The 230,686-nt window shown below is 44.7% G+C and carries 202 protein-coding genes, 1 tRNA gene, 1 rRNA gene, 1 pseudogene and 1 riboswitch (1 of these 206 cut by a window edge); of the genes and pseudogenes, 113 read left to right on the top strand and 92 right to left on the bottom strand.

Annotated features, from left to right (window positions below; translation table 11 throughout):
• The first annotated feature begins 120 nt into the window (after nt 1-120).
• Nucleotides 121-236: ribosomal RNA gene (gene rrf / locus V7R42_RS13660) — 5S ribosomal RNA — on the top strand.
• 151 nt (nt 237-387) lie between these two features.
• On the opposite strand, the gene V7R42_RS13665 is transcribed toward rrf, so the two are convergent.
• The 9 genes from V7R42_RS13665 to V7R42_RS13705 form a co-directional block, all read right to left on the bottom strand.
• Nucleotides 388-918: an acyloxyacyl hydrolase gene (locus V7R42_RS13665; protein ID WP_334020825.1), complete on the bottom strand. Its 531-nt coding sequence runs from the start codon at nt 916-918 to the stop codon at nt 388-390.
• Between the two features lie 137 nt (nt 919-1,055).
• Nucleotides 1,056-1,886: a substrate-binding periplasmic protein gene (locus V7R42_RS13670; RefSeq protein WP_334020826.1), complete on the bottom strand. Its 831-nt coding sequence runs from the start codon at nt 1,884-1,886 to the stop codon at nt 1,056-1,058.
• Complete coding sequence (locus V7R42_RS13675; RefSeq protein ID WP_334020827.1) at nt 1,873-2,166, bottom strand: hypothetical protein; 294 nt, start codon at nt 2,164-2,166, stop codon at nt 1,873-1,875. Before V7R42_RS13675 ends, V7R42_RS13670 begins: the two co-directional genes overlap by 14 nt.
• Before the next feature lie 54 nt (nt 2,167-2,220).
• On the bottom strand, nt 2,221-5,310 hold the full coding sequence (locus tag V7R42_RS13680; protein ID WP_334020828.1) for an error-prone DNA polymerase: 3,090 nt from the start codon (nt 5,308-5,310) through the stop codon (nt 2,221-2,223).
• Nucleotides 5,311-5,346: 36 nt separating this feature from the next.
• Nucleotides 5,347-6,834 (bottom strand): Y-family DNA polymerase, encoded by a 1,488-nt coding sequence (locus tag V7R42_RS13685; protein ID WP_334020829.1) that lies wholly within the window; start codon nt 6,832-6,834, stop codon nt 5,347-5,349.
• On the bottom strand, nt 6,834-7,586 hold the full coding sequence (locus tag V7R42_RS13690) for a recombinase RecA (protein ID WP_334020830.1): 753 nt from the start codon (nt 7,584-7,586) through the stop codon (nt 6,834-6,836). Before V7R42_RS13690 ends, V7R42_RS13685 begins: the two co-directional genes overlap by 1 nt.
• Nucleotides 7,587-7,833: 247 nt before the next feature.
• Nucleotides 7,834-8,346 (bottom strand): hypothetical protein, encoded by a 513-nt coding sequence (locus V7R42_RS13695; RefSeq protein ID WP_334020831.1) that lies wholly within the window; start codon nt 8,344-8,346, stop codon nt 7,834-7,836.
• Between the two features lie 2 nt (nt 8,347-8,348).
• Nucleotides 8,349-10,100: a DUF885 domain-containing protein gene (locus V7R42_RS13700; protein WP_334020832.1), complete on the bottom strand. Its 1,752-nt coding sequence runs from the start codon at nt 10,098-10,100 to the stop codon at nt 8,349-8,351.
• Nucleotides 10,101-10,139: 39 nt separating this feature from the next.
• Nucleotides 10,140-10,475 carry a DUF1820 family protein gene (locus V7R42_RS13705; RefSeq protein ID WP_334020833.1) on the bottom strand — a complete coding sequence of 112 codons (336 nt, stop codon included), beginning with the start codon at nt 10,473-10,475 and terminating at the stop codon, nt 10,140-10,142.
• A gap of 187 nt (nt 10,476-10,662) precedes the next feature.
• Between V7R42_RS13705 and V7R42_RS13710 the strand changes: the two genes are divergently transcribed.
• Nucleotides 10,663-12,300, top strand: a complete 1,638-nt coding sequence (locus V7R42_RS13710; RefSeq protein ID WP_334020834.1) for a M28 family metallopeptidase — start codon at nt 10,663-10,665, stop codon at nt 12,298-12,300.
• 62 nt (nt 12,301-12,362) lie between these two features.
• Here V7R42_RS13710 and slmA read toward each other — a convergent pair whose 3' ends face one another.
• Nucleotides 12,363-12,950, bottom strand: a complete 588-nt coding sequence (gene slmA, locus V7R42_RS13715; RefSeq protein ID WP_012516568.1) for a nucleoid occlusion factor SlmA — start codon at nt 12,948-12,950, stop codon at nt 12,363-12,365.
• A gap of 115 nt (nt 12,951-13,065) precedes the next feature.
• A complete protein-coding gene (coaBC, locus tag V7R42_RS13720; RefSeq protein ID WP_334020835.1) occupies nt 13,066-14,286 on the bottom strand; it encodes a bifunctional phosphopantothenoylcysteine decarboxylase/phosphopantothenate--cysteine ligase CoaBC in 1,221 nt (406 codons plus the stop codon).
• A gap of 208 nt (nt 14,287-14,494) precedes the next feature.
• Here coaBC and radC point away from each other — a divergent pair, with 208 nt between their 5' ends.
• The 9 genes from radC (at nt 14,495) to mutM (ending at nt 21,534) form a co-directional block, all read left to right on the top strand.
• Complete coding sequence (gene radC / locus V7R42_RS13725; RefSeq protein ID WP_334020836.1) at nt 14,495-15,172, top strand: RadC family protein; 678 nt, start codon at nt 14,495-14,497, stop codon at nt 15,170-15,172.
• Nucleotides 15,173-15,264: 92 nt separating this feature from the next.
• Entirely contained in the window at nt 15,265-15,621 is a 357-nt protein-coding gene (locus V7R42_RS13730; RefSeq protein ID WP_334020837.1) for a hypothetical protein, read from the top strand.
• Nucleotides 15,622-15,714: 93 nt separating this feature from the next.
• Entirely contained in the window at nt 15,715-16,404 is a 690-nt protein-coding gene (locus V7R42_RS13735) for a YjbF family lipoprotein (RefSeq protein WP_334020838.1), read from the top strand.
• Nucleotides 16,404-17,153 (top strand): capsule biosynthesis GfcC family protein, encoded by a 750-nt coding sequence (locus tag V7R42_RS13740; protein WP_334020839.1) that lies wholly within the window; start codon nt 16,404-16,406, stop codon nt 17,151-17,153. The genes V7R42_RS13735 and V7R42_RS13740 overlap by 1 nt, the downstream gene beginning before the upstream one ends.
• On the top strand, nt 17,150-19,252 hold the full coding sequence (locus V7R42_RS13745) for a YjbH domain-containing protein (protein WP_334020840.1): 2,103 nt from the start codon (nt 17,150-17,152) through the stop codon (nt 19,250-19,252). Before V7R42_RS13740 ends, V7R42_RS13745 begins: the two co-directional genes overlap by 4 nt.
• 337 nt (nt 19,253-19,589) lie before the next feature.
• Nucleotides 19,590-19,826 (top strand): 50S ribosomal protein L28, encoded by a 237-nt coding sequence (rpmB, locus tag V7R42_RS13750; protein WP_014947757.1) that lies wholly within the window; start codon nt 19,590-19,592, stop codon nt 19,824-19,826.
• Nucleotides 19,827-19,837: 11 nt separating this feature from the next.
• Complete coding sequence (rpmG, locus tag V7R42_RS13755) at nt 19,838-19,993, top strand: 50S ribosomal protein L33 (RefSeq protein WP_012516577.1); 156 nt, start codon at nt 19,838-19,840, stop codon at nt 19,991-19,993.
• A gap of 266 nt (nt 19,994-20,259) precedes the next feature.
• Nucleotides 20,260-20,724: a hypothetical protein gene (locus tag V7R42_RS13760; protein WP_334020841.1), complete on the top strand. Its 465-nt coding sequence runs from the start codon at nt 20,260-20,262 to the stop codon at nt 20,722-20,724.
• A complete protein-coding gene (mutM, locus tag V7R42_RS13765) occupies nt 20,725-21,534 on the top strand; it encodes a bifunctional DNA-formamidopyrimidine glycosylase/DNA-(apurinic or apyrimidinic site) lyase (protein ID WP_334020842.1) in 810 nt (269 codons plus the stop codon).
• A gap of 18 nt (nt 21,535-21,552) precedes the next feature.
• On the opposite strand, the gene coaD is transcribed toward mutM, so the two are convergent.
• Complete coding sequence (coaD, locus tag V7R42_RS13770) at nt 21,553-22,041, bottom strand: pantetheine-phosphate adenylyltransferase (RefSeq protein WP_014947760.1); 489 nt, start codon at nt 22,039-22,041, stop codon at nt 21,553-21,555.
• A 111-nt stretch (nt 22,042-22,152) separates the two neighbouring features.
• Nucleotides 22,153-22,875 (bottom strand): 3-deoxy-D-manno-octulosonic acid kinase, encoded by a 723-nt coding sequence (locus V7R42_RS13775; RefSeq protein WP_334020843.1) that lies wholly within the window; start codon nt 22,873-22,875, stop codon nt 22,153-22,155.
• Nucleotides 22,876-23,321: 446 nt separating this feature from the next.
• Here V7R42_RS13775 and V7R42_RS13780 point away from each other — a divergent pair, with 446 nt between their 5' ends.
• From V7R42_RS13780 to glpG, 7 genes are all read left to right on the top strand, one after another.
• The gene (locus V7R42_RS13780; protein ID WP_334020844.1) at nt 23,322-23,795 is read left to right on the top strand and encodes a hypothetical protein; all 474 of its coding nucleotides are present in this window, start codon (nt 23,322-23,324) and stop codon (nt 23,793-23,795) included.
• Nucleotides 23,792-24,967, top strand: coding sequence for a hypothetical protein (locus V7R42_RS13785; protein ID WP_334020845.1), 1,176 nt, complete (start codon nt 23,792-23,794; stop codon nt 24,965-24,967). The genes V7R42_RS13780 and V7R42_RS13785 overlap by 4 nt, the downstream gene beginning before the upstream one ends.
• A 9-nt stretch (nt 24,968-24,976) precedes the next feature.
• On the top strand, nt 24,977-27,421 hold the full coding sequence (locus tag V7R42_RS13790) for a putative bifunctional diguanylate cyclase/phosphodiesterase (RefSeq protein WP_334020846.1): 2,445 nt from the start codon (nt 24,977-24,979) through the stop codon (nt 27,419-27,421).
• Between the two features lie 164 nt (nt 27,422-27,585).
• Nucleotides 27,586-28,782: a glycine C-acetyltransferase gene (locus tag V7R42_RS13795; protein WP_334020847.1), complete on the top strand. Its 1,197-nt coding sequence runs from the start codon at nt 27,586-27,588 to the stop codon at nt 28,780-28,782.
• Nucleotides 28,779-29,804, top strand: a complete 1,026-nt coding sequence (gene tdh / locus V7R42_RS13800; protein ID WP_334020848.1) for an L-threonine 3-dehydrogenase — start codon at nt 28,779-28,781, stop codon at nt 29,802-29,804. Before V7R42_RS13795 ends, tdh begins: the two co-directional genes overlap by 4 nt.
• Nucleotides 29,804-30,115: a thiosulfate sulfurtransferase GlpE gene (gene glpE, locus V7R42_RS13805; protein WP_334020849.1), complete on the top strand. Its 312-nt coding sequence runs from the start codon at nt 29,804-29,806 to the stop codon at nt 30,113-30,115. Before tdh ends, glpE begins: the two co-directional genes overlap by 1 nt.
• Nucleotides 30,116-30,271: 156 nt before the next feature.
• Nucleotides 30,272-31,141, top strand: coding sequence for a rhomboid family intramembrane serine protease GlpG (gene glpG / locus V7R42_RS13810; protein ID WP_334020850.1), 870 nt, complete (start codon nt 30,272-30,274; stop codon nt 31,139-31,141).
• 52 nt (nt 31,142-31,193) lie between these two features.
• On the opposite strand, the gene V7R42_RS13815 is transcribed toward glpG, so the two are convergent.
• Nucleotides 31,194-31,607 (bottom strand): flagellar basal body-associated protein FliL, encoded by a 414-nt coding sequence (locus V7R42_RS13815; RefSeq protein ID WP_334020851.1) that lies wholly within the window; start codon nt 31,605-31,607, stop codon nt 31,194-31,196.
• A 148-nt stretch (nt 31,608-31,755) separates the two neighbouring features.
• Between V7R42_RS13815 and V7R42_RS13820 the strand changes: the two genes are divergently transcribed.
• Complete coding sequence (locus tag V7R42_RS13820; RefSeq protein WP_334020852.1) at nt 31,756-32,325, top strand: chorismate--pyruvate lyase family protein; 570 nt, start codon at nt 31,756-31,758, stop codon at nt 32,323-32,325.
• Complete coding sequence (ubiA, locus tag V7R42_RS13825; protein WP_334020853.1) at nt 32,322-33,179, top strand: 4-hydroxybenzoate octaprenyltransferase; 858 nt, start codon at nt 32,322-32,324, stop codon at nt 33,177-33,179. The genes V7R42_RS13820 and ubiA overlap by 4 nt, the downstream gene beginning before the upstream one ends.
• Nucleotides 33,180-33,278: 99 nt before the next feature.
• On the opposite strand, the gene ubiK is transcribed toward ubiA, so the two are convergent.
• Complete coding sequence (ubiK, locus tag V7R42_RS13830; RefSeq protein ID WP_014975278.1) at nt 33,279-33,530, bottom strand: ubiquinone biosynthesis accessory factor UbiK; 252 nt, start codon at nt 33,528-33,530, stop codon at nt 33,279-33,281.
• Between the two features lie 112 nt (nt 33,531-33,642).
• Between ubiK and rep the strand changes: the two genes are divergently transcribed.
• Complete coding sequence (gene rep, locus V7R42_RS13835; protein ID WP_334020854.1) at nt 33,643-35,655, top strand: DNA helicase Rep; 2,013 nt, start codon at nt 33,643-33,645, stop codon at nt 35,653-35,655.
• 37 nt (nt 35,656-35,692) lie between these two features.
• On the opposite strand, the gene V7R42_RS13840 is transcribed toward rep, so the two are convergent.
• Together V7R42_RS13840 and V7R42_RS13845 are read right to left on the bottom strand one after the other, a co-directional pair.
• A complete protein-coding gene (locus tag V7R42_RS13840; RefSeq protein WP_334020855.1) occupies nt 35,693-38,293 on the bottom strand; it encodes an EAL domain-containing protein in 2,601 nt (866 codons plus the stop codon).
• Nucleotides 38,294-38,395: 102 nt separating this feature from the next.
• On the bottom strand, nt 38,396-38,803 hold the full coding sequence (locus V7R42_RS13845) for a c-type cytochrome (protein ID WP_334020856.1): 408 nt from the start codon (nt 38,801-38,803) through the stop codon (nt 38,396-38,398).
• A gap of 265 nt (nt 38,804-39,068) precedes the next feature.
• Here V7R42_RS13845 and V7R42_RS13850 point away from each other — a divergent pair.
• Nucleotides 39,069-39,145 (top strand) — tRNA-Arg (locus V7R42_RS13850).
• 123 nt (nt 39,146-39,268) lie between these two features.
• Complete coding sequence (gene nhaC, locus V7R42_RS13855) at nt 39,269-40,666, top strand: Na+/H+ antiporter NhaC (protein WP_334020857.1); 1,398 nt, start codon at nt 39,269-39,271, stop codon at nt 40,664-40,666.
• A 7-nt stretch (nt 40,667-40,673) separates the two neighbouring features.
• On the opposite strand, the gene V7R42_RS13860 is transcribed toward nhaC, so the two are convergent.
• The 10 genes from V7R42_RS13860 to V7R42_RS13905 all read right to left on the bottom strand — a co-directional run bounded on the left by V7R42_RS13860 (nt 40,674) and on the right by V7R42_RS13905 (nt 52,826).
• Nucleotides 40,674-41,093: a YeeE/YedE family protein gene (locus V7R42_RS13860; RefSeq protein WP_334020858.1), complete on the bottom strand. Its 420-nt coding sequence runs from the start codon at nt 41,091-41,093 to the stop codon at nt 40,674-40,676.
• Between the two features lie 20 nt (nt 41,094-41,113).
• On the bottom strand, nt 41,114-41,539 hold the full coding sequence (locus V7R42_RS13865; protein ID WP_334020859.1) for a YeeE/YedE family protein: 426 nt from the start codon (nt 41,537-41,539) through the stop codon (nt 41,114-41,116).
• A gap of 375 nt (nt 41,540-41,914) precedes the next feature.
• Nucleotides 41,915-43,501 carry a class I adenylate-forming enzyme family protein gene (locus tag V7R42_RS13870; protein WP_334020860.1) on the bottom strand — a complete coding sequence of 529 codons (1,587 nt, stop codon included), beginning with the start codon at nt 43,499-43,501 and terminating at the stop codon, nt 41,915-41,917.
• Between the two features lie 16 nt (nt 43,502-43,517).
• On the bottom strand, nt 43,518-44,390 hold the full coding sequence (locus V7R42_RS13875; protein ID WP_334020861.1) for an SDR family oxidoreductase: 873 nt from the start codon (nt 44,388-44,390) through the stop codon (nt 43,518-43,520).
• Nucleotides 44,391-46,208 (bottom strand): acyclic terpene utilization AtuA family protein, encoded by a 1,818-nt coding sequence (locus tag V7R42_RS13880; protein ID WP_334020862.1) that lies wholly within the window; start codon nt 46,206-46,208, stop codon nt 44,391-44,393. It abuts the gene before it with no gap.
• Nucleotides 46,195-48,195, bottom strand: a complete 2,001-nt coding sequence (locus V7R42_RS13885) for an acetyl/propionyl/methylcrotonyl-CoA carboxylase subunit alpha (protein WP_334020863.1) — start codon at nt 48,193-48,195, stop codon at nt 46,195-46,197. The genes V7R42_RS13880 and V7R42_RS13885 overlap by 14 nt, the downstream gene beginning before the upstream one ends.
• A 7-nt stretch (nt 48,196-48,202) precedes the next feature.
• Complete coding sequence (locus V7R42_RS13890; RefSeq protein WP_334020864.1) at nt 48,203-49,024, bottom strand: enoyl-CoA hydratase/isomerase family protein; 822 nt, start codon at nt 49,022-49,024, stop codon at nt 48,203-48,205.
• A 27-nt stretch (nt 49,025-49,051) separates the two neighbouring features.
• Nucleotides 49,052-50,665: an acyl-CoA carboxylase subunit beta gene (locus V7R42_RS13895; protein ID WP_334020865.1), complete on the bottom strand. Its 1,614-nt coding sequence runs from the start codon at nt 50,663-50,665 to the stop codon at nt 49,052-49,054.
• 3 nt (nt 50,666-50,668) lie between these two features.
• Nucleotides 50,669-51,658 carry an NAD(P)H-dependent flavin oxidoreductase gene (locus tag V7R42_RS13900; protein WP_334020866.1) on the bottom strand — a complete coding sequence of 330 codons (990 nt, stop codon included), beginning with the start codon at nt 51,656-51,658 and terminating at the stop codon, nt 50,669-50,671.
• A gap of 13 nt (nt 51,659-51,671) precedes the next feature.
• Entirely contained in the window at nt 51,672-52,826 is a 1,155-nt protein-coding gene (locus tag V7R42_RS13905) for an acyl-CoA dehydrogenase family protein (protein ID WP_334020867.1), read from the bottom strand.
• Nucleotides 52,827-52,962: 136 nt separating this feature from the next.
• Between V7R42_RS13905 and V7R42_RS13910 the strand changes: the two genes are divergently transcribed.
• Nucleotides 52,963-53,943, top strand: a complete 981-nt coding sequence (locus V7R42_RS13910; RefSeq protein WP_334020868.1) for a GlxA family transcriptional regulator — start codon at nt 52,963-52,965, stop codon at nt 53,941-53,943.
• A gap of 87 nt (nt 53,944-54,030) precedes the next feature.
• Nucleotides 54,031-54,651: a hypothetical protein gene (locus V7R42_RS13915; protein WP_334020869.1), complete on the top strand. Its 621-nt coding sequence runs from the start codon at nt 54,031-54,033 to the stop codon at nt 54,649-54,651.
• A 67-nt stretch (nt 54,652-54,718) separates the two neighbouring features.
• Here V7R42_RS13915 and V7R42_RS19950 read toward each other — a convergent pair whose 3' ends face one another.
• From V7R42_RS19950 to V7R42_RS13925, 3 genes are all read right to left on the bottom strand, one after another.
• Nucleotides 54,719-55,138 (bottom strand): HNH endonuclease, encoded by a 420-nt coding sequence (locus V7R42_RS19950; RefSeq protein ID WP_438823655.1) that lies wholly within the window; start codon nt 55,136-55,138, stop codon nt 54,719-54,721.
• On the bottom strand, nt 55,135-56,193 hold the full coding sequence (locus V7R42_RS13920; protein WP_334020870.1) for an HNH endonuclease: 1,059 nt from the start codon (nt 56,191-56,193) through the stop codon (nt 55,135-55,137). Before V7R42_RS13920 ends, V7R42_RS19950 begins: the two co-directional genes overlap by 4 nt.
• Nucleotides 56,194-56,713: 520 nt before the next feature.
• Nucleotides 56,714-57,316: a class I SAM-dependent methyltransferase gene (locus V7R42_RS13925; RefSeq protein ID WP_334020871.1), complete on the bottom strand. Its 603-nt coding sequence runs from the start codon at nt 57,314-57,316 to the stop codon at nt 56,714-56,716.
• Between the two features lie 190 nt (nt 57,317-57,506).
• Between V7R42_RS13925 and V7R42_RS13930 the strand changes: the two genes are divergently transcribed.
• The 5 genes from V7R42_RS13930 to V7R42_RS13950 all read left to right on the top strand — a co-directional run bounded on the left by V7R42_RS13930 (nt 57,507) and on the right by V7R42_RS13950 (nt 65,348).
• A complete protein-coding gene (locus V7R42_RS13930) occupies nt 57,507-58,559 on the top strand; it encodes an HlyD family secretion protein (RefSeq protein ID WP_334020872.1) in 1,053 nt (350 codons plus the stop codon).
• Complete coding sequence (rbbA, locus tag V7R42_RS13935; RefSeq protein ID WP_334020873.1) at nt 58,559-61,291, top strand: ribosome-associated ATPase/putative transporter RbbA; 2,733 nt, start codon at nt 58,559-58,561, stop codon at nt 61,289-61,291. Before V7R42_RS13930 ends, rbbA begins: the two co-directional genes overlap by 1 nt.
• Nucleotides 61,292-61,294: 3 nt before the next feature.
• Complete coding sequence (locus V7R42_RS13940; protein WP_334020874.1) at nt 61,295-62,416, top strand: ABC transporter permease; 1,122 nt, start codon at nt 61,295-61,297, stop codon at nt 62,414-62,416.
• A gap of 155 nt (nt 62,417-62,571) precedes the next feature.
• Nucleotides 62,572-64,665 carry a TonB-dependent siderophore receptor gene (locus tag V7R42_RS13945; protein WP_334020875.1) on the top strand — a complete coding sequence of 698 codons (2,094 nt, stop codon included), beginning with the start codon at nt 62,572-62,574 and terminating at the stop codon, nt 64,663-64,665.
• Between the two features lie 167 nt (nt 64,666-64,832).
• Entirely contained in the window at nt 64,833-65,348 is a 516-nt protein-coding gene (locus tag V7R42_RS13950) for a hypothetical protein (protein WP_438823658.1), read from the top strand.
• Between the two features lie 70 nt (nt 65,349-65,418).
• Here the strand turns inward: V7R42_RS13950 and V7R42_RS13955 are convergent, their stop codons facing one another.
• Entirely contained in the window at nt 65,419-66,639 is a 1,221-nt protein-coding gene (locus tag V7R42_RS13955) for an acyl-CoA dehydrogenase family protein (protein ID WP_334020877.1), read from the bottom strand.
• A 235-nt stretch (nt 66,640-66,874) separates the two neighbouring features.
• Between V7R42_RS13955 and V7R42_RS13960 the strand changes: the two genes are divergently transcribed.
• The 4 genes from V7R42_RS13960 to V7R42_RS13975 all read left to right on the top strand — a co-directional run bounded on the left by V7R42_RS13960 (nt 66,875) and on the right by V7R42_RS13975 (nt 71,461).
• The gene (locus tag V7R42_RS13960) at nt 66,875-67,798 is read left to right on the top strand and encodes a LysR family transcriptional regulator (protein ID WP_334020878.1); all 924 of its coding nucleotides are present in this window, start codon (nt 66,875-66,877) and stop codon (nt 67,796-67,798) included.
• A 189-nt stretch (nt 67,799-67,987) separates the two neighbouring features.
• The gene (locus V7R42_RS13965; protein ID WP_334020879.1) at nt 67,988-68,749 is read left to right on the top strand and encodes an MBL fold metallo-hydrolase; all 762 of its coding nucleotides are present in this window, start codon (nt 67,988-67,990) and stop codon (nt 68,747-68,749) included.
• Between the two features lie 211 nt (nt 68,750-68,960).
• On the top strand, nt 68,961-70,352 hold the full coding sequence (locus tag V7R42_RS13970) for a YcjX family protein (protein WP_334020880.1): 1,392 nt from the start codon (nt 68,961-68,963) through the stop codon (nt 70,350-70,352).
• Nucleotides 70,349-71,461 (top strand): YcjF family protein, encoded by a 1,113-nt coding sequence (locus V7R42_RS13975; protein WP_334020881.1) that lies wholly within the window; start codon nt 70,349-70,351, stop codon nt 71,459-71,461. The genes V7R42_RS13970 and V7R42_RS13975 overlap by 4 nt, the downstream gene beginning before the upstream one ends.
• 107 nt (nt 71,462-71,568) lie before the next feature.
• Here the strand turns inward: V7R42_RS13975 and V7R42_RS13980 are convergent, their stop codons facing one another.
• From V7R42_RS13980 to hemC, 11 genes are all read right to left on the bottom strand, one after another.
• A complete protein-coding gene (locus V7R42_RS13980; RefSeq protein ID WP_334020882.1) occupies nt 71,569-72,795 on the bottom strand; it encodes a threonine/serine ThrE exporter family protein in 1,227 nt (408 codons plus the stop codon).
• Between the two features lie 230 nt (nt 72,796-73,025).
• Nucleotides 73,026-74,159, bottom strand: coding sequence for a 2-iminoacetate synthase ThiH (thiH, locus tag V7R42_RS13985; RefSeq protein WP_334020883.1), 1,134 nt, complete (start codon nt 74,157-74,159; stop codon nt 73,026-73,028).
• Entirely contained in the window at nt 74,156-74,926 is a 771-nt protein-coding gene (locus tag V7R42_RS13990) for a thiazole synthase (RefSeq protein ID WP_334020884.1), read from the bottom strand. The genes thiH and V7R42_RS13990 overlap by 4 nt, the downstream gene beginning before the upstream one ends.
• Before the next feature lies 1 nt (nt 74,927).
• The gene (gene thiS, locus V7R42_RS13995) at nt 74,928-75,137 is read right to left on the bottom strand and encodes a sulfur carrier protein ThiS (RefSeq protein WP_334020885.1); all 210 of its coding nucleotides are present in this window, start codon (nt 75,135-75,137) and stop codon (nt 74,928-74,930) included.
• Nucleotides 75,134-75,928, bottom strand: coding sequence for a HesA/MoeB/ThiF family protein (locus V7R42_RS14000; protein WP_334020886.1), 795 nt, complete (start codon nt 75,926-75,928; stop codon nt 75,134-75,136). The genes thiS and V7R42_RS14000 overlap by 4 nt, the downstream gene beginning before the upstream one ends.
• Nucleotides 75,921-77,522: a thiamine phosphate synthase gene (thiE, locus tag V7R42_RS14005; RefSeq protein ID WP_334020887.1), complete on the bottom strand. Its 1,602-nt coding sequence runs from the start codon at nt 77,520-77,522 to the stop codon at nt 75,921-75,923. The genes V7R42_RS14000 and thiE overlap by 8 nt, the downstream gene beginning before the upstream one ends.
• The gene (gene thiC, locus V7R42_RS14010; protein WP_334020888.1) at nt 77,519-79,429 is read right to left on the bottom strand and encodes a phosphomethylpyrimidine synthase ThiC; all 1,911 of its coding nucleotides are present in this window, start codon (nt 79,427-79,429) and stop codon (nt 77,519-77,521) included. Before thiC ends, thiE begins: the two co-directional genes overlap by 4 nt.
• 274 nt (nt 79,430-79,703) lie before the next feature.
• Nucleotides 79,704-79,815: riboswitch (TPP riboswitch) on the bottom strand.
• Between the two features lie 111 nt (nt 79,816-79,926).
• Nucleotides 79,927-81,102 carry a heme biosynthesis HemY N-terminal domain-containing protein gene (locus V7R42_RS14015; RefSeq protein ID WP_334020889.1) on the bottom strand — a complete coding sequence of 392 codons (1,176 nt, stop codon included), beginning with the start codon at nt 81,100-81,102 and terminating at the stop codon, nt 79,927-79,929.
• On the bottom strand, nt 81,099-82,271 hold the full coding sequence (locus tag V7R42_RS14020) for a uroporphyrinogen-III C-methyltransferase (protein ID WP_334020890.1): 1,173 nt from the start codon (nt 82,269-82,271) through the stop codon (nt 81,099-81,101). The genes V7R42_RS14015 and V7R42_RS14020 overlap by 4 nt, the downstream gene beginning before the upstream one ends.
• Nucleotides 82,272-83,003 carry a uroporphyrinogen-III synthase gene (locus V7R42_RS14025; RefSeq protein WP_334020891.1) on the bottom strand — a complete coding sequence of 244 codons (732 nt, stop codon included), beginning with the start codon at nt 83,001-83,003 and terminating at the stop codon, nt 82,272-82,274.
• Nucleotides 83,004-83,066: 63 nt separating this feature from the next.
• Nucleotides 83,067-84,005: a hydroxymethylbilane synthase gene (gene hemC, locus V7R42_RS14030; RefSeq protein WP_334020892.1), complete on the bottom strand. Its 939-nt coding sequence runs from the start codon at nt 84,003-84,005 to the stop codon at nt 83,067-83,069.
• Nucleotides 84,006-84,201: 196 nt separating this feature from the next.
• Between hemC and V7R42_RS14035 the strand changes: the two genes are divergently transcribed.
• Entirely contained in the window at nt 84,202-85,263 is a 1,062-nt protein-coding gene (locus V7R42_RS14035; RefSeq protein WP_334020893.1) for a GGDEF domain-containing protein, read from the top strand.
• Nucleotides 85,264-85,458: 195 nt separating this feature from the next.
• On the opposite strand, the gene V7R42_RS14040 is transcribed toward V7R42_RS14035, so the two are convergent.
• Nucleotides 85,459-86,130, bottom strand: coding sequence for an alpha/beta hydrolase (locus V7R42_RS14040; RefSeq protein WP_334020894.1), 672 nt, complete (start codon nt 86,128-86,130; stop codon nt 85,459-85,461).
• A 207-nt stretch (nt 86,131-86,337) separates the two neighbouring features.
• Between V7R42_RS14040 and gmk the strand changes: the two genes are divergently transcribed.
• A complete protein-coding gene (gmk, locus tag V7R42_RS14045) occupies nt 86,338-86,979 on the top strand; it encodes a guanylate kinase (protein WP_334020895.1) in 642 nt (213 codons plus the stop codon).
• A 514-nt stretch (nt 86,980-87,493) separates the two neighbouring features.
• Here gmk and V7R42_RS14050 read toward each other — a convergent pair.
• From V7R42_RS14050 to V7R42_RS14090, 9 genes are all read right to left on the bottom strand, one after another.
• On the bottom strand, nt 87,494-87,697 hold the full coding sequence (locus V7R42_RS14050; protein WP_334020896.1) for a hypothetical protein: 204 nt from the start codon (nt 87,695-87,697) through the stop codon (nt 87,494-87,496).
• 184 nt (nt 87,698-87,881) lie between these two features.
• A complete protein-coding gene (locus V7R42_RS14055) occupies nt 87,882-88,070 on the bottom strand; it encodes a hypothetical protein (protein WP_334020897.1) in 189 nt (62 codons plus the stop codon).
• A gap of 87 nt (nt 88,071-88,157) precedes the next feature.
• A complete protein-coding gene (locus V7R42_RS14060) occupies nt 88,158-89,120 on the bottom strand; it encodes an ATP-grasp domain-containing protein (RefSeq protein WP_334020898.1) in 963 nt (320 codons plus the stop codon).
• Nucleotides 89,121-89,820: 700 nt separating this feature from the next.
• A complete protein-coding gene (locus V7R42_RS14065; RefSeq protein ID WP_334020899.1) occupies nt 89,821-89,961 on the bottom strand; it encodes a hypothetical protein in 141 nt (46 codons plus the stop codon).
• A 111-nt stretch (nt 89,962-90,072) separates the two neighbouring features.
• Entirely contained in the window at nt 90,073-92,289 is a 2,217-nt protein-coding gene (locus V7R42_RS14070) for a peptidase domain-containing ABC transporter (RefSeq protein WP_334020900.1), read from the bottom strand.
• A complete protein-coding gene (locus tag V7R42_RS14075; protein ID WP_334020901.1) occupies nt 92,289-93,533 on the bottom strand; it encodes an HlyD family secretion protein in 1,245 nt (414 codons plus the stop codon). Before V7R42_RS14075 ends, V7R42_RS14070 begins: the two co-directional genes overlap by 1 nt.
• Before the next feature lie 5 nt (nt 93,534-93,538).
• Entirely contained in the window at nt 93,539-93,883 is a 345-nt protein-coding gene (locus V7R42_RS14080) for a hypothetical protein (protein WP_334020902.1), read from the bottom strand.
• A 69-nt stretch (nt 93,884-93,952) separates the two neighbouring features.
• Nucleotides 93,953-94,507, bottom strand: a complete 555-nt coding sequence (locus tag V7R42_RS14085; RefSeq protein ID WP_334020903.1) for a hypothetical protein — start codon at nt 94,505-94,507, stop codon at nt 93,953-93,955.
• A gap of 14 nt (nt 94,508-94,521) precedes the next feature.
• On the bottom strand, nt 94,522-94,731 hold the full coding sequence (locus V7R42_RS14090; protein ID WP_334020904.1) for a hypothetical protein: 210 nt from the start codon (nt 94,729-94,731) through the stop codon (nt 94,522-94,524).
• Nucleotides 94,732-95,418: 687 nt separating this feature from the next.
• Between V7R42_RS14090 and V7R42_RS14095 the strand changes: the two genes are divergently transcribed.
• Nucleotides 95,419-98,532, top strand: a complete 3,114-nt coding sequence (locus tag V7R42_RS14095; protein ID WP_334020905.1) for a lantibiotic dehydratase — start codon at nt 95,419-95,421, stop codon at nt 98,530-98,532.
• Nucleotides 98,533-99,328: 796 nt separating this feature from the next.
• Nucleotides 99,329-99,619 (top strand): annotated as a pseudogene (locus V7R42_RS14100) (IS66 family transposase); the annotation flags it as partial.
• Between the two features lie 869 nt (nt 99,620-100,488).
• Here the strand turns inward: V7R42_RS14100 and V7R42_RS14105 are convergent.
• The gene (locus tag V7R42_RS14105; protein ID WP_334020906.1) at nt 100,489-101,370 is read right to left on the bottom strand and encodes a TraB/GumN family protein; all 882 of its coding nucleotides are present in this window, start codon (nt 101,368-101,370) and stop codon (nt 100,489-100,491) included.
• Between the two features lie 725 nt (nt 101,371-102,095).
• Between V7R42_RS14105 and V7R42_RS14110 the strand changes: the two genes are divergently transcribed.
• Together V7R42_RS14110 and V7R42_RS14115 are read left to right on the top strand one after the other, a co-directional pair.
• Entirely contained in the window at nt 102,096-102,239 is a 144-nt protein-coding gene (locus tag V7R42_RS14110) for a hypothetical protein (protein WP_334020907.1), read from the top strand.
• 10 nt (nt 102,240-102,249) lie between these two features.
• A complete protein-coding gene (locus tag V7R42_RS14115) occupies nt 102,250-102,399 on the top strand; it encodes a class IIb bacteriocin, lactobin A/cerein 7B family (protein WP_334020908.1) in 150 nt (49 codons plus the stop codon).
• A 317-nt stretch (nt 102,400-102,716) separates the two neighbouring features.
• Here the strand turns inward: V7R42_RS14115 and tnpB are convergent, their stop codons facing one another.
• The 3 genes from tnpB to V7R42_RS14125 all read right to left on the bottom strand — a co-directional run bounded on the left by tnpB (nt 102,717) and on the right by V7R42_RS14125 (nt 105,994).
• Complete coding sequence (tnpB, locus tag V7R42_RS19955; RefSeq protein WP_438823659.1) at nt 102,717-102,797, bottom strand: IS66 family insertion sequence element accessory protein TnpB; 81 nt, start codon at nt 102,795-102,797, stop codon at nt 102,717-102,719.
• Between the two features lie 355 nt (nt 102,798-103,152).
• Nucleotides 103,153-103,449, bottom strand: coding sequence for a hypothetical protein (locus tag V7R42_RS14120; RefSeq protein ID WP_334020909.1), 297 nt, complete (start codon nt 103,447-103,449; stop codon nt 103,153-103,155).
• 358 nt (nt 103,450-103,807) lie between these two features.
• Nucleotides 103,808-105,994 carry a winged helix-turn-helix domain-containing protein gene (locus V7R42_RS14125; protein WP_334020910.1) on the bottom strand — a complete coding sequence of 729 codons (2,187 nt, stop codon included), beginning with the start codon at nt 105,992-105,994 and terminating at the stop codon, nt 103,808-103,810.
• Nucleotides 105,995-106,553: 559 nt separating this feature from the next.
• On the opposite strand from V7R42_RS14125, the gene rpoZ reads away from it, so the two are divergent.
• From rpoZ to V7R42_RS14185, 12 genes are all read left to right on the top strand, one after another.
• Complete coding sequence (gene rpoZ / locus V7R42_RS14130; RefSeq protein WP_014947805.1) at nt 106,554-106,826, top strand: DNA-directed RNA polymerase subunit omega; 273 nt, start codon at nt 106,554-106,556, stop codon at nt 106,824-106,826.
• Between the two features lie 142 nt (nt 106,827-106,968).
• Nucleotides 106,969-109,080, top strand: coding sequence for a bifunctional GTP diphosphokinase/guanosine-3',5'-bis pyrophosphate 3'-pyrophosphohydrolase (gene spoT / locus V7R42_RS14135; protein ID WP_334020911.1), 2,112 nt, complete (start codon nt 106,969-106,971; stop codon nt 109,078-109,080).
• Between the two features lie 24 nt (nt 109,081-109,104).
• Nucleotides 109,105-109,491, top strand: coding sequence for a RidA family protein (locus tag V7R42_RS14140; RefSeq protein ID WP_025257011.1), 387 nt, complete (start codon nt 109,105-109,107; stop codon nt 109,489-109,491).
• Between the two features lie 3 nt (nt 109,492-109,494).
• Nucleotides 109,495-110,202 (top strand): tRNA (guanosine(18)-2'-O)-methyltransferase TrmH, encoded by a 708-nt coding sequence (gene trmH / locus V7R42_RS14145; RefSeq protein WP_334020912.1) that lies wholly within the window; start codon nt 109,495-109,497, stop codon nt 110,200-110,202.
• Between the two features lie 193 nt (nt 110,203-110,395).
• Nucleotides 110,396-112,468 carry an ATP-dependent DNA helicase RecG gene (recG, locus tag V7R42_RS14150; protein ID WP_334021074.1) on the top strand — a complete coding sequence of 691 codons (2,073 nt, stop codon included), beginning with the start codon at nt 110,396-110,398 and terminating at the stop codon, nt 112,466-112,468.
• Nucleotides 112,461-113,261, top strand: coding sequence for a class I SAM-dependent methyltransferase (locus V7R42_RS14155; RefSeq protein ID WP_334020913.1), 801 nt, complete (start codon nt 112,461-112,463; stop codon nt 113,259-113,261). Before recG ends, V7R42_RS14155 begins: the two co-directional genes overlap by 8 nt.
• A gap of 1 nt (nt 113,262) precedes the next feature.
• On the top strand, nt 113,263-113,736 hold the full coding sequence (locus tag V7R42_RS14160) for a peroxiredoxin (protein WP_334020914.1): 474 nt from the start codon (nt 113,263-113,265) through the stop codon (nt 113,734-113,736).
• A 344-nt stretch (nt 113,737-114,080) separates the two neighbouring features.
• On the top strand, nt 114,081-114,890 hold the full coding sequence (locus V7R42_RS14165) for a hypothetical protein (protein WP_334020915.1): 810 nt from the start codon (nt 114,081-114,083) through the stop codon (nt 114,888-114,890).
• Between the two features lie 9 nt (nt 114,891-114,899).
• Nucleotides 114,900-115,934 carry an extracellular solute-binding protein gene (locus V7R42_RS14170; protein WP_334020916.1) on the top strand — a complete coding sequence of 345 codons (1,035 nt, stop codon included), beginning with the start codon at nt 114,900-114,902 and terminating at the stop codon, nt 115,932-115,934.
• Nucleotides 115,931-117,454, top strand: a complete 1,524-nt coding sequence (locus V7R42_RS14175; RefSeq protein ID WP_334020917.1) for an ABC transporter permease — start codon at nt 115,931-115,933, stop codon at nt 117,452-117,454. Before V7R42_RS14170 ends, V7R42_RS14175 begins: the two co-directional genes overlap by 4 nt.
• Entirely contained in the window at nt 117,454-118,485 is a 1,032-nt protein-coding gene (locus tag V7R42_RS14180) for an ABC transporter ATP-binding protein (RefSeq protein ID WP_334020918.1), read from the top strand. The genes V7R42_RS14175 and V7R42_RS14180 overlap by 1 nt, the downstream gene beginning before the upstream one ends.
• Nucleotides 118,486-118,487: 2 nt before the next feature.
• Entirely contained in the window at nt 118,488-119,669 is a 1,182-nt protein-coding gene (locus tag V7R42_RS14185; protein ID WP_334020919.1) for an NAD(P)/FAD-dependent oxidoreductase, read from the top strand.
• On the opposite strand, the gene V7R42_RS14190 is transcribed toward V7R42_RS14185, so the two are convergent.
• Entirely contained in the window at nt 119,666-120,133 is a 468-nt protein-coding gene (locus V7R42_RS14190) for a hypothetical protein (RefSeq protein ID WP_334021075.1), read from the bottom strand. The two genes, V7R42_RS14185 and V7R42_RS14190, sit on opposite strands and share 4 nt — an antisense overlap.
• 430 nt (nt 120,134-120,563) lie before the next feature.
• On the opposite strand from V7R42_RS14190, the gene V7R42_RS14195 reads away from it, so the two are divergent.
• Entirely contained in the window at nt 120,564-122,117 is a 1,554-nt protein-coding gene (locus V7R42_RS14195; RefSeq protein ID WP_334020920.1) for a diguanylate cyclase, read from the top strand.
• 41 nt (nt 122,118-122,158) lie between these two features.
• On the opposite strand, the gene V7R42_RS14200 is transcribed toward V7R42_RS14195, so the two are convergent.
• Complete coding sequence (locus V7R42_RS14200) at nt 122,159-123,043, bottom strand: ArgP/LysG family DNA-binding transcriptional regulator (protein ID WP_334020921.1); 885 nt, start codon at nt 123,041-123,043, stop codon at nt 122,159-122,161.
• A gap of 177 nt (nt 123,044-123,220) precedes the next feature.
• Here V7R42_RS14200 and V7R42_RS14205 point away from each other — a divergent pair, with 177 nt between their 5' ends.
• Nucleotides 123,221-123,823, top strand: coding sequence for a LysE/ArgO family amino acid transporter (locus V7R42_RS14205; protein ID WP_334020922.1), 603 nt, complete (start codon nt 123,221-123,223; stop codon nt 123,821-123,823).
• A gap of 114 nt (nt 123,824-123,937) precedes the next feature.
• On the top strand, nt 123,938-124,255 hold the full coding sequence (locus V7R42_RS14210) for a DMT family transporter (protein WP_334020923.1): 318 nt from the start codon (nt 123,938-123,940) through the stop codon (nt 124,253-124,255).
• Between the two features lie 78 nt (nt 124,256-124,333).
• Here V7R42_RS14210 and V7R42_RS14215 read toward each other — a convergent pair whose 3' ends face one another.
• Nucleotides 124,334-125,050, bottom strand: coding sequence for a DUF1499 domain-containing protein (locus V7R42_RS14215; protein WP_334020924.1), 717 nt, complete (start codon nt 125,048-125,050; stop codon nt 124,334-124,336).
• A 180-nt stretch (nt 125,051-125,230) separates the two neighbouring features.
• On the opposite strand from V7R42_RS14215, the gene V7R42_RS14220 reads away from it, so the two are divergent.
• The 6 genes from V7R42_RS14220 (at nt 125,231) to V7R42_RS14245 (ending at nt 133,618) form a co-directional block, all read left to right on the top strand.
• A complete protein-coding gene (locus V7R42_RS14220; RefSeq protein WP_334020925.1) occupies nt 125,231-125,902 on the top strand; it encodes a DNA-J related domain-containing protein in 672 nt (223 codons plus the stop codon).
• 317 nt (nt 125,903-126,219) lie between these two features.
• The gene (locus tag V7R42_RS14225; RefSeq protein WP_334020926.1) at nt 126,220-127,365 is read left to right on the top strand and encodes an efflux RND transporter periplasmic adaptor subunit; all 1,146 of its coding nucleotides are present in this window, start codon (nt 126,220-126,222) and stop codon (nt 127,363-127,365) included.
• Between the two features lie 21 nt (nt 127,366-127,386).
• Complete coding sequence (locus tag V7R42_RS14230; RefSeq protein ID WP_334020927.1) at nt 127,387-130,485, top strand: efflux RND transporter permease subunit; 3,099 nt, start codon at nt 127,387-127,389, stop codon at nt 130,483-130,485.
• 56 nt (nt 130,486-130,541) lie between these two features.
• Nucleotides 130,542-130,700, top strand: coding sequence for a hypothetical protein (locus V7R42_RS14235; protein ID WP_334020928.1), 159 nt, complete (start codon nt 130,542-130,544; stop codon nt 130,698-130,700).
• Nucleotides 130,701-130,799: 99 nt separating this feature from the next.
• Nucleotides 130,800-132,641 carry a GNAT family N-acetyltransferase gene (locus tag V7R42_RS14240; protein ID WP_334020929.1) on the top strand — a complete coding sequence of 614 codons (1,842 nt, stop codon included), beginning with the start codon at nt 130,800-130,802 and terminating at the stop codon, nt 132,639-132,641.
• Complete coding sequence (locus V7R42_RS14245) at nt 132,638-133,618, top strand: histone deacetylase family protein (RefSeq protein ID WP_334020930.1); 981 nt, start codon at nt 132,638-132,640, stop codon at nt 133,616-133,618. Before V7R42_RS14240 ends, V7R42_RS14245 begins: the two co-directional genes overlap by 4 nt.
• Before the next feature lie 93 nt (nt 133,619-133,711).
• Here the strand turns inward: V7R42_RS14245 and V7R42_RS14250 are convergent, their stop codons facing one another.
• From V7R42_RS14250 to V7R42_RS14260, 3 genes are all read right to left on the bottom strand, one after another.
• Nucleotides 133,712-134,452: a glutaredoxin gene (locus tag V7R42_RS14250; protein ID WP_334020931.1), complete on the bottom strand. Its 741-nt coding sequence runs from the start codon at nt 134,450-134,452 to the stop codon at nt 133,712-133,714.
• A 121-nt stretch (nt 134,453-134,573) separates the two neighbouring features.
• The gene (locus tag V7R42_RS14255; protein WP_334020932.1) at nt 134,574-135,092 is read right to left on the bottom strand and encodes a DUF6436 domain-containing protein; all 519 of its coding nucleotides are present in this window, start codon (nt 135,090-135,092) and stop codon (nt 134,574-134,576) included.
• A 37-nt stretch (nt 135,093-135,129) separates the two neighbouring features.
• Nucleotides 135,130-136,611 carry a methyl-accepting chemotaxis protein gene (locus tag V7R42_RS14260; RefSeq protein WP_334020933.1) on the bottom strand — a complete coding sequence of 494 codons (1,482 nt, stop codon included), beginning with the start codon at nt 136,609-136,611 and terminating at the stop codon, nt 135,130-135,132.
• Between the two features lie 164 nt (nt 136,612-136,775).
• Between V7R42_RS14260 and V7R42_RS14265 the strand changes: the two genes are divergently transcribed.
• Nucleotides 136,776-137,654 carry an ATP-grasp domain-containing protein gene (locus tag V7R42_RS14265; RefSeq protein ID WP_334020934.1) on the top strand — a complete coding sequence of 293 codons (879 nt, stop codon included), beginning with the start codon at nt 136,776-136,778 and terminating at the stop codon, nt 137,652-137,654.
• A gap of 70 nt (nt 137,655-137,724) precedes the next feature.
• Here V7R42_RS14265 and V7R42_RS14270 read toward each other — a convergent pair whose 3' ends face one another.
• The 4 genes from V7R42_RS14270 to V7R42_RS14285 all read right to left on the bottom strand — a co-directional run bounded on the left by V7R42_RS14270 (nt 137,725) and on the right by V7R42_RS14285 (nt 143,454).
• Nucleotides 137,725-139,218, bottom strand: coding sequence for a DUF3300 domain-containing protein (locus V7R42_RS14270; protein WP_334020935.1), 1,494 nt, complete (start codon nt 139,216-139,218; stop codon nt 137,725-137,727).
• 239 nt (nt 139,219-139,457) lie between these two features.
• Nucleotides 139,458-140,072: a GTP cyclohydrolase II gene (gene ribA / locus V7R42_RS14275; RefSeq protein WP_014947836.1), complete on the bottom strand. Its 615-nt coding sequence runs from the start codon at nt 140,070-140,072 to the stop codon at nt 139,458-139,460.
• A gap of 129 nt (nt 140,073-140,201) precedes the next feature.
• On the bottom strand, nt 140,202-143,048 hold the full coding sequence (locus V7R42_RS14280) for a putative bifunctional diguanylate cyclase/phosphodiesterase (RefSeq protein WP_334020936.1): 2,847 nt from the start codon (nt 143,046-143,048) through the stop codon (nt 140,202-140,204).
• An 88-nt stretch (nt 143,049-143,136) separates the two neighbouring features.
• Nucleotides 143,137-143,454 (bottom strand): hypothetical protein, encoded by a 318-nt coding sequence (locus V7R42_RS14285; RefSeq protein ID WP_334020937.1) that lies wholly within the window; start codon nt 143,452-143,454, stop codon nt 143,137-143,139.
• A 104-nt stretch (nt 143,455-143,558) separates the two neighbouring features.
• On the opposite strand from V7R42_RS14285, the gene V7R42_RS14290 reads away from it, so the two are divergent.
• Nucleotides 143,559-144,227 (top strand): glutathione S-transferase, encoded by a 669-nt coding sequence (locus V7R42_RS14290; protein WP_334020938.1) that lies wholly within the window; start codon nt 143,559-143,561, stop codon nt 144,225-144,227.
• Between the two features lie 84 nt (nt 144,228-144,311).
• Here V7R42_RS14290 and recQ read toward each other — a convergent pair whose 3' ends face one another.
• Nucleotides 144,312-146,153 carry a DNA helicase RecQ gene (recQ, locus tag V7R42_RS14295; RefSeq protein WP_334020939.1) on the bottom strand — a complete coding sequence of 614 codons (1,842 nt, stop codon included), beginning with the start codon at nt 146,151-146,153 and terminating at the stop codon, nt 144,312-144,314.
• 212 nt (nt 146,154-146,365) lie between these two features.
• Here recQ and V7R42_RS14300 point away from each other — a divergent pair, with 212 nt between their 5' ends.
• The 3 genes from V7R42_RS14300 (at nt 146,366) to rarD (ending at nt 149,422) form a co-directional block, all read left to right on the top strand.
• Nucleotides 146,366-146,878: a thioesterase family protein gene (locus tag V7R42_RS14300; RefSeq protein WP_334020940.1), complete on the top strand. Its 513-nt coding sequence runs from the start codon at nt 146,366-146,368 to the stop codon at nt 146,876-146,878.
• 86 nt (nt 146,879-146,964) lie between these two features.
• Nucleotides 146,965-148,302 carry a magnesium transporter gene (locus tag V7R42_RS14305; RefSeq protein ID WP_334020941.1) on the top strand — a complete coding sequence of 446 codons (1,338 nt, stop codon included), beginning with the start codon at nt 146,965-146,967 and terminating at the stop codon, nt 148,300-148,302.
• Nucleotides 148,303-148,507: 205 nt separating this feature from the next.
• The gene (rarD, locus tag V7R42_RS14310) at nt 148,508-149,422 is read left to right on the top strand and encodes an EamA family transporter RarD (RefSeq protein ID WP_334020942.1); all 915 of its coding nucleotides are present in this window, start codon (nt 148,508-148,510) and stop codon (nt 149,420-149,422) included.
• Nucleotides 149,423-149,579: 157 nt separating this feature from the next.
• Here rarD and V7R42_RS14315 read toward each other — a convergent pair whose 3' ends face one another.
• Both V7R42_RS14315 and uvrD read right to left on the bottom strand, forming a co-directional pair.
• On the bottom strand, nt 149,580-150,857 hold the full coding sequence (locus V7R42_RS14315) for a GGDEF domain-containing response regulator (RefSeq protein ID WP_334020943.1): 1,278 nt from the start codon (nt 150,855-150,857) through the stop codon (nt 149,580-149,582).
• Nucleotides 150,858-150,899: 42 nt separating this feature from the next.
• Nucleotides 150,900-153,071, bottom strand: coding sequence for a DNA helicase II (uvrD, locus tag V7R42_RS14320; RefSeq protein ID WP_334020944.1), 2,172 nt, complete (start codon nt 153,069-153,071; stop codon nt 150,900-150,902).
• A 450-nt stretch (nt 153,072-153,521) separates the two neighbouring features.
• On the opposite strand from uvrD, the gene cysE reads away from it, so the two are divergent.
• Nucleotides 153,522-154,328, top strand: coding sequence for a serine O-acetyltransferase (gene cysE / locus V7R42_RS14325; protein WP_334020945.1), 807 nt, complete (start codon nt 153,522-153,524; stop codon nt 154,326-154,328).
• A 68-nt stretch (nt 154,329-154,396) separates the two neighbouring features.
• Here cysE and V7R42_RS14330 read toward each other — a convergent pair whose 3' ends face one another.
• The 9 genes from V7R42_RS14330 to V7R42_RS14370 form a co-directional block, all read right to left on the bottom strand.
• Nucleotides 154,397-155,905 carry a sensor domain-containing diguanylate cyclase gene (locus V7R42_RS14330; RefSeq protein ID WP_334020946.1) on the bottom strand — a complete coding sequence of 503 codons (1,509 nt, stop codon included), beginning with the start codon at nt 155,903-155,905 and terminating at the stop codon, nt 154,397-154,399.
• A gap of 152 nt (nt 155,906-156,057) precedes the next feature.
• Entirely contained in the window at nt 156,058-156,798 is a 741-nt protein-coding gene (locus V7R42_RS14335; protein WP_334020947.1) for an HAD-IA family hydrolase, read from the bottom strand.
• Between the two features lie 19 nt (nt 156,799-156,817).
• The gene (gene xerC, locus V7R42_RS14340; protein WP_334020948.1) at nt 156,818-157,738 is read right to left on the bottom strand and encodes a tyrosine recombinase XerC; all 921 of its coding nucleotides are present in this window, start codon (nt 157,736-157,738) and stop codon (nt 156,818-156,820) included.
• Nucleotides 157,739-157,743: 5 nt separating this feature from the next.
• A complete protein-coding gene (locus tag V7R42_RS14345) occupies nt 157,744-158,439 on the bottom strand; it encodes a DUF484 family protein (RefSeq protein ID WP_334020949.1) in 696 nt (231 codons plus the stop codon).
• Complete coding sequence (dapF, locus tag V7R42_RS14350; protein WP_334020950.1) at nt 158,436-159,266, bottom strand: diaminopimelate epimerase; 831 nt, start codon at nt 159,264-159,266, stop codon at nt 158,436-158,438. Before dapF ends, V7R42_RS14345 begins: the two co-directional genes overlap by 4 nt.
• Before the next feature lie 35 nt (nt 159,267-159,301).
• Entirely contained in the window at nt 159,302-160,552 is a 1,251-nt protein-coding gene (lysA, locus tag V7R42_RS14355; protein WP_334020951.1) for a diaminopimelate decarboxylase, read from the bottom strand.
• Nucleotides 160,552-160,749, bottom strand: coding sequence for an LPS translocon maturation chaperone LptM (lptM, locus tag V7R42_RS14360; protein ID WP_438823656.1), 198 nt, complete (start codon nt 160,747-160,749; stop codon nt 160,552-160,554). The genes lysA and lptM overlap by 1 nt, the downstream gene beginning before the upstream one ends.
• A 51-nt stretch (nt 160,750-160,800) precedes the next feature.
• A complete protein-coding gene (locus tag V7R42_RS14365) occupies nt 160,801-161,868 on the bottom strand; it encodes an MJ1255/VC2487 family glycosyltransferase (RefSeq protein WP_334020953.1) in 1,068 nt (355 codons plus the stop codon).
• Nucleotide 161,869: 1 nt separating this feature from the next.
• A complete protein-coding gene (locus tag V7R42_RS14370; protein WP_334020954.1) occupies nt 161,870-162,382 on the bottom strand; it encodes a phosphatase PAP2 family protein in 513 nt (170 codons plus the stop codon).
• Between the two features lie 357 nt (nt 162,383-162,739).
• Here V7R42_RS14370 and rraA point away from each other — a divergent pair, with 357 nt between their 5' ends.
• Nucleotides 162,740-163,225 carry a ribonuclease E activity regulator RraA gene (gene rraA, locus V7R42_RS14375; RefSeq protein ID WP_334020955.1) on the top strand — a complete coding sequence of 162 codons (486 nt, stop codon included), beginning with the start codon at nt 162,740-162,742 and terminating at the stop codon, nt 163,223-163,225.
• Between the two features lie 133 nt (nt 163,226-163,358).
• Here rraA and V7R42_RS14380 read toward each other — a convergent pair whose 3' ends face one another.
• The 3 genes from V7R42_RS14380 to mpl all read right to left on the bottom strand — a co-directional run bounded on the left by V7R42_RS14380 (nt 163,359) and on the right by mpl (nt 166,233).
• Nucleotides 163,359-164,168 carry a S1/P1 nuclease gene (locus tag V7R42_RS14380; RefSeq protein ID WP_334020956.1) on the bottom strand — a complete coding sequence of 270 codons (810 nt, stop codon included), beginning with the start codon at nt 164,166-164,168 and terminating at the stop codon, nt 163,359-163,361.
• A gap of 2 nt (nt 164,169-164,170) precedes the next feature.
• A complete protein-coding gene (locus V7R42_RS14385; protein WP_334020957.1) occupies nt 164,171-164,803 on the bottom strand; it encodes a flavin prenyltransferase UbiX in 633 nt (210 codons plus the stop codon).
• 71 nt (nt 164,804-164,874) lie between these two features.
• Nucleotides 164,875-166,233, bottom strand: a complete 1,359-nt coding sequence (mpl, locus tag V7R42_RS14390; RefSeq protein ID WP_334020958.1) for a UDP-N-acetylmuramate:L-alanyl-gamma-D-glutamyl-meso-diaminopimelate ligase — start codon at nt 166,231-166,233, stop codon at nt 164,875-164,877.
• A 308-nt stretch (nt 166,234-166,541) separates the two neighbouring features.
• On the opposite strand from mpl, the gene V7R42_RS14395 reads away from it, so the two are divergent.
• From V7R42_RS14395 to V7R42_RS14420, 6 genes are all read left to right on the top strand, one after another.
• Entirely contained in the window at nt 166,542-167,519 is a 978-nt protein-coding gene (locus tag V7R42_RS14395; RefSeq protein ID WP_334020959.1) for a class 1 fructose-bisphosphatase, read from the top strand.
• A 163-nt stretch (nt 167,520-167,682) separates the two neighbouring features.
• On the top strand, nt 167,683-168,213 hold the full coding sequence (gene ppa, locus V7R42_RS14400; RefSeq protein ID WP_014947861.1) for an inorganic diphosphatase: 531 nt from the start codon (nt 167,683-167,685) through the stop codon (nt 168,211-168,213).
• Nucleotides 168,214-168,354: 141 nt separating this feature from the next.
• Nucleotides 168,355-168,852 (top strand): DUF3299 domain-containing protein, encoded by a 498-nt coding sequence (locus V7R42_RS14405; protein WP_334020960.1) that lies wholly within the window; start codon nt 168,355-168,357, stop codon nt 168,850-168,852.
• Between the two features lie 428 nt (nt 168,853-169,280).
• On the top strand, nt 169,281-170,009 hold the full coding sequence (locus tag V7R42_RS14410) for a hypothetical protein (protein WP_334020961.1): 729 nt from the start codon (nt 169,281-169,283) through the stop codon (nt 170,007-170,009).
• Nucleotides 170,010-170,217: 208 nt separating this feature from the next.
• Nucleotides 170,218-170,652 (top strand): GGDEF domain-containing protein, encoded by a 435-nt coding sequence (locus V7R42_RS14415; protein WP_334021076.1) that lies wholly within the window; start codon nt 170,218-170,220, stop codon nt 170,650-170,652.
• 66 nt (nt 170,653-170,718) lie between these two features.
• Entirely contained in the window at nt 170,719-171,630 is a 912-nt protein-coding gene (locus V7R42_RS14420; protein ID WP_334020962.1) for a dihydrodipicolinate synthase family protein, read from the top strand.
• Between the two features lie 97 nt (nt 171,631-171,727).
• Here V7R42_RS14420 and V7R42_RS14425 read toward each other — a convergent pair whose 3' ends face one another.
• The gene (locus V7R42_RS14425; protein WP_334020963.1) at nt 171,728-172,426 is read right to left on the bottom strand and encodes a 2OG-Fe(II) oxygenase; all 699 of its coding nucleotides are present in this window, start codon (nt 172,424-172,426) and stop codon (nt 171,728-171,730) included.
• Nucleotides 172,427-172,448: 22 nt separating this feature from the next.
• Nucleotides 172,449-172,868 carry an acyl-CoA thioesterase gene (locus tag V7R42_RS14430; protein ID WP_334020964.1) on the bottom strand — a complete coding sequence of 140 codons (420 nt, stop codon included), beginning with the start codon at nt 172,866-172,868 and terminating at the stop codon, nt 172,449-172,451.
• A gap of 211 nt (nt 172,869-173,079) precedes the next feature.
• On the opposite strand from V7R42_RS14430, the gene V7R42_RS14435 reads away from it, so the two are divergent.
• The 3 genes from V7R42_RS14435 (at nt 173,080) to V7R42_RS14445 (ending at nt 176,382) form a co-directional block, all read left to right on the top strand.
• A complete protein-coding gene (locus V7R42_RS14435; RefSeq protein WP_334020965.1) occupies nt 173,080-173,556 on the top strand; it encodes a MarR family winged helix-turn-helix transcriptional regulator in 477 nt (158 codons plus the stop codon).
• Nucleotides 173,557-173,567: 11 nt separating this feature from the next.
• A complete protein-coding gene (locus V7R42_RS14440) occupies nt 173,568-174,803 on the top strand; it encodes a S41 family peptidase (RefSeq protein ID WP_334020966.1) in 1,236 nt (411 codons plus the stop codon).
• 76 nt (nt 174,804-174,879) lie between these two features.
• Complete coding sequence (locus tag V7R42_RS14445; RefSeq protein ID WP_334020967.1) at nt 174,880-176,382, top strand: Hsp70 family protein; 1,503 nt, start codon at nt 174,880-174,882, stop codon at nt 176,380-176,382.
• A gap of 64 nt (nt 176,383-176,446) precedes the next feature.
• Here the strand turns inward: V7R42_RS14445 and V7R42_RS14450 are convergent, their stop codons facing one another.
• Nucleotides 176,447-176,614, bottom strand: a complete 168-nt coding sequence (locus tag V7R42_RS14450) for a hypothetical protein (protein WP_014947869.1) — start codon at nt 176,612-176,614, stop codon at nt 176,447-176,449.
• A gap of 202 nt (nt 176,615-176,816) precedes the next feature.
• Entirely contained in the window at nt 176,817-179,648 is a 2,832-nt protein-coding gene (gene uvrA / locus V7R42_RS14455) for an excinuclease ABC subunit UvrA (protein WP_334020968.1), read from the bottom strand.
• Between the two features lie 345 nt (nt 179,649-179,993).
• Between uvrA and V7R42_RS14460 the strand changes: the two genes are divergently transcribed.
• Both V7R42_RS14460 and V7R42_RS14465 read left to right on the top strand, forming a co-directional pair.
• Complete coding sequence (locus tag V7R42_RS14460) at nt 179,994-181,331, top strand: MFS transporter (RefSeq protein ID WP_334020969.1); 1,338 nt, start codon at nt 179,994-179,996, stop codon at nt 181,329-181,331.
• A gap of 65 nt (nt 181,332-181,396) precedes the next feature.
• The gene (locus V7R42_RS14465) at nt 181,397-181,981 is read left to right on the top strand and encodes an HAD family hydrolase (protein ID WP_334020970.1); all 585 of its coding nucleotides are present in this window, start codon (nt 181,397-181,399) and stop codon (nt 181,979-181,981) included.
• Between the two features lie 73 nt (nt 181,982-182,054).
• On the opposite strand, the gene V7R42_RS14470 is transcribed toward V7R42_RS14465, so the two are convergent.
• Nucleotides 182,055-182,669: a hypothetical protein gene (locus V7R42_RS14470; RefSeq protein ID WP_334020971.1), complete on the bottom strand. Its 615-nt coding sequence runs from the start codon at nt 182,667-182,669 to the stop codon at nt 182,055-182,057.
• Between the two features lie 231 nt (nt 182,670-182,900).
• On the opposite strand from V7R42_RS14470, the gene V7R42_RS14475 reads away from it, so the two are divergent.
• On the top strand, nt 182,901-183,764 hold the full coding sequence (locus tag V7R42_RS14475; protein WP_334020972.1) for an alpha/beta hydrolase: 864 nt from the start codon (nt 182,901-182,903) through the stop codon (nt 183,762-183,764).
• A 414-nt stretch (nt 183,765-184,178) separates the two neighbouring features.
• On the opposite strand, the gene V7R42_RS14480 is transcribed toward V7R42_RS14475, so the two are convergent.
• Nucleotides 184,179-185,180: a LacI family DNA-binding transcriptional regulator gene (locus V7R42_RS14480; protein WP_334020973.1), complete on the bottom strand. Its 1,002-nt coding sequence runs from the start codon at nt 185,178-185,180 to the stop codon at nt 184,179-184,181.
• A 309-nt stretch (nt 185,181-185,489) separates the two neighbouring features.
• Here V7R42_RS14480 and V7R42_RS14485 point away from each other — a divergent pair, with 309 nt between their 5' ends.
• The 5 genes from V7R42_RS14485 (at nt 185,490) to V7R42_RS14505 (ending at nt 191,651) form a co-directional block, all read left to right on the top strand.
• Complete coding sequence (locus V7R42_RS14485; protein WP_334020974.1) at nt 185,490-186,512, top strand: aldose epimerase family protein; 1,023 nt, start codon at nt 185,490-185,492, stop codon at nt 186,510-186,512.
• Nucleotides 186,513-186,690: 178 nt separating this feature from the next.
• Nucleotides 186,691-187,746 carry a UDP-glucose--hexose-1-phosphate uridylyltransferase gene (locus V7R42_RS14490; RefSeq protein WP_334020975.1) on the top strand — a complete coding sequence of 352 codons (1,056 nt, stop codon included), beginning with the start codon at nt 186,691-186,693 and terminating at the stop codon, nt 187,744-187,746.
• Nucleotides 187,739-188,878 carry a galactokinase gene (galK, locus tag V7R42_RS14495; protein ID WP_334020976.1) on the top strand — a complete coding sequence of 380 codons (1,140 nt, stop codon included), beginning with the start codon at nt 187,739-187,741 and terminating at the stop codon, nt 188,876-188,878. Before V7R42_RS14490 ends, galK begins: the two co-directional genes overlap by 8 nt.
• A gap of 357 nt (nt 188,879-189,235) precedes the next feature.
• Entirely contained in the window at nt 189,236-190,798 is a 1,563-nt protein-coding gene (locus V7R42_RS14500; RefSeq protein WP_334020977.1) for a sodium/sugar symporter, read from the top strand.
• A gap of 268 nt (nt 190,799-191,066) precedes the next feature.
• Complete coding sequence (locus tag V7R42_RS14505) at nt 191,067-191,651, top strand: single-stranded DNA-binding protein (RefSeq protein WP_334020978.1); 585 nt, start codon at nt 191,067-191,069, stop codon at nt 191,649-191,651.
• Between the two features lie 239 nt (nt 191,652-191,890).
• Here V7R42_RS14505 and V7R42_RS14510 read toward each other — a convergent pair whose 3' ends face one another.
• Complete coding sequence (locus V7R42_RS14510) at nt 191,891-193,735, bottom strand: YbhB/YbcL family Raf kinase inhibitor-like protein (protein WP_334020979.1); 1,845 nt, start codon at nt 193,733-193,735, stop codon at nt 191,891-191,893.
• Between the two features lie 579 nt (nt 193,736-194,314).
• On the opposite strand from V7R42_RS14510, the gene V7R42_RS14515 reads away from it, so the two are divergent.
• On the top strand, nt 194,315-195,601 hold the full coding sequence (locus tag V7R42_RS14515; RefSeq protein ID WP_334020980.1) for an alpha/beta hydrolase family protein: 1,287 nt from the start codon (nt 194,315-194,317) through the stop codon (nt 195,599-195,601).
• 183 nt (nt 195,602-195,784) lie between these two features.
• Complete coding sequence (locus tag V7R42_RS14520) at nt 195,785-196,876, top strand: tetratricopeptide repeat protein (protein WP_334020981.1); 1,092 nt, start codon at nt 195,785-195,787, stop codon at nt 196,874-196,876.
• Nucleotides 196,877-196,959: 83 nt separating this feature from the next.
• On the opposite strand, the gene V7R42_RS14525 is transcribed toward V7R42_RS14520, so the two are convergent.
• From V7R42_RS14525 to glpK, 4 genes are all read right to left on the bottom strand, one after another.
• Entirely contained in the window at nt 196,960-199,089 is a 2,130-nt protein-coding gene (locus tag V7R42_RS14525) for an alpha-galactosidase (RefSeq protein WP_334020982.1), read from the bottom strand.
• A gap of 389 nt (nt 199,090-199,478) precedes the next feature.
• Nucleotides 199,479-200,933 (bottom strand): SLC5 family protein, encoded by a 1,455-nt coding sequence (locus V7R42_RS14530; protein WP_334020983.1) that lies wholly within the window; start codon nt 200,931-200,933, stop codon nt 199,479-199,481.
• Nucleotides 200,934-201,000: 67 nt separating this feature from the next.
• Nucleotides 201,001-203,748 carry a TonB-dependent receptor gene (locus tag V7R42_RS14535; protein WP_334020984.1) on the bottom strand — a complete coding sequence of 916 codons (2,748 nt, stop codon included), beginning with the start codon at nt 203,746-203,748 and terminating at the stop codon, nt 201,001-201,003.
• A gap of 304 nt (nt 203,749-204,052) precedes the next feature.
• A complete protein-coding gene (gene glpK / locus V7R42_RS14540; protein WP_334020985.1) occupies nt 204,053-205,537 on the bottom strand; it encodes a glycerol kinase GlpK in 1,485 nt (494 codons plus the stop codon).
• 160 nt (nt 205,538-205,697) lie between these two features.
• Here glpK and V7R42_RS14545 point away from each other — a divergent pair, with 160 nt between their 5' ends.
• From V7R42_RS14545 to rng, 26 genes are all read left to right on the top strand, one after another.
• Complete coding sequence (locus tag V7R42_RS14545; protein WP_334020986.1) at nt 205,698-206,456, top strand: DeoR/GlpR family transcriptional regulator; 759 nt, start codon at nt 205,698-205,700, stop codon at nt 206,454-206,456.
• A gap of 288 nt (nt 206,457-206,744) precedes the next feature.
• A complete protein-coding gene (gene glpD / locus V7R42_RS14550; protein ID WP_334020987.1) occupies nt 206,745-208,292 on the top strand; it encodes a glycerol-3-phosphate dehydrogenase in 1,548 nt (515 codons plus the stop codon).
• Between the two features lie 135 nt (nt 208,293-208,427).
• Nucleotides 208,428-209,012 (top strand): phosphoglycerate mutase family protein, encoded by a 585-nt coding sequence (locus tag V7R42_RS14555; RefSeq protein WP_334020988.1) that lies wholly within the window; start codon nt 208,428-208,430, stop codon nt 209,010-209,012.
• A 136-nt stretch (nt 209,013-209,148) separates the two neighbouring features.
• A complete protein-coding gene (locus V7R42_RS14560; RefSeq protein ID WP_334020989.1) occupies nt 209,149-209,652 on the top strand; it encodes a hypothetical protein in 504 nt (167 codons plus the stop codon).
• A gap of 166 nt (nt 209,653-209,818) precedes the next feature.
• Nucleotides 209,819-210,733: an agglutinin biogenesis protein MshI gene (locus V7R42_RS14565; protein ID WP_334020990.1), complete on the top strand. Its 915-nt coding sequence runs from the start codon at nt 209,819-209,821 to the stop codon at nt 210,731-210,733.
• Complete coding sequence (locus V7R42_RS14570) at nt 210,730-211,356, top strand: PilN domain-containing protein (RefSeq protein ID WP_334020991.1); 627 nt, start codon at nt 210,730-210,732, stop codon at nt 211,354-211,356. The genes V7R42_RS14565 and V7R42_RS14570 overlap by 4 nt, the downstream gene beginning before the upstream one ends.
• The gene (locus V7R42_RS14575; RefSeq protein ID WP_334020992.1) at nt 211,331-211,978 is read left to right on the top strand and encodes an agglutinin biogenesis protein MshJ; all 648 of its coding nucleotides are present in this window, start codon (nt 211,331-211,333) and stop codon (nt 211,976-211,978) included. Before V7R42_RS14570 ends, V7R42_RS14575 begins: the two co-directional genes overlap by 26 nt.
• A 9-nt stretch (nt 211,979-211,987) precedes the next feature.
• Complete coding sequence (locus tag V7R42_RS14580; RefSeq protein ID WP_334020993.1) at nt 211,988-212,308, top strand: agglutinin biogenesis protein MshK; 321 nt, start codon at nt 211,988-211,990, stop codon at nt 212,306-212,308.
• Complete coding sequence (mshL, locus tag V7R42_RS14585) at nt 212,292-214,040, top strand: pilus (MSHA type) biogenesis protein MshL (RefSeq protein WP_334020994.1); 1,749 nt, start codon at nt 212,292-212,294, stop codon at nt 214,038-214,040. Before V7R42_RS14580 ends, mshL begins: the two co-directional genes overlap by 17 nt.
• A gap of 2 nt (nt 214,041-214,042) precedes the next feature.
• A complete protein-coding gene (locus V7R42_RS14590; protein ID WP_334020995.1) occupies nt 214,043-214,945 on the top strand; it encodes an ExeA family protein in 903 nt (300 codons plus the stop codon).
• Nucleotides 214,942-216,168, top strand: coding sequence for a tetratricopeptide repeat protein (locus V7R42_RS14595; RefSeq protein ID WP_334020996.1), 1,227 nt, complete (start codon nt 214,942-214,944; stop codon nt 216,166-216,168). The genes V7R42_RS14590 and V7R42_RS14595 overlap by 4 nt, the downstream gene beginning before the upstream one ends.
• The gene (locus tag V7R42_RS14600) at nt 216,168-217,880 is read left to right on the top strand and encodes a GspE/PulE family protein (protein ID WP_334020997.1); all 1,713 of its coding nucleotides are present in this window, start codon (nt 216,168-216,170) and stop codon (nt 217,878-217,880) included. The genes V7R42_RS14595 and V7R42_RS14600 overlap by 1 nt, the downstream gene beginning before the upstream one ends.
• Entirely contained in the window at nt 217,880-219,115 is a 1,236-nt protein-coding gene (locus tag V7R42_RS14605) for a type II secretion system F family protein (protein ID WP_334020998.1), read from the top strand. The genes V7R42_RS14600 and V7R42_RS14605 overlap by 1 nt, the downstream gene beginning before the upstream one ends.
• A 27-nt stretch (nt 219,116-219,142) precedes the next feature.
• Nucleotides 219,143-219,637 carry a hypothetical protein gene (locus V7R42_RS14610; RefSeq protein ID WP_334020999.1) on the top strand — a complete coding sequence of 165 codons (495 nt, stop codon included), beginning with the start codon at nt 219,143-219,145 and terminating at the stop codon, nt 219,635-219,637.
• Nucleotides 219,638-219,681: 44 nt separating this feature from the next.
• Nucleotides 219,682-220,269 (top strand): prepilin-type N-terminal cleavage/methylation domain-containing protein, encoded by a 588-nt coding sequence (locus V7R42_RS14615; RefSeq protein ID WP_334021000.1) that lies wholly within the window; start codon nt 219,682-219,684, stop codon nt 220,267-220,269.
• A gap of 22 nt (nt 220,270-220,291) precedes the next feature.
• Nucleotides 220,292-220,804, top strand: a complete 513-nt coding sequence (locus V7R42_RS14620; RefSeq protein ID WP_334021001.1) for a type II secretion system protein — start codon at nt 220,292-220,294, stop codon at nt 220,802-220,804.
• A gap of 1 nt (nt 220,805) precedes the next feature.
• Nucleotides 220,806-221,267: a type II secretion system protein gene (locus V7R42_RS14625; RefSeq protein WP_171336928.1), complete on the top strand. Its 462-nt coding sequence runs from the start codon at nt 220,806-220,808 to the stop codon at nt 221,265-221,267.
• Nucleotides 221,257-221,811, top strand: coding sequence for a type II secretion system protein (locus tag V7R42_RS14630; RefSeq protein WP_334021002.1), 555 nt, complete (start codon nt 221,257-221,259; stop codon nt 221,809-221,811). The genes V7R42_RS14625 and V7R42_RS14630 overlap by 11 nt, the downstream gene beginning before the upstream one ends.
• Nucleotides 221,811-222,566 carry a PulJ/GspJ family protein gene (locus V7R42_RS14635; protein WP_334021003.1) on the top strand — a complete coding sequence of 252 codons (756 nt, stop codon included), beginning with the start codon at nt 221,811-221,813 and terminating at the stop codon, nt 222,564-222,566. Before V7R42_RS14630 ends, V7R42_RS14635 begins: the two co-directional genes overlap by 1 nt.
• Nucleotides 222,556-223,011, top strand: a complete 456-nt coding sequence (locus tag V7R42_RS14640; RefSeq protein WP_334021004.1) for an agglutinin biogenesis protein MshP — start codon at nt 222,556-222,558, stop codon at nt 223,009-223,011. The genes V7R42_RS14635 and V7R42_RS14640 overlap by 11 nt, the downstream gene beginning before the upstream one ends.
• Nucleotides 223,011-226,703 (top strand): H-type lectin domain-containing protein, encoded by a 3,693-nt coding sequence (locus tag V7R42_RS14645; RefSeq protein ID WP_334021005.1) that lies wholly within the window; start codon nt 223,011-223,013, stop codon nt 226,701-226,703. Before V7R42_RS14640 ends, V7R42_RS14645 begins: the two co-directional genes overlap by 1 nt.
• Before the next feature lie 356 nt (nt 226,704-227,059).
• Nucleotides 227,060-228,103 carry a rod shape-determining protein gene (locus V7R42_RS14650; protein ID WP_012516782.1) on the top strand — a complete coding sequence of 348 codons (1,044 nt, stop codon included), beginning with the start codon at nt 227,060-227,062 and terminating at the stop codon, nt 228,101-228,103.
• 37 nt (nt 228,104-228,140) lie between these two features.
• Nucleotides 228,141-229,016, top strand: coding sequence for a rod shape-determining protein MreC (mreC, locus tag V7R42_RS14655; protein ID WP_334021006.1), 876 nt, complete (start codon nt 228,141-228,143; stop codon nt 229,014-229,016).
• Nucleotide 229,017: 1 nt separating this feature from the next.
• Entirely contained in the window at nt 229,018-229,494 is a 477-nt protein-coding gene (gene mreD, locus V7R42_RS14660; protein WP_334021007.1) for a rod shape-determining protein MreD, read from the top strand.
• A gap of 35 nt (nt 229,495-229,529) precedes the next feature.
• Nucleotides 229,530-230,120, top strand: coding sequence for a Maf family protein (locus tag V7R42_RS14665; RefSeq protein ID WP_334021008.1), 591 nt, complete (start codon nt 229,530-229,532; stop codon nt 230,118-230,120).
• Nucleotides 230,117-230,686: the 5' portion of a ribonuclease G gene (gene rng / locus V7R42_RS14670; protein WP_334021009.1), read on the top strand. Its footprint extends 897 nt past the window's final position; the window shows 570 of its 1,467 coding nt (coding positions 1-570); it begins with the start codon at nt 230,117-230,119; its stop codon lies beyond the right edge, outside the window. Before V7R42_RS14665 ends, rng begins: the two co-directional genes overlap by 4 nt.

The following is a 230,686-nucleotide window of genomic DNA, read 5'->3' on the forward strand; positions in this document are numbered from 1 at the left end:
TACGGCGGGTTTTTTGCTTTATATAGAAGCTACAGCATTTTATATATGCGAGCTCACAAAATTTAGTGAAGTTGATAGCCATCAGCTTTACGCAGTAAACACTACTGCAAACCAGTTTTTCCTGGCAGCCATAGCGATACGGTACCACCTAATTCCATCTCGAACTTAGAAGTGAAACGTATTAGCGCCGATGGTAGTGTGGGGTTTCCCCATGTGAGAGTAGGACACTGCCAGGTCCCAATAAGAAGAACCCGCCTTACGGCGGGTTTTTTTTCACCAGAAACAAATAATGGGGTCAGAGTACATTATTACGCTAACACCAGAGTGTAGTCATACATTTGTTCTATAGTGTCGTTAAATCAAAAAATCTACTCTGACCCTATTTCTTTAAAAGTGGTATGCGTACGATAAATTTAGAAAGTCTAGCCCAGGGTTGTCGTTATTAAAGCCACCGTTAGAAAAGTGCATGTAGCGCAGTGCCACATGTTGTTTTTCGTCGATCTCTACAAATACACCTAACCTATCCTCAAATTGATAGTTAGATCCTATATCTTTACCGGCAACTTTCTGATTACCTATGTAGCTAGCTCCAATGCCAGCTTCTATATAAACAGGGTACTTGTCATAAAGAGTCGATATTTGTTTCATAAATACAGGTGTTAACGATGCTCCGTAGCTTGTGCTATGTGTATCATTTTCACCATACTCCCACATTACAGCACTGACTTCCCAGTAAAGCTTTAGATCACCAAACCAATCAGTAGTTAGCGTTTGTTCAACTGGTCTGTATGCGAAGCGCACACCATCAATGTCATCAAACCCGTGCATATAGTCTACACTTACGGTTTGTTTTGCTTGCACGCAATTCGTGGCAAAAATAATAATAAAAGAAAATAAAAGTAGTGATGCCTGTTTCATAGTTGCTCCTTGATTTGATAATCAACAAGCAAAAAATTATCCAACCAAGAAAGTATTGTAATTTCAGTTAGATAACGAAGCGTGTATACTGGATGGCTGGCGTTCAACAGTGTAGTTTACTGACATTATTGAAGTTTTTACAAAGGTTTCCAGCGCTTATCTGCACTAATATTCTGCTCTCTCATCAAGCGCTCTATCAGTTGCTCTGTATCTTCAATACCGTACTTAGCTTTGATTTCATTTATGCTATCAGACTCTGACAGTAAAAATGCATTAAGCTCAGCAATGATTTCGCGATGCTTTAAGGTTGATAGAGAAAATGATACAACGTTGTGAGGTAAGGTTAAGTCAGTGGTAAATGGTCCGATTTGCGGGAAGCGGCGAATAACGTTCTTGGCCGCATTGTATTCCACATCTAAAGCATCCACTTTATTATTTTGTAGTTTCCTAAGACCATCGTAAACACTGTTGACGCTTGTAACTTTAACAGCACCGTTTCTAATTTGACGCTTCCACTTTACAGGAGAAAACCCGTTTGGCGTGGCAAGTTGAGTTACGTGGGTAATTCCTTTACCGCGATTAGCTGTTTTAACCAAGGTAACGGCGAATGTTTCAGCTAGCGGCTCAGAATACACTTTATTAATGCTGTGGTTTATTTCAGCAGACCATCTGGGATTGTCAGGGAAGACAAAGTCTACATTGCCTTTTTTCATTTCTATTTGAAGACGTTTTGCGGGCATGCTCAAGTATACAAAACGATGTCCGCTTTGCTTTGAAAATGCTTCTAAAATAGCCCAGCCCAACCCCTTTTCATGATCCGAAGAAAAGTTGTAATACGGGTAATATTCAATGTCTTGAGCACCTACGATATAGGTGTCGGCAGAAACCAGAGAGCTTGAAATTGTGCTGGTGAACAGTAGTGCCATCATTAGCACAAAGCGACGAATATTATTTTCAAGCCTCTTCAATTTTTAATCCTTGTTCTTGTAAGAGCTTCTGAGACAACTGCTCAAAGGGGGTTATGCTGAATGTCGCAATTATACTATCAACTAATTCGGGATTTGAGGATATGAACTTGTTAAGTTCACTAATAATATCTTTATGATAAAGTGTAGATAAAGAAAAAGGAATTTCATTGTGTGGAAGCGTTACATCTAACGTAAACGCGTTTTGCTCATAAGGTAGATGTGCTGAGCGCTGGCTAACAAGATACTCCAAGTCTAATCTATCTGCACGTTCTTGGTACAAAAATGAATCACGAGTCTATAAACCATAATTTATCGTTTTATGGGTGTAAAATATTCAGTGAAAATCTCTTGAACTTAATGACAGCTTTTCGAGCCAAGACGTACGGTCAATAAGTTTGCCCGCAATGATATGAATAACTCCCTCTTTTGAACGTTCGATAATACCGTTAACTTGAAGAAGCTTAGCTTTTAAAAAGGTTTGTTGTTGAGCGCGCGCCGTGGCTTGCCATACGACAACATTCATATTGCCAATATCATCCTCCAAAGTCAGAAAAGTAACGCCTGCGGCAGTGCCAGGTGCTTGACGACCAGTTACGGCTCCAAGCACTTTGACAACCGATTTATTGGTCTTGTCTTTAAGTGAATTAGACCAGCTTATATCTTTCAGCTTATGCTGCTTCTTGAGTAAAGAAATAGGGTGGTTATGTACCGATAAACCAGTCGAAGCATAGTCTTCAAGTAAGTTTTCTGCCTCAGAAGGCGTAGCACCAAGCGGCGTGACATTTTTATCTGCATAAAAATTGTCATTATCAAACAGTGGTAAACGCGTTTGGGTATCCATAATTCGCCAGCGGGTTTCATACCGATTGCCTGAAATAGTGCGAAGGGCATCGGCGCTGGCCAGTGCCTCTAGTTCATTACTTTTAAGCGATAGCTGCTGTAATTGTTCAACATTGGTGTAGCTTTTGTCTGAACGGTTTTCCACGATAAGCTGAGACGATACTTCACTTAAGCCTTTAATAAGCTTAAGACCAAGCTGAATGTATTTTTCTTGACCTTGTACCACTAGAGAGTGCTCAACGTCAGACTGGTTAACACAGGGCGCCTCTACCCGTATGTGGTGACGCTTAGCGTCTTGAACTAACTGGGACGGGGAATAAAACCCCATGGGCCAGCTATTTAACAGCGCTACGTAAAACTCAACGGGAAAGTAAAACTTCAACCAGCAAGACACATAAGCTAATACTGCAAAAGACGCTGAGTGAGATTCAGGAAAGCCGTAACCTGCGAAACCTTTTATTTGTTCAAATAAGTTGTGGGCGAACGCACTGTCATAGCCTTTATCCGTCATACCTTTAATGAGCTTGTCTTTGAACTCATAAATTCTGCCGTCTTTTTTCCAGCTCGCCATTGCGCGACGCAGCTGATCGGCTTCTCCGCCACTAAAGCCAGCTGCAACCATAGCAAGCTGAATCACTTGCTCTTGGAAGATAGGCACACCCATGGTGCGAGACAGAACTTCCTCCACATCTTTAGATGGGTAGCTAATGGTTTCGTTTCCGTGTCGGCGTATCAGATAAGGGTGAACCATATCACCCTGAATCGGACCTGGCCTTACAATGGCTATTTGTACGACCAAATCGTAATAGCGACGAGGCTTTAGCCTTGGCAGCATAGACATTTGAGCCCGTGATTCGATCTGAAAAACGCCTACTGTATCGGCACGGCAAATCATATCGAAAACCTGTTTGTCATCTCCAAGCTTAGTAATGAACGGAATACTGGTTTCAATAGAATATTGTTTGTTGATAAGAGAAAATGCACGGCGTATAGCGCTTAACATTCCCAATGCCAATACATCGACTTTCAATAAACCTAACGTTTCAATGTCATCCTTATCCCACTGAATAATAGTACGCTCTTCCATTGCGGCGTTCTCAACAGGTACAAGGTCGTATAGCGGCCCTGCGCTAATAACAAAGCCGCCTACGTGCTGAGACAAATGTCGGGGGGTACCCAATAAGGCTTCAGTAAGGGTAATTAACTGCTGTACTCTAGGCTCTTCAGGATTTAGTCCAAGCTCTGCCAGCTGAGATTTCCACGGAATAACGCTGTCCCGTCGATTAATTTGCTTTACCACAAAATCAAGCTGCGACTCGCTAAAGCCCAGCGCTTTGCCCACATCTTTGAACGCCGATTTAAAGCGATAGCAAATAACTGTAGCGGCGATAGCGGTCCTTTCCCTGCCGTATTTTTGATAAATATATTGAATAACCTCTTCACGGCGCTGATGCTCAAAATCCACATCAATATCGGGTGGTTCGTTGCGCTCTTTGGAAATAAATCGCTCGAACAGTACACTTATTTGCCTGGGATCTACGGCAGTTATTTCTAGGCAATAGCACACTACGGAATTGGCCGCAGAGCCACGCCCTTGGTACAAGATTCGCTGTTTTTTGGCAAATTGCACAATGTCGTAAATGGTTAAAAAGAAATACTCGTATTCTTGTTCGGCAATCAGTTTCAGTTCTTTTTCTATGGTATGGCGAATATCAGGGGGTATACCTTCAGGAAAGCGCACTTTTATGCCGGCTTCTACGCGTTCCCGTAAATAAGACGTAGGCGTGTATCCTTCAGGTACAAGCTCTGCAGGGTAGTGGTAGCGCAGCTCTTCTAAAGAAAAGGTGAATACATGGGCCAGCGCATTGGTATTGGCAATCCATTTTTCAGGGTAAAGTTTCTTAACTTTTTTAACGGTGCGCAGACTACGCTCTGCATTGCTCAATGCGTCCCGACCTATTTTGTCTACACTGGTGTGCACGTTAGTAGCATGCAATACATGTTGAAGCGGCAGTCTGTCAGCGTGATGCATGAGTACACCTGTACAGGCAATAACAGGGAAAGGATAGACAGACTGCAGATGATTGTAATGTGCAAATCTCTGGTGATCCCGCCCGTCTAATAGGCGCTGAGCGCCAATATAGGCATCAATGCTCGGGTGTTTTTGCAGCCATTCAGCCCAATGCGTGTCTTTAGCTTCTTTGCCACTTGGTAACCAAATGAATTTACAATGGCGAATGGTACGTAAGTCCCACTCAGCCAGCTGGTATTCACCTTTTTCAGAGCGACGTCTCGCGTTAGTAATAATTCGACACAGTTCGCTATAGGCCGCTTTGTTCGGGCACAGCAGCACAAAAGATAAAGTGTCATCGAATACAAAATAACTACCCACAATAAGCGTAATCGGTAGACTCTGATGCTTAATTTCATCGAAAGCCCGTACCACACCTGCTACTGAACATTCATCGGTAATGGCAAGCGCGTCGTAACCAAGGAAAGAAGCCGTGGTAACCAGCTCTGCGGGGGAAGAGGCGCCGCAAAGAAAGCTATAATTGCTTTGGCAAAAGAGCTCGCTGTATTTCATGATACTGCCTTTACCTTTTTCTTTAACCGCATACCGCTAGCAAAAAAGGCCCTGCACCCACCAGCTACTCTCTTCATCTTTAAACACTAAAAGCCTTACGCATTGCTCAGTTTGGGCGATAAAATAATCACGCTTTGTTGGGCTGTCATGCCACCACTCGCTGTGTAATCGCACAGGGCCAAAGCAAATTTGGGTAGCCTGAATAAGCGGTTTAGGTACATCAAAGGTGAAGGTGGGCGTAATGTCACTGCTATAAGCATAATTACCAGTGCAGTGACCGGCGCTCGACTCCGTCACCGTCATATATTCAAACTGATGGCTGTCGGCAGCGTGAGGTTGAAACGTACTGTTATCGCCTAACTTCGCGTTTAAGCGCCCAACTAATTGTTTCTGTGCAATATCATTAAATCTATCACTAAAAAAATCGCCATTTTGCGTGTCTATTTCTTCAAACTGCTGGCAGGTAAGTGCAATGGCTGTGGCTGGCTCAGGCAACACCAGATTCTCCGTTCTAAGACTAAACAACGGCAGCCAGCTTTCTACGGAAGACTGAGGAAGCGCCGAACGTATATTAATATCCATTACAGGCGCTTCTCTGAAATGGATATGTACACTGATACTGGATGTATATAAGTTTCTTGCCCGTAAATAGTGAGACAAGTGCTCAAACTGCTGGGTGACAAAAGGTGTTAGATGCTGCGTGTTCTCAATATCAAAAGGCAATAGGATAAAGTTATCGAAGTGCTCTAAAGGCCTAAATAACGTAACGCGCGGAAAGGTTTCTCCTCGTAACGAAGTAAGATATATAATAGTGTTATTGTCAAAGCGCCGCCCCAGCTCTTGTACCGGCATGGCCAACAGCTGTTGTACACGGGTAATACCCACCCTTGCCAACGAGTCAGTAACCTTAGGTGATAGAGCAGTAATAGAAAGCGGGCACGTACTTAGCGCTTTTTTTACGTCATCGGGTGTATGTAAGTAGGTATTAAGCTTATGAAGCGCTAATACTTTTGCGGCCTCAATTGTCCATGCGCTAGCAAAGTGATAGCGAATATCTGCTTCAGCAAGTGCTTGAGTTAAGGTTTTCCACAGTGGCGCATGACCGCCATAGTAATGAGTTAGGTTATCTAGCCTTACTGCTAGACCGCTTACACTATTTGAGTGCATGTGGTTATCTAATACGATGTCAGAAGCCAGCGGATAAAGCCGATGGGCCAGCTGCGTCAGCATATGCCTTTCGACTTCTTCACTGAAAGGTAGAATATGCACGTAAGGACATAGCGCCGCCGCTTGAGCGAGTCCGTGACCAATTTCAATGCCTTCTTTTTTCGCAATATCATTACACTGCGTAATTTTGTTGGTTTTACTGCAATACACAGCAATGGGAGTATTCGACGGTAATGACGAAGAACTTCCGTTAGATTCGCCTCTAGACCCTTGTCTGGGTGCACGTTTAGTTTTAGCCGCTTTGATGTAGCTATCTAAAGTAAGTTGATAACAGTAAATATAAGCCCACAGCATCATTAGTTCACAGAATGTAACGCCTGGTCGGAAAGCGTGTTGTGTGCCATGGCCCATTTAATGGCGTGATTGTCGGGGGTCCACCGATGGGAAATAACAATGTTATCTTTGGGCCACCCATGACGCTGCTTACGTATGTTCACCGCCAAAGCGTGGGGTTTACCTTTTAGCGCGATATCCAAAGCAATGGGTAATGCACTGCCGCTTTCATTCGACAGGTTGGCTTGTGAATCGCTTCCCATGTCGGCCTTTGGATAACCTAACTGTGATGCCTGCTGTTGCGGTGGGGTATATAGCAAGCACAGTGCATCGTTATGGGTTGCCGCTACCTGTAGGCGTCGCGCTTCTTTTGGATTTACAGCATTACTCCACAGCACTACGCAGTGGCAAGCCGTACTTTTTAAACATTGCTCTGCTGCCCACAATGACTCTTGTTCAGAACGTGTTTTTACTACCAGCACTTGTTGCGCTTTAAGCCCCAGGTTTTCTAACCACGGCGACTGTAGTAGCCCGGGAGGGTTAATAAATACCACCAGTTTGTGCGTACGATGCTGGCAAATAACCCGTTTAAAAAGTGTAAGCTCACCCACGCCAGTTAATGAAGAGATACGGACAAGGCCTATAGATGCAACGCCACCGTTAAGCGCTTTATCCAGACGCGGAAAACCCAGCGAAAACTTAGCTTCACTTTGCTTCTGATCTCTGGCCCGCCAAATATGTGGGTGGTTGTTAAGCACGGATAACGATTTGTTCATGGCACTCAAAATAAACTGTATTTTTATACAGTATTATAGTGCAGCAATAACCCTTTTCAAGACAAAAGGTTTTTGGCTTGTTGTTTTAAGCGCTAACTTACTGATTAGTTTGAAAAGGTAAAAGATTAAACTTTTAAAAGCGTAGAGTTATGGACTAGGGTCGCTGACCTTACTATATAGCAAAGCGGGCGACCCTGTCATACAGTTAGCGCTGCATCAGCGCTAACGAGGGGCGTAGAGTATGATGTTACTCTTCAGATGATGGTTCTTTTTGAGCCTTTGCTGTCGTGCCGCTTACTGTTGCTGTAACGGTTTGGCAAAAAGCAATAAATCCATCGGCGGTATTTTTTGCCCACACCATTCGAACGTTGCTAGGTAGAGCCTTTACCACTTCACGAATTTCCTCAAGGGTGACTTCTTCATTAAGCAGTATCTTATTAAGTGACTCCTCAAATGACATCCCTTTTTCACAACAGGTCATGACAATAGTTGAAAAGTTGCGCATAAGTGGGTGTAGCGCATTGTATTGAGCTTGGTCGATGAGGCGACTTTTATAGGCGCTTTCAATACGCGCAGTAAGGTTTTTTTCCAACGCATCTGTAACAAGAATAAGATTGCGATAAGCATAAGCAACCTTGTTGCTGGTTTGCTTATTCGAGTGGCGCACCAGCGCCAGCTCTTTTTGTAAATTCTGCGCTCGCAGCACAAAGTAAATTAAAAACAGGATAAGTAATCCAATAATACCAAATGCAACGACCATGTTTATTGTGCCTTCTGTTCTTCTATAAATATGTTGATATTTTGTTCTAATATGAAAAGAGGAACTGAGCCGTTTTCTAACACCGCACGGTGGAATTTTCGCACGTCAAAACGCTCTCCTAACGCTGCCTCTGCTTTCTTGCGAAGGCCTTTAATTTTGATTTCCCCAATCTTGTAAGACAAAGCTTGCGCTGGCCAAGAGATATAGCGGTCTATTTCAGTATTTACGTTGTGTTCTGAAAGTGCGGTGTTTTCCATCATATAGTCCACCGCTTGTTGGCGGCTCCAGCCCATCGTGTGCATACCGGTATCAACAACCAAACGACATGCTCGCCACATTTCGTAGCTCAAGCGGCCGAAGTTGTCGTACGGCGTTTCATAAATACCTGCTTCAATACCTAAAAACTCAGAATACAGACCCCAGCCTTCACCAAAGGCTGAAATATAGGTGTTACGACGTACCATAGGCAAGTCTGCAAGCTCTGCTGCCAATGATATTTGAAGGTGATGGCCAGGCACGGCTTCGTGCAAGGTCAGTGCAGGCAATGCATATAAAGGGCGCTTATCAAGGGCATAAGTGTTTACCCAGTAATATCCTGGTTGATCATCGCGGCTAGGGTGGATGTAACGACCTGTTGTGTATTTGGGCGCGATAGCATCTGGTACAGGGGCTACACCGTAGGGCGTTCTTGGTAAATACTCAAAAAGAGTAGGAAGCTTTGCGTCCATTTTCTTTGCAATAAACGACGCTTCTTTTAGTAAATCTTCTGCGCTGGAGGCATAGAATTGCGGGTCTTCGCGTAAAAACGTAATGAAGTCGTTAATGTCGCCATCAAAGCTAAGCTCATTCACAATTTGCTGCATTTGCGCGCGAATGCGTTTTACTTCAGAAAGGCCTAAATCGTGTATTTCCTGAGGTGTCATATCTGTGGTGGTGTAATGCTTTGCTCTATTGGCGTAATACGCCACGCCATCAGGCCAGTTGTTCGCGGCAATATCTTCACGGGCATTAGGGATATATTCCTCTACCATGAAGTCGTAAAACATTTGATACGCAGGTAGCACACTGTTGTTTATTGCTGCTTTGCCTTGCTCTGCTAGCGCAGCCTTTTGCTCGACAGTAAAGTACTCAGGAAAGCGGGTAAATGGAGAATAAAAACCACTGTCCACTGCATTTTCAACAACGTACGACGCTACTGAGTCTTCAAACCCTTTCAGCACGATTTTAGGCTGCGTGTAGCCTTCCTTTAGCGCCTGCTTCATATAAGTAATTTGCTGGTCAAAATAAGGCTTAAGCGCGTTTAAGCGACTAATGTAAGCTTGATAATCTTCTACGCGCTTAAAGGTTGATAAATTGGGAAGCGAGGCCATAGCACCATGAAAGCCATATTCTGAGTTAATAGGCACCAAGTGCGCGCGATAAGTATATTCATCCACATAGTTGGCTAAACGGTATTGCTGCATTAGCAAAGCAATGTAAGCGTCACTAGAGATATTGTCTTTTTTATACTGACTCAAGGCTTTTTGAAATGCACGCCATTGTTCATTTTGTGCTTTAAGTGCTTCGGGCGAAATATCGGGTAGCACATGAGCGAGGGAGCTATCGCCTTCGCGAGAAGCCAAAAGCGGGGAAACCGAAAGCTCGTACTGCCAAATATCATCAAGTAGTTGATACAAGCTTTCATCGTCAAGGCTCTTTGCAGATGCACTAATGCTGCAAATAAATAGCAATGCTGCTAACAGATAGCGATACATAAGGATCTCCGGTAACCTTCACCGGTTAGAATCCGGCGGCTACTCTTTCGTTGGTGTATATATTGGACTAGGGAAAGCCGTTACTTTATCAGATTTATTTTCTAATTTAGTAATTTTGGCTGTTCCTTTTTTACGTACAGCGTCAATGCGCAAAACGTTGTGCATAGGAACATAAGTTTTTGTTACTTCAGAAAATTCGGTTTTTAACCTTTCATGGGAAGGATCGACAACCACACTTGTGTGGGTATCCCACACAAAGTCACCTATCTCGATAAAGCCAAACAAAGTGCCTTGCATAAGGGTTTTTACATACAGTTCATAATGCTCGCCATTGCTGACAAATTGAACGCGGTATAGGATATCGTCTTTCGACATAGGTGCTGCTCTTCACTAAAAACATAACAATATCCGGAAACGAAGCCGGAATGTAACTAACAATTTTACCTTGCTCTTAAAATGCGAGCAACGGTAGGAAACACATGGTAAACGTAAGCAGTTTAATGGCATTCCCCCTATTAACTGCGTTACCATGATGCACACTTAGTTATATGGTGAAACTAGAATGATAAAAAAACTCCTTATAGGCAGCGCAATGACAGCAATGACCTTTGCTGCTACTGCCCACAACCACGCCTCGACAGAGAACATTTTTAACCCTGATACACAACGAATTAAATCTCACCTGTTTTTTTTAGCAGATGATTTGCTTGAAGGTCGTGACACCGGCTCTCGTGGCCATGAAATTGCGGCGCTTTACATTGCTACCGAATTTGCTAAATATGGTTTAAAGCCAGCGGGTACAGACGGCTACATGCAGAACGTATCGTTTCGCAAAGCTAATCTGCTTCAAGAATCACCCAAGTTTACTTTCACGCAAAACGGCGAAACCGTCGATTTTGATTACCCGAAAGACTATTTAGCGAGCCCGAGTTTGCTTAGCACTGATGCCAAAGTAAAAGGCGAAATGGTGTTTGTAGGCTATGGTATTGTGGCTGACGAGCTATCTCACAACGATTACAAAGACTTAGATGTAAAAGGTAAAATTGTCGTCGCACTAGCGGGTAAGCCAAGTGACTTTCCATCTGAGGAGGGCGCTCACTTTGCGTCTGGCTACCAAAAACAAAAGTATGCGGTAGACAATGGCGCTATTGGCATGATCACTATCACAACGCCTAAAAATGAAAAAGTACGCCCTTATCAAAGCCGCTTGAACTACATCCATACGCCGCGTATGGCATGGTTGAACGACAGCGGTCAGCCTGCGAACAGCTTTTCTCAGCTTAAAGGTGGCGCTTACATGAGTGAAGGCGCTGCGCGTAAGTTATTTGAAGGCGCAGAAAAGAGCCTTGGTGATGTTTATGCACAGCTCGAAGCAGACAAAGTGCCACAAGGCTTTGCGTTAAACGGCGTGGTTGATATCAGTAAGACGAGCGTACACGACACCATCACAAGCCCTAATGTTGTGGGTGTACTTGAAGGTTCAGACCCAGAGCTTAAAAACGAGTACGTGGTTTTCTCTGCTCACTCTGACCATATCGGTTTTGCCAAGACCGTGAAGAAAGACAACATTAACAATGGTGCCATGGACAATGCGTCTGGTACGTCAGTGATGTTGGAAACTGCACGCCTGTTTAGCGAAATGGAAGAAAAGCCAAAACGCTCAATTCTGTTCGTGTCGGTAACGGGTGAAGAGAAGGGCCTGCTAGGTGCAGACTATTTTGCTCGTAACCCAACCGTACCGGTTACTTCAATGGTGGCGAATGTAAATCTAGATATGCCAATTTTGACTTACGAGTTTGCAGACGTTATTGCGTTTGGCGCGAACCACAGTGATTTGCAAGAATCAGTGGAAAAAGCGGCGGCGAATGCCAACATTGAACTAAGCCCTGACCCATGGCCTGAGCAAGCGTTATTCACTCGCTCAGATCACTATGCGTTTGTAAAGCAAGGTGTGCCTTCAGTGTTTATGGTACCGGGTCTTAAATCTAAAGATCCGAACGTAGACGGAAGCAAGGTGTTTGGCCAGTTCTTATCTACGCACTATCACAAACCTAGCGACGATATTAATCAGCCATTCAACTGGAATGCAGCAGAGACTTTCACTAAGGTTAATGCGCAAATTGGTTGGACCCTAGCAAACCAAGAGAACAAGCCTAAGTGGAACGAAGGTGACTTCTTTGGAAATACCTTTAGCAAGTAACCCACACTTATAAGGTTAAAAAGCAGCATTTCTATGCTGCTTTTTTATTGCTTGTATTGGTTTTAAACGAACATTTGCTTGAAAGCAGCCCATTGTTCATTGAACTGTTCCGTTGGCTTACGCGTAAATCCACTGCGGATAAAGCCATTAATACGGCCATCGGTGTAGCAAATCATCATGTTGGCGATAATCGCTTCATCTGCAGAAAGTGTTTTACCTTCGCGTAGCTTGCGTTCTCTTAGCACTTGTTTAAGCTGCGTTTCTAAACGCTCGAAAAGCTTTGCTATGCGCGCGCGCAATCGGTCTTGTTCACCCATTAACGCATCACCATTTAATATTCGAGTAATACCCGGGTTTTTCTCAGCAAAGCCCAAAATAAGATGAAGAATAAGCTGACAGCGCGTAAGCGAGTCTTTCTCTTCATTCACAATCTTATTGATGCGCGTGAAAAGTGTTTCTTCAATAAACTCGATAAGCCCTTCAAACATTCGCGCTTTACTTGGAAAATGACGGTAAAGTGCCGCTTCAGACACTCCCACTTTTTCCGCTAGTTTAGCAGTAGTGATACGTTGACCTGGGCTGGTTTCTAACATTCCAGCAAGTGCTTGCAGAATTTGAGCTCTGCGATTTGTTTTTTTGACAGCAGGCATGACGAAAGTAATTCCTCCGCTACCGAGTTATAGCAACTCGAGATCCATGTTAAGTTGGCTTACACCAAAGCGTTTATATTTATTGTTTTTATTATCGACACTTAATAAGTATCTGTTAGGTTTTATTGTTTAAAGCGTAGCGCTCTGCAATAAGTGCAAGTAATTGACCTGCTAACTCGTTTTTGCTGGTTGCAGGTAATCGTTTATCGCCACCTTGCCATATAACATGCAGAGCATTCTTATCGCTATTAAACCCCAGACCTTCAGCAGTAATATCGTTAGCCGCAATCATGTCTAACTTCTTTTTGGCTAGCTTTGAACGCGCGTAATCTTCTACATTTTGGCTTTCAGCTGCAAAGCCAACACAAAATGGTCTGTCTTGGCTGGTGGATATAGTTGCTAGAATATCAGGGTTTTTAATAAAAGTAAGTGTTAACTCATCACCTGTTTTCTTAATTTTATCATCGGCAACGCTCACAGCCTTGTAATCCGCAACGGCCGCCGTACTAATAAATATATCAGTAAAAGGTTTAAGCTTTTGACAAGCACTAAGCATTTCATCTGCGGTAGTGACATTAATACGGTCACACTGGCTGGGTGTTTCAAGTGACACAGGTCCTGCCACTAGAGTGACATTTGCACCAGCTTGTACCGCAGCATGAGCAACAGCAAATCCCATCTTTCCGGAACTGTGATTCGAAATATATCGCACAGGATCTAAAGGCTCTCTAGTTGGTCCGGCAGTTATCGTTATGTTCTTTCCCGATAACACTGAGGACTGGGATAAAACGTTTTTCTCAGCGTCATTTATTGCATTGGCAATATCTACGGGCTCAACCATTCGACCTGAACCCACATCGCCACACGCCTGTTCACCGCTAGCCGGTCCAATATAAGTTACGCCGTGTTCTTTTAAAATATCAGTATTGCGCTTTGTTGCTACCGCTTTCCACATTTGTTGATTCATCGCGGGAGCGATAAACAGTCTAGCGGTTGTTGCAAGATATAGTGTAGTTAGCAAGTCATCCGCCATGCCATGAGCAAGTTTGGCGATAGTGTTCGCGGTTGCGGGGGCAATAAGTAAGATATCGGCCCACTTTGCCAATTCAATATGCCCCATAGCAGCTTCAGCAGCGGGATCAAGCAGCTGGCGATGCACAGGGTTTCCTGACACAGCCTGAAGCGATAATGGGCTAACAAACTCTGCTGCAGAGTCGGTGAGAACAACGCGCACGTTTGCGCCTAACGCAGTAAGCTTGCGCACAAGATCAGGGGCTTTATAAGCGGCAATACCGCCAGTAACACCTAGCAAAATATTTTTGTTAGCAATAGACATAGAAGAACACAAAACCTTGAAATTAGCGTTAGCCTACCATGGTGGCAAAAAATCGGATAGTTGAACAAAAGCAAGTCTTATTTAGGGCGTGACGTTTAACCAACATCCGAATATGTAACAAGTCATAATAAACCCGTCTTTTATACAGTCGTTTCTTTGCAACCATTCATCTATAAACAACCTATTATAGAATAGTCGGACGAGACTGATGTCGATAAAAGTATGGCCAAAGAATGAAAGGCCAAGAGAAAAGTTATTGCTCAATGGGGCTGAAAGTTTAAGTGACGCAGAGCTCATTGCTGTCTTACTGGGAAAAGGCGTAAAAGGAAAAAGTGCGGTGTCTGTGGCACATGATCTTCTCAACGAGCTAGGCTGCTTACGAGGTGTGGTAACAGCAACGAAAGAACGGTTTGCTAAAATAACGGGGATCGGACCTTGTAAATATGCGCAGTTTCAAGCGGGCTTCGAAATATTTAAACGCAATTTAGAAATTAAACTAACGCGTCAGGACGTATTCAACAATGTAGACGACACCAAGCGTTATTTGCAGGCAAAGCTAAGAGACTGCGAGCGAGAGAAGTTTGCTCTTTTAATGTTAGATAGTCAGCATCAGCTTATTGCTTTTCGCACTATGTTTAACGGTACGATTAACAGTGCTGCAGTATATCCGAGGGAATTGATCAAACAGGTTATGATCGATAATGCTGCCGCGATCATATTAGTGCATAATCATCCTTCAGGCGTTGCTGAGCCTAGTCATGCGGATATTCGACTAACCGCTGAGATTAAAAGCGCAATGGCATCGATCGATGTGCCAGTTTTAGATCATTTTGTGGTTGGTGATAAAGAAACTGTTTCATTCGCTCAGCGAGGCTTGTTAAGATAAGAAATCTAAGTCATTTTTCGATTATAATCTAGTCAAATGGTTAAAAATGATTTAGCATGTCACAAGTAGGTAATTTTATTTAAAGGACTGTTATGAAAAAGTCGATCATTGCGTTATTCGCTTCTGCTCTTGTTGCATCAGGAGTTAGCGCACAAACATCAACTGATAAAAGTGGTGGAATTTTTGCGCTAGGTGATGGAGTCACAAATACTGAAAAGGTAGTGACTGGAGCTGTTGTAGTTGCTGTAGCGGCAGCTGTTATTAACAACAACCGTTCTAATTCGTCTGGAGGACCAGGTCCTGATACTCCAACTTGTGAAGGTGATGATCCATTAGTAGATGGTGTATGTGTTGGTACAACTAATACTGTTACTGTGACTACTTCTGGTACTGGAACTAATACAATCACTGTACCTGTTACATTTACTTACGCGCCGACTGTACAGTAAATTTAAGAGTATTCAAAAAAGCCGCTTTTTTAGCGGCTTTTTTTATTTTTACAGCAAATCTTAATTGTTTTTAGTTTTTGTCGGCGTATCTTAATGAAACTACACATTCTATCAGTCATTGTTGGCTTTCTTTGTCTGTCTCTCTCAGGGTGTTCTACAACGACGCTCTCCTATTACAATACGCTTAAACTCGCTCTGAAAGACCGCTCGGTAGCTTATACCGTTGATGAGATCGTAGAGAGTAAGGCCGATCTTATGCAAATTAAAGCGGGTGAACGAGACGTAGCATCTCTCGCATTAGCTTATATTGATGGTGATAAGTACAAGTGGGTATCGGGTGATAAAGTTATTTTCACTATGCATCACGGTATTATCGTAAAAACTGAGGGTTTAGATAACGACCTCTTTTACACAAGCAATTTGCAGCATAATCCGCTAGCTACGAATGATGTTTTGCCTTTTAACTGGAAGCGTAAAGTTGACGTCGCATCAATTGGTTATGGCGTTCCAGTGGATTCATCATGGCGAATAGTTGGAGAAGAAACCCATGACTACCTCGGCTTTTCCGTTCCCGTTATTAAAGTTGTTGAAACTGTAGACTTTTCAGAATACACCCCTTTTATTGATGTGGGTTTGTCTTGGGAAAATACCTACTTCTTGCATAAACACACAAAAGAACTATTGGCCTCGAAGCAACAGTTCAGCCCAGAGGGAGACGTATACAACATGGTTTATTTAAGCCGCGTTGTGCGTCAGATGAAGAAACAAGGAGTAACGCAATAATGAAGTTTTTTTGTGCATTTTTTATTGCTTTGGCTCTTATTACATCCCCAAGTTTGTACGCTAATGACGGTATTGTGAGCGTGAGGGTGAACAAGCAGACCTATCAGTTCGACCGACCAATCAGGTTATCAAGTGTATTGTCTATTGTGGCAGACGGTGGCGACTGGTATTGGCCTACAGCTTCTGCGTTTGATTTAACCAATCCAACAGCTGAAAGAGAAAAAGAGATAGCACTATCGCAAATAAGAGAACTGTTGTTCAGTTTCGATAAAGGTTCAGACACCCACAAAGCGCTGCAAAACCTCTTCGATCAAGTATCTTCATGGACGGTGTCTACGCGTATAGATATGCCTATTTCTTACAACCGAGCTAGATTGTTCTTCGAAGACAACCCGATGTTCCAGCCGGGTAAGTATTGGATTCGTCTGAACGGGCGTCCTAACGTAGTGCACTTCTCGGGTGCGGTGATAAAGCCCGGCGCTTATCAGCATCAAAGTGATACCTCAATTTACACGGCTGCTCATACAGTAAAAAAGGCGGTAGATGCAGACAGAAGTGTTGTCTATGTTATTGATCCAATGGGCAATATAGAAGAAAAGGGTATTGCTTACTGGAATTTAGACTTTGCTCAGCTTATGCCTGGTAGTCAGGTTTATGTGCCTATTTCTTCAGAACTTTTCAGCAATAAACTTAAGCAATTAAATGAGCGCGTTGCCGCGTTAGCAGTACATAGGGTTTTACCTCAATGAGTGCGCCACTACTATCTAAGAAAAAAACACTCGCGCTGGTAATTGGCAGTGCATTATCTTCTACCGCGCTTGCCGATACCCAAATTCGAGTAACGCCTTCGCAAATGGTGCAAGGCGGTAATGGGCTTATACAAACGCCAACAGCGCGCATGCGAGACGAAGGCGGCATGGCCATCAACTACACCGACAATGGCGAATACCGTTTCTGGTCGGTGAATATTCAGCTTTACGATTGGATGGAAGCGACCGCTCGCTATACCGATGTCCGTACACGCTTATATAGCCAAGTCGATTCGTTCAGTGGCGACCAAACCCTAAAAGACAAAGGTTTAGACGTTAAATTCAGGTTATGGAAAGAGAGTTATTACCTACCTGACATCAGTGTTGGGTTGAGAGACTTCGGTGGAACAGGCTTTTTTGAAAGTGAATATGTAAACGCGAGTAAATCCGTTGGTCCATTCGATTTCCACTTAGGCGTAGGCTGGGGTTATTTAGGTACTGCAGACGATATCACTAACCCATTTTGCAAGATTAAAGATAGCTTCTGCGAACGCCCTGGCGGGTTCTCAGGCCGTGGTGGTAAGGTCGATTACGATCAGTTTTTCAAAGGTACAACAGCGTTCTTTGGTGGCGTAGAGTATCAAACACCATGGGAGCCGTTAACGCTTAAACTAGAGTTTGAAGGTAACGATTACTCTCGTGATAGAGCGGGTCGTCTAGAACAAGACTCTCGCTGGAACGTGGGAGCGGTATATCGCTATAAAGACTTTGACTTCTCTTTAAACTACCAACGTGGAAACACCATTGGTTTTGGGGTGACGTATCGCTTCAATATGAATACTGCTTCGCAGATTAAATTCGACGATGCGCCGCGAAATTTGATGGGAAGAAATGCCCCGTCAGATATTAAAGATGTGAACAAGTCTCGTCTTTACAACGATCTTTATCGCTCTGGCGGCTTCGCCTTATCTGATGCTGAAATTAAAGAGGATAGCGCGATCTTCTACGGAACGCAGGTTATGTATCGCGATCAAGATGAAGCTATCGAGCGTATGGGACGCGTTGCGGCTTCAGAGCTTCCGGATAGTGTTAAAACTTATCATATGGTAGATAATAGCGCGGGCATTCCAATGGTTGATACCCAAATAGATGCTGAAGCCTTTATCTCTGCCGCGCGATACGAATCGGTAGACGCCGAAATAACAGAAACCTACATAAGAACGTCGCCTTCAGATGACGTGATGAAAGCCTACGATCCTGAAAATACATCCGGATTTTTCTATAGCACCGACTTCTTTTTCACTCAATCATTTGGCAACCCAGAAGACTTCTATCTTTATCAAATGGGATTAATGTTAAACGGTGGTTATACGCTAAATGAAAACTTCTCGGTGATAAGTAGCGCGCGAGTAACGCTTCTTGATAACTTCGATAAGTTTAATTATCTTGTCGACGGTGAAGAGGTGTCGTTACCTCGCGTGCGTACGCGGGTCCGTGAGTATGTGTCTGAAAACAACATAGGATTAGATACCGCGTATTTAAACTACAAGGACAGTATTGCAGAAGATCTTTATGCTCAAGCGTACGCTGGTTATCTTGAAACCATGTTCGCAGGCGTCGGTGGTGAAATTCTCTATCGTCCTGTCGACAGTAACGTTGCATACGGCATAGATATAAACTACGTCAAGCAGCGTGATCCTTATAGCCAAACAGGCTTAGAGGATTACGATGCAATAACCGGTCATGCAAGTGTTTACTGGCAGCCTGAATTCTTAGACGGTACGCAAATTACGGTAAGTGCTGGCCAATTCTTAGCCAAAGATAAAGGCGTGAATATCGATTATGCGAAGCGTTTCGATAGCGGTATTATTGTTGGCGCGTATGCGGCATTCACGGACGTGTCCTCTGAGGAATACGGTGAGGGAAGCTTCACCAAAGGCTTCTATATCTCGATACCAACTGATCTGTTTTTACTAGAGCCAACGAAAGGTCGCGGATTATTCCCATGGGTTCCGATTTCTCGTGATGGAGGTCAGATGTTGCGTCGACCCACTCGTTTAATTGATCTTACTGAAGTGAAGTCACCGTTTTATGACTAAATAGAAACGCGTCACGCTTGCGTGGCGTTTTTTTCGTGCGCAGATATCTTAGATGCTGCAATGCGAATGTAAAATTAAAGCGTAGATTGCGTATTTATTCATAGCCTAACTGCTTAGGGAAAAGTACAATACGGGCCGTGAAAAATGAGAGCTGGTAGTTTTTCGAGCAAAAAAAAGCCAAAAAGTAACCTTTTTGTACTTTCTTATTGAAATGATCCTGCCTTTGCTGTATAAAATGCGCCCTCTAATTTATGTAATACGTCATTTGACCCAACCACTGTTTGAGCGCTTGGGATTAACTGACGCGACAGTTATCGTTGTTCTGGAGACAAATACAATGTCAAGAGTATGCCAAGTAACAGGTAAGCGTCCAACGGTTGGTAATAACCGTTCACACGCAAGAAATGCGACTCGTCGTCGCTTTTTGCCAAACCTTCAAACACACCGTTTTTGGGTTGAGAGCGAAAACCGTTTTGTAAAACTACGTTTGTCTGCAAAAGGCATGCGTATCATCGATAAGAAAGGTATCGATTCAGTACTAACTGACATCCGTACCCGTGGTGAGAAAATCTAAGGAAGCCAACAATGCGTGATAAAATTAAACTAGTTTCTTCAGCAGGTACAGGTTTCTTCTACACTACTGATAAAAACAAGCGTAACATGCCTGGCAAAATGGAGATCAAAAAGTATGATCCCGTTGTGCGTAAGCACGTTATGTTCAAAGAGGCCAAAATCAAGTAATTAGCTTGCTTTTGTCTCCACGAAAACCCAGCCCTTGCTGGGTTTTTTGCTTTTTGAAGAAGATATTTCTACTTCATCACGTCACGATCCCACTGGATCCCACATTCGACGAACCACGATCTCTTGTGTTTGCCTTGCGATCACTGCTTTCTCCCACTAACTTTTTTCCAGCAGGTCCTAGGTTTTCTTTGAATTGAATTAGCTTATGTATTGGCTAGGTATTACTATATTCCTAATTTCAGTACTCATATTTAACGGAAAGTCAGGTGGCTAGAATTTCTCAGCGAGCAATGAATAACGTGGTCATTATTGCCATGCTTATCATGATTGCATTGTTCAACTTAGACAGTCTTGTACCTAAGAAGGACGTTGTTCAATCTCGCAGCCTGCTACCTGAAGACGCCTATGTGCTAAAGATAGAACATGACGGTTATAGCTTAGAGCGAGTAGGGCAGCAGTGGCGTCAGTCAGGTCATAGTGAAGCTCTCCCTATCATGCCGGATGTACAGTTTTCACATTGGCAACGGGCAGTGCTGGAACCTGCCAGTAATGTTCCTGACGTGATTACCACCATGCAGCCTCATATTGTCGTCATATGGCTCGCAGGCAAGAATAACGGTAACGTTTACGCCATCTATCCGAATACATCACCTGTAGTGATCAAATATGAAAATAATTGGTACACATTAGCCAACACTGAACTTGATAATCTTTTACCTTGGATACTGTAAATGCCTGAATTACCAGAAGTTGAAGTAAGCCGCTTGGGCGTTTCTCCGCACCTTATTGGCAATATCATCACACAAGTTGTAGTGCGTGAGCGAAGAATGCGCTGGCCCATTCCACAAGAGGTAGCGAGAGTTGAAGGGCAAGAAGTTATTACAGTTAGGCGTCGCGCCAAATATTTACTTATTGAAACGGCCAAAGGTACGTTAATTCTACACTTAGGCATGTCGGGCAAATTGCGCGTTATCGAAGCGTCGATACCAATTATTAAACATGACCATGTAGACATTGTTTTAAACACAGGTAAGTGCTTACGTTTTAACGACCCAAGGCGCTTTGGTGCAGTGCTATTTCAGGCTCCTGATACCCAAATAGACTTGCTTGATAATTTAGGCCCTGAGCCGCTTACAGACGATTTTGATGAAAAGCGATTATTTACCTTGTCGCGCAATCGAAAGGGCCCTGTTAAAAACTTCATAATGGATAACGCTATTGTGGTAGGTGTAGGAAACATCTACGCAAACGAAGCACTATTTCTAGCGGGTATAGATCCACGAAGAGCGGCGGGTAACATTAGTGCAGCGCGCTACCAGTCGCTAACTGTAACTATAAAGCAAGTATTGGCTAAAGCCATTGAACAAGGCGGTACAACATTAAAAGACTTTGCGCAAACCGACGGTAAGCCTGGGTACTTTGCACAGCACTTGAATGTGTATGGGAGAAAAGGCGAGCCTTGTGAAGTGTGTGGCAAGGCTATTGAGAGTAAAGTTATTGGGCAGCGAAATACGTTCTTCTGTACTCACTGCCAACGTTAGTATACTTACTATTGGCGCTTAATCTTTCTTGCTCAACCTGTCTTTTAAAGCTTTCTCAACAACTGGGTGACAAAAGCCACTCACCGCACCGCGGTGAAGGGCGACTTCTTTTACTAGGGTGGACGAGATAAAAGAATTCTCCTCAGCAGGAGTAAGAAAGACACTTTCTAGCTTGGGGTTTAAACGGCGGTTCATGTTAGCGAGTTGAAACTCGTATTCGAAATCAGAAACTGCGCGTAAACCACGAATAAGAATCGTGGCATTTTGTTCGTCAGCAAAATCAGCCAATAAACCAGTAAACCCTACCACTTCAACATTTGGTAAGTCAGCGGTGACCTTTTTTATCATTTCCACGCGTTCTTCTAATGTAAACAGTGGCTTTTTACTAGGATTAGAAGCTATCGCTACAATTACATGAGAAAATAACTGAGATGCGCGTTCAATAAGGTCAGCGTGGCCGTTAGTGATCGGATCAAAAGTACCAGGGTAAAGGGCTCTAGTGTGCATAAAGTCGAATCTTTTCGTTGTAGAAGGTTTATGTGTTCAACGTGGCTAATGTAACACATTAATAGCTTATGTTGAGTGTTGCCGTTAATAAGCTCACCATACACGCTCTATTTATTTTATTACCTCGCGGTAACCTTTCATACATGCTGCCCAGTCGCTCTCTAGCCAATGAAAGACGGGGTTTTTTGTTTTCTCTTTGTGTAAAGAACGCAGCAGCCTGTTTAAATTACCTTGTTTCCAGCTGTCACCCTGGCGCTGCTCACAGCGGTCGAAGTCGATAAGCCATACCTGCTTATTACTATCTATCATAATATTTCGGACATTGGCATCATGATGGTACACCTGACAATTGTGCATACACGCAAGCGCTCTGCCAACCTTTTGCCATTCATCTTTATTTAGAGGACTGTTGCACAGTGCGTGGTGTAGATCCTGGCTATCAGGAATGCCTAGTGTAATTAAATCACCTTGGTAAATCAGGCCTCTGCGATGAATACGCGCAGCAACCGGAATAGGCACAAGAAGACCTTGTGTTCGCATATATTCGAGCAGCTTGAACTCTTCGAACGGACGAGAACGCTCAACACCAGCGAATAGATATTGGTCGCTAAGCACTTTGCCAACTAGGCCGCCACGCTTGAAATGGCGTAGCACCCATTGCTGGCCCTCGTGTTTGATGAAAATGGTTGTACCACGTCCCCTGGCTTGACCCGTAATTTTGTGTTGAAGTTGCCAAAATTCGGGGGTAAACATCTCCTCGTGGGGGTCACTGACCAAAATGTCGTCGAAAATAAAATGGTGCCCAGCACCTATGTCTCGTCGTATTGTCGCCATGTCACCCATTACTTATGATAAATTCTTTATTCTAATGATTTATTTTAGTTTTTCAGCAAGGACTGCGTTTTAGAAGTAAAAAAGTCGCTTTACGAACTCATTATTTTTAAGGATGAAGACAATTTTTTGAATTTATGAGTTTAATTCAATATCTTAAGTATGAATTCCTGAGTTATTATACCTATACGCGTGTATCGTTGATGATATTCATGACAATGGCCGAAGCGTGATAAATTGCGACGATTGGAAGAGTTCGAGTTAAAAAATAAGTATACATCTAGCGTATGTTAGAATATACGGACAACAGGAAAAACACAGTTGAGCGCTAAGGCACATTACAAGCTAATTGTCGCCTAATATATTTAATTGTAGGGTAAAACTATCAACTATTATCTACACTTAGCGTTGCGAAGTGTTCCTTTGAAATAACAGGGAGTCGTTACTGAATGAAAAAGCCCGCTTTGCGATGGCTATCCACTGTTCTTGCTTATACACAATTTAGACTAGTACTAGCGCTGAATACCGCGCTATTTATGGGCATGCCTGCGGCACACGCAGCGGAACTAAGCGTCATGGTAAATGATAGTGTAATGGTCTCAGAGCTAAGCCGTTCTGAACTTCGTCAGATTTTTACAGGCCATCGTCAATATTGGAGTGATGGTTCCAAAATCACCGTTTTTGTATTGCAAGATAATGATGAGCTTCACAAGCAGTTTTGTCGTGAAGTGCTCCAAATGTTTCCTTATCAATTATCTCGTTTATGGGATCAAATTACCTATTCAGGGCAAGGTGTCACGCCAGTCAGGGTAACATCGTACCGAGCGTTGATAGAGGCATTAGAAACTACCACAGGGGCTATCGGCTATGTTGAACATACCGAAATTGTGAAGTTACGACGCGTAGAGGTAGGAATAGAATGAAGAAATATATCGCTCTCGCGTTAGGAATGATAAGTATGCCTGTCCTTGCTTCACAAGGGGACTTTTCGTGGCACGGTTATATCTCTCAAGGTGTTACTCAGTCGCAGGAAAGCAACTTTATTACCGATGATAATGCAATAACAGGTGAGCTCACCGAAGTAGGTATTAATGGCTACTATCGAATAGCGGAAAACATCTCTGTTGCTGGGCAAATTAATTATTTAGACGGCGGAAGTCGCTTTGAGCAAGGCGCTCGTTTAGATTATTTGTTTATTGACTGGAAATTGCCTGACTTGCCCGGAAACTGGCAAGGCCAAGTCCACGTTGGCCGCTTTAAAAATCGCCACTGGCTGTATTCAGTAACCAGAGATGTGCCACAAACACGTTACACGTCCGTCCTTCCCCAGTCTGTGTACTTTGACGGGTTTCGCGATGTTGCCTTGGGAAGTAACGGCATACAAACTAGTTTCTCACATTATGGCTCACAAAGTATTTGGGAGTTAAACTGGAGCTACGGTCGCTCTAACATCAATGATTCTCAGCGAAATTTTTTATTAGGCGATGAAGCAAACGGCGATATTAAGCAAGACTTTGTTCATCAGGCCAGTGTATTCTTGCAACCCGCTACCATGACTTGGAAAGTAGGTGCCAGCTGGTTGAAATCAGATTTCAGGTACACGCCCTCGCGAGATGACAACCGCGTCGCCGGTGGATCAGAAATAGAGCGTATTATGCTATCTGCTCAATACTTTGCAGAAAACTGGGAAGTGTCGGCTGAGGTACTTAGAGAAATCCAAGATAATAAAGGGTTGTTTTCCCCCGATTTCGTCAACAAACGAACGGGTGAAGGAGGCTTTGTTCAGCTCAGGTATTTGTTCAATAACAAGGTCAGTGGCCTTATTGGTTTCGATACATATATCAATGACAAGTCAGACAAAGACGGTAAAAAGTTAGAAGCGATGACGGGCGGTGTAATCCCCGGCTACTTTGGTTACCAAGATACTTATACCTTAGGCTTGCGTTGGGATATTGCACCGAAGTGGCGACTTCAGGGTGAATATCACTGGGTTGAAGGCGCGACAAGGGTAGTGAGTTTATTGAACTTAGATGTGGCGTCTCATGCCGATAAGCGTTGGGAAATGTGGTCAGTGCAATTGATGTATTGGTTTTAAGGGCATTAAATGAAGGTTCAGGTATCGTTCACCACTAAAACCATCACTATTTTACTGGCCATGGTGTTAACGGTAGCTGTCGTTATATCAACTGTCCTTATTCAGGAATCTGACGCTCGAATTCTGCTTCAACAGCGGGAAAACCAGGTTAGCAATCAACGAAGGGTACAGCTCTTTGAAGATATTCTACACGGTAGAATGATCACGCTTATTGATATTATTAGTCATAAGAGCGGAGGCAACGCAGATAGCCTTAAGTCTCTGCAACAAACCCTTAGCGAAATCAGTGAATACTTAACCCTTAATTTCCAGGTTGAATCGCTGTATTTGTTTGACGAACAAGGTGTTGTTGGTAGTCCTGTGAAGCCAGTAAATAAAACCATTGAAAAGCTAGTAAGTACAACGCGGGCGTCATTTGAGAGCCGTTCGTTATTATTCTGTGACTCGGTGTGTACGCACTATATCTCAATTCCAATTATGGCGAGCAGTGAAACGTTACCTGTTATCGTTGTGTCTACTTCCATGAGAGAGCTTTTATACCTGTTTAGTCGCGCTACCGATGTGCACAAAGTTGCCGTCGTTCAACATAAAGAAACCTTATCTGAGCAATCATCACTAAAGGTGGCAAGCCAAGTGTCTGCAGCCAACCGGCAGTACTTACTAGCGCTATTTGATGCACTACCCGATAACTGGCGTATTGATGATCTCGTTATTAAAGGCATGAACGTCTCGCTGGAAAATCAGCAGTTGCTGGTTAGTCTACTGCCTTTTAATCACGCATCAGGGGATCATCCTTACTTGCTGATCGTGCAAGACGTGTCAGCGATGGTGCGTCAAAACGAACAATACCAATATGTTGTTATTTCTAGCGCTGCGGCTTTATTTTTCATCTTCTCTTCTTTGCTTTACCTTTTCCTGAACCAATACAGAATACGCTTGTTAGATGTAAGCGAACGCTTGCCTATGCTGGCTGAGCATAAGTTTAGTGAGTTCTATACTAGTGCATCAAAGCGTAGGACATCACCTATTTTTAAATTTACAGATGAACTGGACGTTGTTGAGGACGCTGCAAATAATCTGGCGCGCCAGCTAGAAAGTTTCGATGGTCAAATTGCCATCAATACAGCGAAGCTTGAAAAAATGGCAATGTTCGATGTATTAACAGGGCTACCCAACCGTAATATGCTAACTTTCCAGATTGAAAAGCAGCTGGCCAGTTCGATTCGTGACGACCGATTAGTGGCACTGATGTTCATGGATCTCGACGATTTTAAAAAGGTTAACGATAGTTACGGTCATGATGTAGGAGACAAACTTTTAAAAGCTGCTGCTATGCGTATTTCTAAGCCTATCAGAGAATCGGATATTGCTTCTCGGTTTGGCGGTGATGAGTTTGTCATTTTACTTTCAAATATAGAAAGCAAAAAGCATGTAGATGTCGTTGCTAAAAAACTAATAGACGAGTTTAAAGAGCCAATCATTGTTGATGGCGTAACGTTTTACGTTTCCATTAGTATTGGTATTGCCATTACTAGTCACTCTCGCGCCACGCCCGTAGAACTACTTCGACATGCAGATATTGCTATGTACGAAGCCAAAGCCAAAAAAGGAGCGGAGTATCGCGTTTATGACGCCACCATGAACCTTAAAGTGATGCAAAAAGTGGAGCTGGAGTCGGAAGCTCGAGAAGCCCTCAGAGACAACCAGTTTAGCTTAGCGCTGCAGCCCCAGATTGAGATGAACACGGGAAGGTTAGTGGGATTTGAAGCACTATTGCGCTGGCACCATCCTAAGAAGGGGAGTATCTCTCCAGCCGACTTCATTCCGCTTCTTGAAAACACGTCATTCATGCTTGAGCTTGATTACTGGGTAATTACACACTCAACGTATCTAATCAGAGAGTTAAAGAATAGCGGTTACCCCGACGTGAAGATGGCAATAAATTTATCGGCTGGTCAGTTTTTAGACCCAAGTTTGCCTGAGTTCCTGCAACAGCAAATTATTAAAAATGACATAGCACCCGACCAAGTTTGCTTGGAGTTAACCGAAACGGTATTGGTGTCAGACATTAATCGGGCAACTACAATCATGCAAAACATTCGTGATATGGGATGTATGCTGGCAATTGACGATTTTGGCACTGGCTATTCGTCGCTGAGTTACCTTAAATCATTACCCGCTGACTACATCAAAATAGACCGCTCGTTTGTAGCCAATATTGCCAGTAGTGCCGATGACAGAAACATTGTTCACTCTACTATTTCTATGGTACGCAACATGGGAATGCAAGTGGTAGCAGAAGGCATCGAAACCAGCGAACAGTACGAATTGCTGTGTCATTTCGACTGCGACCTAGGCCAAGGTTATCTTATTAGCCGACCTATTCCCGAGGTAAATATTTGGGACGTATTAAGTAATAAAGTAGAGTTTGGCTTTTGGAAAGACTCCGCTTGAGGCTTCATTAGTGTTTTCGCAAGAGCAGGCTATATCTAATCTAGTGTGCTGAATAATTTACAAACTTAGTCGACAAACCCATTAAATACAGCGCAAGGGAGTGTACCCTTCAGCGCGCTTTCATTAAACTAACAGTTTCTATACATCTAAACTCGGAGAATGGCATGTCTGCGGCATTTATCTCTCATTTGCAATCGCAAATTGAAGCCACGAAAAAAGACGGTTTGTATAAAAAAGAGCGTGTGATCACGTCGCAACAACAAGCTGATATTGGTGTTGCAAACGGCGAGCACGTTATTAACTTTTGTGCTAACAACTACCTTGGTCTTGCAAACGATGAAAGTTTGATTGAAGCGGCGAAAAAAGGCCTGGATAGCCATGGGTTTGGTGTGGCATCAGTACGATTTATATGTGGTACACAAGACATTCATAAGCAACTGGAAACGTCTATCAGCGACTTTTTAGGGACAGAGGACACCATTCTTTACCCATCGTGTTTTGACGCTAACGGGGGATTATTTGAAACCCTGCTTGGCCCAGAAGATGCCATTATTTCTGACGCATTGAACCACGCCAGTATCATTGATGGTGTGCGCCTGTGTAAAGCTAAGCGTTATCGCTACGCTAACAACGATATGACTGCATTAGAAGAGCAGTTGGAAAAAGCTGATGCTGATGGCGCTCGCTTTAAAATTATTGCTACTGACGGTGTGTTTTCGATGGACGGCGTAATTGCCGACTTAGCCTCAATTTGCGATTTGGCCGATAAATACGATGCCATGGTAATGGTGGATGATTGTCACGCAACGGGTTTCCTTGGCGAAAATGGGAAAGGCAGCCATGAATATTGTGGCGTTATGGGTCGTGTAGACATCATTACTGGCACGCTTGGTAAAGCATTAGGCGGTGCGTCAGGTGGTTATACCTCGGGTAAAAAAGAAGTTGTTGAGTGGTTACGTCAACGCTCTCGCCCTTATCTTTTCTCTAACTCGGTTGCACCACCTATCGTTTCAGCGTCACTAAAAGTGTTTGAAATGATGAAAGAAGGTGATGAGCTTCGTGCTAACTTATGGCGCAACGCTAATCACTTCCGTACGCGTATGGAAGAGGCTGGCTTCACGTTAGCTGGTAAAGATCACGCTATTATCCCCGTCATGCTCGGAGATGCTCGTTTAGCCAGCGAAATGGCGGACAGGATGCTTGAAAAAGGCATATATGTTATTGGCTTCTCTTATCCTGTTGTACCGAAAGGTCAGGCCCGTATTCGTACGCAAATGTCAGCAGGTCACAGTCTTGAGCATGTTGATAAAGCGGTAGATGCATTTATTGACGTTGGCCGTGAATTGGGAGTGATTTCATGAAGTCGCTAGTGAAAGCGAAAGCAGAAAAAGGCATTTGGCTACAAGATACGCCTAAGCCTGAGGTAGGACACAACGACCTACTGATTAAAATTCGCAAAACCGCTATTTGTGGTACCGACATGCACATCTACAATTGGGACGAATGGTCACAAAACACGATTCCTGTTCCTATGGTTGTGGGCCACGAATATGTAGGCGAAGTAGTGGGAATGGGCCAAGAAGTAAAAGGCTTTCAGATTGGCGACCGTGTATCGGGAGAAGGGCATATTACCTGTGGCCATTGCCGTAATTGCCGTGCTGGGCGCGTTCACCTGTGTCGCAACACTGAAGGTGTGGGCGTCAACCGTCCTGGTGCATTCGCTGAATACTTGGTTATTCCTGCGTTTAACGCATTCAAAATTCCAGACAACATCAGCGATGATCTCGCGTCTATCTTTGACCCGTTCGGCAATGCCGTTCACACCGCGCTAAGCTTTGATTTGGTTGGAGAAGATGTGTTGATAACGGGGGCAGGCCCAATTGGCATTATGGCTGCTGCGGTAGCTAAGCATGTAGGTGCGCGTCACGTAGTTGTCACCGACATCAACCCATACCGTCTTGAGCTTGCTAAAAAAATGGGGGCAACCCGCGCCGTTGACGTAAGTAAGGAAGACTTGAAAGATGTAATGAACGAACTGGGTATGACAGAAGGCTTCGACGTGGGTCTAGAAATGTCAGGCGTGCCGGTGGCCTTCAGGGACATGTTGAACAAAATGAACCACGGCGGCAAGATTGCCATGCTGGGTATTCCTCCGCAAGACGTGGCTATTGATTGGAACCAAGTTATTTTCAAAGGCTTGGTGATAAAAGGCATCTACGGCCGTGAAATGTTTGAAACATGGTACAAAATGGCGAGCTTGCTGCAGAGCGGTCTAGATCTATCTCCCATCATCACTCACACCTTTTCCATTGATGAATTTCAGAAAGGGTTTGATACCATGGGGTCAGGACACTCAGGTAAAGTTATTTTGGATTGGCAATAATGACAACATTCTCACACATTAGCGTAAGCGACGTGGCAAACTTTCAAGGCGACGTCACCATTGTGGATATTCGCGACCCTCAATCTTTTGCTAATGGGCACATGCCCAATGCAGCACCGCTAAACAACGACAACTTCGCGGGGTTTATTGAACAAACGCCCAAAGACATCCCTGTAGTTGTGGTGTGTTACCATGGCGTAAGTAGTCAGCAAGCTGCACAAGTGATAGCACAGCAAGGCTTTAAAACCGTTTACAGCATGGACGGTGGCTTTGAAGCGTGGCGACAAGCAAATCCTGTAGTAACCGAATAACTCGTTTAAAAGGTGCACAACGTGCACCTTTGTTTTATGTTTTGCAGGTACTCAACTATTTCAGTATAAAGACTCAGTATAATGCGCTAACGTACCACGCCCTTATACACATATATCGCATTCACACTCTACTGCTTTTGGGGTAATAAATAGTTTATGGGTCATCCATTAATTGCTTTTAATCAGCAAAGTCCAGCGCACCTTCTCGCTAACTACTTAACCAGTCAACAAATACACGCCAATGTAGTACAGCACGACAGCGAGTTCGTGGTTGTGCTAAATAACCTGGAGCATGTTGATCGCGCAAAAAAAATCGCAGAAGACTTTCTTGCGAATCCGACTAACCCTAAGTATCAGCAAGCAGCATGGAATAGTGGGAAGAACGTACAACTTGCCCCATCTGGGAGCGGCTTTTCAATAGGTAAAATAATTGCCGATGCAGTTAAAGCCCCTTTTACGTCAGTAGTGTTTGTCTTATGTGTAGCGGTTTACTTACTCTCCTTATTCGGATTGTTTGCGCCCATCGCACAACACCTTTTAATGCAACCGTTTTCTATTTTGTTGCAAAATCACGAGTGGTGGCGACTGCTTGGTCCTGCATTTATTCATTTTTCAGTACTTCATATCGTTTTCAACTTACTGTGGTGGGGCATGCTGGGGGCCAAGATTGAGCGTACGTTGGGCGTAAGCATGCTGCTTATCGTTTTTCTAATATCCGCCGCTGTTTCAAACGCTGCACAAGCGCTGTTTAGCAGCCCAGTACAGGGTAATTTATTTTTGTTTGGTGGACTTTCTGGGGTGGTGTACGCCGTTATGGGCTTTGTATGGTGGCTCGGATGGTTACGCCCTGGCTGGGGATTGTCGCTTCCGAACTCTATCGTTGGCTTTATGCTGGTATGGTTGGTACTTGGTTATGCTGACATACTGTGGGTGAGCATGGCAAATGCGGCGCATACAGCGGGTCTTATTTCCGGATGTTTGCTCGCTGCAGTGTTAAGTTTAGGGTCGTCTGTAAAGCGCCAGTAGCGGCTTTTATTGCTAAAAGGCGTACACTCGCCTTTTAGCGTCAAGCTTTCTCTTAACCGCCCTGATATAAGTATTTGGTAAAAATGACATTCTTTACTACTTCGCCACCTGTTTCTTGCTTCATGTGCTCTTGTAGCGCTTTAAGAATGGCGCGGCGAATGTCTTCACGACCGGTGAGTGATTTTACTTTTTCTGCTGGCTGCTGACCAAAAATTTCAATAGCAGTAGAGCGAAGTAACGGCATATGGTGCTCAGCAATTTCAAGCTGGTTCACATCGTGAATCATCAACTCAACTGACACGCGAACATAACCTAGCTTTTGTGCGCTATCGCTAATGTAGTTGGTAACAATTTCTGGCTCTAAACTCAAATAAGCGTAGTTGGCCTTATCTTGTGCCAGTGCCACACTACTACCTAAAACGAAAAAACTAACCGCAAAAACGCGTAAAACTAAAGACTTAAGCATAGTGAAGTCCGAAACACCAAAGTAATAAATTCACTTGGTAGTGTAGCAAAACTCTGATTAAACACACTACTGCAAAAGTTTAACCGAGTGAAAATAATTGGACATGACGTGTTATCATACTAACAGATTCATTATTCGGGCTTTTCGTGTGAGTTTTAATGCCACTTTTCCAGTGGGGTTGGCGGTTGATTGGCAAGCACCTTCTGGTATAACAATTCCTAATTCACAGCTGAAAAATTGGCTGTTAGACACTGGCTCCTTAACCGAGCGGGTGCAGTCGTTAAGCAACCATTTTTCTTTAGAGCTTATTGGTCAGCGCGAGCAAATTCCGCACGACAATGAACTGTCGTTGTTGCTCAGCAACGGCGAAACCCGTTATCAAGCTCGTGAAATCCTTTTATGTGATGATAGTCAGCCATGGGTGTTTGCACGTTCTATCATTCCTCAAGCTTTTGTTGACAGCGAGCTTTCTGACCTTGGTCGAGAGCCTTTGGGGAAGCGCTTGTTTAATGATAGTCGCTTTACCCGTTCGGCGTTTCAACTGTGCAAAGTAGCCGCAAATCAGTTTGGTATTAATAGTAATCAAACCTTGTGGGGCCGTCGCTCTTTGTTTACGTTAGGCTGTCACAGCATGATCGTGGCAGAAGTATTTCTTCCCAATTCTCCGGCTTACAGCCATCTAGCTACTAGCGAAAAGGAAAGCGAACAACAGTTATGAAGCATAATTGGAATGCGTATGCGCGACTAATGCGCCTTGATAAACCCGTTGGTATTTATCTTCTACTGTGGCCGACATTGTGGGCGCTGCTAATGGCGGCCGAAGGTATACCGCCTTTAGGCATTACCTTTATTTTCGTGGCGGGCGTAATAGTGATGCGCTCGGCTGGTTGTGTAATTAACGACTATGCAGACAGGAACGTAGATGGAAGCGTAAAGCGTACCGCACAGCGCCCGCTTGCCACTGGGGAGGTGTCGGCTAAACAAGCGCTTCAACTATTTGGTACGCTTATCGCTTTGGCATTTGTATTAGTGCTATTTCTCAACTGGCAAACCATTGCGTTGTCTGTGGTAGCTTTGCTTCTTGCAGCAAGCTATCCGTTTATGAAGCGTTATACCAACTTACCGCAGGTGGTGTTGGGCGCAGCCTTTGGCTGGGCTATTCCTATGGCATTTATGGCCGTTATAGAAACAGTACCAACGTACGGGTGGTGGCTGTTTTTTGTCAACTTACTTTGGACAGTGGCGTACGACACTATGTATGCCATGGTAGACCGCGACGATGACGTGCTAATTGGCGTAAAATCTACCGCCATATTATTTGGTAAAAACGACGTATTCATCGTCATGCTGTTGCAAGCTACTGCACTAACCATATTGTGGTGTATAGGCTTAACAATCGACGCTACATGGCCTTACTACATGGCCGTGCTGTTTTCGGCCTTACTATGTGTGCGCCAATATCAGCTTATTAAACGCCGTCAGCGTGAAGGCTGCTTCACCGCGTTTATTGAAAATCATTACATTGGCCTAGCCATTACGTTTGGTACGGCGCTTCATTTTTTCCTAGCGTAGCGTTATCAGCGATGAGTCAATACCAGCCATGTGCTTAGTATGCACCTATTAAAAAAGCGCCATAAAGGCGCTTTTTCTGGTTTCAACAATTAGCTTCGTCTACTTTTCTGCTAGTTTTGCTTCAAGTTCGGCAATGCGACTTTCCATGGCATCTAACTTTTCACGAGTGCGAATAAGCACTTGGCTTTGAATGTCGAACTCTTCGCGAGTCACTAAATCTAGCTTAGACAGCTGCGACTGCAATACCGCCTTTACTCGACCTTCGGCTTCTTCAGCCATGTTTTTAACGCCAGGTGGAACGGCGTCAGCAATTTGTTTCGCTAAATCTTCGAGTTTCTTCGGATCCAACATGGAATTCCCTTATAATGCGCAGCTCAAATTATGAAAGCTATTCTATCGGTATCGACACGACATGCAACGAAAACCGTGTTGCGCCTTAAATGCACGTTGTTTTAGGAATTAAATGAAACTAAATGAAGCTCAAGAATCTGCCGTAACCTATGTGTCTGGCCCATGTTTGGTGCTGGCGGGGGCGGGTAGTGGTAAAACGCGCGTAATTACCAACAAGATTGCTCATTTAGTGAGAAACTGCGACATGCCAGCACGCTATATTGCTGCGGTAACCTTTACTAATAAAGCAGCTCGCGAAATGAAAGAACGTGTGGCGCAGACTTTGGGCAAGCCGGAGGCCCGCGGGTTAAAAGTGTCGACGTTCCACACCATGGGCTTAACTATCATTAAAGCTCACGTGAAAGACCTTGGTTTAAAAGGGGGATTTTCACTATTCGATGATAAAGACTCGTTTGCGTTGCTTAACGACTTGACGTCAGACACTCTTGATGGCGATAAAGATCAGCTCCAGCTTCTGCAAAGCTGCATTTCAAACTGGAAAAACGATCTTATTTTGCCCGATGCTTTACTAAAATCGGCGTCGAGCACGGGAGAAAGAGAATTTGCAGAAGCTTATAAGCGCTACCAAGACAACTTAAAAGCCTATAATGCGCTAGATTTCGACGACCTTATCTTACTGCCCACGTTGCTATTGAAAAGCAGCGAAGCAATAAGAGCAAAATGGCAAAGCAAGATACGTTACCTGCTGGTGGATGAGTACCAGGATACTAATACCAGTCAGTATGAGCTGGTGAAGCTACTGGTTGGCGAGCGTGCGCGCTTTACCGTGGTTGGCGACGACGATCAGTCTATTTATTCGTGGCGTGGTGCTAAGCCTCAAAATTTGCACCTGTTGCAGCAAGATTTCCCACGGCTGAACGTGATTAAACTTCAGCAAAATTACCGCTCATCAGGTCGAATTCTGCATTGCGCAAATATTCTTATTCAGAATAACCCGCACTTGTTCGATAAAACCCTCTTCTCAGAGCTGCAATATGGCGAGCCACTCAAAGTGATAGAGGCGAAGAACGAAGAACATGAAGGTGAGCGAGTGGTGGCAGAGCTACTGGCGCACAAGTTTATGAACCGCACCAAATTTAAAGACTACGCTATTTTATATCGCGGGAATCATCAAAGTCGTATTTTTGAAAAGCTGTTAATGAGCAACCGCATCCCTTACAAAATAAGCGGCGGTATGTCGTTCTTTGGTCGTGCCGAAGTAAAAGACATCATGGCCTATTTACGGCTATTGGTGAATCAGGACGACGATAATGCTTTGCTTCGCATTATTAACACGCCAGGCCGTGGCATAGGCCGCGCTACGCTAGAAAAACTTGGTAACTTTGCTAATAGCCTGGGCGTGTCTATGTTCGAAGCGGCAACGCACCCTAACTTAAATAGCGTGCTGCCTGATAAAGCCTTTCATTCTGTATCGACCTTTGCCCGCTGGGTGGTGGAGCTATCAGACAACGCAGAGCGCGGCAACACTGCTGATGCAGTGCGCACCATGATCCGCACCATGGGTTATGAAGAATGGCTATATGAAACTAGCGCAAGCCCAAAAGCGGCTGAAATGGCTATGGCTAACGTAAGTACCTTATTTGGTTGGGTCAACGATATGCTGGAAGGCAACGACCTAGATCAGCCCATGACCTTAACAGAAGTTGTAAACCGCCTCATTCTGCGCGATATGATGGAGCGTGGCGAAGACGACGGAGAAGGAGATCAAGTACAGTTAATGACACTGCATGCTTCAAAAGGTTTGGAATTCCCCATTGTGTTCTTAGTGGGAATGGAAGAGGGGTTACTACCGCACCAAAGCAGCATTGACGAAGATAATGTAGAAGAAGAACGACGACTTGCTTATGTAGGTATTACTCGTGCCCAACGCGAGCTCATATTCAGTCTTGCAAAAGAGCGTCGCCAGTTTGGTGAAGTGATCAACCCAGAGCCAAGCCGCTTCCTATTTGAACTGCCGCCGGATGATGTGCAGTGGGAAAATCAAAAACCAAAAGCCACCAAAGAAGAGCGCCAGCAAAAGGCACAGGTGGGTATCGCCAATTTAAGAGATATTTTAAAAAAGTAGCTGAATTTATACTTGTAAGGAGAGTGAGTACTAACTATTAGCTGGCAATTAAAGCCATATCCAGCACTTTAGCATGCTTTAACACTTTGCCCTGACCATAAATGCACTCGATTTCGTTAAGCGCGTCTAGCTGCGCTTCGGAGTCTACGCCTTCAGCAATAACTTGAAACTTCAAATGCTCTGAAATAAGCATGACAGACTGAATCAGCTTTAAGTTTCGTTGAGAACGAGGCAGTGATTTAACGAAGCGATGATCAATTTTGATGAAATCGAACGGATAAGCAAATAAATAACTCAGCGAAGCCAAACCGCTTCCAAAGTTATCCAAGACCAACGTCACCCCAGCGCGTTTTAACTTCTTAATAGCAGGAAGTATGAACTGAGAACGGCGATTTAAGTCGTTTTCATCGAATTCAAATACCAACTGACTGGGCGTTATGCCTGAGGTTTCAATTACGTTAATCATCTGATTTACCATGGAAGCCTGTAGCAAATGATTAATTGAAACATTAACTGCTATTTTATTTATGGGGTCACTGGTGTTTTTAAAATGGTTTAACAGCTCGCAGGCCTTATTTAGCTGGAACAAGTCTAAATCTAGTGTTAGGCCGCTGTGCTCAGCCACTTGTCTGAACTGTTCTCTAGCAATCTTGCCGTAGGCGGGGTGTGACCAGCGTATATACATCTCTTTATACAGCGTGCTGTTATCATTAAGCTTTATTACGGGCTGTAAGAAGTAATCAAACTCTTCTTCACGCAGGGCACGTCTGAACTCATTTTCAAGCTCAAGCTCTTCAATAAGCCTGTCGCGCATGCTTTTATCGAACATAACAAAGCGTCCGCGACCCAGTGTTTTTGCTTGGTACATTGCTGCATCGGCATCTCGAAGCACTTCATCAGCGGCGCGGTAGTAAGTTTCTAAATGCGCAATACCTATACTTGCCCCTGAATACATCTCTCGGCCATCAAGTAAAAACGGCTCAGAAATGGATAAAATAATGCGGCTAGCCACTTCCTCTACGTCTGCTTCATCTTCAAAGTTATCCAGCAGCACAACGAACTCATCGCCACCTAATCGCGCTAACAGGTCGTGACCACGGATACACAGCCCAATACGCCTAGCTACCTCAATTAAGAATTCGTCCCCAGCATGATGCCCTAGGGTGTCGTTAATGACTTTAAAACGGTCCAAATCGATAAACAGCACTGAAAACATGTTTTCGCTGTAACGCTGCTTACTGGCTATGGCAAGCTCTAAGCGGCTGGTGAACATGGCGCGGTTGGGTAAATCGGTTAGCGAGTCGTGGTGCGCATCGTGTATGAGCTTAAGCTCAATTTCTTTACGCTCTTCAATTTGTTGTTTTAAAAATTTATTGGCGCGATTAAGTTCAGCTGTGCGTTCTCTAACACGCTCTTCGAGCTCAACGTTATAGCGCTGTATCGATTCGGTATTGCGTTTACGTTCAATGGCTACGGCAATATGATGCGACACAAAGCGCAAAAGCTCTTGGTCGCGAGAATTGTATTTAGCGTGCTTTCCGTAAGTTTGTACCGCAATAACACCTGCAATCTCACCATCTACAACAAGCGGAGAACCTAACCAGGAGTTCGCGCTGTTTAACATGGTTTGTGCAACCGACACATCTAAATCGCCAGACTCAGCTAGCTCCAGTACTCTAGGCGGGTTAACCAGCTCGGCTTGCCCTGTTCGCAGCACGAATTCAGTAAGTCCCAGCCCTAAAGGTCTTGAACTTATGTCTTTATCTTGTGCATCACTGAAATAGGGGAATGCGAGTAGTTCATTTTCTTTATCAAGAATGGCAATGTAACAGTTCGGTGCGCTAATTAGCCTTGCTAAAATTTCGTGTAGGCTGGAATAAAATACATCCATATCGCCTTCAAGATTGGCGGCCAACTCAGATATCTCGAATAAAGCCTGCTGTAGCGACTCTACTTTTTGGCGCTCTAAAATTTCTTCTTGAAGGTCGTCGTTAATTTTACGAAGTTGGCGGGTACGCTCGCGGATGGTGCGTTCAGTAAGTTCTCTGTTTTTTACTCTATCTACTGTTGTAACGATGTGTTGAGAAACGAACAGCAGAACTTCTAAATCTTCTTGCGTATAGTGCACACCCTCGTCATAGGTTTGCACTACCATGGCACCTATAACCTGACTTCCACGCTTGAGTGGCACACCCAACAGCTCGAATGGCTGCGAGCCAACCAGCTTTATATCGAACTGAGAGGCAAAAGCTTCCTCATCGTCACGTTTGTAAAATAGATAGTTACCGGTTTTAAGAATGTAACCAGTCATGCCATCCATTAACGACTCTGCGGGTAACTGGGGAACAGTTTGCTCGTCAAACTCATCAATAAAGTAAGCAAAATCTATAACATTGCTTTCAGGTTCGTAGAAGGCAACAAAGAAATTATCAGCGTTCATGAAATCAGCAATAATTTCATGAATAGCAGAGTACAGACGGTTGAGGTGACTTACAGAACTGGAAAGCTCAGAAATATCGAAAAGCGCCTTCTGAACACGTTCAGCGCGCTTGTACTTGTCAGTAAGTTGCTGAAGCTGCGGTATAAGTTCGCGCAGTTCTTCTTCCGTCAACTCGTGTTGCGTCGAATCTTGTGACATTCCGCTCGCCAGTAAAAAGTAACGTTTCCCCAAAGGGGTAAATTACCCGATTAGGGGAGAAAACGCTACTTTTTCCATCAAGTTGTTGCGATTTAGCGAGTATTAGATACCTTCGATCATGTACTCGATTGCAGCTTTAATTTCGTCATCAGAACAGTTGCCGCATGTACCACGAGGTGGCATAGCATTAATGCCGTTCAATGCATTTTGCCATACGCCGTCAAGGCCGCGATCGTCTAAACGTGGTTGCCAGTCTGCTGCAACGTGAACTTTAGGCGCACCTAAAACACCTGCTGAGTGACATGCAACACATGCAGAGTTGTAAACCTCTTCACCAGACTTTGCACCACCCGCTGCACCAGCACTTCCTTCAGCCGCTGCGCCAGCTACGTGTACCTGACCTACCGGCTTAATGCGATCGGCAATTTCATCGTTACTCATTTCTTGTGCTTGTGCTGCAAAAATAGTTAGGGCAGTAGCAGCAACAGTTAACCAAGTTTTTAATTTCACATCTGTCTCCAGGCAATGATGAATTTGTTTAAAATATAACTGGCCAGATTATAACGGTAAATTGGGGTTGAACAACTATTTGAAGCCAATTACCTATAAAAAGTAAGGATTTTTAACACTTGTCCCAAGCCACCTAAAGAGATTTTAATAAATGAGTTGAAGCCAACCCTCGGCCTAAGTATCATTACGCCCCGTCTGAAGCATACGTGTTGTTGCGTAGTTCATTGTTATAAACGTTCAGCGGCTACTGCACTGTTTCTACTCACCGCCCTTAGCTCAGCTGGATAGAGCGCGGCCCTCCGGAGGCCGAGGTCAGAGGTTCGAATCCTCTAGGGCGGGCCATTGCTTTTTAAAGCACTATGCGTATTCCAAGCCTATGCAGCGTCAAAGTCATTCCAACGCACAGCAAAGTCGTTATACTATTTTTCACTACTTTCATTTTTAAAGCGGTTCAACAAGTCTTTCATGTCGCCTCGGTCTTTACGTAGCCCTAGTTTTGCTCAGTCATTGCTTTGTTTTAGCGTTATTGTCGCGCTAATAGCAGGTGGATTGTTCGGTCTTGGCATAAGCCTGCATGCATTAATTTTTCTTTGTTTGCTGTGGGCTGGAGCGAATGCCTTTAGTTTGGGGTACACGTACCTGCAAATTCGCGAATTAATGACCAGTGCATTAACCCGGGCCATGCCGGCCATCTATATCTTCATACTGATTGGAATGGTTATCGCCAGCTTTATGCAAAGCGGCACTATTTCAACGCTCATTTATTACGGATTAAGTTGGCTAAACCCCTGTGTGTTTCTAGCGGTGGGGTTAATTTTGTGTGCGGTTATGTCGGTATCAACAGGCACATCGTGGGGAACGGTGGGCACCATGGGCGTAGTGCTTATGGGCATTGGCGTAGCCATGAACATACCGCCTCCCATAGTGGCCGCAATGGTGGTGTGTGGCGCAACCTTCGGCGATAAAATGTCACCAGTTTCTGATACCACCAACCTTGCGGCTATGAGTGCGGGCACGAACCTCTATAGGCATATGTATAGTATGCTGTTTACTACGCTGCCTACTTTCCTTCTCTCGCTCGTTATTTTTCTAGTCATAGGTTTTAGCTACGCAAGCGAAAGTTTAAACGCAGGTCAGGTATTTGAAATTAAAGCGGCGCTCGCGTCGCAATATAACCTTGCGCCCTATATAACACTGTTACCGCTAATGCTACTTACGGTACTAAGCATCAAAAAAGTCTCTGCTGAAGTAACCATGTCATCCAGCATCCTGCTTGCGGTTACCATCGCTATTTTCTACCAAGGCACTAACACCATTAGCGTACTTAACGCGTTGTGGGAAAACACCCCGCAAAATACGGGTATCGCGAATTTAGACGCCCTACTAGGGCGGGGTGGCATTAGCAGCATGAGCTGGACCTTACTGCTCGCCCTAATGGCAATCGCATTAGGCGGTATATTACACGGTGCGGGTTTTTTAGCGGCACTGTTGGCGGGCATTATCAAACGGGTGAAGCGCACAGCAAGCTTAGTAGCGGTAACCATAGCCTCTGGTTTTTTGGGCAATGTGGCTATGGGAGAAGCCTATATATCAATTATATTAAATTGTCAGTTGTTCAAAGCAAAATATGAACAACAAAAGCTCGACCCTGCTCTGCTGTCCCGGTCGGTAGAAGAGGGCGCAACCATGACCACGGGGCTTATTCCGTGGACAACCGCCGGCGCGTTTTACTCTGCTACCCTTGGCGTTGACGTACTCGATTATGCACCCTATGCGTTTTTCAACTATCTAAATGGCCTTATTGCGGTAACTATGGCCGCATTGGGGGTAGGTTTATTGAAAGGGAAAACCGTAAATTGTTAAGTGAGTACTAAGCCGCCTTTGACTTCAACCAATGCTGCGCCAGCATGCCGACGGTCATGGCACCTACAAACAACAGAACATCAGTTTGAAGCGACGCAATCGCCACTACTGCAGGACCTGGGCAGAAACCACTAATACCCCAGCCAATGCCAAACGCCGCAGAGCCCAGAATTAACTTTGCATCAATGGTTTTATTGGATGGAATGTCGAACTTGTCGGCAAACAAAGGCTTGTTGCGTTTACGCACCCAATACATACCCGGTGCGGCCACCAAGATAGCGCCACCCATTACAAACGCCAATGTGGCATCCCAATTTGCGCTTAAATCTAAAAAGTTCAGCACGCGGGCAGGGTTGCTCATACCCGATACAATAAGGCCAAAGCCAAACAGAAGCCCGCAAGTCAGCGAGGCAATAATTGATTTCATAGTGTTCTCTCCTCGGTAACTTACAGGTGTCTTATTACGGTGCTAGTGGCAATCGCCGCTGCCATAAAAGTAACGGTTGCTACAATAGAGCGGGGCGATAATCGGGAAAGCCCGGCAACGCCATGGCCCGATGTACACCCACAACCAAGGCGCGTTCCAAAGCCCACTAATAAGCCTGCTACTATCAGCCAGCACGAGCCCATTTGAGTTTGAATTTGTAAATCGCCTACAAATACCATGTACAGCACGGCAGATAAAACAATGCCTACTAAAAAGGCCAGCCGCCAGTAACGTTCAGCGCCACGTTGAGTCATTGCGCCGGCGGCAATGCCTGATATACCTGCAATGCGGCCAAGCGTATACAGCAGCAATACTACTGACGAGCCTATTAGCAGCCCACCTGCCAAACCGGCTAATGGTTCAAACGGGGTTGTTGTCCAGTTCACTAATTTTCCCTCCTGAAAATACGAGCTTGTATATCAAGTGAAACAATATAATTAAAATCTAATATAACGCTGGCAGTACTAGGCTAAAGCCAACCAAATGTCTGCTATTTCAGTCTTAAAAATATGTTCAATCGTCGCTATCAACCTTATTAATTTTACGTGCTACAAGAGCACAAAAGTGCATTGAACATTGAGACCAATAAGCGACCCTGAAACAGGATTAGCACTATTGTATGTGCCCATAGCATTTATGCGTGGAGACGAGGAAGAAGAGCTTTAAACGGCACTGATAAAAGGAGTGTACCGCTGTTAGCCAAGACTTTAATGCAAGATATTGACGGGGCTCTCAATGGCCCCGCTAAGCCGGCAATATCATCACTGCATGAAATAATCTTTGTAACGCTCGCGAAGCTCTACCTTACGAATTTTTCCTGTGCTCGTCATGGGTAAGTCATCGCAGAAAAATACCTGTTTAGGCACTTCAAACCTACCGAGTCTGTCTTTACAGATAGCATTGATCATAGGTAGTGATGCTTCTGTTAAATGGCTTCCCACTACACAAACGCACACGGCTTCTCCCCAATAAGGGTGGGGTACACCTATCGCGGCTGCGGCCTCTACCTCATCAATTAAACAAAGCACTTGTTCTATTTTTTGTGAAGACACGTTCTCACCGCCAGATTTAATCGTGTCTTTCACTCGGTCAATAAACATTAGTTGGCCTTTACTATCAATAAACCCCAAGTCTCCTGTGTGGTGCCAGCCAAATTTATATGCAGCCTGGCTGGCATCTTCATTTTTATAATAACCATTCATGACCTGAGGGCCACGCCAAACAATTTCACCGGTTTCACCCTGTGGTACTTCGTTCCCGTCTTCATCAATTACAGCTTGCTCATTAAAGCATAAAGGTACACCCCAATAATTTCCTTCGGCGAACTCGGTTTCACATTTGTCTTTAAATAAGCAGGAAACAGGGCTGAATTCAGTTTGGCCACTGCCCAAGTGAACTTTGCACCCAAATGTTTCTCGAATTTGTTGACGATTTTGTTCACTCATCGGCGCCATGCCATATATTGCTAGTCTGAAATGACTAAGGTCGCGCTGATTGAATCCTTCTGTGGCCATCAGCGCGTTCCACATCATGGGAAGCAGCACAGACGTCTCTATTTTTTCATGTTCGAGGCTGTCTGCTATTTGCATGGGCTCGAACGAGGCATGGAGTGTACAGCAACCGCCTCTTAAAAAAGTAGGGTACAAAATAGATAGCGCTGTGCAGTGAAATAAAGGCAAGACCAGCAACATTTTACACTCTGAACTTAACTCTAATTCTATAGCTGCGGTAAGTGCCGCGATAGTTAGCGACAGGTGCGAGGTTTCTACTGCTTTGGGTTTTGATGTTGTACCTGAAGTATAGATCATGTGCGCGGTGTCTCTGTCGCCTATGATCCTATCTTCAATTTCAGTGTCGGGACTGTTTTTAATTAGTGTTTCAAGGGCGTAAGTTGCTTCACCCTCGTTTTGCCCTATCTGGAGGGTAAAGCTAATGTTCTTGTTGTCATTTGTTGCTGCCAACGCCAGGTCAGACAGTAAGGGATCGAAAACCACCACTTTTGCGCCACTGTGTTCAATATTAAATCTTACATCAGGTACGCTTTGCATAAAGTTTATCGGCACAACAATGACACCGAGTTTATAGCATGCAAAATAAATGGCGACGACGTCGATTTGATTCATTGCTAGTACTGCCAACCTATCGCCCTGTTGAATGTCTTTCTGCACAAGTGCATTGGCAAGTTTATTAACTTTAATATTAAGAGCGCGGTATGTAAGGGAGCGACGTTCATTGTCGTAAAAATCTACCAACGCCGGCAGATTGCCGCTATCTCTCGCGCGTCTTCGTAGCAAATCGCCTATTGCAACCCGCTCTACTAGGTTCTTTTCTAATGGCTGTGTATTCATGCTTATGTCCTTGTCGTTAACGCAATACATCTGGCGCGGTACTTAAGTGAAAACCATCCCATGTGTGACTCGTTGGTTGTTGGGGGTGTTCAAGTGGATAAAGGGCAGGCGCCGAACCCATGCTGGCGCCACCGTCGACAAACAGCGTTTGCCCCGAAACAAAATTGGCGCCTTTACTTAAAAGAAAACAGACGGTAGCAGCAACCTCAGCTTCGCTGGCGATACGCCCTAGTGGTACTGCGTGTTTTAAACCGCGAATGGCGTGTTTCATTTCTTCTGGGTAGGTGTCTAACCCTGATGATGCCACCCACCCAGGCGCGACTGCATTTACTCTTACCCCGAATGGTCCCCATTCCCACGCGGCAGTTTTAGTTAAGTTCTCTACTCCCGCTCTCGCTGCACCCGAGTGTCCCATGCCGGGCATACCGTTTTTGTTATCGGCAGTAACATTTACAATATTGCCGCCATAGGTTTTAAAATGTTCATTGAAAAGCGTCTTGGCCACTAGAAAACCGCCCACCAAATTAGTTTGAACAACCTTCTCAAAGCCGTTCTGAGAAATGTTCGACAACGGGGCTCGGAACTGTCCGCCAGCCATGTTTACCAGACCGTGAACTCGTTTGTGGGTTTGTAAAAGTGTTTTTACGGTATGTGAAACGTCATCCTCACAACGAATATCCAGTGAAAAATAGTCAGCTTTTTTTCCTTCGCGTTGAATTTCACGTGCTGTATTCGCCAGCTTACTTTCCGTTCTTCCAATTAACACCACCTCAGCGCCTAATGAAGCAAGCTCGTGCGCGGTGCACCGGCCTATACCGCTACCGCCACCGGTTACCACAATGGTTTGATCTAAAAAACTGTTTGCCGCCAATGTTGATTGATACGCCATTTATACACCTTTGCTTTTCGTGAAGGGTAAAAGTGAAACGGGTACGCTAACCGGCATGATTAAAAGCGTTTGCGCGGCAGATTTTCCTTGGCTATCTGTGCGCAACGAAGCTGTGCCACCGCCGCCCAAAGCTTGAGTTAGCAGAAAGTTGAAACCGCCAATACCGGGCAGCTCATAGCGTGTTACTTGGCCTTGTACCGCATGAGCGAAGAAGTGTTCCACTGCGTCAGCGGTCAGGGTTGTATAAAGAAAGGGAAGTAAATCAGGGTGCCGCGACACGACGCCAATATTCAAGTTGTCACCTTTATCGCCGCTGCGGGCACACACTAACTCCACAAGTGGAAGCGTGACAACATCAGTATCTGCATCCAGCGATGAAAGTGCAGGGTTAGTGTAGCGCAGCCCCACAGAAAGCTGGTTTGGTGCATCGGTTTCATATGTGCTTTGCTTTATTACTTCACGGTTTTTTTGAATTTTTACAGCGACATCTTCTTTGCTGACAAAAAAGGAGTGAACGCGAATAAGGGGTTGTGGCTTAGGTCGCCCTGCGCCAAAGCCCGCCATACCCGGTGTGGCAGATGTCGCTAAATAGGCCATTTCGTTGGCGCAAAAGTAAAGGGCCTTGATATTGTGATGATGTAGGGAAAATCTAGCGACAACCTCTCGCGTGTGTTCAGCCAAAGCATGGGGACCAAAGGTGGCTTCACTACCCAGTATTTCAATACAGGTATTTGTAAACGGGGCCAAACCCTTTTGCTGTAAAGCGCGCTCTGTGCGCGCTAGCAGGGCATGGATATTGGTCAGTGCTTTCTGCTTTGCTTGAAAGCCCGCAATAAAAAAAGTGCCACTAAGTTTGTAACCATCAATATAGGTGGCACAAACCTTATACTGGTTGCCGGGCGAAGCGCCAAGGGCACCTGTTACCTTTACGATGTTTTCTTGCAATTGCTGTAAGGTAACCTGAGTAAAGTCGCAGCACACATCGGGAAGGCGGTAATTGGCTGGGTCGCCTATTTCATAAAGCAACTGCTCGGCCACCGAAGCTGTGGTAACCAAACCACCCGTTTGCGGCGGAATAGCGATGGTGAATTCGCCGTTTGGCTCTACCTCTGCGATGGGGTAACTCATATCTGAAAAGTCGGGTACTTGCTCCCAGTCGGTAAAATTGCCACCCGTACATTGTGCGCCGCATTCGAGTAGGTGGCCTGCTAACGCGCCTTGCGCCAGCGTATTATAATCATCGCCGCGCCATGAAAATTCGTGCATTAACGGCCCAAGCACAAGCGCGCTGTCTACCACCCTACCGGTAACAACAATATCTGCCCCAGCGTCGAGTGCGTCGGCTATGGGTTGCGCGCCTAGATACGCGTTCATTGAAGCAAGCGTATCCGGCAGGGGGATTCCAGAATCTATGTCATTAGTGCTATTTTTCGCCAATACCGTATCGCGTGCTTCGCTAAGCAAGTTATCACCAAAAACACCCACTATATTTAAATTCAAATTAAGGTTTTCACATAGCGCACTCAGTGCTTCAATGCAGGCTGGTACATTTACTCCCCCTGCGTTTGCCACAATTTTAATACCTTTTTGGGCGCAGTCTTGCAGCACGTCTTTCATGGCTATATCGACAAAATCAACAGCATACCCAAGATTTTCGTTCTTGGTCTTGGCCTGAGATAAAATGGCCATAGTGACTTCAGCCAGGTAGTCAAAAACAAGGTAATCGATGTCGCCTTTTTCAACGAGCTGTCTGGCTGAAAGTTGGCTGTCGCCATAGAACGCTGACGCACCACCTATACGCACATTACTTTTGTTCATGGGTAACCTCTTCGGCTTGCAATATAGTGGCAATAACTTGTTTAGATTTAACCTGATCGCCTGTTTCAATAGCGTTAAGCTGAACAACGCCATCTATTGTTGCCTTTAGCGGATGCTCCATTTTCATCGCTTCCATAATGGCCACGGTGTCGCCTGCGTTCACGGCGCTGTCTTGTTCTACAAGTAACGCGACAATAACACCGTCCATCACGGCACTGACTTGCGCAGTTCCCTGCTTGGCTTGGTTAACCGCTTTACTATGGGTGACACAGGTAAACACAAAATGCCCCGTGCCATCGTCAATAAATAGCGTGTTGTCTGGTTTTGAGAAGCGCACACGGTGTCGCTGTTGCTTCACCTCTACTTCCAGACTTGTTGTCGAGCAAGCTAAAGGCGTAAGCGTTATCGCTTCTCCTGTATCTGAGTGGCGAACGCGATAGCGCTCACCTTCGGGCGTAACCGTTAACGGCGTAGTCATGTCGTTGCAGCAAAGCTTAACAGGGTAGGGTATGCCCATACTGTGTTGCCAAGTTGGAATGAATGGGCTTGGTTCATCTTTATTACTTGTGCGTGCCAGCGTAAATAGCAAAGCTGCTTTAGCTAGCAGCGAAAACGAGGGTGTAAGGCTACCTTGCATGGCTTCGCCTTGAGCGTGCTGCTCGATGAAGGCCGTTGTTACCTCAGAACCTGAAAATGCCGGGCTTTGCACAATGTTTTGTAAAAAGTGCTTATTTGTATTTATTCCCAGAATTTGCGTTTCGCTTAGGGCGCGGGCCATTTTACGTATGGCGCCATTGCGGTTATCTGCGTTTACTATTATTTTGGCGAGCATTGGGTCGTAGTGACTACTTACTTCCATGTTTGTGTAAACGCTGTGGTCCGTTCTAGCATTTGAAGCTGGCTGCCATATTTTTACCTTACCAGTTTGCGGCATAAAGTTTTGGCGAGGCTCTTCAGCGTATAAACGCACTTCAATAGCGTGACCGGTAATATGAATATCTTGCTGCGCTAATGGCAGGGGCTCTTTGCATGCAACCCGCAGTTGCCACTCTACTAAATCCAGACCTGTTACTAATTCGGTTACTGGGTGCTCTACCTGAAGACGGGTGTTCATTTCTAAAAAGTAAAATTGTTTATCGCTGTCTACCAGAAACTCTACAGTGCCAGCGCCGCAGTATTGGCATGCTTTTGCCGCAGCTACCGCTGCTTCACCCATGCGTTTGCGCAACGCAACATCAACAAAAGGAGATGGGGCTTCTTCAATGACTTTTTGATGTCGGCGCTGCACAGAACAGTCTCGTTCGCCTAAATAAACGGTATTGCCGTGGTGGTCTGCAAAAATTTGAATTTCTATATGTCTTGGCGCAATTAAGGCGCGCTCTAAAATAAGTTCGTCACAGCCAAACGCGTTCAAAGCTTCAGAGCGTGCGGTTGAGATTTGGGCGACTAACTCTTCTGCTTTATGCACCAAGCGCATGCCTTTACCGCCACCGCCCGCGCTAGCTTTAACCATAAGCGGAAAGCCGATTATGTTGGCTTGTTCTATCAGCGTAGCGTTAGTTTGGTCGCTACCTTCATAGCCAGGAATGCACGGTACGTCGGCGTTAAGCATTGCAATTTTTGACAAACGTTTGCTTCCCATTAAAGCTATTGCGTCTGGGCTTGGACCTATAAAGACCAGACCTGCCCGTGCACATTTGTCTGCGAAATCTGCATTTTCAGATAAAAAGCCATACCCGGGATGAATAGCATCGGCCTGTGTTGTGAGCGCGGCATTTATGATTTTTTCGCTATTAAGGTAAGACGATGTAGGATCGGCAGCGCCAATGTAAATGGCTTCATCGGCCTGCTGTACATGCAATGCATTGCGATCTGCATCGCTATAAACGGCTACGGTGAAAAAGCCAAGTTTGTGTGCGGTTTTCATGATGCGGCATGCTATTTCGCCGCGATTCGCAACAAGGATTTTTTGAATAATTTGCGTCATAGTATATTTACTCGCACCAAAAAGGTTTGCGTTTTTGCATAAATGCTTTGGTTCCCTCTACCCCTTCTTCAGAAGAGAGAGCGCGAACAAATGCAGCGGCGGCGTTATCAAGAATTTGTTCAAGGGGGGTGTTATTTAGCCCTAACAATAAGCGCTTGGTACTTGAATTCGCCTCAGGTGCACACTGTTTTACTTGTTTAATTACACTGTTTATTTGGCCTTTGAGGGTCTGGGGTGAACAAACGCGATGTACTAAACCCAAATGCAGTGCTTGCTCTGCGTTTAGCTTTTCGCCAGTTAGCGCTAGTCGCTTAGTGTGATCAATGCCAATACGACCAGCCACAAAGGGTGCTATTTGTGCAGGAATAACACCTAATCCAGTTTCAGGCAGTGCGAAAAATGCGTTATCGCTGGCAATGGTGATATCGGCAACGCAGGCCAAGCCAAACCCTCCACCGAGAACGGCGCCCTCCACAGCCGCAATAACCGGTATGGGCGAATGTTTTACCTGCGTTATCATGCGTCCGAAGCTGCGATTAAAATGCCAAATGGTTTCCTCTCGTTCAGACTCGCTGAGCGATGACAAATGCATATCGGATATATCGCCGCCAGCGCAAAAGTTACCCTCACTTCCTACAACGACTACCGCTCGCAGGCCGCTAAGCTCTTCCCCATAGGTAAAACACTGCATAACTTCTTCAACAAACGCTAAGTTCATGGCATTTTTCTTGTGGGGGCGATTAAACTGAATGTGTAATACGCCGTCTGCAAGCTGTGCAGAAATCTCTTTAAAAACCGTTGAATGTAGCTGAGTAGTGCTATGTTCCATTGCCGGTGCTCCCTAGTCGATATTGTGTTATAGCCGGCCAACGCCAAAGCTGGTGGGATGTAAGTGCTTGGTTTTCGCGCGTTCACAAATAGCGAGAACAAACGCAACGACAGAACGGGTGTCGCGAGGGTCGATAATGCCGTCATCCCACAAGCGAGCGGAATTTGCGAGCGCCCGTGATTTTGCTTCCATCACGGCCACGGTGTGTTGTTCCAATGCAGTGAGTTTGTCTGAGTCGACGTCGCCGCTTCGCTGCATTTTGGCGTGTGCGACAGTGCGCAGTACACTACCTGCCTGAGCTGGGCCCATTACCGCTACTACCGAGCGCGGCCAAGCAAACATAAAGTCGGGCTCTATACCGCGTCCGGCCATAGCGTAATTGCCAGCCCCAAATGAACCCGCCAGCACTATGCTTATTTTGGGTACAGTGGCGTTAGTAACAGCTTGAATAAGCTTAGCGCCATGCTTAATAATGCCTGCTCGTTCAGACTCAGTGCCGACCAAAAAACCGGTGGTGTTGTGTAAAAACAAAAGTGGAGTGCCAGCTTGTTCGCAAAGTTGTATAAATTGCGCTGCTTTTGCAGCCCCTTTCGCGGTAATGGGAGCGTTATTGCCTATTACGCCGCAAGTGCGCCCTTCCACGGCGATGTAACCACACACCGTACCCATGTCAAATTCAGGTTTTACCTCAACAAAATCTGATTTGTCAGCAATACGAGCAATGACCTCGCGTACATCAAAAGGCGTTTTCGCATCTTTGGGAACAATGCCAAGCAATTCGTCTGCTAAATAAACAGGCGCAGCGTTGCACAATGGTTTTTCTTCAGGGGCATCCTTATTCCAATTCAACATCTGTGTAACTTCACGGGCAATGCGAATGCTGTCGGCATCATTTTCCGCTAAAAAGTCTGCCACGCCCGACACTTCACTGTGCATTTCAGCGCCGCCAATTTCCTCATCGGTAGCGACTTCGCCAGTAGCAGCCTTAAGCAGTGGAGGGCCGGCTAAATATACCGTTGACTGTTTGCGTATCATGATCACGTAGTCGGACAGTCCGGGTTGGTATGCGCCACCCGCCGTTGCACTGCCGTGCACAACGGTAATTTGCGGTATGCCAGCAGCCGACAAGCGCGCCTGCATGGCAAATCCAGCGGCTGAAAAACCAAACCAGTCGCCCAGTGAGGTAAGATCGCCACCCCCGCTTTGTGACAGTGCTATAACCGGCAGTTTCTGTTGAAGCGCAATATGATAAAGGCGAAGTCGCTTTTTACTGCCAAGTTCTGTGATGCTGCCGCCTTTGGTAAGGTAATCATCAACCATTACCACGCAGCGGGTGTTTGCCACATAGCCAATTCCAGCTATAACACCGCCGCCAGCAGCACTGCCGTCTTTATCACCTTCTTGCAAATAACCACATAGAGTGGAAATGGGCAAAAAGGGGCGGTTGGGGTCAAGCAATAAAGCCAGACGGTTGCGCGGCGATAGCAGTCCTTTTTCTTCGTAGCGCGGCGCTTTTTCTTGCGCGTTTTGAATAACGGTTTGCTCGATGCAGCGAAATGCTTGCACTGCTTCTTCCATTGTCGAGTAGTTTTGACTAAACGACGCGCTTTTTACATCAATGTTTGAGTGAAATTTGGCCATAGCTTAGCGTCCTACTTTCATGTTGTGATAAGCGGCGCCGTTGAATGCTTGAACTTGAGACGCGTTATTGTATTCGTCAACAAGTTGCTCGATAAGGTAAGCGACGGGCACAACAGAATGAATACCGCTTACGCCGTGTCCTGCGCTCCACATATCTTTCCACGCGTTGCTGCCGCCTAAATCTAAGTCAACATGTGTTTTTCCTTCAATCTGCGATAAATCTATGCCTGCGCGTGTAATTGAAGGCTTTAAAAAGTGGCACTTAACGCCGGTAAATGTGTCGGTAAACACCAAGTCATTAAGGTCGGCGTCAACCAGCATGGCTTTGTAATCTGGGTTAACTTCAGCCTCTGTGGTGGCAATAAAGCGTGTGCCCATATAGCTGTAATTAGCGCCTAACACTTCCGTTGCTCTTATGCCGTACCCGTCGTTAATGGCACCTGCTAACACTAAAGGCCCGCTCCAAAACTCTCTGACCTCTCGCACCAGTGCAAACGGGTTAACTTCGCCCGCGTGCCCGCCTGCGCCAGCTGCCACTAAAACGAGGCCGTCGACGCCAGCGTCAATGGCTTTTCGTGCATGCGCAACAGTAATAACATCGTGAAATACAATGCCGCCCCATTCATGTACTGCATCGACAATAGCCTTGGGGTTTCCCTGACTGGTAATGACGAAGGGAACTTTGTGCTTTTTCACTACTTCAAAATCGTCGTGCAGGCGTTTGTTTGAAGCATGAACCACCATGTTTACAGCGAATGGAGCCACCGTTGCAGTCGGATCTTTTTGTTTTTCGGCCTCAAGGGCTTCGGTAATGGTAGTTAACCACTCATCTAACGTGGTTTGAGTACGGGTGTTAAAAGCCGGGAAACTACCTACAACGCCATTTTTACATGCGTTAATAACTAAATTGGGGCTTGATACTAAAAACATGGGCGCGCAAATAACCGGTAAGCGCATGTTCTTATCAAGTAAATCGTAAACGGTATTTTTCATATTCAGCACAGCGCTATCTACGTTTTGGGAATATATCCATGTACTTAGCAATAATGCCTAGCATCATTTCATCGCTACCGCCGGCTATCGACAGTATGCGTGTATCACGGTATGCACGTGCTACAGGGTTATCCCACATGAAACCCATACCGCCCCAGAATTGAAGGCAGCCATCACTTACCTGTCGCCACAGTCGGCCACTTTTAAGTTTTGCAATAGACGCCAAATACGTAGCATCTTTTCCTTCAATATGATCCTGACAGGCCTGCCACGTTAAGGCGCGCAACGCTTCAATTTCGCTTTGCAATTCAGCTAATTTAAAGTGAACGGTTTGATTGTTGATAACGGGTTGACCAAAAGTGTGACGCTCTTGGGCCCACGCAATGGTGTCGTTAATAATGCGCTCCATACCTTTTAATGCACTTGCTGCGGCGTACATACGCTCTTCCTGAAACTGCATCATTTGCATGGTGAAGCCTTTATTTTCCTCACCAATTAAAAAGCGCTTGGGTACACGTACGTTATCGAAAAAAATCTGACCCGTGTCGCTGGCGCGCATGCCTAGCTTGTTCAAGGGTTTAGAAATGGTGATACCCGGCGTGTTGAGTGGCACAACAATAAGTGATTTATTGGCGTGTACTTGCCCGTCGCTGGTGTTGGCTAACAAACAAATCCAGTCGGCTTGCGTAGCGTTTGTTATCCACATTTTGGTGCCGTTGATAACGTAGTCGTCGCCATCTGAGCGGGCAGAGGTTTTAAGGCCTGCTACATCAGACCCCGCGCCAGGCTCGCTTACGCCAATGCAGGTAACCATATCGCCTGCAATAGCCGGAGCTAAAAATTCGCGCTTAAGCTCATCGCTGCCAAAACGGGCCAAGGCAGGGGTAGCCATATCGGTTTGTACCCCAATAGCCATAGGGATAGAGCCACCATAGGCGCGACCAATTTCTTCTGCAAATACAAGGTTGTAGCTATAATCTAAACCCGCACCGCCGTATGGTTCAGGCTTTTGAATACCCAACAGCCCCAAGTTGCCCATTTTTTTGAATAAACCATGAAGCGGTGCAATGCCTTCGTGCTCCCATTCATCAATAAACGGGTCCATTTCTTGGTTTACAAAATCGTGGACCGTTTTTCTAAGTGCATTGTGCTCTTCAGTAAATTGCATGTTTAATCTCTACAAAATTGTGACCTTCCTCATAGTAATTTTGTGAAAATAATGTTAACAGTGTGACTTGGGACATTTGATTGGCCAATCGGGCCAAAGTGGCGAGATCAGAACGGCGCGCAATAAAGAGTAGAATATGCTTAAACACGTAACCTTATACGCCAGCGAAAACACCATGGGCTTGAGTATGGGGCTTACTCACGATGTGCTTAAGTTTGCATCTGACTTGCAACTCAAGTTATTAGGTAGCCGTATAGCTGTTAAGCTGGTAACCATTGACGGCCAACCCACCACTACGTTTAGCGGATTGGCGATAACACCAGATTGTGCGCTAGCGGAAATAGATGAAACCGACTTAGTAATTTTGCACAGTGTGTGGGGTGATATTGCGCCTTTGCTAACTCAGCAAGCGGCGCTATACCCTAAGTTGCGACAGTGGCACAGCAGAGGCATACCAATAATGGCAGCTGCCACAGGCGCCTTCTTCTTAGCGCAGGCAGGGCTATTAAACGACAGAATGGGCACTACGCATTGGCACAAGCAAGCCCACTTTGCTAGAGCGTTCCCCAAAGTAAATTTAATGGCAGACCGGTTTATTACTGCCACTGGTGAGCTGTATTGCTCGGCAGGGCTAAATGCGGCATTAGAGATCATTGTTTTTTTAATATCGCGGTTAAGTTGCAAGGCGGTAGGCGAAGCAATAGAGCAGGCATTTCTTGTGGACTTTCGGCGCGGTGTAACGTTAGAAACTACGTCGCTTAACCATCAAACCTACCATCAAGATGACAACATTCTAAATATTCAACAATGGCTGGAAATACATTTTGCTGAAAAAGTCACGATTGGTGAAATGGCAGCGCGCATCAATATGACAGAGCGTACGTTCAAGCGCAGATTTAAAGAAGCCACAGGTGAAACCCCGTTAGGCTATATTCAGCAGCTAAGAATAGAGCAGGGGAAAGAACTCTTAAAGCACAGTGATAAAAGCGCAGAAGAAATAGCATGGGCCGTAGGGTATCAGGACCCAGGGCATTTCAACCGGCTATTTAAACGTACTTTTGGAATGAATGTGTCGCGCTGGCGCGATACTTATCAGCATACAATAAGTAGAAAATAATGCGCTACGTGTGAGTAGAGCAAATTATTATGTGTATTGCACTGTGTTATTGTAAGCGCATTACACCTTAATAATGCTATCTTGGCATTGCGTTACACAAAATTCTATACGCCCTTAAGGGCAGTTAACTCAGCCGACTTTAACCGCTGCATTTACTGCGGTTGCGAAGCTGCACGTCAAGACTTCATTCCACCCATAAAGTTCATTCACGACTGGCAAGATGGACATCTACAGGCCGACTTTATTTCCGTGCCTTCATGCAACGAATGCTGCGACCTATTAAAAAATGAAAACAACGCTACGTTAGAGCCCAGAGTAGCGGTGTTAAAGAAGCTGTTAGCAGAAAAGTACAAAAAGGCCATTCGGGTGTTTAATCATTGGAGCATGGAAGAAATAGAAGAAATGGATGCGGCATTTCAAATAAGCCTAAAAGGCGGTATGCGATTAGGCAAAGAAACCCTTTCACGCCTTCAATTTGCTGGGTTCGACTATGAAGTGAATGGCAGCATAACGCGGGTGGCAAAGCCACAGCGTGAAGTGTTCAAAGTATTCGATGAAGAATTTAGCAGTTTTAGAGAAGCGCTAGCCTTTGCCAGCGCCACCTACAAAATAAAGAAAAGCCGGCTAAGCCAGCTTTATTTCGACAATGATGAAAGCTTTGATAGGGCTATTGGGGTTTTTCATGGGTTGGTTAGGGGGGACTCGTGAAAAGCTGATTAATGGCTTTGCGCTCCGGAGGCAAAGGTCATAGGGTCTGGTAGCTTAAAACCATCGCTTAGAGGTCATTATTGGACTTGGCAATATTACAGTCTTCACACAATACCTGTAAGTTACTTTTGTCTAGTGCAAGCTCTGGGTAAAGGCTGCGTGGTTTAATATGATCGACATGTAAGACCGCCCCTCTTTCCGCAGTAATGCCACAGATCTTACAACTACAACCAGACTCTAGCAAAATAGAGAGTCTCAGTTCACGCCAAGCTTTTGTTCTATAAAAATTAGTTTGCGTACTTCGTTTTACAATTGGTAGCTCATGCCTACTTCTATATACAATGGGTTGTTCTCCTGGTTGGTATAAAAGTGCTATTCCTTTGTTACTACTGAACCATTTTTCAAGTGCACCAATAGCGCGAGCGTGAGTTCTGTATTCACGCCTCGATCTATTACCTTCTTTTTGTAAAGTAACTCTTATAGTCATTGTTTGAATTGCTGTTCGCGATGGTAAGCCAAATAGTCTTGATGTTGATCGGCTAACACAATTTTCATATTAGAATGTATGCCTAAAATTTGGCACTCTTCTAAATGGTCAGAAATTAAGATGCGGCCATTTTCATTAAAGCTTATGTACCCCAAATCAAAAGCTTTATCAATATTGGCTAAAAGTAACAAGCCGTTAAACGGATCGAGGCGTTCGGCGTTCTCAGATTTTGACCATGGTTTAATATGAGACGCTATAAGGAACGAGTAATTTTGATACTGGGTGACAGCGCAACCTCTCCAGTGACTGATTAGATCCTCTCTAAATCTTCCTTGGCCAATACGCGTATTTACTAGGACGGCTTTTTGAGTTTCAGAGATAGTGCTATCTAGAATAATATTATCTATGTCCTGTTTCACACTTGCCTGTGTAACATCTGACAAAAATGCTCGATAACTGTTAATTGCAGCACTGTACATGCCATTACCTTGTTTATCCTTTTCTACAAATTCCATCACCCCGTAGGTTTTACTCACAACATTCTCATACTCATAATAAGAACTTATGCTCAATAGGCTTTGCTTTGTAACTCCTGCATCGTTCAACCAATTCGGTATAGAGTTTTTCAATGCGCCAATATAATTTTTTATGGTTTTTTCAGACTTCCCTATAGATTTAGCCCAGCGACTGTATTGCTCCTCTAAGGTATCAAGATTGGCTGTTAGTGCATTTCTTAAAATTGATGCAGTGCTTGGGTTATTGAGATATTTGAATAGTTGTTCATCAAGGTATGCATAATCTACAAGCTTACGAATTTTCGTATCAGTGGCCGAGCGCATTGCGTCAAATTTAGCAATATTTTCCTTCAAAATTTTCAAGTGCCAAAAGCCAGAAGACTTTAAATGAAAAAAAGGTAGGAAAGGACTGTCAGTATCATTGCCCTGCTTTAATCGCATAAAATGCCAGCTAAAGCGCTTCTTTAAAGCATCATCATAATAAATCTTATTATCTTGGATATGTCCTTGTTCAATGAGCTCCATGACAGCAAACATCATGCAAACCTTATGAGGTTTGGCTCTTCCTGAGGACCTATCAGGTCGTAGGCTTTGTAATCTGTTAATGTAGTAAGTGAGTCTCATCCAGCCAGCCTTAAAATAGTGTAAGAAAGAGAAACATATCTCTTTGTCCGTTTATAAGTCGGAGCACTGCTCAAATAAAAGAGATTAATTTAGCTCTAGGTGATAAACGGTAGGACTTTCAAGGTTAGGTTCTAAAGGTTGCTTTACTGTCATGATAAAGTCAAAAGTATGTCCATCCTATTTAGACCCTTGACCGGAGCACTATAATCCCTGTTTTCTATTTAATATATCAGATTTTTTTCGGAAAATTACTATAAAAATCTTTTGGTTACTTTCGAACTTTAAGAGCTACATCATAAGTTGCTCAGTACACTAAACTGTCGCAGATATTAAAAGGCTGAAACTTTTAATAGCCGAGAAATAGATGCTTTAGCTCGTTGGACTACAAGAAAGTCAATGCGTCGTTTTTAAATAGGTTTGCTTGTTCCCTGCCACATTATCTTTTCACCACCTCAACCGTCACCCACCTCACACCATCTCTCTTTAGTCCATCCTGACTCGGTACGGGGTTTAAATTGCGTGAAGTGAGACCGTTACTCTTTGCTAAAGCCGCCAATTCTTCATAGCTCACAGGGTGCATGGGCCGTGCTTCATCGTTTGGGCCGAACCGAAGGCTTATGTATAGGGTTCCATTTTCCGCAAGTAAATCAGCCAACCGTTTCAACGCAGCTGGTCGTTCTTCTTCTGGCAAGTGCATCCATACCGCTGAAAGCAGTATTAAGTCGTACGTTTTTGGCGCTTGGGGCAGGGCGGTAAGCGCGGGTAGGCTGGCGTTACACCATGTAACACTGTTATGAGCGTCTGCTTGTGCTAGGTTTCTTAGCTCATCGGCAGGTTCTGCGGCTGTGACTTTCCATCCTTGTTCGGCTAGCCAATTAGCGTCGCGGCCACTGCCAGCGCCTACATCTAGCGCGGTGCCTGCTTTGGCTTTTTGTAGAAACGATATCCAATCGCCATGCACACTTTCGGCGTCTACCGAATTATACAAATCATAATAGTGCTGCGCTTTTTGGCTGTAGTGTTCAATTGTTCTTGTCACTGTGAACAGAATCCATTCGTTGTTTTAGTTAAAATTTACCGCATGCTCAAGTACTCGGCTAGTAACCACAACCTACCAGAACTTTGATCCAGCTCAAAGTCTAAAGTGCACTACTCAGTATACTTTAATGGTTAACCTTGGCGTTTTCGCCACTTCTCACCTTAATTGTTAAACCACAGGGAGCGCTGCCGTGAAAAAAACGCCGTTTATTTTATCTATTATGTTCGTTGTGTTTTTGGTTGTGGTTGTTAGTACTATCTTCAGTGGGCCTGAAAATGTTGATGTGGTGTCGGGGAATGGGCGCATTGAAGCTACTGAAATTGGTATTTCAGCTAAAGTGGCAGGTCGTGTAGAAGAAATTTATGTGACTGAAGGGGATAGAGTAACGGCAGGCGATATTGTCGCTAAACTCGATACCACTACCATTAATAGCCAACTTCAGCAGGCCAAGGCACAGCGTCAGCAAGCTAAAAGTGCGGTAGAAGCTGCAAACATGGCTGTTGCGCAGCGCCAAAGCGAAAAGTCAGCGCTCCAAGCTGCATTGCTACAAACTAAAGCCGAGCTAAAAGCGGCCGAAGCTCATGCTGCCCGTACTAATGAATTGGCAAAAACGGGCGCAGTGTCCAAGCAACTGGCGGAAGATAACCTAACCACGGTTGAAAGCGCAAAGGCAGCGGTAAATGCTGCTAATGCCCGTTTAACGGCAGCCGACGCCACTATTGAAGCTTCGCGCGCGCAATACTATTCTGCACAAGCAGCGGTAAGTGCGGCCGATGCCACCATTGCGCAAATTCAGTCTGAAATTAACGACATGGTGTTAAAAGCACCACGAAGTGGGCGCATTCAATACCGTGTTGTAGAGCCTGGTGAAGTTGTAGGGGCCGGTGGCCGAGTACTTAGCTTAGTGGACCTTACAAACGTATACATGACATTCTTTTTACCTGCCTCGCAGGTGGGCAAGCTAACAATGGGCGGCGAAGCTCGCATTGTACTAGATGCTGCGCCCGATGTTGCTATTCCCGCTACCATTTCTTACGTTTCCGACGTGGCGCAATTTACGCCTAAGTCGGTTGAAACCCAAAGCGAACGAGAAAAGCTAATGTTCAGGGTTAAAGCGCAAATTCCTGTGGCTTTGTTAAAGCAGCACATTGAAAAGGTGAAGACAGGGCTACCAGGTGAAGTATGGGTAAAGTTAAATGACAACGCCGAATGGCCTAGCGATCTACCTGAGCTTGTCGACTAATGAGCAGTATTATTGAGTGCAATGCGTTAACGGTTCGCTATAAAAGCACTACTGCCATTCACAATATTGCCCTTTCTATTCCCTCCGGCCTAACGGTAGGCATTATTGGACCTGATGGTGTGGGTAAATCTACTTTGCTGTCGCTTATTGCTGGTGAGCGAGTTATGCAAAAGGGGCAGTTGCAGGTGCTTGGTGGTGATATGCGTGATAAACAGCACCGCGCCGCGATATGTTCCGATATTGCATACATGCCACAAGGCTTAGGTAAAAATTTATACCCCACGCTATCGGTAGAAGAAAACTTACAGTTTTTCGCCAAACTTTTTGGTCACAACCGCACACAGCGTCGGGCACGAATCGATAACCTTACTAAGCGAACCGGGCTTTACCCGTTTTTATCGCGGCCAGCTGGCAAGTTGTCTGGTGGTATGAAGCAAAAGCTCGGTTTATGCTGTGCCTTAATACACGACCCCCGTTTACTTATTCTGGACGAGCCCACCACTGGGGTAGATCCGCTCGCGCGCAGTCAATTTTGGTCGCTTATTAAAGATATTCGGCAAGCCCAGCCGAATATTACGGTATTAGTTGCTACCGCTTATATGGATGAAGCCCAGCAGTTTGACCATCTAATAGCACTAAACGCAGGTGAAATAATGGCAAGCGGCTCGCCTGCGTCGCTGCTTGAAAAAACACAAACTACCAATTTAGAAGCGGCATTTATTGCCCTTTTGCCCGTTGATGAAAAACATAAACATCACAGCGTAAATGTTCAGCCTTACGAAGCTGGCGAACATAAAAAAATCGCAATTGAGGCTAAAAACCTTACTATGAAGTTTGGCGATTTTACGGCAGTAAATAACGTTAGCTTTACTATAGGTAAGGGAGAGATTTTTGGCTTTTTAGGGTCGAATGGCTGCGGTAAGTCTACCACCATGAAAATGTTAACCGGGCTGTTGCCGCAAACCTCTGGCGAGGCGTGGTTACTGGGCAGCCCGCTTGCGGCTAACGATATTAATACCCGCTACCGCGTAGGTTATATGTCGCAAAGCTTCTCTTTGTATACCGAACTAACCGTTCGACAAAACCTCGCGCTTCACGCCAAGCTCTTCAAAGTAACAAGCAAGGTACTAAATTCGCGAGTAGATGAAATGCTTAACCGTTTTGCCTTAAGCCATCATCAACACAGCTTACCCAACGACCTTCCACTTGGCATTCGCCAGCGTCTGTCATTGGCCGTGGCCATGGTTCATAAACCTGAAGTGTTAATACTCGATGAACCTACTTCTGGTGTAGATCCAGTTGCTCGAGATAACTTTTGGCAGTTGCTTATTTCCCTTTCGCGAAAAGATGGCGTTACCATTTTTATCTCTACGCACTTTATGAATGAAGCAGTGCGTTGCGACAGAATTTCGCTAATGCATGCTGGCGAAGTGTTGGTTACCGATACGCCAGAGGCAATAAAAGCGTCCAAATCTGCTGATACGTTAGAACGTGCGTTTATTGAATATTTGGTTGAAGCACAAACTCCTGCAAACCAAACCAAAACGCCAGAACAAAGCGCACAAGAAAGTTATAGCGCAGATAAAACCACCCTACCAAGCAAACATGCAAAGGGCTTGCGGCGGTTGTTAAGCTATGCCTGGCGTGAAACCCTTGAACTTCTTCGCGATCCTATTCGATTAACGATGTCGTTCTTAGGCAGCATGGTGTTAATGGTGGTTATTGGGTATGGCATTACTATGGATGTTGAAGACTTAAGCTATGCTGTATTCGACCGCGATCAAACATCTACTAGCCTGAATTATCGCAATGCTTTATCGGGCTCGCGCTATTTTAATGAGCAGCCCGCCATAACCAGTTACGCTGATATGGACCGACGAATGAAAAGCGGTGAGCTGTCACTGGCCGTGGAAATTCCCCCCGAATTTAGCCAAAAAGTGCATAAGGGCGAACAAGTGGAAATAGGAGCATGGATTGATGGGTCTATGCCGTCACGAGCAGAAACGATAGAGGGGTACGTAACAGGCATTCACTTGAAATGGCTTTTGCAGCAAGCTTCCCAAGCCAGCCAAGTACAGTCGACTAGCAGCATTAATGTTGAGTCACGTTATTTGTACAACCCAGATGTTCGTAGTTTAGTGGCAATCGTACCTGCGGTAATGCCTATGTTATTGTTGATGATTCCTGCGCTTTTAACGTCGTTAGCGGTGGTGCGTGAAAAAGAGCTAGGCTCGATAATAAACTTGTACGTAACACCAGTTACCCGCATTGAGTTTTTGTTGGGCAAGCAACTTCCTTATATCGCTACCTCGTTTGTTAGCTTCTTGCTATTAGTTGCAATGGCAGTGTGGCTTTTCGATATCCCATTAAAAGGGGATATGATGGTGCTGTGCTTCATAACGCTGTTATTCGTTACTTTTTCTACCAGCTTTGGCTTGTTGGCTTCAGTTTTTACTAACAGTCAAATTGCCGCTATTTTGCTTACCACTATTGGCACTATGATCCCGGCTGTGCAGTTTGCTGGCATGATAACGCCAGTTTCTGCCTTAGAAGGGGCTGGGCGGGTGATAGGGGAGCTTCACCCCATTAGTTACTTTTTAACCGCTAGCAGGGGAATATTTAGCAAAGGATTAGGCTTTGGTACGCTTGATTTTGCAGTGTTTGCCATAGCTATTTCAATTCCAATTACACTGTGGCTTGCCACCGTTTTGTTGCGCAAGCAGGAGCACTAAACCGTGGATAGTAGAAATGTAGCCCAGTTAACTGTAAAAGAGCTATGGAGCCTATGGCGCGATCCGGCCATGCTTATTCTTATTGCCTATGTGTTTACGGTAAATATTTATACGGCGGCCACTGCGGTACCAGAATCTTTGCACAATGCGCCCATTGCTTTTGTCGACTATGACCATTCGCAACTGTCAAAGCGAGTAATAGATGCTTTTTACCCCCCTTATTTTTTAGCGCCAGATATCATTGAAAGTAATGAAGCCAACACGTATTTAGACACAGGTAAGTATACCTTTGTGGTGACCATTCCCCCTGAATTTGAGAAAGACATTATGGCAGGGTTACGGCCTGACGTTCAGGTCAACGTAGATGCCACACGTATCAGTCAGGCGTTTACCGGTAATGGCTACATCACAAAAATATTTACCGATGAAGTAAATGCTTATTTGCAGGGTTACAAGTCCGACACGGTTTATCCCGTCGAATTAATTATGCGAGCTCGGTTTAACCCTGCGCTAGAGGGTTTTTGGTTTGGTTCTGTAATGGAACTGATTAATGCAGTAACAATGATTGCCATCATTTTGTCTGGCGCTGCACTAATTCGCGAAAAAGAGCGCGGCACGATAGAGCACCTATTAGCTATGCCAGTGTCAGACAGTGAAATTATGCTGTCTAAACTATTGGCTTCTGGGGGAGTTGTTTGGGTTTCCACCTTGCTTTCAGTCTATTTAATCATTCAGTGGGTACTTGCTGTGCCTATTAATGGCGAAATCTGGCTTTTCATGGTGGCGGTTGCTTTACAATTATTTGCTGTATCGAGTATGGGGATTTTTATGGCCACTATTGCGCGTTCTATGCCTCAGTTCGGATTGTTACTCATTTTAGTTTTACTGCCTTTACAACTATTATCTGGTGGTGTAACACCTAGAGAAAGCATGCCTGAATTCATTCAATACGCAATGCTGCTAATGCCAAACACACACTTTGTAATGGCTTCGCAGGGCGTACTGTATCGAGGAGCAGGCGTTAGCGTTATATATCCTCAACTACTCGCGCTTTTAGCCATTGGCTGTGCTTTTTATTTTATAGCGCTTAAGAGGTTTAAAAGCACTATTGGTAGTATGGCTTAGGTGTATTCTGTCTTTGGTAACCTTTCTACCCTATAGTTCGCTCTCCACTCTTTCTTAGATGAAAAATAATAATAATTATCATTTGAATTTGCTTTAAGCTGTTTTATACTCCTGCCCGAAAAACTAACCCTTCAAAACCAAAAACAGAGAAAACCATGAAACTAAGCAGTTTATTTGCACTAACGCCTATCGCGTTTGCTTTGTCGGTAAATGCGCAAACCACTCAAAGCGATACAGTCGACGTTAAAGAAGCAGACGTAGAAAAAATTCGTATTGTGGGTGTTCGCCAAAACCGTGTTAGCCGCGGTGCAACGGGCTTAACCATGGAAATTAGCGAAACACCGCAGTCTATTAGTATTCTTTCTGAAGATTTAATGCAGTCGTTTGGTGCATTCAACATTAACGATGCGCTAAAGCTGGCTCCGGGTATTAATGTAGAAGAGTGGGAAACCAACCGTACTAACTACACTGCCCGTGGTTTTGAAATTAAAAACACCCAAATTGATGGCGTGGGCCTGCCGAACGACTGGGGCATTGTTACTGGCTCAGTAGAAGCGTACGGCTATGAAGAAATTGAAGTAATTCGTGGTGCCAACGGCCTGCTAACCGGCGTGGGCAACGCGTCGGGTACCATTAACTACGTGCGCAAGCGCCCAACCAATGAAGAGGGTGGTGAAATTGGCGCAAGCATTGGCTCGTATAATTTTAAGCGCGTACAGGGCGACTATTCTATGCTGCTTACCGAAGATGGCAGCTGGGCAGCCCGTGTAGTAGCAAGTGTTGAAGATAAAGAATCGCACCTTGACGGCCTAGAAAACGATCGCAGCTTTGTTTACGGTGTTATCGACGGCCAATTAACTGACAACGCAACCGTAACCTTTGGGCTGTCTTATCAAGATGCCAATACTGACGGCAACACTTGGGGCGGGCTAGTGTTTAACTACACCGACGGCACACAGGCCGAGTGGGATATTAGCGACACCACTACGCAAGAATGGACGAAGTGGGATACCGAAACCATGAATGCCTTTGTAGAGCTAGACTATGTGTTCGACAACGATTGGCAGTTGCTAGTTAGCTATAACTACCGTGATTATGAAGATCAAAGTAAATTGTTTTATGCCTATGGTGCCATTGATAAAGACACAGGCTTGGGTTTAGTTGGCTGGCCAGGCCGCTACGATTCTAAAATTGACTCTCACCTGTTTGAAGGCCGTGTATTCGGGAATTTCGAGCTGTTTGGCCGCAATCACGAAGTTAATTTTGGTGTAAGTCACGCGACTAGCGACGACGTGTCTTTTGTTCATGCATTTGATTATGCTACTACGCCTGCATACGGGCCGACGCCAGCGTTCCCTTATGCGTTAGATGCCATTGCCGAGCCTGATTGGCTAGCCGCTTCTGAGTATTCAAACATTGAGCAAACCCTTACCCGTTATTTCGGTTCTGCACGTTTCAGCGTTACCGATGAAATGCATGTTATTGCTGGCTTCAACGCCATTGATTTCGAGCGTACGGGGCAAAATTCGGGTGCTATTATCGATAACGCAGAAAGTGAAGCCAGCCCTTATGTTGGCGCTACTTACGCGGTAACTGAAGACGTAAATGCGTATGTAAGCTATTCAGACGTGTACCAACCGCAAGAACAGTACGACATTAACGGCCAGTACCTAGACCCTACAAAGGGTCAAAACTTTGAGGCCGGCATTAAAGCCCAGTGGTTTGACGACCGCTTATTAACTACGTTTGCATACTTCACCGCTGAGCAAGACAACTTGGCAGCCTATGCTGGCACAAACCCAGATACGCTGCAGTATTACTACAAAGGCGTGTCAGTAGAGTCTGATGGCTTCGAAGTTGAATTGGCTGGCCAGGTAACCGATGCACTGCGAGTTAACGCGTCTTATACCAATATTGATGTTGAAGATGAGCAAGGCAACGATGCTAACTTATGGGCACCACGCGATGTAGTTACGTTCCAACTTGGTTACACCGTGCCGCAAGCTCCAGAAATTGAAGTTGGTTTTGGCGGTAGATGGCAGTCTGAAATTAGCAATGTAGACTACAACGTGAAACAAGGCGCATATTTCTTGGGTAATGTGTATGCATCGCGCGCATTTACTGAAGACTTAACCGTTCGCGTGAACATTAATAATATTTTCGATAAGAAATACATTAACAGCCTACATACCGTGGGTTATTACGGTGCAGGCATTAACGCGCAACTAAGTGCATCGTATAGCTTTTAATTGAAGCGCTACATGTTAAAAAACGGTAGTTAACCTTTATGGTTAGCTACCGCTTGATGTTATCGATTACCGCTTCTTGCACCCAGAAGCGGTATTTTTTTGACTGAAATTTGTTCAGGTGCTAACGTCAATAAGAAGCAAATAAAACAACGAGGATGTTGATCGTGATAACTTCACGTAAATACGGATGTTATGCCACAAACGTTGGCGCACTCTTGCTAGCGCTTGCTGTGAGCTTTCAGGTAGCTGCTCAGAATGACAAGGGAAAGGTTGAAACCATTGAGGTACTCGGCCAAAAGACTACGTTACAATTAAAGAAAGCATTCGATAATCAGCGCTTTGAGTTCCTGAAACTGTATAACAGTATCAATGAGGTCGCGAAATTCGACGTTGTTTGTATATATCAAAAGCCAATTGGCAGCAAAATAGCCCACAAAAGTTGCGAACCCCGTTATGTGAAAGATTTTCGCGCAATGAAGATTCAAACGTCTTCTTCAGGTACGGGCATCGACGTTAATCGCTTACCTAGTGACGATCATATTCGTTTTCTCACAAAAAACAGGGGAGAAGAAGCCTTTGAGCATGTTGCTGCGCTAATCGCCACGCATCCAGAACTGTTTGATAGCTTTGAGAAACTAGATGCGCTACATGAGCGTATAAAGCGGCGTCAAGTAGAGAATTAGCGCAGACCAGCGATAATCTTAAACTTACAAAAAGTACGGCTTTAAGCCGCACTTTTCGTAACAGTTTGCACTATTGATATTTTTTAAGCTCTAAACGAGACACCATGCCTTTGTGTACTTCGTCGGGGCCATCTGCAAGGCGAAGAGCTCTTGCGCCAGCAGCAAATCGTGCCAGTGGGAAGTCGCTACACATACCCGCACCACCATGAATTTGTAACGCCATATCCACCACGTTTTGCAGCATGTTCGGTACCACCACTTTAATAGCAGAAATTTCAGTCATGGCGTGTTTAACGCCTAAGTTATCAATTTTCCATGCGGCGTGAAGGGTAAGCAAACGCGCTTGTTCAATAGCCATACGTGCATCGGCTACGCGTTCTAAGTTACCACCTAAGCGGATGATAGGCTTACCAAAAGCAACCCGTTCGTGACCGCGTTTAAGCGCAAGTTCTAACGCTTTTTCTGCCATGCCAATGGCGCGCATGCAGTGGTGAATACGGCCTGGGCCTAGTCGGCCTTGCGCAATAGCAAAGCCTTTTCCCAACCCCATGATCAGGTTGTCTTTGCTTACACGTACGTTGTCAAAGTGCATTTCACCGTGACCATAAGGCGCATCGTAATCGCCGTAGGCATCGAGCATACGCTTAATCGTGATCCCTGGCGTATCGAGCGGCACGACGACCATACTATGCCGGCTATGTTTATCGCTTTCAGGGTTAGACAACCCCATAAAAATCGTCATTGACGCGTTAGGGTGGCCCAAGCCAGTCGACCACCATTTTTTACCGTTAATCACCACGTCATCGCCATCTTCAATAATGGTTGCAGCCATATTCGTTGCGTCTGACGATGCCACATCAGGTTCGGTCATGCCAAACACTGAGCGTATTTCACCGGCTAGTAATGGTTTAAGCCATTTTTCTCTTTGTGCGTCGCTGCCAAAGTGATACAGCACTTCCATATTGCCGGTGTCAGGCGCATTGCAGTTAAAAATTTCCGGTGCAAAAAGGTATTTACCCATGCGCTCAGCCATAGGCGCATATTCCAGTGTAGTAAGGCCTTGACCAAGCTCGGCGTCGGGCAGAAATAAATTCGCTAAGCCTGCTTCACGTGCCTTCGCCTTTAGCGCCTCCGTACCTGGGTGTAGCTTCCAGCTTTTCCAGTCGCCGTGATTATTTTCCTTATGATGAAAGTCGTAAACTTCATCTTCAATCGGCGCTATATGTTCAGCAATAAAGTTATCGAGCTTGTCTAACAAGGCTTTGGTTTTGTCGTTATGTGAGAAATCCATAGGGCACCTTTATTTTCAAATTGTATGGTTTATTTTGTAATGCTTATAAGCAGCGTATTTGAGCTTTGCATCACATGGTTAGTCTGCTTGTTAAGTGCGCACTAAATTCATATGCCTTAGCTATCGCCTAAGGTGTGCAAAAGTGCTTCGTTAGCTTCATACTAGAGAAACTTGCTCAGTGAATAAAATGAAATATAATCCTTAAATGGTGTGAATTTAATTCATGGTTTAGGCAATGCTTGAAAGCAGACAATTTGAAAAGCTCGATCTGAATTTATTGAAAGTGTTTGAAGCGCTTTGGCAGCATAGAAACATGACCCGTGTGGCTGAAGCGCTGCATATTACACCGTCTGCAGTTAGCCATGCCATGCGCCGATTTCGGGATATTTTAGGTGATCCGCTTTTTGTAAAAGAAAAACATAGTATGCTGCCTACCGCTGCCTGCGAACGGTTAGCCCCCGCTATTTTGAAGGCCTTGGGCGATATTCGAAAAGCATTAGGGGAGTTTACTGATTTCGACCCATTGCACAGTCATCAGCGCTTTGTTGTAGCCATGCAAGAGTCTCTTGAATTGGGTGTTTTGCCTGTTCTTCTCTCAACCCTTGAGAAACAAGCGCCAAATGTTGAGATTGTAAGTACTCGCTTACATCGAGAGTCTATGGTTGCAGATTTAACAAATAGAAATCTTCACCTCGTTATCGATATAGGCCGCGCAGTCGCTGCGCCCATTTCTCACTCGCTATTACGACGCGATACCTACAAAGTGCTTATGAACAAGCAGAACCCGTTGGCGCAGAATTTAGATAAGAGAAAGTATGTGGCGGCGCGTCATATTACGGTGTCTAATCGTGCTAAAGGGGCGTCGGTAGAAGAAATTGCGCTGCAACAATTGGGGGTAAGTCGGCCCTCTTTGTGGCGCTGCCAAAACTATCGTGCTGCCGCAGATGTGGTAACTAATACAGAGGCGTTACTCACCTTGCCGGGCTCAGTGGCCGATGCGGTAACCCACGATAATCTAATTGTCACTAAATTGCCCTATCAAATTCCCGCACTTGAAACTCACCTTTACTGGCATAGCCAGCAGGAAGGCGAACCTGGGTTAATGTGGTTACGAGATTTAATGCTACACCTGTTCGCTGAATCTGGTCATACCAGATAGATTCTGATAGGCTTTATTTCCATCGAGGTGGGCGACAGGCGGTTGTTAGTCCAGTATTTACCTATTGTTGGGCCAAGCAACTTCTTCTTTAAAAGACGCAAAGGCATGAGGTGGTCAGAGGCAAGTGTCTAGGTCTATTGGGAAATACCGTTAGCAAGCGTCGCAATTTCGGGTGAAAAGGAAGCAGTAATGAAAATTCACACGCTAGCAGGCTACATACAGCATATTTATCTTGTTGAAGACAACAACAGGTTGCTACTGCTTGACGGCTGTAGCCGTGCCGATGTAGACATAGTGTGTCGGTTCATAACGCAAACCTTGGGCCGTCCTTTAACTGACTTAAAGCTGATTGTGGTCACGCACATGCACCCCGATCATGCCGGTGGTGCAATTAAATTGCGTGAGCGCACGGGGGCGCAAGTGGCGTCCCATCCCAAAGCCATTAACTGGTATTCTGGTTTCGCGGGACGGACAGCCCACAGCATAGATTTATTATTAACGTGGTGGGTGGCCAGTCGCATTGGTAAGCCAAGAATGCCTATTTGGTACAATCCAATATTAGCGCCAGATATGACGCTTGCCGACAATCAATTGCTGCCTGGCTTTCCTGATTGGCAGGTAATGTACACGCCAGGCCACACCGATCACGATTTAACGCTTAAGCACGTTCCCTCGCAACAGGCTTATATAGCCGATGTACTGGTACAGGTGAAAGGCGAATTAGTACCACCTTATCCTCTGTGTCATCCAAATCAATATCGACAGAGCTTAAAAAGGCTGGCTCAGTCACACATTGATACATTCTTTTGTGCGCATGTGCCGCCTACTAAAAAATCGGATATCGACTTTGACCGTGTTATTGAAAATGCGCCGCGAAAACCCAAGAACCATTGGCATTCCAGTAAGAATCGCATTAAGAAAAAGCTCTTTAATCAAACTCGCGAGCACTAGTTAATAAGTTGCAGTTAACGCTACTTTTTTACTAAGTTGTCTGTTTAGCTGGCACTGCCCTTGCTTTTCCCCATTGTTAACCACATTACTCCTGTAGGCATATCTATAATAAAGTGAGGGCAATGAAGTAAAAGCAGCCCTCGCTGAACGTTATTTTTAAGGGTATTGGTTCAAGGGAATAGGCACTGCAAAAGCAGAGTAAAAATAAATAATGCAAAAAAATATCGCTACGCTTTTTGACAAGACTTGGGCAATGGCGTCGCTAACTGGCGACAAACTTAGCAGTGTGTTTAATAAAGAAACGCATCGTTTCACTATTACGGGGCTAAGTCGAAGTGGTAAATCGATGCTTTTTACCAGTCTTATCACCATGCTGAAAAGCCGCAGCGAAGAAGGCTATGCGTGTTTACCCTTGCTACGCTATTTACCGCCATCCCAAGTGCTTGATATGCACATAGAGCCCATTGAAGGCTATAAACCCTTTCCGCATTTGCAAAATATTACTGATCTTGAAAACGGCCAATGGCCAAAAGCCACTGAAGAAGCATTCGGCTTTAAGCTAGTGGTACGCCTTAAAGAAACGGCCTCACTTAAGCGCCATGTTTTGCCGCATAGTAATGTGGTGTTTGAGTTTATCGATTATCCTGGGGAATGGGTAACTGACGTTCCCATGCTAAGTAAAAACTATGCCCATTGGTCAGATTCAGCGTGGGCGCAGCTTAGCAGTGGACCGCAGCAATATTTTGCTAGTCAGTGGAAAGCGTTTGTTAATCAGTTTGATTTTGAGCAAGAGCCAACCGAACAACGTATTCAGCTGCTGGTTAATGCCTATCGCGATTATTTAGTAGACGCGAAGGCCAACGGCATATCTCTTCTTCAACCGGGCAGTTTTTTATTGGAATCGAGCGACTTCGATTGGCAGGCCTTTGGTTTTACGCCGCTTCCGTCTAGCATCACCAGCGATGTATCACATCCTTGGTTTAAAATATTCGACAAGCACTTTGCTAAATTCCAAAGTGGGTGGTTAACGCCGCTGAAGCAGTCCATTTTCAAAGAAACCGACAAGCAAATTATTCTAGTCGATTTGTTTGAAGGGCTTAACCACAGCAGACAGCATTTGTATCAGTTAAAGGAAACCCTTAGTCATCTGGCCGACACCTTTGTGTACGGGCAAAGTACGTGGTTTTCTCGCAATGTGCTGAAGAAAGAGCAGATTGGCAAAGTTGCGTTTGTGGCCACTAAGTCTGACTTGGTGCCGGTAAGTCAGCGCGGTAATTTACTCCATTTGCTTACTCAAATTACCGAAGGGGCAAGAGCAAGGTTTGAAGGTAAACCTATTCAATTTGAGCATTTTTTAGTGTCTAGCATGCAAGTCACCGATGATGGCAGTAATGCAGACGCTATTCGCTACAAAGATAGCGATGACCGCTATGTAGAATCTACGTTTGAGCCTATTCCCAGTACGCTGAAAGAAATGGAAGAGGGCAGTCATTTCCCTGTACCTGATGTAAGTGTTCCTAGTGATTTTAAGGCGCGTATTTTAGCGGGTAAAGGCGTAGACAGATTGCTTCAGTTTTTACTGGGCAAAGGAGAACAGGAATGAGCGAAAAGCCTTATACATTTGATGAAAGCCCAGAACAAACAAGCCAGTCTACGCTTAGACGCGATGCAATTTACGGCGATGTCGGTGAGGAAGATCAGCATAATGCGATGACTGGATATGGTAAACCTAATAATGACCATGAAAGGGATGCGGTAACAAAACCACAGTACAAAACCAAAGTTAAAACACAAACCTTAGACATAGCGCAGCCTGAAACCAAACTTCCGAAGCAAGTTGTTGAAGATGCTTGGGAAGTGGATTCAAAAAAAGGTGGCCTGTCGTTAGGTGCGGCAACATTAGGGTTTGGCGTGGTTTCATTAATTGGATTTTTCGTATTTGAAGCTTATACCACCCTTGCGGCAAACGTTTCCGAGCACCCCATCGGTACAGGTGTACTAGGCGCGCTATTAGTTGGGTTTGTAAGTTGCCTTAGCTTTTTAAGCTTCAAAGAGTGGCGCGGCTATAAGCAAGTGAATACGGCGATGGAAGATGCCAGCGTTATCCGAGACTTGCTGGCTAGTAATGGGACAGATCCTTCAGCGCAACAAGAGTCCTCAGTTGGAGGAGAGCCCTTAGCGGGAACAGAAGCGTCGCCGCAGAAAATTGATCGCGTGCTAAGCCAGCACGGCAAACGCTTTTCGCGGGGGTCTTACGCAGCGCATTGTTTCGACCGTTATAAACAGCAGCTTCAGGACGATATGACAGGGCCAGAACGTCTTGGCCTGTACGAAGATACGGTGTTAAAACCCGTTCAAGAAAAAGCACACAAGGTGTTAAACAAAGAGTCGGTGACCGCAGGGAGCCTGGCGTTTATTAGTCCTAACAACCTTATTCAAACTTTTGCTGTGGTATGGATTAGCTTTCGTACCATTCGTCGAATGGCCCGCGTGTATGGACTAAGACCAAGTACAGCAGGGAACTGGAAGTTGCTTAAAGTGTTGGCGCAAAACATTGCAGCGCAAGGCGTGTTTGATCTAGCCACCGACGAAGTTGCCAATCAAATTGGCGGCAGCTTGTCGGCGAAGTTTATGGAAAATTCGGCTGAAGCGATTGCTGCGGGCGCGCTCAACGCCCGATTGGGGCGAGCGTTAATCAAGCTACTTAAATAGCGCTACTTTCCCATTTGTTAGGCTGCACAATGGATTTGGCAGCAATCTCGCTGCCAATAGAGCATTACACAGTTTAGCGTGAACTCCATTGGGCTGCTGTACAAGTGTTATAGCGCTTTTTTAGTGGGCACAACCACGTTAGCAAAAATAAGTCCTGCTACTAGCGACATAAAGATAAGAAACACTTCTTGCCCCAAATGATCGGCTTTTACAAAGTCTTGGCCGGTCATAAACGAGTTCAAACCAATATAAGTTTTAGAGCCTGGCACTAAAACGATAAGCCCGTGCATAGCCACAATGGTGGCTGGTTGGTTGGCAATGCGAGTAAACGCGTTAGCAAAAATACCTAATGCAAACGCACCCACGAATGCGCCTAGTCCGGGGCTCATGTAGTCAGAGCTCCATGCAGTAGCGCTATAAGCAATAAATGCCGCTGCCAATGCCCATGGAATATGCTTAATGCGGGTTCTAAATATCGCAACTAGGGCAATACACAGCAAGAATACCGCAAGCCAAGTTGCCCAGTAAGGCAGTGACTCCGCTGGCGTATACACGTTTTCACCAAACGCACTGAAGCCCACTGACACACCCAAAAACGCACCGAAGTAAAGCTTAAACAGCTGCATGATGGCGTCCATAGTACGGGCCGTGCCCGACACCATGTTTCGCGATGAAAGCTCGGCAAGGCCCATTGTCAGCGCTAGTCCGGGGACAAATACAATCACCGATGAAAGCACAACCAGCGGAATGTTAATGCCCGGGTCGACGAATTGACCAATAGCACACGCAAGAATGCCGCCAACGAAGGCCGTGACAGGCTCTAGCATTAAGTTTACGCGTTTAGACTGCTGTGCCCATAAGGTCCAAAGATAAGCCACAATACCTAACGCGCCCGACCAGCCAATTTCGCTCCAGCTTGCTCCCATTAGCATAGCAAACGCGCCGGTAGCCATAGCAAAAGCAACGCCCGTAATCCATTTACCATAAGGGCTGCCCATCGCGTCTATTTCATTTAAGCGCTTGTCAGCTTCACCTAATGTTAAATTACCAGACAACAGTTCGCTAGCCAGCTCGTCGGTGAGGGATAATGCGTTCATATCGAGTTCGCCAGGAAGCAAACGGGCGGCATGGTTGTACTCGTCTTCGTGACGGTCGCTCCAGATAACAAAAGTTAGCGAAGTTGGCGTTGAAATAAATGAAGCGTGTACGCCCAAATACTTGGCGACTTCACCTAGGTAAGCTTCAAGACGGAACGCAGGGGTACCGTACTTGTGCAGCATTTTGCCTAGCTTCACTATAAATCTACGAATTTGAATAAATTCAACGGTATCCAACGTACTGCCCTTCAGTTTTGATAAATCTAATATGGGATAAATGAGACAAAAAGGCCAGACGCTAAGTTAACGTGTCTGGCTAAAATTTGGGCGGATTGTACGGAGGGTTTTGCGTGAAAGCAAAACAAATTTTTTCTTATTTTCCCTTATAAAAACTAATCTATTAAACCATTAAAAATGCGCCTTTTTAGCGCACGCTTTTTCACGAGGATACACATTTATAGGTATGTTTACACACGTTCCGAAAAAGGCATCCAGTCTTTCCAGACGGGCTCTAATCCTTGCCTTGCAATCGCGTTAACCACTTCCGGCACCGAACGATTATCATCGATATCAAACTGATTTAATGCCTGTGAGGGCTCACTATAGCCGCCTGGCTGCGTCTGGGATGCTGCACTCATTGATGTTATCCCAAGTGGCATTACTCCATCTCTAAATGTAGCCGACTCTCGGGTAGACAGCGATAATTCGGCTTGTGGGTTAAATATACGGTGGGCGCAAATTAGTTGAAGCAGATCCCGCTCGTTAGGTAGTTTGCTATTGGTAAGCACATTACCGCCAGTATCGTTACCTTCGCAGCTTCGAAGGCGTGGAAAAGCAATTGAAACACGGCTTTGCCAATAGTGCTGTTGTATCAATTTGCCGTGAAGGGCGGTCATCGCACTATCAACCCGCCAGTCGCCTAAACCCAGTAATGCACCTATACCTATTTTATCTATACCGGCTTGCCCTATACGGTCGCTTGCTTCCAATCGCCATAAGAAATCCTGCTTTTTGCCGCGAGTATGGTAGCTGGCGTACTGTTGAGGGGAATAGGTTTCTTGATACACCAAAACGGCATCTAACCCCTGGTGCTTTAGGGTTTCGTACTGTTCCCTTTTAAGTGGCTGCACCTCCATCATAAGGTAGCTTACCTTGTCACGAATGACGCTAAGGGTTTGCTCAAAATAGTCCATGCCTACCTTAGTTTCATGTTCGCCAGTTACCAGCAATACTTGAGAAAAGCCCATATCATTAATGGCTTCGATTTCGGTTAATACTTCGCTTATAGATAGGGTTTTACGCTTTATTTTATTGCTCATGGTAAAGCCGCAATAGGTGCATTCGTTGGCACACAAGTTTGATAAATACAAAGGCACAAACAGCTGCATGGTGTTGCCAAAGCGGTGGCGAGTAATTGCTTTCGCACGATAGGCCATGGCTTCCAGATACTCAGCACCAGCAGGGGAGATCAGCGCCATAAAGTCGTCGTGTGACAGCGAATCTTTTATCAAAGCTCGTTCCACGTCACACGCCGTTTTGCTGTTTATCGACAAAGCTACATGCGACAAGTCTTGCTGCATTAGCGCCCTTGCTACCTTCATACAACAGGCTCCAAAAAGGCGGTAAGCGGGCTAGAGGCTTGTGCAACATTGCTGGTAGCACCAAGACCAGCTTCAAAGGCTTTTCGCCCTGCCTCTACAGCGCTTGCGAAAGCTTCTGCCATGGCGATAGGGGCCTTAGCGGTGGCGATTGCGGTATTTACTAATACCGCGTCTACGCCCAGTTCCATGGCTGCCATGGCTTCACTGGGCTTACCAATGCCTGCATCCACAATTACCGGTATCGACGCTTGCTCAACAATAATTTGCAAAAATGGCTTGGTTTGTAAGCCCTGATTGCTGCCAATAGGGGCGCCTAACGGCATAACAGCAGCGCAGCCTACTTCTTCCAGGCGTTTACACAATACGGGGTCTGCCCCGCAGTATGGCAAAACGTGAAACCCTTTTTTAACCAGTGCTTCTGCTGCAAGCAAGGTTTCAATGGGATCGGGCAATAAATAGCGTTGGTCGGGGTGAATTTCTAACTTTACCCAAGGGCTACCTAATGCCTCGTAAGCAAGTTCAGCGGCAAATATGGCTTCTTTGGCGTTCTTTGCCCCCGATGTGTTCGGCAAAAGGGTAACGCCCAATGCTTTTAATGCCGAAAGGGTTTCATCTTGTGCGCTATAGCTGGCTACGCGTTTCATTGCCAACGTTACAATGCTGCTATGCGCTGCTTGAATTGCGCTTTTCATTGTATTCGTGTTACTAAATTTTCCCGTGCCCGTTAATAGGCGCGAAGAAAAAGTGTGGTTTGCGAGCGTAAACATCTTAGCCTCCTGCTACTAAGGTGAAGATATCGACGGTATCGTTGTCACTTAAGTAGGTTGTTGGCCATTCATTCTTGCTGATAATGGCCGCATTTTTGGCTACGGCAGTGCCGTCGCCTTTCAATTGTTTGAGCGCGATTAGCTCGCTAAGTGAAATAGGAGAAATCACGCTCATGGGTTGGCTGTTCACATTGATATTAATTTGTGTCATTGGCATACCTCACAAGAAGAAGAAGGGGGAAGTTTGAAGCTTTGTAGCGTAGCTAGGCCCGCATGTGCGTTTACGTAGTGACCCCATTTAATATCCGCGTCGAACCCTTTGGCCATAAAGAGCAAAGCTTGGGTGGCTTGGTGGCAGGCTGCCATGCCGACTACAGGGCCAAGTATACCTTGACTTACGCAGTCTTCGCGCACGGTAATGTTATTCACTAAACACTCGTAACAACCGCAGGTGGCTGAGTTTTGAGGCAAGTTCAACGCCTGCCAGGTAAGCCCGCTGGCTGCCGCGATAAAAAGTGGAATAGATGCGCGAAACGTTGCTACGTTAACCTGCCGCCTTACCATAACGTTGTCAGTACAATCCAATACACAGGAGGCTGAAGAAATTAAGGTTGGTAAGTTGTTACTATCAGCAAATAAGCTTTTAAACTGAATGTTTAAATGCGAGTTCACTTTACGCAGTTCATTGTAAAGCGACTTGGCTTTTAGCTCGCCTAGGTGCATTTCGTTGTAGCTTATCTGGCGCTGCAAATTACTAATGTCGACGGTGTCACCATCTATAAGTGTAATGTTGCCGACGCCAGCGCCTGCTAAATAGCGTGCGGTTAAGCTTCCCAACCCACCCAAGCCAACGATGACGGCGTGGGCACTCGCCAAGTTAAGTTGTCCGTCATGATCGATACAATCGAGCAAAATTTGCCTGCTGTAGCGGCGTATATCTTGATGTTCAAGCTGTGAATTAACCGAGCTGTTGGCTGAGTGTAGGTCTGAATGACTAAGCAAAACCCGCCTCCTGAGCTAGCGCTTGGTAGGCGTTAAGCGGGCGCTCTGCCTGCGTAATTGCACTCACTACAGCAATGCCGTTAACGCCTGTTTTAGCGACATCGCCTATGCGCGATAAGTTAATACCACCAATAGCAACGGTGGGAATGCCATCACAAAGCTGAACGTATTTTTTTAATCGTACTACCCCTTGTGGTTTCGAGGGCATATCTTTGGTTTTGGTCGGGAAAATATGACCAAGCGCAATGTAAGACGGGTTTAACGCGCGAACGCGTTGAATTTCAGCGAAGCCGTGGGTTGAAATACCCAGCCTTAGCCCTGCGCGGCGAATGGCGTTTAGGTCTGCGGTGTCGATATCCTCTTGCCCCAGATGCACGCCATAAGCCCCGAGTTCTATCGCTAGCTCCCAATAATCATTAATGAATAATTGGCAGTCGGTGTGCTCTACCAATTCAATGGCGTCTTTGATCTGTTGGCGAATTTCTTCTTGAGTACCATGCTTCACCCGCAACTGCATGATCTTTACGCCCGTTGGCCAAAGGCGGGCAATCCACTGCACACTGTCTACCACAGGGTAAATGCCTAGATGAGTTTGACTGAGAGCAGGAAAGTGCTCTTCTTCGTCAGGCGAGTTTTCAATACGGGTACCCTTTACCGGTTTATTTTGATGGGAAGCGGCGCCACGTTGGTGAAAGGTCACCAGTGGAAAATTCTCAGGGTTTGAGGGAAAGCCGTTCGTTCGTGCGAAGTAGGTAGTTAATTGGCTACTTATCGACTTTATGTTCACTGTTGCACAGTGTTTGGGCAGTGTATGGCGGCGAACTTCACTGACGTAAGCATTCGCAAGCGTAAGTGCATCTTCAATGTAGTAGTCGTGCACGATGAACGCCGCTAATGCACTGGCTAACATACAGCCTGTGCCTCGAAGATTACCGTTGTCGTATTTCTGTTGGTTAAAGCGAAGGATATGAGAGGCACAAGCATAAATATCGCACACGTTATCTTGCCAGTGAGCGTGGCCGCATTTAACGTACACGCGCTTTGCTCCTTTACTCATCAACCGGTTGATTGCGGTTAGCATGCTTGTTTCATCACTAACTGGTAAATGAGTGAGCCACGCAAGCTCGTCGATATTTGGCGTAACAATATCTACGGTATTTAACAGCTCGTCAATTACGCTTTCGCTTAACTCACTCAGCACGCCACCTGACGAGGTGGACAGTACAGGGTCCCACACTACAAAGGGGCGAGGATCTGGCATCGTTTGAATACGAGCACACAACAAGAGTGCTTGTACATCATTAGCAATTGCGCCAATTTTAATAGCGCGCGCTGGTGTATCTTCAAACAGCACCTGCCACTGTTGATTTAATGCTGATGTACTCGTGGTTTCTTTGCTAAGCAACACTGCGTTCGACTGCACGGTAAGCTGCGTAGTCAGCACACAAGCATGAACGTTTAAATCGGCAAGCGTAATGGCGTCACGGGTAACACCTGCGCCACCACTCGAGTCAACACCGCCCACGCACCACACCACGGGAAGTGCAGCGTTTAAGTGGTTTAAAACTGGGTTCATGGACGCTTTCGCCGTCATGGGAGCTCTACCTTGCTATCTGCGGTGTGATAAAGCTGAGCGCCGGATTGATTAAATGCGTCGGCCATGTCTTTCATGCCTTTTTCTCTCTCGTGCTCTTGCTGCTGTGTTTGTTTAGCCACGTCGCGCACTTCCTGAGAAATTTTCATGCTGCAGAATTTAGGGCCACACATAGAACAAAAATGCGCGACCTTGCCAGATGCCTGCGGCAAGGTTTCGTCGTGATAAGCGCGGGCAGTATGTGGGTCAAGAGCTAAATTAAACTGGTCTTCCCACCTGAATTCAAAGCGTGCTTTCGACATGGCGTTGTCGCGGATTTGTGCGCCTGGGTGGCCTTTTGCTAAGTCGGCAGCGTGGGCTGCAATTTTGTAGGTGATCAGACCTTGTTTAACGTCCTCTTTGTTTGGTAGGCCTAAATGTTCTTTAGGGGTTACGTAGCATAACATTGCGCAGCCATACCAACCGATCATGGCGGCACCTATACCTGATGTGAAGTGATCGTAGCCAGGAGCGATATCGGTAGTGAGGGGGCCAAGGGTATAAAACGGTGCTTCGTGGCAGTGCTTAAGCTGCTCTTCCATATTCTCTTTAATCATGTGCATTGGCACATGCCCCGGGCCTTCAATCATAACCTGCACGTCATATTGCCATGCGATTTTTGTCAGTTCACCCAGGGTACGTAATTCAGAGAACTGCGCATCGTCGTTAGCATCCGCTACGCTGCCAGGGCGCAAGCCATCACCAAGTGACAATGCCACATCGTATTTAGCACAAATTTCGCAGATATCGTGGAAGTGCTCGTACAAAAAGCTCTGCTGATGGTGACTTAAGCACCATTTTGCCATTATTGAGCCGCCGCGAGACACAATGCCGGTTACCCGCTTTGCGGTAAGGTGTACATATTCAAGCAGCACGCCAGCGTGAATGGTAAAGTAGTCTACCCCTTGCTCGGCTTGCTCTATCAGCGTGTCTTTAAACATCTCCCACGTTAAGTCTTCGGCTACACCGTTTACTTTTTCCAGTGCTTGATAGATAGGCACGGTGCCGAGCGGGACGGGGCTATTGCGCAGCAACCATTCGCGGGTTTCGTGAATGTTCCTTCCGGTAGACAGATCCATGATGGTATCGGCCCCCCAGCGTGTTGACCACACTAGCTTTTCTACCTCTTCTTCAATAGATGACGTCACCGCCGAGTTACCAATATTGGCGTTAATTTTCACTAAGAAGTTGCGGCCAATAATCATCGGCTCTAATTCGGGGTGATTGATGTTACAGGGAATAATGGCGCGCCCAGCGGCTACTTCCTGACGTACAAATTCTGGTGTGATGGTATCGGGTAAATTCGCGCCAAAATGTTCGCCTTTATGCTGTTGCGTCAGTTCGGCATCCTTAATGGCTTGACGGCCCATGTTTTCACGAATAGCAATGTATTCCATTTCAGGGGTAACAATGCCCTGCCTTGCGTAGTGAAGCTGGGTAACGTTTTTACCAGCTTGTGCTTTTAAAGGTTTGCGGCTTCGAATAAAGCGGAAATCTTCGGTAAAAATGTCGTTTTCACGTTCTTTAGCAAAGCTTGATGAAACGCCTTCTAGTTCAAAGGTATCGCTTCGCTCCTCAATCCATTTTTTGCGAAGTGGACTTAAGCCTTTATGAACATCTATGTTTTCTTGCGGGTCGCCGTAGGGACCCGAGGTGTCGTACACCGGAACAGGTGGATTCGGCTCTAAGATAGGATTTTCTTCGGTACCGCCCACTAAACTGTCGTGTTGGTGAATAAGGCGCATGGCCACACGTATATCGTCACGGCTGCCACACTCGTAGTGGCGTGTTGAATTTGGGTAAGCTTCGCCCGCAAGTTCATTAATGAATTGTTGTGCTTGTTGGCGCTGTTCGCGTCTGTTCGACATAGCATTTTACCTTGTAAATTTAGGTTCTAAAAATGCTTGTCAGGAGTGAAGGAGAATACAGTGTGTCAGTGTAGAAGGGGATATACCCTTTACTTTAGCGAGATTGTTGGCAAAGGTCCTGGTGATTACAGTCCTATATACCGTTGATATTTGCCTGGCGATAAACTTAAACAGTTTACCTTGAGCGATAAGCAGCACCGTAAGGGGGGTGTCTATATCATCAACAGCAAAACAACTTCGCTTCACAACGCCAAACCACGGCTTAACATTGTGCACATTGTATTTTCTTGTTCCCTTCGCAGGTATTAGCCTGATCAGGTTCTACGGATCCCACTTTCGCGGTCTCAGCTTACTGGGTTACCAGTGAAGCACTCCGACAAGTTGTTTAAGTCAATTCGGATTGTTGTTGAAACAACCCGAATTGAGAATTCCTTATTACTATATATTCAATTTTACGAGTAATACAAGTACTACCATAAAGCTTAATGAATATTCATTTAGCTGGCTAGCTGCTGACTTTCTTTGTAAAGCTGAAGTGCGGTGGCTGTGTCGTGCTTGCGTTCGCTAATAGCTGAGAGCAGCAGTAAGTCTTCTTTACGCGATTTCATCTTACTAGCTTTAAGTAGCGCTTTTTCAGCCAATACATCATCGCCTGAGTTAAACGCAACTTGGCCTAGTGTGGAATATAGCGACACGTTTTCTTCGTCTTGCTTTATCCAGCTTTCAAGCAAGCGTAGTGATGGCGAAGCATCAGGAATATTAAGCTGCGTGAACAGCGGAAACAGGGCGTTATTCGGGCCACGTTTTTGCCATTCAACTAGCAGATTCTGTGCGTCGGCATGCATACCTTGGTCAAGCAACTGTTGAATGTAGGCCGCGCGGTAAGCATCGTCGTGACGAAGCTTACGAGGTAGGGTGTCCCAATACGATTTAAGCTCGACAGCACCTTGTTTACTGGCAATTTCGGCAAACTTACCTTTGGCGATGCGCTGGCTCCATGTGGTGTAATCAGATTTCGGCAATGCTTTACGCCAGCCCGACAAATTCTCCTGAAGTACTTGCCACTTACCTAGCTTGGCAAGAATTTGTGCTTTTAACTGCACAACTTGCTTGTTTTCGCGCTCTTGCTCTTCAAGCTCGTTAAGTTTCTCTAGTGCCGCATCGTATTTCTCTTCAGCTATATCAATACGCGCGTGCATGACTGTTGCGGCGACTTTTGCTTTTGGAAAGTCAGTTGCCTGAACAAGGAAATAACGGGCTTTGCCCAAATCGTCGTTAGTAAAAGCAATTTGCGCTGAGGCTAAGTAGTTAACGCCTTCGAAATCGCCGTTGGTAGTTTTGCTTAACGCCTTTTGAGCCGTATCAAAATCACCTGCGGCCATAGCATGTAAGCCGTCGTAAAACGCTCGTTTGCGTTTGCGCTCACCTAAAGTGCCAAACCATTTATGTGAACCTGTGACTAGGCTTAACGCCCACAATACAAGTCGAGATAGTACGTACCAGGCAATGATGGCACCGATCAATAAGATGCCAAAGCTGATTATATTCATCTCAACAGCAGTATTACCTAAAGTGAACAGTACGTAGCCTTGGTCTCCTAACAACATCGGGCCGACAATGAGTGCAAGAACGAATGCGGCTAATACCGCAAGGGCAATAGCTAACCATTTCATAGTGCACTTGCTCCTTGTCCGAACACCTGCTTAACGCGACTATCCAGCAAACGCTCCAACGGTTTTTGTGACGCTAGCTCTGTAGGGATTGGGCGCGATACATCGGTAGCAATGAGGTTTTGTAGCGCATCCACAAAGCCGGTTACCTGGCTTTTTTCTGTGTCGAACTTTTCAATAATTAACGTTTGGGCGTATTGAAGCGACTGGCTGTAAAGCCCTGCATCGCCCTGAAGTGCGGCGGTTTGCGCGTGCATAAGCTGCAGGCGAAGCTGCTCTTTTGATAGGAACTGGGCTTCTAATGAAAGTACTGGCTCAACCGGGCCTTCAATGGTCTTTATAGTTAGAAAGTCGTTCACCAGCGAACGCCACACTTTAGCAAGGTTTTCCTGCCAGTCGTCTGTAGACTCTGATAACGTGGTGTCTTCTGCATTAGCGTCTTCTGGCTTTTCGAAGGTATCAAGGGGCAGTTTATCAATTTGTGCAATCATGCCGGTAAGGGCAAGCGCCACGGCACTTTGAGACACAGGATTTAGCTGCTGCAAGGTTTGAATATCTTCCGCTAGACTGGCGCGAACTGGTAGCAGCGACGGGTCGGCTAATGATTTTAAACGCTTGTCTGCATTAACTAGCAGCAAAATAGCTGTGCGTACATCGTTCTCTAACCAGAGTTTTCTGCCTGCCATGCGAACCAGATAATCAGCTTCAGCGATTAGCCAGTCTGCCGGGCGGCGACCTTCCATGTTGTTGAGCTGTTGAAGTGTAGATTCAGCTTGAAGGCTAAGCTTTTCATTCTGTGCTTTTAACTCAGCCACCGTGTTTTCTAGCGTTTTATTCGTGCGAGCTACGTTGTCGATAGAGGCAACAATATCAGCGCGTTCGCGCTCTATTGCATTTAGCTGAGAGGCTGTAGTTTGAAGTGCAGACTCAGAGCTTTTGCTTGCCGACTGTTGCTGCATGTAATACCAGTAACCTGCGCTAGCCATACCAAGCACAATAAGGAAAAGGATGATTACAACAAACCACAGTAGACCATTTCCCGATGATTTCTTTTTAGCAGCTCCCGACGGTGCTGATTCACTGTGCGTCGCAGAAGATTCTATAACGTCTTTTTCAGCTTCCACTTTCACGAGTTCCTCTTTTTGTGGGCTACTTTCATTGTTGTTGGCCATTCAATACTCCCAGTTATCCTTTACCCAGGCGATGAGTGCCTGATCGGTGGCTCGCTGACAAACCGCGACCTCGTTGATGCCTTGGCTAACGAGGCTTTTTGCAATTCGGTCGCTTACTGTTAACCATTTAATAGGTTTTAGTGCGGCTCCAAATTGGGCTATTAGTTGCAGTGCCATTGCTTCGCTTGTTGCGATAATGCCGCTAACTTCGCTTATTTTCCACCGTTTTGTGTAAATTGGGTTCGTAAGTTGCTCTCTTTTGTAAACACAAAAGCTATTTACCAGAACCCCTTTTTCGGTTAACCCATTAGCTATAGCGTCGCGCCCGCCTTCACCCTTAATGATAACCACATGCTGACAGTTTGCCTCATTGAGTTGATGCATTGCCAGTATTCCTTCGGATGTATGAGCTTCGGGAATAGCGACCTGCGCCGATGAGAACGCCTGAAGAGCCGCTTGTAATTTTCGTGCAGTGGCATCGCCTACAGCTATGATTAATGGTAATTCGTTAGCCGTTTCGCGTAAGCCTTCAATAACGGTTTCTACAGCATATACGCTGGTAACAACAATTGCGTTTACGGCATGCGATGCTAAAAATTCTGCAGCAGCTTTTCTTTCAGAAGAAATATCAATAATGTCAGATGTTGCAACGCCCACCGCGTCAATTCCAGCTTTTTCAAACGCTGAAGCACTTGCTTTTAGCTTTGGCAGTGGGCGTGTAAAAAGCAACATATTAACGAACTCTAATCCTTATAATTTACCGCGTAAACCTGCACGCATTCGACAAACTATAACTTAGTTATAGAGCGCCTTTAAAATTTCGCCTGCACCTTGCTCAAGCAGTGATTCTGCGACTTCAACACCTATACTTGTTGCTTTTTCTCGCGATGCTGTAGCAGAAGCAAAGAGCAGTTCAGAGCCATCTGGCTTACCAACCATGCCGGTTAATGTGAGCACGTCGCCATCAAGCGTCGCAAAGCTACCAATTGGTACTTGGCAGCCGCCTTCTAACCTTTCGTTCATGGCACGTTCTGCAGTAACACGAGTGTTGGTGTCTGCATGATTCAACGCCTGTAGCAGGTTAATAAGCTCTTCGTCATCGTTGCGACACTCGATACCAACTGCACCTTGGCCGACGGCAGGTAGTGAAATATCAGCAGGTAACGGCATGCGAATACGAGATTCCATGTCAAGGCGAATAAGTCCAGCAGAAGCAAGAATGATGGCGTCGTAGTCACCCGCATCAAGCTTAGCTAAACGCGTGTTGACATTACCACGGAGATCTTTAATAACAAGATCAGGGCGGTACTGGCGAATTTGGCATTGTCTGCGAAGGCTAGACGTACCTACAACTGCGCCTTGAGGCAGGGCATCTAAACTGTCGTGGTTATTTGAAACGAACGCGTCGAACGGGTTTTCGCGCTTACAAATAGCGTGAAGGCCAAAACCTTCAGGAAAGTCTACCGGCACGTCTTTCATAGAGTGCACAGCAATATCGGCACGGCCCTCAAGCATGGCAATCTCAAGTTCTTTGATGAAAAGTCCTTTGCCACCAATTTTAGCCAAAGGTGTATCAAGGATTTTATCGCCCTGCGTGCTCATAGGCACAAGCTCAACGGTCATTGAAGGATAATGCTCCAACAATTTTGCCTTCACATACTCAGCCTGCCAAAGTGCTAAAGCACTTTTTCTTGTAGCAATTCTAACGGTACGGGTAGTGTTGAGGTGACTCATGGCTATTCCAAACTCTATAAAAAGAAACTAAAACGATGTATTACATAACGTCATACGAGATACCCCGTAGTATACGCATTTTCTGTATTAATGTTTGAAATTACGCACAGTATTCTCCTTGGTTATTATTGCCCGTTCGGTCTATGCTAAATGGAATCATTGATTAATTGGTTTGAATGCGGAGATAAGTCTTTTTATGGACAATGCGTCGTTGCGCCAGTTACTTAGAGGTGCTCAGCAAGATGAAGCAGAAGCAAAGCGTAGGCGCTTAACGCTATACTTCATATCGTATGTTGGTGGTACCATCATGGCATTTATGGCGTGGATAAACATTGGCACAGACAGTCCGCTACTTGTTGGAACATTGGCTGGGTCGTCCGCCCTGGTTTATGCCAATGTCGCGTTATCCCATTTGTTCCCTCGCGTCGATGTCTTTTATTACTTTGCAGGTCTAGTGGTGGCGTTCACTATCAACGGCTTGGTTTATACCGGCGGGTTCAATAACACAGGGCTTTATTTTGTTTTTCCCCTGCTATTTATACAGATAGTTGTTGTGCGTTTTAAGCCCGCTATGGTTTACGTAGCGGTGACCATGGGGATCGCTATTTTTATGCTCTACAATCAAGAAAAAATAGTGGCTCAGTACCCAGCTGAACATGTTTCCCGCTTTCTAATCGCTACGTTCTGTTTTATATGTGTCGCTTTTATAGGCGAGAATTTTTGGCATCAAAGTAGGAAAGAAATGCTGCGTGAAAATTTAGAGCGCATACGTCAAGCTAATACCGATCCTCTTACAAAACTGCCTAATCGACGTTTCCTTGAAGCCGTTTTTTTTGTACGCGCAATGCAAGACCCTGGTGCTTACTTTCCTCTAAGTGCGGTGGCGGTGGATATTGACCACTTCAAAACAATAAACGATACCTATGGTCATGACATTGGAGACGAAGTACTGATACATATTACTCGCCTTATGAAAGAAGCAGTAAGAACTACCGATGTGGTTGCTAGAACCGGTGGTGAAGAGTTTTTGGTTTTATTTCCACACGCGACACTGAGTCAAGCGGTAAAGTTAGCGGAAAAAATGAGAAAGGCTATTGAGGCTAATCCGTTTATCGAAGGCGATATTTATCTTCCGATAACCGCAAGTTTTGGCGTAGCAACAGCGCTTACAGATACAAACCTGCACGCTTGTTTGAAACAGGCCGATGACAACCTTTACAAAGCCAAAAACGCAGGGCGAAACAGAGTCGTCGAATAGTGTTGGAATAAACGTGAAACAAAGAAGAGACGGAAAGCGAGGTCTTTTTAATCGACAGACCTGTCACCACTCAGGCTAAACAGAAAGCTGGCTATTGTCGCTTCACCAGCTTTTTCTTTTGTTTAAATACTAGGGCCTGTTGCTCTCTGTTATGTGAATGTAATTTGCAGCAAGAGACAACAGACTCTTGAGGCATTAGCCTAAAACTTTTTGAAGCCACGCACTTATGTCGTTAAGCTCTTGCATGCATACATTATGCTGCATAGTGTAAGTCTGCCACGTGACATTGAAGTCACTTTCGCTTAGCGTTTTAAATGCAGCATTACCCATAAACACTGGAACAACTTCGTCCTGTTCTCCATGCGCCATCATAATAGGCGTTTCACGGTTTGAACTTTTTGCTTCGCTTTTCAGTAGCGTTGGTTCACACATATAAGTGGATAGAGCGATAACACCCGCAAGTTTTTTGGCATACCTAGGCGCTAAATGTAGGGCAATGACTCCGCCTTGAGAAAACCCCGCAAGCACAATGCGCTCGCTAGGAATACCACTTTCAATCTGTGCTTCAATAAGCGTTTCTACTTGTGTAGCCGATTCTTTCACGCCTTCAAGATCCGCACGGCTGTCAAAATCTAACGATTTAATATCATACCAAGCGCGCATTCTCATACCCCCATTGATAGTCACCGGACGTTCTGGAGCATGGGGAAAGAGAAATTTAACCGCCATTGATTCGGGAAGTTTTAGCTCGGGCACAATAGGCGCAAAGCCGTGGCCTGAATCGCCAAGACCGTGAAGCCAGATAACGCAGGCATCAGGCGTAGTGGATGGATTTATCTCTACGCACGGCAGAAGTTGCTGAGTCATGCTTTATTTCCTAGTTTTGGGGTCAGAGTACATTTGGGGCCAGATAAAGTACTCTGACCCCATTAATTTTTGCTGTGGTAACCAATCGGCATAAGCTTGATAGAGTGAACCATGTATTCACTAAGCAATGAAAGGTACGGCACAACCGCTTAATATGCTATCATCGCCACTTGAAATCACCACATTTTGATAGAATTTTAATATCCTATGGCTTCACTACTCGGCAATTTATTCATTCTTGCGGCTCCTTCAGGGGCCGGAAAATCAAGCCTTATTAAGGCGCTAATGGAAAAGTATGAGAGTAATACAGCTACACCTATGCAGGTGTCTGTATCACATACAACACGTAAGCCTCGCCCGGGTGAAGTCGACGGTGTGCACTACCATTTTGTAAGTCGAGAGCAGTTTGAAGCGCTAATTGAGCAAGGTGTATTTTTTGAGTACGCAGAAGTGTTTGGCAATTATTACGGTACATCGCGTGTGACGATTGAACAAACCTTGCACCGTGGCATTGACGTATTTCTAGATATCGATTGGCAAGGGGCGCGTCAAGTCAAAAAGCTTATGCCAGACACCTGCGGTATTTTCATTCTTCCGCCTTCACTCGACGTGCTAGAGCAGCGCTTAAATAACCGCGGTCAAGACAGTGATGAAGTGATTGCAGGGCGCATGGCTCAGGCTGTGGCGGAAATGTCTCATTTCAATGAATTCGATAGCGTCATTATTAACGATGACTTTGCGATTGCGTTGAATGATTTAGAAGCTATTGTTACCGCACAACGACTTCGCACGGTAAAACAACAAATGCGCCATCAAGTGCTATTTGACGAACTGCTCGGTAGCGCTTGAAGTTTAAACCGGTGAATTGACAAAAAGCTAATTTCGTCAATCTAACAAAGATCGTTGCTCCGGTATTTGGTGTTATTTCTAATACAACCGATTCTTCTCGTATATTTGAACTTCTAATGAGCACTCAATGAAGATTGAGTGTCTTGAAGTGTATGAAGCTCTGCTCATACTTGAGTATAGGTGTGCTGAGCTCAGCCGTGTAGGAAAATGCAAGCGAGAGAAAAATTTTTCTTAAATAGGGGGGCTTGCTAAATCTTTAGGTATGTGAGTTATCTTTTGATTAAGTGTATGCAACCATTAATGAAATTGAGACACCCTATAAGTCTACGCGACCAACGTAACATGGAGCAAGAAAAGAGAAGCTGAACTTCTAGCTTCTCTTTTTTCATATAATTTATCGCCAGATTTTTATTTCAGAGCGTAGACTACTATTTTTTGGGGCGAAATCTCTATCTGTTCACTAAATCGCAATCGTAATTTCGGTGTTCGCAACAGAAATATTGAAGCCAATTGGTTACCGATATATTTCAACTGGATATTCACCGCCTTCTTCGCCGATCGCCATCGTAGTATAGATAGGGAGAAACTCAATGATAGGGTATTTGGGCGCTACGCCGGTTGGCCTATCGTCAAACGTTTTGCCGCTAATAGGATTAACCTGATATGTCCCACCAGTGACTAAGTTTGTTTCTTGTTGATTTAATGCAAATGGGTGCATAATTTTTCCTTATTACCTGTTGTTTATTAAAGAAGCCTTCCCGCCAGAAGGCTGTTCTCTCAGCATGCGCTATTGCTGCCGAAAACTTGTTATCTCACCGAATAAATACGAAGGCGCAAGCCTTGTACAAAGAGAATGAGTGTTCAACTAATAGCTTACTGTTAATTTGAAAAGCTTGCTCAAATTAGAGAGTAATTATCGGTGGAAACTCGCCACCTTCCTCGCCGTATGCCATAGTTGTATAAATAGGTGGAAATTCTGGGAAAACACCAATTTTTCTATCGATAAGTGCTTTTCCATCGTTAGGTGTAGTTACATTAGTGCCGCCTGTTACTAACGCTGTCGCTGTTTGATTCAATGCAAATGGGTGCATAGTTTTTCCTTATTACATATTAAAAGTTAATTTTGCCTTCTCGCCGAAAGCTGTTTTTTCAGTAAATTATACTGAAACTGAGCGCATCTAAGCGGTTACCAGATGCATATTCTTTTCCTGTGAAAAGCCTGATTTACCTTTTGCTAAAAGCGAAATCAGGTGGTCTGTAATGGGTATACCAGTTTGGGCTTCAAACCCATAAAACATAGGCGACGGGTTCGCCTCCAGAAAGTAGTACACGCCGTGTTTGTCTCTTCGCCAGTCAATAGCAGTCCAGTTCATATGAAGTGCTTTCATAACCGATATTGCCTGCAAGACGACATCTTTTGGCGTTTCGATTGGAATAACGCCCATGTTTTTATCTTCGCGAAAATCGACACAATCACTACGAAGTTCTGCTGAAAAAACGTGATCACCGATAACGAAGGTTCGGATGTTAGTGCCTTCGATATATTCCTGAACAGTTATTGGCGATTTAGTAAGCGCATCGGTAATGCGAGCACTTTCAAAATGCTCCGCACACAAAATCTCAGTGTGACTGCCCCCCGTAACGGGTTTAAATATGCTTTTTTCTAAAGTTGTATACCAATTTAGAATTTCATCGAGGTCGTTGGTGACTAATGTTCTTGGAACGTTTAAGCCCTGTCTTTTTGCCTTTAATAACTGCCATGGCTTTTCTTTATGATGCTCGTAGGCTTGCCAACTATTAGCCCATAGTGTGTTCCCTGATACATTAAACCAGCTACGCAAACATGCCATGCTATCTCTCGCTGAAATATACTCAGCCGTGCCAAAATTTTCTCTATGTGCTTCATCTGATACACCGCAAAAATTTCGCCAGTACACCGACGTAATTTCGTTGAAAGCCAGTTTGTTACCATCGCTCAAGAGCAAATGGCCAAAATCATCTGTCGGTGAGTATGCCAATTGAATACAGCGAGGAAAGTCACTTGACTGCAACAGATGTGCGTTGAGCCCTTTTTTTCGCATCGCGTCAAGCATATAAGTCGCGTGCAGGTCTTTCTGGTGGCCTAGTATGACGTGGTGCATGGACGTTTCCCTTTTCAAGTTTTCAATATTGGTATTGATGTGGACAAGCCCTTATTCAGCTAAGCTTATTAGACTGAGCGTGCCCGCTAATGTTTTCTAGTCTATTTTTCCTATTTGCGAAGCTATTATTTATTTGAGGTGAAGTAAAAATCAAATTTCACTTAAAAGATAAAATAAAGAATAATATCAAATAGATATGTTTAATTGTTATCTTTTCATAAGGCTGTTTTTTTAAAAGTATGGTTTGCTAAGAATATTTTTTTGACAGTATATTTTTCACAGAAAATAGCAATTCAAGTAGTTAATGTAGAGAAGCGTTTAATTGATGTTTATACCGATCTATCAAATAAATATTAATAAAAAATTTGATTGATTATGGCAAAGCTTGGGAGTAGCAAACGGTACGGAGGTTTTAAATTTTAGCGGAATTTAGGGTCTTTATTTAGACGCTTATTTTTTAATTTCTCATTGGAAGTTGTACGTTAGGAATTCTTCATTACTTAAGATGAATATTTAGTAAAATTGAATAATGAGATCTTAAATGATGGAAACAGTTATTGCTATCCAACCTAGGATTGTATACAGGAAGTACTGTTGAGTTGATTAAACAAAAAATGAATGATGGCGAATATATAGAAAAGGGCGAAAGTGTTTTCGCCCTCCAAAAGATAATCAATAATCGTTAGTGTTAGACCTAAACCTAGTTAAGGTTAAGGTTAAGCGCGAAAAGTGCCCATGGCGGCATTGGATATCCATAGTGCTGTTCGAACATTATTGGGTTGTCAGCGTACAGTAAACCACCAGAAATATTCTTGGCTTCATTTTGATTAAGAGTTTCCATTATTTTTCCTTATCACATTTAATCGTAGTGCTCTTTAGAGCGAGCTTTTTCTTTTACAGTTGTTGCACATTTAGCCACGAGTATTTTGCCTCGCGACCAAATTAGTTCCAGCTAGGCTAACTCGAAGTCTGCTCCTAGTGGTTCGTATTCACCCGTTGTAGGTTCACCGTCGATATTCAGAACACGAGGTGTCGAGGCCTCTTTATCTTTGTATGCCTTCGGCCTAACGCGTTCTATCAGCTTTCCATACCTCAGCTCTAAAACCCTGTCTGCACTTGCAATCGTTTCGGGACGATGGGCAATAATAATTCGGGTTACATCTAGCGATTTAATAGCATTATTTACAGATGCCTCAAGCGTCGTATCTAAATTGCTAGTGGCCTCATCCATAAATAAAATTTTTGGTTTTCTGTAAAGTGCTCTAGCGAGCAATAAGCGCTGAATTTGGCCGCCAGATAAAGCTGCTCCCATGTCACCCACCAAGGTATTGTAGCCCATGGTCATTTGGCTAATATCTTTATCTATGGCTGCGATATTAGCCGCCCACTCAACGCGTTCCATATCTTTTTGAGGGTCAAAAAAAGAAATATTATCCGAGATTGAACCTGATAGAAGCTGATCATCTTGCATAACGGCGCCAACTTGCTTTCTATATTCACCCAAGCCCATTTGCTTTATATCTATTCCATCTACTTCAACTTGCCCGCACTCAGGAGAGAATAAACCTAGCATGACTTTCGCCAGAGTGGTTTTTCCACACCCTGAAGGGCCTACAAGCGCCACGGATTCGCCGGCGTTGATGGTTACGTTTAAGTTAGAGAAAACGGGGCGGTCTTTTTCATTGTAGCGATAAGTCACGTTTTTCAAATTTAGCGTACCTTCCAGGGGGCGAGACGTTCTGCTTCCTGTAAGATTCTGCTCTTTTTCGGTCAGCGATATATCGGCCAATCGGTTGAAATGCAGGTTAAGCATCTTAAATTCAATGAGTTTTTCAATTAGGTTAGCTGCTTTTTCTGTAAACTGACGTTTATATGACATGAAAGCGAATAGCATACCCACTGTAAGGTCACCACTCATTACAAGCATTGCGGCGAAGTAAACAACCAGAACGTTTTCGATGCCAAAGATAAAGCTATTGAAAGCTTGGTAACCAATGTTTAAATGCCCAACTCTGATACCAGCATTTAAAGAGTCAGCAAACTTGTTGTGCCATACACCTTGGCGTTGAACTTCACGACCGAACAATTTAATTGTCTGAATACCCCTTACCGTTTCCATAAAGTTAGATTGTTCTTTTGCTTGACTAACAATGACTTCCTCAGACATCTGCCTAAGAGGCTTGTACATCGCAATTCTAAAAGCGGCATAAATGAGCATGGCAATTAGAACAACTAAGCTCAATTTGGGACTGTATATAAAAATCATTACTAGTGTAGTGATCGCCATAAGGCCATCGATAAGGGCTGCGATAACACCTTCGGTCAAAAGGCTCTTAACCTGCTGTAAAGAGCCGAATCGTGATACAACATCTCCGATATGTCTTTTTTCGAAATATTGCAAGGGTAGCCTGACTAAGTGGTGAAACAGGTTTGCACCAAGCTGTATACTCAATAAGTTTCCGAAGTGAAGTAACAGTGTACTTCTCACTGCCCCGGTAATCATTTCTATGAGCATAAGTATGGCAAACCCTATTGCCAGCACAGTAAGCAAATTTTGGTCGTAGCTAAGAATAACCTCGTCAACAACAAGCTGCATGTAGTATGGGCTTGCAATGGCAAAGACTTGCAACAGTATTGACAGTACAAATACTTTTAGAAGGGTAGACTTTAATCCAGAGATGGAGTCCCAAAAATCCGATAGCTTCATATTTACACGGCTATCTTCGGACTTGAACTCTTTGGTAGGAGAAAGCTCTAATGCAACTCCGGTAAAATGCTTGGAAAACTCTGCTTTGGTGTAACGTCGAGTACCTAATGCGGGGTCGAGGATTTCGACATGGTGCTGACTCACTTTTTTAAGGACTACAAAATGGTTCATATCCCAATGCAGTAAACATGGCGTTTTCAGCTGATGTAAATGCTCAAGCTCAAGTCTGAGTGCGCGAGAGCTCATATGCATTTTGTCTGCAATTTCCATCAGCTCTTCTAAGCTGGCGCCTTTTAACGATATGGAAAAGCTCTGACGTAGATGTGTAAGATCGGTCTTGTACCCGTGATAGCCCGCAACCATTGCAAGGCACGCTAGCCCGCATTCAGCAGCCTCTGTTTGCATGATCATTGGTAGCTTTCGCGAGCCACCAAACTTCAGGAGATGTCTTGGATTTTCCATTATACGGCCCCCTTAATACTGTAGATGGGTTCCAGAAGCCATTCGAATAAACTGCGTTTATCAACCATTATATCGGCCTCGAGCAGCATTCCAGCCTGCAGAGGAACAGTAACGCCGTAAGCCATGGCACCCTGCTTTTTAAGTGTAACGACTACTTGGTATACGGGTTCCTGAAAGCTCACAGGTAAAGAGGCTTCATTTGGTAAAATAACTGCTTTGGAAACTTCCGTAATATCACCTTCATAAATACCAAATCTTTGATAAGGGAAGGCCTGATAACGAATGCGCGTTTGCTGACCAGTACTAACAAAACCGTAAGCCCGGGTGGGAACGTAAAGGACAGCTTCGAGTGAAGCCTCAACGGGTAGTATTGTCATGATGGGCTGATTAGTATTAGCCATCATCCCACTATTGACGAGTAAGCTTGTTACCTCACCAGCTTTGTTGCTAACTATTTCAAAGCTACGTTGTGAATCAGCTTGTGATATTTGCTGATTGATTCCTGCAAGTTGTGACTTAAGCTTCGAGATTTTATCCTCGTGTTCAACAGGAAGCTGTTCGTACTGGTAATCTAACTGGCTGAGATTGTCTTTTGTTGAAAGAATTTTAGACTGAGTGTCTTCGAGCTGTTGTTTCATTGCGAGTAATGAATCTTGTTGATTTTCTAGCTCTCTTTGTGATGCGAAGCCTTGTTCAATGAGTGCCTTAATATCATCTATCTTATTTTGACTTAATTTAACCCTTTCCTTTAACAGTGTTCGTTGTGACAAGGCTTGTTCGAACATTGCTGAGGTGTGCTTCTTCTGGCTCTGTAGTCGTTTCTTGTTTGCCTGATAAAGCTGTTGCTCGTGCTCGATATTATTCTTAATCAGTTCTTTCTGTATTACTAACTCTTGTATGATGGTATCGTTGGCACCTTTTCCCGAACTCAATTGTCGATCCATTCTAATTCGGGCAAGTGGCTGCCCTTTTTTTACAACATCACCTTCTTCCACATAAACTTCATCTACAAGTCCCGGTGCGATAGCGTAGACCTTGCTTAATCCGGTTGTTGGTCTTAAATACCCTGGCACTACTTCTTTTCTGTGATACTCACCCCAAAACAAGTAAGCAATACAAATTAAGACTACTGAAACCAATAAAAATGCGACAATACTGAACGACATATGAGTAGCAAGTGTTACTTCACCGTCTAGCCTTTGCCCTTGATGTGCAATGGCTTCCTTTCTAAACAAGTTAGCCATTTTGCTTACGCCTCTTTTACTCTTAAGCATGCAGTACTATGAACCTTCCAATCTTGGTCGGGCTTTCGGGTCATTACATGCAAATTTTCAGATTGGTTAGACATGACCTGCGCTCCTTGCTTTCCTTGAAAATTAATTTTATCGCGGATAACTAGGAGGTCATTTTGCTTGGCGACCAGCTCAATAGAGAGCACTTCAATGGTCATCTCAAGCTGTTGGCGAATTGACTCATACTGCGCTTTTACGCTAGCCAGAAAAGGGGAATCACTATGATAAAGCTCGTCCAATGCATTTAAGTCGCCGTTACAAATAACATCGTAGTAGTGTTTAAAAAAATCGTTAACTGTCATATTTTAATCCTCAGCGTGCGGGTATAACTTGAACCGTTAACCTTTTCACTTTCGCTTTATTTTAAATAGTTATTTCTGACTCAATTGAAATGAAATATCTAATTCCTGCGGTTTTGTAGATTCAAGAAGAACCATTAATTCTGATAACTGGTCTTGCGATGAAAAGTAAAGAAAGTACCTGTCGTCATGCTTCGTGACATCGCTTACTTGAACTGTAAATGATTCCTCGTTAACAACAATACAGCAGTACTTTCCTATACTTAGTTGATCGGTTATTTGTGAATTGATATCCAAACTAATAACGCCGTCAACGTCCTTTGTTTGCAACACCGCTACGAAATCTCCAGCTTGCAGATGCTTGTCTACCTTTACATTAGAGCCATAGCGCTTCAATTCACCTCGTTGAGGGGCTTTGATAACGCTGCTAACGTCTCCTCCTCGCACAAGAATAAGAGCATCGCCTTTTTCCAACACGTCTCCCACTTGCGCCAATATGTCGTCTATATCTCCGCCCTTTCTTGCCAGAACAACGGCTGCGCTTGGTTTAAATAGCTGGACTTCTGTTCCATTAGTAAACCCGGAAACAATTGTACTAAGCGCAGCTGTCACGGTTATTAAAGGCATTGACTTCATTTCTTTTAAAGCCGTGGATATGTAGAGCTAAAGGTAATATTGGTCGACGCGGCTTGCACATTTGCTTGTCCGTAAAAACCGTCGACTTGTTCTTTGTCATTTGTCCCTCCAACAACAGATCTTGTTGCCTCTCTGGGAATTACCGCACCGTCTAAACTTAAGTTCTTCAATGTTGTTTTTTTAAGCATGAGCGTTGGTTGGTTGTTGTGTGCCATAGTATTTCCTTATCGTTTTGTATTAAAAATATTTTGTGATAGTGCATTCGATAAGCATCGCAAATCACATGCACCGCAAAATGATGATTAACGAATTGAGAGGAAAAGTCGCTTATGAAGATGTTAGAAAATAAAAATAAGATTGTGATTTATGTTTTTGTTATATATAGCTTTTTATTTTTTGCTAAGTATTAATAATGTTGACATAAGATAAGAATGGCCTTGAAAAAAGGGAATGTAGACCTTACGATTTAATTTCCTTATTACATTTGCATAATCTCGCACTTGTAAGGAAAGCCTCGACACCGCCATGTTGAGGCTTTTTTATGCCCCGAGTTCAGCTCTCAAGCGCATTACTTACATAGTTTTTCAATAAGACTGCAAAAGTTAGCCGAAAATGAGCTCATCTCTATCGCTAAAGATAAAGCAGCTTTCAACCTCTGTAATCCGCTGATACGTTTCTATGTATAAATTGTCGAAAGGGTAGCATGTAAGCAGTTGCTATACGTTGGCAGAAGATGCTGTAAAGGCTGTCATGTGAAGCGTGAGATTATATGAATCCGCACTTAATACAAGATTTAGAGCAAGTACATCACTATTCAACTTATTTGTTTATGAGGCAGGCTTTTATGATGTTATTTTAATTGCTAATTTACCGTTACATAATGGAATAAACGGTGTTTTACAATGAAGCAAATTAGTGCTCCTGATGGTTTTTTCGTTCTACGTATACCAAGATTACCTTTTGATCTTCTAAAGCCACTGTTTAACGCGTCTAATGATGCAGACGAACTCTTATTAAATTGGCTGAATCGCGAACAGGTAATGGAAAGCTTATATATTGCTAGTCCATCTTTGCATTCGCGTGTTGTCATATGGTTAAAGCGGCCGCACTCTAAGCAAGGCAAAAAAATACGAAGTACCCTGATTAAGTATTTTATTCGTATGTCGTCAAGACCTACGCCCTTTGGGCTGTTTTCTGGCATAAGCATGGGTAAGCCATCGGAGCATACAAAATTAATAGTACCCGCTTATAGTAGATATACGAGAAAAACACGGTTTGATATATTGATGCTTAGTCAGCTTAAAGCTGCCGTATCAAAAAGAGAGGTTAAAAATCTATCTTATCGCGCGAACCCTTCCATAGCTGTTTGCGATGAGACGATCCGTTACATCGAGTCATATGACAGCGAAGATGCAAAGCATTATAGACTCTCATCCGTTCAAAAAACTGATATTTTAGACTTTGTATTATCGTTTTGCGAATTGCCAGTTTCTTTCGACGACATAACGCTAAAATTACACGCCAAATACGAAAGCTTCTCCGTCGCGGAACTTGAAGCGTTTGTGAAGCAACTGATAGATGAATCTATCATTATTCCACACTTACCACTGCCTTTAACTGCATCATCACCTGATAAAGCATTGCTAGCTTCACTTGAACCATTTGCCGAATATGATGGGTTAAAAAAAGGTGTGGAATTATTGCAACGTATTGATGAAGACGATTGCTCTAGCATAGAAGACTACAAAAACGTAATTACCACGCTGCGCGATTTACCAATCAATATTCAAGAGAACAAACTGTTTCAGGTAGATATAGCACCTGAAATGGTTAAGAGTGAATTAGCGGTGGATGTTACTTCCACAATTCAGCAGGCCATTGAGTTGATTTCTCGAGCAAGTGCGGTCACACATAATCCATTTTCTAGTTTTATTGCACAGTTTACTAAACGCTTTGATCAGCAGCTCATCCCTTTAACAGCAGTATTAGACGATGAATCTGGTATTGGTTTCTCAGAAGATACGGGATATGAATCGAGCTTGCTATCAAATTTAAATCTACGAAGTCGTTTATCAAGTCGTAAAACCAATGAATTGAGCCCTATGCATAAGCTAATCTTGCAAAAGATGAGCCTTCCGAATTATCAGAGCACAGAAACACTTACGTTGTCTTCAAAAGAACTAGCAGATGCGATTGACTCAACACAAGACAATACAAAGCTTCCATATTCTTACGGCGCGGTCGTCTCTTTATTTAATAATGACGACAAAGAATTAATCAAACTTATATCAGTTTATGGTCCCTCGGCGGCAAATCTAATCGGTAGGTTTTGTCATCTCGATGAAAATTTGAAAGAACAAGTTAAAGAACACCTTAAGCAAGAAGAGCTTAACTCTGAGGATGTCGTTTTTGCCGAAGTCGTTCACATGCCGGATGGACGTCCAGGTAACGTGATTGCGCGTCCGCGCTTAAGGGATTATGAGATTGTATTTATGGCTGATAGCGATATTGAAAATGAATATTCTATCTCAGTAAACGATCTATATGTTTGGGTGGAAGAAAATAGAATAAAGTTATGGTCTAAAAGACTGAAAAAGCAAGTGATACCAAGAATGTCGAATGCCCATAACTTTTCTAATCGAAGTTTAAGCGTCTACCGATTTTTGTGCTCGATTCAGTATCAATATTACTCAATACCCACAAATATCATGCCTGATGTATTTTCGACATATTGTTTTACACCAAGAGTAATGTTGGATGATATCGTGCTGCACGAAAAAACGTGGCGTATTCCTCACTCCGCTTTATCCAGCGTTCTTGAGAAAAACAAATATTGTGATAACCGATATAGTGCGTTGAAAGAAAAGTATCAGCTTGATGATGTTGTAGTCTTTTCTGTCGGTGACAACGCATTGACCCTCAATCTTAAAAATCCCTTACTTTTTACTATGCTCGTTGAAGAATCGAGAATGTTCAAAGAAGTAGTTCTTAAAGAGTCACTACCCAATCAGTATGTTTCATCAGTCAAAAACGAAATGGGTGAAGGATACGCTAATGAGATTATCGTCCCTTTGGTGAACAAAAATGCGGCTTCTTATAAAGCCACTCGGTTAAATCAACGCCATACAATGATTGACAACGAAACGCGAAGCTACTCGCCAGGTTCAAAATGGATGAGCATTAAAGTGTATTCCGGCAATAATCAAGTTGAAGGTGTATTAGCTTATCACCTGGCGTCATTTATTAAATCGTCGACATCACTATTTGATAAATGGTTTTTCATTCGTTTTGGTGATCCTGATTGGCATCTGAGAATTAGGTTTCTAGGTGAGCCTGAGGTGCTATATGGGAAGCTTTTGCCCCTTATACACCAGCATCTTCAATCCTTTATTGACAACAATGAGGTCGAGCGTGTCGAGCTTTTTACTTACCAGAGAGAGTTAGAGCGCTATGGAGGCGAACAGCTACTAGAACACTGTGAAACACTTTTCAGGTTGGAAAGTGACTTAGCTACCGAGTTAATCCCATTGGTTCATACTTATGGAGATGATATTCGATGGAGGGCTGCCGCGCTTTGTATTGACCAAATATTGACCTATTTTGGCTACAGCTGGCCACAGAAACTTGCTTTGGTAAACGCTTTAAGAGAAGCGTTTGGAAGGGAGTTTAACGAGAATGTAGAGTTACGAAAGCAATTAGGTGAGAAATATAGGAACTTAAAATCAGTATTAATCAATGATTTTCATTTTGCCCTACGGCCCGAAGAAAAAAACGGTGCAGAGACACCGCAAGAATTATTCACAAAGATTGAAAGCTGGGGTCGTGAATACGAACAAGTCGTCGCTGATGCAAGCTCAGCTCTGCGGTCATCTAGTATAAATAAAGATGAGCTGGTAACGTCTATACTACATATGCTTAATAATCGGTTGTTCAACGCGTACACGCGAGAACACGAGTTCGTTATGTATGACTTGCTACGACGTTTTTATCTATCTCTTACTAGTAGATTACAGTAGATAAGCATTCGTGGATGAAATGAAGAACGGTTTTTATCAACAATAAAAATTTGACGATTTCACTCTATCATTAGCCAATTGTCGTGACTGCATCATCACTGATCTGGGCTAGACTGGATAAGTAATTCCAAATAACTGTTGTCATCATTGTGACTGCACTGAGATGCTGATTGCCTATCAGAGACAGACTTCCTCAGATTTTGTATAAATCACTTCAAGGTTAAACCCAGTAACGTCTGTCTAATTTTAAGGCTACTGCATTTTTAATGTTAAAACGGCTATGAGATTTAGTAACTAAAATAAAGTGATAAGAAGAAAAAGTATTATCAAAACTTATCATCCAGTTTTTTAAGAGTAATAATCTGATTTAACTTTCAGATTTTTAATGATTTTTCTGTTTTTTTTGAAAGTTTGACTTGCTATCTAAAATCAATCATCGTTTATTTCGAAACGAGTTTAATATTTAGTATTTTAAGGTGAGGAAATGTTAAAAAATTTCGCGTTAGCGCTTTGCTTGTCAGTAATCTGTAGTTTATTTTTCTTGATGTTTGATTGGTTAACACCCGCTTATCTTATTTTCGTGGTATTCAGTATAACGTTCACGTGCTTACTCTTTGGGGTTATTTCACGACTTCTGAGCGGCGGTCAAGGTCTTAAGATTGAACGAGGTTTTTTTCAGTTGTTAGAAATAAATCTCGGAATTGCTAGCGATTCATTAGGCCCTTCTTAGTTGAGTAAATTAATTGAAAAGAAAGGTGCACACGAGCGGTAAGGCTAACCTCAAGAACTTAACATTGAAGCGATAAAATACTGCTTAAACCAATGGCAGAAGCTGGTTCGATACACACTCGATGGTCACCTCGCCAGCGACAATAACCCTGCAGAGCGCGCGATAAAACCGTTCGTCATCGGCCGGAAGAACTGGTTGTTCAGCCAGACTGCTAATGGTGCGAATGCCAGCGCAGTGCTCTACAGCATCATCGAAACCGCCAAAGCCAACGACCCTAATGTGTTCGAGTATGTGATGACTTGCCTGGATGAGCTCGGTCGAGCCAATGTCGATATCGAGCAACTACTACCATGGTAATTCGCTAAGCGCTAGGTGGGATTAGCGGACGCTTACATTCTGTTGCTGCTTTCATTAGATTTTAGACTTTTAACCTATAGAGAAGTACGCACCTACTTTTTTGCCGATTAAGCCGAATATCAACATAAAAATAAATACAACTGAACCTTCATTTAAGCCTACATTCATTAAGATTAAATATTCGCGTGATAACTAAAGCAAGTGAGCCACCCAGAAATATGCCAATTCCTAATCCAATCCAATTTAAATTCTTCATACTAATCCTAATTTAAAAGAAAGGGACCTTGAAACTAGATCCCAAAAATAGTTTCTTAATCCAGAAACTCGTTCATGAACAACCCAGCACCAGCCCACGCCCCATTGAGAGCAGTCATACCGATACCCCTCATTGTACTGGATACCGACTGAGAGCCATCATCAACTCTTTCGTTAGTACTATTTGATATGTTTTTGCCATTTAAAACTAGTAATGGGTGAATATGCAAAGGTGCTATCTAATTAATTAAATCTCATGCAGGCAATGCTTAGCTCAAAAGCTACAATACATTGAAAAAAGCCATGTGTAGTGCAGTCTTCGAATGAATGCTTATTTGTCTTGTCAGGTTAAATCGAAATTGTTTATGTCATTTGCCGGGCGGCGAACGAGCCGCAATGGGCATTTAGGGGCTTGAGGCGTGTAAAAAATCGAACCAAAAGAATAGTCTACGCTAAAGCTCGCGACCCTTACCGCAGGGCCGGAAGATAAATCTGAGTGAGTCACCGAATATACCTTAGCGTAGTTCAAAAGCCTCGCTTGCTTAGCGGTAAGTAATGCCAAGCCAATTTATTCACATGGGCTTGAAGTTACTAAAAGCGGCGTTGGTGTGGCGTTAAAGTTGTTCTATTTTATATCCTTTATTTTCTAGTAATTTTAGGACGTTACCTTCGCCTACAAGGTGACCTGCACCAACTAATACAAACTCCTGATCCTCGTCGCCAAACATGGCCTCAATATGTGGCACCCAGTTTGCGTTTCGCTGAGTAAATACTTCGTTAAAAGACACGGGTGACTCACGTTTGAATTTTTCAACAACATATTCGTTTATTTCTTCGGTATCGCCGTTTCTCCATGCCTTAATAGTTTGTGTAAGCAGTTCTTTAAGTTCGGGTAATGTGGTTAGGGTTTCAGAGATAAAGCGATCTTCTTCGCCTTCGCCCATGTTTGCCATCATTTGGATTTGAAAGTCTAAGGTCTCCAAGTAATCTCTTGTTTTGCCGTCGCGTTTTGCTAGTTGGTTAAAATAGGCATCAACACCTTCGCCTGCCAATTGGTTACGTTGGGCTTCAATAGCAACAAGCATAGAGACGACCATTCCAGGCTTGAAGCTCGCCACTTGGTCTGCCGTGGCACCAAATGCGCTTAAATAGGTATTGAGGGCGCCATAGGTTTCTTCGGAAAGCTCATCTTTAAGAGACAGGCCATCTTCGTAGGCGACGGCGGCCATTATTTTTCGTTGTGCAGCTAAATCAGTAGGGGCTGGTAATTCTGCTTCAAGCACTATTGTATCGCTTTTCTCATAGGTAGTACTAAAAGCGTCTGGTAGTGGAAATTCTGATATTGGCAAAATGTGTATAGTGCCACCTATATACACTACGTCTTCCCCATTTGATACTTTCCAAACCGACGTTGTTGCGTCGCTTGCTAATGTGTTAGTTGACGAGAAAGCCAGGGCAAGTGCAAGTGTTACAATTTTTAATGACAAGTTTTTCATAACGTTAATCCTTATATGTTTAAAAGTGAATCAGTAAGTGTTTCAAGTAGCGGTCCTTACTGCTGTGCACCATCACGCTTAAGGTTAACCGGAGAACTTAAACTATTCTCTTACGAAAGCCTTATAGTTTTATCCGTAAATAAAAGCTTTTTTGTAATTTTCTATCTATCTGTATTTATGGAGTTTTTGATGGAATCTTATGAGAGTGTTATCACGCAAACAAAGTATGAATGCAGAATGGGTGTTGTTGCATGGTCATTCTCCTTTGTAAAGAGAACACCACGCTGTAGCTAATTTATTAATTGAACGTGGGAATTACCGGACGGACACTATGCACATGACAATATGCACTTAGCAGTAGAAACTCGACTTCATTCCCACGGTAATAAAAAACGCGATATGAAAAATAGAAACAACGGACGTCAAATTTCCTTCGCACTTATATTTAAATGCATCCTCGAACACTATTATGAATTATTATAAAAGCCGTACGGTTTCGTAATATAAGATTGCAAGTGTTTGATTTTTATATGTATTTATATTTTTTCTTAAACTTGTGATTTTAACGCTTTTGTTTAAATATCTATTTGGCGATTTAATACTGTCGCAAAACATTCGGTAATTTTAATGAGTAAATTTGGCGGAAATTTCATTAATTATAGAATGTAATAAGGTAGAAATGAAAAACTATTCATTTTTTTAAACACACAAATAAGGAATAAATCATGAATGAATTAACGTTCGAACAAGTGCAAGATGTAAACGGCGGGCTATTATTTTTAGCAGCAGCCCCTGCTTTTATTAAAGGTGTAGGTGCTGGTCTTGGCCTAGTAGCGGCTGGTGCAGGCATTTACGCAGCATTGAAATAAGGGGAAATACATGACTAATTTTGATTCAAGCAATATTCAAGAATTAACGCTGGAGCAGATGCAGGAAGTCAATGGTGGCGTTGTTCCTTTCATCATCGGAGTAGCTGTAGGAATAGACATTGGTCTTAATATCGCTTTGATTGCATTAACAAGAAAATAATGTTCAAAATTTAAGATAACACAGTGAGCATCCGCTCACTGTGTTCATAAACGGTGCCTAGAATGAAAAAAGTTAGATTTATATTTGATATAGTACTGATAGTATTTTTTTCCTTCTCAATTTATTTCCTGCTGAATGATAGTATTCAGTTTAACAAATCGTTATTAGTGATATTAGTCTCTTTGACTGTAATGTATTTAGCTTTGAAATCCATAAAAGCGCGCTAGTGATTTTTCAGTTCTTTCTCGTTCATACCACTTTTATCCCGTTTTAAGCTGCTATAAATTGTTATCGGCAGGCCATATAAAGCGGTACTTCTAGAGACGTTTATACCAGAGTGCAAAGTCCGTTTTGTCCCAATTGAGTACTTTGACGTTATCGCGCTTTTTGTTGATCAAAATAAGATGTCCACTTCCCTATTAATAAGAAAAACTTAATTGGAGTTTTCTGCAATGATTAACGCAGGACGCGACTATGAAAAAACACTGTAGATACACCTAGCCTGTGTTTCCGAGCGGTGAATTTGACTTACGATATACATTGAACATCGCTAAAAAAAAGAAGAAGGGCAACATGTTACTGTCAATAAAGAAAGAAACATCTTTGTAGACAACCGCAAACTCAATAATTTTGTAAACCGTATAGATTCCGAAACTGATCATGCACTCATCAAATACGCAGCGAAACAAGTTCATTTTTGTACCTCGCTAAATGAAGCGACCTGAGTAAGCCGCTTTGAACTAAGATTGATTGTTATAACAGGGGATCACTACTTTCAGACATAAATGCTGCTAGAGCTAAAGAACTACTACCAGAGCCAATCTCGTGTAGCGTTTTATTTTCTTTGGTAAAAGCGTGGGATGCGAACCAATTTCTAGCTATTCTTCCCATTTCGTACCAGAAAGGATTCCAAATATCGTCGTTTGCCATTTCAATAACATTCAATGTCAAATTTTCATTATTCGTTCCACCCGTTTTCGTCTTTGTAAAATTCCGCCCCCTTACTATAGCCAGAAGAAAAGCCTTCAGAAAACTGCTGAGATGCGTCATGAGCGGCAATCGTCATCAATATCCATTTCGACAATGAACCCCACAAAGCACTCCTCAACTGACCTGCTCGAGAACGTTATTCTCTAATCCTGTACCTAAATTGCAGTTAAGTCAAAAATCAACAAAGTTTATTCATAACAGCTACTTATGCGTAAACATTACTGTTTCATAATGATGTCTCAGGAATTAATAATATTAACATTTTCAAAATGTAACTAAATATATACAAATATCGCGTTAATAAGTGTTGAATACTTATTACGCTTTGGGAGAGAGAGTAAAGATTCTTTGAATAGTCCAAGCTATCTTCGACACTAAACTGCTTTGTCTGGTAGCTATAAACCGAAACTAAAATCCATCAATCAAGGGGCGCTTTAAATTCGATATCAAGCTTTAACAGCATATTATTTTTCTGCTCTATTAATGTGAGGAATAGCTCTGGCTGCTTTCCGCTATTATTAGCTATTAATCGCCATATTTCCTTTTCATGCGTATGCGCAACCTGCTTCACCTTATTGTTCTGATCATTTAGAGGTACTTGGTATACTGTGGTTGCATCTTCAGTGTAATAAATAAATCGTTCATTAACTGTCCAGCGCAGCTTAGCTGCTGCAGATAGTTCTACCACAATAGTTTTCTCCCCAGTATCAAGGTTTTGCTTAACAAGATTATGATCGTAGTTCAGATAAACTAAAGTATTGCCATTAACGACTCTTGCAGCGCCGAGGACGTCTTTGGCAATCAACACATATTTTTTTGAATCAAGGTCATAAAACCAAGCATTTGCTTTGTCGTCCACTTCATATGTGATGAGTAATGTGTTGTTGAACGGCCACGAAAAATCGCTGATCAAACCGGGTGGACTAATTTCATCTACTAATTCAAGTGACTTAGTGTTGTAGATGTAAATTGAGTCTTTATTTGCCAACCCAAATTTAACGTCATTTGGGGCAACGGCCATATAGCTGATTTTTTTATCCGGCATCGAATCAAATAACTCTTGCCTAGACCCGTTTTCGGCCTTCCAAAGCGCCTGTTTCTTCCAGCCAACTAAGTACATTATGGCTTCATTATTGTGTAATGAAGATGCTGTTATTTCCAAACGATTTGTGCTCGAGAAATCTATTGGCTGAGGTTCGTGGGTACTTAGACTATACAAATTTGAGTCGGCATAATCGGTGGCTATAATCATGCTGCTTTCATCCACCAAGTTAATACCAATTTTGCCACCCTCTACCGATTCTGTGTCTAACGTGCGATAAGACAACTCCAAAGAGTTTATAGATAGAGACACAATTGATGGGCTATCGCGATTAAGCCAGAAAAGCCGAGAGTCATCTTCTGACCAGCCAATTGCATCGACGAAGTAATCAACAGAAATCACTTCTCGAGGGCTACTTCCATCTTTGTTTGCAACAAGTATTTTAACGCCTTTAGCTTGTTTGCGTAAAATAGCTACTTTTTTGCCGGAATGTGAGATCTTTACAAAATAGTCTCCGAATTCTGAAACCTGAGGCGAAGATATTTGGAACTCAGTGTTTTTTTCTAGGTCTCTATGTACAATAGAAGATAAATTCGGAATGTTGCGATAGTTAAATTTAGTGTATAGCAGGGTTTTGCCATTATCAGAAGTATCAGCGTGCAGTAAGTTAATGCCGTAACAGTCGAATAATTTTCTATGATTACTGTTAATACCATTTTCTGCCAAATCGACTTTCCATACTTGACAGGGTTGTTCCGCTTCCATATCCACCATTTGATAAAAGAGACTGTCTTCTTCTGACCATGCAATTGGATATAGCTGTGCGCCATCTTCCGAAAGACGCATCTCTTCAAGTGTTTCAGTATTCTTAATGTATAAACCAAAAGAAGTGTCGTCAGAACCCTTGTATGTGTAGGCAAGATAGCGCTTGCTTTTAGACATTAACGGCGCCACTGAAACACCTTTTTTCCATGATAGTAATGTTTCTTTTACTGTAACGGGGCTCTGTTCCTGTGATTTAGATGCTCTGCTTGAAGTAAAGTAATATGCAGCCGCGATGGCAAATACGAGAGTCAGTAAGATGCCCGGGAAGAACTTCGACTTTTTTGATATTACAAAGTCAGTGCGTTCAGTTATGTCACTGCTTTCTATCGCTTCTGAAGGAGCAGGAGAGGCTGGCGTTTCTTTTTGCTTCGATACATCAATATACTCAACTTCGGGCACCACAGAGAGGCTATAGCCAACGCGATAGTGGGTTTTGATGATTTGTGCACGCTGTTTTTCTGACTTCAGCGCTTTTCTTAGTTCAGACATCGCTCGGTTTATTGCGTTGTCGTCTACATAGTTTTGCTTCCACACTTCATCAGCAAGTTCTTGCCTAGAAATGACCCTGTCGTTGTTTCTAATAAGATAGACAAGAATACTAAAAAGAAGGGGTTCAAGCTCTCTGGAGATATCGCCGTCGTTAAGAGTTTGGTGCTTAAGCGATAGATGCCAGTGGCCCAAGATAACATGCTTAATTTTTCGCGAAAAGTTGATTTCGTTGTCGACTACATGTTCCATTTCAACACGCAACTCCCTCTGCTAAACAATTGGAATGCCAAGTTATACTTTTCAATTGTATTAAGACTCAGTTTAATGCGCTAAGCAAACATCTCAATATTCAATCAATTGTAGAGCACTACACTACGTCTACGATTTTATAGTAAGTTAAGAAATCACCGTTTAAAACATGTTTTGTAATATTTAATATTACTTTTTAGTTACATTGCTTCAAACACTATTCGTTAGAGCTTCAAACATTGAGCGCATTGACAAATAGTGTCCTTTGTCCATTTTTGCCTCATCTAAGGCGATAACATAATTTGTTGATTTGTTTTATTTATGCTAGCCGCGCCTAGTGTACTTTTATACACTAGGTTTTATTGTTAGATAGTATAAGCGCTACCAGCCTTTGGTTAGTAATGTACTATGTAGGGATAATACCTAGTTAATTATTAAGGTCGGACTGCGATCTGACTGCTTCAATTTCAAACAAAATACTAGGATCGCGTTACGTATCTGTGTATACTACGCGGCCGTTTTTTGAATAACTTGTTCAACCTAATTTTCGGAGAAATACATGGCTCGCGTAACTGTAGAAGATGCCGTAGATAAAATTGGTAACCGCTTTGACCTAGTGCTTGTTGCTGCACGCCGTGCACGTCAAATTGCCACTGAAGGCAAAGATCCTATGGTTGACGTTCAAAACGATAAGCCAACTGTTACAGCACTTCGTGAAATTGAAGAAGGTTTGGTAACGGCTGCTACGCTTGAACAAGCAGAACTTCAAGCGCAAGAGCAGCAAGAACATGCTGAATTTGCATCAGTAGCAAACATCCTATCTGATCAATAAACCCTTTTTTTAACGGTTTTATCGGTATTTTAGCGCCAGTGCTTTGAAAAAAGCACTGGCGCTTTACTTTTGGCGTATTGGCTTCTCGCACAATTAAACGTATTCTTAGGGTTGTATCGTTAGATAAGGGTCACGCTTCACTGTGTATTTGTTTGAAGGTTTAAAGCAGAAAGTTTTAGAGTACTTACCAGCCGACCGCGTTCAGTTGGTACAAGAATCTTTTGTGCTAGCGCAAGAGGCGCACGATGGACAAATGCGCTCAAGCGGCGATCCGTACATTACTCACCCGGTTGCAGTCGCCGGTATTTTGGCTGACATGCACCTTGATCACGAAACGATCATGGCGGCACTCCTTCACGACGTTATTGAAGATACCCATTACAGCAAAGAAGACTTGGCCGGAGCCTTTGGTGATACCGTTGCTGAACTGGTAGAAGGTGTTAGTAAGTTAGATAAACTAGCGTTTAGCACTAAACAGGAAGCGCAAGCGGAGAACTTCCGTAAAATGATGATGGCTATGGTGCAAGACATCAGGGTTATTCTTATCAAGCTTGCGGATCGCACGCACAATATGCGCACGCTCGGATCTTTACGACCCGACAAGCGCCGCCGCATTGCGCTGGAAACGCTCGAAATCTACGCGCCAATAGCCCACCGCTTGGGTATTCACGACATTAAAAATGAGCTTGAAGACTTAGGTTTTCAGGCCATGTACCCTATGCGTCATCGCGCGTTGAAATCTGCTGTGCGTCAGGCGAGGGGAAACCGTAAAGAAATCATCGAAAACATACGCGAAGAGCTTAATACGCGCCTTGATGCCTACGAGATAGAATCTGATGTACTAGGCCGTGAAAAGCACCTGTATTCCATTTACCGAAAGATGAAAAACAAAGAACTCATGTTTAATGAGGTAATGGATATTTATGCGTTTCGTATTGTTGTTAAATCAGTGGACAACTGCTATCGCGCACTCGGCGCTATGCATGGGCTGTACAAGCCAATTGAGAACCGTTTTAAAGATTATATCGCTATTCCGCGTACCAACGGCTACCAGTCGTTGCATACGTCATTAATTGGGCCTCACGGTATTCCTGTAGAAATTCAAATTCGTACCCAAGAAATGGACCAAATGGCGGATAAAGGGGTAGCTGCGCACTGGCTGTATAAAGAGCCTGGCGATAATGGCACTACTGCACAGCTACGTGCTCGCAAGTGGATGCAAAGCTTGCTTGAGCTTCAGCAATCTGCCAGTTCATCGTTTGAATTCATCGAATCGGTTAAGACTGACCTGTTTCCTGATGAAATTTACGTGTTTACGCCAGACGGGCGAATTATCGAATTGCCAATGGGCGCAACCGCTGTCGATTTTGCCTACGCCGTACATTCTGATGTAGGCAATACCTGCGTAGGTGTGCGCGTAGAGCGCAGAAACTTTAGCCTAAGTAAGCCCCTTGAAAACGGTCAAACCATAGAAATTATTACCTCGCCAAAAGCGAAGCCTAATGCGAATTGGCTGAACTTTGTAGTGAGCGCCCGCGCGCGTACCCGTATTCGCCAGTACCTGCGTAAGCAGCATTCTCAAGAAGCAGTGAACATGGGTAACCGTCTACTTCGTCATGCATTAGGTGCAGTGAAATTAGATGATATTCCTAATGAAGACATTGAACGTGTGGTAGCGGAAACCAAGCACGCTAATTTTGACGACCTATTGGTAGATATCGGCCTTGGTAACGAATTAAGCGCAATCGTAGCTCGCCGTTTGTTAGGAGAGAGCACGACTGATCTGTCTGACAAGAAAGGCAATGTGGCCATTCGTGGTACAGAAGGCCTGCTTGTTCACTACTCTCGCTGTTGTCACCCTATTCCAGACGATGAAATTGTAGCGGTATTAAGCCCAGGCCGCGGTATGACCATTCACCAAACTGGCTGTAACAATATTCGCAAGCTTACCCGTGAAGAGCCTCAGCGCGTGCTACCCATGCAGTGGGACGACAACCCGCAGGGTGAATTCAAAGCGTCGCTACGCATTGAATTGTTTAACCATCAGGGCACACTGGCAACATTAACGAACACTATTTCAGGGTGCGATTCCAATATCATTGGCCTGCAAACTGAAGAAAAAGAGAGTAATATCTACTTTATCGACCTAGAACTTACCACGCACAACCGTGTGCACTTGGCGCGAGTCATGAAGAAAATACGCACCATGCCGGAAGTTCAGAAAGTGTCTCGTCATAGTCAATCACGACACTAATTACTCAAATATTTAGGAACTACTATGTCTAAGTCTATTATTCAGACCGATAAGGCTCCTGCTGCTATTGGTACTTACAGCCAAGCGGTTAAAGCAGGTACTACCGTTTATCTTTCAGGCCAAATTCCTCTTGTTGCTGAAACTATGGAAATGGTTTCTGATGACTTTGAAGCGCAAGCAGTACAAGTTTTTGAAAACATTAAAGCGGTGTGTGACGCTGCTGGTGGCACCACGAACGACTTGGTCAAAGTGAACATCTTCCTTATCGACTTAGGTCACTTTGCGACGGTTAATGAAATCATGAGCCGGTACTTTAATAAGCCTTACCCAGCACGCGCTGCTGTTCAGGTTTCAGCATTGCCTAAAGGTGCACAGATTGAAATTGATGGTGTAATGGAACTGCCGGAGTAAGCCATGTCACCTGAGCGTTACCAGCGCATAAGACAAGTGCTGGAAAGAAGGCAAACCGATCTTACGGTTTGCCTTGAAAATGTGCACAAGCCGCATAACGTTTCTGCAGTTGTTAGAACCTGTGATGCCGTTGGCATTCATCGCGTTCACACCGTGTGGGAAAAGAAATATCAGTTTCGTCGCGGCACTGCTATGGGCAGCCAACAATGGGTGCGTCAAACCAATCACGAGAATATCAACGATGCAATGGCTGAACTAAAAGGCCAAGGCATGCAGGTGTTAGTTACTCATTTATCTGATTCCGCTGTCGATTTTCGTGATATTGATTACACCAAGCCAACGGCTATTTTGTTTGGCCAAGAGAAATACGGTGCCTCTGATGAGGCGAAAGCCGTTGCCGACCACGACATCGTTATTCCCATGATGGGCATGGTGCAGTCGTTGAATGTATCGGTAGCCGCAGCGCTAGTGCTATACGAAGCCCAGCGCCAGCGCACCATTGCTGGTATGTATAACACGCAACGATTGCCAGAAGAAGAGTGCCAAGCATTGGCCTTTCAAAACGGTTATCCTCGCTTGTACAAACTATGCCAACGCAAAGGTTTGCCACTGCCTGCTATTAACGCCATTGGTGAAGTGGATGCCGACGATAGCTGGTGGAAAGAAATGCAGATCACAAAAGCAGAAGCCAACGCGCTCGAAGCCGACTAGGGCTTAACGTCTTGGTTTCGCTTTTAGTTTGGTTCTCATGTGTATACAGGCCAGCGTAAAAAACTGGCCTAAAGCGTACTCGCCAACCCCTCAACAATCCTTTACACTTCTTTTCCTATAACATGTTGAATAATACCAGCTTGTGCCTTTTTAAGGTTAAGTCACTTATGTTTCAAAAGAAGGATGTCGCTTGATGCAAGCACTGGCCACTACACCCATAACTGCGCTTAAAGGCGTGGGCGCAAAGGTGGCAGAAAAACTTAATAAAATAGGCTTGTTTACCCTTCAAGATATACTGTTTCACCTTCCTCATCGCTATGAAGACAGAACCCGTATTTACAGTGTGGCTGAGTGCCGCCCGTTCACCCATGTAAGCGTGCAGGGCGAGGTAATGAGCGCCGACATTCAGTACGGCAAAAAACGCATGCTAGTGGTAAAGCTGAGTGATGGCACAGGTACTATAACCCTACGCTTTTTCCACTTTGGCGCCGTACAGCGCTCAATTATGACGCCGGGAAACACGGTGCGCTGCTTTGGAGAGGTGCGTACTGGCAAGTGGGGCATTGAAATGATGCACCCCGAGTTTAAGCTTGTGGATGAAGACGCGCCACCCACAGAAGAATCACTGACGCCGGTTTACCCCACCACAGACGGTGTAAAGCAACTAACCCTTCGCAATTTGACTGACCAAGCTTTGAAGCTTTTGGATAAAGGCGCGCTGGCTGATTTGCTGCCCGAGGGTATTTACGACGATCAAATTAGCTTAAATGAAGCCCTTCACTTAGTGCACCGCCCGCCACCCGATGTAGACGTACACGAAATGGAAGAGGGGCTGCACCCTGCCCAATATCGGTTGATTCTTGAAGAGTTGCTGTCTCATCACTTAAGCGTGCTTAAAGTACGCAAGCTATCTGACGCACAGCCAGGTATTCCTATTAAGGTGAATCAGCCGCTTATTGATAAGATGCTTGCTCAACTGCCGTTTTCACCAACGGGTGCACAGGCTAGAGTAGTACAAGACATTCAAAAAGATATGCAGCACGCACGACCTATGATGCGCCTTGTACAAGGAGACGTTGGATCAGGTAAAACCTTGGTTGCTGCACTGGCAGCGCTATCAGCCATTGGTGCAGGACATCAGGTAGCGTTAATGGCACCCACAGAGCTATTGGCAGAACAGCACGCCAATAACTTTCGAGGCTGGTTGGAACCACTGGGTATTGAAGTCGGCTGGCTTGCTGGAAAGCTAAAAGGCAAAGCGCGCAATGAAGTTTTAGCGCGCTTAGAAGCCGGTGATATTCAAATGTTGGTGGGTACTCACGCCATTTTCCAGGAAAGCGTGAACTACCAACAGCTAGCGCTGGTTATTGTGGATGAACAACACCGTTTTGGTGTACATCAACGTTTGGCCCTTCGAGATAAGGGCGAACAGCAAGGCCGCTATCCTCATCAGCTAATTATGACGGCTACGCCTATTCCAAGAACGTTGGCCATGACAGCCTATGCCGATTTAGATACCTCGATAATTGATGAATTGCCACCGGGAAGAACACCGGTACAAACCGTTGTGTTGCCGGATACACGCCGAGCCGATGTGATAGAGCGTGTGCGTCAGGCCTGTAAAGACAATGGTCGGCAAGCCTACTGGGTGTGTACGCTTATTGATGAGTCGGAAGTACTGGAATGTCAGGCAGCAGAAGACGCCGCAGTTACCCTGCGTACCGCGCTGCCAGACTTACACGTTGGTTTGGTACACGGGCGTTTAAAGCCTGCTGAAAAAGCGCAGGTTATGGCCGATTTTAAAGAAGGTAAGTTGGATTTACTGGTAGCGACTACCGTTATAGAGGTTGGCGTAGACGTACCGAATGCCAGCATTATGATCATAGAAAATCCTGAACGTTTGGGTTTAGCGCAACTTCACCAGTTACGTGGCCGAGTAGGGCGTGGTGCGGTAGAAAGTCAGTGTGTACTTATGTACCAAAGCCCGCTATCGAAAACCGCTACTCAGCGCCTAGGCGTATTGCGTGAGTCTAACGACGGCTTTTATATTGCCCAGCGCGATTTGGAAATTCGTGGCCCGGGTGAATTTATGGGTACTAAGCAAACGGGAATGGCCGAGCTTAAAATAGCAGACCTAGTACGCGACGCCGCTCTTATCCCTAAGGTTCAGGAAATTGCCTATACCCTTTGGGACAAATACCCCTCTCACGCTCAAGCCATTATTAATAGATGGATAGGGCATAAGGAGCAGTACGGTCATGCTTAATCATGTGCCTTTGATTGTTAGTGATAACGGCAACAGCGCTAACGCAAATAGCGATGACGCTCCATTAATTAGTGCAATTAGCGAGAAGTGGGGCTTTCCTGTTGTCAGCAGCAGTGAAAAGCCTAGCGAAGGCCTGTATCTACAGATACAAAACGGCGTGCTAGGTCTTGCCGACGCTGGCGAGAAAAAAGTGAACCCGGTAGAGGTTGATTTTGCTTCGCCTGCTAGTTTGTATCGCAAGCAACACGGCGGTGGGCGCAAAGAGCCCATAGTTAAAGCTATAGGCCTTAAAGGCAATGAAGCGTGGCATGTGGTAGATGCAACCCCTGGATTAGGGCGTGATGCCTTTGTGTTGGTTAGCGTGGGCTGCAAGGTCACTATGATAGAGCGCTCGCCTGTGGTCGCCGCTTTACTTGAAGATGGCATTCGCAGATTAGCGCTTAGTTTTCCAGAACTTGCAGCTAAAATGTCGCTTCAACATGGAAATAGTGCTGAGGTAATGCAATACTTCTCTGGTGAGAATGTGAACGCTATTTACTTAGACCCCATGTTCCCACACAAAAAGAAGTCAGCCTTGGTGAAAAAGGAAATGCGGCTGTTTCAGCAACTGCTTGGTCATGATCCAGACGCAGATGCGCTGTTACCGCCAGCACTAGAGCTAGCTACGCACCGGGTAGTGGTGAAACGCCCAAACAGTGCAGACGTGCTGGCAGGAATAAAAGCATCAATGGCTATTGAAAGCAAAAAACACAGATTTGATGTGTATTTGTGTCAAAAAAATCTAGGAGAGTAGCATGATACAAGTTGGGGGCACTTTGCCTGAAGTAGATTTTAGCCTTTTAGAAAATGGCGAGATAACCAACCCCGGAACAAACGAACTGTTTTCAGACAAACGAGTTGTGTTGTTTGCGGTACCCGGTGCTTTTACACCTACTTGCTCGCAAGCGCACTTGCCAGGGTATGTAGCGTTAGCTGATAAGCTCAAAGCCAAAGGTGTTGATAGTATTATTTGTCTTAGCGTTAACGATGCATTCGTAATGGACGCATGGGGTAAAGCGAATAATGCTGAGGAAATCATTATGCTTGCTGACGGCAACGGTTTCTTTACCAAACAAATTGGCTTAGACATGAGCACGGGTAATTTCGGCGGCATGCGTTCGTTGCGCTATTCTATGCTAGTAGAAGATGGTGAAGTGAAAAAGTTAAACGTTGAAGACCCAGGTCGTTTCGACGTTAGCGATGCGCAAACCATGCTAGATAGCCTGTAACACCGAAACTACGGCGTTAATAATATCAAGAGCCCGCAACCACGGTTGCGGGCTTTTTTTATTTAGATGTTTGTGAATAGGTTAATTGACTTAGGCGTATACTTGGTCGCCATTTTCATTAAAATGTAACCTTTGTATGATCTAGCGCGATATTAATAGCGTTGAATATCAACACGTTCAGTGCAGGTTAATGAACGGATTTGTAACATGCTTTGACGAAATTGCAGAGAAATTAAAAGGTGACGCAGTGCGTTACGTAGCATGTAGCCTCGTTTAGTTACCTTTACTTGCTTAATGATAATAAGTATCATTTGCGCGAAAAGACAAATGTTTTAGGAATATTTATGACAACAACACTGAAAAAAATAAGTGCTTTGGTATTGGCATCTGCCGTCACTTTCTCAATGCTTTCTTCTCAGGCGCTTGCTAATGGTGCCATTGGTGATCACGTGAACAACCTTCACGCGCACATTGGTGAATATACGGAAGAGGTACATTGGTTAGAAAGCAAATTTGGCAGTGTTGTTGACGCGTATGAAGCAAAAGATAAATCGCTTAAAACAGAAGCGCTTATTGAGTATTGGGAAGAAGTAGACTTCCACTCAGCTATAGAAACCCAGTACGTGCCTATTTACGCTTCTATCTGGCAGGGAATTTACGGTGTGAAAGTCGCTATCGACGAAGGTAAGCCGGTTGCTGAAGTGCGAGAAGAGCAAGAGAAGCTAAATCATGCCTTGTGGCAGGCGTTAGGCGCAGTTAAACTTGCGTCCCAGTATCAAAAGAAAGGCTTGGTGAATAAGGTTCAAACAACAGAAAAAGAACCTACCACGGGGCCTGAAGTTATTGACGATATTAAAACTCGTTTAGATCGTGTTGTTGCTAAATATGCAGAGCAGCTACATGAAGTAGCGACAACACTGGTTCACGACACCTACCTTCAGCGTTTTGAAGGTGTAGAAGGTGATTTAATTGCAAAAGACGCAGCCTTGGTTGAAGACTTAGAAAAAGACTTTAACGTAACGCTTCCGCAAGCCATCTCAAAAGACACTGGCGTTGATGCGGTTCGCAAAGTAGTCGAGTCTATGCAGGCTAAACTCGATCGCGCTCGCGCACTTTTAATTGAAGTAGAACAAAGTCGCAAAGACGTATTTTAAGGAAGGGGTATGCAACGTAGAACATTTTTGCAAGGCCTAGCCGCAGCTGGTGCATTAACTGGCTTGCCGTTTAGCTTTGCTCACGCTATGACCCAAACTGGCAGCGTGTCAGTAGAGTCTTTGCCTAAACTAGAAGGTGATCTCACCTTGTATTTGGGGCGCGGAGAAGGCGGTCTGTACGAAAATGTTCTAAAAGCCATCGAAAAACGCAACCCCAAACTGAACCTGAAGGTTAGACGCGGCGGCTCAGCAGCACTGGCAAACACCATTGTTGCTGAAACAAAAGCGGGCGTTAAACGTGCTGACTTGTTTTGGGCCGTAGATACGGGCTCTATTGGTGTGGTTACTGACGCAGGCGCTGCAAAGCCGTTACCCGACGATTTGCGCGCGCAGCTTCGCGAAGATTTCCAATACCCTAGCTGGTCACCTGTTACAGGCCGCGTGCGAACGCTGCCTTATAACACTGAGCGCGTTAAGCCAGAGCAAATCCCCGAAAGCGTGATGGCGCTAGCTGACAGCGATTTAAAGATTGGTTGGGCGCCGGCTTACTCATCATTTCAGTCTTTCGTTACTGCCATGCGTATTTTGGAAGGCGATAAAGCCACTAAATCATGGCTTAAAGGCATTAATAAACACGCTAAAAAGTATGCAGGTGAACTTGGCGTAGTGATGGGCGTTGAACGTGGTGAGGTAGATATTGGTTTTGCCAATCACTATTACACTCTGCGCCTAAAATCAGGTAAGCCAAACGCAAAAGTGGCCCTTGCTTACAGTAAAGGCGATGCGGGGTGCCTGGTTAACGCGTCTGGCATTGTGGCATTAAGCGAAGGTGACTTGCCGGTTAACTTTATTCGTTATCTGCTGTCACATGAAGTGCAGTCTTACCTTGCTCGCGAAGCCTACGAAATACCATTGGTTCAAGGTGTTGAACAGCCGCAAGGCCTAGCCGACCTAAGTACGCTGTCACCGCCTGAAATGGACCTTCGTAAACTGGCTGATTTACGCCCAACACTTAATCTGATGAGGGAAGTTGGCGTACTGTGACAAACTGGCCAAAGTCGTATCCACTGGCACTGCTTATTGCGCTGATGGCTTTATTGCCCGTCGGCGTTTTGTTTTCTTTAGCCCAAGATAGTGCGCAGTTTTTCGATACCCATAACCTCCGTGTTCTAGGCAACACAATTTCGCTTGTTATACTGACTATCATTGGCTCGGTGCTTATTGGTGTACCCCTTGCCTTTTTAACCGCCTATGTGCAAATGCCGTTTAAGCGGTTCTGGCTTATTTTACTTGCTGCGCCATTGGCGCTACCCAGCTATATTGGTGCGTTCGCTATGTATTTTTCATTTGGTACTGGCGGAGAAATAGAAAACGTTTTAGGTGTTAGCACACCCCCTATTAGCGGCCTGTGGGGCTCTGCGCTGGTCATGAGTCTTTATACTTATCCCTTCGTGATGATGACAACCCGTTCTAGCCTGCTGAGTTTAGATGCAAGCTTGGTTAACGCGGCGCGTACGTTAGGTCTGTCGTTAGGTGCTAGCTTATGGCGTGTGGTGCTACCGCGCGTAGTAAATAGTGTTGCTGCGGGGGCACTCCTTGCTGCACTTTACGCGTTATCTGATTTTGGTACCCCTGCAATAATGGGCTTCGATACCTTTACCCGCGTTATCTTTGTTGAATATAACGCTTTTGGTTTGAGTCAGGCGGCCATGCTAAGCCTGCAGCTTATGGTGATTGTTGGGCTTATTCTGTTTATCGAAAGCCGAATTGGTGGGGCACAAGAACGCCCAGGAAAGCACTTATCTTTGTTTCCTGCGCGCTGGCAGCGAAACCTAATGTTGCTGGCTACTATGCCCATTGTATTTATGGCTATTTTACTTCCCCTTGCTATCTTCACGCTGTGGTTAGTACGCGAAGGGACTGGCGGCTTTGAATTAAGCTATGCGTGGAATTCAGCCCATGCCTCTTTTATCGCAGCTATTGTAGCCGTGTTACTTGCCATTCCGGTTGCTCATGCCGCAATTGCAGGTAAAGCAGGCCGCTTTATGGAGCGCATTACCTATTTCGGCTTTGGTGTGCCAGGTATTGTGATGGGAACAGCGCTGGTATACGTAGGCCTTAAGTACTTGCCTGCGCTATATCAAACCTTAAGTTTATTGGTTATGGCCTATGTACTGCGTTTTATTCCTCTTGCGGTAGGCAGCGTTAGAAGTACCGCTGAAAATATCGATTCGGGGTTAGTTAAAGCTGCCCGCGTGCTTGGTGCTAGCCCAAGAGAAGCCTTTATACGGGTTACGCTGCCCCTAACCCTTCGTGGTATGATTGCAGGGGCTGCATTAGTATTTTTGGAAGCCATGCGCGAATTACCTGCCACGCTTATGCTTGGGCCTACAGGATTTGAAACTTTGGCTACCTACATGTGGCGTGTTTACGAGGCGGGTTACTTTGGTCGTGCTGCCGTACCTGGGCTTCTGCTTGTTTTATTATCTGGCGTGGGGCTGGTTCTCATGCTATCGGGCGAAAGAAAAGCCCAATTTACTGTTACCGAGGATGGCCGTTCGTAATGCTTAGTGTAAGTAATTTGTCAGTGAATTATGGGTCTACCCGCGTTGTCGACAAGTTAAATCTTGAGCTGGGGCAAGACGAAATACTCATGTTGGTGGGGCCAACAGGCTGCGGTAAAACGACTATTTTGCAAGCATTGGCAGGACTCATCCCTATTTCAGAAGGGGCAATGAGCCTTGGTAATTGGGAAAGTACAGCAAGCAAACACGTGCCGCCTGAAAAGCGTAACGTTGGCATGGTGTTCCAAGACTTTGCGTTATTTCCCCATCTTACCGTTCAGCAGAACGTGTGCTTTCGTTTAAAAGACACCAAGCTTGCCGACCATTGGCTGAAACTTTTAGGTTTAGATAACTTCCGCGATGCAAAACCTGCACGTCTTTCAGGCGGTCAAAAACAGCGCGTTGCGCTAGCGCGAACTCTTGCGCACGAACCTTCTTTCGTACTGCTAGACGAGCCCCTTTCAAATTTAGATGCTGCGTTAAAAGACAGTTTGCGCTGGGAAATTCGCGATGCGCTTAAAAAGGCTGGTGTTCCTGCAATTTGGGTGACGCACGATCAGGAAGAGGCGCTCAGCGTTGGCGATAGAGTGGGTATATTAAACAAGGGTGTGTTGGAGCAATTAGACACCCCTGAAGCCTGTTACTCTTCTCCTGCCAGCCGGTTTGTAGCGCGTTTTATGGGCGAGGCGAGTTTCTTAAGTGCCACATTTGATGCTGGTACGGCAAATATAGACAAAACCGTCGTTACTGAAATTGGAAACGTGCCTGGCACACCGCTTCGAGGTGCTAACGGCAATGTAGACTTGCTCGTACGCCCTGACGATTTAAGCTTAGATGCGACACTGAGCGAGACTAACTGTACGGTGGAGTGGGTGCGCTATGAAGGCGAGAGTAGGCTTTACGCAGTTGTATTAGATAGCGGCGATGAGCTTAAAGTCCGAGTAAGTCACGAAAACGCGATTAAGCCTGGAACCCGCGCTTTTGTACAGTTAATTACTACCCACCCATTAGCTGTTTTTCCTAGAGGTTAATTGTGATCAAGCGCGATGTGATAGTTATTGGTGCAGGAGCTGCAGGGCTTTTTTGTGCGGCGCAAGCAGGCGCGCGCGGGCGCAGTGTAGAAGTGATCGATCACGCCAAAAAAGTGGGTAGAAAAATTCTGATGTCAGGTGGTGGGCGCTGCAATTTCACCAATATGTACGCTGGGCCTGAAAACTTTCTGTCTCAAAACCCTCACTTTTGTAAGTCGGCATTAAGCCGCTATACCCAATGGGACTTTGTTGGCTTGGTTGCCGAGCATGGTATTGCCTACCACGAAAAAACTTTGGGCCAATTGTTTTGTGATGACAGCGCCAAAGATATCGTCGATTTATTGCTTAACGAATGTAAAAAAGCAGGCGTGACCATTACTACTCGCTGCGAAATCACAAGTGTAGAAAAAGTTGAGGGTGGGTACTTACTAACTACCTCGAACGGTGAATATAGCTGTGAGTCTTTAGTTATCGCGACCGGCGGTTTAAGTATGCCAAAGCTGGGCGCAACGCCATTCGGTTATAAAATAGCCGAGCAATTCGGCCTGAACGTATTACCCACACGCGCCGCCCTTGTGCCCTTTACCTTACACGATAAAGATAAAGACACACTGGCAGAACTTAGCGGTATTGCCGTTGATGTATACGCTAGCTGCAATAACACAACCTTCAAAGAAGCAATGCTCTTTACCCACCGAGGTTTAAGCGGCCCTGCCATGCTACAAATTTCTAGTTATTGGGAAGCCGGCGATAGCTTAAGCATTAATACGTTACCTAATGACGATGCCACGGCACTTTTGCAAACTTCACGTACTGAAACACCCGATGCCTTACTTGCTACCTGTTTAAATAGAGTATTTCCTAAGCGTATGGTGCAAAGTTTTATCGAATACCATAACTGGCGCAATGTACCAGTGAAACAGCTTACTCACAGCGAGTGCGACGCCATCGCTGACACGCTAGAGAATTGGCAAATAAAGCCAAACGGCACAGAGGGCTATCGCACCGCCGAGGTTACTATAGGCGGTGTAGATACTAATGACCTATCATCAAAAACCATGATGGCGAAAAACGTCGAAGGCCTATACTTCATTGGCGAAGTGGTTGACGTTACAGGTTGGCTCGGTGGCTTTAACTTCCAGTGGGCGTGGAGCAGCGGTTGGGCAGCTGGGCAAGTGGTTTAAAACGACACACCAATTGCCAGACCTGCAACCACTGCACTTTTATGGTTTCGGTGATAGTCGTAATGAAGCTGCGGTGATAGGGTAACCCCCGATACTTCAAACTCATATAAAAAGCCCAACCGAGCTACTTCCATCTTATGGCTACCGTGAAACTCAACGCCAGGGCCTATTTGTGCAATAAAGTTATCGGTGATATGCAAGTCGGCCACAAGTAAATAGGTGTACGCGTCTAAGTCTTCAAATGCGTATTCAGCTACTAAGCCTATGCCTAAAAAGTCGCTTAAACGATATTCGTAATCGATGCCTATTGTGAATGCGTTTCCGCATTCTTTTGTATAGGTGGTTCCTACCAATGCAGACAAATGGTGGGGTGACGTTTCCCAATGATGAGCATTTCCCTTTGCTGCAGTAGAGGGGGCAAATACCAAGGCAGCAACCAAGCCTAACGCTTTTTGAACTCGCATAGTAATGCTCACATAAATTCCTACGGTGACAACCTAGAAAGATTCTTTCTAGCACTTATGTGAGCGTAGGCTGCAACTGGTTATTTCACCAATGAACTTTAGTTGAAGCGCTCGCAAGCATCCAATGAAAGTGGGTATCGATAAGCTATAACCGACGCTATACCAAAGTGTGCAATGCCAAAGTTAAATGGCGTTAATGATGTCATTTTTCCCTTCGACCGCGCTGGTGGCTAAACCGGTATAGCAAAAATATACATTTCGTACTATTCAACATGATATTTTTCAGCGTTCTCACATTTTTAAACTAAACTTTAATGTTGTGAGTTTATATACCTGAATATAGATTGTCATAACTCATCTTTGTGTAATTGCCGTACAGGGACATTTTTGCTTTACGGATTTGGCTGCGGTATCAGTAGGAAGCAAATCTATGGCATGTAGACTGTCGCATAAGTTTCCGCGCTTATTGTTTGGGGTGATTTTGTTGACATTGGGAGCGTTTGCCAATGCCACGTGCATCATTAATGCAGAAAATAGCACCAGTGATCCCAATCATGCTCTATCAATGGTTCTTAAAGGCGGAGCACAGCGTCTTTCTTTACGTTGTGATGTAACATCGACGCATGTTCTCTATTTCCCAAGAAACTACCTTTCTTATAGTCAGCTGTATGACAGTGAGATGCAAAAAATCCCCAAGTTAACCGGCGCATTTGAGTCGTATGCAATAAATGGTACCCATAGGCGTCTATTTTTGGATATGAAATCACAGGTAGAGCGACCTATCAGGCTAAATATCGCTACGTTAAATAATTTTCAGACGTTGGCGTCAGTACATACCTTCACGTTGAGCTTGTTCATTGGCTTTTGCTTAGCGTTAACCTTGTATGTAGGAATGCTGGGAGCAAGTATGCGTAACTACGGCTTTTACTCCTACAGTTTCTATGTTCTCAGTGCGGCAATTTTCTTTTTGCTTCAAGAAGGGTTACTGAACATTGCCTTTCCCCGTATTGCTTTTTTCTCAAACTTTAAGCTGCATTTGCTATTCGCAGGAATTACGGTGTTCGCGGCGGTAAAGTTTCTCGATCAGTTACTCGACTTCAAAGCACTTTTAAAAGTATGGCAGCGTCAGTTTATTCTTGGAATGGCGTGTTCGGCATTGGCACTCTCATTCGTGCAGGTCATTCTATCCAATTCTGATGCGATGAGAGTAAATAGTACGCTAAGTCTTATCACGCTGATAACAATGACCTGTACGCTATCAAGCTGTGTTTATGCCTCCTACCGCAAAGTACATTGTTCAAACTTAGTATTAATGGGTATTACTGTCATGGTGTTTTCCATGATGTTTCGATTGGTTTTTTCAGACGTGTCAGCATTTATGTACCGCTACGGCCTTATTGTGGGAATAACTATCGAAGCATTTATTTTTGCTATTGCCACGTCGAGAAAAGTGAAAAAGCTTGATGAAGATAGACTTAGTGCATTCAAACGTGCGTCTACAGACTCCTTATGTAAAGTGCTAAATCGCAGTGGATGGGAAGGTATAGCACAAAGCCTGCTCACTAACTTTAACAAGGAAGGAGGGTTTTTAACCCTGCTATTCATCGACATTGATAACTTCAAGGTGATAAATGATCAATACGGGCACCATTGTGGTGATAAGGTCCTACAGGTTGTTGCTAAAATTCTGCTGAGCCGATGCCGAGATCAAGACGCAGTTGGACGTCTAGGCGGTGACGAATTTGTTGTACTAAGCCATTGTTACAGTGAAGGCCAATCTGCGCGCTTAGCTGCACGCATAGAATCCAGTTTGCAGGAAAGGGATATTAGAACAGATAACGCTGTTATTTCTGTCACGGCAAGCGTAGGTAAATATATTACAAATGAACGCTGCAAAGATCTCGCTTCCTTATTAAACAAAGCAGATAAGTTGATGTACAGCGTTAAAGAGAAGCACAAAACGGCTCAATTTGCGTCATCGTAGTATGCGTTCTTGCAACGTGTCGCCATACGCGCCGTTATGGGTCACTTAAGCTGCGCTTTTGCTATATTCCTTACAGCCTTGGTCAAGTCAGCAAGCGCTGCCGATTCAAGGGTTGTCCAATGCCAAAATAACGGTACACCAAGCTCTTTTTGAGGAAATAAAGGAACGAGATCGCCTTCGTCAACCTCTTGCTCAACTTGAAGCGTGGGTAGCAAAGCCCACACCACGCCATCTAACGCCATTTTGACAAAGCCATGAGACGATGGAAACCAATGACAAGTTGTAAAAGAGGGGGCTATGTTTAAACACTCTCGTTGATAATCAGTCAGCAAAGTCACATCGTATTCGTCGTAAAGCAAACCTGGTGTATTCATCACGTTCTTGGGTGATATTTCTTTATGCAGGTATCGCTCAATGAAGCGAGGCGATGCATAAAGTTGATAGCGCATGGTTCCCAGTCTTATAGATTGCCCACCGGTAACGGGTGTACCTGTTTGGCTGATACACGCCATCACCCGGCCTTGCTGTAATATATCTCGGGTTTGCGTTTGATCGGCATTAACAATATGAACCGGGTTGGCACGCTTATCACTAAATGCAGCCATCACCTGCGAGAACCAAGTGGCAAGAACATCATTATTCACGGCAACGCTTATCGGTGCTGCTGAGGCTTCTAACCCACTTTGTATATTCAACGCTTCTTCTAATACGCTTACTTTTTGAACGTGAGCTAACAGCTCTTTTCCCAGTGGCGTGGCGCGAAGTGGTTTGGTGCGAACCATCACGGGGCCACCCACACTCTGCTCCAGCCGTTTTATTTTTTGTGATACCGCCGATTGGGTGAGATTTAGCGCCTGAGCACCTTTTTCAAATCCGCCGTAGCGTAACACTTCATGAAAGCATTGAAGCGCGTCGTAATCCAGCATTAATGACTACCTGTGAAAAGAAGGTTATAAGTATTAATTTTGCTTATTCAAAACAAATATCATTAATTTAATTTAGTCTTGCAAGGTGTATAAAATCAAGCCAATTATTCAGCATGTAACCTTAAACCGCGTTACAGCTATAGCGTTTAAACTTATCTACACTAAGAGGCATGTATAATGTTGGCGGCAGCAACAAGTGGTTTCGTGATGGGCGGCACCTTAATTATTGCAGTAGGCGCACAAAACAGCTTTCTGATTGAGCAATCGATGAAGCGACAGTGGACAACCTTGTTTGTGCTACTGTTTATTCTAAGCGATGCTATTTCAATTAGCTTAGGTGCAATGGGCTTTGGCTTGCTGTTACAGAAATATCCGATGCTGGTGTCTATCACCAAATGGGCCGGTGTCGCGTTCTTATTGTGGATTGCTTTTAACAAAATAAAATCATCCTTGGCGAACGATACCTTAATTTTAGAAATGGCTAAAAAGCAGCTATCGTTTAGAAAAGCGCTGATTATTGCGTTAGCAGTAACCTGGTTAAATCCCCATTTTTACTTAGACACTTTACTGTTGATGGGAAATTTAGCCAGTCAGTGGCAAGAGAATAAATGGTGGTTTGTGGGTGGTGCTATTGGTGCATCGGTGGTTTGGTTCGTAGGCCTCAGTACCCTAACCGCTCGTTTTGCACACCACATGCAGCGCCCTAATTTCTGGCGCTGGTTTAACCGCCTTAATGCTGCGGTATTGGGAATGGTTAGTATTCAGCTGGCAAGCCTGTAAGGCAAGAAGCGCTAAGCGGCAAGATATTACGATACGTCGAGTATAATTTGTGATGTGAGGAGTTACGCTATGCAACTGTGATAGTTGACGATGAGCGCAGAGAGGCATAGACCGGTGAGCTGGATTTATTTGATTGTAGCAGGCCTTCTGGAAATTGGTTGGCCTGTTGGGCTAAAAATGTCACAAGAGGCAGAAACCCGTGTAATGGGGATTTTACTTGCGGTTGGATTTATGGTTGCTAGTGGTTTTTGTTTATGGATGGCGCAAAAACAAATTCCAATCGGAACGGCGTACGCAGTATGGACGGGGATAGGCGCTGCGGGAACATTTTTAGTGGGTGTTATGTTTTATGGCGACCCTTCCTCATTGGCACGGTATTTCGGCGTAGCGCTTATTGTTGCTGGAGTCGTTGTACTAAAGCTTGCCCAGTAACACATAGGCAAGATTGCAACAAAGCCCGTTAGCACAATGCGAACGAGCTTTATTGTTTCTAACACGGATGTTTAGAGCTTATTGATATCCAAGCTGCTTTCTTAACTCCGCCATGAAGGTATTGATACGTTCAGCATTCTTACCTAAATCACTTTTGCCTACCCGTGATTTGCTGCGGACATCAACCAGTGTGTCATCGCTTTTAGCGGTTAGACGTATAACTACGTCGTCTTTGAAGCCAAACCAAGCTGTGGTGTCAGTGGCTTCTAAGGTATTCGGCAATGCGCCTTCATTAACGCGTTCCCATCCAAGCGCCTCTATGGCTTTTTCTGCAGCAATGTAGACTTCATTTGCGGGTTGTGGCAGCAGTTGAGTTTTAATTTCGGGGTAAGCCTCTAGTTGTTGCTTAGTGATTTCACCGCCTTCATAAGCAATGGAGTTAGGCGCACCTTCTCGTAGCGGAGCAATTGCAACAAATTCCGGCGGATTGGTGACATCGGTAGTAATGTCGTGAATCGGAGGAACTGCGCTGGCCTTGCTCATCATGCTCACCGGCATTCCCACAGCAACCAGGGCAAGAATGGCACAGATAAAGGTACTTCCCCAGCTAACGTTTTTGCGGTTGATCAAAACCTGCAAAATAATGAGTATCAACGCTGCGCCGCCCACATACACGCCAAATCGCAGCGATGTAAATGCGGTGCCTAAGCTAACGCCGGCATATTGATAAAGGGGGCCGGGTAATACCACCATAAGAAAACCGACGATACTGGTAAGGGCAATAAGTGCTTTCAAGTGAACTCCAATGTTATTATTTTACTTTTACTGAGCTACTTTAACAGTGAACAAAAAATTTTGGATTACTTTCTATAAATAAAATTGGTAGTAGGCCAATACGCAACATGTTTGTACACTAAAGCCAGTTGGTCTCTGATGACTTAGCTGTCACCCTAATTAAAGCAAAGGTAATGAGTTTTGCAAAATCAGCCTGATGCCAGCGAAGCTTACGTGCTTCAAGCCGAACTAGTTGTTGATACGTTATCGACACAAAAGCTGCTTTTTCAACGTGGTGTAAGCGAGTATGAGCTCATTGAAATTTTAAAAAAAGCGCCGTATCACTTTTTTGATGAAGCTTCGCTACGCGAGCCCTTAATGCTCTTCAAAACCCACTTCATTGTGTTTCACGCCCTTTATCAACTCAAACGTGATTGGATAGAGCAGGGGGAAGGCGTGCTAGACATTCATACGCTAAATATTAAGCTAGAGCAAAAGCCTAGCCAGGTTATTGGCAGTAAAGAATATGCTGCCAAAGCTAGTGTAATGACCGAGGCTGACACCTTAGCCGAATACTACTTGGACTGGGGCAATTTTGAGAAAGCAGATAGAAAAAATGTAGATGCACTGCTCAATGCGTTTTGGCAGCGCATGGCTGGAGGAAAGGTTTATGCCTTTGAGCCGAAGGATATTGTAGACGCCCACGCGTTGCTGGGGTTGCCTCAAGATGAGCATATTACACTTCCAATACTAAAGCGGGTTTATAAAAAATCTCTTCAGTTGGTTCATCCTGACAAGGGAGGAACACAACAGGAAGCCCAAGACGTCATTCATGCCTATCAGATGTTATTGAGATACTATTCGTTAAAATAGAATATTAAGTGCGCTGTGATTTCGCCTTATTCGTATAACGTATACATGCTCAGGTATTTGACCGACAACTTCAGTAATTTCAACTTCATTGGCTTTTATTATCATCTATAAATGCGCACAATATGACCTATAAGAGCGTAGATTCGTATCAATGAACGCTTAACTATGCCACTTCACCACCAATTATCGCAGTTTCAGGCAATTAAAATGCACTTGATAATTCGGTGCATTGGAAGCAATAAGCTTTAATTTTAATATTGGATATGCAGAGCAATGGCCGTGTTCTGTGCAAAAAGTTATTGGGAAATAGAAAATTTATGAGTCGCATTTTTTATGTTACTGCAGCATTAATAACCCTTGTAGGCGTTATTGGGTGTTCGAATGAAGGCGAGCAAGCACAGCAAGGTGCTCAGCAAGGTATGCCCGCTCCTTCAGTATCGGTAATCACACTGAAACAAAAACCTGTGGTACATGAAATGGTGTTACCGGGCCGTGTAAGTCCGTCTCGTCAGTCTCAGGTGCGTCCTCAGGTAGATGGTGTTATTACGGAACGCCTGTTTGAAGAAGGTGCGCACGTGGAAAAAGGGCAGCAGCTTTACCAAATTGACGAAGCCCGTTACCTAGCCCAGCTAAACAGCGCAAAAGCCGACTTGAAGAGTGCCGAGGCAAACCTTAAAACATTGGAAGCGAAGGCGCGGCGTTATGATGACCTTGTGGCGCAAAACGCGGTAAGCAAACAAGAATATGACGATGTAATTGCTCAGAAAGATCAAGCGCAAGCGGCGATCAGCGTAGCAGAAGCTGCCGTTGACGTAGCGAAAGTAAACATGGGGTACACTAAGGTGTACGCGCCCATCAGCGGACGTATTAGTCGTTCTTTTGTAACCGAAGGAACCCTTGTTACTACGAATCAGTCTCAGCAACTCGCAACCATTACACAGCTTGACCCGGTTTTTATTGATATGCAGGAGTCAGGTGCATCAATTATTACGCTTCGTCAGTCAATGAGAAACCAAGGCTCAATGGATGTTGAATTAACGGTAGATGAAGTAACAGGCAAGCGTTACGACCAAACCGGCAGCGTTAAATTTTCTGAGGTGACAGTTGATGAAACCACGGGATCTGTAACACTTCGCGCTGAAATGCCAAATCCAGATGGTGTATTGCTTCCAGGTTTGTTTGTAAAAGGTCACGTTATTACTGGACGCGAAAATGCGTTGCTAGTTCCTCAACGCGCGACGACTCGTCAACCAGACGGTTCGCTTTCAGTTTATGTTGTTAATCAGAACAGCGAAGTTGAAGGGCGCACCTTGGAGATAGGCAAAATATATCGAGACCAATATGTTGCTTTAAGCGGTGTGAGCGAAGGCGAAAAGGTAATTGTAACTGGATATCAGAAGGTTAAGCCTGGCGCGAAAGTTAATCCGTCAGAGTGGCAACCATCATCACGTGGCTCACGATAGCAAACAAGGGATTTTAGTAATATGGCTCGTTTCTTTATAGACAGGCCCGTGTTTGCATGGGTGCTGGCAATTATCACAATGATGGCGGGTGTGTTGGCAATCACCTCACTCCCCATTGAACAATACCCCAAGGTAGCACCGCCCTCGGTGACTATCTCAGCAACGTATCCAGGTGCATCGGCAGAAACCGTAGAGAACTCGGTTACTCAGGTGATAGAACAAAGCTTAACGGGGATTGATAACCTACGTTATTTCTCGGCAAGCAGTTCGAACAGCAGCATGTCTATTACGCTTACTTTTGAGCCGGGTGCTGACCCAGATATCGCACAGGTGCAAACCCAAAACAAGGTGCAAGGCGCACTTCCGCTGTTGCCCACTCAAGTGCAGCAACAAGGTGTAACCGTAACTAAAGCGAACAGTGCGTTTGCATTGGCCGTGGGCTTTTACTCTGAAGACGACTCAATGACACAATATGACCTGAGTGACTTATTAGTTTCTCAGTTCCGCGACCCCATTTCTCGTGTCAACGGTGTAGGGAATGTACGAGTCTTCGGTGCGCAACGTTCAATGCGAATATGGTTAGATCCAGATAAACTTTACAGCTACAACCTGACGCCTACTGACGTACAAGGTGCGGTTCAGGTACAAAATACCGATGTGTCAGCGGGTCAATTAGGCGGCATGCCCGCGATTGAAAACCAACAAATTAACGCGACCATTCAAGCGCAAAGTCGTCTTCAAACCGTTGAAGATTTCGAGAACATCGTACTTCGCGTAAATACAGATGGTTCGCAGGTGCGCGTACGTGACGTTGCGCGCGTTGAGCTGGGTGCGCAAAGCTACGACGTTATTGTTCGATACGATCGAAAGCCAGCATCAGGCATGGCGATTAGTCTTGCCTCTGGTGCAAACGCACTGGACACCATTAAGGCAGTAAAAGCTCGGGTTGAAGAACTGCGCTCGAACTTGCCTGACACGGTTAAAGTGGTTTATCCCGTTGATAGCTCGCCTTTTATTGAGCTTTCGATCGAATCGGTAGTACACACGCTTATTGAAGCGGTAGTGCTGGTATTCTTAGTGATGCTACTGTTCCTTCAAAATTGGCGTGCAACATTAATTCCTACCATAGCGGTACCGGTGGTATTGCTCGGCACCTTTGCGGTGCTACTGGCATTTGGCTTTAGTATTAACGTGCTAACCATGTTTGCTATGGTACTTGCTATCGGTCTACTCGTAGATGACGCTATCGTGGTGGTGGAAAACGTTGAGCGTATTATGGAAGAGGAAGGCCTCTCGCCTGCCGAAGCCACCAAAAAGTCGATGACTCAGATCACAGGTGCGCTTGTTGGTATTGCGGCCGTGCTTTCAACGGTATTTATTCCAATGGCGTTCTTTAGTGGTTCTGCAGGCGCTATTTATCGTCAATTCTCGGTTACAATCGTGTCTGCGATGGCATTTTCGGTATTGGTCGCTATCGTACTTTCACCGTCTTTGTGCGCCACATTATTGAAAAAGCATCCGGAAAACCACGACAAAAACAAAGGCTTTTTTGGCTGGTTCAACCGCACGTTTAATAAGGGCCGCGACCGCTATCAAAGAACCACAACACACATGGCGCAACGCGTTAAGCGCTACTTTGTCGTTTACGGTTTACTGGTGGGCGGTATGGCATTCATATTTAGTCAGCTTCCTGGTGCCTTCCTTCCAGATGAAGATCAAGGTCGAATGATGGTGCTAGTTAGTACGCCACCTGGCGCTACCGCTGGCCGTACACTCGAGTCTATTAAACAGGTGGAAGACTATATTCTTGAGCAAGAACAAGACGCGGTGAATGGCATGTTCGCGGTGGTGGGCTTTAGTTTTGCGGGTCAGGCACAAAACGCAGGTATGGCGTTCTTGAACTTCAATGACTGGAGCGTAAGGGACGAAAATAATTCTGCGTTTGCTGTGACGAACAGAGCTTTCGGAGCGTTTAGCCAAATTCAAGATGCCTCAGCGTTTCCTATAGTACCTCCACCTATCATGGAATTAGGTAATGCGACGGGCTTTGATATGCAGTTGGTTGACCGTGGTGGAAATGGTCACGAAGCGCTAATGAACGCGCGTAACCAGTTGTTAGGTATGGCAGCGCAGAATCCTAAACTGGCCGGCGTTCGCCCCAATGGTTTAAGTGACGTACCTCAATTTAAAATTAATATTGATAGTGAGAAGGCGTCAGCGCTTGGCTTGAACTTAAGTGAAATTAACAGTGCACTTCAAATCGCGTGGGGTTCAAGTTACGTAAACGACTTTATTGATAAAGGTCGAATTAAGCGTGTTTACATGCAGGCAGATTTGTCTCATCGCATGACACCTGAAGACTTGGATAAATGGTTTGTGCGCAACAGCGACGGCGAGATGGTGGCTTTTAACACGTTCTCGACCACTGAATGGGTTTATGGCTCACCGAAGTTAGAGCGTTTTAACGGCGTGTCATCTGTCAATATTCAAGGTAGTGCTGCTGAGGGTATCTCTTCTGGTGAAGCAATGGCTGAAATGCAGAAATTGGTTGAGCAGTTACCGCCAGGCTTCGCAATTGAGTGGTCAGGGTTATCTTACGAAGAACAAGAGGCTGGCTCGCAGGCGCCTATGCTCTATGCCCTTTCAATCTTGGTTGTTTTCTTGTGCTTAGCGGCCTTGTACGAAAGCTGGTCTGTACCATTCGCGGTCATGTTGGTGGTGCCCCTGGGTATTCTTGGTTCTGTAACCGCTGCATACATCTTTAACTTGCCGAATGATGTGTACCTGCAAGTAGCGTTTTTAACTACCGTAGGTTTGGCGGCGAAAAACGCTATCCTTATTGTCGAGTTTGCAAAAGAGCAGTACGAAAACGGCGAAGATTTAATGACCGCGGTATCCAATGCTGCCTCTCAGCGTTTCCGTCCAATTCTAATGACCTCAATGGCGTTCATCTTGGGGGTGACGCCGTTAGCACTTGCAAGCGGAGCAGGCGCCGCCAGTCAAAACGCGATTGGTATTGCGGTAATGGGTGGTATGTTCGCCGCTACTTTCCTGGCAATATTCTTTGTGCCTATGTTCTATGTACTAGTAGAAAAACTCTTCCACAGGGAAGATAAGTAACAATCAAGTACGCTACAGTGGGAAGCACTTTTCATTTTTGAATAGGGATATTGACAATGACCGTCGTCGTTTTTCGCGGCAAAGAGAGCGGCTCGCGGGGCTATAAAATAACAACGCTCTCACATGTAGCGTGTGATATGGGCTTTAAGGTCGAGAGTATTGATTATCAAGACCTCGACTGCCCAGAAGCTCGCCTAGCGCGCTTTAGTTCATAAGCCTACGACCAATCGCCTATAGTTCACGCCTACGCAAAGGGAGGAAAGCCCCCTTTTTTATGGCATGATGAGGCATTGCTTAAAACAAGGCAGATGGAAATGACATTTAGTTTACCTCAAGCGCCACAATGGTCGTCGTTAATAAAGTCTGGTTGCCGGGTCTTTGTTGGCGGAAATGCCTCGGTGCCGCATGCCTTAGTGCAGCATCTCATTGATAACAGCGAAGGATTCAGCGACATCGAGCTGGTTCATATGTTGGCTTTGGGCGATACCCGATGGGTGAAGGAAGAGTATAAGAACCTCTTCAAAGCAAACACCTTCTTCATTGGTGGCGAAGCCATGCGTAAAGCAGTTGATGAAGGGCGTGCTGACTACACTCCCGTTTTCTTATCTGAAATATCAAGCCTATTTAACGATGGTACGCTGGCACTTGATGCCGCGTTGGTTAATGTAAGCCCTCCAGACGAATTCGGCTATTGTTCGCTTGGCGCTGCGGTAGATATTGCGATGTCAGCAGTTCGACAAAGCAAGAAGGTTATTGCTCAAATTAATCCTCAGGTCCCAAGGACAGCTGGTCATTCTTATATTCATATCAGCGAAATAACGGCCTGTATTGAAGCCGAAGAGCCTCTTGTTGAAGTAACGCCGCCGCCAATTGATTCAGTAGCCGAACGAATTGGGCAGTATGTATCTATGCTGGTGGACGACGGCGCAACGTTGCAATTTGGTATTGGCAAAATACCGAGCGCCACCCTTAAATACCTGTGTAATCATAAAGACTTGGGTATTCACAGCGAAATGCTCACCGACAGTATTATTGAACTGTTGGAGTCTGGTGCTATCACAAACAAGAAGAAAACGTTCCACCCCGGAAAAATTGTTACCAGCTTTGCCATTGGTACACGCCAGCTTTATGATTTAATTGACAGAAATCCTCACATTGAGTTTTACCCAAGTAGCTACGTAAACAAGCCTACCAATATTGCAAAGAACGACAATATGGTTGCCATAAACAGTGCACTTGAAGTGGATTTAACCGGTCAGGTGGTGGCCGATTCACTGGGCTACGACTTTTACAGTGGTATAGGCGGGCAAGTTGATTTCGTAACGGGTGCTTCTATTAGTAAAGGCGGAAAAGCCATTATTGCGCTGCCTTCTACTGCAAAAAATGAAACTATCTCCCGTATTACACCCCGCATAAGCGAAGGCGCAGGGGTAGTGACGTCGCGGGGTAACGTGCAATATGTGGTAACTGAATACGGGATAGCGTCGCTTAAAGGGAAAAGTATTCGAGAACGAGCGCTAGAGCTTATTCGTGTGGCTCACCCGAAATTCCGTGCTGCGCTTTTAGAAGAAGTAAGGCAGCATTACTGGGTACCTCACTATCAGGAAAAATATCCGACCGACATTCCAGAATTAGGCGCTATTCAGCTTAAGAAACTGGCTATTCAAGGGGAAACATATTACATGCGCCCACTGAATCCGGCCGATGAAAGGCGTTTGCAGGAGTTCTTTTACTCTCATACGAAAGAGACGCTAAGGCTGCGCTACAACTACGACCCAAAACAAATGTCTCGTGAGAAGTCGTGTAATTTAGTGTCGGTGGATCAAAGCTCAGATGCGGCCTTATGTATAGTAAGACAAGAAGGATCTCGCATTACCATTCACGCGGTGGGCCGGTTCTATTACAACCCAAGTGACAATACCTGTGAAGCAGCGTTTGTTACCCGTGAAACCCAGCAAGGGAAAGGGATGGCAAGCAGGCTGCTAAACGAATTAATTAACGTTGCGAAAAAACGAGGCATTGCGAAGATGATGGCCTACGTGCGTGGCGATAACAGCCCGATGATTGCCATTTTCGAGCAAGCGCAATTTAAACGGAAGTTCACTGGCGACCCCAGTGACGTAGAGTTAGTACTAGATGTGGCATCACTACCATGACAATAAAAATTTTTCGCGGTAAGCACGGCACTAAACATGATTTAGGAAAAGAGCATCCTGAATCACCCGACCGTTTATTCGCAATAGATGACCAATTGCTTTCTTCTGGACTCGATATGGTATGTGAGCATGCTGATGCCACGCCTATTGCTGAGGCCTATCTCAAATTAGCTCACGACCCTTACTATGTGAAAAGTGTATTTGAGCATGCGGCTCAGTCCATATTTAGCGACCACGAAAAAACGCGCTATTCCGAAAACAAGGATAATGTGGCCTGGTTAGACGAAGATACTGGCTTAATGCGTCACAGTTTAAATGCAGCATTGGAATCGGCTGGCGCGGGGTGTAATGCCGTGGATTGGGTTATGGAAGGCCGTGACAGGCAGGCGTTCTGCGCGACAAGGCCGCCTGGTCACCACGCTACATTCGACAGCGCCATGGGCTTCTGTATTTTTAATAACATTGTCATAGCTGCACGTTACGCCCTTCAAAACTATCAGCTAAAGCGCGTTGCCATTATCGATTTTGATGTTCACCACGGAAACGGTACCGAGCAAATTGTTGCTGGCGATCAACGAATAATGCTTTGCAGCAGTTTCCAGCATCCTTTTTATCCACACAGTGGCTCACCGGTGTCGGCAAGTAATATTCTTTCTGTACCGCTAGAAGCAGGCTCTACAGGTGAAACATTTAGAGAAAAAGTACAGCATTGGTTTAACGCATTGCGCAACTTTCAACCTGAGCTTATTTTTATCTCAGCTGGTTTTGATGCCCATTTAGAAGACCCTATGGCGCATTTGCGACTGGTGGAAGACGATTATTTCTGGATAAGCCAACAGCTTCGCGCAGTGGCCGACGAATGTTGTCATGGTCGCATAGTCAGCATGTTAGAAGGCGGCTACGATTTAAGTGCATTAGGCCGCAGCGTGGTGTCGCACCTTAAAGGAATGAGCCGCCCTATTGAAGAGCCCCAATAAGGTGGCGTAGAAAGTAAGTTAAGGTATCGTTATCTACATCTAATAAACGCGTTAATAAAGAACAGTCTTCATGTCTATCCGCCTTCATTTCACTTAGGCTATCCACCTTGTAAGCATATAAATACCGGCACCTAACATAGCGAGGTTTTCGGTAAGAGAAATAAAGCCAAGGGGAAGGTCCGAATTACCGCCCACACAAGCGCATTTAAGTTCGCGCTTATCAATATATACCGCTTTAATAACAGAAACCGCTCCTATCGCACCGATAAAAATAGAAACAGGTGAAACCAATAGTGCAGGCAGCGCCGCTAACATTCCAAGCCCGGCAAACGCTTCTGCGAAAGGGTACACATAGGCGTACCTAACGTGTTTCATTGCCAGTAAGTCATAGGTAATGAATTGATTTGAAAAGGCCACGATATCTTGCAGTTTTTGTAGGGCGAGGACCACCATGGTGACACCAATGAAATTCATTACGAAGGGCTCAAGGCCCGTTGGCAGTCCACCTTTTAGCATAAGCGCAAATACCACAAGGGCGGCTAAAGAAAAAATCACAATGATAGGTGTGTAGCGCGACCCGAACTCACTTTCTTGCTTCAAATTGAAATAAGCTCGTAAGTCATCATAACCACCAATACGCTTATCATCGATAAACGTTTGCGGCGTGGTTTTCACGCTGTGCTTCTCTTTAAAAGCGTCAGTTTCACTTCGCCTTGTCAAATGATGGTCTTCAACATCGTAGCCCTTTCTTTCTAACAAATCTTTTGATTTGAGTCCAAAGGGGCAAATGTGATCAGGGGTGACCATGCGATAAAGAACCGCGGGCTTTGACATTGCAGACTCCTTGTAAACCTTTCACGAAACGGCACCTGATGCGCAAAATATGCACGCTTTTTGCCTATTTACAGTGATACCACGATATACAAAGATAAATTACACAATCTATGCCAAGGTTTTAACAGAAGCACCCTGATGCATCAGCGTTAATCACCGCACCGTTGTAAGGGAGTTGAGTGGTATAGCTTACCACCTGTTCGACAAGATTCTTTCCAGTAAAACATCCGTAGCCCGTTGCATATGGGCCTAAATAACGAAGCTGATTTTGCTTATCTAGAATGATGAGAGCGGGCACTGCGTCAAGCATGGCATTGAGTTTCGGCACGTCTTCTATATTCACTCTGACCTGCTGAAAGTCACTCCCTAGTTTTGTTAATAGCTGAGTCTGGTGAGGTGTAGTTAGCGTTTCACAATAGCAGCGAGACTGCGTTCCTACATGAATAACCGAACCTCTGCCGATGTTTTGTTCGTTCAGTAGCTTAACCAGTGCGGCGTCAAAGTTAGGCGCTGTGGTACGATGAAGTAACTTACCGCTAGGGTCGAAGGCAGAGAGCTGGCGTTGGCCGTACACCAATAGGGCGGTGAGTATGCTCACCGTCCATATTAAAAGAAGTATCCAGCTTGACTTTTTGTGCATAAACCCAAATGCCAACAAAGTGCTTTAAGGGCTTTGGTTAAAGCTTAAAGCGTTCGATAGCACTGCGCATGCGCTGAGAAATTTGTGACAACACCTCGACCTCGCCAGCGAGCGATTCGGCGGTAGCTAGCTCTTCTGAAGTAAACTCACTCAAACGCGCCGTGCTTTGCGCAATTGAAGACGATGCAGTTTCTTGCTCAACCGCAGATGTCGCTATTTCGGTCATGCTCTCACTTGCTTCACGAATTTGCGTCATGATCTCTGTCATGGCTGAGGTCGCGTTGTTGCTTGAGATAACGGCTTCGTCGACCAATTGAATACAGGTTTGCATTTGCTCAACAGAGCTGGCGGTTTGAGCAACAAGTTGTTCAGTAATGCTTGTAATTTGATCAGCACTTTCTTTTGAGCGAATTGCTAAAGTACGCACTTCATCTGCGACAACAGCGAAACCACGACCGTGTTCCCCAGCTCGGGCTGACTCGATAGCAGCATTCAGCGCGAGCAAATTAGTCTGTTCCGCTACCGCTGTAATTGAGCGCATGGCATCGGAAATGTGTGAACATTGTTCGTTAAGCGCCGAGTTTGTCTGCGCAGCTGAATTTAGTGTATTGCGCAGTGAATCTATGGTTTGGCTTGTATTAGAGATGGAATCGCGCGTAGTTTGCGAAGAGTTCTGCGCTGCAGAGGCTTTGTCACTAGCAAGCGTTGTTTGCTCAGTAGACAACTGCATAGTCTGTGCAATTTCTTCTGACGATGCCGACACCATGGCAATCTCTTGGTCGGTATTCCTGCTGATTTCAAACATATTGTTTGCCGCTAGCTCCATCTTGTCACAGCCTTTTACTACCTCGTCAGTTAAGTTAGAAGCAAGCTCAATTAATGCCTTCACCTGATCGATTAGCTCAGCAAACGGCTTCACTATTTTGTGACCCCGATTAAGCTTAATAGATAAATCGAGTTTACCACCACCCTTTTGCATGCTCTCAATTGCTAAGCGCAGTTCAGCCGCTCCGGCACCCTCTTGATGACTTTGTTTGGCCATGTACATCAATACACCGCCTTCAGAAAGCGCGAATACTGCGTGCATCAATAATATAGGAAAGGTAACGTGCCCCTCTTCAAAAATAAATAACGGTGCACCACCAGCCTGTAAGAAGAAGAAAGAGATATGATGTACAGCAACAACCGTTGTGCCGGTTGCAACTACTTTCCAGTCTCTAAAGTAAGAGAGAAATGCAAGAAGAACAAAGATTTCAAAGTGTATTTCAATTAACCCGAATGACTGATGGATGTGTAGGGCTGTTAGTAGTTGAACACCGATAGCCATCGCATGACGGCTTATCGTTGAATAGGGGTTTTGCATACTAAGTACGAGTGGAACGGCAGCAATGGGAATACCCAGAACAAATGCAGGAAGAATCTCGCCGGTGTACAAACCGATGCCAATTGCAATGAGCAACTGAATTATAATCACAATGCGAAAAATCTTATGACCTTCCAGAAGCCAAGGGTACTGCATGCCAATCTCCGACAAGTATTTGGGATAAAGTGTAGGTTAAAAATGAGGGCCGTGCTAAATTTGCTTTAGTTTACGTAAGTTAAAGTATTTACGCTATTTAACTTTTGTATAGAAGTTACTGTTATTAAGAAAGTTTAACCTCCCAATGGCTTAAGGATACATCAATGCCTGCCGTCGCTTTTCTTTCTACTGACCACCTTGAAGAATTTTTTGTATACGACGAACTTTTGATCCCGGTTTTTAATGATAACGGTTGGTCTGTAGAAACTATATCCTGGCATAGTCATTCAGAAAATTGGGATAGGTTTGACTATGTGATAGTGCGCAGTACATGGGATTATCAGCAGCATCCAGAAGCTTTTTTGGCTTGTCTAAAGCAAATTGATGCGTCGAGCGCAACCTTACTCAATCCATTGCCGCTTATAAAGTGGAATATTGAAAAGCACTACTTAAAAGACTTACAGGACAGGGGCGTGCCTATTGTAAGTACACAGTGGAGCAATGCATTTAATAACAGTGTTATAGAAGGTGCATTTTCACATTTCAACAGTGACACCGTGGTGGTTAAACCTACGCTAAGCGCTAATGCTGATAATACATACAAGCTTTCAAAAGCCGATTGGCACGAAAATCAGCAAGTACTTTCCAATACATTTAATCAGCGTGATTTTATGGTCCAGCCATTTTTGCCCAGTGTAGTTGAAGAAGGGGAATACTCACTTTTTTATTTTGGAGGGAAGTACAGTCATGCTATCAAAAAGGTGCCGCAAAAAGGCGACTTCCGAGTACAAGAAGAACACGGTGGTAGCTTATATCCTACTACCGTGGACAAAGAACAATTAGATATTGCTCGAAGAGCATTGTCAGCAATGCCTTGTGAAGCACTTTATGCACGGGTAGATCTCGTTAGGCAAGGCAGTAGCTGGGCGATAATGGAACTTGAACTTATTGAGCCTTCTCTGTATTTCAACTTAGATGAACAATCTCCCCTTCGCTTTGTAAAAGCACTGGTAAATATTCATTCGGCTAAGCATTCAAAGTAAAAAGTGAGGACAGCCCCCGTCCCGTTTATGGTCCCAATAGAAGCCATAGCTAGCGCGCTTTTTTAATTGCCTAGGGCCTGTAGCTGTTACCTTTGGAAATATGTCTTTCAACGCGGGATACTTGCCTTTTCACTTTCTCGCTTCGATCCCGTTTTATTACTCTGTTTCTGCTAGCTTCAGGCACCTTTACTTGAGCACGGCGCACTGAAGGTGTGCTCATCCGTTCAGTTCGTCTGGGCTCACTGCTTTCTCGAACAACCTGCTTGTTTTGGGGGCTCGTTCTTTCAAGTCGCTCTCGATTCAAGCGCTGTTTACCCTGGCGCTGTAGTGCGTTTTCTCTATTAGCATATCGCTTAGACTCTGACGACGTCGAAATCCGAGCAGCTTTGTCGCGCTTCAACTGGTCTAGTGTTTGGTTTCTAGTTGGCTTCTCGCTTCTGGTCATCGCTTGATTGCGTTTTAGTGCGCGCTCAATGGATTGTTTGCGGTTTACCGAGTCTTGCTTGATCTGAAAACGACTTTCTCTGAGTGGCGTTATCTGTTGTGACGTGACCGTTCGTTTTATGGACTTGGTATTCTCACTGCGCGAAATGGGTCTTGCTGTGCGCTTTTCATTGTGGTGTGTCTGCGTATTGACTAATCGAATTTGCTTATTAGACAAATGCTTTGTTCGCAATACGTCCGCATGTTCATAGCGCGAAGGCGCACTGTGAATTACACGAGTAGAGTAACGCGCTCGGCGATGCACGCTATTGTGCTCCCAGCGACGATAGTCTCGGCTTATCACGCGTTTTCTTGGGCTACCGTGGTAATACCGGCGCACAGGCTCGCGGTGAATAACAACATGGCGGTTATGCCAGTGCACACTGCTAAAGAAAAAGAACGTAGAAAGGTGAATGCTTGGAGACCAATAGACATTGCTATGATGATGGTAGCTTACGTGATGACGCCAGCGAACTGGTGATGTTGTGTGCCACCAGTGACCGTATACAATATGTGGGTCGTAATAAGGCACATACACTACTTCCCGCTGACGCGGCTCAATGTAAATTATTTCGCGTGTAGTTTCACGCTCTCTTTCAACTTCAATGTAGTCGTTGGTCACTAAATTACCGGTGTTAAGGGCGTGTTGTCGAAGCACTTGTACTCGGTCTAGTACACGACTTTGATCAATTAATACATTGTCACCAAGTTGCTGCAACCACTCAAGATCATTCGCCATGGTATTGAGTAAGTCGCTAAATGAAGCGAGTGCTTTTACGCTGGGATCCCAGCTAACATTTGCCAATACATTTTCAACCTGCTCCGGCGTTAAATGCTTATTGCTTTGGCGCCAACGGTCGGCTGAAATTACATCTAGCGGGTAGGTAGCCGCAATCAGTATATGGGTGAGCAAGGTATCGGGATAAAGTGCAATGGGGGCAAGAACACTGTCTAATTCAGCGTTAGAATATTGCTGCGTTGATGCAGAAACTTGCGTAAGGCTGGCGTTCGACTGCCCTAAAACAGGCAGCGCCGAGACACTAGAAAGTGCGACAATCACAGATAAGGTTATGTTTCTCATACATTCTCCTTACATTGCTATGCGCATAAGCAACGGCTTTTCGCGTGCAATGTGGTAAGTCTGTATACGTTATAACCAGTCTATCATTAACCCAAGCTGAACAGAAAATATTCGCACTATACCCGTCCGCATAGATAATTACCCACTCAGCGAGACTTAAAATGTTCGTAATCGCGGCGTGTTAGCGTAGGTATTACGGAATCACATCCATTAATGTGGCCGTTTTTACAAGAGTTAGTCTATTTAAAAACGTGTGGGTCAAAAGCGTGACCAAGCTTTTCCGTTTTCGTTTTAAGGTAGTGTTTGTTGTCTTTCGTAATGCCGTGGTCAATCGGCTTTCTTGCTACCACGTCAATACCTAGTGCTTTCAGTGCCGCCAGCTTTTTCGGATTATTTGTCATAAGCTCAACGTGCTTGACGTTGAGGGTATCTAGCATCAGTTTGCAGATGTCGTAACTTCTAAGGTCTGCGTCAAAGCCTAGATGTTCGTTGGCTTCAACCGTGTCCATGCCACTATCTTGAAGGTTGTAGGCGCGAATTTTATTTAAAAGACCAATGCCGCGACCTTCTTGGCGGAGATATAAAAGTACGCCGTGTCCGTTATCAACAATATTCTGCATGGCTTTTTCTAATTGAAAACCACAGTCACAACGGGTACTAAATAAAGAATCACCTGTTAAGCATTCTGAATGAATACGAATTGGTACTACGTCGTCTTCTTTCCATTCTCCATAAGAGAGGGCAACGTGTTCTTGGCCGCTGGCTTCAACAAAACCATGTATTTTAAAATCACCCATTCGAGTGGGTAATTTTGCGGTACTGACGTATTCGTATTTAGGCTGTTTGCTACTCATGTTACTTCTACACTTTGGACAGTAGGCAATAAGTGGGGATGACTTCTTTTTTTGCAAGTCTACCACTTAATTATACGCGAGTAGACGCTTGTGCTATCACTTTTTTCGCAGGAGGTGTATTCCGTACGGTTATTGAAGTGGTGTAAAGTCATGTAGCGGGGCAGGCTTTGCAACGCTATAGCCCTGAGCAAAATCAATACCCATTTTGCCTAGTTGCGCCATAGTGCCTTCATTTTCAACAAATTCTCCTACAGTTTGCATACCCATGGCTTTCGCCACATCATTGATTGAAGCGACCATCGCCGTGTCTACACTGTCGTTAAGCATATCTTTAATAAAAATACCGTCAATCTTCACCTGACTAACAGGTAAGCTTTTGAGATAGCTGTACGAAGAAAAGCCGCTGCCGAAGTCATCTAGCGCGAAGGAACAGCCGAGTCGATTAAAGGTACGCATAAAGGCAAGGGTGTCTTCCATCTTTATTATTGCTACCGATTCGATTACCTCGAAACAGATCTTGTTATAAGGAATAGCAAAGGTTTCGAAGGCATTCAGAATGAAAAGAGTAAAATCTCTGTCTGCCAATGAATGGCAGTTAAGGTTAATACTGCATCGCCGTAATTCAGCCAGGTGCTCTGGATTTTCAGACAGCCATTTGAACGTATTTGTCACCACCCATTTATCGACATTTACATTCATTTCAAAACGCTCGGCCGTGGGCAAAAAGTTGGCTGGCTCAACGATATTGCCATCTTTTTCCTTCAGTCGTAGCAGTATTTCATAATAGTGGCCATCGCTGGCTTTGCTAAGAGGTCTGAGTGACTGGTAGTAAAGTATAAAGCGTCCTTCTTCCAGCGCGTTGTTTATTGATGAGACCCAGTCCAGTTCACATTGATAGCGCTGCATACTCTCATCATCTTTATTGTATTTATGAACCTGATTTCTACCTTGCTCTTTGGCAAAGTAGCAGGCGGCATCAGCCATGCTTAAATATTGCCCTGAGCTGACGTTGTTATCGTCGCACACGACCATGCCAATACTTACCCCCAAGTTGAAAATGCGGTTGTCCCACATGAATCGATAGGTTTGTACTGCATTGAGTATTTTCACCGCATTAAGATAAACCGTATCGGCATCTTTATTTGAATAAATAACGCCGAACTCATCACCCCCGAGTCTAGCTAACAGTGTGTCCGGTAATAGTACATTTTCAATAAGGCGGGCTAGGTCTTTTATCAACACATCTCCTGCTTTGTGACCGCAGGTGTCATTGACGACTTTAAATCGGTCTAAATCTAAAAAGAGCAGGCACGCAGGCAACTCGCTAGGGTTATGTACTTTTTCCTTGAAGACAGACTCAAACTGCCGTCTGTTGTATACGCCAGTAAGTGAATCGTGAGTAGCTAGATACTGCAGGCTTAAATCGGATTGCTTCTTCTCCGTAATATCAATAATTGAGCCGTACAAATAATTCCCTTCGGCGTTTTCTCGAACTTGGCAAGAAAGTGAGAACCAAAACTCTGTGCCGTCCACGCGTTTTCCTCGTATTTCTTTCCTGGTGACATGGCCTTGTTGTGATATTTCGCCTAATACTATATGTCTGTCTTCCGGTGATGCGTAAAAGGCTTTTGTGCTTGCCTCCTCGCTAAGCATTTCTTCTTCACTTTCATACCCAAACAATTTGCACATGGCAGGGTTAACTGAAATTAGTTTGCCGTCTAACGTTGATGTGTAATGACCTTCGGTGGAGTTTCGGAACAAATCATAAAAGTGATTCAAGTTAGCTATTGTTTCAGCTTGAGAGGAGAGCTTATGCTGATGGAGGGCTTGCTCTTTCGTAATGACGGCAAATCCGAAACATAGGAAACCTAAGGTTAAAAAGATGAGCATTCCTATAGCAACATCGACTGTATAAACAAGATCGCTGAGAAGGTTTTGCATCACTAGGGCGTAAAATGTAAAGAAAGACAGCCACGCTAGGGTATAAGTGATGCTAACTGCATTGCCTTTTTCTTTGAAGATAAGAGCAAGTGTGATGTGATACAGACCCATTACCACTATGAGTAGCAGCAGCGTAATTGTGACCATGTACGCATTTACGGTAAAACAGTAGATTGTGGCAGCAATAGGCAAGGCATAATTGAGCAGCCTTAACGAAAATGGCACGCGGTCAAATAGGTGATGAGTAACCTTAGCAATACACAGTAATAGTACGCAGAAGCAAACGGCATAAAAACGCTCGCTGGCATTGGTTAGGCTGGGCCAAATTGCAAGGCCCCCTTGCGTAATGAACAGCAACGCAATAAGCACCAATGACGACATAGTTAACCAAAAACGAGTAGGAATGCGCTGATACAAGTAGGAGAAAAGAAAATAAAAGGTAAGGAGTGCCATTACTCCCGATACCGCACCAAGCAAAGTCAGCATGTTAGTGTCGTGTTGGGCAAGCTGATCTTTCTCCCATAGGGTCATGGGAAAAAATGTAAGCCCTTCGTCTTTCACTGCTATGAGTAATCGGGCGTCTTGATAAGGTTGGAGTGTGAAAGCAAGCCTGATATTTGGAAGCGGCTGTCTTAACGAATGGTCACCTTTACCGGCTTGATAACGGTACGATTTTATAATTCGCTGACTGCTGTCCAGAAGATAAATTTGCAAGTCGTCAACGTTTAAACGGTCGATATTGAGCACTAAAGGAATCGGGCTATAGCCCGTATGCGCAAGCTCTGTTGAATACCACAATCGTACTTTTGAAGAAGCTGTCGCCTCTGATGCATTTGACGCGCTTCCCGTCAACACATCAAAATAGGTCGCACTACTTGGTGCGATTGATACCTGAGCATAGTGGTTGATGATTTCCTTTTCAAAAGACTCATCAATGATTAGCTGTGGAGTGGCAAAGGCACTTATGCTTAAAACCAACCAACTAATGAGCAAAGTTGCGATGTACTTTATTAGCTGAGATATTGGCACTAGCATGCTCCTTGAAGCGCTAATTATGTGTTTTCTTTAGAATAATACTAGTCTGCCCTAAAAGCCAAACAGAAAGAAAAAGGGGAGATGACGTTTACGCGCTTTGAAGGTACTGGTAAATTGCGCTAGGTGACTGCTGAGTACCTATCGGCTCAAGCCAAATCGCTTCGCAAAGCCACTCGATGCAAAGCATACACTGAAAATGTGTTTCGCTGGGCCGAGTAGTAACAAGTGCCTGAAAGCGATCTGCACCCCAATCCGCATCAGAAAGCGAAAAGTGAAAAAACTCACAAAACTGTTGTGTCCATTGCTGAGTTTTAAGAGGTGTTGTTGGTAAGTCAACGCGGATTTCTACGCTTTGTTCGTTAACCACCGCGTGCTGTTTAATATCATTTTTTGTAAAAGGCTGCATAGAACTTATCAATTTACTGGTTTTGTAAACCCGCTCGCTCAAAAAAGTGTATATAGTACAACAGAAAAACAATAGCGTTAATTCAAGCGTATTAAGGACGGGGTATGCTAACACTTCACCATTTGAATAACTCTCGCTCGCAGCGAATTTTATGGCTGCTTGAAGAGCTAGGCGTAGAGTATAAAATAGAATTTTATCAACGAGACAGCAAAACTAACTTGGCACCTGACGCATTGCGCGCTGTTCATCCGTTAGGACGCTCTCCGGTACTTACTACGCCACACGGTGCCATTGCAGAATCTGGCGCTATAGTAGAATACCTTGTTCGCCATCACGCTACGAATTCATTTTCAGTACCCCAAGATCCTGAGGCGCTTCAACAGTATTGGTTCTGGCTGCATTTCGCTGAAGGCTCACTAATGCCACCATTAGTGGCAAACTTGGTGCTGGAAAAAGCGCGTCAGAAAGGTTCGAAACCCTTCTTTATTAAGCCCATCACTAACAGGCTGATAGACGGGATATTAAACGCCTACTATGGCCCTAATTTAGCGCAAAGTTTGCGATACGTAGAGTCTTACCTAGCGAAAAACACCTGGTTTGCGGGAGATGCGCCCAGTGGCGCTGATGTCCAAATGATATTCCCGTTAGAGTCGCTGGTGGCTAGCGGGCGAGCAAAAGATTTTAGCGCTATTCAAGGCTACGTTAAGCGGGTTCATGCCAGAGAAGCCTACAAAGCTGCGCTTGAAAAAGGGGGAGAATACGCTTACGCCTAGTGTGTTCATTTCCACAGCGTGCCCTTTCAATTAGTGCCAAACCCTGCGACCATCTGAGAAACAAACTCAGGTGGTCTGTAGGCCTTAGTGTTCTCGATTTATATAGTCGTCAATGAGCTGAATAAAGGCCTCGCCATAGCGTTCTAATTTGGTGTGGCCTACGCCGCTTACATCTAATAAAGTGTTGCGCGTGGTAGGGAGTTTACATGCCATATCCACCAAGGTGGCGTCGCTGAATACTACGTACGGTGGTACTTCATTTTCTTCTGCCAACACCTTACGTAAATGCTTAAGGCGCGTGAACAAAGTTCTGTCGTAATTGGCTGGCGCTTGTTTGGCTTTTTTCTTATCGGGCTTAAATTCAAGCCTCGGAACGGCAAGCTGAACAGCGACTTCACTTTTTAGCACGGGCCTTGCGGCCTCGGTCAAGCGCAACGCGGCATGAGCAGTAATATCAACGCGAATAAGCCCTTTGTGAACAAGCTGGTTGATAATGTTGTGCCAGTAGCTGTCCGACTTATCTTTTCCTATGCCGTATGTAGAAAGCTGGTGGTGACCTGCTTCCTGCAGGCGCCTAAGCTGCTTGCCTCGCAACACATCAATCACGTATTGGCTGGAGGCTTGCTGTGAGAGCCTAAGTACGCACGACAGGACTTTTTGTGCAATCACTAAACCGTCAATCATTTTTGGCGGGTCTAAACAGATATCACAGTTGCCACAGGCGCTGTCACTGAACTGAGAGAAGTAGTTCAGCAATACTTGTCTACGACAGGTTTGTGCCTCTGAAAAGGCTTCCATAGCCGCAAATTTTTGCAGTTCTATTTGGTTGCGCTCGGGTATTTCACCTTGCTCTATCCATTGCTTTACACGGGCCGCGTCTTTTTCATCAAACAAGAGTAGTGCTTCTGACTCTAGGCCGTCTCGCCCAGCTCGGCCGGTTTCCTGATAATAGCTTTCAACACTGCGCGGGACGTCGTGATGCACCACATAACGCACGTTCGATTTGTTAATACCCATACCAAAGGCTACGGTGGCCACCACAATATCAATTTTGTCGTTGAGGAATTGGCGCTGTACCAGCTCGCGCTCGTCGTTATCCATACCCGCGTGATATGCCGCACAGCGAAAGCCTTGTCTGAATAATTTAGCGTGCAGGTCGTCGACTTTCGCTCGACTGTTGCAGTAAATAATGCCGCTACCTTCCTGCTGTTTTACGTATGCAACAACTTGGTCGAAAGCCTTGTACTTGCTCATTACACGGTAGCGAATATTGGGTCTGTCAAAGCTACCTCTATAAACCAGTGGCTCGTTAAGGTTTAGCTGTGTCAGTATGTCTGCTTGGGTGGCTGAATCTGCAGTAGCCGTTAATCCAATAACAGGAATAGAGGGGAAGCGAGATTTTATTTGCCCCAGAGCGCGATAATCCTGCCTGAAATCGTGCCCCCAATGGGAAACGCAGTGCGCTTCATCAATGGCAAACAAGGCAATACTGGCGTGTGCCAGCGACTGCTGAAAATAGTACTGCATTAAGCGCTCAGGCGACACATATAGTAAGTCGAGTTTTCCAGCTTGCAATGCGTCATTAATGTGCGCTTGTTCATCTGCTTCAAGCGTCGAATTGAGATAGGCGGCTTTTACGCCTAGCGCCTTAAGCTGCTCCACCTGGTCCTGCATTAGCGAAATGAGCGGCGATACAACAATAGCGGTACCGGAGCGCACTAATGCAGGAATTTGATAGCACAGCGACTTACCTCCACCTGTTGGAAGCAAAACAAGTGCGTCTTTACCTTCACATACCTGGTGAATGACTTCGCCTTGACCGTCGCGAAAAACATCGTAACCAAACACATCTTTTAAGATGGTTTCTGGTGTCTTTTCCCGTTGCGTTTCTGGCGCTAATTCTGATGAAGCTATTGCAGTTGTCATGGCGCAGGATTTTACGCTTTTTTCCCGATGTCTTCACGGGGCAATTTAAAAAACTAGACTAAAATTCAGCGACAGTGCTAAACGGGGGCAGTCGTTTTCATAATTTATTTTGATTTAATATCATTGTTTGGATGAATTTCCGTCAAACTCACATTCGGTAGTAATGTTCCTATTCAGAAGCAACTCAAAGGTTATTTCACTAAGGAAAGCGAGTGGATAAAAATACGCCAAATAAACGACAAGCGAGCGACAGCGAAACGCTTGACCATCAACGAATGATTAAACATGTAATTGGTCTTTTTCGTGATACTATGCCGTTTAACCAGTTGTTGGGCCTGGAATTTGTCACTGAGGGAAAGGGGCTGGACACACAAGTTTCCCTACATCTTGATTGGCAACCAGCGCTTACCGGCAACCCAATGCAAAAAATCCTACACGGCGGTGTAACAGCGACTATGCTAGACACCATCGGCGGTTTAGTTTCAATCATAGAAACCATCAAGCAAACCGCACACGAGGACCTTGAGGATCTTCAGGTTAGATTGCCCACCATGGGTACGGTCGATATGCGTGTTGACTACCTTAGGCCAGGAAGGGGGGAGCGCTTTATTGCGACAGCGATGATAATACGCAAGGGTAGTAAGTTGGTGGTTTGCAGAATGGAATTGCACAACGAAAAAGGCGATCATATAGCCTTTGGCACAGGTACATATATGCTGGGATAGCAGTCTTTTAATGGGTTTCCATTATCCTGTAATGCCAGTGGCTATGTTGTGTAAAGGAAGTGAGCGGTATTTACGGGAGGTGTAGCATGGCTGAGCCATTACCAGATTTAATTGAAGAGATTGTTACCGAAAGTATGGGTGATGATCCGGCGACCTTGTTAGCCACCCTAGCAGGGCAAGACGAGGTGTACATCGCATCACTGTTAGAGTCGCTGCCCGTAGAAAAACGCTTGGCAGTGTGGGAAGGCATTCCTCGCGACCGTAAGCTCGACGTATTGGTTGAGATGCGTAGCGACCCCCGTGAAATTCTTATCGACAATACGCCGCACGACGAATGGACGTCTATTTTTGCTGATATAGATGCAGAGGATTTACTAGAGCTACTTGATTCATTGCCAAAACGCCTAGTCGATATGGCTTATGAGTCCCTTGATTCTAAAGAGCGAAAGTACTTCAGAGAAGCCACACAGTTTCCCGATAACCAAATAGGACACTGGGTGAACCACGATCAGTTAGTGCTGCCATCGAATGCGAAAGTACGCGAAGGATTGCGCTTGCTAAGACGTGACATTCCTCAGCACTGTGACAGCATTTTTTTGGTGAATCGTTCAGGTCAATTTTCTGCGCTGGTTAAAATTAGCCACCTTTTCAATGCGCAAGATCACGTGTCGCTATTCGATTTGTCGGAAGAAAGTGTGACGACCATTCAAGGGGCTGACGACACAATGAATGCGTCGCTTCTTGTTCAGCGCTCAGGACTCGCCTCGTTGCCGGTGGTTGATGAAAATAATAAGCTTCTCGGGCGATTAGATGTGACCTCGGCAAGTGAGTTGGTTAATGAGTTTTACGAACGCCAAGTAATGGCTTCGGCCGGTATGGACGAGGACGAAGACTTATTCTCGCCAGTGGCGAAAAGTGCGAAAAATCGTGCACTCTGGCTGGGAATTAACCTTCTCACGGCATTCTTAGCCTCGTGGTTCATTGGGTTATTTGAAGGCACGCTACAACAAGTTGTTGCGCTAGCGGTACTTATGCCAGTGGTGGCGAGCATGGGAGGTATCGCAGGAAGTCAAACACTAACCCTAATTGTGCGCGGTCTGGCGCTAGGGCAGGTTACACCCGCTAACTTACGGGCGCTGATGGTGAAAGAGCTTAAAGTAGGCGGTGTTAACGGCGTTATTTGGGCTTTGGTGATAGGCGTGGTTGCCTATTTTTGGTTTACCGACGCTATGCTAGGTTTGGTTATTTGTTTAGCCATATTGTTCAACATTGTAGCCGCCGCCCTAGCGGGTGTGTTCGTACCTGTAATTTTGGATAAGTTAAAAATAGATCCTGCGTTGTCGGGCTCGGTAATTCTAACAACCGTTACTGACATTGTAGGCTTTGTGGCGTTCTTAGGTTTGGGCACACTGTTTCTTCTATAAGCTTGTTCCTGTTTAACGCTGTAAGGTGACAAATGCGGCCAAGGCCCCACGGTATGAGCACATTCAGTGGGGCTGTGTCATTTTTCGTAAATCATGACGCGTGTTACACGCCTTTTGCCGCATTGGAAAGCGCTGAGGGTTGTGTATCCACCTAACCTGATAAACAATACGCGCCTTCATCCCCCGAATTTCGTTGGAGTCAGTCTTGTCTAAGCAAGCCAGTGCCGCTCAAGTTGGCGTTATTTGTGCTATTGCCGCATACAGTATGTGGGGTATTGCACCTGTTTATTTCAAACAGTTGATGGTATTGCCTGCGGCTGAAATTTTAATGCACAGGGTAATTTGGTCAGTAGTGCTTTTGGTGGGGCTTATTGCCGCGCTAAAGCAATGGCCAAAAGTAGGCGCCGCCCTTCGCAATAAACGGGTTATGCAGATTTTATTCGTCGCCGGTCTGTTACTCGGAGCGAACTGGCTCTTGTTTATATGGGCAATTAATAACGACCATATTCTTGATGCAAGTCTTGGCTATTACATTAACCCTCTTATTAACGTGTTTTTAGGGCGACTTTTCTTAGGTGAACGGTTACGCAATTTACAGCGCGTGGCAGTAGGGCTTGCGGTTATTGGTGTAGCTATTCTTGTTTTATCATATGGCCATGTGCCGTGGATTGCTCTGGTGCTGGCGGGAAGTTTTAGCGTATACGGGTTGTTGCGTAAGCAAGTGGCGGTAGATTCGCTGCCTGGCCTTTTCATCGAGACCTTAATGCTTTCACCGTTAGCTATTTTTTACTGGATATTCTTCGGGTCTGAATACAGCAATTTATTTAATAACGACGCCACGCTAAATACCCTTATTTTAGCGGCTGGTATTGTGACTACAGCGCCACTACTTTGTTTTACCGCTGCAGCAAGGCGCATTATGTATTCCACACTAGGCTTCTTTCAATACATTGGGCCGACGCTCATGTTCGTGCTGGCGGTTTACCTTTATGGCGAACCCCTTGAAGAGTCGCGTTTGGTTACCTTCGGTTTTGTATGGTGTGCACTTATCCTGTTTAGTGCCGACTCGCTAGTCAATTACCGGAGTCAGCGTAAAGCGCGAAAGCTAGCGGAAGAGTAGAGACTTATTCTCGAAGCCCTGAGTGACATCGAGCCAAACGCAAAACGGTAGCGTTAAGCGCCCTTTTTCGAGAGCACCGCGCTTTTTGTAATATTGGGTAATATAAATGCTTTGTGAAGAAGTACTGGCTTAAGCGGCGGTGGGTTAAGTGAAACAATTAAAGCAGTGAGCCTTGCGCTTGTTGAGGTGTATCAGGTGGCTCGCTTTTGACCTGATTGCGACCGCTATTTTTTGCGGCGTAAAGCTGCTTGTCAGCTAAGCTCAATAGCTTATCCACGCGCTGGGTATAGGCGCCGCTTACCCCAATACTGCAGGTCACTTTAATGTCTGTTTTAGGCAGTCGAATAACTTCAGCTTCCACCACCTTTCTGAAATCTTCTAAACGTTCACATGCTTTGTCTAGGGGCGTTGAAGGCATGTAAATACAAAATTCTTCGCCGCCGAATCGGGAAATAATTTCATCTGGAAAATAAAACTCAATAAGCGCTGCTAAGGCTTTTAGTACAATGTCACCGGCGTCATGACCATGGGTATCGTTTATCGACTTGAAAAAATCGAGGTCAATGAGGGCGAGAGCGTGATCTTCAGATAAGCTTTGATGTTGAACCGTGACCATGTAGAAGAAATGGCGTCTATTTGGCAAACCCGTTAGATAATCAGTGTTGGCTACACGGCGAATTTCTTCAACGCTCTCAATATATTCTACGTTTTGCATCACGCGACATAAGAACTCTTCATGACAGTAGGGCACGCGTAAAAAGTCATTTGCACCACTTTTAATGAAATGTGCAGACATTAACATACCTTTGCCTCCGGCTATGCCCATGATGGCAAGTTGCTCTTTTGAGAAGGCTTTTCTTAAGCTGGCTACAAAATGTGTACCTGTCATATCCGGTAAGGTGTTGTCGGTAATAACAAGGCGTACATTTTTATGCTCAGACAAGCATTGCATTGCGTCTGTAGCCGTTAAGCATTCAAACGCAATAAAGTTATGACGCTGAAGTAATGAAACCGTTCTTGAACGCAACACTCGGTTAGTACTTACTACAACAACCCCAGTAGACTTGTTCTTTTCCAAGCGACTAATAAGGCGATTTAGGTAGTCGTAATTTTGTGAATTTTCTTTGGGGATGTAATCGACAACGTCTCGTTCAAGAACTTTATCGCGAATAGCGCTATCTAAACTTTCGGTTGTTGCTATGGTGGGAATGAAAGACTCAACCGTAAAGTCGATAGCTTCGCCTTTTGGTGCATCGGGAAGCGAGTATGCAACAATGGCGCACAGAAAAGTTTCCGGCATGTTCTGCGCAAACCTTGCTTTTCCTTCGGTAAGCGACGTTGCACCGACGGGGGTAAGGCCCGCTCGGCGTACTAATTTCGCTATAAGTTCAAGGTTGCCTTCACCATTTTCGATGATCAGCACGTGTTGCTGCATACATTTCAACTTAGGTTTAGGCTACCTTGCCTATTGATTATGTTACGCTTTCTCCAGCTTTGCGTAAGCTAGTACCAGCCATTTGCTGCCAAATTCGTCGAAGTTTACTTGAACTCGACCGTGCTCACCACTCCCTTCGTAGTTAAGTACGATCCCTTCACCAAATTTACGGTGTACAACGCGCTCACCTAAACTAAAACCTGTTTCTTCAAAACTGGCGTGCGACGTCGCTTGACTAAAGCGGTTGTGTACCGGACGCGAAATTGTGGATTTTAGTCTCACTTCCTCCACGCAGTCTGCTGGCATTTCGCGAATAAATCGAGACGCAGTATGATACTTATCTTGTCCATATAATCGACGACTTTCTGCATAAGTGATATACAACTTTTGCATAGCTCTCGTCATTCCAACATAGCAAAGTCTGCGTTCTTCTTCCATCCGACCTGGTTCGTCATTGGTCATTTGGCTTGGGAACATACCTTCTTCCACGCCAGCTAAAAAGACCAATGGAAACTCGAGGCCTTTAGCGGTGTGAATGGTCATCATCTGCACTGCGTCCTGGTCTTTATCTGCCTGAGTCTCCCCCGCTTCTAATGATGCATGGGCTAGGAAGGCTGCTAAAGGTGACATCTCTTCAGCTTCTTCAGGTACGATAAAGGTTTTACACGCGGTCACCAGTTCTTCTAAGTTCTCTAGTCGCGCTTGCGCTTTTTCTCCACGCTCTGCTTGGTACATCGCGTATAGGCCAGACTGACGAATAGCTTTGTCGGCTTGTTGGTCAAGGGGCTCATCAAGTGTGGCTTGCTCCAGCTCTGTAATGAGCAACACAAAGCTTTGCATGGCGTTTAACGCTCGGCCCTTAAAGCCTCCCTCGTTAATTAGCAACTGGCACGCCTGCCACATTGAACAGTTGTGCATTCGCGCGGTATCGCGCACTTGCGAAAGGGTTTTTTCGCCAATGCCACGACTTGGGGTGTTTACCACGCGCTCAAAAGCAGCGTCATCATGCGGATGGCTTACCATGCGCATATATCCAAGAGCATCTTTAATTTCTTGGCGTTCAAAGAATCGTAGACCACCGTATATGCGATAGGCTAACCCTTCGTGTAATAACGCTTCTTCCAGTACTCGTGACTGGGCGTTGTTTCTATAAAGAATTGCGGTATCGCTAAGGGCGTTGCCTTGATTAAGCCAGTCTTTGATTTTCGACACGATAAAGCGCGCTTCATCAAGTTCGTTAAAACCCGCATAAACAGAAATAAGCTCACCTTGCGCATCGTCCGTCCAAAGCTCTTTCCCTAAACGGCCCGTATTGTTGTCGATAACCGTGTTTGCCGCTTTGAGAATGTTTCCCGTAGAGCGGTAATTTTGTTCAAGACGAATAGTAGTAGGCTCGTTGAAGTCTTTCAGGAAGTGCTGAATATTATCTACGTTCGCGCCACGCCAACCGTAAATAGACTGGTCGTCATCACCAACGATCATAATGTTGTTACCGCCGCCACTGCATAGCATACGAAGCCATGCATACTGGATATTGTTGGTATCTTGGAATTCGTCTACCAACACTGCACGGAAACGACGTTGATAATGTGCTAATACTTCTGGATTTTTAGCCCATAATTCATGGGCGCGTAGCAACAACTCAGCAAAGTCCACCAAGCCTGAGCGGTCGCAAGCGTCTTGATAAGCAGCATAGACCTCGCGCATGGTTTTTTGGATATGATCGCCATGGGTTTCAATATGCTGAGGGCGCAAGCCTTCGTCTTTATTACCGTTTATATACCACTGTATTTGACGCGGCGCCCAATGCTTTTCATCCAAGTTCATGGCTTTGAGAATGCGGCGAATGAGTCGATACTGGTCGTCCGAATCAATTATCTGGAAATTCTCAGGCAAATTGGCTTCTGCGTGATGGGCGCGTAACAGACGGTGTGCAAGCCCGTGGAAAGTACCAATCCACATGTTGTGAAGGCTGCGTCCCATCAATGACTCTATACGGCCACGCATCTCTTTGGCCGCTTTATTGGTAAAGGTCACAGCCAAAATGGAAAAAGGGGCGATGTTTTCGACTTCCATCAACCACGCGATGCGATGTACCAATACTCGGGTTTTACCACTGCCCGCGCCAGCCAATACAAGGGCGTTAGACAGTGGGGCTGCTACTGCTTCACGCTGTTTGTCGTTTAGCTCGTCTAGCAGTCGAGATACATCCATAGTGTGGTACCTGTTAGTTGATAGTGTTATACATTCAGCAGCGCGTTATTATGCCACCCGACTGTTAATTTATACAGTCCTGTTTTCCCGTTGCATGCAAAACCCCGTACTTTTTAACCTGCGCTTAGATTGGGGCGGTAAGTATTTCTTGCTGAAATAAACGCGTGTTTTCTTCGGTCTAGTAGTAGCGGCGAAAGCACTTATGGCGACAGAAGGAAGATTCAGTGTTATACGCATGTAAAATACGGTTATTAGCTATAACGAATTAATTCGATAAATTGATCGAATTATTCGCTTGGTCGGTATCACATCTGTATTGCGTCACGTCAAACTCAGGTACACTTTCTACCGGATTTTTTGGTTAGCATTGCAGTGCTTGCCAGTAACGGGTTGGTCCGCTTACTCAATTTTCTAACAGTACACAGCATTTTTATATTACAGGACATGCTCATGACCGCACTTTCTACGCCCATCGATTTTTGGTCGACGCTAAAACAAGAAGCGCAAGTTGTTGCTGAAAACGAGCCTTTATTGTCCAGCTATGTTCATGCCAGTGTTCTTGCACACCACAACTTTGAATCCTCGTTAAGTTTTATTCTGTCAAATAAAATGGCAGATGACGTTATGCCTGCGCTCGCTATACGCGAAGTGTTTGATGAAGCTTACTTACTTGAGCCAGGTATTAGTGAAGCGGCTATCGCAGATATCCTAGCGATAAAAGCGCGGGATGCGGCTGTCAATGATTACCTTACTTCTTTGCTACACTTTAAAGGCTTTCATGCTGTACAAGTGCACAGAATGGCACATTATCTTTGGGTTCATGGTCGTCATCAGCTTGCTTTATTCTTACAAAGTCGTAACTCGGCAAGTTTTGGTGTAGATATTCATCCAGCCGCGCGCATAGGCAAAGGCGTAATGTTTGACCACGCAACCGGCATTGTGGTGGGTGAAACCGCAGTGGTTGAAGACAACGTGTCTATTTTACAGAGTGTTACGTTAGGGGGGACCGGTAATGAGTCGGGCGACCGTCACCCTAAAATTCGCCAAGGCGTGTTAATTGGTGCTGGCGCCAAGATCCTTGGAAATATTGAGATAGGCGAAGGCTCAAAAGTAGGTGCAGGTAGCGTTGTCCTCAATAGCGTACCGGCTCACGTTACTGTAGTGGGTGTGCCAGCTAAGGTCGTTGGGAGACCGGTTTGCCAAAGCCCATGTGAATCGATGCGCCAAAACGTACTAGAAGATAACTCCCACATGTAAAATTGGGGTCAGAGTACATTTCTGCTTCAAGCTTTGTAGCAATATCGGTTAAATGTACTCTGACCCCATTATTTAAGGGTTATTGTGTTACCGCCTTTCTGTTTAGACGCGTAGAGCGCGCGGTCGGCGCGTTGGATAAGCGTCTCAAGTGTATCGCTATCCTGCATGAGGGTTACACCAAAGCTAGATGATAAAGACACTCCAGAGATGGTGACCGCGTTTATACCTTCACGCACCTTTTCCACTAGATGCAGCACGTTGTGCTCGCTGATATTGGGTAAAAGCAGTACAAACTCATCGCCACCGAAACGGGCAAAAACATCGGCTTTACGCAAAACACCCTTAGTAACTTGGCTTAATTGCCGCAAAGCGTTGTCACCGTCAACATGCCCTAACTCATCGTTTATACGTTTGAATTTGTCTAAATCGAAGATAACGAAATAAAGGGTGCTGCCAGATTCACGACTTTGTGCCATCTCTAGGGCGCTGCGCTGAGCGAGATATTCTCGTGTATAGGCTCGGGTAAGGGTATCTATAAAAACGCGGTCTTTTAACAATGCGTTGTCTGCTTGTAGCTGAGGAATGGCTATGCCAAATAAAGCATTGGCAGCGATGACGTTAAGTGCAAACTGATACACTTTAGCGTACTCCATTAATGCAAAAAGATGCACCAGCAACACAATGCATACGCTACTTATAGCAAGGCTAATAACATTGCGTTTCGTACTTTCAGTGCACGCTATCCACATATGGGTAATAGCAAGAAAGAAGATGGCAAATGCGCTATCACGAGACTGGGTAAGTTTTGCCAGCATCATAACGAAAACAATAAGAGCTAAATTAATCGTCACCTTTTTAAAGTAGCCACGTAAATTGGATGTAGAGTAGTTAGAAAACGCCAGAAGATTTATTTTAGAAGTGGCACAGACCTTCACTAAAAAGCCCGCAAAAAGGGGGGCAAGTACCACGACTCCCGCCATATCTCCTATCCAAAACGGTAGCATAGCCTGTTTTATATCCGCCGCAGGCATTTGATTGGTTAAAACAAGAGAACCAATCACGAGCTGCGTTGCGACTAGTGATGTGAGGCAGCCTATGATCAAGAACGACACAATAAATTGAGGCGTAGTAACGTCGGGCTTTCTTAAGAGATGGCCTAGTGCGCTTGCCCCTGCGTAGTATGGCAGCAGATGAGCAATACTAAATAATAGCCCACCCCAAATGAGTTCACTAATAGTGAGCGGTAAAGAGTAATGGTGGCCATTCCATACTGTAATCAATACAGCGGCGACAATTATGGGAAATACTGCACGCCAGCCAAGTACCAAGCAGCACGCCAACGTGTAGCCAGAAGCCGGAAACCAAACACTGGCGTGTTCGGTATATTCCACAATGCGTCCAATTTGCCACACTGCAAGCCACGAAAGGATGATAAAGACATCACATTGTAGTCCCGATAGTGGTTGAAATGGCAAAAATGAGCGACTAATCTCGGCACGTTCGTTCGCGTTTGAGATTGACTTATCTACCGTGGACGCCTGTTGCGACCTTGACTTTGAGGCAGTTGGTTTTTCCATAAGGACACAAAGACTACGACATCAGTTTTTAGTGTATAACGAGTGAGCACTGAAATCCATATACCTTACGGCTGTGCCCTATAGGCCTTAACAATCTACCTTGCCTAGATAGCCACAAGCGTCATTTATATCATCAGAAAAGGCTGAGGACCTTATACAAAATGGGTGAGCTCTTCCAACATATTAAGTTGCACATGGGGCAGTACCGATACGGGTTCCAGAGCCAATTCCATTGGGCGGTTACATGCAAACCACGCCGATTGATAGCCCGCGTTGACTGCACCTAATACATCTTTGATGATGTTATCACCAACATGCAGAATGTGCGCAGGTTCCACCTTCAAAAGCGATACGGCCTCATTGAACATGTTGACGGCAGGCTTCATGGGGCGTTCCACACTGGCGTGCAAAATAGTCATGAAGTAGCGGTCTAACCCCACTTTTTGCGCGTTTACATTGCCGTTTGTAATACCAACGAGCGGTAAATGTTGGCTTAGTTTATCGAGGGTGTGGTGAACATTCCTTGCTAAGGCAAAATCGCTTCGAGCGTTATAGAAACAATTAAAGCAACCGTCTACAGCAGCACGTAATGCAGTGTCTTCAGAGGGGACTATTGATACTTGATTTGCAGGTGTACCAGATAGGGCCGCGGTAAGCACTACGCGACGAAGTTGGCCCATATCAGAAGCCAACCGAGCGTCTTTGGCGATTGCCGCACGTTTAAGTTGTAGCCAATCTAGTGAGGTTAGCTTAGCCGCCTGGGGATGGTGTTCAGCAATATGCGTTTGAAGGGCTTGCTCTGCGCGTCGAATAATAGGTTCATTATTGTAAAGGGTGTCATCAAGGTCGAAGGTCATAGCCTCGACTCTTTTCATAGGCCTGAAGAACTGCATGGTGAAACCTTTTTTATCGTTATTTTTTGTGCGCGCGAGGGTGCGCAGCATCATAAACTTTGGCGAGATGCTGAAAATCTAGGTGCGTATAAACTTGTGTCGTTGACAAGTTAGCATGACCTAATAATTCTTGAACCGCACGCAAGTCGCCGCTGGATTCTAATACGTGCGTAGCAAAGGAATGGCGCAGTTTGTGAGGGCTTACTTTTTGTGACAGCGCCTGCTCTTTTGCCATCCTGTCGAGGCGGTTTGCAACCTGTCTGTTGGAAATTCGTGTTCTACGTTTGCTTACAAATACGGCGCTTTCATAGGGTGATGCATAGGCTGGACGTACTTTTAACCACGCATTGAGAGCTTTTTGCGCATGCCTACCTAACGGCAGTATTCGCTGTTTACTTCCTTTACCTATGACTTTTACTGTGCCGTCTTTTAAACAGTCAGCCAAGTTAAGTCCAGTCAGTTCGCTTAAACGAAGGCCACAACCATACATCAGCTCAAACATGGCGATATCACGCAGCTGCATGCCTTCATCATCGTCACTGCTTTGAGGTGATGCGTTGAGCAGCTGCTGCATTTCGTCCACGCTCAACTGTTTTGGCAAAGGCTTACCTTGTTTTGGGGCTTGAATACCTTCAACGGGGTTACTGAACAGCTGCTGGTGGTCAATCAGGTATTGGCAGAAAGTTCTTAGTGCAGACAGTCTCAATGCAATACTGCGTGGACTGTGTCCCGATATTTTGGCATCGCCCATGACCCGCTTTATATCGCTAGGCGTAAGACCTGACCATTCATAAAGGCCAAGTAACTTTGCAACTTCTGTAAGCTGGCGCTGGTAGTTTTTGATGGTATGAAGAGATAGCCCACGCTCCACTTGAAGGTGAAGCAGAAACTTGTCTAGCCATTGCTGGCAGGGTTCGCTTATCAAGGCGTCCGTAGACACTACAACTAATATCCCATCATTTCAGGTAAGATGATATTCAGTACTTGCTGTAGCTGCTGAAGCAAGAGAGTATCCATATCTGGCGTGAAGTGGCTAGCGTCGCTGCTGCTAATACCTAAAATACCAAGTCCACGGTTGTCGCCAAGCAGCATTAGCGCTACAGACTCGGCAGGGCTTTCCCCGAAAAGGAGCTGACGTTCGTGCTGAGATAAACGGCCAAAGAAAAAGTTAGTGTTTTTAAAACGCTTTTCCGTAAACAAGCGTTGCTGTAGTTCTGGAATTGCATGTGGGCCTTTAAAGCTTTTAATAACCGCCGAAGACAGCTGTAAACGCTCTTGAAGTACATCTTCCAAAGTGAACTGAACTTCGGCAACACTTTCACAGCGCAGAAGCTGTACATTTAGATCGGTGTAAACGCGATAAATCTTCTCATTCTGCTTAGCAATAGTAACGAGTTGATTGAGTTTGAAATTCAGCTGGCGAACCTTCTTTCTAAGCTGATCACTCTGAATTTCAACAAGTGATACACTGCCTTTGTGTTCGTGGGGGAGTGTAATTTTTTCAAGAAGGTCGGCGTGCTCAGTAAAGAACTCAGGGTTTTGTAACAAGAACGCACGCACATCAGCACTCGACAATTCCGTGGTGTCGTTAAATGGCTTGATCAATTGCGTAGCGTTAGACTGCCCTGATAATTCGCTCATAAATTTATATGTCCGTCATACACGTGTTCAGCAGGCCCTGTCATTTTTAACACGTTATCTGGTCCAGGCCAGCGTATACGTAAAGTGCCTCCAGGTAAGTCTACCCGCACGTCTTTTCCTAATTTACCCTGAATTTGGCCAATTGCAACTGCTGCACAAGCACCGCTACCACACGCCAAAGTTTCACCTGAACCACGCTCAAATACACGAAGTTTAATGTGTGACTCATTGATAATTTGCATAAAGCCTACGTTTACGCCTTCAGGAAAGCGTTCGTGCTTTTCTACAAGCGGACCAATTTCGGCCACATTAGCCGTATCAACGTCGTCGACTTCCATAACACAGTGGGGATTCCCCATAGATGCTGAGCCAATAAACAAGGTGCTATCGCCTACGCGCAATAGATAGGTATTTTCTTGCTTATTGGCTTTAAGGGGAATATTTGCAGGCTCAAATTCCGGCTTTCCCATGTTTACAGTAACCTGACCATCTTTTTCAAGATAAAGCACCATCTTTCCTGCTTTAGTGCTTACAACAATTTTGTTGCGATTAATAAGGCCTTTTTGCTTCACAAAACGTGCAAAGCAACGCGCGCCATTGCCACACTGTTCCACTTCAGAACCATCGGCGTTGAATATACGGTAGTGAAAATCTTGCTCGGGATCGTAAGGCGGTTCCACCATCAACAGCTGGTCGAAGCCAATGCCGAAGTTTCGGTTAGCCAGTTGCTGAATTTTTTCTTTAGAGAAAAAGACGTTTTGAGTAACGTTATCAATAACCATGAAGTCGTTACCCAAACCGTGCATTTTAGAAAATTGAACCTGCATTTAACGCGTATCTGTCTTGTTAGTTTGTCTCTAGTTTACGGAAGTTTATACTCACCTTGCCAGAGATCTTTTTGTTTTTCTCGTTCGCGAACAACAATTGCTTTGTCACCGTCTACCATAATCTCGGCTGGACGACAGCGGCTGTTGTAGTTTGACGCCATAACAAAACCATAGGCACCGGCGCTACGGACTGCAAGTAGGTCGGCGGGTTCAATGGCTAGTTTACGGTCTTTTCCTATAAAGTCACCGGTTTCACACACCGGGCCTACCACATCGTAAATACGTGGTGCTACCGTGGCTTCTTCCTTCACTGGAATGATTTTTTGCCATGCAGAGTAAAGCGCAGGACGCAACAAATCGTTCATTGCTGCGTCGACGATGGCGAAGCTTTTTTCTTCACCCTCTTTAATAAATTCAACTTCGGTAACCAAGATACCGGCATTTGCTGCAATGGCGCGACCTGGCTCAAGAATAAGCTTCAAGTTCCCACGGCCTTCCATTTTTTCAGCCATGGCTTGAGCATAAGCTTTGGGGTGAGGTGGCTGTTCATCGTTGTAGGTTACGCCAAGACCACCGCCTACATCTAAATGTTCGATGATAATATTGCGTTCAGCTAGTTCATCAATAAGCAGAAGTAGACGCTCTAGTGCATCTACAAACGGGCCAATTTCAGTAAGCTGTGAGCCGATATGGCAGTCCATGCCAACCACATTTAACCAAGGTAACGAAGCGGCTAGTTCATAAGTGGCGAGCGCTCGCTCACGAGCAATACCGAATTTATTCGCCTTCAAGCCTGTGGAAATATAGGGGTGAGTTTTGGCATCCACATCCGGGTTTATGCGCAAAGAAATAGGGGCTTTAACACCCATTTCGCCCGCCACCTGATTAATACGCTGAAGTTCTGGCTCTGACTCTACGTTAAAGCACATAATGCCTTGCTCTAGAGCGAAACGGATTTCGTCGTGCTTTTTACCTACACCTGAAAACACAACTTTGCTTGCATCGCCACCGGCTTCTATTACGCGCGCTAGTTCTCCTGCTGAAACAATGTCAAAGCCTGACCCTAATTTAGCGAGAACGCTTAATACGCCAATGTTTGAATTCGCTTTTACCGCGTAACAAACAAGATGAGGATGCTCACCAATAGCATCATTAAACGCGTGCCAGTGACGCTCTAATGTAGCGCGTGAATAAATGTAAACTGGCGTTCCACACTGGGCTGCAATATCAGAAACAGCCACTTGTTCAGCATGCAACTGACCTTGGCTGTAGGCGAAATAATCCACTAGTTCAGCTCTCCAGAAGTAGTTACGGGTAAAGTTTTATTGATGTCAGAATCAGCGTCTGCTTCCGAATTTTCAGAAGATGCTGGTTCAGCAGACGTGTTTTGTGCAGGCGCTTCAGGAATGTAGAGCGCCCCTTTGTAACCACAGCCACATAATGCTGTAAGTGTTAGCAAGAAAACAACTGACTTTTTAAGCACGAAAAATCCCGCAAAGAATACGACAAATGCCGCTATCATCGCATTGCGGTGTTAAATTGCAAGAGCCAATAATCGTTCTTGTGTTTTATTGCCGTATCGAACGTTTTTCCAAAGTGCATCGCGCAAGCTTTGCGTATCAGAAAAGTCTTTGTTTTTAAGCCAATCGATAAGAATGTTGGCGTTGTCTGGAAAGGTGACGGCTTCGTTATCTGGAGCTTCCAGCCATTCTTCGACAATGTCGGTATCAAGCTGAAATAAAGTGTGGCACAAATCGAGTTTATTCAAGGTGAGTACATTCGATAATTGCTCAAATTGGCCGTGTAAAGGTTTTATTAGTAGCTTCTTGCCTAATTGAAGCGCTTCACTCGATAGCTCAAATCCGCCATTTGCTATCACACCGCTGGCATGTTGGAGAGCTTTTTGGAAATGTTTCTTTGAGGTTGGGTGCCAATGGATATGCCCTATCTCTTTTACTTCATCAATGTTCGGGTGAAAACATTCGAAAACCTGATCGCTCAATGGTTCGAGCATTTGTTGGATATCTTCTACATCTTCAAATGGCAAGTAAACCAAAACGTGGCCGTTAGCCGAAGCCATAATTGGCTTTTCCGAAACGAAAGGCGGAATAATTGGTTGATTGAAGTGATACCAATGTACGCCTAATTGAAGATCTGTTGGCGCGAACACTTTCATTAATAGAGAGTCGAAAATAGTGTTGCCACTTTTAGGTACGTCGTAATTAAATGCAGCCTGATGGCTGATTGCAATAGAAGGCAGATCTTGCTGTTTAGCTGCCCACGCGGTAATGGGCTCAAAGTCATTGACTAGCAAATCGTAACCGCGAGTATCCAATGCTTTCACGTCTTTTATAAATTGGCTTACATTTGCATCTTTAACTGTCGCCCATTTATCAACTCGACCTCGTTTTGTGATAAAGCTCAGGCCAGTAAAGGTTCGGTAATCTCCGAATATTTCCATGTCGAAATACTTTTCAGGCGGGCGACCTGTAAATACGAAGTCAACGCTGACGTCGTCACGCTCAGCAAGCGCTGCAGCCATTATTCGCGCACGGGCGATGTGTCCGTTACCGGTGCCTTGCACACCATACAATAATCTCATGCTACCCCAGAATAGAAATGCTCAACGTTGCTATTGTAACGCCCAGAAGCGCACCGGCGATCACGTCTGACGGATAATGAACACCCAGCAACACACGTGAAAGACCAATTAAAGCGGCCCAACTGTAAGCCAATACCGCGAAAGAAGGATAATAATGGGCCACGATACTCGCCATTAATGTAGCTGCCGCAGTGTGACCAGACGGAAGTGAAAATTTATCTGAAGGTGTGACATGTGCTGTTAAATTCATTAGAAAATCACAAGGGCGAGGGCGCTTGAACATTTTCTTAAGCAGCACATAAATGGGTAATTCCAGCGCATAAGCCATCAGCGCGGTGTAGAGGAAAAGTTCACCGTGTTCAGGCTCAAATGCCCAAAGCAGCGCTCCGATTAGAAGGTACAAGTACCCATCGCCTGTTTTAGAAAGCCATATAATACTTCTGCAGTCTCTTTTTTGCGTCAGTTTGTACAGGCGATAAAACAAGTCAGTATCGTATTTGGTCAAGGATTTCATCAACATCGCCTTGTCCCCTATCGGTTAATTACTGCACAGGCTAAAGTTCATCTGTGACCAGTGGGTGACGAAAAAAAGAAACTTTTTTGACAGCGAGCCTCTTTTTCAACTTCTTTTTCCGCCAGCCGACAGAGTGTGGGAATGGCTTTGGAAGGCAAAATATTAAGCAAAATGTGTGCTCATTTTAAGGAGGATAGGGCAAGTTTCGATGAGCTTTGGAAAAAGTAGAGAATTCGTTGAATCGCGTGAAATCATACGTTTTCATTGCCACAATTAATGCTATGCTAGACGTAGAAGCGTAAGCAGCGCTTTGTTTTCATTTAATTTTAGTCTTCTCAATTTCATTAAGGCAGAACGATGGAATACAACACATCTGAATTATGCGATTTGTTTGCTGATAGCGTGGACGTGGTAGATCCAATTTTCGCTAGCTTTGGTGGACGGTATTCTTTCGGTGGTGAAATAACTACCATAAAATGCTTTGAAGACAGGGGTCTTATAGATCGTGTACTTGCCCAGCCCGGTGCTGGAAAAGTACTGCTTATTGATGGCGGCGGCTCTAGCCGTCGTGCACTGTTCGACGCATCATCTGCGCAAGTTGCCATTGACAACGATTGGGAAGGGGTTGTGATATACGGAAGCGTGCGAGAAGTTGATAGCCTTGCTGAATTAGATATCGGTGTTTTGGCGGTAGCCGCCATTCCAGTAAATGCTGAATGTGAAAGTACCGGCGAAGTAGACGTGCCGGTTAATTTTGGTGGTGTTACGTTTTTACCAGAAGACCACTTATACGCCGATAGCACAGGCGTTATTCTTTCACCTGAGCCGTTAGATTTAGACTAAAGCGCAAAGGCGAGCAAACGCTACTGCTTAGAAAAAAAGAACAAAAAAAACGGAGGCTTGAGCCTCCGTTTGTCTTTATACTCGCGCTTGTAACTATTCAAACGCGCTCAGCGCCAGTACACCAGATATAAAGTTACTTGTTCGCTTCTTCGAACACCTGGTTTAGATACATAGCGATGCGAATACCTGCCATCTGCAAACGCTTTTTAGCCGTTGGCAAGTGGTTATATAAGTAATCATAGCTCATATTATTGGCGTCATCCGGATAAATGGTATCGCGAATAGTGGTGCTCTCTTCAATCCATACCATAGGGTCGGTGGATGCCCAACTACGAATATCCTTGGCCGTAATGGCTTGTGTTAGCCACAACGTCCACTCTGAATACGACAAGTCACGCTGGTCTAGCATTTGCGAATCCCACACGCGATGCAAGTTCGAGTCTTGCCAGAAGAATCTTACTTTTACATCGTTACCGCCGCGATCGGTACCGTTTCCTGCGTGAAGTGGCTGATGGAGGTCACCAATAATATGCACAATGAACTGAAGGGCCAAGCGCTTCTCTTCAATGCTGGCTGTATCGCTTTTTAAGGTTTCAGTAAACTGCTTTAACGCGGTAACTGCATCACCTTGCTTTGGTGCACCTACTTCTTTATAGGTTTTACCTTCGGGCACAGAAACATAGTGCCAAGGGCTAGCCGTTTTTTGCCAAAATTCGCTTGGGTCAGAACGCATTTCATCAGCATGGGTCGAGGCTTCAGCTAGCGAACCATGCGGCAATAATTCCATGAGTGCGGCCTGTGAAAGAGGGCTGAGATACTGCTGGGCAATAGCGCCAGTAACTCGGTGGCCGGTTTGTCCCCAGCCGAATGCGGGTGAAGCAATACACAAAGTAAAAAGTGTGCTGAGCGCAACTGCGCAAATCCTGTTTGCAAACGCGAACATGGTTAATCCTCAGAATGTTTGGAATGTTGATAGCCCCATCTTGCGACAAGAGACTGCTCAATACCTAAGTGGTCTAATATGCGCGCCACGACAAAATCTACCAAGTCATCAATAGTTTTGGGGTTGTGATAAAACCCTGGGGCCGCTGGCATTATAGTAGCACCCATCTGCGAAAGCTTAAGCATATTTTCTAAATGAATAGAAGAAAGTGGCATTTCACGCGGTACCAAAATAAGCTGGCCTCGCTCTTTTAAAACAACATCAGCAGCGCGCTCAATTAGGTTGTCGCTAGCGCCAATACTAATGGCCGAAAGCGTACCTGTAGAACACGGGCATACCACCATTTTTCCGGGTGCAGCAGAGCCTGAAGCCACTGGTGAAAACCACTCTTCTTTACCAAACACTTTGATTTGGTCTGGCTTTGCGTTGCAATGCTCAGTAAAAAATGCTGCGGCGTCTTCAGGTCGCCCCGGTATCTTTATATTCTCTTCGGTGGCAAAAACTACTTTGGCAGCGGAAGAGATTAAAACGTACACTTGGTAGTCGGCATTAACTAACGACGTTAATAGTGTAAGCGCGTAAGGTGCCCCAGATGCACCTGTAATAGCAAGCGTTACTTGCTTGTCATGTTTCATTGTATAGCCTCTGTAGATAACAAACGAAGTCTGCTCGTCTATCGGGTATTACTCTGTTCTATTTGTCTTTTTCACAATTGGAACTTCATTTTCAAAGCGTCGAGAATACGACCATGAATGCCTTCAAAACCGCCGTTACTCATCACAAGAATGTGGTCTTTAGGCTGTGCTACGTTACAAACGGCTTGAACGATCTTCTCTACATCTTTGAAACAGTGTGTAAGGACATCGCTATGCGCGACCGAATCGACGAGTGACCAGTCCATACCCTCAGGTTCATAAAGGTAAATTTCGTCCGCTTTCTGCCACGAATTTGCAAGCGTGTCTCTGTGTACGCCCATTTTCATCGTGTTTGAGCGCGGCTCTAGCACCGCCAGAATACGTGCGTTACCTACTTTTTTGCGCAACCCATCTAGTGTCGTCGCAATTGCGGTAGGGTGGTGTGCAAAGTCGTCATAAAGGGTGATGTTGTTTACTTCACCTTTCACTTCCATACGGCGCTTAACATTCTTAAAAAAGGATAGCGCTTCTATAGCGTCAGGTAAGGTAACACCGGCGTGATGGGCTGCAGCTATGGCCATTAAGGCGTTATCTACGTTATGTTGACCTAAGAGCGACCATGTTACGGTGCCTACTATAACGCCATTGTGCAACACATTGAATTCGCTGCCGTCTTTTTTGAGCAGCTCAGCATGCCATTCTTTGCCCAGTGATTGGCGAGAAGACCAGCAACCTTTCTTAAGCATATCCTCAATGGCTGGTGTACCGTTTGGTGTAAGAATAAGCCCGTTTTCCGGTACCATGCGAACCAAATGGTGAAACTGGGTTTGAATAGCCCCAAGGTCAGCAAAAATATCCGCATGGTCAAACTCAAGGTTGTTAATTACCAAGGTTTTTGGCCGATAGTGTACGAACTTAGAACGTTTATCAAAAAATGCGCTGTCGTACTCGTCAGCTTCAATGACAAAAAAGGGGCTTTCACCCACGCGAGCCGATACGCCAAAGTTCTCAGGAACGCCGCCAATTAAATAACCAGGATTAAGACCTGCGTGTTCTAAAATCCACGCGACCATACTGCTGGTTGTGGTTTTCCCGTGGGTACCTGATAAGCCAATTACCCAGCGATCTTTCAGTAAGTTGTCAAGCAGCCATTGTGGGCCACTGGTGTAAGGCAGATTGCGATTTAACACGTATTCTACGGCAGGGTTACCGCGCGACATAGCGTTACCGATCACTACCATATCTGGCGCTGGATTAAATTGGCTTTCGCAATAGCCTTCTGTCAGTTCGATGCCTAATGCTTCAAGCTGAGTGCTCATAGGGGGATAAACGTTTTTATCAGACCCTGTTACTTTGTGGCCAAGTGATTTGGCAATGGCGGCGATGCCACCCATAAAACTTCCACAAATGCCTAAAATATGTACATGCATAGCGCATTCTCAAAGAATTATCATGTTATTGGGGTACTGTATCAGAACCCCGTGGCCAATAGATAATTCAATTTTAACCGTTCAATAGATGCCTTAAACCGTTGTAATTCGCTAAACGCGTAAAAATCCATGGTGCGCAAACTGGTATGGTGTGTGTGTGACATTTTATGGGCATGTTCCACTTACCCAAGAACACGGTTACAATCTAACCACAGGTTTAAAACCTGTGTGCTTCAGACAAACGCTGGTAAGGAAAGCTGCGCGACTGGTAGCACAACACCCTACACACGAAAAAAGGCTTACATTCAATGAAACGTTTAAATTCCCAACTGCAACAAGACGGTGCACCGCTTGAGTTAATCTTACTCATTCGTACACTGCTAGCGGGCTGTAAAGAAATTTCTTTCCGCGTGAGTCAAGGCGCACTTGCTGGCGTGCTCGGTTCAACCCTTTCTGAAAACGTACAGGGCGAAACACAGAAAAAGCTCGACGTTATCTCTAACCACATTTTAAAAGACACGCTAAGGGAATCTGGCTACGTTAAGGCCATTTCGTCTGAAGAAGAAGACGATGTTGTACCGTGTAATCCAGAAGGTAAGTACTTAGTGAGCTTCGACCCACTTGATGGCTCGTCAAACACTGAAATTAACAGCCTAATTGGTACTATTTTCTCTATCACTCATGCGCCTCAGTGGATGGAGCCAGACGATCCGTCAGCTTTCTTGCAACCTGGTACACAGATGGTTGCAGCAGGCTATGTACTGTATGGCCCGTCTACAATGCTAGCATTGACTACAGGTCGCGGTACGCACATCTATACGCTTGATAAAACCCACGGTGGTTTCCTGCTTACCCACCCGAATATTCAAGTGCCTGAGCAAACGTCAGAGTTCTCGATTAACGCGTCGAATCAACGTCACTGGGAACCGGCAATGCAGGCGTACATTACCGATCTTCTTGCAGGTAAAGATGGTCCTCGAGGCAAAAACTTTAATATGCGATGGGTGGCGGCAATGGTAGGTGATATTCACCGTTTGCTTTGTCGCGGTGGTATCTTCATGTATCCATTCGACAACAGAGACCCGTCAAAGCCAGGTAAATTGCGTTTGCTTTACGAAGCCAACCCAATGGCATTTTTGATGGAGCAAGCTGGTGGTAAAGCAGAAACTGGCACGGGCCGAATTCTGGAAGTTATGCCTGAAGAAATCCATCAGCGTGTACCGTGCATTATCGGCTCTAAAGAGGAAGTTGATATGTGTTTGAGCTACAACGACAACGCGAAATAGCGAAAAAATGGCTCTGATGGGCTATCTGGTTTTTAAAAAGCAGCAAAATTTAACGAAATATAAAGAGATTAGTACGACATGGGTCGTAAAGCGTTTTTATTTTGCTGCTGTCACCGTATACTTACGGCCAAAATTTTTAATCCATTATTGAAAGGACCTAAGAATGAGCTTGAGTGCTATTTCTGCTGGTAAAAACGTACCAGATGAAGTGAACGTAATCATCGAAATTCCAGCACACGCTGACCCGGTGAAGTACGAAGTAGACAAAGACACAGGCGCGCTATTTGTTGACCGTTTCATGGCAACGTGCATGCACTACCCAACTAACTACGGCTACGTGAACAACACCTTGTCTGAAGATGGCGACCCAGTTGACGTTCTAGTAATGACGCCGTTCCCACTACTTGCAGGTTCTGTCATTAAGTGTCGTCCAGTTGGCGTACTGAACATGACTGACGAGTCTGGTAAAGATGCAAAAGTACTAGCGGTACCAGTAGACAAGCTTTCTACTATTTACCGTGACGTTAAAGAAATTGCAGACGTACCTCCGCTTCTTCTTAAGCAAATTGAGCACTTCTTCGAGCACTATAAAGATCTTGAAGAAGGTAAATGGGTGAAAATTGACGGTTGGGCAGACGCTGCCGCTGCAAAAGAAGAAATTACCGCAAGCATCGCGCGTTTCGAAGCAGAATAATTCACGCTGCTTCAAATTGATGATACAAAGGGCTGGTGTAATACCAGCCCTTTTTGTATGTGGCCTAAAAGTGAAGATCGAAAACGAAAAGCAAAAGCCGATACGAAAAAGCGAACAAAATACTCAACGATAGAGAGCAGTATGATCCACCATAAATTATCCATGACGTCATTGTTTGCTGTAATAATGATGGTTGTAACTTTCAACGCACTGGCAGATGAAGCTTCTGTTAAAGCTCCTGTAGAGGTATATTGGGAAGACTTGGTGCCCGAGGGTTTTAATGAGCTCGCGCCACCGTCAGTTCAGCACAATGGCGAGATGAGTCAGCTTCAGCCTGACGCACCCGTTGTCGATACCTTTGACGGTAAACGAGTGAAAATTCCTGGGTTTGTTGTTCCGCTAGAAGGTACGGCCGAACTTACAACAGAGTTCTTATTGGTTCCTTATTTTGGGGCGTGTATTCATGTTCCCCCACCGCCGTCTAATCAAATTGTGTACGTGAAATTTGAAGAAGGCGTGCGTATAGACAATATCTATGACGCGATTTGGGTAACGGGTAAGCTGTCAACTGACGGTTGGAAAGGTGATATCGCTTCTGTAGGTTACCGCTTAACAGGCGAGGCGATTGAAGGGTTCTAACACCATGAGTCGCACGCTTGCCGATAATGCCAGTCAGCTTGACTGACTGGCCAGGATTCTGTTTCCCTGTTTGTTCACAAAGGGGACTCTGTTTTCCTTCCTTGTCGAGTGTTTTTATTATTGAGAATTCTTTTTACTGTAAGCGATAACATTAACTGAGTTGACCTCTATCGTTCCTGTTTATTACTAAAAGTTTAAGGCGATGACTTCAACAACCAAATAGTGTTGTGATTAGAAAAATAAAGAATATGAATCTGTGATTCACTTAATTTTTCGTAAATGAAAACCGCGTACATAGTTATATATTTCTAGTGCAAAAAATAAGTTAGTATTGGGGCAAAATGTGATAGAAGAATCGATAATGTATTGTTACGTTTAAAATAACAATGTATTAAATATTAGCGGCTTACTAAGAGAAAGTGTGATATATGGATTTTGATGACGAGTTAAAGGTGACTATCCATTGCTTCTACGTAAGAGAGGAGCCAATACTTTACGATAAATTTCTGGGCTTGATGTATGAGGTGTTTGTAGCAGAACAATCGTGGAAGATTCCATGTGATCATGGTGAAAAAAGAGTACTACCAAATGAAGCGGATTTAGATTGTTTTATAGTACTTGCTATTAATGAAAAGAATAAAGCTGTTTCTGCTATTAAAGGAACTACGCCAGGTTGTAGATTTTCCGCAATTTCTTTGTTTGAAGAGTTTCTTAGTGCTGACGTTATTAAAAAGCATAAAAAAACAATAAATTATTTAAATGCTGTCTTAGTGTCTTCAAGTTATCGAAAAAGAGAGTTTTATTTAAATGGAAGCAAGCAAACGCTAGCATCTCATGTTGCAAAGAAAGCGATTAGTTTTTCGAAGCGTATTGGAGTAGATTTGATTTTAGGAGCTACAGCGGTGTTTGAAGGGGCTATGCTGATAAAGTCGAATAACTTCAGATTGCTTTCACCACCATCCATCGGCCACAGTCAATACAACAACACTATAATTATGGCTCTTAACGTCAATAGAAATAAAGAGATTGATGATTATCTAGAGAGCCGTGAAAGAGCCGTACTTAAAAGCGAAAATTATAGAGATTATGTTCTTGAGCGACTTCCCAAGATTAGTAACATGGATATATCGAAAATAAACTCAAAAAGAATCAATTAAAATCTCTAAAAATTTTACTTTACGAGTGAAGGGCTCATAGGAAGCTGATAGGCATTGCTAATTGGGTATCTAGATTCGAAGTCTAGAGCTTTTTTACGTTTATGAGCTTCGTTTTGTATTTTTATTATTTTCCATGGATTCTGGCCCAGAACATCGTTGGCGTCGATAACGCAATTTGAATTTTTAGTAGTATGAGTTCCAAAAACGCATTGCGCGCGAGCAAGGCTTAGGTTTGGCCCTGCTGGATATAGACCATTTTAAAAATATAAACGATACCTATGGGCATGGTATAGGCGATGAAGTGTTAATTAAGCTAGCAATACTTTTAAAGCAAAGGTTTGCAGCCGAAAATGTTTTTAGACTAGGGGGGGAAGAGTTCGTATTCCTGCTTAGTTCTGATGAAAATGATGCATTAAACACTCTTGAGCGTATTAGAGCGCAGATAGCTCGCGAAGTTTTCTATTGCTCAGATAATGCTAAGTTGTCTATTACGGTAAGTATAGGGTTTGTTCATTTCTCCCAACATATGCTCCAAGAACCCGAGAGTTTTTCGACAATGTTAAAGCTCGCCGATAAACGTCTTTATAGAGCAAAAGAGCAAGGGCGTAATAGAATAAACGCGCCTGAATTTATCCATGGGTAAAAATGCAATGTTTTTTCTACTATTTTATGATGCATTTTTTCTTATTTTAAACAAAGCAAGGTGCGAATGTTTACTGGTTTGTCTGCATTTCCAATAACACCATTTACGAACGAAGAGATTGACTATTTAGCGTTTGAACGTTTAATGGTTAACCTTGTGAGCGCAAAAGTAGATTCAATTTGTGCCATCGGATCTACGGGCCTATATCCATATTTATCCAGAGAGGAATTGGGGCGCGTCGCAAAAGTGGCTGTCGACAATGCCAACAGTGTACCCATAATGGTTGGCGTTGGAGCACTTCGAACAAAAGACGTGCTTAAAAATGTTGAAGCAGTTCAGCAAGCAGGTGTTAATGCCCTGCTGTTAGCTCCGGTGTCTTACCAACCGCTTAATGAAGAAGAAGTATTTACGCTATACGAAGCCGTTAGTCGAGAAACGTCGGTGCCTATTTGTGTGTATGAAAACCCACGCGTAACAAATTTTACGTTTAGCAACGCTTTATACCAAAGAATTTCGCAACTCCCTCATATTGGCGCTATCAAAATACCAGGCATGCCCTTTGCCACCACTGCAAATGATTCCAAGCAAGAGGGCGCTGCACGCTTAGCTACACTTAGAGCCATCGTTCCAAAACACGTTGCCATAGGCGTAAGCGGTGACAGCTTTGGCAGTGCAGGTATGGCCCAAGGCTGCGACCTTTGGCTATCAGTTTTGGGCGGAATTTTTCCAAAAACTGTAATGCAATTAATTGCGTTAGCGCAGTCTGAAAACTCAAGCGAGGCAGCGGCAATGTCTGCATCGTTAGACCGCATATGGGCATTGTTTTCCAAAAACGGTGGTGGACTTAGGGTGGTGGCTGCGGCCGCCGCTATTTTAGGCTATTGCGAGCGAGAAAATTTACCTGCCCCGTTAATGCCAATAAGCCAGGAAGACTTTTTAGAGCTTGAAGGCTTAATTACATCGCTTTCGTTAGCATGACTACCCGTCATGCCAACATATTGAGGTATCTAGCCGATGTTTCAGCTGGAATAGCGACTGGGACGCAACTCGGGCGGCCATACTTACATGGTAAGTTTTAGCCCTGCGTATAAATCTGTTCAGCGCGGTTAAACAGAAGCCAAGACGTTAAAATGTACTTGTCGTTACTTTCTGGAATTTGGCCGCGGTGCGTGTGAGTAAAATAAGCGGGCGCAATAACCATTCTGCCAGCTTTGGGTTTAACCGCACGGTTTTGGTAGTAAAACTCCGTCTCGCCGCCTTCTTCCACATCGTTTAAGTAAAACATAAACAGCAGCACGCGGTGCAATGCATCGTTATGTTGAAGCTGTGGATAGACTTCTGAGTGCCAGTACGGGTAGCCGCCATTACCGGCGGTATAGCGCTGTGCATTCACATCGCCAACGCGAAACAGGTAATTCACTAAATTAGCCAAATTGGGTTTGCCTACTTCTTCGAAATTCTCGCCGGTCACTTTTACAGGCTCGCCAGTTTTAGGATGACGAACGGTAAGTCCGATAGGCCCAACAAGCGCAAAATAGTATTTTTCGATGTAGGCAACCAGCTGCTGCCCAGTGTGCTGCATCACTTGCTGAAATAAGTCTTTAAATTCCGGGTTGCGGCTTATCGATACATCCATGCTGCGCTTTTTATCTAAGTCGACGCCACCACCGGTGCGGCCTTGAGATAAATTAGGGCTGCTTTCAAAGCGTTCCATGAGTTGTTTGCACAGCTCTGGTGGTAACACATCATCAATAACTTCAATTAAATCGCTCATGGATACCTCGTACTGCGCTTTATTACTGAGTTAGTATTTCTTTAAAGTGTGACTGTAGCTCTGACTTCACATCTTCGGGGATTGGCGCAGAACGCTGTGTTTTATAGTCAAAATGAACCATCGTGGTGACGCCTGTTGAGCACAGCTTATCGTCTTGCCATAACTCTTGAAACACGTCGAATGCACTGTTGCCTAGCCGGCTAATGTAGGTTTTCACCGTCACCGGTTGGCCATAGAAAATTTGAGCTAAAAAATCGACCTTATAACTGGCTAAAATAAGCGGCCAGTTTTGTAAGTCTAGCTCAGGCGTAAACATTCTGAAAATAGGCTCTCTGGCTGCTTCAAACCATGCGACTAACGCCGTGTTACTGACATGCTGCAAGGCATCGGTTTCACAAAAACGTACGTCAAATGACGTAACTAATGGTACTGAATGGCTCATGTTTATTAGTAGGGATCTTTGTTTATTTAGTTTTCACTCTAGCATTGTACCGCCGCTATTTCAGTCATTTATCAAACAGCAATTGATTCAGTTGGAAAGCATTTTAAACACCTAACCAAACATAACGTTCAAAAAATCAGTTGATTTATGAAAGATTTTGCGCAAATATTTTCACAAATGAATTTGCATTAAAATCCCAAGGTATCCATTTATGATCAGAAGTCCTCAGTTTGGCGCAATACTTTTGCGTGCTAGCGAGCTTATTGCAACTCAAGGCCAAGAGGTATTTGAAGCGCTTAATATTAGTCTGCCTGCAAATCGTATTTCTCTGGTACTGGCGATTCATACTCAAGGGCCCCTTTCGTCAACTGAGCTTGCAAGCCACATCGGTCTTTCACGTCAACTTATTGAAAGTCGGTTGAAACAAAGTGTTGCAGACGGTTTTTTTGTTTCTGTGCCCGATGAGCGAGACTCGCGAAAGCGCGTGTACGATATTGCGCCTGCAGCAAAGACCCAAGCGGCGCAGATAGTGACGATAATGCAAGAATTTGAAGACGTATATGATGCGCTGTGGGAAGAAATAGAGGTAAATCTTGAAGCATCACTTAAAACCATGGAGCAGGCACTAAAAAAACAATCACTTCTTACGCGCTTAAATGAACAATTTCCTCATTACTCCAACTCATAATAGGGAACATTATGATTTATCGAATTATTTTATTGTTGTCACTACTCCTTCCGCTAAGTAGCTGTGCACAAAGCCAGGGTTTCAATACGAAAGAAAGCTGGCAAGCCTTTGTTCAAACTGTTGAGGATAACTACGCCTATTTAGATACGGCGCCTACCGACTGGGAAGCTTTAAAAGCCTACTATCAACCCCTTGCAATAAACGCGACAACGCAAGAGGAATTTGTGGATGTATTGCAGGTGGTGAAACAGTTTTTTATCGACCCGCATTTTAACGTATCACCGCTTAATGAAGCGGACTACAGCGTCACGCCCACGGGGTCTGATATTTGGGTGGAAAAGCAAGGTGATGACTTTGTTATAACACGCATTAAAGCGGGCAGTGCTGCTGCCAAAAGCCAGTTAGCCTTAGGTGACGTAATTGTGGGTATTGATGGCGAACCTACAGAAGCCGCAATACATCGCGTGTTTGGAAATACATCGCTACCGCTTACTGACGCACATAAAACGTGGGCGGTTAATGTGGCTTTAGGTGGACGTCGCAATCAAAAAAGACATATTAAAGTGGCGTCTGATTTTGATGATGCTAAACATGTGCAATTGCCAGCTAGTTACGACGCCATTAATCTACTTCGAACAAAAGCCCCTCTGATAGTTAAGCAGAAAGAGGGAATAGGGTACATCCGCTTTAATAATAATCTAGGTAATTCTGACACCGTTAGTGCATTCAAAGACGCCGTTCAGTCACTTGAATCAACACAAGGGTTAGTGATTGACCTGCGAAATACGCCGAGCGGGGGAAACACCGGCGTAGCTGAACCTATCTTGGGGCACTTTGTAAATGTCAAAACGGCATATCAAGGTTACAGAATTCAAAATGCGGATACACCCTATCAAGAAGCAGAGCTACATCTGGCTCATGTCACCCCTTCATTACCCTATTATGATAAGCCTGTAGTGGTACTCGTTGGCCGTTGGACCGGCAGTATGGGAGAAGGTATGGCTATTGGTTTTGATGCTATTGGTGCAAAGGCGGTAATCGGTACACCTATGGCTGATTTGCTTGGCGGGATAAATCAATTTCAACTACCTGATTCGAGCATAACGCTAGAGCTGGGTTTTGAGCGTCTTTACCATGTGAACGGTTCATATCGAGAGGACTTTGTGCCCCAGGCGGTATCTTGGGACGGGCATACAGCCAGTGACTCAGAATTAAATGCCGCATTACGCTTATTAAAAGCAATATAGCTCAATTACATACAAAGCTAGAAAGCACTTTCGTATTTACTTACAATCCGCTTCTAACTTTATGAGCGAATATACTATGACTGCGATTGGGATTGACTACGGTACATCAAATTCTGAGGTTGTGTATTTTGATGGAACGGCCCATCAACACATCAAACTTGACCCGCTAGATAAGAAGGGTAATAAAATCCGTTCTTCGGTGTTCATTTATTTTGAAGATGAACTGCCGCCGCCGCCTGATGCCATGGTTGAAGCGAAAGTGGCGCAGCTACAGCGCGTTATCAGTGAGCAAATAGATAAAGCAAAGGACGGCTATTATTCGGCAAAAGATCCAAAAGAACAGGCGATGTATAGCGACCGTATCGACTCGCTGCGCGGTGATTTGCATAACAAGCCTGCTTTACAGCGCAAAGCTATTGCACAGTTGATGCACGCTATGTCGCTAGACGAAATCCCCTTGCTGCGCTTAGTAGAGCACGGCAAGTTTGCGTTTGGTGAAGAAGGGTTTAGGCGCTTTCTTAAAATGCCGGATAAAGGCCGACTTATCTATTCGCCTAAAAACTTTTTAGGTGCATCGCTAGACGGCGATCAAAAACAAGCCTTCATCGGAATTATTGCTAAGCAACTGGCATACTTTAAACAGTGTGCAGAGCATCAGTTAGGAAAGGCTGTGAATAATGCGGTTATTGGCCGTCCCGTTAAATTTCACGGCACCCGTGGTGAAGAGGGGAACGCGCAGGCCATCCAAATTATGACTGAAGCTGCGACGAAAGCAGGGTTCTCATTAGTTAACTTCTTAGATGAACCTATCGCAGCAGCGTATAAAATTGAGCAAACCCTACCTAGAGATACGACAACGCTGATTGTAGATATTGGTGGAGGGACTACGGATATTTGCTGCATTAAGCTTTCTCCTGAGCGTTCAAACCAGCTTGATCGCAAAAACGATGTTCTGTCGGTAACAGGCAGGCGTTTAGGCGGCATGGATTGCGATAAAAGTTTGGTGCTTAAGGCTATTGCTCCTGAAATGGGAATGGGCCTTAAGATGATTAACGGGCTTCCTGTTCCGCCCACGTACTTCTCTGATATGTGTGCGGTTGATAATATTCCTGCACTTACCCGCTTTTTCTCTGACGATTACGGGTTAGATATTTCCCAAACCATGTCTGTGATTAAGGAGCCTGCCCAACTAGAACGCTTGCTTATCGTTCAGGAGAACAAGTTGTCAGCCCGTGTCGTGAACTCGGCCCGACTAGCCAAAGAATTACTATCAAGCAAGCAGAATATTACCTTACCGCTGCACTATATCGAAGATGATTTTGACGTGGAAATTTCGCAAGAGTCGCTTAAAAAGGCATTAAAACCTTGGCTTGATAAAGTGAAAACTTTGGTTGTGGAATGCTTGGAAAACAGCAGTGAAAAGCCAGAAGTGGTGATGATCACAGGTGGTATGAGCTTATCGCCAATTGTGATTGATGCGCTGTACGAGAACCTATTAACGGGCTTACCGCGTTTAGAGAACGATGCGTTTAACTCGGTGTGTGAAGGATTAGCTATTCAAGCAGCGAAACACGAGTAATATCGTTTACAAAAAAACACTAAGCCTTAGCGTAGTAGCGTTTACTACGCTAAGGCTTTTTTGATCAGTGCTTAAGGATATTGTGTTCTTTTAGATAAATCGCGATGGCCTCAGGCGACTCGAAGGCTTTTAACAGCATTTCTTGTGCGCGAGCTTTCACATCATTGTCTTCTGATGATGAAAGTAGGTGATACCAAGTTTTCACTAAGGCTAATGGCGGCGTTTGAGTCATTGGGTTTCGCTCCAGCAATTCTTACTGCAAAATTCACATAAATCATCGTAACGTATGATTTGCCAAAACAAGCTCTGACCAGCATAGAAAATGTGTAAATAAGCATTAACGCGCACTTTTTACAAGCTGCTGTGTAAATAACACAGCAGTTTATAAGAAGAATTCATTCGCTCAACGCTTACGAATTTACATCAAAGTCGGCTCAAGCTTGTGTGAGCATGGGTTTCAGGAATCGACCTGTATGTGAAACTTCTTGTTGTGCCACATGCTCAGGAGTTCCCTCTGCAATAATCTGGCCACCTCCGGATCCACCTTCTGGTCCAAGGTCAACAATCCAGTCTGCGGTTTTAATCACATCTAGGTTATGCTCAATAACCACAACGGTATTACCGTGATCGCGTAGTCTGTGAAGGACGGCTAATAACTGTTTAATATCGTGGAAGTGCAACCCAGTGGTTGGCTCATCCAAGATATAGAGTGTTTGCCCAGTGTCTCTTTTTGACAACTCTTTCGCCAATTTAACGCGCTGTGCTTCACCACCTGACAACGTAGTGGCTGCTTGGCCTAGTCGAATATATGACAAGCCCACGTCCATGAGGGTCTGCAATTTACGTGAAATAGCCGGAATAGCATCGAAGAACTGACGGGCATCTTCCACCGTCATTTCTAATACTTCGTGAATGTTCTTATCTTTGTACTTTATCTCAAGGGTTTCACGGTTATAGCGTTTCCCCTGACACACGTCACAAGGCACATACACGTCTGGCAAAAAATGCATTTCCACTTTAATTACGCCGTCACCCTGACACGCCTCACAGCGACCGCCTTTTACGTTAAAGCTGAAGCGGCCAGGCTTGTAACCTCGTGAACGAGACTCTTGTGTGCCTGCGAACATTTCACGAATAGGTGTGAAAATACCCGCATAAGTCGCTGGGTTAGAGCGCGGTGTTCGCCCAATGGGGCTCTGGTCAATATCGACCACTTTGTCTAGCTGCTCTAACCCTGTCATCGATTTATGAGCGGCTGGCTCAGACGTAGTCGCCTTGTTCAGCTCGCGCTGCGCAATTTTGTAGAAGGTGTCATTAATCAGCGTTGATTTACCCGAGCCCGATACACCGGTCACACAGGTCATTACACCGGTAGGTATACGTAAATCAACAGACTTCAAGTTGTTGCCGGTAGCGCCTAAAAGCTCTAGCCACTTGTCGTCCTTAACTGGTGTACGTGTTGCAGGGATATCAATTTTCTCTCTACCAGATAAGTATTTTCCGGTAAGTGAGTGTTCACTGTTTTTGATATCTTCCAGCGAACCTTCGGCGATAATCTCACCACCATGCACACCCGCGCCTGGGCCAATATCTACAATGTAATCGGCTTCGCGAATGGCATCTTCGTCGTGCTCTACAACGAGAACAGTGTTGCCTAAGTCACGCAAATGCGTAAGCGTACCAAGCAAGCGCTCGTTATCACGTTGGTGAAGACCAATGGAAGGCTCATCAAGTACGTACATTACGCCCACGAGGCCCGCACCAATTTGGCTGGCTAGACGAATACGCTGCGCTTCTCCACCAGACAAGGTATCGGCGCTTCGCGACATAGAAAGATAGTTAAGACCTACGTTCACCAAGAAGCGCAAGCGGTCCATGATTTCTTTTAAAATCTTTTCAGCTATCTGCGCGCGTTGGCCTTCTAACTTCAACGTTTCAAAGAAGCCATATGCGTCAGCTATCGACATATCAGCGATAGCAGGCAAGTTAGTGTCTTGTATAAAAACATTACGCGCTTCAACACGCAGACGCGTGCCGTTACAGCTACTACAGTGCTGCTGGCTTAAATATTTTGCTAGCTCTTCACGCACCGAGTTCGACTCGGTTTCGCGATAGCGGCGCTCCATATTAGGGATAATGCCCTCAAATGGGTGCTTGCGCTCCATTACATCGCCACGCTCGTTTATGTATTTAAACGATAGCGACTTGCCTTTAGACCCGTAAAGCACAATGTCTTGGTGCTTGTTGTCGAGCTCTTCAAAGGGCACGGTAAGGCTAAATTCATAATGGTCTGCTACCGCCTGTAGCATTTGAAAATAATAATAGCTGCGCTTGTCCCAGCCGCGAATAGCGCCGCCAGAAAGACTCAACTCAGTATTACCTACAACACGCGCAGGGTCAAAGAACTGTCTTGTGCCTAAGCCGTCACAGGTAGGACAGGCACCCGCTGGGTTGTTAAATGAAAACAGGCGCGGCTCTAGTTCGCTAATACTATAACCACAGTGTGGGCAGGCGAAGTTAGCAGAAAATACAATCTCTTCTGCGTCTTTATCGTCCATATCAGCTACAACCGCGTTCCCGCCAGCAAGGCTTAGCGCTGCCTCGAATGATTCAGCTAAACGCAGTGCCATGTCGTCGCGCACTTTAAAGCGGTCAACCACAACTTCAATGGTGTGCTTCTTGTGTAAATCGAGGGGCGGCGGATCGGATAAGTCACACACTTCACCGTCAATACGCGCGCGAATAAAGCCTTGAGCAGACAGATTTTGCAGCGTTTTAACGTGCTCGCCTTTACGCTCTTTAACAATAGGCGCTAGCAGCATTAACTTACTGCCCTCAGGCATCGCTAACACTTTGTCGACCATTTGGCTGACCGTTTGTGCATCTAGCGGCACATCATGATCAGGACAGCGTGGCGTGCCCACACGCGCAAACATCAAACGCAGGTAGTCGTATATCTCAGTGATGGTACCCACCGTTGAACGGGGGTTGTGCGATGTTGATTTCTGCTCAATGGATATTGCTGGTGATAAACCCTCAATATGATCAACATCGGGTTTTTCCATCATAGATAGAAACTGACGGGCATAAGCAGACAAAGACTCAACGTAACGCCGCTGACCTTCTGCATATAGCGTGTCGAAAGCAAGAGACGATTTACCCGAGCCAGAAAGGCCGGTTATCACCACCAGTTTGTCTCGTGGCAGTGTTAAATCGATGTTTTTCAAGTTGTGGGTGCGAGCACCGCGAATTTCGATTTTATCCATTGAAGCCTAAATGAGAGAAAAAGAATCAGTATGCCATAGGTGTCAAGTAAAGTGATATGACATTCAAGTTATACTGTGAGTGGAGTAAGCAGATCACCTCACGGACATTAGCTTACAATTACATCTAACAGAACTGCATTGGGAAATGGTGATTTTATCCCCACTTTTAAACCCCTAGTAAGAAAAAGGGTGGTGCGAGAGGGCTAAATCTAAATCGCGAGCGGAAGAAAATACCAATTGTATTATGCTACACTTCGCGGCCTTATTCTTAATGCAGCAGAAACAAGTGTTCTCTGCGCCGTTTTTTTGTTTTTTTTATTTTATTTATTGAGGGAAACAGACGCTTTGAACGCTTTGGAATTACGCGCCGCGCTTGCACTCGCCTCCGTTTACGTATTACGCATGATGGGGTTGTTCATGGTTATGCCCGTGTTGGCTGTGGCCGCGATGGACTACCCAGATTATTCGCCGCTACTGGTAGGGCTTGCCGTGGGTGGATATGGCTTAACTCAGGCTGCGCTGCAAATTCCTATGGGCATGATGTCTGACAAATGGGGACGTAAACCCGTTATTTTGCTAGGGCTTGCTGTATTTGCATTAGGAAGCTTTGTAGCAGCAAACGCCGACAGTATGGCCATGATGATTGTTGGGCGTATTCTTCAAGGCGCTGGGGCTATTGCAGGTGCGATAATGGCGCTAGCTACCGATGTCAGCCGGGAAAGTCAGCGAGCCAAAGTGTTAGCTATCATAGGCATAGCTATTGGCTTTTCATTCTATTTAGCCGTTATTTTAGGACCGCTTATTGCCAACAGCTACGGGCTTACCGGTGTATTTGGTATTACTGGTATTCTGGCCGTTCTATGCATGCCGCTTGTTAAATGGGTAGTGCCGAGTGGTGTGCAGCTTAGTAGTGGCGATACACTTCCACAAAAAGACCAGCTAAAGCGCTTAATCTTTTCTTCCCAGCTATGGCGTTTAAATATCAGCGTGATGATTTTACATATGTTGATAACGCTGCTGTTTGTTCAACTGCCCGTTACGCTACTGAATTTTGATATGACGCTAGACAGTCACTGGACGGTCTACTTACCCGTTTTAGGCGCGTCAATTGTAGGTCTAATTATAATGATGGGAGCAGCAAGGGGCCGTACGCCTAAATCACTCCTTGTAACCGGCGTTGTATTAATGGGCGGCGCGTTTTTGGCGCTGAGTTTAGAGGACCATAGCTGGTGGTGGGTTACCGCGGCCGTAGTACTTTTCTTTACCGGCTTTAATTATTTGGAAGCGAATTTCCCTGCATTGGTGTCGAGCATTGCGCCTGCGGGACAAAAAGGAACGGCCATGGGCCTCTACGCTAGTTTTCAATTTTTCGGTGCGTTTTTGGGCGGTGTAATTTCAGGTTTAGTCACCGATGTTTGGTCGCAAGAGTTAGCTTATGGCATTGGTGCTGCTAGCACTCTGCTTTGGCTTTTTATTATTCTCGGTGTTAAAGAAGTGAGCCGGGTTAAGCGTGTGATGATGCATGGTGAATTTGATGGTTCAAATGTTTCCACCATTGAAGCCGAGCTAATGTTAGTACCTGGTGTGCTGGAAGTGACATTAAACAGTCAAAATAACGCGGTGTACCTGAAAGTTGATCGTGATTTTGATGCCGTAAAAGCGCGAGATGTGTTGTCTGCGTAATTATTCATCTCGTTACAAACATGAAAAGTTAGCATCACACCATTTTTGAAAAGGAAGCGAACACCATGATTGACCTAAGTAGTTACAAAGCCATTATTTTTGACATGGATGGCACTTTGGTCGATTCAATGGGGGCGCATATTGATGCGTGGCAGCTTACGTGCGATGCGTATGGCTACCCTTTTGACCGGGACTATCAATACAGTTTAGGTGGTGTTCCAACCTTTGAAACCGTACATCTTATGAATGCCAAATATGGCAAAAACCACGATCCAGCAGAGGTTGCTTCATATAAAAAACAGGCCTTCGAAGGGCTAGATCATGTGCCAAGGCTTATTCAAGATACCCTGGACGTGTTTAATTGCTATAAGGGAAGCATGCCTATTGCTGTGGGAACGGGCTCTGATAGGCAGCATGCGCAATGGGTGTTGAATGAGCACGGCATATTAGCCCAATTGTCAGCGCTGGTTACGGCCGATGACGTAACTAACGGTAAACCTCACCCTGAAACCTTTGTGCGTGCGGCAGAATTAATGGGGGTGGCACCACAGCATTGTGTGGTATTTGAAGATACCGACATGGGGCGAAAAGCGGCGGTTGACGGCGGCATGGCGTGCTTTATGGTCGATAATTCTCGGCTTATCTACTAAATCTTACTCTGAGTGAGTATTCGAGCTTAGTGCTAACGCTAAATCAATCGCGCTCACTCTATAATTTCTAAGCTTATACCGCCTCTAGTTCGCTTAATGGATCGTCGCAGTTGTGTAATAGCGATGACTTGATACGTTTGATGGCGTCATCAATGGCGGTTTTCATGGCATCGATAGCAATCTGATTGCTCTCTTTTTCACTGACGCTGGTGTTTACATTCACGCTTTGCCCTCTGAAGGTGGTGGCAGGTGAATACTCATCCGCATAGTTTGGTTTGTACTTAACCTTAAGCACCACGGTGGCAACCATATTACTTCCTAAGCTTTTTATAAATGCGCGGTTTAGTACTACTTTAACGCTGTTGGCTGCTTCAATATTCGGACTAACATTCATCGTTTCTAAGCTTTGCTGTAACAATGAATAGAGCGTGTCTTTTGTTACATTACTGCTTCCAACGAGCAAGTCTTTACTGGACCGTATATCGATCAGTTCCGCTAAATAAATTGGACAGGCTTTTGCTTTCGACATTGTCTTCTGATAGTCCTTTCTCTGTGAGGCAGGAATTAATGATGAATCAAGCTCGGGAGGCGTAGACTCACAGGCGATAAGCAAGGGTAGGGCGCAGCAGGCGACAATAAGTCGAGTTAGCGATTTGACGCGAGACAAGGAAAACTTTCTACTTTTCATTAAGTGATTTTTGTTTTGTGCAGATAAAATATGCAAGAAATATTGCTCTGAGTATAAGAAAGTTTGTATTGCTAAGAAATAGAACAACTGTTGCAAACTGTTACAGCTTGTTTAGCATAGATGGAAGACGACGGATGTGTTGTACGAAACTTTGGTTGGCGGTACAACCATTGCACGTGTATAACTTTTTATTAAATTTACTTATAACCATTCAACACGGGCAGTTTTTAAATGATGACCTTTAAAAACGCGGTAATCAATGTAGTTGCAAGTGTATCTCTGATAGGGTGTGCAATTAACGTGTCCCCTTCGGCCTTCTTTTATCAAGACGTTCAGAAAAAGCCTGTTGATACCACCAAACTGCACGCAGCTATTCAAAGAGACAGAACCTCAGCGGGCATAACTCGTGTTGAAGTTAAAAATGAAGCTGGGTTAATTTTAAGAGGCGTTGCCGTTTCATACCCTGATCCAATTGTTAACATTGTTTTCTTTGCTGACAATCGTATGCCTGTAAGCGAAAACAATAGTGTCATTCATAGACTGGGTAAGTTGCCCGCTAATATATTGTGGCTCGACTATCAGGGAGTTGGAGCCAGTGACAAAGCGAAGGACTTAAGTATTAACGCTATTAAACAAGACGCGTTAACTCAGTTTGACTATGTAGAAAGCGCGTTTGACGCCTCGATTCCCACCATTGTTCACGGCCGAGGTATAGGCAGCTATTTCGCAAGCTATGTTGCTGCAAATAGAAAGATAGACGCTTTAGTATTAGACGGCGCTTTCAATAATATTTCCGATCTCATAGCCAACATGGTGCCAGGCTTTTCGAATTCATTTACTAACATGAAACTTCACGATGAAGTCCATAGTATGCAAATAGCCCCAATCTTGCGCCACTATGAAGGACCGCTATGGCTGGTTGTGGGTGAGGAAGACAAAATAACGCCTTACCCGATTAGTCAGCAGTTGCTTGAAGATGCAGCTAGTATTGACAAATATATCTCAGTTATTCCAGGTGCAACGCACAACGCGACGTTGAAAAGCGACTATGCTATTGAGCAATACAAGCAATTTTTAGCGAGATTTACTCAATAACTCAACCTTACTCCTTGTGGATAAGCCGTGGAAAACCCTGTTGGTAAATCTGTTAATAGCCATATGGAGCAACAGATCACGATCTTAATCCCCCGTTCTGGTCGGATCACGAAATATCAGTTAAATCAAGCTCTGTAGAGCAATTATAGCTGATCTTAATATTTTTTGATCGTAACACTGTGCAGGATCAGGCAATTTTCCTCGTTGGGGATAAAAATATTGGGAAAAATGATCAGGCGTGTAATTTTGTCAATAGTTTCGTGTCATGAAATTTTTAGAATACGATTGCATAGTAATACATCGAATTGCGATTAATCATGCACCAAACTAGTGTTCTAGTGACCAAATAAAATACCCACCGATGGCGGGTATTCATTCTGTGTTTTGTTAGAATTGCTTAGGGTAAAGTGTAGGCTATATTCGAATCACTGAATCTCGTTTAACGACCGTAGGCGTATATTTAAAGGTTAAGCCTTCTTCTGGTTTACTCCCCGACGCATATTTCAGCGCCAGTTCGGCAGCTTTCGCTGCCATCATTTCTACAGGATAACGCAGTGTAGTTAATTTAGGCCGGCAATATTTTGCTAGCAAGACATCATCGTATCCCATCACTGAAACTTGTTCAGGGACGGAAATTCCATGGTCCTGTAACATGGTCATAGCACCAGATGCCATAGCATCGTTATAAGCCAAGACAGCGGTAAACTTCGCGCTAGTGGCAAGCAAGTTCTGCATTGCTAACTCACCACCTTCCTGATCGGGCGTGGCGTATTCAATCATGCTTTCAGGTAAATTGAGCTTCGCGCTATTTATAGCGTTTCTAATTCCTTCAAGGCGATGATTAGGGTCGTCAATGCGATATTGGCTGCTTATCACAGCTACGTGTTCATGCCCCTGATTAATGGCATACTCCGCCATAAGACGACCACCGGTTACATTGTCAAGCCATACGCAGCGGTTTGCTATTTCTGGTATATAACGGTTAATCAAAACAAAACCCGGTACTTGGTTAGCAAAGCCAATCAACGTCTCATTATCTAGTGCTTTACTATGTACAACCATGGCTTCAACACGGTGTTCCAACAAGGTTTCAATGGCACGAAGTTCCGTCTCTTTCTCTATTGAGCCGGCACTAAGCAGAATTTGGACGTTATTTTTCCGCGTTATCGACTCAACGCCGTGAGCTAACATGGCGAAAAAAGGATCATGTAATTCTGCAATAACAACACCTAACGAGGCACTGCGTTTCGTTACAAGCGCCCGCGCATTCGCGTTGGGACGGTATCCCATTTCTTCCATAATTTTTTTAACGCGTTGTCGGGTATCATTGCCTACTTTAGGGCCATTATTGATAACCCTTGATACGGTCGCTAAAGAAACGCCGGCGGCTTGGGCTATATCTTTTATTGTTGCCATTTTCTCTTAAACTTTGTTTTGTAATGCAAGGAAGTCCATAAGACCTGATTGCCATAGCGTACATTATATTTACAAAAAAAGGTAAAATTCTCTTTTCCCATGGCATAGCGGCATACCTTAAGCAACAAATAAAAGTATCAAGTGGTTTTACCATTTCTAGTTCTTCCCTAAATCCCTGTCAAAAAGAACGGAAAACGTATAACCTTTTAGCATTTTTAAATGCTATACCGATTCTAAAACTTTGCAGGCGAGCTCGATAGATTGCCCGAACTTAATTAATCGAGCACTCGATAAGGTAAAATAATTGTTATGAAAATAAGCGTATCGACATTTGGTGAAGTAGGCGGCGAAGCTGTTAATGCTTTTACTTTAAGTAATGGCAACGGGATGTCAGTTACCTTGCTCAACTATGGCGGAATTATCAAAGAGCTCTATTTTCCCAATGCGAAGGGCGAATTGATTAGCTGTGTTCAAACTTTTGATACGTTGCAGGGCTATATTGATGACCCTAGCTATCGCGGTGCAATTGTAGGGCGCTATGCTAATAGAATAGGGCATGGAACTTTTACTTTAAACGGCCAGCAGTATACGTTAGATAAAAATGGTGGTGAGCATAATCTCCATGGGGGCCATGCCGGCTTTCATAAAAAATTGTGGCAAGCCTGCACCCATGAATCCGATGATAGTGCTAGCGTAATATTCACCTTATCTAGTCCTGACGGCGAGGGTGGCTTTCCAGGAAATGTTAATGTTGAAGCACGCTATACGCTTAATCAGTACAACGAGTTATCACTTGTAATAAAAGCAACGACAGATGAAGAAACACCCCTAAGTTTCACTCAGCACGCCTATTTCACGCTAAGTAACGATAAAAAAGTGGGTAGTACACTGCTACATATCGATGCAAAAAAGGTGACGGATGCGGATAATACGCTGTTACCAACTGGTGATTTAGTAGATGTCGCTGATACACCTTTTGATTTCACTTCATTTAGTGCAATAAAAGAAAGGGCTGAACAGGACACTTCACATCCATTGTTCGATAGAGTAGGCGGCTACGACCACAATTATGTGCTTCAAGCAGCGTCAGACAATGGCCCACAAGCTACGGTTAAAGCGCCAGATACTGGCGTTACGATGGAACTATACACTAGCCTTCCCGGGCTGCAGTTTTATACGGGAAGCCTGCAAGAAGATGAGCAGCTAGGCGCCCTGTGTTTAGAACCCCAGTATTTCCCTGATTCACCGAATAAACCGTCATTTCCAAATTGTTTCGTAAAGCCGAAAGAGACTTACGAAGAAACGATTCGATATAAGTTCTGCGCAAAGTAAATTCACCGAAGTACAAAAAGGAAATTAATTGTTATTAATTTAACAATTAATTTTCTTTATTAGTTAATTGATAAACAGCATGGCTTGCTATATTATTGTTAGGGTAAACGTTTAACCCTCAAGGGTTATGTGAAAGCGTTATGTTACAGCTTAACCGGTCTATTCAGAGAGAGTGATTATGGTAACCCCTTTCGACCCAACCAATGATCCACATCGCCGTTATAACCCGCTGTTGGGTGAGTGGGTGCTAGTATCGCCACACCGTGCTAAGCGCCCTTGGCAGGGGGCTTCTGAAGAGCCTAATAACGAACAAAAGCCATCTTACGATCCTACTTGTTATCTGTGTCCGACTAATACTCGGGTAAACGGCGAGGTTAATCCAGACTACAAAGGCACGTTCGTTTTTCAAAATGATTTTGCTGCGCTCAAGCAGGACACTGAGCAAGCCAGTGAGAAAAAAGGACTGTTCCAATTTGAAACAGAGCAAGGCTGCAGTCGCGTTATTTGTTTTTCTCCTGATCACAGCAAAACATTGCCTGAGCTTACTGACGAAGAACGGGTAGATGTGGTTAACACGTGGAAAGAACAAACCGCTGAACTGGGTCAAAGCTATCGTTGGGTACAGGTTTTTGAAAACAAAGGCCCAATGATGGGGTGCTCAAACCCTCATCCACATGGTCAGGTATGGGCGCAGCAGCACATCCCCACAGACCCAGCAAAAAAACGAGTACAGTTGAAACAGTATTTTGGTGAAAACGAAACACCTATGTTACTAGACTACGCTGAGCAAGAAGTGATAAAGCAAGAGCGCGTGGTATGCCAAAACGACGATTGGGTTGTGGTAGTTCCATATTGGGCTGCATGGCCATTTGAAACGCTATTACTGCCACGTTTTGACGTTCAATCTTTGCATAAGCTGTCAGATACACAATCGCTTTCACTTGCCAAAATCATCGGTCAGATAACAGCAAAATACGACAATTTATTTGAGACGTCTTTCCCGTATTCAATGGGGTGGCACAGTGCGCCATTTGATAATGAAGACCACCCTGAGTGGACGCTCCATGCTCATTTCTTCCCGCCGCTATTGCGCTCAGCAAGCGTACGTAAGTTTATGGTTGGATACGAAATGATGGCCGAAGCACAACGAGATTTGACCCCTGAACAGGCGGCAGACAGATTAAAAGCACTGCCTACGGTGCATTATAAGCAACGTGAGAATACTAATGGATAACCAAGTACTTTCTTCTCAATTTGAAGCGCATTACGGCAACGAGCCAACGCTAATAGCACACGCCCCTGGCCGAGTAAACATTATTGGAGAGCACACCGATTATAACGAAGGGTTCGTCTTTCCGGCTGCTATCAACTATGGTACTTGGGTTGCGGCAACTAAGCGCGACGATAATGATATTCTGGTTACTGCTATGGACTACGAAAATCAGCAGAATCAGTTCTCATTGTCAGACATTAATTACGATGAGGAACAAGGTTGGGCAAACTATGTTCGCGGCGTAGTGAAAGTACTAAAAGAGGCGATGCCAGATTTTGGCGGCGCAAACTTACTAGTAACGGGAAATGTGCCGCAAGGCGCCGGTTTAAGCTCTTCAGCGTCTTTTGAAGTGGCAATACTAAAAGCCTTGAGCGCTTTGTATGAGTTGCCATTAGACGGTGTAAAAGCCGCGTTGTTAGGCCAAAAAGCGGAAAATACTTTCGTTGGCTGTTCGTGCGGAATCATGGATCAGTTGATCTCAGCCATGGGCAACGAGGGTATGGCAATGCTGCTTGATTGTCAGTCGTTAGCCATCGAGCATTCACCACTTCCAGATTCGCACCAAATCGTGATTATCAACTCGAATGTGAAACGTGGCTTGGTGGACAGCGAATACAACTTGCGTCGTCAGCAGTGCGAGCAAGGTGCATCGCTACTGGGTGTTTCATCGTTGCGCGAAGCAACCATGGAGATGCTAGAAGAAGCCAAAGCGCATATGCCAGAAGTAGTTTACCGCCGTGCTAAACATATTATTACTGAGAACGCACGTACCTTAACTGCGAGCCAAGCACTAAAATCAGGCGACATTGAAACGGTTAGTGAAGCCATGGCGCAATCTCACATTTCAATGCGCGATGACTTTGAAATTACCGTACGCCCCATTGATTACCTGGTCGAGATTATTAGTGAAGTGCTAGGTAAATCTGGTGGTGTTCGCATGACGGGCGGTGGATTTGGTGGCTGCGTTGTAGCGCTTGCCCCTACACACAAAGTTGATGCTGTGAAGCAAGTGGTAGCAGACAAATACTTTGATGAAACTAGCTACCATGCAGACATCTACGTGTGCACTGCAACACAAGGCGCATTTGCCTAGAGTTACACGAGTAAGAACAAAGACTTTAAATTCACATCGCTCCCTTTTCTAAACAATCCTAATCGATAGAATTGTTTGTGTCCCTTAAGCCGCTTCCATAGGTAGCGGCTTTTTTTACAAAAGTGCACATTTCTTGTTAAAAAAAATCAACAAAGTGTGTTACTAATACTACCCGTAATAACACGAAGCGTGTATCGGTGGTTTTCTGACCGGTTGACGGATTATCGTAAAATGCGAAACGCGTTTTAATACGCGACACTGGTGTGGCCAAAACCAATAGAATAATAAAAACAATTTTTCACCTGTGTACCCTGCATAAAAATCGCCGCACCCAAAATAAGAACCTTGGGAAAAACTATGAAATTAGCATCATTAGATATCACGTTATTCGTGGTATACGTCTTTGCGCTTATCGGAATTGCGTGGTGGGTTTCGCGCGAAAAGCAGGGTCACCAAAAAGACACAAACGATTACTTTTTAGCAGGTTCAAGCCTGCCATGGTGGGCAATTGGCGCATCGTTAATTGCCGCCAATATTTCTGCCGAACAAATTATTGGTATGTCTGGCTCAGGCTATCAATTGGGCCTTGCTATAGCGTCGTATGAATGGATGGCTGCTATTACACTGCTTATCGTGGGAAAATTCTTTTTACCTATCTTTTTAAAGCATAAAATTTACACCATGCCTCAATTTTTAGAGCAGCGATACGACCATCGTGTGCGTAAGGTAATGGCTATCTTTTGGTTAGGCGTTTACGTCTTTGTAAATCTAACTGCCGTGCTGTGGCTGGGTGCTCTGGCTATTAACACTATTGCCGGTGTAGATATGGTTTACGGCATGATGTTCTTAGGGCTTTTCTCACTAGCCTACTCACTTTATGGGGGCCTGAAAGCGGTAGCGTTAACCGATATTATTCAAGTGGTGCTGTTAGTCATTGGCGGCCTGTTCCTGTCTTATACGGCGTTAAATTTAATCAGCGACGGTAATGGGGCCATCCAAGGTTTTGTTGACTTAACTAATAAACTACCTGAAAAATTCGATATGATTTTGTCAAAAGATAACCCGCACTATATGGACTTGCCGGGCATTTCTGTATTGATTGGCGGCATGTGGATTATGAACCTGTCATATTGGGGCTTTAACCAATACATTATTCAGCGTACTTTGGCGGCAAGGAGTGTTCAAGAAGCGCAAAAAGGTATTGCGTTTGCGGCATTTCTAAAACTGCTTATGCCGTTAATTGTGGTGTTGCCAGGGATTGCAGCGGTACTTATTGTGCCTGACTTAGTTAAGCCGGATCAAGCATACCCAAGCCTAATGACGCTAATGCCCGTTGGTCTCAAAGGTATTATCTTCGCAGCGCTTGTGGCAGCAATCGTGTCTTCGCTAGCGTCGATGACAAACAGCGTTTCTACGATTTTTACCATGGACCTTTATAAAGATAAGCGTCCTAACGAGTCGCAGCAGCATTATGTCAAGGTCGGTCGTATCGTTAGCTTGTTAGCGCTTATCATTGCTATGGTGGTGGCCAAGCCGTTGCTGGGGAATTTCGATCAAGCATTCCAATACATTCAAGAGTTTACCGGCTTCTTTACGCCGGGAATTTGTGCGCTATTTGTATTGGGCATGTTCTGGAAGAAAACCACAGCAAACGGTGGCTTATTAGCCGCGCTGGGCTCATTTGTTTTAAGTATTGTATTTAGACAGTTCTGGCCTGAACTGCCGTTTATCGACCGAGTAGGGCTTGTGTTCCTACTGTGCGTTGTTCTTGCTGTAGCTCTTTCACTTCTGGAGAAAAAGGGCGTTAGCGAAAACGCAGTTGATCTAAACGAAGTACAGTTTAAAACCACAAAGGGGTTTAACGTAGCATCTATCGCTGTAGTTATCCTTACCGCGGCGTTTTACATTACGTGGTGGTAGCAAAGCATCACGGGCGTTTTGTTAAATCCAACGCCCTTATTTAGATCTGTAAAAACAACGCGAAAGTTCAGAAGACGCTGATAATAAATTTTGTTAAGTTCTAGAACGTGTTGCAGTTGGTAGCGTAAACGTGTGGCGAAAAACTTCAATTTTTCCTCACAAAATACGATATACTAATCGGCTAATATTCGATGAACTTTCGCGCTTGCTGATGTCTCACTAAGAAGAGTTATACAGCAAGCCACTAAAAACGTTACAGGAGACATCAATGGCAACGAAAGGCGTTAATAAGGTTATTCTTGTTGGAAACCTTGGCAATGATCCTGAAGTTAGGTACATGCCTAACGGAAACGCCGTTGCGAACTTAAGCCTAGCAACTAGCGAAAGCTGGAAGGACCAACAGGGTCAGGTTCAAGAGCGCACTGAGTGGCACCGCCTTACTATGTACCGTCGCTTAGCAGAAATTGCCGGAGAGTACCTGAAAAAGGGCTCGCAAATTTACGTTGAAGGTAAATTGCAAACACGTAAGTGGCAAGATCAGCAAGGCCAGGATAAGTACACTACTGAAATTATCGTAGATCAAATGCAAATGCTTGGCGGTCGCGGCGGTGATGGTGGTGGCGGTAACGGTGGTTACCAGCGTCCTCAAAACAACCAAACTGGCTACAATCAGGCGCCTGCACAAGGCGGTTATAACCAAGCGCCACAGCAAGGTGGTGGTCAACAAGGTGGTTACAGTCAAAACCAAGGTGGCGGCTACAATCAAGCGCCTCAAGGTGGTAACCAAGGTCAGCCTAAGAACCCACCAATGGCTGAGCCAGACTTTGACTTTGACGACGATATTCCGTTCTGACGGTTACTAGAGACCTCTTTTCATAAAGGGTTGCTCTGGAGGTCTTTCTCTTATGGGCATTACCTAATTAAGAAGCTCACAGAAATATTAAAAACTGTGAGCTTTTTTCATTCCTAATTTTCAAAAAACTTGTATCTGGCTTATGTGTAACTTTTAAAACTGCACACGCCACAGCAAAAGAACAGCTGAAACGTTAACTTCGTTTTGCTACAACAGTGCACAAGGTATTCGCATAATACTCAGCGCGGAGAGTACCGACCGGTAAGCGTTGCAGAAGTAATTATTCGATGTTCATGTCTTCGCTCGAATTCTTCTCGAGTCAAGGCGCTAGAGGACGAAAACTGTTCATTTAAGGCGTAAACTGTAAACACATATTTGTGTCTTGAAGCGGGGCAAGGACCAAAGTAACCAGTTCCGGGTAAGTCATTTCTCCCTCTGGTCCCAACCGTTGTATCTTCGTCTAATGATTTAACATCGGCTGGTATATTCCAAAGATTCCAATGAATCCAATTGTCGGCTGTGGGATCGTCCATAATAATGGCAAAACTCTGAACATCTTCAGGCAGTGGACTCCACGAAAGCTGAGGAGAAATATTTTGACCTCCTGGCTCATACTGACAGGCAAATTTTAAAGGTATGTCAGCGCCTTCATCGAAGCTACTCGATGTTAATGCAAAAGGGCCCGCTAGTTGAGATTGTACTGGCTGACTTAAGTTAGTAACAACACCGTCCTTTTTAACAATTCCGTGAATGCTTACACTTTTTAATGGTAATTCATCAAGTACTAATCGCGCGCGACCAGTCCAAGCCCCCACATTGAGATAATGTTCGAGATCTGTTGCACTCAAACTGTGAGTTGCAAACGGTGCCAAGGTGCCAAAACTCGCCGATGCTTGTCCAATGATTTCACCTTCTTGATGATACAATGTGCCACTCAATGCGATGGTTTCTCCCGTATGATTTGATACGTTAACAAACGAGGTATCTGCATAGTTGTTAGAAGCAGGGATGTTGTGTACTGCAAAGCTCTCACTTTGCGAAGATAAATTAGTAAGCGTTCCGCCAGCTCTTATCAGGTTATGCCATTTAAATAGCGAAGAGTTGCTCTCTAATTTCAGTTTGGCGATCCCCACCCATCCCTGATCTAATCCGAGTGCCTCTTTTAAGCTATCTTCGGTCAATGTTAACACTTGATCAGCACCAAGTGATTGCGACAATTCCGCGCTGGCAAGCTCTGTACCATTTTCAGAATAAAGGCGTCCATAAAGGCGAATAGCGTCATTACCACTATTAAGAATTCGCAACGTAAATACTTCACCTGTCATACCAGAAGGAAGATAATCAATCCAATTGCTATCATTTGTCGCACTGGTATTAACAAGCACGTTCGACGATCGATTCATTCCCATAACAACAATGTCGTCTTTAGGCGCTAGCGTAAGTTTTGCAAAACCCGACCATTGCGAATCGGCTATTTGGTCTTCGAGCGCAAACTTACTGATTACACTTGTTGCACCCGGCGCAACACTTTCAATCAACACGCTGTTCGGATTACCTATGACGCTTGCATCATCTGAGGTAAGCGTTCCCGTTACCCTAATGGGGGTATCGTTGACGTTAGTAACTCGAATGTAAAACTCATCGGAAGAGGCAGATGAAGGGACGCTTAGCAACAGTCCATCAGTTGAAACCTCGCTGGTATTCGTTAGTATTTGTTCAGAAGTACGTATAAGACTCATCACTACCAAATTATCTTGGTCAGATGTGATCGCTAGTCTTCCCCTGCCACGCTCTGGCAGATTTTTTGCCCCTACTAGCTGTTCAATATCGAAAGAGTTTACAATAAATGTTTGATTAGGCGCTAAGTTAGCAGTGAGCAAACTATTTTCCACGCCGAGTATGTTACCTTCTTGTGTATAATATGTGCCACGAATGGAAGCGGCTTCATTTGAGGTATTGGTAATTCGAACATATGGGGTATCTGCCCGATTAGAATAAGGAATGTTATGCAGAATTGCGTCTGCGGCAAAACAACAATGCGTTGTCAGTAACGTTATCAAAAATGCAAAAAGCTTGGTTGGCATATGAATATCCTTGGAAAATTCCACTGTTTCAAAATAAGCTAAACGCTCAAGAAGTCGCGGCTAATAGTACTGATAATGTCAGACTTTCAGGCGTTGATGTGAATATAACATCGCACCTGAAAAATACACTTGCTACATTCCTTGTAGACATTTTCTCTTACAAAGAAATAGTTTTTTCGTTTTTCAATAACGCTCTACAGTACTTTTTTCGCTCTTTTATTGGATTCTACGCAAAATTACTACTCATTCGCATGGGACTCGTATGAACGTAAAATATCTGATGATCTTTACGCTGTTTGAGCCATCAAACTGAATGCTCATAAGGTGTTACGTTTTACCTTTGTTTTTATGAGCACTTGTGTTTAATCGACGAAATTCTAGTGTTCGGTGGCGCACGTTCATATCACTCGTTTGAGCGTGTATATGCCATCCTTAAACAAGCGAAGATACATACATTGGCTGTTTTTATTATCTTTCGTTATTCGCCTTAATCACCAATAACAATAGTGTTCGGCTTGTACGACACCCCTGACGATGTATTATCAATTTGCCTATTAATAACGAGAAATTACTCAAATTATGAAAACGTTATCCCTTCTTTTCGGCGGTGCTGCTCTGGTTGCAGCAACCGCGGTTACATGCCCTTCGGTATCAGCGGCTCAAACACTTTACAAGCCATTTCCGGCCGATGTAATGCCGTCGCTAAGTGAAAAAGGTAACTATGACGTTGGCGTAAAAACTATTGAAGCCATTTATCCTGAAAAAGTGAAAGATATTGCTGGAAATGATGTCGAGCGTAAATTGTCCCTAGAGGTCTGGTATCCAGCTTCAAGTGCTGCTGAGACGGCAACGTATGTGAATGAAACGCGAAGCGGTCAAGTATTTGAAATTGAGGGTGATGCCAGCCGCGATGCACCTATTGCTAAAGCAGACACTGGTTATCCTGTGGTGGTTATATCCCACGGCTATACTGGCTATCGTACGCTTATGTATTATTTAGGTGAACACCTAGCATCTCATGGTTATGTTGTGGCATCTATCGACCATACGGACTCAACGAATAAGGACGTTAATTTTGCGGAAAATCCGTATTCAGGCTTTCCAAGCACGCTACTTAATCGCTCTCGCGATCAGGTTTTTACCCTAAATAGTATTAGCGAGCATGACTTTTTTAAAGCGAGTGTTGATGCAAGTAAAGCAGGGGTGATTGGTTACTCCATGGGGGGCTATGGTGCGGTAAGTACCGTCGGTGGTTGCTATGCATTTAACGATCAAACAGCAGCAACCTTCACCGGAACACAAGACCCTAAAGCGGCAGCGCTTATCAAAGATGCGCTAAATACCTGTGCAGGTGGAAAGGCTAATGGCGAAGAAACGTTGCCGGCCTGGAAAGCGGCGCTAGCTCTGGCACCATGGGGCGGGCAACATCAGTTATTTAATGTGCAATCGCTAAACAATATTAAAGTTCCTGTTCTTTATGTAGCGGGTGATAACGACGATATTTCTGGTTACGAGGGTATTAAATGGTTATTCGAAAATACTGGGAGTGAAGGTTCTAAGCTACTTACTGTTAAAAATGCGCGTCATAACGTAGCGCCACACCCGGCACCTAAAGAAGCCTACGGCAGTGAGTTTGATTTAGGAAGCTATATTGAGCCTGCATGGGAAGTACAAAAGCTTAATGCTATTAATGAGCATTTTGCGCTGGCGCTTATGAACTGTCACGTGAAAGCGTTGCCTGAATATTGTGACTACCTAAACGTGAATGGCAGCAGCGCACAAGTACCCGTAGACGGTAAAAAGCCAGAACCTTGGAAGGGCTTCGATGACCGATGGGCATTGGGGCTTGAGATGGACGGTAAATAACCGTTTAAAAAGGGTGCTTAGGCATCCTTTTTTAATTTTGTTACACATTTATTTTCCATCGTAACGCATAGTGGCTTAATGTAAGACTGCTTCTTCTAATCCTTGATAGTAAAAAACGCTCTGAAGCAGCACCTCTAAATACTTTATAAAACAAACTATAAGCTAAACCATAAGGAAGTGATAATGCGTAAATTTACTGTGTCAGCAATATGTGCCTGTTCTATTTTGTTAATGCCGTCGATAGCTGTGACCCAAAGCTATTCAGCAGCACAAAACGTTGCTACAGGGAGTGCCGATGATGTAGTAACGCTAAAAACTTACTTTAAACAAGGCGACTTTAGTTACGTTGTAGAGTCCCTCGAAGCTGTTGAAGGTAAATCGCCAGAGCAGCACAACATGCTTATTTCTGCCCTAATGAACATTGATTTAGATGATGCAGAAGAGGCAGCAGAGCAATTTATTCAGGATTACAGTGATAACTATAAAGCTTATCATACACACGCGAGTATAATGGGAGCTCAAGCTTCAAGTAGTATATTCTCGGCCCTAGGCTATGCGAAAAAAGCAAAGAAGAGTTTAGAGAAAGCCGTAGAAATTGCCCCTGAAGAGGTCGCCGTCTACCAAGCCTTAATGCAGTTTCACCTAATGGCCCCCTCCATTGCCGGAGGAGACATGAGTGAAGCAATGGCACTTGCGCAAACCATTTCAAAACTAGATGCTACCGAAGGTCAGTTCGCTTTAGCTAAGGTTTATTTGGAAAAAGATAAGCAGGCAGAAGCAGAGGCGATCTTTGCCTCTTTGATTGAAGATGATAGTACTCAGATTCGGGCTAGGGTTGAGCTAGGTAGTTTCTATTTAGGTGAAGAGCAGTACGCTGCATCTTACGATACTTTGTTGCCGTTATCAGATACAGACGTGGATGCGGTTTCGAAAGCAGATACTGAGGCTTGGAATACTTATCAAAAGCGTAAAGCCAATCTTATGTATGGAAAGTACCGCTTAGGACAAGTTGCTGTTGAAAGTGGTGAGTACACAGCTTCAGGTATTAACGCGTTAAAAAGCTATTTGGAAGACTACCAAATTGCGACCATTGATACTGAAGGTCTGCCAACAGTTAATTGGGCACAGCTACGCTTAGCTGAACTTCTTCTTAACGCTGATAAGGTAAATGAGGCGCAAACCGTTGTTGAGACGATAAAAGAAGATAAAGATGAACGCTTTGCTAAGACACTTAAAAGAATTAAAAAGGCACTAAAAAAGCGAGCGGCGGTGTAATACCGCGTAGCTCGCTTACTCGTATTTTCCTTAGGCAGTGCTTAAAAGGGCACAGGGCTTATGTGTCCATAGCGATTAGAAAGCTATACCGCTTTAACAGTATAAATCAGCGCTGTTTGCGGAAAGAGTACTGGCAGCTGCATTCCGTATTTCATCAACACTTCGCCAGAGAATACTTGCCCTTCGGTTTGTTGCAAAATTGAGGGTGTGTATTCTTTTAGCTTTTCAGGCCATACACGCTCAATGGTGTATTGCTTGTTAGCATCAAGCCCTGCGAAGTAGAAACGATTCGGTGTAGTGCGTACGGTTTCTGTAACACTGTTATATGCAAAAATACCTTCCTGCTTGTCTTTCGACACATAACCAAATTTCACATTCATGCCGTCATCATCCATGCGGAACAGGTCGCCGCCGTGGGTAATGTGTCGATATTTCTTATAAAGAGAAATGGCGTGGGTTAGTACTTTTTGCTCGTGCTCTGTAAGTTCACGTGGGTCCATTTCTATGCCCATATGACCAAACAAAGCGACCGCAGAGCGAATTTCGATGGGTAGGTTTCTCCCCGTAATATGGCAATCGCGCGGGCCTACGTGGGCGCCCATAACTTCAGAGGGGAAGAAGTAAGAGCAGCCGCGCTGAATGTATAAACGGTCTAGTGCGTCGTTAGAGTCTGACGTCCAGAATCGGTCTGTATGTGGCAAAATACCTAAGTCTACACGGCCGCCGCCAGAACAGCAGCTCTCAATCTCAATGCCTGGCTTCGCGGCTTTAACGCGGTCAATTAAACTATAAAGCGCTGCCATTTGACCATGCATCGCAGGTTTACCTTGGAGGTTACCTGGGTGGTTTACGTCGCGGTTCATGTCCCATTTGATGTAGCTGATTTTAGGGTACGCCTTCAGCACATCAGTAATCACTTTATAAAGGTACTCAACCACTTCAGGGTTGGTTAAATCCAATACGTACTGATTTCTGAAAGGAACGTGAGGGTTATTCTCGGTTTGCAGCGCCCACTCAGGGTGTGCGCGATATAAATCGCTATCCGGGTTAACCATTTCTGGCTCAAACCAAATGCCGAACTCCATGCCAAGACCAGTAACATGGTTAATTAGCCCGTCTAGTCCTTCTGGGTAGATGGCTTCATCCACGAACCAGTCACCAAGCCCAGCCTTGTCGTTTCTGCGTCCTTTGAACCAGCCATCGTCTAACACAAAGCGCTCAATACCTAGTGGCGCTACTTTATCAGCTAAGGCTTTTAGTTCTTCTTCATTATGATCGAAGTAAATTCCTTCCCAGGTGTTGTAGTGAACTGGGCGAGGTTTAGACTCGGCGCTATGGTTTAGAACATTACTACGTATAAAATTGTGGAACTGTTGCGACAGAGAAGAAAAGCCTTCACAGCCATAGCCGGTATAAAGCACTGGCGATGTGTAGCTGTCCCCAGCATTAAGTACTACTTCACCCGGAAACAATAGTTCACCGAACTGAACATAGCTTCTGCCATCAGCCATCAGCTCTGCGCGAAGCTTATGATTTGCTGAGGCGCCCAAGTGATAACCATAGCACTCACCGCTAAGCTCACCTGTCCCTTCAGGAAATGCAATTAAACCGGGAAAAGTGTCGTGAGACGTTTTGCCGCGACGATTTTCTCGTACGTAGCTTCCAAAGAATAAGTCATGGTCTTTGGTTTGAAACTCTGCTGACCAACGGCCTTCAAACGTTTTAATTTTGCTTACTGTCGTAGGCAGGGGCAGGCTAGCAGCATTCAAGTAGCCCAAATTGAGCGGTGTTTCGCTACTGTTTTCTATACGAGAAACGTATTTTACTATGCTGGTATTGTTATCGAGTTCAGCCGTTGTGATAAGACGCATACCGCGGCGAGCGTCTTCGCTTACAAAAGCAACGGATTGTGCATCTTTAACAATTTCAGTCAGACTAAAGCCCGCTGACCACTGGTCAGCATCACCGGACACTTCAAGGCCTGGTTGACCCGTCCAGCCTTCACCATGGGTAGGCACTAAGGTAATTGGTGGTTCAATGACAGGTGCACATTTGGCTTCTTGACGGGTGTTTAAAACGCTCAGCATTTCTGGCGTGGTACTGTCACTTAATGGCGCACCATAGTAAATGACTTTGGGCATACGGCCCTGGCAGTCGAATATTAATGTGGCTTTCTCGTTCGACAGTCGAACGAATGGTGTGAGTGACGACATAAAAACCTCATTTTACATGCCTAGATGTCGATAGTGCATGTTGTTTAAAGAAAAGATGACTGAAATGTACAGAAAGAACATTCGTACAGTTTTTTGGTTTTACAACGGATTATCGATCTTAATACCTGCTTTTAGCACACGGCAGAGTGATTAAATTTGTTTCAGATACGGTGGTGTTGGTAGAAGTACGTCGCATTAAACCACGTACCTTTGCCAACATTAATAGGATGTCATAAACATGACTCAATCACGCTTATAGAACTTTATCGCTGCTTTCATCTAGTTCATGGTGTGTGGCATCAAAAAGGGGCCCAGTAGGCCGTACTTTTATTCTGCCACAACCGCAGTAATCCTAATTATCTGAACCAGCCAATGAATGACTGTCCTTTTTAGCCGTGTGCTTCCTCTTTATCTATCAAATGACCACGCCATTGTGCCTTTTGCTTAAATATAATTCGGTTTAAGACAAGGGCGAGCGCAATACAACAAACCAATGTAACTAACATCAAATGGATATAGTGTAAGCCGAATGGTGCATGTACAAAGCTAAAGTAAGCGTATAACACTACGCCAAATACTACTGCAGCAATACCGGCATTTGCGTTTACATTGTTAAATAATAGCCCCACTATAAAAATAGAGAGAATGGGCATACTGAGTAATCCGAACAACTGCTGAAGTAGATTTATAATGCTCTCTGCTTGGGCATATATAGGCACCATTAGCAACGAAACAATGGTGAGTGCCGCGGTAACGAACCCACTTAAACGCGCAACGTTAGGCTTCTTCTGAAAATACGCCTCGTGTATGTCGCAGACATAAAGTGCAGTCGCGGAGTTAAGGTTACTGTTGTAAGTAGTGAGTACTGCGGCAGCGAGGGCCGCTGCAAATACACCTGATAGCCAGCTAGGTAGTACATCACCTACCAGCGTACCGTAGGCTGCATCGTTTATATCTCCATAAAGCTTAAACGAGATTATTCCAGGAACAACAATTATAGTTGGCACTACAATAAAGCGAATAATGGCTGCTGCGTAAACGCCTTTTTGTGCTTCTTTTAAATTAGGCGCAGCCATTGCACGCTGAGTAATAACTTGGTTTGTGCTCCAATAAAATGTTTGTATGAAAATCATCCCCGTTAGCAATGTATGCCAGGGAAGTGGAGAATTATTGTCACCAATAAGAGTAAGGCGATCGGAGGGAATACCTGAAAAATCGAAATCGATAGCAAACAGTGCAAGAACGACAACCACAATGGCCATAGTAAGAAGCAATACACCAGAATACGTATCTGAAACCGCAACCGCGCGAAGGCCGCCAAAAATAGCATAAAAAGCGCCAATAAGCGCAAATGCAGTGGCCACATACATTAGTGGAATGTCTACGTTGAACATATTAATCATGAATAATGAGCCGGTGTAGATAACGGCAGGCATGAAAATGAGACTACTACCTAGGAAAAAAAGAAGGCCTATGAGTGCTCTTATGTGCTTGTTGTTATAGCGCATTTCCAGCAACTCTGTGGTTGTGGTGCACTGGTAGTGGTAATAGACGGGAAGAAATACCCTTGCCAAAATGATAAGGCCGGCAACGGCAGCAATTTCCCACCACGCAAGCAGTGCCATTTGGTTACCGTTCATTCCTACAAGTTGATCGGTACTTAAATTAGTTAACGTTATTGAGCCCGCGACGTATATCCATGTTAGTCCGCCGCCAGCTAAGAAATATTCTTTGTTTTCGTTGGCTTTACTATGCCCATGACCGCGACACTTAAGATAGGTAAGAAGCCCGATAAGTGCGGTGATGAAAATAAAAACGACAAGTTGGGTTAAGCTGCCTGACACGAAAAACTCCTCAGCAGAATAAAGACAAAAAGGGGGCAACAGCGCCCCCTTGTTAGACTAGTTGTTATTAGAAACTAGCACGAACACCTACGGCGTAACGAGCACCGTCGGCAACTTGTTGAACGAAGTGTTCTGATAAGCGACCACGACGGGTTAGCTCTTCGTCAGTAATGTTAATGCCTTCGAAGAATACCGTAACAGACTCAGTCACATCGTAACTTACACTCATATCAACTTGGGTGTAAGTCTCGGTGAAACGGGGTTCAGTACCGCCAAGAGTGCTTATAGCTTCTTGCATAAACGTTTCACGATTGTTCAGTGCAACACGCGCTTGGAACGCGTCTTTTTCGTAGAACAAGGTAATGTTTTGTGAGTTACCTAAGCCTGGTAGGCTAAATTCTGCATCTGAGTTAACGATAGTCGCGTTAGCTTGAATACCGAAGCCATTTTCAAGCGTGTGCAACCAAGCAAGCTCTAAGCCTTCCACTTCAAGCGTATCGCCATTGCTAGGTCGAAGTACAGAAAATACATATTCGCCACTTTCTAAGAATTGGCTTTCTTCGAAAAGCTGGCCAGAAATAAAGTCTTCAACTTCTTTGTTAAAAACAGCTGCAGACAAATAGCTAGTATCATCATAATACCATTCTAGTGACACATCCCAGCCTGTAGATTTATATGGCTGAAGCTCTGTATTGCCTTCAGTAGCCTGTAGGTTTCCAGGGCGTGAAACCGTTACGTTAAATACCGGTACTAAGTCGTCCATCATTGGACGAGTCAACGTTTCTGAATATGCATATCTCAAGTACAAATCGTCGGTCAACTGCAATTTAACGTTAAGATTAGGCAGAAGACTTGAATAACTATTAGTAGCATTAATCGGTTTGCCTTCGCCGTCGTCTTCAAATACTGCATTGAAGTCTGAGTCATCGCCAGGAATAGGCTGAAGGTCCTGTAAAACCTGAACTGTACCATCTACAGATGTATCTGTTTCGCTGTAACGGAAGCCAAAGTTAACATCAAGTGGCATGTCTGAAATTTCAGTGGTGAAGTAAAATTGTGCGTAGGCACTTAACACTTCTTCACTCACTACGAATGAGTCATTGCTTGGCTGAGGGTTAGCAATATTTGTTGCGTCAATCGCTGCGCGAACATCATCGAATGATTGACCTGTAGCGTCAGCAATTTGCTGCACCGCTGCATCAGACGTTGCGAAGTCAAAGAACGCTTCAGGGTCGTAGGTAAGCCACTGATTAGGCACACCGCCGAAGTAGTTTTGTGCAGTAAATACACTTAAAAGTTCATCAGGGAAGTCAAAATTGTAGCCGCAATAAACGTTACAACCTGACGCGAATAGACGAGTATTAGATTTTTCACGATCTTGGAAATAGATACCAAAATCCGCTTTGTAGAACGCATTATCTGAATCAGGTACCCACGAGAAATCTGCACGGTACTCACTGATGGTATCTTCCGTGTCAAAACCGTTGCGTTCATTATAGTGCATGCGGCCTAGCGACGGTGTTTGCAAAGCGGCATCACCACCGGCAACAGTCAATGATGGGGTAGCACCTGTGAAGTCTACACTGTATTCATTGTTGTAACCCACAACAGTGAAGAAGTTGTCACCACCACTGCTGTCTTCGGCAGTTGAAGTGGAGATATCAATGTTTGCAGTTAAGTTGTCGTTTACTAACCATTCAAAGTTTGCACCGAATGCTTGGATTTCAACATCTCGACCATAGCGGCGGCGAATAAAGTCAGTCGCACCACCAGCACCTTCTACAATAGTACTTGTTACACCAGTTAGGCTGCCATTATCGTTGAAAGACATGTTGTCGAGGTTACTGTCTGTGAACCAATGACCAACACTGTGCGCGTCTGAGTCAACTTCAAACTTAGAGTAAAGGCCATCTAAGGTAAGCGTCATGTCATCGTTAGGAGCGTACTGAACAACAAGGTTACCAGATGTTCTTTCGCGATCGACTAAATCAACGATTTGGTCAAAGTTCTGTGGGACGTATACATTTCTGTATTGTGCATTGTCTGCGTATTCAGGGTTGTCCAGCTCTGAACGATCAGTAATGTCTACCCTCGGACGCCAGTAGCGCGTTTCTAGCATGTTTGTTTGTAGCTTACGCTGTTGAAATGATGCAGCAGCTAACACACCTAATTTACCATCCATAAAGGTATTGGTAATTAAGCCAGACATTTGCGGCGTTGTTTCTTCAGAAAGGTCTTCGTACATACCTTTTACGCTTGCAACGGCCTTGAAACCGTCAAATGCGAATGGACGAGCAGTTGTAATTTCAACGGTTGAACCGATACCACCTTCTTGCATAGAAGCGAGAGGGCTCTTGTAAACTTTTGCACCGCTGATTAGTTCAGCTGGAAGCGTATCGAAACTAAAAGCACGACCTTGGTTTTCTGTAGCTATTTGGCGGCCGTTAACAAGTACGGTGTTAAAATCTGGGCCGAAACCACGGACAGTAATAAATTGACCTTCACCACCTGAACGATCAATGGCAACACCAGTAATTCTTTGTAGTGATTCTGCTACGTTTTGGTCCGGAAATTTACCTAGGTCTTCAGCAGTAATACCGTCGTAAACAACATCAGATGCTTTTTTATCTAGCATCGATGCTTTCAAAGAGCTGGTAAAACCTTTAACTTCGATAACTTCCACTTCTTTGTCAGTGGCTGTATTTGCTTCCTGCGCCAGTGAAATAGGTGCATGTAGGGCAGAGGCGATAGCAACACCTAAAAGTGAGCGTTTCGCAATAGGGCCTAACTTTGATGTGTTAATTTTATGTGTCACTGTGTTTTCTCCGTGAGTAGGCTACGTCTTAACGTACTTTGCACTTAAATTACGTTTTTGTATGTGCGGATCAAGCTTATTAACAATACTTTTACACATTTAACGTTGTATTTCTTTGATTATAATTTGTAACTTTATGAAAAATATAACGTTTCTGTTTTAAGGTAAAAGGTGAAACGTTTACCTTGGATCCAATACTAGCACAAAATGACAATGTAATTACAATGTTATAAAAAATTTTTTTGTATAAAAAAAGTGCGGTTTATAACCGCACTTTATTAACAATCAGAAAAACAAGCGAAAATTAGCTGCAGCGGATACGGTCGACGGCGGCTTTCCAACCATCATAGGCTTGATCACGTTCTTGCTTGGTCAATCTTGGAGTGAAAACGCTATCACTCTTCCAACAACGAGTTAAATCGTCGATTGAATCGAAGATGCCAGCCTGTAATCCTGCCAGAAAAGCAGCGCCAAGCGCGGTGGTTTCCGTAATCTCAGGGCGTTCAACTTCAGCGCCTAATATGTCTGATAGAAAGCCCATAACCCAATCATTACGCGACATACCGCCATCTACACGGATGTTTGTGGGGCGAGCCCCATCGCTTTCCATTGCTTTTTGCAAGTCTTTAGTCTGGTAGCAAACAGACTGTAACCCCGCAGCAACAATTTCGCTAATGCCCGTGTCGCGCGTTAAACCCAAAATTGCGCCGCGGGCATCTGGATCCCAGTAAGGTGCACCTAAACCAGTAAATGCGGGGACAAGAAACACGCCGTTATCTTGTCTTGCTCGCTGTGCAAGCGCCTCCGTTTCCGCAGCATCATCAATAAGCTTTAAGCCATCTCTGAGCCACTGAACGGTTGCCCCGGCCATAAAAATACTGCCTTCAAGAGCGTAAGTGGTTTTACCATTAAGGCGATAACCAACGGTGGTGAGTAATCGGTTTTTCGATTGCAATGGGGCGTCACCGGTGTTCAATATCATAAAGCAGCCCGTGCCGTAGGTGCTTTTTGCCATACCTTTTTCGAAGCAAGCCTGGCCCACTAATGCGGCCTGCTGGTCGCCTGCGACACCTTGAATGGGAATAGCTCTACCTATAATATCTTCTTTTGTTACACCAAAGTCGGCCGCGCAGTCCATTACTTCAGGTAACATTGAGGGTGGAATATTAAATTTCTTTAGTAATTTTTCATCCCAGCATTGATTATTGATATCGAACAACATTGTTCGCGAGGCGTTAGTAGCATCAGTTTTGTGTGACTCACCACCCGTTAAACGCCAAATAAGGAAAGTGTCTACCGTTCCAAACAGAAGTTCACCGTTTTCGGCTTGCTGCCGAGCACCTTCTACGTTGTCTAATATCCAAGCTACTTTTGTGGCAGAAAAATAAGGGTCTAATAGAAGCCCGGTTGATTGAGTAATGTGTGAAACGAGGTCTTCATCTTCGCTTAAATCACGGCAAAGCTGGGCTGTGCGTCTGTCTTGCCAAACAATCGCTGGATAGACAGGCTCGCCAGTATTCTTATTCCACACTAATGTCGTTTCGCGTTGGTTAGTGATACCTATGGCTGCGATATCTGATGGCGTCAACGAACATTTTTTAAAAACTTTTTTGAGAGTAGAGACAACGCTTTCCCAAATTTCCTCTGGGTCATGCTCGACCCAACCATCTTTAGGATATTTTTGAGAAAATTCCTGTTGTGCAATAGCGTCAATATTGCCTTTTGGAGAAAAGATGATGCTGCGAGAGCTCGTTGTGCCTTGGTCAATGGCAAGAATATGTTGTCCCATAAGGTCACTCCTGAAGAAAGTTTTCACAGAGTTTGCATCATTTACACTGGATTAACAATGCTATATTTTCGAAAACGAACATTGGCGTTTCGTTTTGTTATAGGAACATTGAATTTATGCACGTATAATCAACATTATTTTCTCACTTTTAGGACTCGCGATGAATCAAACGCAAAGACACGAAAAAATTGTTGCGCTTATAAAGCTGCATGGTTTTATGTCTATTGACGATTTAGTCAGTGCTTGCGAAGTCACGCCGCAAACAATCCGTCGAGATCTTAACCAGCTAGCCGAGAGTGGCGTCGTAAGCCGCTATCATGGTGGTGCTGGCCTAAATAGAAGTTGGGAAAATACGCCATATCAAGAAAGAAAAACCCAAAACCGTGAGGTCAAAGAGAAAATCGCAGAAGCCGTGGCTGGGATGATCCCTAACGGCGCATCGCTGTTTATCAATATAGGTACGACCACAGAGTTGATCGCAACCAAATTGCTCAATCACAAAAACCTTCACGTGGTAACCAACAATATTCATGTTGCTACCATTCTTTCGGCTAAAGAAGATTTCTCTGTCATTATTGCTGCTGGCGAAGTTCGTTATCGCGATGGCGGTATAATTGGCGAGGCTACCTGCGACTTTATAAGCCAGTTCCGCATGGATTACGGAATTATAGGAATAAGTGGTATTAGCTCAGACGGAGCATTACTTGATTTTGATTTTAGAGAAGTGAAAGTGTCCCAAGCCATTTTGGAACATACACAGCATGTTATATTAGCCGCGGACTACAGCAAATTCGAACGCCGAGCAATGGTAGAGCAGGGACATATTTCACAAGTCGATTGTTTGGTTTGTGATAAAGTACCACCGCCTAGCATAAGTGAAATTATAAAGGAAAATAACATTACTTTCGTTAAGGCATAAGTGCCTTTGCTCCACCTCTTCTTAAACGCTTAATTAGGCTTCTTACTCCTTTACTCACGCTCAACAGCCTACTTGAGGTACGTTTTTAAATAAATGCCACTAACACACTACTTCTTTTCATTAACCTAATCGTTAATGCATCTGTCAGAAACTTTCTGACTTATTATTACGCTTTCCAACTTTCCTTAATGTTCGAAATTGTTCGTTTTGTGTTGACATGTTTTCTTTTTGCTTGTCAAATAGACAGCTATATGAGGATATCTATACAAATATCACTAGAGGCAATTTATGAGTCAAAGCAATCAAACTGAACAGACTGTCGACGTCCTTGTCGTTGGCGGCGGTGTCAACGGCGTGGGTGTAGCGCTTGATGCAGCGGGACGCGGGCTTTCAGTTGCTTTGTGTGAAAAAGGCGACCTAGGCGGAGCGACCTCATCGTCTAGTAGTAAGCTAATTCATGGCGGCCTCAGGTATCTAGAGCATTATGAATTTCGCTTAGTCAAAGAGGCGCTAGCGGAACGCGAAGTATTGTTGAAGAAAGCGCCCCACATTATGTGGCCGCTGCGTTTTCGTTTGCCTCACCAAAAGCACTTACGCCCAGCGTGGATGATACGAATTGGTTTATTCCTATATGATTCTTTGGCTAAACGCAATATGTTGCCACGTTCTCGTAAACTAACGACCACCAGCGAAAGCCCTTTGGTAAGTGATATTTCTACGTGTTTTGAATACTCAGATGGTTGGGTAGATGATGCACGCTTAGTGGTACTAAATGCGCTTGCTGCCCAAGATCAGGGGGCGACCATATATACGCGTACTGAATGCGTTAAAGCCGAAAAGCAAGATAATCTATGGAAAGTGGAACTCAAAACGTCGAAAGGGAAAACGTTTACAGTTAGGGCTAGGTCAATTGTCAATGCAGCAGGACCTTGGGCGGTATCGTTCTTAGATCGCTTGGTTAATATTCACAACCCCAATGCAATGCGCATGGTAAAGGGAAGCCACTTCATTGTTCCCAAGCTATACCACACTGATGAAGCGTACATTCTGCAAAATAAAGACGGGCGTATTGTATTTGTGATCCCATACGAAGGGGACTTCTCACTTGTAGGCACAACGGACGAAGACTTTAAAGGTAATCCCTCAGAAGCCGCAATTTCAAATGGAGAAACGGATTACTTAATCGATGTCGTTAATAACTACTTTAAGTCCAAAATAACCCGCGAAGATATAATTCATACGTACAGTGGTGTGCGCCCTCTTTTAGAAGAGAAAAGTGCATCAGCACAAGAACTTACGCGGGACTATAAAGTCGAGCTTAAGGGGGAGGCTGGAGAGCCTGTGCTGCTAAATATATTTGGCGGAAAAATTACAACCTATCGAAAGCTCTCAGAACATGCGGTCGATAAACTTGTTTCCTGTTTCCCTAAAGCAAAAAAAGCATGGACCAAGGAAGTACCACTTCCTGGCGGAGCATTTGAAAGTCAAGCATCGCTGGTTGCCCAACTAACTGTCGAATTTTCTTGGCTGGACAACGCTATCGCTGAACGTTACGCAAGACAGTATGGCCTATTAAGCTATAAGTTTCTGAAAGGTAAAGCGTCAGTAGATGCCATGGGGACACATTTCGGGGCTGGTATGTATCAGGCAGAAGTTGACTACCTTATAGAGTGTGAATGGGCCTGTTGCCTAGAAGACGTAATTTGGCGCCGAACAAAACATGGTTTACGCTTGAATAACGTTGAACAGGAATCACTATCTTCTTATATTGCAGAGAAAGTCGCTGGTGTGACTCACGCAGTTGAGCCTGTGGATGCTGAACGGGTAAGTGCTTAGTTCGACAAAATGCACACCTTAGATCAAGTCTGGCGGGGATGAATTAAAACTCACTTTGCTTGGGTTTATAACGAGCGATAGCGCGGCGACATTGCCTTAATAGTTAACTCAATAAGATCAAGTAGACTACTGATAATGAACAAGGACGTTGTAAACAAAACTACCGTCAAGGAAGTCGTACTTATCAGGCATGGCAAGCCTCTCTCGGCGCATAATGACAAAGTGAATTCAGCGCAATATGCTCAATGGGTGCGTAACTACGACAAGTCCGCACTTGATCCTACAAGTCATCCAAAGCAGAAAATTCCTATCGACAATAGCTATATTGTGGTCAGCCCATTATTACGGGCAAAATTGTCTGCGGCTTATTACGGCGCGACGCAAATTGATGAAGAGTTACCCCATCTCAAAGAAATGGATATACCCTATTACAAACTACCGTTTACGTTGCGCAGTTGGCATTGGGTGGTTTTAAGTCGTGCATTATGGTTTATTGGGTTCAAAGGTAGATTTGAGAGTTTCAGAGATGCGAAAGAAAGGGTCATTTTCGTTTCAGAGCGTATTGAAAAACTCAGTGAGGACCATGAGAAAATAGTGCTATTTGGGCATGGTATGACGAACTACTTTACACGAAAATCACTTATAAAAAATGGATGGCAACTAAAGCAAAAAGACGGCGATTTTTGGGGCGTTACCATATTGCACAAAGTATTGTCATAAAAAGGAGAGCACGTTTTTACGCATTTTTTCCTAATGTTTGTTTATACCCACTTCATCTTTTTTTCAAAATGTCGATAAAATAGAAGAATGCTACTCAAGCGTTAGGGACTTGAGCAAAGGCATGGGGAAATCAAAAATGCATAAAACTAATAAAAAAAAACCTTTCACTTCCAATATTTTTAAAGCAGCCATTGCGATTATTTTCGCAATTACACTTGGTGTCACCATTCGCTTTCTCCATACTGATGAGCAAGACACTACAATCATCGCATTTGAATTAAACCTCGATACGTTCAAGCGTCACGTTGCATCGTCTCACTGGCAATGGCGTGTACGTGAACCCACTACGATGATAATGCTGATTCACTATAATGAATTGGGCAAAGAGACGAACAGAACTCCGGTAAGAATGAACCACAAAGGATGGCCGGCCGCAGAGCTCTCTAGTGCAGGGTGTGAAAAAATATGGACATCGTTAGTGGCGGAACCACTACGCGTTGACGGCTTTAAGGTCCATGCAAACTATTACGCAGAACTTGAAAAAAACGAAGACAATTACTGGTGTCGCTTCAGCTTAAGTAGTGGCGTGCATTTCGACTATTTTCCTGCAAGCGGAACAGTAACAAATTTAAGCGATTAAACTGGCCACATAAACGAACTCGCACAATATAAGCCTATACTTATATAGGTATTTGTTCTATTTAGATAATTAGTCTACTTTTGAGTTAATGCCATGTTACTCATTGGCGCCATAAGGTATTGTCGATTATAAGATAATACTCGGCATTAACGAATTAAGTAGATTTATGCTTTCACGCTTATTTTCTTCGAAAAGTAACGAAACTAGCGTCACTGTAGGCGTATCGGTCTGTGCTTCTGAGCTACATATTGTGGCCATAGAGCGCAGTGGCGACGCAGTTTCACTTAATTCTGTTTCTTCACTACCCTATGATCAGCATCAGCCTCTCAAGCAACAGCTAGCGGCGGCGTTAAGCCCGTTTGCTAAATCGACCTGTAATGTTTCTATAGTGCTTTCACAGGATATGTACCACATGGTACAGGTTGATAAGCCAGAAATGGCAAAAGAGGACATTACAACGGCGTTACCGTGGACTCTTGGAGAGCTGGTTCCCTATGAATCCAGTAACATGGTTTTAGACTATGTCGATTACCCGGTTAAAAGTCGAACTGGCGGACAAAAGATAGATGTATTCGCTGCCGAAAAGTCCTCACTTGCTGCCGTCGCAGCGAGCATGGCAAAAAAGAAAGACAAGCGGCTTACTCATATCCACACCAAAGAAGTGTTAGCAACTGAAATGGCGCCAAATGATGACTATGCGCGACTACTCATCATCCAAGAGCCCAACAGTGAACCGTTTTTAATGATAGTGCGCTCTCAGGCTATTTGGTTGGCACGTCGCTTACGTGGGTTTGTAAGCAAAGTTAATGAGCAGACAGACCTGTCACAGCTAAGTGATACATTAGGATTAGAAATTCAACGCTCAATGGATTTCTATGAGTCGCAACTTAAGCAGCCGCCTTTAAAAGAAATTCTGTTTAAAACTCAATTTGACTGCGTGCCAGTGATCGAACGGCTGAAGCCGTTTCAGCCCGCTGCTATGAATGTCTTCACTCCACAGCTTAATTTAGCCGATGTAGTTGAACCTGCCTGCCACTTTGCGTTAGCAAGTGCACTTGTTGCAGCGAGAGAGGTGGCATGAAAAGAACCATAAACCTCTATCAGGACTCCCTTAAACCAAAGAAAGAGCGGTTACCATTCTCGAAGGTACTTTGGCTTAATGGCGCGGCAATTGGTGTCATGTTGGTAGTGGTAATCGCGCTCAATATTACGTTGGGGGCGAAGCAGAAAAAGTTAAATGAAAAAACAAACGCAATTAGCCAATTGAATAGCGAAATTAAAACCTTAAGCGCTGCACTCGAGAAGAAACGAGACACCCAGTCGCTTCAGCAACAGCTTGAAAAGGTGAACGCCAAAATCGAAAACCGAAAACGTCTGTTGGCGTATCTTGATAGCGGAGAGTTGTCATTTGACGCAACAAAGTACGGCGAGGTGATGGACGATTTGGCTAATTTCCACAATCAGAACCTATGGCTGACGAGTATTGATATCGATACACAAACCATTCGCCTGTCAGGCCAAACCTTGGCGCCTTCATCTATACCTTTGTGGCTTAAAAAGTTGCAGCAGTCTCCGTTTTTCCAAGGTAAGTCATTTTCTTCAGTGCAGTTTGATGAAGTAGACGGCAAAGAAAACGTGAAACAATTCTTGATATCCACAGATTTTGAAGGAGACGCTGATGAATCAGTACCATCAGCTCTCTGAGAAATTCACCGCTCTTGAAAGCAGAGAAAAACAGCTAATTACATGGGTGAGTTTTGGTCTCATTATCTATCTATTCTTCTGGTTTGGTGTTTCGCCTGCACTTGATGACTTGTCTGTAACCGATAAAGCAGTCATCAGAAAGGAGAGCGAGCACAAAGCACTTGTCATTCAAAGAGATGCCATTCAAGAAGCGCTAACCATCGATTATACAAAGCGCACGCAGCTAGAACTCGATAAGGCCAGAAAAGACCTACTATCAATTGATGAGGCACTACTTTCACTTAATGAAGGGTTTGTCGCAGCCGATCGAATGCCCGAGCTGCTTATGACGCTTCTAAACGAAGAAGACAACGTACGTTTAGTGAACTTTAAGGTCGAGCCTACCGAAACAGTACGCTTTGGTGACGGTGAGTCTCAAAGCACACCGTTTTACCGTCATAACATGCGCTTAATTATTGAGGGAAGTTACTTTGACCTGCGAAGCTACCTAGCGCGCCTTCAAGCCGCCCCTGAAAAAGTCGTAGTAACAGATTTTGCTTACAACGTTGAAACTTACCCAAGCGCCACGTTAGCACTGAGGTTAGCAACGGTAAGCAATAATGAAACCTTTATCTCGCTGTAAGGAGAGAGTGTGAAACGGTTAAGAATTGTGGTCTCAGCTTTAGCGATAGCAACATGCTTAACTGCAGTTGCGTCTGTCGACCCGACTAGGCCTGCAATCGCCAGTGCATCAGTGTCTAGCAATGATGAAGCTGTAGCAGGAGAGCTAGCACTTCAATCTATCTTTAAACGCAGTACAGGTTATAGCGCCATCATATCGGGTAAATCTTACCGCGTGGGCGACACACTTAACGAATACACCGTATCAAAAATTAACCCCAAGAACGTGGTTATCACTGACGGACGTCAGCAGAAAATACTAAGAATGTATGCATATGAAATTAAAAAATAGCCTCATTGTTAACACATTGGTTTTGTCTGCAGCGTTAGTTGTGGCAGGTTGCCAATCTTATGGTGTTGGCGAGGAAGTAAAACCTCATATTCGCGATGAACTAGCACGTTCTCAGAATACGACATCAAGTAAACCAACACCGCCCCCTCAGCTTAATCAAGAGCTGCTGGCAGAGGTTGCCCGTTATCAAGCGTTACCTGCGCCAACATCACAGAAAATGTTTGCAGTTTCTGCAAACAATGTAGACGTGCGTCCGTTTTTCGATGCGTTAGTTGAAGACACACCCTACAGTGTTGCCGTTCATCCTGCTGTGTCAGGGCAAATTAGTTTAACGCTCAAAGAAGTGGCGTTAGAAGATGTGTTAACCATTATTTCGAGAATGTATCCGTTAGACGTGTTTTTGGAAGGAAAGGTAATTCAGGTTATGCCTTCTCAACTAAAGACGGAATCTATCCCGGTTAACTTTCTTATGATCAAGCGCTTCGGTGTATCTAACGTAAGCGTTATTGCTGGTGGGGTAAGTGAGCAAGACCAAAGCAATGGTGGCAACAACGGTGGAATTAACGGCAATAACAACATTGGCGGGAACGCGCTAGGTGGTCAGGGTGGTTTTGGAGGCCAAGGCGGACTTGGCGGCAATAACATCCAACAGCTCAATGGCTCAAACATTCAGACTACCAGTGAAAACGACTTTTGGAGCGATTTAAAAGAAGCACTAAAAGTACTGGTCTCTCCAACAGAAGGCCGCCAGGTTGTGGTTTCACCCCAAGCGGGCTTAGTGACCGTTCGAGCATTGCCCAGTGAAATCGCAGTGGTGAAAGACTTTTTAAACCAAAGCCAAGAGAGCTTACAGCGACAGGTGGTATTAGAGGCGCGCATTATTGAAGTCACGCTAAACGATGGCTATCAGCAAGGCGTGCGCTGGGATCGTATTGCAAGCGGCTTGACGGGCAGTGTGAACTTTGGCTTCAGTGGCGGAGCTATAGCGTCAAACTTTGCTGCAAATACCGCTGCAGGTATAGATCCAGCCATTAATGCAGTTAATGGCATAGGGAACTCAATCTCTACAGATATTGGCGGCGTTTCTACTTTGAGAATTTCCCGAGGTGACTTTGACGGCGTTATCAATATGCTGCAAACCCAAGGTGATGTTCAGATGTTGAGTAACCCCAGAGTGACCGTCACTAACAACCAGAAAGCAGTGATTAAAGTCGGTCAGGACGAATACTTTGTCACCGATGTGTCGACCAGTGAAGATCAAAGCGCGACTCAAACCGAAAACGAAAATGACATCGAACTTACCCCGTTTTTTTCAGGTATTGCCTTAGATGTTACCCCTCAAATTGATAGAAGCGGCTCGGTTATATTGCACGTTCACCCATCAGTAACGGAAACGGCAGAGCAGACCAAAGTCATTCAGGTGGGCGATCAACAAATCTTGCTGCCACTGGCACAAAGTAATATCCGAGAGTCAGATACGGTAATTCGTGCCCGCGATGGAGAAATTGTCGTGATTGGCGGTTTGATGGAAACCGTTACCAGTGAGCAAGAATCAAAAACGCCTTTGTTGGGTGACATTCCATTCATTGGTAATGCGTTTAAAAACAAAGCCAAAACGCAAAGTAAGCGCGAGCTGGTGATCTTGATACGCCCATCAGTTGTGCAACCGGACACGTGGGAAAAACAACGTCTTCGCACTCAGTCATTACTTGATCAGTGGTATAGAAACTAATTATGTATCAGGGCTTTTTTCACTTCACAGATATGCCGTTTTCGCTTACCCCGAATACGGATTTCTTTTGTGCGCTTGCGCCACACAATGAAGCGTTAAAAGTCATTTTATCAGCATTGAGTATGTCTGAAGGCTTTATAAAAGTAACCGGTGAAGTCGGTACAGGTAAGACATTGTTATGCCGTAAGTTAATTAATCATCTGTCTGATAAATTTGTAGCCTGCTATTTACCCAATCCATACCTTTCGCCTGATGAATTACGCCAAGCATTTGCGAGGGAGTTAGGTATTGTTACGGAGGGAAATAGTGATAATCAAGGCTTGCATAATGCAATAGAGACAAAGCTATTAGCCCTTAAAAAAGAGGGGCGACAAGCGGTATTAATCATTGACGAAGCGCAGTCGCTGAGTTGGGATGCTCTTGAGATGCTGCGTCTTTTTAGCAATTTGGAAACGGAAAAAAGTAAGCTGCTTCAAATTGTCTTGTTTGGGCAGCCTGAACTTGATGACAACCTGGCAAACCCTAAAGTAAGACAAATCCGCCAGCGCATAAGTTTTTCTTACACTTTACGCACAATGACGTCAGCCGAAGTCGATTACTACATTGGTCACCGGTTGACGACAGCGGGTGGTAACGAGCAGTTGATATCTAGAGGACTGCGCGCATTTATAGCGTTGGTTACCAAGGGTACGCCTCGCTTGGTTAACATAGTTTGTCATAAGATTCTTTTGCGCGCATATGGTCAAGGCAAGGCGTCGGCGACGTGGTCACATACTCTAAGCGCCGTTTTCGATACACATGACTGTAAACGCCGACTTGTCCCAAGGCAGAGTCTTGTTATTTTGTCGCTTGCTGTGGTGGCAGTAGCAAGTGTACTGCATGTATACAGCGCAGGTGGCATATGAGTATTTTGAATGACACCTTAAAGTCACTGGATGAACGCAATAAAAGTGAAGAGTTTGGTTTGCCGCCAACCGTTGAAGTCAGTCAACGTCCAGTTTGGCCAAAAGCGCTCATGATCATCGCCGTTTTGGTGTTTGTAGTATGGTTAGTAATTACACTTTTATCTGGTACTTCCCATCGCGAAAAAAATGAAGATGGATTAAGCACAACGACCGTTTCAAGTGCCCCGAGCGTTAACAACCCGCCTGCTGAAAGTACAATATCAGAGCGCGTTGCAGATAGCACAGCAGATATAAATGCGCCGTCACAAGGAATGCAATCAACCCCGTTATCTGAAAGTGATATGGCGCTACAAAACCGTGCGTCAGATGTGGCTGAGCTTGTTTTCAATACCGTTGATGAGTCCCTTGAAGATGATGAAGCTCAATACAGAAAAAGGGTTACAACTACGGTATCAGCAACCAGCACAGCTGATGATGTAAATGCGTCAAACGTCAATAACAGCGCAAACGCCAGTAGCCCTCAATCAGAACTGTTTGCGGTTAGCAAAACACGACCCTCAAGCTCGAAGGCCGCAGAGCCTAAACCCACAAATATCATAACCAGAGAGCCTGTAGTTGAGGTAGCACCAAAGTCACCTGAACAACAAAGTGCAGTGCATTTAGAAGCAGGACTTAAAGCGTATAACTTTGGCATTTTTGATGAGGCTCAAAAAAGCTTCACGCTAGCACTGGCAACCTTTCCGCAAAATGACGAGGCGCGCAAGCAGCTGGCTGCACTTTATTTTGGACAAAATAATAATTTACAGGCACTGCAGGTACTTTCAGAGGGCATTGTGATCTCGCCTAGCGAATTAATTTGGCGAGAGCTAATGGCCAAAATTCTGGTGCAGGAAAGCCGCTTCGAAGAAGTATTGAATTTGATGCCTGATAGCTTGGATGCTAAAGCGTTAGCCGAAGGCCGTGCCGACTATCTAATTTTAAAGGGCACCTCTGCTCAAACCATCAATAAGTCAGATCAAGCGATATCAGCATTCAGCGCTATGACATCGCTACAGCCTAATAATGCGAAATGGTGGTTGGCACTAGGGGTGAATTATGACGCATTGGCAGATGAGCGCCTGGCGATATCATCTTATTCCAGAGCACTCGCCATTGGCGGACTTTCCTCTACATCTGCACAATATGCAAACTCGCGTCTAACTGATTTACAGGAGCAGCCTTAATGCGACCTCGATTAAAGATGCGCCTTGGCGACTTACTCGTTCACGAAAACATTATCTCCAGTGAGCAGCTTGACAATGCGCTTGCGGCGCAGCGAACGTCAGGACGCAAACTGGGGGATACACTTATCGATTTGGGCTTTATCGGCGAACCCCAGCTCCTTCGCTTCTTGGCACAGCAGCTAAATATTCCTTTCTTGGATATAACACAGCGCCGTATAGACCCAGAGCAAGCCCAGCTTGTCCCAGAGACTTACGCACGTCGCTATCGTGCCTTGGTGTTAGAAGCGGACGACGATGAAGTGCTGCTGGGTATGAGCGACCCAACGGACTTGGGAGGCTTAGACCAGCTGGGCCCGTTAGTCGCTCCTCGAACCATTGAGCTGGCTATCGTACAAGAGGACCAAATGCTAGAGGCATTTGATTCTGTTTACCGCCGTACCCAGGACATTGCGTCGTTTGCTGAAAAACTAGGTGAAGAGTATGCAGACGAGGCTGATTTTGAGTTGTCAGCCCTTGATGACACCACCTCGGATGCCACGGTTGTTAAGCTACTTCACTCCATATTTGAAGATGCCGTTCAAGTTAGGGCATCAGATATTCACATCGAGCCCGATGAAAAAATCCTGCGTATTCGTCAACGTGTCGACGGCGTTTTGCAAGAAAACACGCTTAACCAAGTGAAAATAGCGTCGGCGCTGGTACTACGACTCAAACTCATGTCTGGCTTGGATATATCTGAAAAGCGTATTCCACAAGACGGACGATTTAATATTAAAGTGAAAGGACACACCTTAGATGTGCGTGTGTCGACCATGCCGGTAGCCAATGGAGAAGCGGTAGTTATGCGTTTATTAGACCAGTCTGCTGGCCTACTAACGCTAGACCAAACCGGTATGCCCGATGCTATGGCAGAGAAATTTAGAGCTGCCATTAATCGTCCCCACGGAATGATCCTGGTAACGGGGCCTACGGGTTCCGGTAAAACTACGACTCTGTATGGGGCACTTAGCGAACTCAATAAGCCTGACCTTAAAATCATAACGGCTGAAGACCCCATTGAATACCGTCTACCGCGAATCAATCAAGTTCAGGTTAATGCCAAAATTGGGCTGGACTTTGCCGCCATTCTTCGCACTACGTTACGTCAAGACCCCGACATTATCATGGTGGGGGAAATGCGTGACCAAGAAACCGTAGAGATTGGTCTTCGAGGTGCATTAACCGGCCACTTGGTATTAAGTACGCTTCACACCAACGACTCAGTAACCAGCGCTATTCGCCTTATCGATATGGGCGCGGCGCCGTATTTGGTTGCTACTTCATTACGAGGAGTGCTTGCACAGCGTCTGGTTCGTAGGGTGTGTGAAAACTGCAAAGAAGAAAAGCCTGCAACCGCCCAAGAACAAGCGTGGGTTGGCTTCTTGAAACCTGAATTAGCCACTGCCACCTTCTATAAAGGGCGCGGGTGCAACAGCTGTAATCACACAGGATACAAAGGCCGGATAGGCGTTTTTGAATTTCTGGAAATGAACGAAGACATGATGGAGGCCTTGCGTGAAGACGACACGCAGGGCTTCGTAGATGCGACTAAGGCGAATAAAGACTTTGTTCCTTTATCTCACATGGCACTGGACTACGCAGCTCAGGGCAAAACTTCTTTAGATGAAGTGTTCAAAGTCGCTGAATTTGTTCCTGAAGTGGTGAATCACTAATGCCACAGTTCAAGTACGCAGGTAAGTCAACGCAAGGCGGGCCTCAAAAAGGGGTTATTGAAGCCGCGTCAGCGCAAGCCGCAGCACAAGCCTTGCTGTCACAAAACATAGTGCCTCTTACCATTGTTGAATCAAAAAAACGCAGTGCAGACAATGAAGGAAACGGTTTCGATATCACGCGTTTATTTCAACAAAAGGTGGGACTGGATGAAATGATCATTTTCTCCCGCCAAATGTACTCATTGCTAAAGGCCGGTATTCCCATTATTCGCGCCATTAAAGGCCTAAGCGAAAATGCATCGCATAAACGCTTTCAAGAGATTTTGAAAGATATTGCAGACCAGTTAGAGCAGGGACGAAGTCTGTCTTCTTCCATGGCTAAATATGAAAAAGTGTTTACGAGACTTACCATATCCGTGGTGGTGGTAGGTGAAAATACCGGTAAATTAGACGACGTATTCTTACAGCTTGCCCTCTATTTCGAACGCGAGCAAGAAACCCGCAAGCGCATCAAATCGGCGCTGCGCTATCCCACTTTTGTGTTAATTGCGCTAGCAATTGCCATGTTTATTTTGAATCTATTTGTTGTGCCAGTGTTCACCCAAATGTTTGAGCGCTTTGACACTGAACTTCCAATTATGACCCGCGTGTTAATTGGTACTTCCAATTTCTTTGTGAACTATTGGTGGCTGCTAATTATTGTGATTGTGGGAGGGGTTTTCGCTGCTAAACAATACGTTAATTCGACTAATGGACGACTCAAGTGGGACAAATTTAAACTAAAGTTGCCTGTCGTGGGCAGCATTATTGAGCGATCATTACTTTCAAGATATAGCCGAAGTTTTTCAATGATCTTACGTGCAGGCGTGCCGTTAACCGCAGGGCTTTCACTTACTGCCGACGCCGTTGACAACGCGCACATGCAAAAGCGCATTAAAGAAATGCGGCAAGGAATCGAAAAAGGCGAAAGTTTGCTTAGAGTTTCGAAAAATAGCGAACTGTTTTCTACACTCGTACTACAGATGATTGCAGTAGGTGAGGAGACGGGGCGACTAGAACCGTTGTTAGAAGAAAGTGCTGACTATTACGAACGTGAAGTCGACTTCGACTTGAAAAGTTTAACGGCCAAAATCGAACCTATTTTGATTGGTTTTGTTGCGGTAATGGTATTGATCCTGGCGCTTGGCATATTTACGCCAATGTGGAACATGATGTCGGCGGTGAAAGGCGGCTGATAAAGCGCTTTATAACTGGGGAAAAGCGTGGCAAGCACCAAAACGGGGTTACTTAATTTTGTTGTTATAGGCGTATTGCTTGCTGTTATTGGGACAACATACGTGTTTTACGCGACACCAATTATTGATGAAGCGGAAAAGGTTAACAAAGAGAACGCGATTGCACAGTTTCAGCGAGTGGTGATATTAGCCAGGGCACAATGGATAAAGACTAAGCAAGATACTGTGCTTATTTACGAAACTGAGTTTGACGCTGCTGGCAAAGTTAAACAGCACAAAGATGTGGCGGCAGAGCTATACATTAATGAAAAAGGTTGGCCCGAAGGACTTGAAAAAGAACAGGGGAATGCGTGCGAATACATGCTGACACTTGCAACCTTAAGGGAAGGTGAAGCGCTGTCAACAGTGACTGTAAGTGACCAGTATGCAAACGGTTACTTACAATGTGCATTTTTTTGGGAAAAAGATATTTGGTTTGAATATAACGCTGGTAGCGGCGTTGTCAGGCAAAGAAACAGTTGATTAAACGGCGGCACCATTCGCCTTATCGTCATCAAGGAGATGTTATGAACACCAAGCAAAAAGGCTTTACGCTAATCGAGCTGATAATTGTTGTAATCATTCTAGGGTTGCTTGCGGCCACAGCATTACCACGCTTTATTGATGTTACAGATGAAGCTCGTGAAGCAAGTGTTGAAGGTGTTGCCGGTGGTTTTGCCGCAGCGGTAGGTCTTGTAAGAGCGCAGTGGGAAGTTGAAGGCCGTCCGAACGGAAATAATGGAAATGGGAACGGCACTGTAGTCACTTACGATCAGACGCAAGTAGGGGTAGACGGCACCATTGGTTACCCAACGGGAAGCTCTACAGGCAACACACTTATTTCTACCGTTAACGACACTGAATGTAAAAACGTATTTGACCTAATTCTTCAGTCAGCACCAACAAACACAACGTCGACGAACGACACCGTTGTTGCTGATTTCAGATATGCCGTTCGTGAGGACGACTCAGGTGCAAATACGCTTTGTGTTTACTACTTAGTTGAATCTATGGGTTTACCTAATAGCTCAGCACCGGCAGACGGAACGCCAGACGGTACAACGTACGACGGTTTCACTTACAACCCATCCACTGGCCAGGTTACTGTTTTTTAATTAATACCTAGGAAGTTTAATTATGCAAAAAGTATCAACACAACAGGGTTTTACCCTAATCGAGTTAATCATTGTTATTGTACTGCTGGGTATTCTAGCGGTAACCGCAGCACCTAAGTTTTTGAACCTTCAAGATGATGCGCGTGATTCTGTATTGGAAGGTATCGCTGGTTCTTTAGAATCTGCTTCATCGGTTGTTTATGGTAAGGCACTTATCAATAACGTAGCTGCTTCAAGCGACGGATCAGAATCAGTAAATATTGGCAACAGCACTACGGTTTCTTTGGTGTATGGTTATCCTGATGCTGCAACTGCTGCGAATTTTACAAATATCCTCGATGCTGATATCGATAACACTGGCGGTGAATATGCGACTGAGTCTGTAGATGAAGACACTATTCTTATCTATTACACGGGCGCTTATGACGGGGCTCCAGATCCTGCAGCGGCCAATAGTGCCTGTTCTGTTGCTTACACTAATTCAACAGCTGAAGGCGCGCGACCTACTATCACAGTAAATACTTGCGTCGAATAATGTGAAGAAAACCGGTTTTACATTAGTAGAACTTATCATAACCATATTGGTTATTGGTGTGCTGGCGGTAACCGCCGCACCTCGCTTTCTTGGTAACGATACGGAAGAAGCTATCGCCCTTCGCGATCGCACACTTCAAGTTGTTCGTAACATGCAGTTTCGTGCTATGCAAAATGTGCAAGACACTAGCTGTGTGAAAATAACCGCCACAATCATTGCCCCTCCCGCTGGCCACGATTGTACAAACGCTCTTTCTACCGCTTTTGATGCCGATCAGGTAGTCGATGCATCAAGCACCGACTTTACTTTTCAAACGGCCGATGAAAATGGCGATAGCTTTTCTCAAATTCAGTTTGACGGGTTTGGCAGGCCGCGAAATATCGCGTGTTCAACGAATTGTAGAATTCAAATAAGTACCTTTGCCATGTGTTTACAAAGCGAAGGGGCAGTTTATGCGTGCTAGGGTTGTATTGCCTGTACATAAAAAATGCGTGAACGGCTTTACCCTGTTAGAGCTGGTGATTGGTATTGTTGTATTTACGATTAGCCTAACCGTAGTTCTGTCGCTTATTGTCCCGCAAGCTGAACAAACCGCAGAGCCATTTCGTCAGCTGAAAGCGGCGAAGCTAGGGCAGTCTTTAATGAATGACATTCTTAGTCGCTCTTATGATGAAAATAGCGACCGAAGCCCACCATTTGTCACCTGCGTCGATAAACCTAATCCGTCTAATGCCAGCGATAATCTGTGTTCCGGCGCTTTGGGGCCGGACGCTGGTGAAACCTCCGAAGAAGCTTATGACGATGTAGATGATTACAACGGTTATACAGTAAGTAATGCTGGCGGGAATTATAATGGCTTTGCATACAGAGTAAATGTTACTTATGACTCTTCAATTGAGTCAGACTTAAACAAAAGAGCACCAAAACAATACAAGCGTATCGATATCGCGCTCACAGCTCCAGACGGCCAAGTTTACAACTTCAGTGCTTATCGAGGGAGCTATTAATGTCCCTACCAAAAGCAAGACGCCAACGTGGTTTTACACTTATAGAGCTTATCTTAGTGATCACTATTTTAGGCGTGATTAGCCTATCCGTGGCACAGGTTATTTCTTTAAGCGCACAAATCTATATAACTGGCGCAGAGCGTACCCGACTCGTTTCAGATGCGCGCTTTATCATTTTGCGATTGGAAAAAGAACTTCGAAATATTGTGCCTAACTCGGTCTCTTTTGACGCTAGTTTAGGGTGCTTGACCTACTATCCAATTGTCATGAGCGGTACATATATCGCAGACCCTTTCGATGACAAGCTGCATTCCGTAGTGTTTGAAATGGAGGCTCCTACAGCGGACGATAAATTAGTTATTTATCCAACGAGTCCGCAAAGTGTGATTGACAACAGCGTAGACTATAATGGATTTACCGTCGCCACCGATGACGAAGGCAATGATTTGGAGCACCAATACCTAATTGAGTTAGGGACGGAAAACACTCAATCGTCTCCAGGGAAGCGTTTTTTTGTGTTTAACGAAAACCCAGTGTCAGTGTGTAAGGAAACAACGGCGCAGGGTGAGGCTTTGGTCCGCAGAGATGGAATGAGTTCAGGTATTATTGCAACGAATGTAAGTAGCTGGAGTGCAGATGTAATAACGGCAAGTTTGCGCCAAAATGCTTTGGTCAAATTAGACTTGACGCTCATCGGTAATGATGACGAGACGTTGGCTTTCTCGCACGAGGTACACTTCCCCAATGTTCCCTAATAGACAATTTACTTTATCGCCTTCTCGCACCCTATCAAAACAACGTGGCTCTACCACTATTGTGGCGATCATTATTAGCATTGTACTTCTAGGACTTGGCATTGCGTTGTCTAATCAGATTTCATCAAACATACGTCAGCAATCCATTGAATATTATGGTGCTCGCGCCTATTTAGCAGCGCAGAGCGGGATGGAAGTTGCGGTTTCCCGGTTAGTTGAAATCCAAGACCGAACATGCCCTTATCAGACCGAAATAATGTTTACAACAAGTGGTCTTGAAAACTGTAAAGCGGACATAGAGTGTATAGGTCCTGCAGTATCACCAGAACCGGAAGTTACCTCTAATGCAGTGGAAGTCTACTTGCTGACATCGGAATCTAGTTGCTCTGCGGGACAAATAGAAACATCGAGGAAAGTAAGCGTTGAAGTAAGGCAGGAACAATAATGAACTTAAAGTCTATTTCGCTGTTTTTTTTGTTTCTCTCGTTATGTGTTGCACTGCCCGTGCAAGCCGTCCCTCAAATCGAAGGCAGGTTCATCGAGCTTCAAAACACCTACAATAAAGCAGAGTGGACAACCATTAGTTTTTCACAGGTATACGACGAGCCGCCAGCAGTGTTTATGCTCTCTACCAATCAAGGTAGCAACCCTGCCATTGTTAAAATTCGCAACGTTACCCGCACAGGTTTTGAAGCTTTGCCCCTTGAGCCTTCTGGAGAAGATGGTCCGCATATCACGATGGGAGCACATTACTTAGCGATTGCGTATGGCGTTCATGAATTTCCTGACGGCGATATTGTTGAAGTCGGTAAGATGGAGCTCGGAGGGGGGACTATTCAGGCATCGACAAGCTCTCCTTGGTATGAACCTAACGGCCCCTTGAAGGTGGGCGAAGAAAATGCGAGATATGCTCGCGTTTCACTTGAAACTGATTTTGGTGAACGGCCTGTTTTCTTTCACTCTATTCAAACGTTAAATAACCAAGTTGACGTTAATGGAAAGAAGCCACCCAACGAACACTTGTTGCCGTTTCTAACTATTGCAGCAAAGTATGAAGCACCGTCTTATTTTATGGCGTTGGAAGCGTCTGAAACAGATTATGCGCCAGTTACACGCAATGAAACGGTAGCTTACATGGCGACAACAGAGGGGTTCAATCGTAAATTTTTCGATGACAATGGTATTGAAGTGGTATGGGAAGCCGATTTTGCCGACGTACGCATACAGGGGTGGGACGATGGTTGCTTTCGAAATGACTTTAAAAATAACTATGCGCAAACTCCTTTGGTTGCAGCCAGTAAAATAAGTAGAAACGGCGGCGACGGCGGTTGGCTTCGCAGTTGCGGCGTAAACAAAAATAGGCTTGGACTGCGTGTAGATGAGGATAGAAGCTTAGACTCTGAGCGCAACCACACTGAAGAAGACGCTAGCATTCTGGCTATGACTTCAGAGTTTGTGTTTAGTGGTGAAGTTCCTAGTTGTGATGACGCCTTCCCTGGCGCAATTGCCGCTTTTAGTGGTTCCGCAATTTCACTCGCAGCTGGTAGCCGAATGATTGATGAAAATGCAGGTGTGTTGTTAGCACAGCAGTTTATCACCGACGCTACAAGTGGATCTGCAGACTACCCAAAATGCGGACAGAACCCTGTCGACTGTACCGTGAACAACACAGATGCGCTTACCGACTCACAAGCGAGAGCGATACCAACAATTACCATTGACGATAGCGGCCCAGAGATAGCAGAAGGGGATTTAGCGGGGGATTATTATTTTAACCGTCAACTGGTAACCATGGCGGCGGGTAACTACAACGTAATTGCACCCACGCGAATTTATGTTTCTGACCCGGGGGACAATATAGGTGGCGTGGCTACAAAGTTCACCATGGTGAATGCAAATATCACTGTCGCTGAAGGGGCTTATCTCGCTATTTATGTCGATGGAGATGTGGTCATCGATGGCTCAAACCCCAACGCATTGGTTTTAGCAAAAGGTGAAATAACCTTTGCCAATGTGTCTGAAGGCACATTGAGAGGCCGCTTTACCGCAGGAGGTGGCGTCGGCTCACCTGCTACTCTGAGGGTGACGGCTAATGAAGTGCCAAACAATATTCCTGGCATCTGCGGTCGGGAAGTCATTGAAGTACTGAATCACTATCGTTTTGAACTGGCTGATAACAAGGGTAGTAGCTGCGCCGCGAAAGAAGTTACCCTAAAAGCCTGTGCAGACGTCAACTGTGATTTACTCTACTCCCAGCCATCTACAGTCAACTTGGTGCCCGTTAATAGCGGTAACTATCGATGGTCGCCTGACGACAGCGTAACGTTTATCGGGCAGACCTCGCTAACACTCGATAGCCTTAGAGGCGCAGATCCTGAACTTGCTACTTCGGGAGAAAATCCATCTTCTCAATTGCGTTGCTTTATCGGTGGTAAAGAAGTGAATTTAGGTAGCTGTAAAATAAAGTATGAATCCGACGGGCTGGTGTTTAAGAATATCACTGATGATTCAGAAACCATCGTTACTCAGCTTTCTGGTAAGCCTTCAGACACTGGCTTTAACAGCAAGACCTATGCAATCGAAGCATGTGGGAATTCTGACACGCTAAAAAATCAAATTGTCGATGTTGAATTAAATTATAACTGTTCTAGTTCGAGCAATTGTTCTAACACCCTACTGCTTATCAATAACGGTAATGCACATCAACTGGGGCTAACCCCACGCACCTTTCCTATCCAATTTGATGCTGACTCGCGAGCAGCCTTTACAATTCAATACCCAGATGCGGGAGAGTTGTCGTTGTCAGCAGACATAACAAATCGAAGCGGTATTGCAGGTTCTTCTAATACTTTTAAAGTGCGTCCGTTCGGCTTTGCTATGAATATCTTAAATGATAGCGGCACGAGCTCCAATCTTAACGGTTACGCGAATAGTGCGAATGGTTCGCTGCTCAAACTGACAGGGGAAGACTTTGTCTTAGGCTTGCGAACAGTACAGTGGGTCGATGGTGAAGACAGTAACGACGATGGAATACCAGATAACTTTGCAGCACTGGAAAACAATAATACCGCGGAGCATTTTTCAGGTAGCGCGTTGTTAACACCCTTAAATATACTTCCTAGTGGCGGCGCAACGGGTACATTGAGCGTGCCCAGTATTTTATTTAGCGACGAAGGTAAAGTTAACGTTGGTATTAATTACGATGAGGTAGGTACAATTTCCATTGCTGCACAGAGTACTTATTTGTCAGATACCACCGTGCAGGGGCTGGTGCAAAACGTTGGGCGTTTCGCACCTTCTAATTTTGCCTTGAGCGGAAGTGTTGAAGCAGCGTGTAACGTCAATGGCGCATTTAATTACTTTGATCAACCCATTAGCGAAGTAAGCTTCTCGCTAACCGCACTTAATCAAAATGGCAGCCGCACCACAAACTACTACGATGGTTTTGATAAACTGGTCAATATCAGCTTACAAGTCGAGCACGGCACAAGCTTGCTAAATAGGCTTGAAAACATTAATTCAATAAGTTGGCCGCAAAATGCCAGTGCTGGTCTTATTTCATTTTCTGACAACGATATCGTATTTAGTCGCCTTGCTGACAATAGCGTAGATGGGTCCTACCTCGAAGCACACATTGCGCTGGTGGCAGACCAAGCACAAATTGAGGGCGCAAACTTCAATGGACTTTCTTGTTCCGGTCAGTGCGTTGATGATTTTGGTGATTCAATCAGCTTCGCCTATGGTCGTGCTACGTTAATAAATAACTACGGTGCAGCCGACGAAGCGCTTTTGTTACCGCTTCGCACCCAATATTGGGACGGAAATAATTGGCGAATTAATAAGTATGACAGTTGTACGGCTTATGATCACGACAACGTGAATGACGAATCTGGTGAATTGGTTTCTTCGGGGGAAGAGTCGTTAAGTGAAGGAGCCTATAGAAATAGTGACGGAATACGCCTGTCATCACCAAACGGTGCTGGCAATTATCCTGTTAGTTATACGCCTGATGCTTGGCTATTGTGGGATTGGGATGGAGATGGCGAAGCTGATAATCCCCCAAACGCAACGCTCACGTATGGTGTGTATCGAGGAAACGACAATATTATTTACAAGCGCGAGCAAATCAATAATTAGCAAAGAAGGTTAGCCTGTTTGGTCTTAACGCTAGCTGCGTAGCACACTGTAGTGGCGCCAATATAAAGAGATGTAAATTATTAGCAAATTGTTTTTTGAACCTTCTAATTTTCACAGGGTCACTATGTGAGTCTTATTTTTAAATTATTTGGAAACGCGTGTGTGGTATCCCTTCATGGGTAAAGCGCTAAAATTACTAAGCAAAAATGCAGTTATTTCGTCACTTAATTACACCATCGCTTGCCCAAAATTGCCCCCATTGTTAAAGTGTGAGAATAAATATCGACTTCACGTTAAAGCGTCGCCATCTCACCTTTGCAAATACGCGTTAACACAGAAACAGGAATACACTCTTCATGTTTAAAAAGCTTCGAGGCATGTTCTCTAACGATCTGTCCATCGACCTCGGAACAGCTAATACGCTGATTTATGTTAAAGACCAAGGTATTGTTCTAAACGAGCCTTCAGTAGTAGCTATTCGTCAAGAGCGCGCGGCTGGGCCTAAAAGTGTTGCGGCAGTGGGTGCAGAAGCTAAGCGAATGCTTGGTCGCACGCCGGGTAACATACGTGCTATCCGACCAATGAAAGACGGTGTTATCGCCGACTTTTACGTAACTGAAAAAATGCTTCAGCACTTTATTAAACAAGTGCACGACAATAATTTCCTGCGTCCTAGTCCTCGTGTATTGGTATGTGTGCCGTGTGGTTCAACACAGGTAGAGCGTCGTGCAATTAAAGAATCAGCGCTGGGTGCCGGTGCACGCGAAGTATTTCTTATTGATGAACCTATGGCTGCAGCAATCGGTGCAGGTCTGCCTGTATCTGAAGCACAAGGTTCTATGGTGGTAGATATCGGTGGTGGTACTACCGAGGTTGCTATCATTTCATTAAACGGGGTGGTCTATTCATCATCTGTCCGTATTGGAGGTGATAAATTCGACGAAGCTATCATTAACTATATTCGTCGTAACTTCGGTTCACTTATCGGTGAAGCGACTGCCGAGCGTATCAAGCATGAAATTGGCGCCGCATATCCAGGCGAAGAAGTTCGTGAAATTGAAGTTCGTGGCCGCAACCTTGCGGAAGGCGTACCGCGCGGATTTACGCTAAACTCGAATGAAATTCTTGAAGCGCTTCAAGAGCCGCTAACAGGTATCGTTTCTGCTGTTATGGTGGCGCTAGAGCAGTCTCCGCCAGAACTGGCGTCTGATATTTCTGAGCGAGGAATGGTGCTTACCGGTGGTGGCGCGTTACTTAAAGACTTAGATAGATTACTCATGGAAGAAACGGGCATTCCAGTTGTTATTGCTGATGATCCGCTAACCTGTGTAGCACGCGGCGGTGGTAAGGCATTCGATATGATTGACCTTCACGGTGGCGACCTGTTTAGCTACGAATAAACAGGAAAGGCAACCGTAAGGTTGCCTTATTTGTATCATGGATACTATTTTTACTCGCAGTCTTTCATTAAATATCAGGCTTACGCTGGCGCTATTGCTGTCGGTAACGCTGATATTTGTTGATCACAAAATGGATGGCTTTAAATCAACGCGAGTTTACCTCAACTCTTTAATGAGCCCGCTGCAGTATATTGCTAACCTTCCTGGGTTGATGCTTAGTGAAAGCGCCCAGCGCCTTACCTCTCAAGAGCAACTGTTGGCGGAAAATCAAAAGCTAAATAATCAACTGTTATTGATGAGCGAAAAGATCCAGCAGTTCGATGTGATCGCAAAAGAAAATGCCCAACTACGAGAGCTATTGCAAGCACCTATCCGGGGTTCTTCTCGAAAAATGGTGGCTGAGTTAATGGCGGTAGATAAAAACCCCTACAGTCAGCAAGTCGTAATCAATAAAGGGGCGATTGACGGCGTATATCTGTCTCAGCCAGTTATTGATGACAATGGCATCGTGGGTCAGGTAATGGAAGTTGGGTCCACAAACAGTCGCGTGTTACTCATAGCTGATGTTACCCACGCTGTTCCCGTGCGATCTCTTCGAAACGATATTCGTTTTATCGCAACCGGAAGCGGTGCGCTAAACGAGCTATATTTAGAACACGTTCCTCACAGTGTCGATATTCAAGAAGGCGACACGCTAATCTCGTCTGGATTGGGAAAGGTCTTTCCCGAAGGCTATCCAGTGGCAATCGTTTCCCAAGTTATTCGAGATGAAAGCCGGCCTTTTGCTCGTGTAATTGCCACGCCTTTAGCTAAGCTAGACAGGCTAAGACATCTACTGTTGTTATGGCATACACCTGAAACTAGCCCAACTGACGAAACTGATAAGCCCGCTGTAAACGAGGAAGAATCTTAACATGCGTAAACGTAACCTCGTTATATGGATAAGCCTCTTCGTCGCTCTGGTACTACAAATTGCACCACTACCTGTTCAAGTCGATGTTTACCGTCCTGACTGGGTGTTGGTTGTATTAGCCTACTGGAGCATGGCGTTACCCCATCGAGTAAATGTGGGAGTAGGTTTCTTAACGGGTGTTGCCATGGATGTTTTGGTTGGCACTACTTTGGGGATTCATAGCCTTGGGTTAAGTATTTGCGTATACGTTTTAGCGGCAAACTATCAACGGCTGCGAAATTATTCTGTGTGGCAGCAGGCCATTGTTATTGGCCTTTTATCGGCGTTATATCACTTACTCACGTTCTGGGTGCAGCATTTGCTGACAGATATTTATTTCCAAGTTGATTATCTGTGGCCAGTTATAACATCAATGGTATTGTGGCCATGGGTATTTTGGCTGCTTAGACGCACTCGCAGGCAGTTTTCAATATCGTAACTCGAACACGTTTCGATTAATCCAAAGGTAAGCCAATGAAAAAATCGGTAGTGTTAGCGTCAGCCTCTCCACGGCGCACCGCTTTGCTCAAGCAAATGAACATAGCCCATACAATACAACCTGCCGACATTGACGAAACTTCCCGTACCAATGAGTCGCCGATGGATCTCGTCGCAAGGCTTGCCACTGAAAAAGCGCAAGCGGTAAAAGCACATCTTGTGGCTCAGCAGGCAATGTCCGACAACAAGGTTATTCTGGCCAGTGACACGCTGATATCGTTTAACGGGCAAAGTGTTGGCAAGCCTGAAAATAAAGCTGACTCTAAGCGCATTCTTACCATGCTTTCTGGTAAAACGCATGACGTATTAACCGCTATCTGTGTACTTGATGATACGCGGCAACAGACCCAGGTAATTACCACATCGGTGACTTTTGCTGTATTGACGGATGAGCAAATTGACGCATACTGGGATACAGGAGAACCTGCCGACAAAGCAGGAAGTTACGCTATTCAAGGTATTGGTGGGGAGTTTGTGGTTTCTATTAATGGTAGCGCTAGTGCCGTTATAGGCCTACCGCTGTACGAAACCCGCCAATTACTTAACGCATTTGGAGTTGTATCGTGAGTGCTGAACTGCTTATTAACGTTACCCCGTCTGAGTCTCGGGTGGCGCTTATTGAAAACGGAATACTTCAAGAAATTCACGTAGAACGTCATACTAAACGCGGTTTGGTGGGTAATATCTATCGCGGAAAGGTTAGTCGTGTATTACCTGGAATGCAGGCGGCATTTGTTGATATTGGCCTTGAAAAGGCCGCGTTCTTACATGCATCTGACATTGTTATTCACAATGAAATTGCTGAAGAAGTTTCGGCAAGCCATATTCAAAAGCAAGACATTCGCGAGTTAGTGCGAGACGGTCAAGACATTGTGGTTCAGGTGGTAAAAGATCCCATCGGTACCAAAGGCGCACGGCTTACCACAGACATTACTATTCCTAGTCGTTATCTTGTATTTATGCCTTCGGTGACTCACGTAGGTGTGTCTCAACGCATTGAAGAAGAAGCAGAAAGGGAGCGCTTGAAGTCGCTGGTACAAGAGTTTTGCGATGAGAACGGCGGCTTTATTCTGCGCACTGCAGCTGAAGGCGTGGGCAAAAACGAATTGCAGTCTGACGCGGCTTTTTTGAGG

It is taken from the genome of Alteromonas sp. S015 (assembly GCF_036864485.1).
Taxonomy (GTDB): Bacteria; Pseudomonadota; Gammaproteobacteria; order Enterobacterales; family Alteromonadaceae; genus Alteromonas.

Excerpts from the sequence above, each read along its gene's own strand:
- V7R42_RS13665 (WP_334020825.1), bottom strand. The coding sequence starts at position 918 with ATGAAACAGGCATCACTACTTTTATTTTCTTTTATTATTATTTTTGCC.
- V7R42_RS13680 (WP_334020828.1), bottom strand. The coding sequence starts at position 5,310 with ATGAAATACAGCGAGCTCTTTTGCCAAAGCAATTATAGCTTTCTTTGC.
- V7R42_RS13685 (WP_334020829.1), bottom strand. The coding sequence starts at position 6,834 with ATGATGCTGTGGGCTTATATTTACTGTTATCAACTTACTTTAGATAGC.
- V7R42_RS13690 (WP_334020830.1), bottom strand. The coding sequence starts at position 7,586 with ATGAACAAATCGTTATCCGTGCTTAACAACCACCCACATATTTGGCGG.
- V7R42_RS13695 (WP_334020831.1), bottom strand. The coding sequence starts at position 8,346 with ATGGTCGTTGCATTTGGTATTATTGGATTACTTATCCTGTTTTTAATT.
- V7R42_RS13700 (WP_334020832.1), bottom strand. The coding sequence starts at position 10,100 with ATGTATCGCTATCTGTTAGCAGCATTGCTATTTATTTGCAGCATTAGT.
- V7R42_RS13705 (WP_334020833.1), bottom strand. The coding sequence starts at position 10,475 with ATGTCGAAAGACGATATCCTATACCGCGTTCAATTTGTCAGCAATGGC.
- V7R42_RS13710 (WP_334020834.1), top strand. The coding sequence starts at position 10,663 with ATGATAAAAAAACTCCTTATAGGCAGCGCAATGACAGCAATGACCTTT.
- slmA (WP_012516568.1), bottom strand. The coding sequence starts at position 12,950 with ATGCCTGCTGTCAAAAAAACAAATCGCAGAGCTCAAATTCTGCAAGCA.
- coaBC (WP_334020835.1), bottom strand. The coding sequence starts at position 14,286 with ATGTCTATTGCTAACAAAAATATTTTGCTAGGTGTTACTGGCGGTATT.
- radC (WP_334020836.1), top strand. The coding sequence starts at position 14,495 with ATGTCGATAAAAGTATGGCCAAAGAATGAAAGGCCAAGAGAAAAGTTA.
- V7R42_RS13730 (WP_334020837.1), top strand. The coding sequence starts at position 15,265 with ATGAAAAAGTCGATCATTGCGTTATTCGCTTCTGCTCTTGTTGCATCA.
- V7R42_RS13735 (WP_334020838.1), top strand. The coding sequence starts at position 15,715 with ATGAAACTACACATTCTATCAGTCATTGTTGGCTTTCTTTGTCTGTCT.
- V7R42_RS13740 (WP_334020839.1), top strand. The coding sequence starts at position 16,404 with ATGAAGTTTTTTTGTGCATTTTTTATTGCTTTGGCTCTTATTACATCC.
- V7R42_RS13745 (WP_334020840.1), top strand. The coding sequence starts at position 17,150 with ATGAGTGCGCCACTACTATCTAAGAAAAAAACACTCGCGCTGGTAATT.
- rpmB (WP_014947757.1), top strand. The coding sequence starts at position 19,590 with ATGTCAAGAGTATGCCAAGTAACAGGTAAGCGTCCAACGGTTGGTAAT.
- rpmG (WP_012516577.1), top strand. The coding sequence starts at position 19,838 with ATGCGTGATAAAATTAAACTAGTTTCTTCAGCAGGTACAGGTTTCTTC.
- mutM (WP_334020842.1), top strand. The coding sequence starts at position 20,725 with ATGCCTGAATTACCAGAAGTTGAAGTAAGCCGCTTGGGCGTTTCTCCG.
- coaD (WP_014947760.1), bottom strand. The coding sequence starts at position 22,041 with ATGCACACTAGAGCCCTTTACCCTGGTACTTTTGATCCGATCACTAAC.
- V7R42_RS13775 (WP_334020843.1), bottom strand. The coding sequence starts at position 22,875 with ATGGCGACAATACGACGAGACATAGGTGCTGGGCACCATTTTATTTTC.
- V7R42_RS13780 (WP_334020844.1), top strand. The coding sequence starts at position 23,322 with ATGAAAAAGCCCGCTTTGCGATGGCTATCCACTGTTCTTGCTTATACA.
- V7R42_RS13785 (WP_334020845.1), top strand. The coding sequence starts at position 23,792 with ATGAAGAAATATATCGCTCTCGCGTTAGGAATGATAAGTATGCCTGTC.
- V7R42_RS13790 (WP_334020846.1), top strand. The coding sequence starts at position 24,977 with ATGAAGGTTCAGGTATCGTTCACCACTAAAACCATCACTATTTTACTG.
- V7R42_RS13795 (WP_334020847.1), top strand. The coding sequence starts at position 27,586 with ATGTCTGCGGCATTTATCTCTCATTTGCAATCGCAAATTGAAGCCACG.
- tdh (WP_334020848.1), top strand. The coding sequence starts at position 28,779 with ATGAAGTCGCTAGTGAAAGCGAAAGCAGAAAAAGGCATTTGGCTACAA.
- glpE (WP_334020849.1), top strand. The coding sequence starts at position 29,804 with ATGACAACATTCTCACACATTAGCGTAAGCGACGTGGCAAACTTTCAA.
- glpG (WP_334020850.1), top strand. The coding sequence starts at position 30,272 with ATGGGTCATCCATTAATTGCTTTTAATCAGCAAAGTCCAGCGCACCTT.
- V7R42_RS13815 (WP_334020851.1), bottom strand. The coding sequence starts at position 31,607 with ATGCTTAAGTCTTTAGTTTTACGCGTTTTTGCGGTTAGTTTTTTCGTT.
- ubiA (WP_334020853.1), top strand. The coding sequence starts at position 32,322 with ATGAAGCATAATTGGAATGCGTATGCGCGACTAATGCGCCTTGATAAA.
- ubiK (WP_014975278.1), bottom strand. The coding sequence starts at position 33,530 with ATGTTGGATCCGAAGAAACTCGAAGATTTAGCGAAACAAATTGCTGAC.
- rep (WP_334020854.1), top strand. The coding sequence starts at position 33,643 with ATGAAACTAAATGAAGCTCAAGAATCTGCCGTAACCTATGTGTCTGGC.
- V7R42_RS13840 (WP_334020855.1), bottom strand. The coding sequence starts at position 38,293 with ATGTCACAAGATTCGACGCAACACGAGTTGACGGAAGAAGAACTGCGC.
- nhaC (WP_334020857.1), top strand. The coding sequence starts at position 39,269 with ATGTCGCCTCGGTCTTTACGTAGCCCTAGTTTTGCTCAGTCATTGCTT.
- V7R42_RS13860 (WP_334020858.1), bottom strand. The coding sequence starts at position 41,093 with ATGAAATCAATTATTGCCTCGCTGACTTGCGGGCTTCTGTTTGGCTTT.
- V7R42_RS13870 (WP_334020860.1), bottom strand. The coding sequence starts at position 43,501 with ATGAATACACAGCCATTAGAAAAGAACCTAGTAGAGCGGGTTGCAATA.
- V7R42_RS13875 (WP_334020861.1), bottom strand. The coding sequence starts at position 44,390 with ATGGCGTATCAATCAACATTGGCGGCAAACAGTTTTTTAGATCAAACC.
- V7R42_RS13880 (WP_334020862.1), bottom strand. The coding sequence starts at position 46,208 with ATGAACAAAAGTAATGTGCGTATAGGTGGTGCGTCAGCGTTCTATGGC.
- V7R42_RS13885 (WP_334020863.1), bottom strand. The coding sequence starts at position 48,195 with ATGACGCAAATTATTCAAAAAATCCTTGTTGCGAATCGCGGCGAAATA.
- V7R42_RS13890 (WP_334020864.1), bottom strand. The coding sequence starts at position 49,024 with ATGGAACATAGCACTACTCAGCTACATTCAACGGTTTTTAAAGAGATT.
- V7R42_RS13895 (WP_334020865.1), bottom strand. The coding sequence starts at position 50,665 with ATGGCCAAATTTCACTCAAACATTGATGTAAAAAGCGCGTCGTTTAGT.
- V7R42_RS13900 (WP_334020866.1), bottom strand. The coding sequence starts at position 51,658 with ATGAAAAATACCGTTTACGATTTACTTGATAAGAACATGCGCTTACCG.
- V7R42_RS13905 (WP_334020867.1), bottom strand. The coding sequence starts at position 52,826 with ATGCAATTTACTGAAGAGCACAATGCACTTAGAAAAACGGTCCACGAT.
- V7R42_RS13910 (WP_334020868.1), top strand. The coding sequence starts at position 52,963 with ATGCTTAAACACGTAACCTTATACGCCAGCGAAAACACCATGGGCTTG.
- V7R42_RS19950 (WP_438823655.1), bottom strand. The coding sequence starts at position 55,138 with ATGACTATAAGAGTTACTTTACAAAAAGAAGGTAATAGATCGAGGCGT.
- V7R42_RS13920 (WP_334020870.1), bottom strand. The coding sequence starts at position 56,193 with ATGATGTTTGCTGTCATGGAGCTCATTGAACAAGGACATATCCAAGAT.
- rbbA (WP_334020873.1), top strand. The coding sequence starts at position 58,559 with ATGAGCAGTATTATTGAGTGCAATGCGTTAACGGTTCGCTATAAAAGC.
- V7R42_RS13945 (WP_334020875.1), top strand. The coding sequence starts at position 62,572 with ATGAAACTAAGCAGTTTATTTGCACTAACGCCTATCGCGTTTGCTTTG.
- V7R42_RS13955 (WP_334020877.1), bottom strand. The coding sequence starts at position 66,639 with ATGGATTTCTCACATAACGACAAAACCAAAGCCTTGTTAGACAAGCTC.
- V7R42_RS13960 (WP_334020878.1), top strand. The coding sequence starts at position 66,875 with ATGCTTGAAAGCAGACAATTTGAAAAGCTCGATCTGAATTTATTGAAA.
- V7R42_RS13965 (WP_334020879.1), top strand. The coding sequence starts at position 67,988 with ATGAAAATTCACACGCTAGCAGGCTACATACAGCATATTTATCTTGTT.
- V7R42_RS13970 (WP_334020880.1), top strand. The coding sequence starts at position 68,961 with ATGCAAAAAAATATCGCTACGCTTTTTGACAAGACTTGGGCAATGGCG.
- V7R42_RS13975 (WP_334020881.1), top strand. The coding sequence starts at position 70,349 with ATGAGCGAAAAGCCTTATACATTTGATGAAAGCCCAGAACAAACAAGC.
- thiH (WP_334020883.1), bottom strand. The coding sequence starts at position 74,159 with ATGAAGGTAGCAAGGGCGCTAATGCAGCAAGACTTGTCGCATGTAGCT.
- V7R42_RS13990 (WP_334020884.1), bottom strand. The coding sequence starts at position 74,926 with ATGTTTACGCTCGCAAACCACACTTTTTCTTCGCGCCTATTAACGGGC.
- thiS (WP_334020885.1), bottom strand. The coding sequence starts at position 75,137 with ATGACACAAATTAATATCAATGTGAACAGCCAACCCATGAGCGTGATT.
- thiE (WP_334020887.1), bottom strand. The coding sequence starts at position 77,522 with ATGACGGCGAAAGCGTCCATGAACCCAGTTTTAAACCACTTAAACGCT.
- thiC (WP_334020888.1), bottom strand. The coding sequence starts at position 79,429 with ATGTCGAACAGACGCGAACAGCGCCAACAAGCACAACAATTCATTAAT.
- V7R42_RS14015 (WP_334020889.1), bottom strand. The coding sequence starts at position 81,102 with ATGAAATGGTTAGCTATTGCCCTTGCGGTATTAGCCGCATTCGTTCTT.
- V7R42_RS14020 (WP_334020890.1), bottom strand. The coding sequence starts at position 82,271 with ATGGCCAACAACAATGAAAGTAGCCCACAAAAAGAGGAACTCGTGAAA.
- V7R42_RS14025 (WP_334020891.1), bottom strand. The coding sequence starts at position 83,003 with ATGTTGCTTTTTACACGCCCACTGCCAAAGCTAAAAGCAAGTGCTTCA.
- hemC (WP_334020892.1), bottom strand. The coding sequence starts at position 84,005 with ATGAGTCACCTCAACACTACCCGTACCGTTAGAATTGCTACAAGAAAA.
- V7R42_RS14035 (WP_334020893.1), top strand. The coding sequence starts at position 84,202 with ATGGACAATGCGTCGTTGCGCCAGTTACTTAGAGGTGCTCAGCAAGAT.
- V7R42_RS14040 (WP_334020894.1), bottom strand. The coding sequence starts at position 86,130 with ATGACTCAGCAACTTCTGCCGTGCGTAGAGATAAATCCATCCACTACG.
- gmk (WP_334020895.1), top strand. The coding sequence starts at position 86,338 with ATGGCTTCACTACTCGGCAATTTATTCATTCTTGCGGCTCCTTCAGGG.
- V7R42_RS14050 (WP_334020896.1), bottom strand. The coding sequence starts at position 87,697 with ATGCACCCATTTGCATTAAATCAACAAGAAACAAACTTAGTCACTGGT.
- V7R42_RS14055 (WP_334020897.1), bottom strand. The coding sequence starts at position 88,070 with ATGCACCCATTTGCATTGAATCAAACAGCGACAGCGTTAGTAACAGGC.
- V7R42_RS14060 (WP_334020898.1), bottom strand. The coding sequence starts at position 89,120 with ATGCACCACGTCATACTAGGCCACCAGAAAGACCTGCACGCGACTTAT.
- V7R42_RS14065 (WP_334020899.1), bottom strand. The coding sequence starts at position 89,961 with ATGGAAACTCTTAATCAAAATGAAGCCAAGAATATTTCTGGTGGTTTA.
- V7R42_RS14070 (WP_334020900.1), bottom strand. The coding sequence starts at position 92,289 with ATGGAAAATCCAAGACATCTCCTGAAGTTTGGTGGCTCGCGAAAGCTA.
- V7R42_RS14075 (WP_334020901.1), bottom strand. The coding sequence starts at position 93,533 with ATGGCTAACTTGTTTAGAAAGGAAGCCATTGCACATCAAGGGCAAAGG.
- V7R42_RS14080 (WP_334020902.1), bottom strand. The coding sequence starts at position 93,883 with ATGACAGTTAACGATTTTTTTAAACACTACTACGATGTTATTTGTAAC.
- V7R42_RS14085 (WP_334020903.1), bottom strand. The coding sequence starts at position 94,507 with ATGCCTTTAATAACCGTGACAGCTGCGCTTAGTACAATTGTTTCCGGG.
- V7R42_RS14090 (WP_334020904.1), bottom strand. The coding sequence starts at position 94,731 with ATGGCACACAACAACCAACCAACGCTCATGCTTAAAAAAACAACATTG.
- V7R42_RS14095 (WP_334020905.1), top strand. The coding sequence starts at position 95,419 with ATGAAGCAAATTAGTGCTCCTGATGGTTTTTTCGTTCTACGTATACCA.
- V7R42_RS14105 (WP_334020906.1), bottom strand. The coding sequence starts at position 101,370 with ATGAAAAACTTGTCATTAAAAATTGTAACACTTGCACTTGCCCTGGCT.
- V7R42_RS14110 (WP_334020907.1), top strand. The coding sequence starts at position 102,096 with ATGAATGAATTAACGTTCGAACAAGTGCAAGATGTAAACGGCGGGCTA.
- V7R42_RS14115 (WP_334020908.1), top strand. The coding sequence starts at position 102,250 with ATGACTAATTTTGATTCAAGCAATATTCAAGAATTAACGCTGGAGCAG.
- V7R42_RS14120 (WP_334020909.1), bottom strand. The coding sequence starts at position 103,449 with ATGACGCATCTCAGCAGTTTTCTGAAGGCTTTTCTTCTGGCTATAGTA.
- V7R42_RS14125 (WP_334020910.1), bottom strand. The coding sequence starts at position 105,994 with ATGGAACATGTAGTCGACAACGAAATCAACTTTTCGCGAAAAATTAAG.
- rpoZ (WP_014947805.1), top strand. The coding sequence starts at position 106,554 with ATGGCTCGCGTAACTGTAGAAGATGCCGTAGATAAAATTGGTAACCGC.
- V7R42_RS14140 (WP_025257011.1), top strand. The coding sequence starts at position 109,105 with ATGTCTAAGTCTATTATTCAGACCGATAAGGCTCCTGCTGCTATTGGT.
- trmH (WP_334020912.1), top strand. The coding sequence starts at position 109,495 with ATGTCACCTGAGCGTTACCAGCGCATAAGACAAGTGCTGGAAAGAAGG.
- recG (WP_334021074.1), top strand. The coding sequence starts at position 110,396 with ATGCAAGCACTGGCCACTACACCCATAACTGCGCTTAAAGGCGTGGGC.
- V7R42_RS14155 (WP_334020913.1), top strand. The coding sequence starts at position 112,461 with ATGCTTAATCATGTGCCTTTGATTGTTAGTGATAACGGCAACAGCGCT.
- V7R42_RS14160 (WP_334020914.1), top strand. The coding sequence starts at position 113,263 with ATGATACAAGTTGGGGGCACTTTGCCTGAAGTAGATTTTAGCCTTTTA.
- V7R42_RS14165 (WP_334020915.1), top strand. The coding sequence starts at position 114,081 with ATGACAACAACACTGAAAAAAATAAGTGCTTTGGTATTGGCATCTGCC.
- V7R42_RS14170 (WP_334020916.1), top strand. The coding sequence starts at position 114,900 with ATGCAACGTAGAACATTTTTGCAAGGCCTAGCCGCAGCTGGTGCATTA.
- V7R42_RS14180 (WP_334020918.1), top strand. The coding sequence starts at position 117,454 with ATGCTTAGTGTAAGTAATTTGTCAGTGAATTATGGGTCTACCCGCGTT.
- V7R42_RS14190 (WP_334021075.1), bottom strand. The coding sequence starts at position 120,133 with ATGCGAGTTCAAAAAGCGTTAGGCTTGGTTGCTGCCTTGGTATTTGCC.
- V7R42_RS14195 (WP_334020920.1), top strand. The coding sequence starts at position 120,564 with ATGGCATGTAGACTGTCGCATAAGTTTCCGCGCTTATTGTTTGGGGTG.
- V7R42_RS14200 (WP_334020921.1), bottom strand. The coding sequence starts at position 123,043 with ATGCTGGATTACGACGCGCTTCAATGCTTTCATGAAGTGTTACGCTAC.
- V7R42_RS14205 (WP_334020922.1), top strand. The coding sequence starts at position 123,221 with ATGTTGGCGGCAGCAACAAGTGGTTTCGTGATGGGCGGCACCTTAATT.
- V7R42_RS14225 (WP_334020926.1), top strand. The coding sequence starts at position 126,220 with ATGAGTCGCATTTTTTATGTTACTGCAGCATTAATAACCCTTGTAGGC.
- V7R42_RS14230 (WP_334020927.1), top strand. The coding sequence starts at position 127,387 with ATGGCTCGTTTCTTTATAGACAGGCCCGTGTTTGCATGGGTGCTGGCA.
- V7R42_RS14235 (WP_334020928.1), top strand. The coding sequence starts at position 130,542 with ATGACCGTCGTCGTTTTTCGCGGCAAAGAGAGCGGCTCGCGGGGCTAT.
- V7R42_RS14240 (WP_334020929.1), top strand. The coding sequence starts at position 130,800 with ATGACATTTAGTTTACCTCAAGCGCCACAATGGTCGTCGTTAATAAAG.
- V7R42_RS14245 (WP_334020930.1), top strand. The coding sequence starts at position 132,638 with ATGACAATAAAAATTTTTCGCGGTAAGCACGGCACTAAACATGATTTA.
- V7R42_RS14250 (WP_334020931.1), bottom strand. The coding sequence starts at position 134,452 with ATGTCAAAGCCCGCGGTTCTTTATCGCATGGTCACCCCTGATCACATT.
- V7R42_RS14255 (WP_334020932.1), bottom strand. The coding sequence starts at position 135,092 with ATGCACAAAAAGTCAAGCTGGATACTTCTTTTAATATGGACGGTGAGC.
- V7R42_RS14260 (WP_334020933.1), bottom strand. The coding sequence starts at position 136,611 with ATGCAGTACCCTTGGCTTCTGGAAGGTCATAAGATTTTTCGCATTGTG.
- V7R42_RS14265 (WP_334020934.1), top strand. The coding sequence starts at position 136,776 with ATGCCTGCCGTCGCTTTTCTTTCTACTGACCACCTTGAAGAATTTTTT.
- V7R42_RS14270 (WP_334020935.1), bottom strand. The coding sequence starts at position 139,218 with ATGAGAAACATAACCTTATCTGTGATTGTCGCACTTTCTAGTGTCTCG.
- ribA (WP_014947836.1), bottom strand. The coding sequence starts at position 140,072 with ATGAGTAGCAAACAGCCTAAATACGAATACGTCAGTACCGCAAAATTA.
- V7R42_RS14280 (WP_334020936.1), bottom strand. The coding sequence starts at position 143,048 with ATGCTAGTGCCAATATCTCAGCTAATAAAGTACATCGCAACTTTGCTC.
- V7R42_RS14285 (WP_334020937.1), bottom strand. The coding sequence starts at position 143,454 with ATGCAGCCTTTTACAAAAAATGATATTAAACAGCACGCGGTGGTTAAC.
- V7R42_RS14290 (WP_334020938.1), top strand. The coding sequence starts at position 143,559 with ATGCTAACACTTCACCATTTGAATAACTCTCGCTCGCAGCGAATTTTA.
- recQ (WP_334020939.1), bottom strand. The coding sequence starts at position 146,153 with ATGACAACTGCAATAGCTTCATCAGAATTAGCGCCAGAAACGCAACGG.
- V7R42_RS14305 (WP_334020941.1), top strand. The coding sequence starts at position 146,965 with ATGGCTGAGCCATTACCAGATTTAATTGAAGAGATTGTTACCGAAAGT.
- V7R42_RS14315 (WP_334020943.1), bottom strand. The coding sequence starts at position 150,857 with ATGCAGCAACACGTGCTGATCATCGAAAATGGTGAAGGCAACCTTGAA.
- uvrD (WP_334020944.1), bottom strand. The coding sequence starts at position 153,071 with ATGGATGTATCTCGACTGCTAGACGAGCTAAACGACAAACAGCGTGAA.
- cysE (WP_334020945.1), top strand. The coding sequence starts at position 153,522 with ATGACCGCACTTTCTACGCCCATCGATTTTTGGTCGACGCTAAAACAA.
- V7R42_RS14330 (WP_334020946.1), bottom strand. The coding sequence starts at position 155,905 with ATGGAAAAACCAACTGCCTCAAAGTCAAGGTCGCAACAGGCGTCCACG.
- V7R42_RS14335 (WP_334020947.1), bottom strand. The coding sequence starts at position 156,798 with ATGCAGTTCTTCAGGCCTATGAAAAGAGTCGAGGCTATGACCTTCGAC.
- V7R42_RS14345 (WP_334020949.1), bottom strand. The coding sequence starts at position 158,439 with ATGAGCGAATTATCAGGGCAGTCTAACGCTACGCAATTGATCAAGCCA.
- dapF (WP_334020950.1), bottom strand. The coding sequence starts at position 159,266 with ATGCAGGTTCAATTTTCTAAAATGCACGGTTTGGGTAACGACTTCATG.
- V7R42_RS14365 (WP_334020953.1), bottom strand. The coding sequence starts at position 161,868 with ATGAGATTATTGTATGGTGTGCAAGGCACCGGTAACGGACACATCGCC.
- V7R42_RS14370 (WP_334020954.1), bottom strand. The coding sequence starts at position 162,382 with ATGAAATCCTTGACCAAATACGATACTGACTTGTTTTATCGCCTGTAC.
- rraA (WP_334020955.1), top strand. The coding sequence starts at position 162,740 with ATGGAATACAACACATCTGAATTATGCGATTTGTTTGCTGATAGCGTG.
- V7R42_RS14380 (WP_334020956.1), bottom strand. The coding sequence starts at position 164,168 with ATGTTCGCGTTTGCAAACAGGATTTGCGCAGTTGCGCTCAGCACACTT.
- V7R42_RS14385 (WP_334020957.1), bottom strand. The coding sequence starts at position 164,803 with ATGAAACATGACAAGCAAGTAACGCTTGCTATTACAGGTGCATCTGGG.
- mpl (WP_334020958.1), bottom strand. The coding sequence starts at position 166,233 with ATGCATGTACATATTTTAGGCATTTGTGGAAGTTTTATGGGTGGCATC.
- V7R42_RS14395 (WP_334020959.1), top strand. The coding sequence starts at position 166,542 with ATGAAACGTTTAAATTCCCAACTGCAACAAGACGGTGCACCGCTTGAG.
- ppa (WP_014947861.1), top strand. The coding sequence starts at position 167,683 with ATGAGCTTGAGTGCTATTTCTGCTGGTAAAAACGTACCAGATGAAGTG.
- V7R42_RS14405 (WP_334020960.1), top strand. The coding sequence starts at position 168,355 with ATGATCCACCATAAATTATCCATGACGTCATTGTTTGCTGTAATAATG.
- V7R42_RS14410 (WP_334020961.1), top strand. The coding sequence starts at position 169,281 with ATGGATTTTGATGACGAGTTAAAGGTGACTATCCATTGCTTCTACGTA.
- V7R42_RS14420 (WP_334020962.1), top strand. The coding sequence starts at position 170,719 with ATGTTTACTGGTTTGTCTGCATTTCCAATAACACCATTTACGAACGAA.
- V7R42_RS14425 (WP_334020963.1), bottom strand. The coding sequence starts at position 172,426 with ATGAGCGATTTAATTGAAGTTATTGATGATGTGTTACCACCAGAGCTG.
- V7R42_RS14430 (WP_334020964.1), bottom strand. The coding sequence starts at position 172,868 with ATGAGCCATTCAGTACCATTAGTTACGTCATTTGACGTACGTTTTTGT.
- V7R42_RS14435 (WP_334020965.1), top strand. The coding sequence starts at position 173,080 with ATGATCAGAAGTCCTCAGTTTGGCGCAATACTTTTGCGTGCTAGCGAG.
- V7R42_RS14440 (WP_334020966.1), top strand. The coding sequence starts at position 173,568 with ATGATTTATCGAATTATTTTATTGTTGTCACTACTCCTTCCGCTAAGT.
- V7R42_RS14445 (WP_334020967.1), top strand. The coding sequence starts at position 174,880 with ATGACTGCGATTGGGATTGACTACGGTACATCAAATTCTGAGGTTGTG.
- V7R42_RS14450 (WP_014947869.1), bottom strand. The coding sequence starts at position 176,614 with ATGACTCAAACGCCGCCATTAGCCTTAGTGAAAACTTGGTATCACCTA.
- uvrA (WP_334020968.1), bottom strand. The coding sequence starts at position 179,648 with ATGGATAAAATCGAAATTCGCGGTGCTCGCACCCACAACTTGAAAAAC.
- V7R42_RS14465 (WP_334020970.1), top strand. The coding sequence starts at position 181,397 with ATGATTGACCTAAGTAGTTACAAAGCCATTATTTTTGACATGGATGGC.
- V7R42_RS14470 (WP_334020971.1), bottom strand. The coding sequence starts at position 182,669 with ATGAAAAGTAGAAAGTTTTCCTTGTCTCGCGTCAAATCGCTAACTCGA.
- V7R42_RS14475 (WP_334020972.1), top strand. The coding sequence starts at position 182,901 with ATGATGACCTTTAAAAACGCGGTAATCAATGTAGTTGCAAGTGTATCT.
- V7R42_RS14480 (WP_334020973.1), bottom strand. The coding sequence starts at position 185,180 with ATGGCAACAATAAAAGATATAGCCCAAGCCGCCGGCGTTTCTTTAGCG.
- V7R42_RS14485 (WP_334020974.1), top strand. The coding sequence starts at position 185,490 with ATGAAAATAAGCGTATCGACATTTGGTGAAGTAGGCGGCGAAGCTGTT.
- V7R42_RS14490 (WP_334020975.1), top strand. The coding sequence starts at position 186,691 with ATGGTAACCCCTTTCGACCCAACCAATGATCCACATCGCCGTTATAAC.
- galK (WP_334020976.1), top strand. The coding sequence starts at position 187,739 with ATGGATAACCAAGTACTTTCTTCTCAATTTGAAGCGCATTACGGCAAC.
- V7R42_RS14500 (WP_334020977.1), top strand. The coding sequence starts at position 189,236 with ATGAAATTAGCATCATTAGATATCACGTTATTCGTGGTATACGTCTTT.
- V7R42_RS14505 (WP_334020978.1), top strand. The coding sequence starts at position 191,067 with ATGGCAACGAAAGGCGTTAATAAGGTTATTCTTGTTGGAAACCTTGGC.
- V7R42_RS14510 (WP_334020979.1), bottom strand. The coding sequence starts at position 193,735 with ATGCCAACCAAGCTTTTTGCATTTTTGATAACGTTACTGACAACGCAT.
- V7R42_RS14515 (WP_334020980.1), top strand. The coding sequence starts at position 194,315 with ATGAAAACGTTATCCCTTCTTTTCGGCGGTGCTGCTCTGGTTGCAGCA.
- V7R42_RS14520 (WP_334020981.1), top strand. The coding sequence starts at position 195,785 with ATGCGTAAATTTACTGTGTCAGCAATATGTGCCTGTTCTATTTTGTTA.
- V7R42_RS14525 (WP_334020982.1), bottom strand. The coding sequence starts at position 199,089 with ATGTCGTCACTCACACCATTCGTTCGACTGTCGAACGAGAAAGCCACA.
- glpK (WP_334020985.1), bottom strand. The coding sequence starts at position 205,537 with ATGGGACAACATATTCTTGCCATTGACCAAGGCACAACGAGCTCTCGC.
- V7R42_RS14545 (WP_334020986.1), top strand. The coding sequence starts at position 205,698 with ATGAATCAAACGCAAAGACACGAAAAAATTGTTGCGCTTATAAAGCTG.
- glpD (WP_334020987.1), top strand. The coding sequence starts at position 206,745 with ATGAGTCAAAGCAATCAAACTGAACAGACTGTCGACGTCCTTGTCGTT.
- V7R42_RS14555 (WP_334020988.1), top strand. The coding sequence starts at position 208,428 with ATGAACAAGGACGTTGTAAACAAAACTACCGTCAAGGAAGTCGTACTT.
- V7R42_RS14560 (WP_334020989.1), top strand. The coding sequence starts at position 209,149 with ATGCATAAAACTAATAAAAAAAAACCTTTCACTTCCAATATTTTTAAA.
- V7R42_RS14565 (WP_334020990.1), top strand. The coding sequence starts at position 209,819 with ATGCTTTCACGCTTATTTTCTTCGAAAAGTAACGAAACTAGCGTCACT.
- V7R42_RS14570 (WP_334020991.1), top strand. The coding sequence starts at position 210,730 with ATGAAAAGAACCATAAACCTCTATCAGGACTCCCTTAAACCAAAGAAA.
- V7R42_RS14575 (WP_334020992.1), top strand. The coding sequence starts at position 211,331 with ATGAATCAGTACCATCAGCTCTCTGAGAAATTCACCGCTCTTGAAAGC.
- mshL (WP_334020994.1), top strand. The coding sequence starts at position 212,292 with ATGAAATTAAAAAATAGCCTCATTGTTAACACATTGGTTTTGTCTGCA.
- V7R42_RS14590 (WP_334020995.1), top strand. The coding sequence starts at position 214,043 with ATGTATCAGGGCTTTTTTCACTTCACAGATATGCCGTTTTCGCTTACC.
- V7R42_RS14595 (WP_334020996.1), top strand. The coding sequence starts at position 214,942 with ATGAGTATTTTGAATGACACCTTAAAGTCACTGGATGAACGCAATAAA.
- V7R42_RS14600 (WP_334020997.1), top strand. The coding sequence starts at position 216,168 with ATGCGACCTCGATTAAAGATGCGCCTTGGCGACTTACTCGTTCACGAA.
- V7R42_RS14605 (WP_334020998.1), top strand. The coding sequence starts at position 217,880 with ATGCCACAGTTCAAGTACGCAGGTAAGTCAACGCAAGGCGGGCCTCAA.
- V7R42_RS14615 (WP_334021000.1), top strand. The coding sequence starts at position 219,682 with ATGAACACCAAGCAAAAAGGCTTTACGCTAATCGAGCTGATAATTGTT.
- V7R42_RS14620 (WP_334021001.1), top strand. The coding sequence starts at position 220,292 with ATGCAAAAAGTATCAACACAACAGGGTTTTACCCTAATCGAGTTAATC.
- V7R42_RS14630 (WP_334021002.1), top strand. The coding sequence starts at position 221,257 with ATGCGTGCTAGGGTTGTATTGCCTGTACATAAAAAATGCGTGAACGGC.
- V7R42_RS14635 (WP_334021003.1), top strand. The coding sequence starts at position 221,811 with ATGTCCCTACCAAAAGCAAGACGCCAACGTGGTTTTACACTTATAGAG.
- V7R42_RS14640 (WP_334021004.1), top strand. The coding sequence starts at position 222,556 with ATGTTCCCTAATAGACAATTTACTTTATCGCCTTCTCGCACCCTATCA.
- V7R42_RS14645 (WP_334021005.1), top strand. The coding sequence starts at position 223,011 with ATGAACTTAAAGTCTATTTCGCTGTTTTTTTTGTTTCTCTCGTTATGT.
- V7R42_RS14650 (WP_012516782.1), top strand. The coding sequence starts at position 227,060 with ATGTTTAAAAAGCTTCGAGGCATGTTCTCTAACGATCTGTCCATCGAC.
- mreC (WP_334021006.1), top strand. The coding sequence starts at position 228,141 with ATGGATACTATTTTTACTCGCAGTCTTTCATTAAATATCAGGCTTACG.
- mreD (WP_334021007.1), top strand. The coding sequence starts at position 229,018 with ATGCGTAAACGTAACCTCGTTATATGGATAAGCCTCTTCGTCGCTCTG.
- V7R42_RS14665 (WP_334021008.1), top strand. The coding sequence starts at position 229,530 with ATGAAAAAATCGGTAGTGTTAGCGTCAGCCTCTCCACGGCGCACCGCT.